The 228,749-nt window shown below is 70.2% G+C and carries 206 protein-coding genes, 1 tRNA gene and 1 pseudogene (2 of these 208 running past the window's edge); 143 read left to right on the top strand and 65 right to left on the bottom strand.

Features of this window, described 5'->3' with window-relative positions; genetic code table 11:
* Positions 1-589 carry the 5' portion of a PadR family transcriptional regulator gene (locus QRN26_RS13480; protein ID WP_285037192.1) on the bottom strand. The gene continues 32 nt to the left of window position 1, outside the view, so 589 of the gene's 621 nt are visible here — the first part of the coding sequence; it begins with the start codon at positions 587-589; the stop codon falls past the left edge of the window.
* A 226-nt stretch (positions 590-815) separates the two neighbouring features.
* Here QRN26_RS13480 and secA point away from each other — a divergent pair, with 226 nt between their 5' ends.
* On the top strand, positions 816-3,662 hold the full coding sequence (secA, locus tag QRN26_RS13475) for a preprotein translocase subunit SecA (protein WP_285037191.1): 2,847 nt from the start codon (positions 816-818) through the stop codon (positions 3,660-3,662).
* Between the two features lie 83 nt (positions 3,663-3,745).
* Here secA and QRN26_RS13470 read toward each other — a convergent pair whose 3' ends face one another.
* Complete coding sequence (locus tag QRN26_RS13470; RefSeq protein ID WP_082456144.1) at positions 3,746-4,246, bottom strand: Rv3235 family protein; 501 nt, start codon at positions 4,244-4,246, stop codon at positions 3,746-3,748.
* A gap of 159 nt (positions 4,247-4,405) precedes the next feature.
* On the opposite strand from QRN26_RS13470, the gene QRN26_RS13465 reads away from it, so the two are divergent.
* Complete coding sequence (locus tag QRN26_RS13465; protein WP_285037190.1) at positions 4,406-4,996, top strand: hypothetical protein; 591 nt, start codon at positions 4,406-4,408, stop codon at positions 4,994-4,996.
* A 34-nt stretch (positions 4,997-5,030) separates the two neighbouring features.
* Here QRN26_RS13465 and QRN26_RS13460 read toward each other — a convergent pair whose 3' ends face one another.
* A complete protein-coding gene (locus QRN26_RS13460) occupies positions 5,031-5,327 on the bottom strand; it encodes a helix-turn-helix domain-containing protein (RefSeq protein WP_285037189.1) in 297 nt (98 codons plus the stop codon).
* A gap of 219 nt (positions 5,328-5,546) precedes the next feature.
* On the opposite strand from QRN26_RS13460, the gene QRN26_RS13455 reads away from it, so the two are divergent.
* The 4 genes from QRN26_RS13455 (at position 5,547) to QRN26_RS13440 (ending at position 9,633) form a co-directional block, all read left to right on the top strand.
* Complete coding sequence (locus tag QRN26_RS13455) at positions 5,547-6,170, top strand: CpaB family protein (RefSeq protein WP_056012638.1); 624 nt, start codon at positions 5,547-5,549, stop codon at positions 6,168-6,170.
* Positions 6,170-7,450, top strand: coding sequence for a CpaE/TadZ family protein (locus QRN26_RS13450; protein WP_285037188.1), 1,281 nt, complete (start codon positions 6,170-6,172; stop codon positions 7,448-7,450). The genes QRN26_RS13455 and QRN26_RS13450 overlap by 1 nt, the downstream gene beginning before the upstream one ends.
* 209 nt (positions 7,451-7,659) lie before the next feature.
* The gene (locus QRN26_RS13445; protein ID WP_056012632.1) at positions 7,660-7,995 is read left to right on the top strand and encodes a histone-like nucleoid-structuring protein Lsr2; all 336 of its coding nucleotides are present in this window, start codon (positions 7,660-7,662) and stop codon (positions 7,993-7,995) included.
* 138 nt (positions 7,996-8,133) lie between these two features.
* Complete coding sequence (locus QRN26_RS13440) at positions 8,134-9,633, top strand: sensor histidine kinase (protein WP_056012629.1); 1,500 nt, start codon at positions 8,134-8,136, stop codon at positions 9,631-9,633.
* A 91-nt stretch (positions 9,634-9,724) separates the two neighbouring features.
* Here QRN26_RS13440 and QRN26_RS13435 read toward each other — a convergent pair whose 3' ends face one another.
* The gene (locus QRN26_RS13435) at positions 9,725-9,973 is read right to left on the bottom strand and encodes a WhiB family transcriptional regulator (RefSeq protein ID WP_056012627.1); all 249 of its coding nucleotides are present in this window, start codon (positions 9,971-9,973) and stop codon (positions 9,725-9,727) included.
* A gap of 193 nt (positions 9,974-10,166) precedes the next feature.
* On the opposite strand from QRN26_RS13435, the gene QRN26_RS13430 reads away from it, so the two are divergent.
* Positions 10,167-10,592 (top strand): hypothetical protein, encoded by a 426-nt coding sequence (locus QRN26_RS13430; RefSeq protein WP_157580023.1) that lies wholly within the window; start codon positions 10,167-10,169, stop codon positions 10,590-10,592.
* A gap of 24 nt (positions 10,593-10,616) precedes the next feature.
* On the opposite strand, the gene bcp is transcribed toward QRN26_RS13430, so the two are convergent.
* From bcp to aroA, 3 genes are read right to left on the bottom strand one after another with little or no spacing between them, the layout of a single operon-like run.
* Positions 10,617-11,096 (bottom strand): thioredoxin-dependent thiol peroxidase, encoded by a 480-nt coding sequence (bcp, locus tag QRN26_RS13425; protein ID WP_056013423.1) that lies wholly within the window; start codon positions 11,094-11,096, stop codon positions 10,617-10,619.
* Between the two features lie 14 nt (positions 11,097-11,110).
* Entirely contained in the window at positions 11,111-12,178 is a 1,068-nt protein-coding gene (rsgA, locus tag QRN26_RS13420) for a ribosome small subunit-dependent GTPase A (RefSeq protein WP_056012622.1), read from the bottom strand.
* Positions 12,179-12,182: 4 nt separating this feature from the next.
* On the bottom strand, positions 12,183-13,532 hold the full coding sequence (aroA, locus tag QRN26_RS13415; RefSeq protein WP_285037187.1) for a 3-phosphoshikimate 1-carboxyvinyltransferase: 1,350 nt from the start codon (positions 13,530-13,532) through the stop codon (positions 12,183-12,185).
* A gap of 43 nt (positions 13,533-13,575) precedes the next feature.
* Here aroA and QRN26_RS13410 point away from each other — a divergent pair, with 43 nt between their 5' ends.
* Together QRN26_RS13410 and QRN26_RS13405 are read left to right on the top strand one after the other, a co-directional pair.
* Entirely contained in the window at positions 13,576-14,265 is a 690-nt protein-coding gene (locus QRN26_RS13410) for a sigma-70 family RNA polymerase sigma factor (RefSeq protein ID WP_502927537.1), read from the top strand.
* Positions 14,262-14,513, top strand: a complete 252-nt coding sequence (locus QRN26_RS13405; protein ID WP_056012616.1) for a zf-HC2 domain-containing protein — start codon at positions 14,262-14,264, stop codon at positions 14,511-14,513. Before QRN26_RS13410 ends, QRN26_RS13405 begins: the two co-directional genes overlap by 4 nt.
* Positions 14,514-14,529: 16 nt before the next feature.
* Here the strand turns inward: QRN26_RS13405 and QRN26_RS13400 are convergent, their stop codons facing one another.
* Positions 14,530-16,233, bottom strand: a complete 1,704-nt coding sequence (locus QRN26_RS13400) for a cation:proton antiporter (RefSeq protein ID WP_285037186.1) — start codon at positions 16,231-16,233, stop codon at positions 14,530-14,532.
* A gap of 109 nt (positions 16,234-16,342) precedes the next feature.
* Positions 16,343-20,110, bottom strand: coding sequence for a multifunctional oxoglutarate decarboxylase/oxoglutarate dehydrogenase thiamine pyrophosphate-binding subunit/dihydrolipoyllysine-residue succinyltransferase subunit (locus QRN26_RS13395; RefSeq protein ID WP_285037185.1), 3,768 nt, complete (start codon positions 20,108-20,110; stop codon positions 16,343-16,345).
* A 134-nt stretch (positions 20,111-20,244) separates the two neighbouring features.
* Here QRN26_RS13395 and guaB1 point away from each other — a divergent pair, with 134 nt between their 5' ends.
* Together guaB1 and QRN26_RS13385 are read left to right on the top strand one after the other, a co-directional pair.
* The gene (gene guaB1, locus QRN26_RS13390) at positions 20,245-21,684 is read left to right on the top strand and encodes a GMP reductase (protein WP_056012609.1); all 1,440 of its coding nucleotides are present in this window, start codon (positions 20,245-20,247) and stop codon (positions 21,682-21,684) included.
* Between the two features lie 60 nt (positions 21,685-21,744).
* Positions 21,745-22,044, top strand: coding sequence for a hypothetical protein (locus tag QRN26_RS13385; RefSeq protein WP_056781729.1), 300 nt, complete (start codon positions 21,745-21,747; stop codon positions 22,042-22,044).
* Between the two features lie 12 nt (positions 22,045-22,056).
* On the opposite strand, the gene QRN26_RS13380 is transcribed toward QRN26_RS13385, so the two are convergent.
* On the bottom strand, positions 22,057-22,902 hold the full coding sequence (locus QRN26_RS13380) for a LysR substrate-binding domain-containing protein (protein ID WP_056012604.1): 846 nt from the start codon (positions 22,900-22,902) through the stop codon (positions 22,057-22,059).
* Positions 22,903-23,055: 153 nt separating this feature from the next.
* On the opposite strand from QRN26_RS13380, the gene QRN26_RS13375 reads away from it, so the two are divergent.
* The 3 genes from QRN26_RS13375 (at position 23,056) to QRN26_RS13365 (ending at position 26,935) form a co-directional block, all read left to right on the top strand.
* On the top strand, positions 23,056-24,420 hold the full coding sequence (locus QRN26_RS13375) for an MFS transporter (protein WP_285037184.1): 1,365 nt from the start codon (positions 23,056-23,058) through the stop codon (positions 24,418-24,420).
* Positions 24,421-24,569: 149 nt separating this feature from the next.
* Positions 24,570-25,889 (top strand): hemolysin family protein, encoded by a 1,320-nt coding sequence (locus QRN26_RS13370; protein WP_056012599.1) that lies wholly within the window; start codon positions 24,570-24,572, stop codon positions 25,887-25,889.
* Complete coding sequence (locus QRN26_RS13365) at positions 25,886-26,935, top strand: hemolysin family protein (RefSeq protein WP_056012595.1); 1,050 nt, start codon at positions 25,886-25,888, stop codon at positions 26,933-26,935. Before QRN26_RS13370 ends, QRN26_RS13365 begins: the two co-directional genes overlap by 4 nt.
* Positions 26,936-27,010: 75 nt before the next feature.
* Here the strand turns inward: QRN26_RS13365 and QRN26_RS13360 are convergent, their stop codons facing one another.
* Entirely contained in the window at positions 27,011-28,087 is a 1,077-nt protein-coding gene (locus tag QRN26_RS13360; RefSeq protein ID WP_285037183.1) for an NADH:flavin oxidoreductase/NADH oxidase, read from the bottom strand.
* 103 nt (positions 28,088-28,190) lie between these two features.
* On the opposite strand from QRN26_RS13360, the gene QRN26_RS13355 reads away from it, so the two are divergent.
* From QRN26_RS13355 to QRN26_RS13325, 7 genes are all read left to right on the top strand, one after another.
* Positions 28,191-29,054 carry an ADP-dependent NAD(P)H-hydrate dehydratase gene (locus QRN26_RS13355; protein WP_056781736.1) on the top strand — a complete coding sequence of 288 codons (864 nt, stop codon included), beginning with the start codon at positions 28,191-28,193 and terminating at the stop codon, positions 29,052-29,054.
* Positions 29,055-29,200: 146 nt separating this feature from the next.
* Positions 29,201-29,728 (top strand): FMN-binding protein, encoded by a 528-nt coding sequence (locus QRN26_RS13350; RefSeq protein WP_157580024.1) that lies wholly within the window; start codon positions 29,201-29,203, stop codon positions 29,726-29,728.
* A 20-nt stretch (positions 29,729-29,748) separates the two neighbouring features.
* On the top strand, positions 29,749-30,636 hold the full coding sequence (locus QRN26_RS13345) for an FAD:protein FMN transferase (RefSeq protein ID WP_285037182.1): 888 nt from the start codon (positions 29,749-29,751) through the stop codon (positions 30,634-30,636).
* A gap of 57 nt (positions 30,637-30,693) precedes the next feature.
* Positions 30,694-32,235, top strand: coding sequence for an FAD-dependent oxidoreductase (locus tag QRN26_RS13340; RefSeq protein ID WP_285037181.1), 1,542 nt, complete (start codon positions 30,694-30,696; stop codon positions 32,233-32,235).
* 90 nt (positions 32,236-32,325) lie between these two features.
* Positions 32,326-33,561, top strand: coding sequence for a glycosyltransferase 87 family protein (locus tag QRN26_RS13335; RefSeq protein WP_285037180.1), 1,236 nt, complete (start codon positions 32,326-32,328; stop codon positions 33,559-33,561).
* Between the two features lie 3 nt (positions 33,562-33,564).
* On the top strand, positions 33,565-33,873 hold the full coding sequence (locus tag QRN26_RS13330) for a thiamine-binding protein (RefSeq protein WP_056012580.1): 309 nt from the start codon (positions 33,565-33,567) through the stop codon (positions 33,871-33,873).
* A gap of 75 nt (positions 33,874-33,948) precedes the next feature.
* Positions 33,949-35,250, top strand: coding sequence for an MFS transporter (locus QRN26_RS13325; protein ID WP_285037179.1), 1,302 nt, complete (start codon positions 33,949-33,951; stop codon positions 35,248-35,250).
* Positions 35,251-35,311: 61 nt separating this feature from the next.
* On the opposite strand, the gene QRN26_RS13320 is transcribed toward QRN26_RS13325, so the two are convergent.
* The 5 genes from QRN26_RS13320 to QRN26_RS13300 form a co-directional block, all read right to left on the bottom strand.
* Positions 35,312-35,962, bottom strand: coding sequence for a response regulator transcription factor (locus tag QRN26_RS13320; protein ID WP_056012577.1), 651 nt, complete (start codon positions 35,960-35,962; stop codon positions 35,312-35,314).
* Entirely contained in the window at positions 35,959-37,191 is a 1,233-nt protein-coding gene (locus QRN26_RS13315) for a hypothetical protein (protein WP_285037178.1), read from the bottom strand. Before QRN26_RS13315 ends, QRN26_RS13320 begins: the two co-directional genes overlap by 4 nt.
* The gene (locus tag QRN26_RS13310; protein ID WP_285037177.1) at positions 37,188-38,354 is read right to left on the bottom strand and encodes a sensor histidine kinase; all 1,167 of its coding nucleotides are present in this window, start codon (positions 38,352-38,354) and stop codon (positions 37,188-37,190) included. The genes QRN26_RS13315 and QRN26_RS13310 overlap by 4 nt, the downstream gene beginning before the upstream one ends.
* 80 nt (positions 38,355-38,434) lie before the next feature.
* A complete protein-coding gene (gene metX / locus QRN26_RS13305) occupies positions 38,435-39,640 on the bottom strand; it encodes a homoserine O-acetyltransferase MetX (protein WP_056012568.1) in 1,206 nt (401 codons plus the stop codon).
* 262 nt (positions 39,641-39,902) lie between these two features.
* The gene (locus QRN26_RS13300; protein ID WP_056012565.1) at positions 39,903-41,228 is read right to left on the bottom strand and encodes a bifunctional o-acetylhomoserine/o-acetylserine sulfhydrylase; all 1,326 of its coding nucleotides are present in this window, start codon (positions 41,226-41,228) and stop codon (positions 39,903-39,905) included.
* A 202-nt stretch (positions 41,229-41,430) separates the two neighbouring features.
* Here QRN26_RS13300 and QRN26_RS13295 point away from each other — a divergent pair, with 202 nt between their 5' ends.
* Positions 41,431-42,207, top strand: a complete 777-nt coding sequence (locus QRN26_RS13295) for an SDR family oxidoreductase (protein ID WP_285037176.1) — start codon at positions 41,431-41,433, stop codon at positions 42,205-42,207.
* 52 nt (positions 42,208-42,259) lie between these two features.
* On the opposite strand, the gene QRN26_RS13290 is transcribed toward QRN26_RS13295, so the two are convergent.
* Positions 42,260-43,795, bottom strand: coding sequence for an MFS transporter (locus QRN26_RS13290; protein ID WP_285037175.1), 1,536 nt, complete (start codon positions 43,793-43,795; stop codon positions 42,260-42,262).
* Between the two features lie 46 nt (positions 43,796-43,841).
* Here QRN26_RS13290 and QRN26_RS13285 point away from each other — a divergent pair, with 46 nt between their 5' ends.
* From QRN26_RS13285 to QRN26_RS13230, 12 genes are all read left to right on the top strand, one after another.
* On the top strand, positions 43,842-44,339 hold the full coding sequence (locus tag QRN26_RS13285) for a phosphoribosyltransferase (protein ID WP_056012559.1): 498 nt from the start codon (positions 43,842-43,844) through the stop codon (positions 44,337-44,339).
* A 40-nt stretch (positions 44,340-44,379) separates the two neighbouring features.
* Positions 44,380-45,111: a Type 1 glutamine amidotransferase-like domain-containing protein gene (locus tag QRN26_RS13280; protein ID WP_056781747.1), complete on the top strand. Its 732-nt coding sequence runs from the start codon at positions 44,380-44,382 to the stop codon at positions 45,109-45,111.
* A gap of 3 nt (positions 45,112-45,114) precedes the next feature.
* On the top strand, positions 45,115-45,834 hold the full coding sequence (locus tag QRN26_RS13275; RefSeq protein ID WP_285037174.1) for a uracil-DNA glycosylase: 720 nt from the start codon (positions 45,115-45,117) through the stop codon (positions 45,832-45,834).
* Between the two features lie 65 nt (positions 45,835-45,899).
* Positions 45,900-46,481 carry a GNAT family N-acetyltransferase gene (locus QRN26_RS13270; RefSeq protein ID WP_056012546.1) on the top strand — a complete coding sequence of 194 codons (582 nt, stop codon included), beginning with the start codon at positions 45,900-45,902 and terminating at the stop codon, positions 46,479-46,481.
* Positions 46,482-46,526: 45 nt separating this feature from the next.
* Positions 46,527-47,957, top strand: coding sequence for an amidase (locus QRN26_RS13265; RefSeq protein ID WP_285037173.1), 1,431 nt, complete (start codon positions 46,527-46,529; stop codon positions 47,955-47,957).
* A 94-nt stretch (positions 47,958-48,051) separates the two neighbouring features.
* Positions 48,052-49,533 carry an NtaA/DmoA family FMN-dependent monooxygenase gene (locus QRN26_RS13260; RefSeq protein ID WP_350223926.1) on the top strand — a complete coding sequence of 494 codons (1,482 nt, stop codon included), beginning with the start codon at positions 48,052-48,054 and terminating at the stop codon, positions 49,531-49,533.
* 90 nt (positions 49,534-49,623) lie between these two features.
* Positions 49,624-51,246, top strand: coding sequence for an ABC transporter substrate-binding protein (locus tag QRN26_RS13255; protein ID WP_285037172.1), 1,623 nt, complete (start codon positions 49,624-49,626; stop codon positions 51,244-51,246).
* 70 nt (positions 51,247-51,316) lie between these two features.
* Positions 51,317-52,408: an ABC transporter permease gene (locus tag QRN26_RS13250; RefSeq protein WP_285037171.1), complete on the top strand. Its 1,092-nt coding sequence runs from the start codon at positions 51,317-51,319 to the stop codon at positions 52,406-52,408.
* A complete protein-coding gene (locus QRN26_RS13245) occupies positions 52,405-53,277 on the top strand; it encodes an ABC transporter permease (RefSeq protein WP_056012538.1) in 873 nt (290 codons plus the stop codon). The genes QRN26_RS13250 and QRN26_RS13245 overlap by 4 nt, the downstream gene beginning before the upstream one ends.
* Entirely contained in the window at positions 53,274-54,992 is a 1,719-nt protein-coding gene (locus tag QRN26_RS13240) for a dipeptide ABC transporter ATP-binding protein (RefSeq protein WP_056012535.1), read from the top strand. Before QRN26_RS13245 ends, QRN26_RS13240 begins: the two co-directional genes overlap by 4 nt.
* Positions 54,993-55,027: 35 nt before the next feature.
* The gene (locus tag QRN26_RS13235; RefSeq protein WP_285037170.1) at positions 55,028-55,789 is read left to right on the top strand and encodes a class I SAM-dependent methyltransferase; all 762 of its coding nucleotides are present in this window, start codon (positions 55,028-55,030) and stop codon (positions 55,787-55,789) included.
* A gap of 76 nt (positions 55,790-55,865) precedes the next feature.
* On the top strand, positions 55,866-56,819 hold the full coding sequence (locus QRN26_RS13230; RefSeq protein WP_285037169.1) for an oxygenase MpaB family protein: 954 nt from the start codon (positions 55,866-55,868) through the stop codon (positions 56,817-56,819).
* 72 nt (positions 56,820-56,891) lie between these two features.
* Here QRN26_RS13230 and QRN26_RS13225 read toward each other — a convergent pair whose 3' ends face one another.
* Genes QRN26_RS13225 through QRN26_RS13205 form a run of 5 tightly spaced genes read right to left on the bottom strand, consistent with a single transcriptional unit; the run spans position 56,892 to position 61,827 of the window.
* Positions 56,892-57,677, bottom strand: coding sequence for an ABC transporter ATP-binding protein (locus QRN26_RS13225; protein ID WP_285037168.1), 786 nt, complete (start codon positions 57,675-57,677; stop codon positions 56,892-56,894).
* Complete coding sequence (locus QRN26_RS13220; protein ID WP_056012528.1) at positions 57,670-58,458, bottom strand: ATP-binding cassette domain-containing protein; 789 nt, start codon at positions 58,456-58,458, stop codon at positions 57,670-57,672. Before QRN26_RS13220 ends, QRN26_RS13225 begins: the two co-directional genes overlap by 8 nt.
* Positions 58,455-59,366 carry an ABC transporter permease gene (locus QRN26_RS13215; protein WP_285037167.1) on the bottom strand — a complete coding sequence of 304 codons (912 nt, stop codon included), beginning with the start codon at positions 59,364-59,366 and terminating at the stop codon, positions 58,455-58,457. Before QRN26_RS13215 ends, QRN26_RS13220 begins: the two co-directional genes overlap by 4 nt.
* A complete protein-coding gene (locus QRN26_RS13210) occupies positions 59,363-60,322 on the bottom strand; it encodes an ABC transporter permease (RefSeq protein ID WP_285037166.1) in 960 nt (319 codons plus the stop codon). Before QRN26_RS13210 ends, QRN26_RS13215 begins: the two co-directional genes overlap by 4 nt.
* Positions 60,319-61,827, bottom strand: coding sequence for an ABC transporter substrate-binding protein (locus QRN26_RS13205; protein WP_285037165.1), 1,509 nt, complete (start codon positions 61,825-61,827; stop codon positions 60,319-60,321). Before QRN26_RS13205 ends, QRN26_RS13210 begins: the two co-directional genes overlap by 4 nt.
* A gap of 273 nt (positions 61,828-62,100) precedes the next feature.
* On the opposite strand from QRN26_RS13205, the gene QRN26_RS13200 reads away from it, so the two are divergent.
* Entirely contained in the window at positions 62,101-62,556 is a 456-nt protein-coding gene (locus QRN26_RS13200; RefSeq protein WP_285037164.1) for an SIP domain-containing protein, read from the top strand.
* A gap of 26 nt (positions 62,557-62,582) precedes the next feature.
* Here QRN26_RS13200 and QRN26_RS13195 read toward each other — a convergent pair whose 3' ends face one another.
* The 5 genes from QRN26_RS13195 to QRN26_RS13175 form a co-directional block, all read right to left on the bottom strand.
* Positions 62,583-62,990: a hypothetical protein gene (locus QRN26_RS13195; protein WP_056781768.1), complete on the bottom strand. Its 408-nt coding sequence runs from the start codon at positions 62,988-62,990 to the stop codon at positions 62,583-62,585.
* On the bottom strand, positions 62,987-64,402 hold the full coding sequence (locus QRN26_RS13190; protein WP_285037163.1) for a dihydrolipoyl dehydrogenase family protein: 1,416 nt from the start codon (positions 64,400-64,402) through the stop codon (positions 62,987-62,989). The genes QRN26_RS13195 and QRN26_RS13190 overlap by 4 nt, the downstream gene beginning before the upstream one ends.
* The gene (locus QRN26_RS13185) at positions 64,399-65,259 is read right to left on the bottom strand and encodes an arginase family protein (RefSeq protein ID WP_056012511.1); all 861 of its coding nucleotides are present in this window, start codon (positions 65,257-65,259) and stop codon (positions 64,399-64,401) included. The genes QRN26_RS13190 and QRN26_RS13185 overlap by 4 nt, the downstream gene beginning before the upstream one ends.
* Before the next feature lie 84 nt (positions 65,260-65,343).
* Entirely contained in the window at positions 65,344-66,117 is a 774-nt protein-coding gene (locus QRN26_RS13180; RefSeq protein ID WP_056012508.1) for a PspA/IM30 family protein, read from the bottom strand.
* A 76-nt stretch (positions 66,118-66,193) separates the two neighbouring features.
* On the bottom strand, positions 66,194-68,281 hold the full coding sequence (locus tag QRN26_RS13175; protein WP_285037162.1) for a TPM domain-containing protein: 2,088 nt from the start codon (positions 68,279-68,281) through the stop codon (positions 66,194-66,196).
* A 267-nt stretch (positions 68,282-68,548) separates the two neighbouring features.
* On the opposite strand from QRN26_RS13175, the gene QRN26_RS13170 reads away from it, so the two are divergent.
* Both QRN26_RS13170 and QRN26_RS13165 read left to right on the top strand, forming a co-directional pair.
* Positions 68,549-69,295 (top strand): gamma-glutamyl-gamma-aminobutyrate hydrolase family protein, encoded by a 747-nt coding sequence (locus QRN26_RS13170; RefSeq protein ID WP_056781772.1) that lies wholly within the window; start codon positions 68,549-68,551, stop codon positions 69,293-69,295.
* A gap of 117 nt (positions 69,296-69,412) precedes the next feature.
* Complete coding sequence (locus QRN26_RS13165; RefSeq protein WP_285037161.1) at positions 69,413-70,243, top strand: DUF3097 domain-containing protein; 831 nt, start codon at positions 69,413-69,415, stop codon at positions 70,241-70,243.
* Between the two features lie 21 nt (positions 70,244-70,264).
* On the opposite strand, the gene QRN26_RS13160 is transcribed toward QRN26_RS13165, so the two are convergent.
* On the bottom strand, positions 70,265-71,608 hold the full coding sequence (locus QRN26_RS13160; protein ID WP_285037160.1) for an aminotransferase class III-fold pyridoxal phosphate-dependent enzyme: 1,344 nt from the start codon (positions 71,606-71,608) through the stop codon (positions 70,265-70,267).
* A gap of 149 nt (positions 71,609-71,757) precedes the next feature.
* On the opposite strand from QRN26_RS13160, the gene QRN26_RS13155 reads away from it, so the two are divergent.
* Together QRN26_RS13155 and QRN26_RS13150 are read left to right on the top strand one after the other, a co-directional pair.
* The gene (locus tag QRN26_RS13155) at positions 71,758-75,768 is read left to right on the top strand and encodes a Pls/PosA family non-ribosomal peptide synthetase (RefSeq protein ID WP_285037159.1); all 4,011 of its coding nucleotides are present in this window, start codon (positions 71,758-71,760) and stop codon (positions 75,766-75,768) included.
* Positions 75,768-77,102 (top strand): M1 family metallopeptidase, encoded by a 1,335-nt coding sequence (locus tag QRN26_RS13150; RefSeq protein WP_285037158.1) that lies wholly within the window; start codon positions 75,768-75,770, stop codon positions 77,100-77,102. Before QRN26_RS13155 ends, QRN26_RS13150 begins: the two co-directional genes overlap by 1 nt.
* Before the next feature lie 7 nt (positions 77,103-77,109).
* On the opposite strand, the gene QRN26_RS13145 is transcribed toward QRN26_RS13150, so the two are convergent.
* Both QRN26_RS13145 and QRN26_RS13140 read right to left on the bottom strand, forming a co-directional pair.
* Complete coding sequence (locus QRN26_RS13145; RefSeq protein WP_285037157.1) at positions 77,110-77,787, bottom strand: 4'-phosphopantetheinyl transferase family protein; 678 nt, start codon at positions 77,785-77,787, stop codon at positions 77,110-77,112.
* A 59-nt stretch (positions 77,788-77,846) separates the two neighbouring features.
* Positions 77,847-77,921 (bottom strand) — tRNA-Arg (locus tag QRN26_RS13140).
* Positions 77,922-78,011: 90 nt separating this feature from the next.
* Here QRN26_RS13140 and QRN26_RS13135 point away from each other — a divergent pair.
* The 9 genes from QRN26_RS13135 to prfA all read left to right on the top strand — a co-directional run bounded on the left by QRN26_RS13135 (position 78,012) and on the right by prfA (position 89,858).
* A complete protein-coding gene (locus tag QRN26_RS13135) occupies positions 78,012-78,845 on the top strand; it encodes a transglutaminase-like domain-containing protein (RefSeq protein ID WP_285037156.1) in 834 nt (277 codons plus the stop codon).
* Between the two features lie 64 nt (positions 78,846-78,909).
* Entirely contained in the window at positions 78,910-80,580 is a 1,671-nt protein-coding gene (locus QRN26_RS13130) for an arginine--tRNA ligase (protein ID WP_056012486.1), read from the top strand.
* Between the two features lie 149 nt (positions 80,581-80,729).
* Entirely contained in the window at positions 80,730-81,314 is a 585-nt protein-coding gene (locus QRN26_RS13125) for a hypothetical protein (RefSeq protein ID WP_285037155.1), read from the top strand.
* A 37-nt stretch (positions 81,315-81,351) separates the two neighbouring features.
* The gene (locus QRN26_RS13120) at positions 81,352-82,113 is read left to right on the top strand and encodes an LmeA family phospholipid-binding protein (protein WP_285037154.1); all 762 of its coding nucleotides are present in this window, start codon (positions 81,352-81,354) and stop codon (positions 82,111-82,113) included.
* A 320-nt stretch (positions 82,114-82,433) separates the two neighbouring features.
* Positions 82,434-83,840, top strand: a complete 1,407-nt coding sequence (gene lysA, locus QRN26_RS13115) for a diaminopimelate decarboxylase (RefSeq protein WP_285037153.1) — start codon at positions 82,434-82,436, stop codon at positions 83,838-83,840.
* Entirely contained in the window at positions 83,837-85,156 is a 1,320-nt protein-coding gene (locus QRN26_RS13110) for a homoserine dehydrogenase (protein ID WP_056781793.1), read from the top strand. The genes lysA and QRN26_RS13110 overlap by 4 nt, the downstream gene beginning before the upstream one ends.
* Positions 85,157-85,221: 65 nt before the next feature.
* Positions 85,222-86,178, top strand: a complete 957-nt coding sequence (gene thrB / locus QRN26_RS13105; protein WP_056781795.1) for a homoserine kinase — start codon at positions 85,222-85,224, stop codon at positions 86,176-86,178.
* A 232-nt stretch (positions 86,179-86,410) separates the two neighbouring features.
* Positions 86,411-88,669 (top strand): transcription termination factor Rho, encoded by a 2,259-nt coding sequence (rho, locus tag QRN26_RS13100; RefSeq protein ID WP_285037152.1) that lies wholly within the window; start codon positions 86,411-86,413, stop codon positions 88,667-88,669.
* 109 nt (positions 88,670-88,778) lie between these two features.
* Positions 88,779-89,858 (top strand): peptide chain release factor 1, encoded by a 1,080-nt coding sequence (prfA, locus tag QRN26_RS13095; RefSeq protein ID WP_056012468.1) that lies wholly within the window; start codon positions 88,779-88,781, stop codon positions 89,856-89,858.
* A 135-nt stretch (positions 89,859-89,993) separates the two neighbouring features.
* Here prfA and QRN26_RS13090 read toward each other — a convergent pair whose 3' ends face one another.
* From QRN26_RS13090 to cysK, 3 genes are all read right to left on the bottom strand, one after another.
* Positions 89,994-91,550, bottom strand: a complete 1,557-nt coding sequence (locus tag QRN26_RS13090) for an ABC-F family ATP-binding cassette domain-containing protein (RefSeq protein WP_285037151.1) — start codon at positions 91,548-91,550, stop codon at positions 89,994-89,996.
* An 82-nt stretch (positions 91,551-91,632) separates the two neighbouring features.
* Positions 91,633-92,199 carry a serine O-acetyltransferase EpsC gene (epsC, locus tag QRN26_RS13085; RefSeq protein ID WP_285037150.1) on the bottom strand — a complete coding sequence of 189 codons (567 nt, stop codon included), beginning with the start codon at positions 92,197-92,199 and terminating at the stop codon, positions 91,633-91,635.
* Between the two features lie 9 nt (positions 92,200-92,208).
* Complete coding sequence (cysK, locus tag QRN26_RS13080; RefSeq protein WP_056781801.1) at positions 92,209-93,147, bottom strand: cysteine synthase A; 939 nt, start codon at positions 93,145-93,147, stop codon at positions 92,209-92,211.
* Between the two features lie 161 nt (positions 93,148-93,308).
* Here cysK and prmC point away from each other — a divergent pair, with 161 nt between their 5' ends.
* Positions 93,309-94,217, top strand: a complete 909-nt coding sequence (prmC, locus tag QRN26_RS13075) for a peptide chain release factor N(5)-glutamine methyltransferase (RefSeq protein ID WP_056013403.1) — start codon at positions 93,309-93,311, stop codon at positions 94,215-94,217.
* An 85-nt stretch (positions 94,218-94,302) separates the two neighbouring features.
* Here the strand turns inward: prmC and QRN26_RS13070 are convergent, their stop codons facing one another.
* Positions 94,303-94,941: an HAD-IA family hydrolase gene (locus tag QRN26_RS13070; RefSeq protein WP_285037149.1), complete on the bottom strand. Its 639-nt coding sequence runs from the start codon at positions 94,939-94,941 to the stop codon at positions 94,303-94,305.
* Positions 94,942-95,064: 123 nt separating this feature from the next.
* Here QRN26_RS13070 and QRN26_RS13065 point away from each other — a divergent pair, with 123 nt between their 5' ends.
* From QRN26_RS13065 to QRN26_RS12990, 16 genes are all read left to right on the top strand, one after another.
* Positions 95,065-95,862, top strand: coding sequence for a glycosyltransferase family 2 protein (locus tag QRN26_RS13065; RefSeq protein WP_157580028.1), 798 nt, complete (start codon positions 95,065-95,067; stop codon positions 95,860-95,862).
* On the top strand, positions 95,859-96,836 hold the full coding sequence (locus tag QRN26_RS13060) for an NAD-dependent epimerase/dehydratase family protein (RefSeq protein ID WP_056012456.1): 978 nt from the start codon (positions 95,859-95,861) through the stop codon (positions 96,834-96,836). The genes QRN26_RS13065 and QRN26_RS13060 overlap by 4 nt, the downstream gene beginning before the upstream one ends.
* A 12-nt stretch (positions 96,837-96,848) precedes the next feature.
* Positions 96,849-98,669 carry a polysaccharide biosynthesis protein gene (locus QRN26_RS13055; RefSeq protein ID WP_056781806.1) on the top strand — a complete coding sequence of 607 codons (1,821 nt, stop codon included), beginning with the start codon at positions 96,849-96,851 and terminating at the stop codon, positions 98,667-98,669.
* Positions 98,666-99,652: an MraY family glycosyltransferase gene (locus tag QRN26_RS13050; protein WP_285037148.1), complete on the top strand. Its 987-nt coding sequence runs from the start codon at positions 98,666-98,668 to the stop codon at positions 99,650-99,652. The genes QRN26_RS13055 and QRN26_RS13050 overlap by 4 nt, the downstream gene beginning before the upstream one ends.
* Positions 99,653-99,725: 73 nt before the next feature.
* Positions 99,726-100,394: an L-threonylcarbamoyladenylate synthase gene (locus tag QRN26_RS13045; RefSeq protein WP_056012447.1), complete on the top strand. Its 669-nt coding sequence runs from the start codon at positions 99,726-99,728 to the stop codon at positions 100,392-100,394.
* Positions 100,391-101,656 carry an MraY family glycosyltransferase gene (locus QRN26_RS13040; RefSeq protein WP_285037147.1) on the top strand — a complete coding sequence of 422 codons (1,266 nt, stop codon included), beginning with the start codon at positions 100,391-100,393 and terminating at the stop codon, positions 101,654-101,656. The genes QRN26_RS13045 and QRN26_RS13040 overlap by 4 nt, the downstream gene beginning before the upstream one ends.
* Positions 101,653-102,138, top strand: coding sequence for a Cg1360 family ATP-synthase-associated protein (locus QRN26_RS13035; RefSeq protein ID WP_056012444.1), 486 nt, complete (start codon positions 101,653-101,655; stop codon positions 102,136-102,138). Before QRN26_RS13040 ends, QRN26_RS13035 begins: the two co-directional genes overlap by 4 nt.
* Before the next feature lie 275 nt (positions 102,139-102,413).
* The gene (gene atpB, locus QRN26_RS13030) at positions 102,414-103,193 is read left to right on the top strand and encodes a F0F1 ATP synthase subunit A (protein ID WP_200936450.1); all 780 of its coding nucleotides are present in this window, start codon (positions 102,414-102,416) and stop codon (positions 103,191-103,193) included.
* 46 nt (positions 103,194-103,239) lie between these two features.
* Positions 103,240-103,473: an ATP synthase F0 subunit C gene (gene atpE, locus QRN26_RS13025; protein WP_056012441.1), complete on the top strand. Its 234-nt coding sequence runs from the start codon at positions 103,240-103,242 to the stop codon at positions 103,471-103,473.
* 30 nt (positions 103,474-103,503) lie between these two features.
* Positions 103,504-104,052 carry a F0F1 ATP synthase subunit B gene (locus QRN26_RS13020; protein WP_056012438.1) on the top strand — a complete coding sequence of 183 codons (549 nt, stop codon included), beginning with the start codon at positions 103,504-103,506 and terminating at the stop codon, positions 104,050-104,052.
* Complete coding sequence (locus QRN26_RS13015) at positions 104,052-104,849, top strand: F0F1 ATP synthase subunit delta (protein WP_056012435.1); 798 nt, start codon at positions 104,052-104,054, stop codon at positions 104,847-104,849. The genes QRN26_RS13020 and QRN26_RS13015 overlap by 1 nt, the downstream gene beginning before the upstream one ends.
* Before the next feature lie 108 nt (positions 104,850-104,957).
* Complete coding sequence (gene atpA, locus QRN26_RS13010; RefSeq protein WP_056012432.1) at positions 104,958-106,586, top strand: F0F1 ATP synthase subunit alpha; 1,629 nt, start codon at positions 104,958-104,960, stop codon at positions 106,584-106,586.
* Positions 106,587-106,589: 3 nt separating this feature from the next.
* A complete protein-coding gene (locus QRN26_RS13005; RefSeq protein WP_056012429.1) occupies positions 106,590-107,483 on the top strand; it encodes a F0F1 ATP synthase subunit gamma in 894 nt (297 codons plus the stop codon).
* A gap of 47 nt (positions 107,484-107,530) precedes the next feature.
* A complete protein-coding gene (atpD, locus tag QRN26_RS13000) occupies positions 107,531-108,997 on the top strand; it encodes a F0F1 ATP synthase subunit beta (protein ID WP_056012426.1) in 1,467 nt (488 codons plus the stop codon).
* Positions 108,998-108,999: 2 nt separating this feature from the next.
* The gene (locus QRN26_RS12995; RefSeq protein ID WP_056012423.1) at positions 109,000-109,275 is read left to right on the top strand and encodes a F0F1 ATP synthase subunit epsilon; all 276 of its coding nucleotides are present in this window, start codon (positions 109,000-109,002) and stop codon (positions 109,273-109,275) included.
* Positions 109,276-109,279: 4 nt separating this feature from the next.
* Positions 109,280-110,041, top strand: a complete 762-nt coding sequence (locus QRN26_RS12990) for a YaaA family protein (RefSeq protein ID WP_285037146.1) — start codon at positions 109,280-109,282, stop codon at positions 110,039-110,041.
* Between the two features lie 10 nt (positions 110,042-110,051).
* Here QRN26_RS12990 and QRN26_RS12985 read toward each other — a convergent pair whose 3' ends face one another.
* Positions 110,052-110,639, bottom strand: coding sequence for a DNA-3-methyladenine glycosylase I (locus QRN26_RS12985; protein WP_285037145.1), 588 nt, complete (start codon positions 110,637-110,639; stop codon positions 110,052-110,054).
* The gene (locus tag QRN26_RS12980; RefSeq protein ID WP_235526833.1) at positions 110,636-111,223 is read right to left on the bottom strand and encodes a methylated-DNA--[protein]-cysteine S-methyltransferase; all 588 of its coding nucleotides are present in this window, start codon (positions 111,221-111,223) and stop codon (positions 110,636-110,638) included. Before QRN26_RS12980 ends, QRN26_RS12985 begins: the two co-directional genes overlap by 4 nt.
* 109 nt (positions 111,224-111,332) lie before the next feature.
* Here QRN26_RS12980 and QRN26_RS12975 point away from each other — a divergent pair, with 109 nt between their 5' ends.
* A complete protein-coding gene (locus QRN26_RS12975) occupies positions 111,333-112,301 on the top strand; it encodes an aldo/keto reductase (RefSeq protein WP_285037144.1) in 969 nt (322 codons plus the stop codon).
* 8 nt (positions 112,302-112,309) lie between these two features.
* Here QRN26_RS12975 and QRN26_RS12970 read toward each other — a convergent pair whose 3' ends face one another.
* Together QRN26_RS12970 and QRN26_RS12965 are read right to left on the bottom strand one after the other, a co-directional pair.
* A complete protein-coding gene (locus QRN26_RS12970) occupies positions 112,310-114,067 on the bottom strand; it encodes a BCCT family transporter (RefSeq protein WP_056012412.1) in 1,758 nt (585 codons plus the stop codon).
* Between the two features lie 115 nt (positions 114,068-114,182).
* Positions 114,183-114,758 (bottom strand): TspO/MBR family protein, encoded by a 576-nt coding sequence (locus QRN26_RS12965; protein ID WP_285037143.1) that lies wholly within the window; start codon positions 114,756-114,758, stop codon positions 114,183-114,185.
* 172 nt (positions 114,759-114,930) lie between these two features.
* Here QRN26_RS12965 and QRN26_RS12960 point away from each other — a divergent pair, with 172 nt between their 5' ends.
* Both QRN26_RS12960 and QRN26_RS12955 read left to right on the top strand, forming a co-directional pair.
* A complete protein-coding gene (locus QRN26_RS12960; RefSeq protein ID WP_285037142.1) occupies positions 114,931-115,989 on the top strand; it encodes a glycoside hydrolase family 6 protein in 1,059 nt (352 codons plus the stop codon).
* A 55-nt stretch (positions 115,990-116,044) separates the two neighbouring features.
* Entirely contained in the window at positions 116,045-117,004 is a 960-nt protein-coding gene (locus QRN26_RS12955) for a response regulator transcription factor (RefSeq protein ID WP_502927521.1), read from the top strand.
* A 54-nt stretch (positions 117,005-117,058) separates the two neighbouring features.
* On the opposite strand, the gene QRN26_RS12950 is transcribed toward QRN26_RS12955, so the two are convergent.
* Entirely contained in the window at positions 117,059-117,433 is a 375-nt protein-coding gene (locus QRN26_RS12950) for an Hpt domain-containing protein (protein ID WP_056012400.1), read from the bottom strand.
* The gene (locus tag QRN26_RS12945) at positions 117,433-118,929 is read right to left on the bottom strand and encodes a glycosyltransferase family 2 protein (RefSeq protein ID WP_082456155.1); all 1,497 of its coding nucleotides are present in this window, start codon (positions 118,927-118,929) and stop codon (positions 117,433-117,435) included. The genes QRN26_RS12950 and QRN26_RS12945 overlap by 1 nt, the downstream gene beginning before the upstream one ends.
* 200 nt (positions 118,930-119,129) lie before the next feature.
* Between QRN26_RS12945 and QRN26_RS12940 the strand changes: the two genes are divergently transcribed.
* Positions 119,130-119,768, top strand: a complete 639-nt coding sequence (locus QRN26_RS12940) for a hypothetical protein (protein ID WP_235526832.1) — start codon at positions 119,130-119,132, stop codon at positions 119,766-119,768.
* 30 nt (positions 119,769-119,798) lie between these two features.
* Here QRN26_RS12940 and QRN26_RS12935 read toward each other — a convergent pair whose 3' ends face one another.
* From QRN26_RS12935 to QRN26_RS12925, 3 genes are all read right to left on the bottom strand, one after another.
* Positions 119,799-120,971: a nucleotidyl cyclase domain-containing protein gene (locus tag QRN26_RS12935; RefSeq protein WP_285037140.1), complete on the bottom strand. Its 1,173-nt coding sequence runs from the start codon at positions 120,969-120,971 to the stop codon at positions 119,799-119,801.
* Positions 120,968-122,704: a sensor histidine kinase gene (locus tag QRN26_RS12930; RefSeq protein ID WP_056781822.1), complete on the bottom strand. Its 1,737-nt coding sequence runs from the start codon at positions 122,702-122,704 to the stop codon at positions 120,968-120,970. Before QRN26_RS12930 ends, QRN26_RS12935 begins: the two co-directional genes overlap by 4 nt.
* 80 nt (positions 122,705-122,784) lie before the next feature.
* Positions 122,785-123,267 carry an Lrp/AsnC family transcriptional regulator gene (locus QRN26_RS12925; RefSeq protein WP_056012391.1) on the bottom strand — a complete coding sequence of 161 codons (483 nt, stop codon included), beginning with the start codon at positions 123,265-123,267 and terminating at the stop codon, positions 122,785-122,787.
* Positions 123,268-123,467: 200 nt separating this feature from the next.
* Here QRN26_RS12925 and QRN26_RS12920 point away from each other — a divergent pair, with 200 nt between their 5' ends.
* Positions 123,468-124,274 carry a PP2C family protein-serine/threonine phosphatase gene (locus tag QRN26_RS12920; protein WP_285037139.1) on the top strand — a complete coding sequence of 269 codons (807 nt, stop codon included), beginning with the start codon at positions 123,468-123,470 and terminating at the stop codon, positions 124,272-124,274.
* Positions 124,275-124,364: 90 nt separating this feature from the next.
* Positions 124,365-127,415 (top strand): FtsK/SpoIIIE domain-containing protein, encoded by a 3,051-nt coding sequence (locus QRN26_RS12915; RefSeq protein WP_285037138.1) that lies wholly within the window; start codon positions 124,365-124,367, stop codon positions 127,413-127,415.
* Between the two features lie 33 nt (positions 127,416-127,448).
* On the opposite strand, the gene QRN26_RS12910 is transcribed toward QRN26_RS12915, so the two are convergent.
* Entirely contained in the window at positions 127,449-128,453 is a 1,005-nt protein-coding gene (locus tag QRN26_RS12910; RefSeq protein WP_285037137.1) for an asparaginase, read from the bottom strand.
* Positions 128,450-129,823: a 4-aminobutyrate--2-oxoglutarate transaminase gene (gene gabT, locus QRN26_RS12905; protein WP_285037136.1), complete on the bottom strand. Its 1,374-nt coding sequence runs from the start codon at positions 129,821-129,823 to the stop codon at positions 128,450-128,452. The genes QRN26_RS12910 and gabT overlap by 4 nt, the downstream gene beginning before the upstream one ends.
* Before the next feature lie 82 nt (positions 129,824-129,905).
* On the opposite strand from gabT, the gene QRN26_RS12900 reads away from it, so the two are divergent.
* Positions 129,906-130,397 (top strand): OsmC family protein, encoded by a 492-nt coding sequence (locus tag QRN26_RS12900; RefSeq protein ID WP_369796486.1) that lies wholly within the window; start codon positions 129,906-129,908, stop codon positions 130,395-130,397.
* A 51-nt stretch (positions 130,398-130,448) separates the two neighbouring features.
* Here the strand turns inward: QRN26_RS12900 and QRN26_RS12895 are convergent, their stop codons facing one another.
* Positions 130,449-131,246, bottom strand: a complete 798-nt coding sequence (locus tag QRN26_RS12895) for a lysophospholipid acyltransferase family protein (protein ID WP_056012376.1) — start codon at positions 131,244-131,246, stop codon at positions 130,449-130,451.
* A 147-nt stretch (positions 131,247-131,393) separates the two neighbouring features.
* Here QRN26_RS12895 and QRN26_RS12890 point away from each other — a divergent pair, with 147 nt between their 5' ends.
* The 7 genes from QRN26_RS12890 (at position 131,394) to ispG (ending at position 138,634) form a co-directional block, all read left to right on the top strand.
* Entirely contained in the window at positions 131,394-132,392 is a 999-nt protein-coding gene (locus QRN26_RS12890) for an FKBP-type peptidyl-prolyl cis-trans isomerase (protein WP_056012373.1), read from the top strand.
* 34 nt (positions 132,393-132,426) lie between these two features.
* Positions 132,427-133,506, top strand: a complete 1,080-nt coding sequence (locus tag QRN26_RS12885) for a 1-deoxy-D-xylulose-5-phosphate reductoisomerase (protein WP_056012370.1) — start codon at positions 132,427-132,429, stop codon at positions 133,504-133,506.
* An 86-nt stretch (positions 133,507-133,592) separates the two neighbouring features.
* The gene (locus QRN26_RS12880; protein WP_056012367.1) at positions 133,593-134,927 is read left to right on the top strand and encodes a M50 family metallopeptidase; all 1,335 of its coding nucleotides are present in this window, start codon (positions 133,593-133,595) and stop codon (positions 134,925-134,927) included.
* A 112-nt stretch (positions 134,928-135,039) separates the two neighbouring features.
* Entirely contained in the window at positions 135,040-136,266 is a 1,227-nt protein-coding gene (locus QRN26_RS12875) for a sensor histidine kinase (RefSeq protein WP_056012364.1), read from the top strand.
* Positions 136,263-136,922: a response regulator transcription factor gene (locus QRN26_RS12870; RefSeq protein WP_056012362.1), complete on the top strand. Its 660-nt coding sequence runs from the start codon at positions 136,263-136,265 to the stop codon at positions 136,920-136,922. The genes QRN26_RS12875 and QRN26_RS12870 overlap by 4 nt, the downstream gene beginning before the upstream one ends.
* Positions 136,923-137,058: 136 nt before the next feature.
* On the top strand, positions 137,059-137,397 hold the full coding sequence (locus QRN26_RS12865) for an SHOCT domain-containing protein (protein WP_285037135.1): 339 nt from the start codon (positions 137,059-137,061) through the stop codon (positions 137,395-137,397).
* Between the two features lie 76 nt (positions 137,398-137,473).
* Entirely contained in the window at positions 137,474-138,634 is a 1,161-nt protein-coding gene (gene ispG / locus QRN26_RS12860) for a flavodoxin-dependent (E)-4-hydroxy-3-methylbut-2-enyl-diphosphate synthase (protein ID WP_056012355.1), read from the top strand.
* Between the two features lie 64 nt (positions 138,635-138,698).
* Here ispG and QRN26_RS12855 read toward each other — a convergent pair whose 3' ends face one another.
* From QRN26_RS12855 to QRN26_RS12845, 3 genes are read right to left on the bottom strand one after another with little or no spacing between them, the layout of a single operon-like run.
* Positions 138,699-140,054 (bottom strand): DUF6716 putative glycosyltransferase, encoded by a 1,356-nt coding sequence (locus tag QRN26_RS12855; protein WP_285037134.1) that lies wholly within the window; start codon positions 140,052-140,054, stop codon positions 138,699-138,701.
* Positions 140,047-140,976, bottom strand: a complete 930-nt coding sequence (locus QRN26_RS12850; RefSeq protein WP_082456156.1) for an N-acetylneuraminate synthase family protein — start codon at positions 140,974-140,976, stop codon at positions 140,047-140,049. Before QRN26_RS12850 ends, QRN26_RS12855 begins: the two co-directional genes overlap by 8 nt.
* Before the next feature lie 2 nt (positions 140,977-140,978).
* A complete protein-coding gene (locus tag QRN26_RS12845; protein ID WP_285037133.1) occupies positions 140,979-142,241 on the bottom strand; it encodes an acylneuraminate cytidylyltransferase in 1,263 nt (420 codons plus the stop codon).
* Positions 142,242-142,438: 197 nt separating this feature from the next.
* Between QRN26_RS12845 and QRN26_RS12840 the strand changes: the two genes are divergently transcribed.
* The 7 genes from QRN26_RS12840 to QRN26_RS12810 are packed head-to-tail and all read left to right on the top strand — an operon-like array spanning position 142,439 to position 149,834.
* Positions 142,439-143,440: an AAA family ATPase gene (locus QRN26_RS12840; RefSeq protein WP_056012348.1), complete on the top strand. Its 1,002-nt coding sequence runs from the start codon at positions 142,439-142,441 to the stop codon at positions 143,438-143,440.
* Positions 143,441-143,444: 4 nt separating this feature from the next.
* The gene (locus QRN26_RS12835; protein WP_056012345.1) at positions 143,445-144,335 is read left to right on the top strand and encodes a DUF58 domain-containing protein; all 891 of its coding nucleotides are present in this window, start codon (positions 143,445-143,447) and stop codon (positions 144,333-144,335) included.
* Positions 144,322-144,789 carry a hypothetical protein gene (locus tag QRN26_RS12830; RefSeq protein ID WP_056012342.1) on the top strand — a complete coding sequence of 156 codons (468 nt, stop codon included), beginning with the start codon at positions 144,322-144,324 and terminating at the stop codon, positions 144,787-144,789. The genes QRN26_RS12835 and QRN26_RS12830 overlap by 14 nt, the downstream gene beginning before the upstream one ends.
* Positions 144,780-145,778 (top strand): vWA domain-containing protein, encoded by a 999-nt coding sequence (locus QRN26_RS12825; RefSeq protein WP_285037132.1) that lies wholly within the window; start codon positions 144,780-144,782, stop codon positions 145,776-145,778. The genes QRN26_RS12830 and QRN26_RS12825 overlap by 10 nt, the downstream gene beginning before the upstream one ends.
* On the top strand, positions 145,775-146,815 hold the full coding sequence (locus QRN26_RS12820; protein ID WP_285037131.1) for a VWA domain-containing protein: 1,041 nt from the start codon (positions 145,775-145,777) through the stop codon (positions 146,813-146,815). The genes QRN26_RS12825 and QRN26_RS12820 overlap by 4 nt, the downstream gene beginning before the upstream one ends.
* Positions 146,812-148,035: a hypothetical protein gene (locus QRN26_RS12815; protein ID WP_285037130.1), complete on the top strand. Its 1,224-nt coding sequence runs from the start codon at positions 146,812-146,814 to the stop codon at positions 148,033-148,035. The genes QRN26_RS12820 and QRN26_RS12815 overlap by 4 nt, the downstream gene beginning before the upstream one ends.
* A gap of 41 nt (positions 148,036-148,076) precedes the next feature.
* Positions 148,077-149,834, top strand: coding sequence for a proline--tRNA ligase (locus QRN26_RS12810; protein WP_056012333.1), 1,758 nt, complete (start codon positions 148,077-148,079; stop codon positions 149,832-149,834).
* A gap of 47 nt (positions 149,835-149,881) precedes the next feature.
* Here QRN26_RS12810 and QRN26_RS12805 read toward each other — a convergent pair whose 3' ends face one another.
* On the bottom strand, positions 149,882-150,559 hold the full coding sequence (locus QRN26_RS12805; protein WP_056012330.1) for a response regulator transcription factor: 678 nt from the start codon (positions 150,557-150,559) through the stop codon (positions 149,882-149,884).
* Complete coding sequence (locus QRN26_RS12800; RefSeq protein WP_285037129.1) at positions 150,556-152,226, bottom strand: sensor histidine kinase; 1,671 nt, start codon at positions 152,224-152,226, stop codon at positions 150,556-150,558. The genes QRN26_RS12805 and QRN26_RS12800 overlap by 4 nt, the downstream gene beginning before the upstream one ends.
* A gap of 207 nt (positions 152,227-152,433) precedes the next feature.
* Here QRN26_RS12800 and nusA point away from each other — a divergent pair, with 207 nt between their 5' ends.
* From nusA to rbfA, 4 genes are all read left to right on the top strand, one after another.
* Positions 152,434-153,435, top strand: coding sequence for a transcription termination factor NusA (nusA, locus tag QRN26_RS12795; protein ID WP_285037128.1), 1,002 nt, complete (start codon positions 152,434-152,436; stop codon positions 153,433-153,435).
* A gap of 5 nt (positions 153,436-153,440) precedes the next feature.
* Positions 153,441-153,713 carry a YlxR family protein gene (locus tag QRN26_RS12790; protein ID WP_056781847.1) on the top strand — a complete coding sequence of 91 codons (273 nt, stop codon included), beginning with the start codon at positions 153,441-153,443 and terminating at the stop codon, positions 153,711-153,713.
* Between the two features lie 275 nt (positions 153,714-153,988).
* Positions 153,989-156,766, top strand: a complete 2,778-nt coding sequence (infB, locus tag QRN26_RS12785; RefSeq protein WP_082456158.1) for a translation initiation factor IF-2 — start codon at positions 153,989-153,991, stop codon at positions 156,764-156,766.
* Positions 156,767-156,883: 117 nt separating this feature from the next.
* Complete coding sequence (gene rbfA / locus QRN26_RS12780) at positions 156,884-157,321, top strand: 30S ribosome-binding factor RbfA (protein WP_056012316.1); 438 nt, start codon at positions 156,884-156,886, stop codon at positions 157,319-157,321.
* Positions 157,322-157,406: 85 nt separating this feature from the next.
* On the opposite strand, the gene QRN26_RS12775 is transcribed toward rbfA, so the two are convergent.
* The gene (locus QRN26_RS12775) at positions 157,407-158,291 is read right to left on the bottom strand and encodes an iron-sulfur binding domain-containing protein (protein ID WP_285037127.1); all 885 of its coding nucleotides are present in this window, start codon (positions 158,289-158,291) and stop codon (positions 157,407-157,409) included.
* A gap of 38 nt (positions 158,292-158,329) precedes the next feature.
* Here QRN26_RS12775 and QRN26_RS12770 point away from each other — a divergent pair, with 38 nt between their 5' ends.
* The 18 genes from QRN26_RS12770 to QRN26_RS12685 all read left to right on the top strand — a co-directional run bounded on the left by QRN26_RS12770 (position 158,330) and on the right by QRN26_RS12685 (position 178,693).
* Positions 158,330-159,004 (top strand): nucleoside/nucleotide kinase family protein, encoded by a 675-nt coding sequence (locus tag QRN26_RS12770; protein ID WP_285037126.1) that lies wholly within the window; start codon positions 158,330-158,332, stop codon positions 159,002-159,004.
* Positions 159,005-159,090: 86 nt separating this feature from the next.
* Entirely contained in the window at positions 159,091-160,026 is a 936-nt protein-coding gene (gene truB / locus QRN26_RS12765; protein ID WP_285037125.1) for a tRNA pseudouridine(55) synthase TruB, read from the top strand.
* The gene (locus tag QRN26_RS12760; protein ID WP_056012305.1) at positions 160,023-160,391 is read left to right on the top strand and encodes a hypothetical protein; all 369 of its coding nucleotides are present in this window, start codon (positions 160,023-160,025) and stop codon (positions 160,389-160,391) included. Before truB ends, QRN26_RS12760 begins: the two co-directional genes overlap by 4 nt.
* 70 nt (positions 160,392-160,461) lie before the next feature.
* Positions 160,462-160,881 carry a hypothetical protein gene (locus tag QRN26_RS12755; RefSeq protein WP_056012302.1) on the top strand — a complete coding sequence of 140 codons (420 nt, stop codon included), beginning with the start codon at positions 160,462-160,464 and terminating at the stop codon, positions 160,879-160,881.
* A complete protein-coding gene (locus QRN26_RS12750; RefSeq protein WP_056012299.1) occupies positions 160,878-161,810 on the top strand; it encodes a bifunctional riboflavin kinase/FAD synthetase in 933 nt (310 codons plus the stop codon). Before QRN26_RS12755 ends, QRN26_RS12750 begins: the two co-directional genes overlap by 4 nt.
* Entirely contained in the window at positions 161,810-163,042 is a 1,233-nt protein-coding gene (locus QRN26_RS12745; protein WP_285037124.1) for an MFS transporter, read from the top strand. Before QRN26_RS12750 ends, QRN26_RS12745 begins: the two co-directional genes overlap by 1 nt.
* A gap of 127 nt (positions 163,043-163,169) precedes the next feature.
* Positions 163,170-164,171 (top strand): sugar-binding transcriptional regulator, encoded by a 1,002-nt coding sequence (locus QRN26_RS12740; protein ID WP_285037123.1) that lies wholly within the window; start codon positions 163,170-163,172, stop codon positions 164,169-164,171.
* Entirely contained in the window at positions 164,168-165,190 is a 1,023-nt protein-coding gene (deoC, locus tag QRN26_RS12735; RefSeq protein ID WP_285037122.1) for a deoxyribose-phosphate aldolase, read from the top strand. The genes QRN26_RS12740 and deoC overlap by 4 nt, the downstream gene beginning before the upstream one ends.
* A 6-nt stretch (positions 165,191-165,196) precedes the next feature.
* A complete protein-coding gene (locus QRN26_RS12730; RefSeq protein WP_285037121.1) occupies positions 165,197-166,693 on the top strand; it encodes an aldehyde dehydrogenase family protein in 1,497 nt (498 codons plus the stop codon).
* Complete coding sequence (locus QRN26_RS12725; protein ID WP_285037120.1) at positions 166,690-167,550, top strand: aldehyde dehydrogenase family protein; 861 nt, start codon at positions 166,690-166,692, stop codon at positions 167,548-167,550. The genes QRN26_RS12730 and QRN26_RS12725 overlap by 4 nt, the downstream gene beginning before the upstream one ends.
* A 90-nt stretch (positions 167,551-167,640) precedes the next feature.
* Complete coding sequence (locus QRN26_RS12720) at positions 167,641-169,239, top strand: SDR family oxidoreductase (protein ID WP_285037119.1); 1,599 nt, start codon at positions 167,641-167,643, stop codon at positions 169,237-169,239.
* Positions 169,240-169,248: 9 nt separating this feature from the next.
* Positions 169,249-170,247, top strand: coding sequence for a malate dehydrogenase (locus QRN26_RS12715; protein ID WP_285037118.1), 999 nt, complete (start codon positions 169,249-169,251; stop codon positions 170,245-170,247).
* Positions 170,248-170,329: 82 nt separating this feature from the next.
* Positions 170,330-170,554, top strand: a complete 225-nt coding sequence (locus QRN26_RS12710) for a heavy-metal-associated domain-containing protein (RefSeq protein WP_285037117.1) — start codon at positions 170,330-170,332, stop codon at positions 170,552-170,554.
* Positions 170,554-172,848, top strand: coding sequence for a heavy metal translocating P-type ATPase (locus QRN26_RS12705; protein ID WP_285037116.1), 2,295 nt, complete (start codon positions 170,554-170,556; stop codon positions 172,846-172,848). The genes QRN26_RS12710 and QRN26_RS12705 overlap by 1 nt, the downstream gene beginning before the upstream one ends.
* Positions 172,849-172,923: 75 nt before the next feature.
* Positions 172,924-174,204, top strand: coding sequence for a GAF domain-containing protein (locus tag QRN26_RS12700; RefSeq protein WP_285037115.1), 1,281 nt, complete (start codon positions 172,924-172,926; stop codon positions 174,202-174,204).
* Positions 174,205-174,317: 113 nt separating this feature from the next.
* Positions 174,318-175,841, top strand: coding sequence for an acetaldehyde dehydrogenase ExaC (gene exaC / locus QRN26_RS12695; protein ID WP_056012279.1), 1,524 nt, complete (start codon positions 174,318-174,320; stop codon positions 175,839-175,841).
* Positions 175,842-175,950: 109 nt separating this feature from the next.
* Positions 175,951-176,343 (top strand): DUF779 domain-containing protein, encoded by a 393-nt coding sequence (locus QRN26_RS12690; protein WP_056012276.1) that lies wholly within the window; start codon positions 175,951-175,953, stop codon positions 176,341-176,343.
* Between the two features lie 166 nt (positions 176,344-176,509).
* Positions 176,510-178,693, top strand: coding sequence for a DEAD/DEAH box helicase (locus QRN26_RS12685; protein ID WP_056781862.1), 2,184 nt, complete (start codon positions 176,510-176,512; stop codon positions 178,691-178,693).
* A 57-nt stretch (positions 178,694-178,750) separates the two neighbouring features.
* Here the strand turns inward: QRN26_RS12685 and QRN26_RS12680 are convergent, their stop codons facing one another.
* Complete coding sequence (locus tag QRN26_RS12680; protein WP_056012271.1) at positions 178,751-179,017, bottom strand: mycoredoxin; 267 nt, start codon at positions 179,015-179,017, stop codon at positions 178,751-178,753.
* 127 nt (positions 179,018-179,144) lie between these two features.
* Between QRN26_RS12680 and QRN26_RS12675 the strand changes: the two genes are divergently transcribed.
* Positions 179,145-180,173: a 6-phosphofructokinase gene (locus QRN26_RS12675; protein ID WP_056012269.1), complete on the top strand. Its 1,029-nt coding sequence runs from the start codon at positions 179,145-179,147 to the stop codon at positions 180,171-180,173.
* A 76-nt stretch (positions 180,174-180,249) separates the two neighbouring features.
* Here the strand turns inward: QRN26_RS12675 and QRN26_RS12670 are convergent, their stop codons facing one another.
* The gene (locus QRN26_RS12670; RefSeq protein ID WP_285037114.1) at positions 180,250-182,352 is read right to left on the bottom strand and encodes a S9 family peptidase; all 2,103 of its coding nucleotides are present in this window, start codon (positions 182,350-182,352) and stop codon (positions 180,250-180,252) included.
* Between the two features lie 77 nt (positions 182,353-182,429).
* Here QRN26_RS12670 and QRN26_RS12665 point away from each other — a divergent pair, with 77 nt between their 5' ends.
* The 4 genes from QRN26_RS12665 (at position 182,430) to QRN26_RS12650 (ending at position 186,823) form a co-directional block, all read left to right on the top strand.
* Positions 182,430-183,269: an aldo/keto reductase gene (locus QRN26_RS12665; protein ID WP_056012263.1), complete on the top strand. Its 840-nt coding sequence runs from the start codon at positions 182,430-182,432 to the stop codon at positions 183,267-183,269.
* Positions 183,270-183,323: 54 nt separating this feature from the next.
* The gene (locus QRN26_RS12660) at positions 183,324-185,168 is read left to right on the top strand and encodes a DUF2207 domain-containing protein (RefSeq protein ID WP_157580458.1); all 1,845 of its coding nucleotides are present in this window, start codon (positions 183,324-183,326) and stop codon (positions 185,166-185,168) included.
* Between the two features lie 144 nt (positions 185,169-185,312).
* On the top strand, positions 185,313-186,491 hold the full coding sequence (locus QRN26_RS12655; RefSeq protein ID WP_056012257.1) for an inorganic phosphate transporter: 1,179 nt from the start codon (positions 185,313-185,315) through the stop codon (positions 186,489-186,491).
* Positions 186,488-186,823, top strand: a complete 336-nt coding sequence (locus tag QRN26_RS12650) for a hypothetical protein (RefSeq protein ID WP_056012254.1) — start codon at positions 186,488-186,490, stop codon at positions 186,821-186,823. The genes QRN26_RS12655 and QRN26_RS12650 overlap by 4 nt, the downstream gene beginning before the upstream one ends.
* A 274-nt stretch (positions 186,824-187,097) precedes the next feature.
* On the opposite strand, the gene QRN26_RS12645 is transcribed toward QRN26_RS12650, so the two are convergent.
* Complete coding sequence (locus QRN26_RS12645) at positions 187,098-188,375, bottom strand: uracil-xanthine permease family protein (protein WP_056781867.1); 1,278 nt, start codon at positions 188,373-188,375, stop codon at positions 187,098-187,100.
* 134 nt (positions 188,376-188,509) lie between these two features.
* On the opposite strand from QRN26_RS12645, the gene QRN26_RS12640 reads away from it, so the two are divergent.
* The 3 genes from QRN26_RS12640 to QRN26_RS12630 all read left to right on the top strand — a co-directional run bounded on the left by QRN26_RS12640 (position 188,510) and on the right by QRN26_RS12630 (position 192,571).
* Entirely contained in the window at positions 188,510-189,961 is a 1,452-nt protein-coding gene (locus QRN26_RS12640; protein WP_285037113.1) for an NCS2 family permease, read from the top strand.
* A 67-nt stretch (positions 189,962-190,028) separates the two neighbouring features.
* Positions 190,029-190,931, top strand: a complete 903-nt coding sequence (locus QRN26_RS12635; protein WP_285037112.1) for a phosphodiesterase — start codon at positions 190,029-190,031, stop codon at positions 190,929-190,931.
* Between the two features lie 173 nt (positions 190,932-191,104).
* Entirely contained in the window at positions 191,105-192,571 is a 1,467-nt protein-coding gene (locus QRN26_RS12630; protein WP_369796508.1) for an aspartate ammonia-lyase, read from the top strand.
* 64 nt (positions 192,572-192,635) lie between these two features.
* Here the strand turns inward: QRN26_RS12630 and QRN26_RS12625 are convergent, their stop codons facing one another.
* Complete coding sequence (locus QRN26_RS12625; protein WP_056012241.1) at positions 192,636-193,541, bottom strand: fumarylacetoacetate hydrolase family protein; 906 nt, start codon at positions 193,539-193,541, stop codon at positions 192,636-192,638.
* Positions 193,542-193,849: 308 nt separating this feature from the next.
* On the opposite strand from QRN26_RS12625, the gene QRN26_RS12620 reads away from it, so the two are divergent.
* Both QRN26_RS12620 and QRN26_RS12615 read left to right on the top strand, forming a co-directional pair.
* The gene (locus QRN26_RS12620; RefSeq protein WP_285037111.1) at positions 193,850-194,224 is read left to right on the top strand and encodes an FKBP-type peptidyl-prolyl cis-trans isomerase; all 375 of its coding nucleotides are present in this window, start codon (positions 193,850-193,852) and stop codon (positions 194,222-194,224) included.
* A gap of 87 nt (positions 194,225-194,311) precedes the next feature.
* On the top strand, positions 194,312-194,842 hold the full coding sequence (locus QRN26_RS12615; RefSeq protein ID WP_285037110.1) for an adenine phosphoribosyltransferase: 531 nt from the start codon (positions 194,312-194,314) through the stop codon (positions 194,840-194,842).
* A 21-nt stretch (positions 194,843-194,863) separates the two neighbouring features.
* On the opposite strand, the gene QRN26_RS12610 is transcribed toward QRN26_RS12615, so the two are convergent.
* A complete protein-coding gene (locus tag QRN26_RS12610; protein ID WP_200936449.1) occupies positions 194,864-196,180 on the bottom strand; it encodes an MFS transporter in 1,317 nt (438 codons plus the stop codon).
* A gap of 136 nt (positions 196,181-196,316) precedes the next feature.
* On the opposite strand from QRN26_RS12610, the gene QRN26_RS12605 reads away from it, so the two are divergent.
* Both QRN26_RS12605 and QRN26_RS12600 read left to right on the top strand, forming a co-directional pair.
* Positions 196,317-196,748, top strand: a complete 432-nt coding sequence (locus QRN26_RS12605) for a pyrimidine dimer DNA glycosylase/endonuclease V (protein ID WP_285037109.1) — start codon at positions 196,317-196,319, stop codon at positions 196,746-196,748.
* Positions 196,749-196,834: 86 nt separating this feature from the next.
* Positions 196,835-197,113, top strand: coding sequence for a YdeI/OmpD-associated family protein (locus QRN26_RS12600; RefSeq protein ID WP_285037108.1), 279 nt, complete (start codon positions 196,835-196,837; stop codon positions 197,111-197,113).
* Positions 197,114-197,126: 13 nt separating this feature from the next.
* On the opposite strand, the gene QRN26_RS12595 is transcribed toward QRN26_RS12600, so the two are convergent.
* A complete protein-coding gene (locus QRN26_RS12595; RefSeq protein ID WP_285037107.1) occupies positions 197,127-197,777 on the bottom strand; it encodes a hypothetical protein in 651 nt (216 codons plus the stop codon).
* A 167-nt stretch (positions 197,778-197,944) separates the two neighbouring features.
* On the opposite strand from QRN26_RS12595, the gene QRN26_RS12590 reads away from it, so the two are divergent.
* Positions 197,945-198,985, top strand: coding sequence for an LLM class flavin-dependent oxidoreductase (locus QRN26_RS12590; RefSeq protein WP_056012224.1), 1,041 nt, complete (start codon positions 197,945-197,947; stop codon positions 198,983-198,985).
* Positions 198,986-199,021: 36 nt separating this feature from the next.
* Here QRN26_RS12590 and QRN26_RS12585 read toward each other — a convergent pair whose 3' ends face one another.
* Together QRN26_RS12585 and QRN26_RS12580 are read right to left on the bottom strand one after the other, a co-directional pair.
* Entirely contained in the window at positions 199,022-199,294 is a 273-nt protein-coding gene (locus QRN26_RS12585) for a protealysin inhibitor emfourin (protein ID WP_056012221.1), read from the bottom strand.
* Between the two features lie 41 nt (positions 199,295-199,335).
* A complete protein-coding gene (locus QRN26_RS12580) occupies positions 199,336-200,451 on the bottom strand; it encodes a M4 family metallopeptidase (protein ID WP_285037106.1) in 1,116 nt (371 codons plus the stop codon).
* A 151-nt stretch (positions 200,452-200,602) separates the two neighbouring features.
* Between QRN26_RS12580 and QRN26_RS12575 the strand changes: the two genes are divergently transcribed.
* From QRN26_RS12575 to QRN26_RS12555, 5 genes are all read left to right on the top strand, one after another.
* On the top strand, positions 200,603-201,766 hold the full coding sequence (locus QRN26_RS12575; protein WP_056012214.1) for an LLM class flavin-dependent oxidoreductase: 1,164 nt from the start codon (positions 200,603-200,605) through the stop codon (positions 201,764-201,766).
* On the top strand, positions 201,763-202,392 hold the full coding sequence (locus QRN26_RS12570; RefSeq protein WP_056781879.1) for an FMN reductase: 630 nt from the start codon (positions 201,763-201,765) through the stop codon (positions 202,390-202,392). The genes QRN26_RS12575 and QRN26_RS12570 overlap by 4 nt, the downstream gene beginning before the upstream one ends.
* A 140-nt stretch (positions 202,393-202,532) precedes the next feature.
* Positions 202,533-203,318: a hypothetical protein gene (locus QRN26_RS12565; protein WP_056781880.1), complete on the top strand. Its 786-nt coding sequence runs from the start codon at positions 202,533-202,535 to the stop codon at positions 203,316-203,318.
* Between the two features lie 102 nt (positions 203,319-203,420).
* Positions 203,421-203,690, top strand: a complete 270-nt coding sequence (gene rpsO, locus QRN26_RS12560) for a 30S ribosomal protein S15 (protein ID WP_056012204.1) — start codon at positions 203,421-203,423, stop codon at positions 203,688-203,690.
* 264 nt (positions 203,691-203,954) lie between these two features.
* Positions 203,955-205,442 (top strand): amino acid permease, encoded by a 1,488-nt coding sequence (locus tag QRN26_RS12555; RefSeq protein WP_056012201.1) that lies wholly within the window; start codon positions 203,955-203,957, stop codon positions 205,440-205,442.
* Positions 205,443-205,586: 144 nt separating this feature from the next.
* Here the strand turns inward: QRN26_RS12555 and QRN26_RS12550 are convergent.
* Positions 205,587-206,072: pseudogene (locus QRN26_RS12550) on the bottom strand (DedA family protein); the annotation flags it as partial.
* A 117-nt stretch (positions 206,073-206,189) separates the two neighbouring features.
* Between QRN26_RS12550 and QRN26_RS12545 the strand changes: the two are divergent.
* Positions 206,190-207,110 (top strand): NADP-dependent oxidoreductase, encoded by a 921-nt coding sequence (locus QRN26_RS12545; RefSeq protein WP_056012199.1) that lies wholly within the window; start codon positions 206,190-206,192, stop codon positions 207,108-207,110.
* Here the strand turns inward: QRN26_RS12545 and QRN26_RS12540 are convergent.
* Complete coding sequence (locus tag QRN26_RS12540) at positions 207,100-208,212, bottom strand: acyltransferase family protein (RefSeq protein ID WP_285037105.1); 1,113 nt, start codon at positions 208,210-208,212, stop codon at positions 207,100-207,102. The genes QRN26_RS12545 and QRN26_RS12540 overlap by 11 nt on opposite strands.
* A 118-nt stretch (positions 208,213-208,330) precedes the next feature.
* Here QRN26_RS12540 and QRN26_RS12535 point away from each other — a divergent pair, with 118 nt between their 5' ends.
* The 5 genes from QRN26_RS12535 (at position 208,331) to QRN26_RS12515 (ending at position 215,733) form a co-directional block, all read left to right on the top strand.
* Entirely contained in the window at positions 208,331-209,413 is a 1,083-nt protein-coding gene (locus QRN26_RS12535; protein ID WP_056012197.1) for an FUSC family protein, read from the top strand.
* A 302-nt stretch (positions 209,414-209,715) separates the two neighbouring features.
* Positions 209,716-212,007 carry a polyribonucleotide nucleotidyltransferase gene (locus tag QRN26_RS12530; RefSeq protein WP_285037104.1) on the top strand — a complete coding sequence of 764 codons (2,292 nt, stop codon included), beginning with the start codon at positions 209,716-209,718 and terminating at the stop codon, positions 212,005-212,007.
* Between the two features lie 194 nt (positions 212,008-212,201).
* Positions 212,202-213,389 carry a pyruvate dehydrogenase (acetyl-transferring) E1 component subunit alpha gene (pdhA, locus tag QRN26_RS12525; protein WP_285037103.1) on the top strand — a complete coding sequence of 396 codons (1,188 nt, stop codon included), beginning with the start codon at positions 212,202-212,204 and terminating at the stop codon, positions 213,387-213,389.
* On the top strand, positions 213,386-214,441 hold the full coding sequence (locus tag QRN26_RS12520; protein ID WP_285037102.1) for an alpha-ketoacid dehydrogenase subunit beta: 1,056 nt from the start codon (positions 213,386-213,388) through the stop codon (positions 214,439-214,441). Before pdhA ends, QRN26_RS12520 begins: the two co-directional genes overlap by 4 nt.
* The gene (locus QRN26_RS12515) at positions 214,438-215,733 is read left to right on the top strand and encodes a dihydrolipoamide acetyltransferase family protein (protein WP_285037101.1); all 1,296 of its coding nucleotides are present in this window, start codon (positions 214,438-214,440) and stop codon (positions 215,731-215,733) included. The genes QRN26_RS12520 and QRN26_RS12515 overlap by 4 nt, the downstream gene beginning before the upstream one ends.
* 14 nt (positions 215,734-215,747) lie before the next feature.
* On the opposite strand, the gene QRN26_RS12510 is transcribed toward QRN26_RS12515, so the two are convergent.
* The gene (locus tag QRN26_RS12510) at positions 215,748-216,383 is read right to left on the bottom strand and encodes a TetR/AcrR family transcriptional regulator (RefSeq protein ID WP_285037100.1); all 636 of its coding nucleotides are present in this window, start codon (positions 216,381-216,383) and stop codon (positions 215,748-215,750) included.
* 87 nt (positions 216,384-216,470) lie between these two features.
* Between QRN26_RS12510 and QRN26_RS12505 the strand changes: the two genes are divergently transcribed.
* Positions 216,471-216,848 carry a VOC family protein gene (locus QRN26_RS12505; protein WP_056012186.1) on the top strand — a complete coding sequence of 126 codons (378 nt, stop codon included), beginning with the start codon at positions 216,471-216,473 and terminating at the stop codon, positions 216,846-216,848.
* 15 nt (positions 216,849-216,863) lie between these two features.
* On the opposite strand, the gene QRN26_RS12500 is transcribed toward QRN26_RS12505, so the two are convergent.
* On the bottom strand, positions 216,864-217,496 hold the full coding sequence (locus tag QRN26_RS12500; protein WP_056781887.1) for a TetR/AcrR family transcriptional regulator: 633 nt from the start codon (positions 217,494-217,496) through the stop codon (positions 216,864-216,866).
* Positions 217,497-217,601: 105 nt separating this feature from the next.
* Here QRN26_RS12500 and QRN26_RS12495 point away from each other — a divergent pair, with 105 nt between their 5' ends.
* The 8 genes from QRN26_RS12495 (at position 217,602) to QRN26_RS12460 (ending at position 227,106) form a co-directional block, all read left to right on the top strand.
* Positions 217,602-219,209: a carboxyl transferase domain-containing protein gene (locus QRN26_RS12495; RefSeq protein WP_285037099.1), complete on the top strand. Its 1,608-nt coding sequence runs from the start codon at positions 217,602-217,604 to the stop codon at positions 219,207-219,209.
* 7 nt (positions 219,210-219,216) lie between these two features.
* Positions 219,217-221,295: an acetyl/propionyl/methylcrotonyl-CoA carboxylase subunit alpha gene (locus tag QRN26_RS12490; protein WP_285037098.1), complete on the top strand. Its 2,079-nt coding sequence runs from the start codon at positions 219,217-219,219 to the stop codon at positions 221,293-221,295.
* Positions 221,292-222,458, top strand: a complete 1,167-nt coding sequence (locus QRN26_RS12485; RefSeq protein ID WP_285037097.1) for an acyl-CoA dehydrogenase family protein — start codon at positions 221,292-221,294, stop codon at positions 222,456-222,458. Before QRN26_RS12490 ends, QRN26_RS12485 begins: the two co-directional genes overlap by 4 nt.
* Before the next feature lie 7 nt (positions 222,459-222,465).
* The gene (locus tag QRN26_RS12480; RefSeq protein ID WP_056013371.1) at positions 222,466-222,981 is read left to right on the top strand and encodes a MaoC family dehydratase; all 516 of its coding nucleotides are present in this window, start codon (positions 222,466-222,468) and stop codon (positions 222,979-222,981) included.
* Complete coding sequence (locus QRN26_RS12475) at positions 222,978-223,820, top strand: HpcH/HpaI aldolase/citrate lyase family protein (protein ID WP_285037096.1); 843 nt, start codon at positions 222,978-222,980, stop codon at positions 223,818-223,820. The genes QRN26_RS12480 and QRN26_RS12475 overlap by 4 nt, the downstream gene beginning before the upstream one ends.
* Before the next feature lie 171 nt (positions 223,821-223,991).
* On the top strand, positions 223,992-225,065 hold the full coding sequence (locus tag QRN26_RS12470) for an aldo/keto reductase (protein WP_285037095.1): 1,074 nt from the start codon (positions 223,992-223,994) through the stop codon (positions 225,063-225,065).
* A 70-nt stretch (positions 225,066-225,135) separates the two neighbouring features.
* A complete protein-coding gene (locus tag QRN26_RS12465; protein WP_056012169.1) occupies positions 225,136-226,503 on the top strand; it encodes a M16 family metallopeptidase in 1,368 nt (455 codons plus the stop codon).
* On the top strand, positions 226,504-227,106 hold the full coding sequence (locus tag QRN26_RS12460; protein ID WP_285037094.1) for a histidine phosphatase family protein: 603 nt from the start codon (positions 226,504-226,506) through the stop codon (positions 227,104-227,106). It begins immediately after the preceding gene.
* A 65-nt stretch (positions 227,107-227,171) separates the two neighbouring features.
* Here QRN26_RS12460 and QRN26_RS12455 read toward each other — a convergent pair whose 3' ends face one another.
* Complete coding sequence (locus QRN26_RS12455) at positions 227,172-227,639, bottom strand: GNAT family N-acetyltransferase (protein WP_285037093.1); 468 nt, start codon at positions 227,637-227,639, stop codon at positions 227,172-227,174.
* A gap of 47 nt (positions 227,640-227,686) precedes the next feature.
* Here QRN26_RS12455 and dapB point away from each other — a divergent pair, with 47 nt between their 5' ends.
* The gene (dapB, locus tag QRN26_RS12450; protein WP_056781900.1) at positions 227,687-228,505 is read left to right on the top strand and encodes a 4-hydroxy-tetrahydrodipicolinate reductase; all 819 of its coding nucleotides are present in this window, start codon (positions 227,687-227,689) and stop codon (positions 228,503-228,505) included.
* Between the two features lie 11 nt (positions 228,506-228,516).
* A protein-coding gene (locus QRN26_RS12445; RefSeq protein ID WP_369796507.1) for a hypothetical protein crosses the window boundary here: on the top strand, positions 228,517-228,749 show its 5' portion. The gene runs 190 nt beyond the window's last position; the window shows 233 of its 423 coding nt (coding positions 1-233); it begins with the start codon at positions 228,517-228,519; its stop codon lies off the right edge, out of view.

Raw genomic sequence — 228,749 nt, 5'->3', positions numbered from 1 at the left:
CTCCATCCGCCGACGCGGTCGCCCGGTTCGCCGGGCGGCCGCGTCGTGGTGTGTCGGTCCCGACGTCGAAGGCGGGGTCGCGCGCGCGCAGTCGTGCCGACGTCGCCGCGAGCCACTCGAGTTCCGCGGCGGCGCGGCGGCGCCGCGCGTCCAGGCCGATCCACGCGATGTCGCCCTGCGGAGTCGGCGGGAGGGCGGCGAGTGTGCTGTCGAGGTCCTGGGCGAGGTCGAGGGTCCAGGCCTGCTGCACCGCGATGACGCCGTGGGCGTCGACCCCGCGCAACGACGCCGCGAGCGCGACCTTGTTCGGGAGCTCGTCCCGTGAGGCGCCCGTGGTGACCGGTGTCGACCACCAGGCGTCGAGGACCGCCAGACCCGCAGTCGTGATCCGGTAGAAGACGTGACCCTGCCCGTTCACCGCCGCGCGTTCGACGAGCCCGTCGCGCTCCAGCCGATCGAGGGTCGCGTAGGCCTGGCCGACGTTGAGCGCCGTCGTCGGTGTCGTCCGGCGGTCGAACTCCGCACGCAGCCGGTACCCGTAGTCGTCGCCTGAGGCGAGGATCGCGAGGAGACCGTGTTTGACGGACATCGAACCTCCCACATATACCTACGCCGTATGGTGCGACCAGCCTACTGACCGGACCGTCGCGCGGGACGGCGGCGCTCCGAGGACATCGGCGGACGGCCGATACACAGGGTCCACTCAAGCGACTCACCGCTAACATGTTGAGAGGACTGCCCCGTTCTGGTGCACCCCGTCCGTCCAGGTCAGTCGACCCGGGTGGAGATCAGGAACACGTAATGGAGAGCAATTCGTGGCCTCACCACTTGAGAAGATCCTTCGCGTCGGCGAAGGTCGCATCCTCCGGAAGCTGACCAGCCTCACGAAGGCGGTCAATGCCCTCGAGGACGACTTCACGGAGTTGAGCGACGAGGAGCTGAAGAGCGAGACCGTCGAGTTGCGTGAGCGCTTCGAGAACGGCGAGACCCTCGACGACCTCCTCCCCGAGGCGTTCGCGGCGGTGCGCGAAGCAGCGCGTCGCACGATCGGCATGCGTCACTTCGACGTCCAGATCATGGGTGGTGCCGCCCTGCACCTCGGCAACATCGCCGAGATGAAGACCGGTGAGGGCAAGACGCTCGTCGCGACCCTCCCGGCGTACCTCAACGCGATCGCCGGCAAGGGCGTCCACATCGTCACGGTGAACGACTACCTGGCGTCGTACCAGTCGGAGATCATGGGCCGCGTCTTCCGTGCGCTGGGCATGACGACCGGCGTGATCGTCGAGGGCCAGACGCCGGAGCAGCGGCGCGAGCAGTACGCCGCCGACATCACCTACGGCACGAACAACCAGTTCGGCTTCGACTACCTGCGCGACAACATGGCGTGGCAGGCCAAGGACATGGTGCAGCGCGGCCACTTCTTCGCCGTGGTCGACGAGGTCGACTCCATCCTCATCGACGAGGCACGCACCCCGCTCATCATCTCCGGCAAGGCCTCGGGCGAGGCCAACCGCTGGTTCCAGGAGTTCGCACGGCTCGCGGTCCGACTCGAACCCGGCGAGGACTTCGAGGTCGACGAGAAGAAGCGCACCGTCGGCGTGCTCGAGCCCGGTATCGAGAAGGTCGAGGACTACCTCGGCATCGACAACCTCTACGAGTCCGCCAACACCCCGCTCATCTCGTTCCTGAACAACGCGATCAAGGCCCGCGCGCTCTTCAAGAAGGACAAGGACTACGTCGTGATGAACGGCGAGGTGCTGATCGTCGACGAACACACGGGTCGTATCCTCGTCGGCCGACGCTACAACGAGGGCATCCACCAGGCGATCGAGGCCAAGGAGGGCGTCGCCGTCCAGGCGGAGAACCAGACGCTCGCCACGGTGACGCTCCAGAACTACTTCCGGCTCTACGAGAAGCTCTCGGGCATGACCGGTACGGCCGAGACCGAGGCGGCGGAGTTCATGTCGACCTACAAGCTCGGCGTCGTACCCATCCCGACGAACCGTCCGATGCAGCGCATCGACCAGTCCGACCTCGTCTACAAGAACGAGGAGGCGAAGTTCGCGCAGGTCGTCGAGGACATCGTCGAGCGGCACGAGCAGGGCCAGCCGGTGCTGGTCGGCACGACGAGCGTCGAGAAGAGCGAGTACCTGTCTCGGCTCCTCGCCAAGAAGGGTGTGAAGCACGAGGTCCTCAACGCGAAGAACCACGCGCGTGAGGCCGCGATCATCGCCCAGGCCGGTCGACTCGGCTCGGTCACCGTCGCCACCAACATGGCCGGACGTGGAACCGACATCATGCTCGGCGGCAACGCGGAGTTCCTCGCCGTCGCCGAGATGAACGCGAAGGGTCTCAGCCCGATCGAGACGCCCGAGGAGTACGAGGCGGCGTGGGACGAGGTCTTCACGGAGGTCAAGGCCGCGGTCAAGGTCGAGGCCGACAAGGTGATCGAAGCCGGTGGCCTCTACGTCCTCGGCACCGAGCGCCACGAGTCCCGTCGCATCGACAACCAGCTCCGCGGTCGTTCCGGACGTCAGGGAGACCCCGGCGAGAGCCGCTTCTACCTGTCGCTCACCGACGACCTCATGCGCCTGTTCAACGCCGGCGCTGCCGAGAGCCTCATGGGCCGTCAGAACGTCCCGGACGACCTGGCGATCGAATCGAAGATCGTGAGTCGCGCGATTCGCAGCGCTCAGTCCCAGGTCGAGGCGCGCAACGCCGAGATCCGGAAGAACGTGCTCAAGTACGATGACGTCCTCAACCGCCAGCGCGAGGCGATCTACTCCGACCGCCGCCACATCCTGGAGGGCGACGACCTCCACGACCGCGCACAGCAGTTCCTGGAGAGCGTCGTGGACGACGTGCTCGACGAACACACCGGTGAGGGGAACGGCGACGACTGGGACTTCGACGCCCTGTGGGCCGAGCTCAAGACCCTGTACCCGGTGAGTCTGACGATCGACGAGGTGGTCCAGGAGGCCGGAGCGAAGGGGCGGATCAACCGCGACTTCATGCGCCGCGAGATCCTGTCCGACGCGAAGCTGGCGTACACCAACCGTGAGGAGTCCCTCGGGGCCCCCGCGATGCGCGAACTCGAGCGTCGGGTCGTGCTCCAGGTGATCGACCGCCGTTGGCGCGACCACCTCTACGAGATGGACTACCTGAAGGACGGCATCGGCCTCCGTGCCATGGCGCAGCGTGACCCGCTCGTCGAGTACCAGCGCGAGGGATACGCGATGTTCCAGCAGATGATGGGGCAGATCCGCGAGGAGAGCGTCGGATTCCTGTTCAACCTCGAGGTCGAGGTGAACGGCGAGGTCGATTCCGGTGCCGCAGCACCGGCGATCACGGCCAAGGGCCTGACGCAGGAGACGCCCGACACCGAGAAGCTGAGCTACTCCGCGCCGAGCGAGCAGGGCGGCGTCGAGGTGCGCAACCAGCGCGGGCAGATCGAGAAGGCGGCCACCGAGCGCGCTCAACGTCTGCAGCAGGCCGGTGGCACCGCCGGTGAGGGCGCTCCGGCGACGAAGGCCACGCCGTCGGCGAAGTCCACGCCGTCGGCGAAGGCGACGCGCGGGGCGTTCGGGCAGCAGTCCGACGCGGCGCCCGCGGCTCCCAGCAACCGTTCCGACCGACGCAAGCAGGGCAAGAAGAAGTAGTCGCTCCGCTCACGACGAAGCCCTCCGGACCAGGAGTCATCGGTCCGGAGGGCTTCGTCGTGACGAGGAGCGGTCGCCTGGGCTCAGAGGACGCTGACGGAGGTGGCTCGCCACCGGCCGTCGAGGCCCTCGAGTCGGATGGCGACGGCGCGGGATCTGGCGCGCCCGTGCACCATGACGACGGATTCGACGACGCCGTCCCGCGGTTCCGTGACGGTGACGGTGCCGATCGAGATGAGGGGGACGCTCCCCGGGACGCCGCGGACGCGTCGAGCTCGTTCGGCGAGGATGACCCGCTTCAGCAGGACGGTGTGGACGTCGGCCGTGATCCAGCGAGCGAGCTGCGTGAGGTCGCGCGCTCCGGCGATGACCTCGATGACGCTGCGGGTGAGGTTCTCGAGGAGCGGCCGTGGGTCGGGGAGCTCGGCCCGGGGTGCGGGCTGGTGTCCGAAGAACTCGTCGCTCCCCGGGCGGATGACGGAGCGAGGCTCCCTGGTGCGACGCTCCGGGAGCGGACCGGTCGGCCGGAGGCGCGCCGGGCGCGCCGCGGACTCGTCGTCGTCATGCCGTGCAGCGATGGTCATGGGGCCTCCGAGGGGTCGAACGGCCGACCGGAGTGGGGCGACCGTATGTGGAATGTTAAACTAACCATGCCAGAGATCCGATGTCCAGCACTTCCCCGAGTGGTTCCTCGCTGTGGAGAACTCGCGACGCCAGGGCGGTCGGCGCACTAGCGTCGGCGTATGCGTTGGGACAGCCTGTTCGACGATCTCGCCGGCCAGCTCGACGACGAGCTCGAGGCCGACGACGCCGGTGTGCGGCTGGAGGCGGAGCGGCTCCGACGCGGACGGCTCACGGTCCGAGACCGCGTCCTCGCCCTGCAGACCGATCTCGGCACCGACGAAGCGTTGGTCGTCGAGCTCGTCGACGGGAGTACGTGGCGGCTCCGCGTGCGGAGCGTGGGCAAGGACTGGTTGCAGGCCAGTGTCGGAACGTGGGATCGGCAGGAGGTCATCGTGCCGCTCTCGGCCGTCGCGGCGGTCGCGTTGACCCAGACGCAGGTCGACTGGAGTCTCGACGAGGTCGCGTCCCACGAGCCGCGGCTGCTCGACCGCCTCACGATCGCCTTCCTCCTGCGCGACCTGGCTCGCCGACGCTCCGGCGTCTTCGTGCGCACGCGCTCCGGTCGATGGGCCGGGACGATCGACCGCGTCGGACGCGACCATCTCGACCTCGCCGTGCACGAGCCCGGCTCCGTCAGGCGCACGCGTGATGTGGAGCAGATCCGTCTCATCGCGTTCTCGGAACTCGTCGTCGTCGAGCGGGCGGACTGACGCGATCGCAGCCGGTCGTCCGCCAGGGTCGGCGTCAGCTGAAGGGAAGGACCGGCCGGAGCGTCGGGGCGCCGGAGAACTCCGACAGCTCGGTGAACTGGGCCTCGTGCCAGAGCCCTGCACGACGCGCCTCCTCGTACCGACCCGAGATGAAGGCCTCGAGTGCCGAGAACTCGATCCGCCATGGACCGCTGCGGCCGACCCTGATCGCGGGCAGTTCGCCGGTCTCGATGAGCCCGGCGATCTCCGGCGCCGACACGTTCAGCACCTCCGCCGCGTCGCTGACGGTGAGGAAGCGGCCGAGCGGGGCCGGGTCGCGCTGCAGTTCCATTCCTCGATTATCCTCTCGTGCGATCGGCACCCGAAGGTCTGTGGATAACTTCGACGGCACCCACCGCGCACTCGGCAGCATGGGGCGGAGACGGCGCACGGTGTGCCGACGAAGGAGGAGACGGTGCGGGGAATCGAACGAGGCCCGGGCGTGGAGCCGGTGGGCACGAGGGCCGACGGGAGACCGCGTCCCGGTGGGGGTCCCGGCAGTACGGATCCGATGCGCAGTCGGAGCTGGTCGCGCTCGCGGGTCTGGGTGGACCCGCGGTTCCTCGTCGGCGTGATGCTCGTCGTGGCGTCGATCGTCGGTGTGTGGTGGCTCGTGACGACCTCCAGTCGCACGGTGCCGGTCTACGCGGCGTCCGAGACGTTGACCCCGGGGACCCCGCTCGACCGCTCGTCCCTGCGCGTCATCGACACCCGGCTCGGCGCGGTCGAGGAGGGCTACCTGGGGGCGCAGGGGGCTCCGCCGGACGACGCCGTCGTCACCCGGACGATCGCGGCCGGGGAGCTCGTACCGCTCGCGGCCCTGGGTGAGGCGGACGCCGTGGGCGTGACCACCCTCGTGGTCGAACCGGCGGGCAGGCTCAGCGCCGACATCGTCCGGGGGACGGTGGTCGACCTCTGGGCTGCGGCACCCGAGGGCGACGGGTACGGGGTCCCCGAAGTGCTGGTATCGGCGGCGACCGTCGTCCGCGCGAGCGAGGACGAGGGGTTCCTGGCGAGGGGTGGCTCGGTCGCCCTCGAACTCGCGGTCCCCAGATCCGCGGTGGCGACGGTCCTGGCCGCCACCGCGGCGGCGCACCTGCTCTCGGTGGTCCCGACCGAACCCGGCGGCCACTGATGCTGCGGGTCGGCCTCGCCCTCGACCCGCGCGTCGAGGGCGAGATCCTCGCGACGATGCTCGATCTCGGACACCGGGTCGCGTGGCGCTGCCACGACGCGGCCGAACTCGAGGACCGTCTGGCGACGGGGTCGCCCGTCGACGTGCTCCTGGTCTCATCCGCCGCCGCTGGCCTCCGGGCGGAACTCATCGACACCGCCGACCGGGTCGGAACCCGAGTCGTGGCGCTCGCCTCGGGTGAAGCGGAGCGTCGCCACGCCACCGGGCTCGGGCTCGTGGACGTCGTGCTCCTGCCGGTGGATGCGGAGGAGCTCGAGCGGAGCATCGCTCCGATCGAGCTCGGTGACGCCGACCGTCGTGTGCCGGAACCGGCAGCGGGTCGGGTGATCGCCGTGTGGGGCTCGGCGGGTTCGCCGGGCACGACGACGGTGGCCGCCGGCATCGCGAGCGAGCTCGCGGCGCGCGGTCGACGCGTCCTGCTCGTCGATGCCGACACCTACGGCTCGTCCGTCGCGACCATGTTGGGGCTCCTCGACGAGGCACCCGGGTTCGCTGCCGCCTGTCGCCTGGCCGGCAGTGGTGCGCTCGACATCGAACAGCTCGAGCGCATCGCGGTGGTGCATCCGTCGCCGTCCGGTGCGTTCCGCGTGCTCACCGGCATCTCGCGTGCAGCGCGCTGGCCCGAGCTCTCGACCGAGCGCGTCGCGACGACCCTCGAGCGGTGCCGCGAGTGGATGGACGACGTCGTCGTCGACACGGCGTTCTGTCTGGAGGCGGACGAGGAGATCTCGAGCGACCTCTTCGCTCCGCGTCGGAACGGTGCGGCGTTCGCGGTGCTCGGGTCCGCCGACCGCGTGGTCGAGGTCGGGGCCGCGGACCCCGTCGGGATCACGCGACTCCTCCGCGGGCACGCGGAACTCGTCGAACTCGTCGATCCGACCAGGATCTCCGTCGTGGTGAACCGGCTGCGTAGCGTCGCGCTCGGCACCGGGCCGGCCGGTCAGCTGGCCTCGACGCTCTCCCGCTTCGGCGGGATCGAGGCGGCGGCACTCCTCCCCGAGGATCAGCGGGTGGTGGACGCCGCCGTCATCGCCGGGCAGTGCCTCCGCGACCAGGCGCCGCGTGGCGCGCTCCCCACAGCGCTGCGCCGCTTCGTCTCCGCAGAGCTGGAGGACCATCCGGCGACATCGCGAGGCCGCGACCGTGGCCGGGGTCGGCGGTCGCTCCGACGCACCCGCGGTCGCCGCCGTGCGATCGAGCGGACACGGCGCCGTGAATAGCGGGAGTGTCGCCCAATACATATCCAGGTGAACACCCGAATATGCAGCGCACCCCGATATATTCATCTGCATTGTTTCGGGAGTCGATTCCGTTATCCGTTGGGTGATGTATTCAATGGGTATCGCGCGGCAATTCGTAATCGTCTGCGACGGCTCGTTATGATTGGATAACCGTCGGATTCACCACGGATTGTTTCAGGAGGACCCCCATGGCTCAGAAAGTCACCACCACCTACATCGATGATCTCGACGGCAGTGAACTCGCCGCCGGCGCGGGCGAGACCGTGCGGTTCGCCATCGACGGAACCGAATACGAGATCGACCTCGGTTCCGACAATGCGAAGAACCTCCGCGAATCGCTGAAGCCCTTCATCGGCGCCGGACGTCCGGTCAAGCGTGGCCGTCGCACCTCGGGCACGAGCACGCGGAACAGTGCGGAGAACCTCGCGGCGATCCGCGAGTGGGCCGCGAAGAACGGGCACGCCGTCTCCTCTCGTGGACGCATCCCGCAGGCCGTCCAGGACGCCTACCGCGCCGCCAACTGACGTCCCGCACCTGACACGGCGCTCGCTCCACCCCCGTGGTCCCGGGCGCCGTCGTCGTCTGCCGAGCAGCCCGGCGCGGGCTCCGTCCCGGGAGTCGGCCCGCACTCGACGCGCGCCGCCCGAGCCTAGACTGGGACCGTGTCGACGCTCAGTGATCTCGTTCTCGCCCAGGGCCGCTCCAGTGCGGCCGACGTCGAGTGGCTGCATATGCTGCTCGCAGACAGCCAACTCCTCGCAGACCTCGCATTCGCGGATATCGTCATCTGGGTGCCGACGGATTCCGGGAGTTTCATCGCCGTCGCGCATTCCCGGCCGTCCAGTGCCGCCACCCTCTTCTATCGCGACTTCGTGGGTCAGTCGATCAAGCAGGAATGGCGCAAGCAGGTCACCGATTGTTTCGAGAGCGGACGGATCATCGAGTCGTCCGCACCCGATTGGTATGAGGAGACCCCGACCCGCGTGCGCGCGGTCCCGGTGGCACGTCGGATCTCACCGACCGAGAAGACGAACGCCGACGGACCGATCGCGGTCATCACCCGGCACACGAACCTCGGCGAAGCGCGCACCCCGAGCCGTCAGGAACTCACCTTCAACGACTGCGCGAGCGACCTGTTCGAGATGATCGCGGTCGGGGACTTCCCCGACCTCGGGGCGCCGACCGGACCCCGCCGGGGCGCTCCGCGCGCCAGCGACGGACTGATCCGACTCGACGTCGACGGGACGGTCACCTTCGCCAGCCCGAACGCACTCTCCGCGTTCAACCGCATCGGCTTCGCCGAGGAACTCGAGGGCGAGTCGCTCGCGGACGTCACCACGCACCTGCTCTCGGGCACGGGGACGGTCACCGTCGACGAGTCCCTCCCGCTCGTCGTGACCGGACGCGCTCCGTGGCGCACCGACATCGAGGACAAGGGCGTGACGGTGTCCCTCCGGGCGATCCCGTTGCGGAGCCGGGGCGAGCGCGTCGGCGCGATCGTCCTCTGCCGCGACGTCAGCGAACTGCGCCACCAGGAGCAGGAGCTCATCACCAAGGACGCGACCATCCGCGAGATCCACCACCGGGTCAAGAACAACCTGCAGACCGTCGCCTCACTCCTGCGCATCCAGGCGCGACGGACGCACTCCGAGGACGCGCACGACGCCCTCACCCAGGCCATGCGGCGTGTGGCGGCCATCGCGGTGGTCCACGACACGCTCTCCGAGGGGCTCAACCAGAACGTCGACTTCGACGAGGTCTTCGAACGGGTGCTGCTGCTCGTCGCCGAGGTCGCGAGCTCGCACAACACCACCGTCCGGCCCAAGTCCTCCGGCTCGTTCGGGGTGCTCCCGAGCGAGTACGCGACCCCGCTCGCGCTGGCCCTCACGGAGCTCGTCACCAACGCGGTCGAGCACGGCCTCAACGGGCGGGACGGCGACGTGGAGATCACCGCGGACCGCACCGACGAGTTGCTGAGCGTCCAGGTGCGCGACAACGGCGTCGGCCTGCCCGAGGGCAAGGTCGGCTCCGGGCTCGGAACGCAGATCGTCCGCACGCTCATCCAGGGGGAGCTCGGCGGGACCATCGACTGGCACACGCTGATGGGCAGCGGGACCGAGGTCACGATCGCGATCCCGATGCGCTGGGTCGCCAAGAGCTGAGATCGAACCGGAGGCGGCCGAACGGGGCCGCCGCCGCCCGGACATGCGAGAACCCCGGTGCCGTGATCGGCACCGGGGTTCTCGTGCAGGACTAGGAGGCGCGGCGGGCGCGAGCTGCGCGGCGCTTGAGCGCGCGACGCTCGTCTTCGCTGAGGCCGCCCCAGACACCCGAGTCCTGACCGGTCTCGAGCGCGTACTGGAGGCAGAGCTCGGTGACACTGCAGGTGGCGCACACGGCCTTCGCCTTGTCGATCTGATCGACCGCCGGACCGGTGTTCCCGACCGGAAAGAACAATTCCGGGTCGACGGTCAGGCAGGCAGCTTTATCGCGCCAATCCATAGGGGAGCTCCTTTTATTGCATGGTGAGATGTCTTCAACCGAGTGAGGGGTCTCGGGAAGGGAAAGCCGAAATGCGAGGGGGATGATCGTCCGGGAATCGGGATCTGTCCACACCCTCGTGGACCTCATGTCGGCCTCAAACATGGTTTCATATCGGTAAGAGCAAATCAATAGTCAAGTTTGGGTGAACCCTGTGAGTACCGACCGCAACACCGCTTCCGCTCCGAACCCTCAGGAACGCCGTCACCCCGCCGTGCTGGCCTTCGTGGCCCTCCTCGTGGTCGAGGCGTTGTTCATGATCGGGCTCTCGGCGTGGTTCCTGTTCGAGCTGGTCGCGGCGACACCGGCATCGTTCACGAGCGCGCTCGCGATCTTCGTCATCCTGCTCATCGCGACGGCGTTCGTCACCGCACTCGCGCTCGGGGCCGTGCGCGGTCGGAGCTGGATCCGCGGTGGCGCGGTCACGTGGCAGCTCGTGCAGATCGCCGTGGCGGTCGGCGCGTTCCAGGGGGTCTTCGCGCAACCCGCCATCGGATGGTGCCTGCTGGTGCCGTCGCTCGTCGTCCTCGGGCTCCTGTTCACGCCCGCGGTCGCCGCAGTGACCCGCCGCGAGCTCTGAGCGCGGCGGGCCACCGGTCGCCCGTCAGGCGTCGAGGCCGAGTGCCTTCCGGAGGCTCTTCACGTGTCCGGTGGCCTTCACGTTGTACCGGGCCAGGGAGATCTCGCCGGCCTCGTCGATCACGAACGTCGAGCGGAGGACGCCGGTGACGATGCGTCCGTAGGAGTTCTTCTCGCCGTAGGCGCCGTAGGCCCGGTGCACGGTCAGCTCGGGGTCGCTGAGGAGCGGGAACGTGAGCCCGTCCTCCTCCTGGAAGGCCTTGAGCTTCTCGACGGAGTCCTTCGAGACACCCAGGACCACGTACCCGGCACCGGCGAGCGACGCGAGGTTGTCGCGGAAGTCGCAGGCCTGCGTCGTGCAGCCGGGCGTCATGGCGGCGGGGTAGAAGTAGAGGATGACCCGTCGGCCGGCGAAGTCGGCGAGCGACACGGCCGAGCCGTCCTGGTCGGTGAGGGTGAACGTGGGAGCCGGGTCGCCGGCGGACAGACGGATGGGTTCTGGCATGTCCACCAGCCTACTCAGGAGTACTGGTCGGCCTTGATCGTCGCGAAGGTGCCGAGCAGCCGCTGGAGGGAGTCGAGGCGTGCCGGACCGTTCTCCCCGAGCCGCCCCTCGGCGACGGCCTCGATGATCGCGCAGTCCGGCGCGTCCGGCAGGTGGGTGCAGCCGCGCGGGCATTCGAGCGCGATCTCGGCGAGATCGGTGAAGGACTTCAGGATGTTCGCCGTGTCGACGTGCCCGAGGCCGAACGAACGGACGCCGGGGGTGTCGATGACCCATCCGGAACCGGTGGGGCTCTCGATCCGCAACGACACCGTCGATGAGGAGGTGTGGCGCCCTCGACCGGTCACGACGTTCACATGACCCGTGGCGCGTTCGGCCGTCGGGACGAGCGCGTTGACGAGGGTCGACTTGCCGACACCCGAGTGGCCGACGAACACCGTGTCGTGGCCGACGAGGGCCTCGGTGATCTCCGCGAGCGGGACGTCGTCCTCGCGGCTGCGGAACACGCGGAGCCCGAGCCCGGCGAAGTTCGCGAGGAACTCGTCGGGATCCTGCAGGTCGGTCTTCGTGATGCAGAGGATGGGGGTGATCCCGGCGTCGTAGGCTGCGACGAGGTAGCGGTCGACGAGGCGTGCCCGCGGCTCGGGGTTCGCCGCAGCGACGACGATGAGCATCTGGTCGGCGTTCGCGACGACGACGCGCTCCATGGCGTCGGTGTCGTCACCGCTCCGGCGGAGGAGCGTGGTCCGCGGCACGATCCGGACGATGCGGGACAGCGTGCCCTCGGCGCCCGAGGTGTCGCCGACGACGTCCACGCGGTCGCCGGTCACGATGGCCTGTTTCCGGAGTTCGCGGGCACGGGTGGACGTCAGCACGCGCTCGTCCGGTGTCCCCTCGTCGAGGAGGACGGTGTACCGCCCGCGGTCGACGGCGAGGACGCGCGCGGTCAGGGCGTCGAGATGTTCCGGCCGGGTCTTCGTCCTGGGGCGGTTCGCCTTCGGGTTCGGTCGCATCCGGATGCTCGACTCGTCGATCTCGAGTCGGTCGTCGTCATCGTCGGCGTCGTCGCTCCACCAGCTCATCGGCTCAGGCTCCGAGCATCGCGTGCCACAGCTCGGTGAACTGCGGGAGCGTCTTGGCGGTGGTGGCGATGTTCTCGATGGTGATGCCGGGCACGACGAGGCCGAGAATCGCGCCGGTGGTCGCCATGCGGTGGTCGTGGTAACTCGACCACTCGCCACCGTGGAGCGGGCGGGGGTCGATGCGGAGGCCGTCGGGCAGTTCCGTGACGGCTCCACCGAGCTTGTTGATCTCGGTCGCGAGGGCCGCGAGGCGGTCGGTCTCGTGATGACGGATGTGCCCGATGCCCGTGATCGTGGAAGGACCGTCGGCCAGTGCCGCGAGGGCGGTGAGGGCCGGTGCGAGCTCGCCGCCGGTGGTGAGATCGAGGTCGACCGCGGTGATGCGCTCGCCACCGGTCACGGTCAGGCGGTCGCCCACGAGGGTGACGGTCGCTCCGAAGCGGGGGAGCAACTCGGCCAGGTCGGCGCCGACCTGCGTGGTGGACGCCGGCCAGCCGCGCAGGGTCACGCTGCCGCCCGTGACGAGCGCCGCGGCGAGGAACGGAGCGGCGTTGGAGAGGTCGGGCTCGAGGTCGACGTCGCGTCCGGCGATCGTCCCCGGCGCCACCACCCATTCGCCGACGGCGGGCTGCTCGACGGTGACCCCGCGTGCCGCGAGGGCGGCGATGGTCATCTCGATGTGGGGGAGGCTCGGCAGGCGTTCACCCTCGTGGACGAGGTGGAGCCCCTGTTCGAAGCGCGGAGCGGCGAGGAGCAGGCCCGACACGAACTGGCTCGACGACGAGGCATCGATCGTGAGCTTCCCGCCGGCGATCGATCCGGTGCCGTGCACGGTGAAGGGGAGCGCCTTCCGTCCGTCGTCGCTGATGTCGACGCCGAGCGCCTGCAGGGAGGTGATCATCGTGGACATCGGCCGGTTCCTGGCTGAGGGGTCGGCGTCGAACACGGTCGGGCCCAGCGCGAGTGCGGCGATGGGCGGGACGAACCGCATCACGGTGCCGGCGAGACCGCACTCAACGGTCGTGCTCCCGAACAGCTCACCGGGGGTGACGAGCCAGTCGGCGCCGAACGCGCCCGTCGCCGGGCGCTCGACGATCGTCGTGCCGAGGGCTCGGAGCGCCTCGACCATGTTGGAGCTGTCCATCGAGTGGAGCGGAGCACGCAGCAGCGAGGGGCCGTCGGCCAGCGCGGCCAGGACGAGCTCCCGGTTCGTGAGCGATTTGGACCCCGGGAGCGACACGGACGCGTCGACCGGGCCACCCGCGACGGGTGCCGGCCAGGCTGCGTCGTCGTGCTCGGGTTCGGCATCGCCGTACACGTCGAAATCTGGTGCGGAATACGGATTGGTCAACATTGGTTCCAACAGTAGTCGGGGTCACGAGCAGAAGGAGGAACGGATGTCCACAGCGGTATTGGAACGACCGGTGGCCGAGGCCGATCACGGCCGTCTGGCGCTGGCCGTAGACTGGCCGGTGATGACCTCCGTCGACCCAGAAGCCCTTCCGGCCGAGCCGGACCCCCGATCACTGTTCGAAGCACAGGCACTGCCGTTCATCGATCAGCTGTACGGCGCTGCCATGCGCATGACGAAGAACCCGTCGGATGCTCAGGACCTGGTCCAGGAGACGTTCGTCAAGGCCTTCGCCGCGTTCGCGCAGTTCGAACAGGGCACCAACCTGAAGGCGTGGCTCTACCGCATCCTCACGAACACGTACATCAACACGTATCGGAAGAAGCAGCGCGAGCCGTATCAGGGCACCATCGACGACCTCGAGGACTGGCAGTTGGGTGGTGCCGAGTCGATCAGCGCCACCTCGAGCCGATCCGCCGAGGCCGAAGCGATCGATCACCTGCCCGACAGCGACGTCAAGGACGCGCTGCAGGCCATCCCGGAGGACTTCCGACTCGCGGTGTACCTCGCCGACGTGGAGGGGTTCGCCTACCAGGAGATCGCCGACATCATGAAGACCCCCATCGGGACCGTGATGAGTCGTCTGCACCGTGGCCGACGACTCCTTCGCGACCTGTTGGCCGACTACGCCGAATCACGCGGCTTCAGCGTGACGAAGCAGGGGAGCAAGAAATGAGCGACTGCGGCTGCGACAAAGCCAAGAAGGACCTCGAGGAGTACCTCCGTCACGAGGTGTGCAAGACCGAGGCCGCGGACATCCGTGAGCATCTCGCGAGCTGTCCCGAGTGTCAGAACGAGGCGCTGGTCGCCCAGACGCTGACGGAGGCCGTGCAGCGCGCCTGCAAGGAGACGGCCCCCGAGGACCTCAAGAACCAGGTGCTGGCCTCCCTGCGGGCCACCCAGGCCGCGCACGAGAGCGCCTGACCACGGTCGCCGCGGTTCACCCCGCGCCGTCGAGGCGGGACTCCTCGACATCGAGCATGCGTTGTGCCCTCGCGAGCACCTCTGAGGGGTAACTCCCGGTCGCGCGCGCGTCCAGGAGGGCGTCGCGTTCGGCGTCGAGCACCCGTCGCCTGAGCTGGCGGTACTGCTCGTGCGGCCCGACGCCGGCGTCCGTCCGCTCCGCGGCCGACTCCACACGGATGAGACTGGTCGTGCGCACCCGGTCGACGACGGCGGGGTCGAACGGCTCGCCATCGTCGGTCCGGAGCTGCGGGTCGTCGAGGGCGGCGACGCCGACCGTCGAGATCTCCTCGACGAGGCCGGCCAGCTCCGCCGTCGCCGCTTCCTGGTCCGTGCCGCCCACGCGGCTCAGTCGGATGACGAGCGGCAGCGAGCCGCCCTGCAGGAGCAGGGTGACGATCGCGACGGTGAAGGCGATGAGCACCAACTCGGCGCGGTACGGGGTCTCGAGCGGCAGCGACTGCGCGGCCGCGATCGTGACGACGCCGCGCATCCCCGCCCAGGCGAGGACCGCTCCTCCCCGCCAGCCGAGGCCTTCGCGTTGGAGGAAGTCGAGGTCGGCGCTCCGGCGGGCGATCGACCGCGTGAAGGCGGCCTTCCGTCTGGCGGACCGGGGGTTCTCCGAGGGGTGGTCCTCCAGCCGTGCCGAGAACTCGTCGAGTTTCGGTCGCCGCGACAGCGCCTCGCGTTCGTCCCGACGCAACGACCAGACGAGGCCGCCGACGAAGACGATCCGCACGACGATGAGCGTGCATGCGGTCAGGAGTCCGAGGCCGATCGACGGCCAGATGCCGAGGTCGTCCTGTTCGACCTGCGAGACGATGGCCTCGAGTTCGAGTCCCATGAGGAGGAACACGCCGTTCTCGAGGAGGAACTGGGTGGTCCGCCAGTTGATCCGCTCGCTGATGCGGTCTTGAGCGGTGAAGTACTTCGCGCTCTGGTGACCGGTGTAGAGCCCGGCGACCACGACGGAGAGCACCCCGGAGGCGTGGAAGTGCTCGGCCGGGAGGTAGGCGATGAACGGCACCGCGAACGAGACGACCGTCGTCAGCACGGGGTCCCCGAGCCGCGATCGGATGCGGACGGTCACGAACCCCACGACGATCCCGATCGCGATGGCCAACGCGACGGCGTAGGCGAAGTCGCCGATCACGCCCCAGAGCGAGACGGATCCGGCGGTCGCCGCGATCGCGGAGCGGAGGAGCACGAGCGCTGACGCATCGTTCACGAGGCTCTCGCCCTCGAGCACGCTGACGAGGCGTGGCGGCATGCCGAGCCGCTTCCCGATCGAGGTCGCGGCGACGGCGTCCGTCGGACTGACGACCGCACCGAGGGCGATGCCGGCGGCCAGGCTGAGATCGGGCAGGATCGTCGAGAGGATGAGGCCGATCAGCACGGACGAGACCACGACGAGGACGACCGACAGCCCCGAGATCGCCTTCAGGTTGCGACGGAAGTCCACGAGCGGGACGTTGACCGCCGCCGAGTACAGCAGCGGGGGCAGCACGCCGGCGAGGATCCACTCCGGCTTGACCTCGACGTCCGGCACGAACGGCAGATAGCTGAGCGCCAGCCCGACGAGGACGAGGATGAGCGGGGCTGCCACGCGCAGCTTGGTCGCGAAGCGGGCCACCGCGACGATGGTCACCACCGCGACGACGGCGAGGAATGCGAAGTCCATGGCGTCAGCCTATTGGCGCACGCTCACCGACCGCCCACGGATCGCTGTCGTCCCGCTGACGACGAAGGCCGCCCGTCGAAACGGGCGGCCTTCGTCGTGAGCTGTCGCGTCAGAGCGTGAGCGCGGTGCGCAGCAGCTCGGCCTGCTCAGCGGCGTGACGCTTCGCGGAACCGGTCGCGGGCGACGCGGACGCGGTCCGCGACACGTTGCGCACCGTCCGGCCCTCGAGGTGCTTGGCGGCTTCGAGACAGATGAACGGCCACGCACCCTGGTTCTCGGGTTCGTCCTGCACCCAGACGAGCTCGGCGTCCGGGTACTGGGCGACGACCGCGTTCAGCTCCGCCGCGGGGACCGGGTAGAACTGCTCGACGCGGACGAGGGCGATCTCCTCGTTCGGCTGCTTCTGCAGTTCGCTCAGCAGGTCGTAGTGGATCTTGCCGGAGTGCAGCAGCACCCGCTTGACCGCCGCCTTGTCGGTGATCCTGGCGTCGTCGATGACCGGCTCGAAGCGACCCGAGGTGAAGTCCGCCACCGGACTGGTCGCACCGCGCAGTCGCAGCATCGCCTTCGGGGTGAAGACGACGAGCGGGCGGCGCGGGCGTGCGTACGCCTGACGGCGCAGCAGGTGGAAGTACGACGCCGGGGTCGACGGGCGAGCGACGGTCATGTTGTCCTCGGCGCAGAGCTGGAGGAACCGCTCGATCCGTGCGGACGAGTGGTCGGGCCCCTGTCCCTCGTAGCCGTGGGGGAGGAGGAGCGTGACACTCGACCGCTGCGACCACTTCTGCTCCGCGGAGGAGATGAACTCGTCGATGATGGTCTGCGCGCCGTTGGTGAAGTCACCGAACTGCGCCTCCCACAGCACGAGCGCGTCGGCCCGCTCGACCGAGTAGCCGTACTCGAAGCCCATGACCGCGTACTCGCTGAGGAGCGAGTCGTAGATCCAGAACCGTGCCTGGTTGTCGCTGAGGTTCGCGAGCGGCAGCCACTCCTGGCCGTTGACCCGGTCGTGGAGGACGGCGTGACGCTGCACGAAGGTGCCGCGTCGGGAGTCCTGACCGGACATGCGCACCGGCGTGCCCTCGATGAGGACGGACCCGAGGGCCAGCAGCTCGCCGAAGCCCCAGTCGATGTTGCCGTTGCGGCTCATGTCGAGGCGCTTCTCGAGCAGCTGCTGCACCTTCGGGTGCACCGTGAAGCCGGCCGGCTTGTTGTTGAACGCGTCGCCGATCAGCTGGACGACGCCCTCGGAGACCCCGGTCGTCTCGAGCTCGCCGGAGTAGCCGTCCTCGTCGAGGACCTCCGTCGGGACCGGCGTCGGCGAGGTCTGCTCGGCGTGCGTCTCCATGAAGGCGCGCTCGAGGCGGTCCTGGAAGTCGCGGTGAGCGGCCTCGTACTCCTCCTCGGTGATGTCGCCACGACCGACGAGCGCCTCGGTGTACAGCTTCCGGACCGAGCGCTTCGCCTCGATGAGGCTGTACATGAGCGGCTGCGTCATCGACGGGTCGTCGCCCTCGTTGTGGCCGCGTCGGCGGTAGCACACGAGGTCGATGACGACGTCGCGCTTGAACTCCTGGCGGTACTCGAAGGCGAGCTCCGCGACCCGGACGACGGCCTCGGGGTCGTCGCCGTTCACGTGGAAGATCGGTGCCTGGATGGTCTTCGCGACGTCGGTGTTGTAGATCGAGGAACGGCCCTCGCCGGGAGGCGTCGTGAAGCCGACCTGGTTGTTGATGACGACGTGGACCGTTCCACCCGTGCGGTAGCCGCGGAGCTGGGACAGCTGCATCGTCTCGAGGACGACGCCCTGACCGGCCATCGCCGCGTCGCCGTGGATGAGGATCGGAAGGGTGCCGAACGCGCCGATCGGCCCGCGGTCCTGCTTCGCGCGGACGATGCCCTCGAGCACGCCGTTCACGGCCTCGAGGTGCGAGGGGTTCGCTGCCAGGTAGACCGGGATCTCGCGGCCGTCCTCGGCCTTGAACGTGCCCTCGGTGCCGAGGTGGTACTTCACGTCGCCGGAACCGTGGCTCGCCGGGTCCTGCGTGCCCTCGAACTCGCGGAAGATCTGGCCGTACGTCTTGCCGGCGATGTTCGTGAGGACGTTGAGGCGGCCGCGGTGGGCCATGCCGATGGCGACCTCGTCGAGCTGGGCCTGGGAGGCACCCTGGAGGATGGTGTCGAGGAGGGCGATGGTCGACTCGCCGCCCTCGAGGCTGAAGCGCTTCTGGCCGACGTACTTCGTCTGCAGGAAGGTCTCGAAGGCCTCGGCCTCGTTGAGCTTCCCGAGGATGCGCATCTGCTCGTCGTGCGTGGGCTTCTCGTACTTGCGCTCGACCTTGCTCTGGATCCACTTGCGCTGCGCGGGGTCCTGGATGTGCATGTACTCGATGCCCGTGGTGCGGCAGTAGGAGTCGCGCAGGACACCGAGGATGTCGCGCAGCTTGGCCGTGCGGGCCGAGCCGAAGGCGCCCGTCACGAACTCGCGGTCGAGGTCCCAGAACGTGAGTCCGTGGGTCTCGATCTCGAGGTCGGGGTGGGAGCGCTGCACGTACTCGAGCGGGTCGATGTCGGCCATGAGGTGGCCGCGGACGCGGAACGCGTTGATGAGCTCCTGGACGCGCGCGGTCTTGTCGACGGCGTCGGCGAGGTCGACGCTGATGTCGGGCGACCAGTGGATCGGGTCGTACGGGATGCGCAGGGCCGCGAAGATGTCCTGGTAGAAGCTGCGGCTGCCGATGAGCAACTCGTGCACGACCTTGAGGAACTCACCCGAGCCGGCACCCTGGATGACGCGGTGGTCGTAGGTGCTCGTGAGGGTGATCGTCTTGCCGATCGCGAGCTCGTTGAGCGTGCGCTCGGAGGCGCCCTGGAACTCGGCCGGGTACTCGAGTGCGCCGGCGCCGATGATGCAGCCCTGGCCCTTCATGAGGCGGGGGACCGAGTGGACCGTCCCGATGCCGCCCGGGTTCGTGAGCGAGATCGTGACGCCCTGGAAGTCGGCCCCGGTCAGCTTGCCCTTGCGGGCGCGGGTGACGAGGTCCTCGTAGGCGGACAGGTACTCGTTGAACGTGAGGGTGTCGGCACGCTTGATGCCCGGCACCATGAGGGCGCGCGAGCCGTCGGGCTTCGGCAGGTCGATGGCGATGCCGAGGTTGATGTGCGCGGGCGCGACGACCGTCGGCTTGCCGTCGGCCTCCTCGTAGTAGACGTTCTGGCTCGGGAAGTCCTTCAACGCCTGGATGAGCGCCCACCCGATGAGGTGGGTGAAGCTGACCTTGCCGCCTCTGGCGCGCTTCAGGTGGTTGTTGATGACGATGCGGTTGTCGATCATCAGCTTCGCGGGGATGGTGCGCACGCTCGTCGCGGTCGGGACCGTGAGGCTCGCGTCCATGTTCGTGGCGAGCGACTTGGCCATGCCCTTCAGGACCGTGACCTTGTCGACGTCCTCGGGAGCGGGCTCGGTCTGGTCGCTCTTCGGCTGCTGGACCTGGTTCGGGCTCGTCATGGGGGCGTCGGCCGGGATCGGGGCCGGCTTCGCCTGCACCGAGGTGGTGCGGGCCACCGGCTGTGCGCCGATGACCTGGATCGGAGCCGTCGGCGGGTTGACGCGGTTGGCGGCGTCCTCGGCGGAGGCCGTCGGAGCGGTGGCGCTCGCACCGCCGGCAGCCGCACCGGCACCGGCCTGCTCACCCGTCGTTCCCTGGGCGGCACCGTTCACCGGTCGGTAGTGCTCGAGGATCGGCCACCAGGAGCGGTCCACGGAATCCTTGTCGACGAGGTACTGCTCGTACATCTCGTCGACGAGCCACTCATTGGCTCCGAATTCGTTCGTTGCGCCGTCATCGGCGCCCACTCCGGTCATCTGGCTCGACACCGTCGATCGCCCACTCTCTCCGTTGAATTCTTGCTGTTTGCGGGCAGGGAACATGCCCGCACGATCCAGTCATCAAGCCTAAACCCATTCCGCCGTCGGCGCGGCTCGGACGCCGCTCGGGATACGGTGTTCTCATGCGGTTCATCGGTGAGATTCCCAGCCACGACCTGACCTACTCGGACGTCTTCCTCGTCCCCAGCCGCTCGGGGATCACGAGCCGGCTCGACGTCGACCTGGCTCCGGACGACGGCACCGGCGCCACGATCCCCATCGTCTCGGCCAACATGAACTCCGTCACCGGCCCGCGTCTGGCGGCGGCACTCGCCCGCCGCGGCGGGCTCGGCGTCCTGCCCCAGGACATGCCGCTCCAAGACCTCGATGCGGCGATCCGCTGGGTCAAGGCACAGCCCGTCGCGTTCGACACCCCACTGATCATGCGCGACGACCAGACGGCCGCCGAGGCCCTGCGGCTCATCCCCGCGGTCGCCGGCCACGGCATCGTGCTCCACGACGAGCACGACGCGTTCGCCGGCTGCATCCCGGCCGCCCGACTCGCCACGGCGCTGCCCGACGCGCGGCTCGGCGACCTCGCACGGGGTCCGCTGGCCTCGATCGACGCCGACGACGTCACCGGCGGTCGAGCCGCCTTCGACCTCATGGTGGCGGCGGACGTCGAGTTCGCGCCGGTGCTGCACCACGGCGCGGTCGTCGGCACGTTGAGCCGCACCAGCGCGCTCCGGTCGACCATCTACACCCCGGCGCTCGACGCGTCCGGCCGTCTCCGGGTCGCCGCGGCCGTCGGCATCAACGGCGACGTCGCGGCGAAGGCGAAGGCGCTCGCCGCAGCCGGCGTCGACGTCCTCGTGATCGACACCGCGCACGGCCACCAGGAGGGCATGCTCCGGGCCATCGCCGCCGTCCGGGCGCTCGACCTCGGCCTCCCGATCGTCGCGGGCAACGTCGTCTCGTCCCTCGCCGTGCAGGACCTCGTCGACGCCGGTGCCGACATCCTCAAGGTCGGCGTCGGCCCCGGCGCGATGTGTACGACGCGCATGATGACCGCCGTCGGGCGTCCGCAGTTCTCCGCCGTCCTCGAGACGGCCGCCGCAGCACGCGCGCTCGGCGCCACGGTCTGGGCCGACGGCGGTGTCCGCTACCCGCGCGACGTCGCGCTCGCGCTCGCCGCCGGTGCGAGTTCCGTGATGATCGGGTCCTGGTTCGCCGGCACGATCGAGGCCCCGGGCGAACTCCAGCGCGCCGCCGACGGATCGATCTACAAGGAGAGCTGGGGGATGGCGTCGACGAAGGCCGTGCACGAGCGCTTCGGCCGGCTCGACCCGTTCGAGCTGGCCCGCAAGACCCTCTTCGCCGAGGGCATCTCCTCCTCGCGCATCACGATCGACCCGCTGCGGCCGTCCGTGGAGGACCTCCTCGACATGATCACCGCGGGCGTCCGCTCCTCGTTCACGTACGCGGGTGCCGACACGGTCCCCGGCTTCCACGAGCGCGCGATCGTCGGCGTGCAGTCGGCGGCGGGGTACGAAGAGGGCAAGGCGCTGCCGGTCTCCTGGTGAGCAACGTGGCGGGCGCACGACCAGGTGCGACGGCCACGGACGCGATGGGATGATGGACGCATGGTGGTGGACAAGCACGAGCACGGGTTCGGCGTCGGCATGCAGGTGTTGGTGCTCGTCGACCCGGAGACGGATCCGTCGACCGGGGCACGCGTGTCCGGCGTCATCGTCGCGCCGGGCCGACAGCGCGCGGCGGCCTTCATCTCGGTGTGGACCGACCGGTTGACGACGTGGATCGTCGAGTTCGACGAGCCCTTCGTCGCCCCGGACGGCAGCGGCCCGCACGAGTCCGCCGAGGTCCGCGAGACCTACCTGATCCCGGCGCCGTTCACCGAGGAGTCCGCACCCGTCACCGTGTGACGGAGATCCTCGTCAGGCGAGCGAGCGGTCCATGATCGCCGAGGAGAGCGCCTCGACCGGGCCAGAGGCGGCCAGGGGGTTGGCGAGCAGCGTGAAGTCGACGCCCCCGAGGGGCGGCAGCTCGAGTCGGTTGCTCAGCATCACGAGGTCGCTCGGGATGAGGCTGCGGGGGAAGACCGCGACGCCGAGGCCGGCGCGGACGGCGGCGAGCACCCCGTTGACCTCGCGGGTGCTGCAGGTGATGCGCCAGGTGCGCCCGGCCGCTTCGAGCGCGTCGATCGCGAGCTGCCGCGACAGGCTCGGGTCCTGGTAGGCGATGAGGGGGATCGGCTGGCCGGGCTCGATGGCCGTCTTCTCGAGGCCGACCCAGACCATCGAGTCGGTCCGGACGAGCTTCCCCTCGTTCTGACCGGGGTGCATCTTGATGAAGATGAGGTCGAGCGCGCCCGCCTTCAACCGGCGGTAGAGCGGCCCGCTCTGGTTGACGGTCAGTTCGAGGTTGAGCTGCGGGTGGCCCTGCCGGAAGTGACGCAGGATCCGGGGGAGCTGGGTCATCGCCAGATCGTCGGCCGCCCCGAAGCGGAGGCGACCGCTCATCGCGGAACCGGTGAAGTAGCTCTCGGCCGCGGCGTGGGCGGCCAGGATGGTCCGCGCGAACCCGGCCATCGCATCGCCGTTGTCGGTCAGACGGACGGCCCTCGTGTCGCGGACCACGAGCCAGCGCCCCGCGGCCTCCTCGAGGCGGCGGATCTGCTGGCTGACCGTCGGCTGGCTCAACCCGAGCTGCGCGGCCGCCCTGGTGAAGTTCCGCGTCTCGGCGACGGCCAGGAAAGTGCGGAGGAGCGCCGGGTCGAACATGGGTCACCGATCATTCGGGAATCGAATAGGACTGATAGGGACCATCCTGCTCGGAAATGGTGGGCTCGGCAATAGCGTGGAGGGGAGCCTCCGGCCCCGGCCGGGCTCCACCCATACGACACGCACTCGACATACGAAACGCTGGCTCTCTCCGTGACCCCTCCCTCCGACACCGCCGTCGCTCCACCGCCACCCACCGCACCCATGCCGATCGTGGGGGAGCGTCCCGCCTGGCGGGACACCTTCTCCTCGCTCCGCGTCCCGAACTTCAGGCTCTTCACGATCGGGCACATCGTGGCCACGACCGCGATCGGCATGCAGCGCATCGCACAGGACTGGCTCGTCCTCGAACTCTCCGGCAGCGTCGCGGCCGTCGGGATCACCGTCGCCATGCAGTTCGCGCCGATGCTCCTCTTCGGCCTGCTCGGCGGCGTCATCGCCGACCGCTACTCCAAGCGCGTGCTGCTCATGATCACGCAGTCGCTCGCCGCCGCACTCGCCGTGGCGCTGTCGATCCTGACGCTGAGCGGCGCCGTCGAGGTGTGGCACATCTACGTCATCGCCTTCATGCTGGGGCTCGTCACCGTCGTCGACAACCCGGCTCGTCAGGTGTTCGTCAACGAGCTCGTGGGACCCGCCAGGCTGCGCAACGCGATCAGCCTCAACTCCGCCGTGTTCCAACTGGGGCAGCTCGTCGGACCGGCGGTCGGCGGCATCCTCATCACCGCCGTCGGGTCGGGATGGTCGTTCGCGATCAACGCGCTCGCCTGCTCGGGCGTCGTCCTCACCCTCGCCCTCATGCGGGTCTCCGAGTTGGTCCCGACACCCGTGCTCGCCAAGGCGAAGGGGCAGCTCAAGGAGGGGCTCGGCTACGCGATGCGGAAGCCGGCGATCCGGTGGACCGTCATCATGGTCGCCTTCATGTCGGTGTTCGCCTTCAACCTGCCCGTCCTCCTGGCGGCCTACGCCTCGGACGTCTTCGACATCGGTGCGAGCGGCTACGGATTCCTCAACTCCCTCGTGGCGGTCGGCGCGCTCACCGGTGCCCTCGCCTCGACACGGCGCGGCGGGGTGAACCTCCGCATCGTGATCGTGGCGGCGGCATCGGTCGGCGTCCTGCAGGCAGCCGCAGGGGCCATGCCCGTGCTCATCCCGTTCGCGCTCCTGCTCGTCGCCGGCGGCGTCGCGAACCTCCTCTTCATCACCGCCGCGAACTCACTCGTCCAGCTGTCGTCGAACGTGGCGATCCGCGGACGGGTCATGTCGCTCTACATCCTCGTGCTGCTCGGCGGGCAGTCGATCGGCGGTCCGCTCATGGGGTGGATCGTGGAGGTCGCCGGAGCGCACGTCGGCATGATCGTCTCCGGTGGGGTGCCGGCGCTCGCGGCGGGGCTCATCGGTCTCCGGTTCCTCCTCCTGCGCCGCCGCCGGACACGCGCCGCGCGGCGTCGCCTCGGCACCGACGAAGCTGAGAAGAACCCCGGGAATCCGGGGTCCACGGCGACGGAAGTCCGATAGACTCGTCCGCACAATGGACGACCCTCCTTCAGACAGATCCCCCGGCCACCATCCCCGCTTCGACCTGATCCGACCCACTGCGCCGTCGGCTCGATCCGGCGGCCGTTCCCTCCGTCCGGCGTCGACCGGTCAGCTCGGACAGGACCGGCATGTCTGAGTGGATCATGCTCGGTGTCGGCCTCGTCCTGACGATCGGCACCGGCTTCTTCGTCGCCTCCGAGTTCGCCCTCGTGAACCTCGACCGCGCGGACCTCGAGGCCCGCCGCGATCGCGGTGAGAGCCGCCTGACGATGACGATCGCGGCGCTCAAGATCACGTCGACGCACCTGTCGAGCGCTCAGCTCGGCATCACCCTCACCACGCTCCTCACCGGGTACACGATGGAGCCGGCGCTCTCCTCGATGCTCGCCGGTCCGCTCGGAGCGCTCGGCATCCCCGAGGCCGTCGTGGCCGTCGTCGCGACGATCGTCGCCATCACCGTGGCCACGCTGCTCAGCATGATCGTCGGGGAGCTCGTCCCGAAGAACTTCGCGCTCGCGCTGCCACGCCAGACGGCCAAGTTCGTCGTGCCGTTCCAGACCGCGTTCACCTGGGTGTTCAAGCCGGCCATCGTCGTCCTGAACGGCAGCGCCAACGGGCTCCTGCGGTCGGTGGGCATCGAGCCCAAGGAGGAGCTGTCCGGAGCTCGGACGGCCGAGGAACTCTCCTCGCTCGTGCGCCGTTCCGCGCTCGAGGGCACCCTCGAGGCCGACACCGCGACCCTCCTGAACCGCACGCTCCGCTTCTCCAACCTCGACGCCTCCGACGTCATGACGCCGCGCCCTCGCGTCGCCTCGATTCAGCGGGGGGAGCCCGCTCAGGCGGTGCTCGCGCTTGCACGGGCGACCGGGCACTCCCGCTTCCCGGTGACCGACGCCGACGCCGACGACATCACCGGTGTCGTGCACGTCAAACAGGCCATCGCGGTGCCCCGCGACCGGCGTGGTCAGGTGCCGGTCTCGGCGCTGCAGTCGCCGGCGCTCCGCGTCCCCGAGACGATGAAGCTCGACGTCCTGCTCTCGCAACTGCGCGGGCGCGGCTACCAGATGGCCGTCGTCGTCGACGAGTACGGCGGCACGGCCGGCGTCACCACGCTCGAGGACCTCGTCGAGGAGCTCGTCGGTGAGGTCGCCGACGAACACGACCGGTCGCGCGCCGGCGTCGTCCGCGGACGGGACTCCACCACCTTCCCCGGCAGCCTCCGTCCCGACGAACTCCTCGAGCGCGCCGGTGTGCGCGTGCCGGAGGACGGTCCGTACGAGACCGTGGCCGGCTTCGTCATGAGTGAGCTCGGACGCCTCGCCGTCTCCGGCGACGTCATCGAGCTCGAGGACGGCACCCTCCGCGTCGAACGACTCGACGGCCGCCGCATCGACCGGATCCGATTCACCCCGAGACCCGTCCCCACGGAGGAAGGTGGTGACGCATGAGCGACTGGGCAGGAATCGCCTGGCTCGTCGTGCTGCTGCTCGCGAACGCCTTCTTCGTCGGCGCCGAGTTCGCGGTCATCTCCGCACGACGTTCGCAGATCGAACCGCTCGCGGAGCAGGGCAGCCGGAGTGCCAAGACCGCCCTCTGGGCCATGGAGCACGCGACGCTCATGCTGGCGACGAGCCAGCTGGGCATCACCGTCTGTTCGCTCCTCATCCTGAACGTCTCGGAGCCCGCGATCCACCACCTCCTCGAGGTGCCGCTCGCACTCACCGGTTGGCCGGAGGAGACCATCGGCACGGTGGCGTTCGTCATCGCGCTGCTGCTCGTGTCGTACCTGCACGTCGTCTTCGGCGAGATGGTCCCGAAGAACCTCTCCTTCTCGATCCCCGATCGCGCGGTGCTGCTGCTCGCACCGCCGCTCGTGTTCGTCGCGCGGGTCTTCCGACCGATCATCGTCTCGCTCAACGCGATCGCGAACGCCGTCCTCCGGTTGTTCCGGGTCGAGCCGAAGAACGAGGCGGCCAGCGCCTTCACACTCGACGAGGTCGCGACGATCGTCGACCAGTCGACGCGCGAGGGCGTGCTCACGGACGCCACCGGTGCGCTCGTCGCCGCGTTCGAGTTCACCGAGAAGAAGGTCCACGACGTGGCCCTTCCGCTCACGAGCCTCATCACCCTGACGGAGGAGGCCACCCCCTCGGACGTCGAGCGCGCCGTCGCGAAGTACGGGTACTCGCGGTACGTCATCGTGGACGAGGAGTCGGTCCCGATCGGCTACCTCCACCTCAAGGACGTGCTGCGGTACGACGACCTCGACGGCACCGGCGACGAAGAGCGCCCGGTACCGGCGAAGCACATCCGTCAGCTCGTGTCGGTGTTCGAGGGATCGGACGTCGAGGACGCCCTCACGACCATGCGTCGGTCCGGCGCCCACGTGGCGCGGGTGTTCGACGAGGCCGGCGCCACGACCGGCGTGCTCTTCCTCGAGGACATCATCGAGGAACTGGTCGGCGAGGTGCAGGACGCCACGAGGCGCCGCTGACCGGCATCGCCCACGCAACAGACAGGACGGCCCGCACGCGATCGTGTGCGGGCCGTCGTCGCGTGGACCGCGTGGTCAGCCGCGCGGCTTCGCCCGTTCGTACTGGCCGGGCCAGGCGACGTCCACACCGAGCTCCGAGGCGGCGCGTAGCGCGAAGTGCGGGTCGCGCAGGGCTTCGCGCGCGACCATGACCGCCTCCGCCTGGCCGTCGGCGACGATGGCCGCCGCCTGCTGGGCGTCGGTGATGAGTCCGACCGCGCTGGTGTCGACACCGGTGGAACCGATGTGCGCCGCGAACGGCACCTGGTACCCGGGGGAGAGCGGGATCCGGACGCCGCCGACGGCACCGCCGGTGGAGATGTCGAAGAAGTCCGCACCCCGTTCGGCGCACCAGGCGGCGACGGTCGCGGTCTGATGCTCGTCCCAGCCGTCGTCCACCCAGTCCGTCGCGGAGAACCGGATGAACAGCGGCATGCCGTCGGGCAGCACGGCACGGACGGCCTCGACGACGCGGAGCAGGAGTCTGGCGCGATCCTCGAGCGCCCCGCCGTAGGCGTCCTCGCGGTGGTTGACGAGCGGGGAGAGGAACTGATGGAGGAGGTACCCGTGTGCGGCGTGCAGTTCCACGACCTGGAAGCCGGCGTCGACGGATCGGACCGCTGCAGCGCGGAAGTCGTCGACGACGCGATCGATGCCTGCCTCATCGAGCGCGGCGGGGACGTCGTATCCGGGGAAGGCCTCGGCTGACGGGGCCACCGTCGGCCACCCACCCTGGTCGAGCGGGACGCTGCCCGTGCCGTCGGTGCCCCACGGGGCGAAGGTGGAGGCCTTCCGGCCGGCGTGCGCGAGCTGGATGCCGGGGACGGCGCCCTGTTCGACGATGAACGCGGTGATGCGGCGCCAGGCGTCGCGCTGCTCGTCGTTCCAGATCCCGGCGTCCTGCGGGGTGATCCGTCCCTCCGGGCTGACGGCCGCCGCCTCGGAGATGACGAGCCCGAAGCCGCCCGCCGCGAACTGGCCGAGGTGCATGAGGTGCCAGTCGGTCGGGACGCCGTCCTCGGCGGTCACGCTGTACTGGCACATCGGGGCGACCCACAGGCGGTTGGGGATGCTGCGGTCGCGGATGGTGATCGGATCGAACAGTGCGGGCACGGAACTCCTCTGGGACGGGCGACAGGGTGTCGCCTCTGGCGCAACGTCGCGGGGGCCGCTGCGATTCCCGTCCCGGTCGGCGGTGACTGGCTAGGGTGAAGGCATGGCCGAACCCCGACACTGGACCCCCGCCGACGCACGTCACTGGATCGCCGTGCCCGACGCCGAATCGGACAAGTACTCCCGAGGCGTGCTCGGGATCGTGACCGGATCCGACCACTACCCGGGCGCAGCCGTCATCGGTGTCGAGGCGGCGATCCGCACCGGCGTCGGCATGGTCCGCTACCTCGGCGCGGACCGCCCGACCGAGCTCGTGCTGCAGCGACGGCCGGAGGTCGTGACGGCGGAGGGCCGGGTCCAGGCCTGGCTCATCGGCTCCGGCATGGACCCCGGCAAGCTCACCCGCGCGGAGAGCGCGCTCCTCGACGCCGCCCTGCACGGCGGTGAACCGGTCGTCGCCGACGCCGGATCCCTCCGTCGCGTCACGGCCGGGGCCCACCAACGTGCGTTCGGGGTCGACGAGTCGTGGCGCATCGTCGCGACGCCGCACGTCGGGGAGCTGGCGACCATGCTGAGTGGCCTCGGGAGTCCGGCCGATGTCGAGGCGATCCGCGCTGAACCGGTGCCGTACGCCGCGGACGTCGCGGCTCGACTCGGCATCGTCGTGGTGCTGAAAGGCGGGACCACCCATGTCGTGTCGCCCGACGGCGAGGCGATCACCGTCGCCGGAGGATCGCCCTGGCTCGCGACCGCCGGCACCGGGGATGCGCTGGCCGGGATCATCGGGGCACTCGTGGCCACCAACGCGGAGCGCGTCCTCGCCGACCCGGCCTCGCTCGCGAGCATCGCCGCGAGCGGGGTGCTGATCCACGCCGCCGCCGGGGATGCGGCCGCCGTCGACGGCCCGCTCGCCGCGCTGGACGTGTCCCAGGCCGTCCGCGGCGTCGTGCACGGTCTCCTCTCCTGAGCGCGTTTCACCCGACAGACGGCGGACAACTCCCAGAACGCTCATAGCTCGCCCATAGGGAAGCTCAGGACACTGAAGCCACCGCGGCAGGGACCTCGCCGCGGCGGCCGGCACCCGGCCTCCACATCGCCCGAGGAGATTGAACGATGCGCAACCCCACCACCACCCAGCTCCCCGCACGGACGCCACGGCTCTCCGTGGCCGCGAAGAAGACGACGTTCGCGGCGCTCACCGGTCTCACCCTCATCGGCAGCCTGGCCGGATGCTCGGCAGCCGACGCCGGGAGCACGACCACGACCACCACGCCGGACGCCAAGAGCTCGTCCACCCCGGAGGCCACCAGCGACGCCGGCGCGGCGACGGGGACCGGCTCCACCGACTACAAGGACGGCTCCTACACCGCCGACGGCAGCTACCAGTCGCCGAACGGCACCGAGTCGATCACCGTGACCGTGACACTCGCCGAGGACAAGGTCACCGCCGTCGACGTCGTCTCGCACGCCGAGAGCGCGAACAGCAAGCGGTACCAGGCCGAGTTCATCTCCGGCATCGCCGGCGAGGTCGTCGGCAAGGACATCGACGGCCTCAAGGTCTCCAAGGTCGCCGGCTCCTCGCTCACGAGCGGCGGGTTCAACGCCGCCATCGACACGATCAAGACCGAAGCGAAGGGCTGAGCCGCCTGGTCGGCCGGACGATGAGCGAGACGACGCTGCGCTTCGACGCGATCGGCACCGGCTGGGAACTCGACACCGTGCTGCCACTCGAGCCGGACACCGCCGAGGCCGTCGCCGCACGCATCGACCGCTTCGACCGCACCTGGTCGCGGTTCCGGAGCGACGCGTTCGTCGCCCGGTTCGCCCAGGGCCCCGTCTCGACGGCCTTCCCGGACGACGCCAGGGACGACGCGATCGCCCTGTTCGACACCTACCGCCGCCTGCACGATGTCACCGGTGGCGCCATGACCCCGTTCATCGGAGCGTCCCTCGAACGGCTCGGGTACGACGCCGCGTACACGCTCGTCCCGCAGGGGCCGGCGCTCGCCGCGCCGGCCTGGGACGACGTGGCCCGGTGGGACGGCGAGGTGCTCGAGACGGACCGCCCGCTGGTGATCGACATCGGTGCGGCGGGCAAGGGCCGACTCGTCGACCTCGTCGGCGACGTCCTCGTCGAGCACGGGCACGAGGCCTTCACCATCGACGCCTCGGGCGACCTGCGACACGAGCACGGGAGCGGCGCCCCGGAACCGCTCCGGATCGCGCTCGAGCACCCCTACGACCCGCGGAAGGCCATCGGGGTCGCGACGATCGAGTCAGGCGCCCTCTGCGCGTCAGCCGTCAACCGTCGCGCCTGGGGCGAGGGCCTCCACCACGTCATCGACGGCCGGACGGGCGAACCGACGGCGACGGTTGCGGCGACGTGGGTCACCGCCGGGCAGGCGATGGTCGCCGACGGCCTCGCCACCGCCCTGTTCTTCACCGATCACGAGTCGCTCAGCGGAGCCTTCGCCTGCGAGAGCGTCCGCATGTTCACCAGCGGCCTCACGGATCGGTCCGCCGGCTTCCCCGGCGAGCTCTTCACCTGAGTCACGCACCGTCGGGTCCCACCCCGGTGCCACCATCATCCAGAAAGCAGACCGCACATGAACGGCCGCATCGGCTACTTCTTCGACACCGTCCTCGGACGGGTCACCATGTACCGCCTCGTGACGCTCTCGCTCGGCACCCTCGCGATCTACGCGTTCGTGCTGTCCCTGTTCGGCCAGGTGTTCTACAAACCGCTCGAACTACTCGCGACACTGGCCACGCTGCTCGTCGTCGGGTACCTGACGAACCGTCTGTTCGGCGCCCTGTTCCAGGTGCGCCCGCACAGCGAGTCGTCGATCATCACCTCGCTCCTGCTGTTCTTCATCCTGTGGCCGACGAGCGATCCGGCCGCGCTGGCCTGGATCGCCCTGGCGGCGACGGTCGGGTCCGCGTCGAAGTACCTGCTCGCGATCCGCGGCCGGCACGTCTTCAACCCGGCCGCCCTCGCCGCCCTCGTGTCGAGCGTCATCGCGAGCTACGTCGTCCTCCCCGGGGTGTCGCCGTCGGTCTGGTGGGTCGCCAACCCGTGGCTGCTGCCCGCGGTGGTCGTCCTCGGCGGCCTCGTCCTCGTCCGCACCAAGCGACTCACGATGGCGCTCGTCTTCATCGTGCTCTCCTGGGCGCTCGTGACCGTCCGACTCGTCGTCGGCGGTCAGGAGGTCGTACCTGCGCTGCTCGCCCCGCTCACGTCCTACCCGATCCTCTTCCTCGCCGCGTTCATGCTGACCGAGCCGCTGACCCTGCCGCCCCGGCGCTGGCAGCAGCTCGGCGAGGCCGCGATCGTCGCGGTGCTGTTCTCCATCCCGTTCATGCTCGGTCAGGTGGCGTCGACCCCGGAACTCGCGCTCATCGTGGGCAACGTGCTCGCGTTCGCCGTCGCCCGTCGCCGCGGGATGCGGCTGACGCTCGAGGGGACGCGCACGCTCACCCCGACGGCGGTCGAGTACCGGTTCAGCTCGAAGCGGCCGGTGCCCTTCGCGGCCGGCCAGTACCTCGAGCTGTCGCTGCCGCACCGCGGCGCGGACGTCAGAGGTTCGCGGCGCATGTTCAGCATCTCGTCCCCGCCCGACGCCGATCGGACGATCCGCGTGGCGATGCGGGTCCCGGAGCGGGCCAGCAGCTTCAAGCGGGCGCTGAGCGCACTGCCCGTCGGCGCGAGCCTCTCGGCCACCGGGGTGTGGGGCGACTTCGTCCTGCCGAACGATCCGGCCAAGCCCGTCCTGCTGATCGCCGCCGGGATCGGGATCACGCCGTTCGCCAGCCAGTTGTCCCGGCTGCATCTGCGAGCCGAGAAGCGCGACATCGTCCTCGTCTACGTCGTGTCCGATCCGCAGGAGCTCGCCTACGCCGCAGAGCTTGAGACCTGGGGGACACCGGTGCTCGTGGTCGGGCCGCCGGCGGACGCCGCGCTGCCCGCGGGTTGGCGCACCCTCGGCCCAGGCCGACTCGACCACGGGCGCCTCGCGGAGGCCGTCCCTGACCTGGCCTCCCGCGAGGTCTTCATCTCCGGACCCCCGGCCATGGTCGACGCCCTGAAGCCCGCATTGCGCGGCATCGGCGTGGGCCGGGTCCACACCGACGCCTTCAGCGGGTATTGATCGGCACCAGGCCGCACCCGTCGGGGTCGACCGCCGCGCGAGTGGCGGATCGGCCCCGGCGCCGTGCGCGAGCCTAGGATGGTCCACGTGATGCGGCGTTGGGTCCTCTGGTGCGGGTTCGGCTTCGTGCATCTCCTCGTCGGCTGGCTCTGCCTCGTGGCCGAGGGGCTCCCGCTCGGCGACGTCGTCCTCGTGTACCGCCCGTGGGTGGAGCAGGCGACGGCGGGCGGCCCCATCCCCGCCGTCGACGAACCCTGGGTCTATCCGATCCTCGCGATCGTGCCCATGCTGATCCCGCTCCTGCTCGGCAGCGCCGGGTACGGCGTCGGATGGCTGCTCATGGTGAGCGTGTTGAACGCCGGCGCCTTCGCGGTGCTGCTCGGCAACGGTCACTCGCGGCCACGGCTGATCGCGGCGGGGTGGTGGCTCGCGTTCCTGCTGCTGCTCGGACCGATCGCCCTCGCACGGATCGACTCGGTGACCGTGCCGATCGCGATCGTCGGACTCCTCTGGGTCGCCGGACGCCCGCGCGTCGCCGCGGTCCTCCTCACGATCGCCGCCTGGATGAAGATCTGGCCGGCGGCACTCGTCGGCGCGATCGTCCTGACGCACCGGCACCGCGGACGGGTGGTGGCCGCCGCCGCGGCGACCTCGGCGGTCGTGCTCGGGGTGGGGCTGCTCCTCGGCGGCGCGAACGCGGTGAGCTTCGTGACGGAGCAGACCGGTCGTGGCCTGCAGATCGAGTCCCTCATCGGGAACGCGTACCTCTGGCTGGCCGTCCTGCGCGTCCCGCAAAGCTTCGTCTACTACGACCGCGACATCCTGACCTTCCAGGTGACCGGTCCCGGCGTCGACACCGCGATCGCCGTCATGACGCCGTTGCTCGCGATCGCCGTCGCGGGTGTGGTGCTGCTGGGTGTCCTCGCCGTCCGGACCGGGCGGCCCCTCGTGACCGTGCTGGCGCCGCTTGCGCTCCTGTTCGTCCTCACGCTCATCGTCTTCAACAAGGTCGGGTCGCCGCAGTTCGCGATGTGGCTGGCGGCACCGGTGATCCTCGGGCTCGTGCTCCAGCGTCGGCGCTTCATCGCACCGGCGGTGATCACCCTGGTGATCGCGGCGCTCACGCAGCTGGTGTACCCGTACCTGTACCTGTGGCTGTTGAACGTCGATCCGGTGCTCGTGACGGTGCTGACCGTCCGCAACCTCGCCTACCTGGTCCTCGCCGGGTGGGCCGTCCACGCGCTCTTCGCCCCCGCCCACCCCGAGGACGACGCGGTGTCGTCTTCGGATCCCGTCCGTGTCCATGCTCGAACCCTCAAGGAGTGACCCATGCTCGTCGCCTTCTCCGTCGCACCCAGCGGCACCGGCAAGTCGGACGGCTCCGTCCACGACGCCGTCGCAGCGGCCGTCCGAATCGTCCGTGAGTCGGGACTGCCGAACCGGACCGACTCGATGTTCACGACGATCGAGGGGGAGTGGGACGAGGTGTTCGCCGTCATCAAGGAGGCCACCGAAGCGGTCGGCGCCTACGGGAGCCGCGTCTCCCTCGTCCTGAAGGCCGACATCCGGCCCGGCTACACGGGTGAATTGACGGCCAAGCTCGATCGGCTCGACGCCGCGCTCGACAACGACGGCTGATCCCTGCGGGGTGCCTCCACCGTTCGTCCGCGGATGGGACTCGAATCGATTCGAGGATTCGCGTACACTCGATCCATGCCCACCATCCTGGACGGGTCGACGCAGCTGTCGCCGACCCGCATTCGTCTTGCCATCCTCGCGCTCGCCGTGGGTGCCTTCGGCATCGGTACCACCGAGTTCGTCGCGATGGGGCTGCTGCCGAACATCGCCACCGACCTCCTCCCAGAGCTCGCCGCGCGCAGCCAGGAGCAGGCGAACGCCCAGGCCGCCTGGCTGATCACCGCCTACGCGCTCGGTGTGGTCGTCGGAGCCCCGACGATCGCCGCACTCGTCGCCCGCTACCGCCGCAAGACCGTGCTCCTCTGGCTCGGCGTCGCGTTCACCGTCGGCACCCTCGCGTCCGCGCTGCTGCCGAGCTTCGGCCTCGTCCTGCTGGCCCGCTTCGTCGCGGCGCTCCCGCACGGCGCCTACTTCGGGATGGCGGCGCTCGTGGCCGCGAGTCTCATGGGACCGGGCAAGCGCGGCAAGGGCGTCGCGCTCGTCATGACCGGCCTGACGATCGCCAACGTGATCGGCGTGCCGTTCGCCACCTGGGTCGGCCAGGAGTTCGGCTGGCGGTCCGCCTACCTCATCGTCACCGCGATCTTCGCGCTCGCGACGGTCACCATCTGGTTCGCCGTGCCCGTCCAGGCAGGGAACCCGCAGCAGACGATGCGACGGGAGCTCCGGGTGTTCCGGCGGAGCCAGGTGTGGTTCGTGCTCGGCTTCGGATCCATCGGGTTCGGTGGACTCTTCGCCGTCTACAGCTACCTCGCCCCGCTCGTGACGGAGGTGGCTGGTGAGTCCGCATCACTCGTGCCGTGGGCCCTGGCGACGATGGGTGTCGGCATGACGATCGGCAACCTCGTGGGCGGACACCTCGCCGATCGCGGCGTGAAGCGGGCGCTCATCGTGTTCTTCAGCCTCATGATCGTCGTGCTGACCGCGCTCGCGCTCACCGCGTCATGGACGCCGACCATGTTCCTGTTCGTCTTCGCCGTCGGCTTCGCCTCGCAGGGGCTCGGGCCGGCCATCCAGACGAGACTCATGGACGTCGCCGGCGACAGCCAGTCGCTCGCCGCGGCGCTCAACCACTCCGCCCTCAACATCGGGAACGCCCTCGGGGCCTTCCTCGGCGGGCTCGTCATCGCCGGCGGCCTCGGCTACCTCGCCCCGGTGTGGACGGGTGTCGTGCTGACGGGCGTCGGCTTGGTGATCGTGATCACGAGCTTCCGGGTGGAGCGACGTCAGCTCGCACGCGAGCTCGCCAGGGCGAACGAGACCGAGGACCGACGCGTCGCGGACCGCAATCCGCCGACGGCGCCGATCCCCGTCTGAAGACGGAACAGGCGCCCCTCCCGCCATCGGGGAAGGGGCGCCTGGGCCGTGATCGGAGCGGCTAGTCGACGATGATGCCGTCGAGGATCGCGCGCTTCCGCAGCGCGACCTTCGTGCCGACGTCGATACCCGCGTTGCGGTACTTCTCACGGATGCGCTTGAGGTAGCTCTTCGCCGTCTCGTCGGAGATCCCGAGGCTCTCGGCCACCATCTTCACCGGCTCACCGGCGGCGTACAAGGCCATGACCCGACGCTCCTGCGCGCTGAGGCGGGGTCCCGTCCCGGACGCGCCGCTCGCGAGCGCGAGGTCGAGCTCCGGGGAGATGTACGACTCGCCACGGGATGCCGCGCGGAGTGCGTGCACGATGGTCTCCGCGTCCTCGCTCTTCGCGAGGTAGCCGAGCGCGCCGGCCGCCAGGGCCTCGCGCACCACGGCCGGGTCGCTGTACGTGCTCATGAGGACGGTGGTGACCCCGGTGGTCTTCAGCGTCGCGAGCTTCACGGCCACCGGGACGTTGTCCTTGAGGTCGACGTCGAGCAGGAGGACGTCGACGGGGAAGGCCGGGTGCGTCAGGAGTTCCGGCCACGAGGGGGTGACGACGACGAGTTCGATGTCGTCGGCGACGCTCCTGATCCATTCGGTGAGCGCGCCGAGCAGCATCCGGTGGTCATCGACGATGCCGACCCTGATCCGTGACTCCTGTGACGTCATTGACGTTCCCCTTTCCGCTGGCCCGCAGCGGGATTGTCGACGGTGCTGTCGATGTCGATCCTGATGCGGGATTTCTGGTACGTGTCCGAAGAGGAGCCCACTCGTCCGAGTGCTTCCCAAACCGCGGGATCCACCTTGGCGCGCTGCACCCCGCTCGCTTCGAGGACGATCGGGAGGGTGAGTGCTCCCGGACGGCCCTGTCGTTCGGAGCGGTCGACCGGCCCGAGCGTCAGCACAGCTGTGGCAGTCTGCGCGTCTGCTTCCCCGAGGAGCAACCATACTGCAGAGAGCAGGCCATCCCGCTGATCCGTTGCGAGATAGGTCGCCAGCCGTTCGGGATCGCGCAGGGTCGCGCGCTCGGACAGCACGGACGACTCCTGGAACGCGTGCTCGAGCCAGGTCTCCTTGCCCTCCGACATGAGGTGGCGGCGGAGCTCCGTGGCGAGGCGGGAGGCGCGGGCGGCGAGCTCGGGACTGAGCGGGAGGTCGACGGAGCCGTCGGCGACCCCGTCGAACAACTCCTCGGCCTCGAGGTCCAGCGCGACGAGCTCCTCGGAGTCGAAGAACCCGAGGGCGTCGCGGACGCTCGCGACGGTCGAGGCGACCATGACCCGGTCGAGTTCGAGGCGGACGATCCGGCGGTACTGGGAGACGATCGCGCAGGCGATGAGCGGCGGCACGACGGCGATCGCGGCGAAGATCAACTCAGCCCCGAGCGTCGGGCTCTGCGTCCGCGTGATGGTGAGGATGGACCCGACGAGCAGGAGCCCGAGCACCACGGTCGCCGCGGCGACGTCGCGCGCGGGCCGGAGGGTCACGACGGCGAGCAGCACGCCACCGACGGCCGCGGCGGCCGTCGGATACACCCCGACGGCGTCGCGGCTCCACACGCTCGCCAGGTCGAGGGTGGCGACCACCACCAGCTCGATCAGCAGCGCGACGAACAACCGGTCCGAGAGGTGGAACGCGGAACGGCGGAGCAGGAGGAAGGTGGACGCGACCGCGCCGGCGAGGAGGAGCCAGGCCACCACGGTGAGGAGCGGCCGTGGGTAGTGCCAGAACGACTCGACGAACCGGATCGCCGCGTAGGCGACGAGGATGAGACCGGACACCGACAGCCCGATCCCCAGCTGTCTCGTCCCGAGCGACGACCGCTGACGGTCCAATGCGCGCCGGTGCCGGTACCGGCGGGTGGGCCCGGAGGCGGCGGCGAGGCGGTCGATGCTCATGCCTGCGGGACCTCCAGGATCACGGTCGTGCCGGCACCCGGGGCGGAGAACACGCGCGCCTGACCGCCGACCTCCTGGATGCGCGCGACGACCGATTCAGCGACGCCGAGGTGACCATCCGGCACCGCTGTCGGATCGAACCCGCTCCCGGTGTCCGTGATGAGGAGCCTGGCCGTCTGCTCGTCGATGGAGACGGTGACGTCGGCCGAATCCACGCCGGAATGGCGTCGCACGTTCTCGAGGCACTCGCCGAGCGCGAGGAGGAAGGCTTCGCGGACCCGGGGGTCGAGCTTCGCCTGGCCACCGCCGTAGACGTTGACGGTGAGTCCGAGTCCGGCGAAGCGGTCCGTCACGGCTTCGATGCCCTCGTCGAGGGTGAAATCGGCACTGCGTTGCAGGATGTAGGTGCCGGAGGAGACGGGACTGAGCTCCTCGCCGAGCCGGAGGCTCCGGAGCAGGTGCGCGTCGTTGCGCGCCTGCGAACGGAGGGCGGTGGCGTCGACGCCCCGCCCGGAGTGGGCGAGGAGCGTCAGGGTCGCGAGCGCGGTGTCGTGGAGGAGCCGGGCGTCCTGCCGTCGTTGCGACTCGGCCTGGCTCGCGAGCCGCTCCGCGTTGTAGGCGCTACCGATGTTGTCGACGCGGCGGATGAGTCGGGGCACGCTCGTGTCGAGCCATCCGCCGAACGCTCCGATCGTCACCCACACGGCCGCAGTGAGACCGATCGTGGGGATCGTGAGGTTGGTCGCCCCGGTGACGACGACGATCGCGACGGCGGTCAGGAGGAACGCCCCGAGCAGCAACGGCCAGGCGCGGCGGAACGGCACGAGTCTCGCGGCGATCGCCCCCATCCCGAGGGAGGCGATGGCGGCGATGGCGCCCGCCTGTCCGACGCTGCCGGTGCCGCCGTCGGACAGGCCGACGACGACCACCGCGACGACGCCGGCGAGGAAGACCAGGGCGAGCCAGCGGGGACTGTCGTACTGCTCCGCGGCGATGTGCGTGACGGCGAGCGCGCCGACGAGGAGGAGCACGGCGGCGTATCGGCCTCCGGACACCACCCCCGGGACACTGAGGATCATGGCGGCGGTGACACATCCGGAGAGCCCGAACAAGCGGGTCGTGCGCCGCAGTAGACGTCGCTTGGTCCTCGCCTCGCGTTCCATGCTCACGCTCCTCTGAGGAGTCACCTTATCGGGTGACGCACGCGCAACGGAACGACTGTCGGGCGGCCGGGCGGCCGCCCTCAGACGTCCAGGAGTCGGCTCAGGTGCGGGCCGACCAAGGCGTTCTCGATCAGGAATCCGTCGTGTCCGAAATCGGACCGCAAGACCGCCGGTCGGGTGCCGTCGAGGTTGCCCGAGAGGTGCAGGGCGATCTCCTCCTGCCCGCTGACCGGGAAGAGCCGGTCGCTGTCGATCCCGAGGACGAGCGACGGCCCCGGATAGCCGCGCAACGCGGCCCCGACCCCACCGCGGTCGCGCCCGACGTCGTGCGAGTTCATCGCCTCGACGAGCGTCACATAGCTTCCGGCGTCGAACCGACGCGTGAACTTGTTGCCGTGGAAGTCGAGGTAGGACTCCACGGCGAAGCGTCCGCCCCGGCCGAGCGGGCTGACGCTCGACTGCCAGCTGCGCTCGAACCGCGCGTTCAACTCACCCGGACTGCGGTAGTTGAGCAGCGCCATGCGACGGGCGAGGGCGAGCCCGCGGTGCGGACCGTCGCCGTCGGGCGCGTCGTAGTAGTCGCCGCCCTGGAAGTTCGGGTCGGTCCGCACCGCCTCGAGCTGGACGAAGTTCAAGGAGATCTGGTCGGCCGTCGTCACCGGGGGAGCCGCGATCACGGCAAGGCGCTCGACGAGGTCCGGATGGGTGACGGCCCACTCGAGGGCGTGCATGCCGCCCATCGACCCACCGATGACGGCGGCCCACCGGTCGAGACCGAGGTGTCCGAGGAGCCGGTGCTGCGCCTCCACCTGGTCGCGGACGGAGGTGTACGGGAACCGGGAACCCCACTCGACGCCGTCGGGGGCGAAGGACGAGGGGCCGGTGCTGCCCTGGCAACCGCCGATCATGTTCGGTGCGACGACGAACCAGCGGTCCGTGTCGACGGCGAGGCCGGGGCCGACGACGCCGGCCCACCAACCGGCCGTCGCGTGCCCGTTGCCTGCGGAGCCGAGCACGTGGCTGTCGCCGGTGAGGGCGTGGAGCACGAGGACCGCGTTCCCGCCGTCGTCGTCGAGGGTGCCCCAGGTCTCGTAGGCCAGCCTGGCGTGCGGGATGCTGCCGCCGTGCTCGAAGTCGAGGCGGCCGAGCGGCGCGAACAACCGGTCGCCCGGGCGGTCGCCGTCCCGCCACGCGCCGCTCGAGGGCGGGTTCGCGAGCAGGGCGCCGACCTCGGCCTCGGTCACGAAGCGGGAGGGCACACTGTCTTCCGGGATCTGCCAGTCCATAGGTCTCCATTGTGGCGTGCCCTGGCGCGCCGACCGGCCGTGTTACGTCGCCGGTTCGGTGGTGGTCGGCGCGGTGCGCTGACGCGAGCGCACGCCCGTCGGCCTCGGCGCGCTGTCTCGGCCCGAGCGACCCGGAACCGGCGCGAGCGCCTCATGAATGACGCGAGCGCGGGTCTCTGGAGACCCGCGCTCGCGGTGGTGGGGTGCGCTCGCGTCAGCGCATCGCGCTGGCACACCCCGGAAGTGATCAGAGCCGGAGGGATCAGACCCGGGCGGCCTCGACGACCTGCTTCGCGGCGGTCAGACCGGCCTGGAGGTCCGCCGTGATGTCGTCGATGTTCTCGAGCCCCACGGAGAGGCGCACGAGACCCGGCGTGACCCCGGCCGTGAGCTGCTGCTCGGGCGACAGCTGCGAGTGCGTCGTCGACGCCGGGTGGATGACGAGCGAACGGACGTCGCCGATGTTCGCGAGGTGCGAGAACAACTTCAGCGAGTTCACGAACGCGCGACCAGCGTCGACGCCGCCCTTCAGCTCGAAGGACAGCACGGCGCCGACCCCCTTCGGGGCGTACCGGTTGGCGGTGGCGTACCAGGGGCTCGACGGCAGCCCCGAGTAGTTGACGCTCGCGATGTCGGGGTGCGCGTCGAGCCACTCGGCGACGTGCTGGGCGTTCTGCACGTGACGCTCGATCCGCAGACTGAGCGTCTCGATGCCCTGGATGAGCTGCCAGGCGCTCGCCGGGGCGATGGCCGCACCGAGGTCGCGCAGCAACTGCACGCGGGCCTTGATGATGTAGGCGAGGGCGTCTCCGACGGCGTCCGTGTAGACGGCCCCGTGGTACGAGGGGTCCGGCGTCGTGAGGCCCGGGAACCGCTCCGCGTGGCCGGTCCAGGAGAAGGTGCCGCCGTCGACGATGACCCCGCCGATGACCGTGCCGTGGCCGCCGAGGAACTTCGTGGCCGAGTGGACGATGATGTCCGCCCCGTGCTCGAAGGGGCGGATGAGGTAGGGCGTCGCGATCGTGTTGTCGACGATGAGCGGCACACCGGCCGCGTGCGCGACGTCGGCGACGAGCCGGATGTCCAGGATGTTGATCTTCGGGTTGCCGATGGTCTCCGCGAAGAACAGCTTCGTGTTCGGACGCACGGCGCGACGCCACTCCTCGGCGTCGTCCTGGTTCTCGACGAAGGTGGTCTCGATGCCGAGCTTCGCGAGCGTGTACTTGAAGAGGTTGTACGTCCCGCCGTAGATCGAGGAGGACGACACGATGTGGTCGCCCGCCTGCGCGATGTTCAGCACGGCGGACGCCTCGGCGGCCTGACCGGACGCGAGGAGGAGCGCACCCGATCCACCCTCGAGTGCGGTGAGTCGCTCCTCGACGACGGCCTGCGTCGGGTTCTGGATGCGCGTGTAGATGTTGCCGAACTCCGCGAGCGCGAAGAGGTTCTTCGCGTGGTCGGCGTTGTCGAAGACGTAGCTCGTGGTCTGGTAGATCGGCGTCGCCCTGGCCTTCGTGACCGGATCGGGCGCGGCTCCCGAGTGGATCTGCTTCGTCTCGAACTTCCAGTCGTTCGTGGCATCGCTCATGATGGATGGTCCCCTCTGCTCGGGTGGTCGGTGCTGCTCGGGTGTCGAATGCCGCCGGTCGGCCGCTCGGTCCGACATCGATGTCGTCGGGGCGTCCCAGGACGGTGGTCCGTCGTGACCCCGAGGCTACCGGCCCCGCCTGGACGGTCCAACCGCGCGGAAACACGACGTAACGCCCCCGGGGCGTGGCTACCCTGGAAGCATGACGACGAGACGTGTGGTGGTGACCGGTGCGAGTTCAGGGATCGGCGAGGCGACGGCGAGACGCTTCGCGGCCGAGGGCTGGGACGTGGTCGCGGTGGCCCGCCGGGCCGACCGCCTCGAGACGCTCGTCGCCGACATCGGCGGCACGGCCGTCGTCGCGGACCTGACCGTCCAGGCCGACGTCGACGCCCTCGCGGCCCGGGTCGAGGAGCTCGGTGGGGCGCACGCCCTCGTCAACAACGCGGGCGGTGCCTTCGGCCTGGCCTCCGTCGAGGACGGCGACGTCGACGACTGGGCGCGCATGTACGACATCAACGTGCTCGGGACGAAGCGGGTCGTGCAGGCGCTCCTGCCGATCCTCCGCCGGAGCATCCCCGACGGCGGCGCGGCGACCATCGTCGGCGTGACGTCGATCGCCGGACACGTCGCGTACGTCGGCGGCGGCGGGTACAACGCCGCGAAGTTCGCCGAGCGCGCCCTCTTCGAGGTGCTCCGCTTGGAGCTCAACGGTGAACCCATCCGCGTGATCGAGGTGGCCCCGGGCATGGTGCACACGGAGGAGTTCTCGCTCGTCCGGTTCGGCGGCGACCAGGAGCGCGCCGACGCCGTCTACGAGGACGTACCCGACCCGCTGTCGGCCGACGACGTCGCCGAGGCGATCGTCCACGCGACCTCGCTGCCACCCCACGTGAACCTCGACCACATCACGATCAAGCCGGTCGCGCAGGCGGCCCCGTACCGTCTGGCGAAGGGGCCGTTGCGCGTCGCGGAGTAGGCCCTTCGACAGGCTCAGGGACCGATGGGGCGCTCAGGGACCGGTCCGGCGCTCAGGGTCCTGTCGGGCGCTCGACGGCCGGATCGGCGCTCGGCATGAGGGCCGCGTCGACGGGAGCCGCGTCGCCGAAGGCCAGCTTCGGCACGAAACAGAGCAGGACGGCGGCGACCAGCGCGCCGACACCGCAGATCGCCCAGACCGTCAGGTAGCCGGAGAGGCTCGACGCCCCCGCCGTCACCGCCTGGGCGGCGCCGGCCACGAGGACGACACCGAAGACGGCCGACGCGAACGACCCGCCGATCGTCTTCGTCGTGTTCGTCAACGCGGCGGCGACACCCGTCTGGCCGCGTGGCGCTGCGGCTGCTGCCGCGGCAGGCATGGCTCCCACGAGTGCGCCCGAGCCGAGTCCGGCGATCCCCATGTTCAGGAAGACCTGCCAGGTCTCGAGGTGGAACGGCAGGAACAACAGGTATCCGACGGCGACGAGCGTCGCCGCGACGATGAGCGCGATCCGTGGCGACGCCCAGCGTGACACGAGGGGGAACAGCAGTGCGCCGACGATCATCGAGATCAGGTACGCGCCGATCAGGGTGGAGATGTCGCCCGCGTCGAGTCCGAGGCCGTAGCCGTTCTCGCGCGGCGTGCCGGCGTAGGTGCTGAGCGGAGCCTGGGCGCCGAGCAGGCTGATCCCGATCAGACCGGCGGTCAGCTGCACCGGCCACATGGTGGGCTGCCGGAGGACGCGGAGGTCGATCGCCGGGTCGGCTTGCCGGAGCTCGTGGCGGCCGAAGGGGAGGAACGCGAGCACGCCGACGCCGATGAGCGCCCAGACCCACCAGGTCTCCGGACCGTTGAGCCGCAGGAAGGTGAGGCCGGAGGTGATGAGGAGGAGCGCGAGGCTGAGCAGCACGAAGCCGGCGAGGTCCAGCGTCCTGCCGGGCAGCGGTTCCGACTCCGGGACGCCGAAGAGGATGGCGAAGAAGACGAGGGTGACGGCGACGGCCGGGAGCATGAGCGTGACGGCGATGTCACCACCGAGGGCCGTGAGGATGCGCCCACCGGACAGCGCACCGATGATGGCACCCGCTTCGAGCGCGACGACGAGGAGGCCGGCGGCCCGACGGGTCTGCGAGGCCCCGGTGCCGGAACGCCGGCCGCGTTCGAAGATCAGCGCGATCTCGAGGGGCAGCCACACGACGTAGAACCCCTGGAGCGCCCACGCCGCGAGGAAGGACCAGAAGTCGCCGGCGACGACGAGCCACCAGCTCGCGCCGGCCGTCAGGACCGTCGAGACGAGCAGGATCCGCTTGTGCCCGTACAGGTCGCCGAGCTTGGCGAGGATCGGGACCACGAGCGCCGACAGCAGCAGTTGGGCGGCCTCGAACCAGTTGAAGTCCGCGTCGACGACCCCGAGGTGCCGGACGAGGTCGGGGATGAGCGGCACGTAGTACCCCTGCAGTACCCCGCTCGTGATCTCGACGAGGAACAACCAGCCGATGAGCCCCGCAGTGATGCCCGCCGTCGAACCGCGGAGGGACGTCCGCCACCCGCCGGCCGCCGCCCCGTTGGCCTGCCGATCTCGCGTCATGAGGGGGATGGTACAGGCGCCCGGTCCGGCAGGATAGCGTTGGAGGATGTCGACCGAGAACCCCAGCGCAGCGTCCCCGGAGCGAGAGGTCCTCGACTGGCCCACGTTCGGTGACGCGTCCCGTGAGCTGTCCAGCCAGATCGTCGCGAGCGGGTTCCGGCCCGACTCGGTCGTCGCCATCGCCCGCGGTGGCCTCCTCCTGGCCGGTGCCATCGCCTACGCCCTCGACGTCAAGGCGTGCGGCGCGTTGAACGTGGAGTTCTACACCGGCGTCGACGCGCGGCTCCCCGAGCCCGTCGTCCTGCCCCCGCTGCTGGACATGGCCGGACTGCCTGGCAGCCGGGTGCTCCTCGTGGACGACGTCTCGGACTCCGGACGCACCCTCGCGATGGTGCTGGAACTCATGCAGGCCAGCGGGGCGGAGGTGCGGACGGTCACCCTGTACGAGAAGCCGCAGACGGTGCTGCGCCCGGACTACGTGTGGAAGCGCGTCGACCGGTGGATCTCCTTCCCCTGGTCGACCCTGCCGACGATCACGGCCTGACCGGACCTCTCGCGGCCCGGGCGCCGGGTAGGGTCGCAGGGTGAGTGTTTTCCTCCTCGGCGGTCCGGCCGCCCCAGAGACCGAGTCGACCGTCTACGCAGCGTTCATCGCCGAGGCGGCCGCCCTCGCGGTCGTCGCCGGCCGGCTCGCCCCGCGGATCGCGATCGTCGTCGTCCACGACGGGGACGGGCTCGAGCAGTCCGCCGCGCTGGAGCGCGCCGTGGCCCGCGCTGGTGAGATCGAGGCCGTGCGCGTCGTGGTCCGCGAGGGCGGCGTGGTCGCGCAGGCGCAGCTCGCCGAGGTCGACGGCGTCATCGTCGGCGGCGGTCTGCCGTCCGCCTACGCGGAGGCCGTGGCTCCCGTCGCGACGGACATCCGTCGCCTGGTCGCCGCCGGCCTGCCCTACCTCGGCATCTCGGCCGGCGCGATGATCGCCGCCGAGCACGCGATCATCGGTGGGTGGCGTGTCGGCGAGGTCCCGGTGAGTCCGGAGGCCGCGTCCGAGGAACTCGACGAGGTCACCATCGGCGATGGCCTGGGGCTCGTGGACATCGCGGTCGAGGCGCACGCCGCGCAGTGGGGCACCCTCGGGCGCCTCGTGGCCGCGACCGAGGCCGGGGTCGTCGACGGCGGCGTCGCGATCGACGAGAACACGGCCCTCGTGGTCGGGCAGGGTGCGTTGACCGTGCTGGGCGGGGGCAGCGTGTGGCAGGTGTTCACCGCCGAGCACGGTGTGGTCGTGCGCACGATCGGCGCCGAGCAGCAGCAGTAGGCGATGACGGACGGTGTGCTGGGTGGGAGCCCGGCGGAACTCGCCGCGGCGGGACTGATCGACGACGATTGGGCGGCAGCGCTCGAACCGGTCATCGACCGCCTGGCCGGGATCAATGCCTGGCTCGCTTCGGAGACGGCTGCAGGTACCCCCTGGCTCCCGGCACCGGAGCTCGTCCTGCGGGCCTTCCGGACCCCGTTCACCGCGGTCCGCGTCCTCATCGTCGGCCAGGACCCGTACCCGACGCCCGGTCACCCGATCGGGCTGTCGTTCGCCGCGGACCGCGGGGTGCGCCCGCTGCCGCGCAGTCTCGTGAACATCCATCGCGAACTCCGCGACGACCTCGGCGTCCCGACCCCGGAGCACGGCGACCTCAGCGCGTGGACCGGACAGGGCGTCATGCTCCTCAACCGCGTCCTCACGGTCGAGGCCGGCGCCGCCGGTTCCCACCGCCGGCGAGGCTGGGAGGCCGTCACCGAGCAGGCCATCCGCGCGCTCGCCGAGCGTCCGGTGCCGCTCGTGTCCATCCTCTGGGGGAAGGACGCCGAACGGTTGGCCCCGCTCCTCGCGTCCCCGGACGACCCGGACCGCCACGTGATCGTCTCCGCCCACCCGAGTCCGCTCTCCGCCTCGCGCGGGTTCTTCGGATCGAGACCGTTCAGCCGCACGAACGACTTCCTCGCCTCGCGCGGGGCGGACCCCATCGACTGGTCCCTCGACTGAGCAGCCCGCCACAGCGCGGGCCGCAAGGCCTGTCCGTGGCCGCGCCCCCTGGCTAGGCTGGGGGGATGCTGGAAGAGGAGTACGAGCCGAAGCGCCGACTGCCACCGCACCTGCGGAAGCCGCCGACGCCGGAGACGCCGTTCGCCTTCACCATGCGGGACGCGACCGCGGCCGACCTGCCCGACATCCGTGCGATCTACAACCACTACGTCGCCAACAGCATGGTGACCTTCGACGAGGATGCGATGACGCTCGCGGAGTGGCGGTCCAAGTTCGCCTACCTGCAGCGGCTCCAGCTGCCGTTCATCGTCGCGGTCAACCCGACCGGACAGATCCTCGGGTACGCCCTGTGCGCGCCGTGGAAACAGAAGCGCGCGTACCGGTTCACGGTGGAGAGTTCGATCTACCTCGGAGCGGCGGCGACGGGCAAGGGGCTCGGCACCGACCTCCTCGGCGAACTCATCGAGCGGGCGAAGGCCGCGGGCCTCAAGGAGATGCTCGCGGTGATCGCCGACAAGGGCGCCGAGGCGTCGATCAAGCTCCACGAGAAGTTCGGCTTCACCGAGGTGGGGCGCATGGGCCGCGTCGGGTTCAAGTTCGACCGGTGGATCGGTACGGTCCTCCTGCAGAAGTCACTCAAGCGCTGAGCAGAGGGCGGCTCCGAGACCGGGGTCGCGGCCTAGGCTGATCCCATGGCGGAACTCCACGAGCTGACGGCGCTCGAGCAGTGGCAGGCGTTGCAACGCGACGAGGTGTCACCGACGGAGTTGGCACGGCACTACCTCGATCGCATCGAGCGACTCGACGACGCGATCGGGGCGTTCACCTCGGTCGCCGCCGGATCGCTCGCCGGGCGGGTGGAGGCGGTCGAACAGCTGTCGAGGACCGCACCGCTCTGGGGACTACCGATCGGCGACAAGGACCTCGTGTCCCGTGCGGGGCAGCCCGTCCGCTTCGGGTCCCGGCTCACCGCTGAGTTCGTCGCGACGAGTGACGACGAGCTGGTCTCCGTGCTCGATCGCGCCGGTGCGGTGAGTCTCGGCAAGACCGCGACGCCGGAGTTCGGACTCTACGGCTACACGGAGCCGATCGGCGCCGAGCCGACGCGCAATCCCTGGGCCCTCGACCGCGGGGCCGCCGGTTCGAGCGGTGGAGCCGCCGCTGCCGTCGCCGCCCGACTGCTGCCGTTCGCGCCGGGCTCGGATGGAGGCGGGTCCGTCCGCATCCCGGCTGCCGCCTGCGGGCTCGTCGGCCTGAAACCGACCAGGGGACTCGTCCCGGCCGGGTCCGGCGTCGACCGGCTCGCCGGACTCGTGGTCCCCGGCCCGATCGCCCGGACCGTCGCCGATGCCGCGCTCCTCCTCGACGCGATGATCGAACGCGTCCACGGCCGGATCGACCACCACTTCACCCTCCGTGCGCCCGACGCCGACGACGGTCCGCTGCTCGGCCATGCCATCCGCGGTGAGGGACGGTTCCAACTGGCGGTCCTCGACGGGTCCCCGTGGGACAGCGCCTACGAGCTGGCCTACGATCCGGAGGCCCGGGCAGCGGTCGGTGTCGCGGTCGATGCCTTCACCGCGATGGGCCACGGCATCGACGAGCTCGCCCTCCGCGACGCCGAACGCTACCCGGCCGACTTCACGACGATCTGGCAGGCCTCCGCCGCCGGTGTCCCGGCCTCCTCCGAAGCGGAGCTGGCGCTCCTCGAGCCCATCACGAGGTCGCTCGTCGAACGGGGTCGGGCGCTGCCGGCCACACGGCTCATGGAGACGCTCGCCAGCCTCCACCGGTTCGAGCGCAGCGTCCTCGCCCAGTTCGCCCCGTTCGACGCGATCATCACCCCCGCGCTCGCGCAGACACCGCGACCGATCGGCTGGTACGACGCGGCGTCGCCCGAGCTGAACTTCGAGCAGCAGGTGCGCTACGCCCCGCACACCTCGTTCGTGAACGCGACCGGCCTCCCGGCCATCACCCTCCCGGTGCACCAGACGGCCGATGGGCTGCCGATGGGCGTCCAACTGATCGGCCGTCCCGGCGGCGAGACCACCCTCCTCGCCCTCGGCGCCCAGCTGGAGCGCCGACTGCGCTGGCAGGACCGGGTCCCGCCCGTCGCGAGGTGAACCGGCCGGGCGAGGTATGACGGGATGTGACGCGGTCGCCCCGCCCGACACGGCCCCTCGCGCCTAGGGTGCTGAGGCGGCCCGTTCGGAACGGATCGATCGGACCGCTCCAGCAGAGGAGCCCGTCATCGCCGTCCAGTCCAGTCCCAAACGCCTCATCCTCAACCTGTTCGAGATGAACTGCGTGAGCCACATCACCCACGGCCTCTGGCGGCTGCCGGGCAATCGGCGCGAGCAGTACACCGACATCCGCTACTGGACCGAGCTCGCCCGCACGGCGGAGGCCGGCGGCTTCGACGCCGTGTTCATCGCCGACGTGGTCGGGACGTACGACGTCTTCCGCGGCGGACCGGCGGACGCCCTGCGTGAGGGCCTGCAGATCCCGAACAACGACCCGCTGCTCATCGTGCCGGCGATGGCCGCCGTGACCGAGCACCTCGGGTTCGGGATCACTTTCTCGACGAGTTACGAACCACCGTTCGCCTTCGCCCGTCGCATGAGCACACTCGACCACCTGACGAACGGCCGTGTCGCCTGGAACATCGTCACCTCGTACCTGCCGAACGCCGCACGGAACTTCGGCCTGGCCGAGGAGATCCCGCACGACGAGCGGTTCGCGATCGCCGAGGAGTACCTGGACGTCCTCTACAAGCTGTGGGAGGGCTCGTGGGACGACGACGCCGTCGTCCGCGACCGCGAGACCGGGGTCTACTCCGACCCCGACAAGGTCCGGTACATCGACCACGTCGGGCGCTACTTCCAGGTCGCCGGACCACACCTGTCCGAGCCGAGCGCGCAACGGACACCGCTGCTGTACACCGCGACCGCCTCACCGGCCGGGATCGCGTTCGCCGGGCGGCATGCCGAAGCGGTGTTCACCGGCGTGCGCGGACCGGGCGGTGCTGGGCCGCTCCTCGAGCGGTTCCGTGCGGCGGCGGCCGACAACGGCCGCGACGGTGCCGCCCTGAAGATCGTGGTCCAGGCGGCCGTGATCGTCGCGGCCACGCAGGAGGAGGCCGAGGCGAAGGCGGCACAGTACCGGGAACACGCGAGCCTCGTCGGCCGGTTCGTGCACGCGAGCCTGCCCTTCGACCCGCTGGCGCACCCGGAGGACCGGACGGTCGCCGAGGCGCTCGCCGCGGAGGGGGTCCCGGCCGACGCCCTGCCGCCGCAGGTGACGACCGGCACCGTCGGTGAGTTCATCGCGCGGGCCGGCAGCGATCTCGAACGGGACTTCTTCGCCGTCGGCACCCCCGAGGTCGTCGCGGACGAGATCGAGCGATGGCTCGACGAGGTCGGCATCGACGGCATCAACCTGCGCCAGTACCACAGCCTCGACACGCTCACCGATTTCGTCGAGCTCGTCGTGCCGGAGCTCCGTCGCCGGGGACGGCTGCGCGACAGCTATCTGCCGGGGGAGACGCTCAGAGAGCGCCTGACCGGGGGAGCCGCCCGGCTCCCGGCCGACCACCCGGCCGCCCGCTACCGCGGCGGGCGGAACCTCGGCGGGCACGGGGCCACAACCTCCGAGGGACACACGGCGTCATCGAGGGAACCCGCGGGAAACCTGTCGTAACAGAGCGGCGGGGTGGCCCGGCGTGCCGACCAGGATGGGCAACCACACCGGCACAGCACCGGACCACCCCGACCTCCAGGAGCACCCGTCATGACCCCAACCACCAGACGGCGAGCACGACTCGCCGCCGCAGCCCTCGTCGCCGTGAGCATCGCGCTGACCGGCTGCTCGGCGGCATCGGCCTCGTCCGACGCGGACGGTGGCAGCCTCACCTACCTCGACGCGGAGATCCCCACCTCGGCGCAGGTGCAGGAGGCGGGCACGTGGCAGACCCGTGCGCTGCAGCAGAACGTGACCGACCGCCTGCTCTACCGCAACGCCGAGACCGGTGAGCTCGAACCGTGGATCGCGGACTCCTGGACCGTCAGCCCCGACGGTCTCACGTACACCTTCGTGATCCGTGACGGCGTCACCTACAGCGACGGTACCGACGTCGACGCCACGAGCGTCGCGAAGAACCTCAACTGGCAGTCGGCGGGCGACGAGGCGAAGGGGACGACGCCGAACGCGCAGTTCCCGTCCGGCCTCGTCGCGACGCCCGATGACGCGAGCAGCACCGTCACCGGCGTCCTCGCCGCCCCGTACGCGCCCTTCCTCAACGTGCTCACCGGGTGGGGATCCGGGCTCGTCGCCGACGCGACGATCGACGCGAGCAAGGAGGAGCAGTCGAAGTTCGTGAACCTCATCGGCTCCGGCCCATTCGTCGTCGCGTCCGAGACCTACGGCAAGGAGATCGTGCTCGACCGTCGGGACGGCTACGCCTGGGCCCCGCCGTCCTCGCCGAACCAGGGCGAGGCACACCTCGCCTCGGTCACGGTCATCCCCGTGCAGGAGGACAGCGTCCGGCTCGGCACCCTGAAGTCCGGCGAGGCGGACGTCATCCGCTACGTCCAGCCGAGCGAGGAGCAGGGGCTCGTCGACGCCGGCTACGACATCGTGTCCAAGACGGGTGTCGGGCTCAGCAACCAGTGGTTCCTCCGCAGCCAGGCGCCGTTCCTCGACGACGTCGACGTCCGGAAAGCGCTCCTGCACGCGATCGACCGTGACCAGATCATCGAGACGCAGTACACCGACAGCTGGACGCCTGCGACCTCGGTCCTGTCGCCAGGCACCTTCGGCTACGTCGACGAGTCGGCGAAGTTCGCCTACGACCCGGATGCGGCGAACAGCCTCCTCGACGGGGCCGGCTGGACCGAGCGCGACGCGGACGGCTATCGCACGAAGGGCGGCGAGCGGCTCACGGTGAAGACCTACATCGACGTGTACGACAACACCGCGAAGAGCCTCTTCCAGCAGATCCAGAACCAGTTCAAGGACGTCGGGATCGAGCTGTCGCTCAACGAGCTCGACTACTCCACCTACTGGGCGACCGCGTTCGCGGACCCGGAGGTCGGGGCGCTCCGTGTCGGTTGGCCGCACCCCGACCCGTCGAAGGGTCTCAGCGAGTACTACGGCAAGGACGGCTCCGACCTCCTCGGTCTCGCCGGCTCCGACACGACCCTGCAGTCGCTGCTCGACGCGCAGAACGCCGCGACCGACGACGACACCCGTGCGGCGATCCTCGGACAGATCCAGGACCACCTGATCGACCAGGCCTACGTCGTCCCGATCCTGAACGACAGCCAGGTGTTCGTCACCCAGCAGCGGGTGCGGGGCTTCTCCCTCACCGACGGCGCCCTGCCGGAGTTCTACAACACCTCGATCGAGGACTGAGCGTTCGGGAGGGCCGTCGACCGGATGGCCCTCCCGGTTCAGATCCCGTCCCTTCCGAGAGGAGGCCCACATGTCCACTCAGCATCCGAACGCCAGCGCGGCGGACACGCGACGCCGGCAGTACCGCGAGTACGTGGTCAGGCGCGTCGCCCAAGCGCTGCTCGTCATCGCCCTCGTCTACACGCTCGTCTTCTTCACCCTGTTCGTCCTGCCCGGCGACCCGATCGAGAACAAGCTGACGAGCCCGCTCAATCCACTGCCCCCGGCCGCCGGCGAAGCGCTGCGGGCGTACTACCACTTCGACCTGTCGCCGATCGAACAGTTCACGCTGACGGTCGGTCGACTCCTCCACGGGGACCTCGGCTACTCGCTCGTGAGCGGTCGTGCCGTGTCAGACCTCGTCGCGCAGGGCTTCTCGGACACGATCGTGCTCGCGGGCGTCGCATTCGTGTTGACGATCCTGCTGTCGCTCGCGACCGCGCTCACCGCCGTCTACGCCCCCGTCAGGACGATCAGGAGCATCGCCGCCTCAGCGCCCATCGCCTCGATCTCCGCACCGAGCTTCCTCATCGGCTTCGTGCTCCTCGCGATCTTCTCCTTCCAGCTCGGCTGGGTGTCGTCGGTGCGCGACCAAGGCTTCGTCTCCTACCTGCTGCCCGCGCTGACCCTGGCGCTCGCCGTCAACGGTCCGTTGACGCAGGTGCTCATCCAGGGGCTCCGGAAGGCCGCCGACGAACCCTTCGTCACCGTGCTCCGCGCGAAGGGGACGAGCGAGGTCCGGATCGCGCTCGGACACGTGCTGAAGAACGGGGCGATCCCGTCGATCACGATGCTCGCCCTCGTCGTCGGTGAACTGCTGGCCGGAGCCGTCGTCGTGGAAGCCGTCTTCACCCGGACCGGGCTCGGTTTCATCACCTTCGAGAGCGTGCGCGATCAGGACACCCCGGTGATCCTGGCCGTCGTCATCCTCATCTCCTCCATCTACGTCGGGATCAACCTCGTGACCGACCTCGTCTACCCGATCCTCGACCCGCGCATCGTCCGGCCAGGGCACGCGCGGTCCCGACGCTCCCGCCTCGCCAGGCCGGATGTCACCACAGCGGTGGCCTCGGGGACGGCAGCCCCCGGTGGTACCCCGACGAAAGCGAGCGTGGACGCATGAGCCTCCGACTCCACCCGGACCGCGACGTCACCGCGGCCGACCGCGAACCGAACGCGTTCCGGCGACTCCGCGCCCGCCTCGGCGTCGCCGATGTCCTGGCGATCGTCGTCGTCGGTCTCGTCCTCGTATCCGTCGTCGCACCCGGCCTCCTCGCGCCGTACGACCCGCTCGAGCCCGACGACGCGAACGCGCTCGCCGCTCCATCGTTCGCGCACTGGTTCGGGACCGACTCGCTCGGTCGCGACCTGCTGTCCCGGGTGATCCACGGCACCGGACGGACCCTGCTCGGCTCGGCGGTCGCCGTCCTCATCGGTCTCGGCGCCGGCACGGTCCTCGGCCTCGTCGCCGCCTCGTTCGGCGGTGTCGTGGACGCCGTCATCAGCCGCATCGTCGACGTGCTGCTCTCGATCCCCGGGCTGCTCCTCGCGATGGTGGTCGTCGTCGCGCTCGGGTTCGGCACCCTCAACGCCGCCGTCGCCGTGGGGATCTCCTCGATCGCGGCCTTCACCCGCATCATGCGCTCCGAGGTGCTGACGGTGAAGGACCTGCCGTTCGTCGAGGCGAGTCACCACCTCGGCGGGTCGCGGGCCTACGTCCTCGTGAAGCACGTCTTCCCCAACTCCTACTCGGCCGTCCTCTCGCTCACGGCCCTCCAGTTCGGCCTCGCGATCATCTGGATCTCCTCGCTCAGCTTCCTCGGGTACGGGGCGCCGCCGCCCGACCCGGAGTGGGGACTGCTCGTCTCCGAGGGTCGACAGTACGTCGTGTCGTCGCCGTGGCTCGTCGTCGTCCCGGGCCTCGTGATCGCCGTCACCGTGCTCGCCATCAGCCGTCTCAGCCAGCTCACCCGCGAGAGGACCACCGCATGAACCAGGCAGCCCAGCAGCTCAGCACCTTCCACCTCGTCGGCGCGGCCTCGGTCCCGTTGCTCGTCGACGGGCTCGCCGTCGGGTACCGGACCCGTGGCTCGAGGGCTCCGGCCGACACCGTCCGCGAGGTGTCCTTCCAGGTCGGGCGCGGTGAGACGGTGTCGCTCGTGGGGCAGTCCGGATCGGGGAAGAGCACGATCGCCCGGGCGGTCGCGGGGCTCCTCCCAGGCAACGGCTCGGTCACCGCCGGTCGGATCGCGGTCGCCGGGCACGAGGTCGCCGACTTCTCGCGGAAGCAGTGGCGGCCGTTGCGGGGCTCGACGCTCGGGTTCATCCCGCAGGACCCGCTGTCGTCGCTCGATCCGCTGCAGCGCATCGGCGTGCAGATCGCCCAGGCGGTCCAGGTGACGGGCGACACCCCGCGCTCGGAGGTCCCGGCGCGCGTGATCGAGCTCCTGGAGCACGTGGGCATCCGCCAAGCCGCGAGCCGGGTGCGCTCGTACCCGCACGAGCTCTCCGGCGGGCAGCTGCAGCGGGTGCTCATCGCGATCGCCATCGCCGCGAGGCCGAGGCTGCTCATCGCCGACGAACCGACGTCCGCGCTCGACGTGACCGTCCAGCGGCGCATCCTCGACCTCCTCGACGGCCTCCGCGAGGAGCTCGGGCTCGGCATCCTCTTCATCACCCACGACCTGGCCCTCGCCCAGGAGCGCAGCGATGCGATCGTCGTCCTGCAGGACGGGAACGTCCGGGAGTCGGGCCCTGCCGAAGAGGTGTTGCTCACGCCGCGGGACCCGTACACGATCCGGCTGCTCTCGGACTCGCCTGCGTCCTCGCCGCTGCGCTACCGGGAACGCATCCGCGCTGCGGCCGACCAGGTGCAGGCGGAGCAGCGCGGCGACACGGGCACGACAGCCGCGGTGGTCGAGGTGTCGCACGTGTCGAAGCGGTTCGGACGCGATCCGCGGACGCCGCCCGCGCTCGACGGTGCCTCGCTCGTCCTCCGACCGCGATCGATCCATGCCCTCGTCGGTGAGTCGGGGTCGGGCAAGTCGACCCTCGCCCGCATCGTCGCCGGGCTCACGTCCTTCGACGACGGCTCGGTACGGGTGGCCGGCCGGGAGCTGCCGAGGGAGCACGCCGTCGCGAACCCCTTCGCCCGGGACCTCCAGTTGGTCGCCCAGAACCCGCTCTCCGCGGTCGACCCGCGGTACACCGTGGGGCAGATCATCGAGGAGCCGCTGCGCATCCACGGGGTGCGGAGTGCGGTGGAACGACGGCGTCGCGTCGCGTCGATCCTCGATCAGGTCGGCCTGCCGGCGAGCGTCCTGGGCCGTCGTGCCCGGGAGGTCTCGGGCGGTCAGCGCCAGCGGGTCGCGCTCGCGCGAACGCTCATCCTCGCGCCCTCGGTGCTCGTCCTGGACGAACCGACCTCCGCCCTCGACGTCTCGGTGCAGGCACAGATCGTCGACCTGCTCCTCGACCTCCGCGACGAGCACGCGCTCAGCTACCTGTTCATCTCGCACGATCTCGGCCTCATCCGGCAGATCGCCGACGAGGTGACGGTGCTCTCGGAGGGACGCGTCGTCGAGTCGGGGCCGGCCTCCGCCGTGCTCGATCGACCGCAGCACGCGTACACTCGGGAGCTGCTCGACGCGGTCCCGCGGTTCGACGTCGAGCGGCTCGATCCGAGCCGGTTCGAAGCCGTCGGGTGAGTGCCTCGACCACCACGCGGAGTGTGGAGCAGACCATGTCGCGTTCGTTCGACGAGCTCGTCGCCGAGGCTGATGCCGCCTCGGTCGACGGGTGGGACTTCGCCTGGCTCGACGGTCGAGCCACGGAGGAGCGTCCGTCGTGGCGGTTCGCCGAGCTGCTCGGCCGCCGCTTGGCGGGTGTCCCGTCCTCGCTCGACCTCGAGACCGGCGGGGGAGAGGTGCTCGACACGGCGCCGGTGCTGCCGCCGCTCGCCGCCGCCACCGAGTCCTGGCCACCGAACCTCGCCCGCGCCGCCGCCCGCCTGCACCCGCGCGGCGTCGTCGTCGTGCGCACGGAGGAGGGCGCTCCACTGCCGTTCGCCGACGACTCGTTCGCGCTCGTGTCGAGCCGGCACCCCGTCGCCGTGGACTGGACCGACGTGGCGCGGGTGATCGCGCCGGGTGGAAGCTACCTCGCCCAGCACGTCGGACCGGCGAGCGTGTTCGAGCTCGTCGAGGCCTTCCCCGGCCCGCAGCCCGAGGCCGTGCGTCGCGGTCGGCACCCTGACGACGAGGCCGCAGGAGCCCGAGCGGCGGGTCTCGAGATCGTCGAGCTGCGGACGGAACGCCTGCGCATCGAGTTCCACGACATCGGGGCGATCGTCTGGTTCCTGCGCAAGGTGATCTGGATGGTGCCGGGGTTCACCTCCGCTCGGTACCTCGACCGGCTGCAGGAACTGCACCGGTCCCTGCAGGACGGTCCGTTCGTCGCACACTCCTCACGGACCCTGATCGAAGCGCGCAAGCCCGTCCGGTGATCGAGCCTCCTACGGGTGGGGGCGGCGGCATCCCGACATAGGCTCGTGGTGACAGCGAGTGGAGGACGATCGGGTGGTGGACACCGGCACGGGGCGACGACCGGTCTCGCGGATACGCACCCGACTGCTCGCCGGGCTCCGCTCGCGGATCCTCGCGGTCTTCGCGGTGGAGCAGGATCGCCCACCGCAGTGGACGCTCGACCTCGAGGACGGCACCGACACCGGGCACTTCACGCCGGGCTCCGCCGCCTGGGTCGTCCACGGTGGCGTCGAGACCATGGTCGCCGGCCTCCGGGCCCTGCTCCTGCAGGCGGCCCACCCGGGAGCCCTGGCCGGGGTGCACGACTGGTCCCGCTACCGGGAGGATCCGCTCGGGCGGCTCGACGGGACCATCCGCTGGATCTTCACCGTCACCTACGGCGACCGCGGCACGGCCCGGCGGACGAGCGACTACGTCCTGAAGCTCCACGAACGCGTCGTCGGCGAGTACCTGGACGCCCACGGGGCGACGCGCCCGTACGCGGCCAACGACCCGGACCTCCTGCGGTGGGTCCACCTGGCGTTCACCGACGCGTTCCTGAGCGTGCGACAGACCTGGGGCGGCCCGATCCCGGGCGGCGCGGACGCCTACGTCGCCGACTGGGCACTCGCTGGCGAGCTGATGGGTGTCGTCGACCCGCCGCGCTCCGAGGCCGAGCTGGCCCGACAGTTGCGCGGGTATCTCGACCGGGGTGAACTCACCGGCGGACCGCGGGTGGATGAGACCCTGGCGTTCCTCCGTCGGCCGCCGCTCGACCGCTCGCTGCTCCCCGCGTACTCGGTCCTCTTCGCCGGAGCGGTCGCGACGCTCCCGCCCGAGTACCGCCGGATCCTCGGGCTCCGGAAGGCGCACCTCGGCCCGATCCCGCTGCCGGTCGTGACCGCGACGAGAGTCGTCCTCTGGGTCGTCGGCCTCGTGCTCCACGGTGAGTCACCCAGCCAGCGCGCGGCCCTGCGCCGCCACCGACGACTGGCCGACCCGTCCGCTTGACGCCCTTCGACAGGCTCAGGGACCGGGACGGCGGCTCAGGGACCGGGATGGGGGCTCAGGACCGGGACGGCGTCAGAGACGGGGGACCGAGGCGAGCAGCTGCGTCGTGTAGGGGTGCGAGGGCCGACTGAGGACTCGTGACACGGGACCCTCCTCGACGATCGCCCCGTCGCGCATGACGACCACCCGTTCGCAGAGATGCTGCACCACGCCGATGTCGTGCGAGACGAGCACGATCGCCAGGCCGAGCTCCTGGCGGAGCCCGCCGAGCAGATCGAGGATCTGCGCGCGGACGGTGACGTCGAGCGCACTCAGCGGTTCGTCGCCGACGAGCAGCCGCGGGCGGTGCACGATGGCGCGGGAGAGGGCGATGCGTTGCCGTTGCCCACCCGAGAACTCGTGGGGGAAGCGGTCGGCGGCGTCCGCATCGAGCCCGACCAGGCGCAGCACCTCGCCGACCCGGGAACGGTGATCGCCGTCGATCCCGAGCGCCTCGAGCGGTTCGGCGACGATCCGGCCCACCCGCATCCGCGGATCGAGGGAGGCGTAGGGGTCCTGGAACACCACACCGGTCTGCCGCCGGAACCAGTGCAGGCTGCGGGCGCTCGCCGTGGCGCTCACCGGGCGGCCGTCGAACTCGACCGAGCCGGAGCTCGGGGTGTCGAGCGCGAGGAGGAGTCGCACGAGCGTCGACTTCCCCGACCCGGACTCCCCGATGATCCCGACCGCCTCCCCGGGAGCGACGACGAGGTCGCTCGGGTGGAGCGCGACCGTGCGGCTGGGGCGCTGGAAGAGGGATTCCCGCGGGTTCGTGTACACCCGGCCGACACCCTGGGCGCGCAGCAGCGGCTCAGTCATCGTCCTCGCCCTTCCAGCTCATCGTCTTCGCGGCCGCCAGGAGTCGCTGCGTCACGGGCGATTCCGGAGCAGACAGCAGGCGCGCGACGGGTCCTGCCTCGACGACCTTCCCCTGCGCGAGCACCACGGCCTCACTCGCGATCCGGGACAGGACGGCGAGGTCGTGCGTGATGAAGACGAGTGACGCACCCGTCTCGCTCACGAGGCGCTCGAAGAGGCCGAGGATCTCCGACTGGATCGTGACGTCGAGCGCCGTGGTCGGTTCGTCCGCGATGAGCAGCGACGGACCGCAGGCGAGGGCGATGGCCGCTGCGACCCGCTGCCGTTGCCCGCCGGAGAGCTGATGCGGGTAACGGCGGACGATGCGCTCGGGCTCGGGCAGTCGCACCCGTGCGGCGAGGTCGACGGCTCGGGCGAGCGCCTCCCGTTTCGACACGCCCTCGTGGATGCGGAGTGGTTCGCCGATCTGCCGTCCGATCGTCCGGATCGGATTGAGCGCCGTCCGCGGCTCCTGAAACACGATGCCGATCTCCCGGCCGCGGATCCTCGCGAGCTCGCGGTCGTCGCGGCCGACGAGTTCCTCGCCCTGCCACCGGATGCTGCCGCTCACCGTCGCGCCGTCGGGGAGCAGGCCGAGGATCGCGAGCGCGGTCAAGGACTTCCCCGACCCGGACTCGCCGATGATGCCGAAGCGGGCGCCGTCCGGCACGCTGAACCCGACCCCGTCGACGACGCGGCGGCCACCGAGCGTGATGACGAGGTCCTCGACGTCGAGACTCATGCGGTCACCCCCTGCGGTGAGGTGGGCGTCGAGGCGGGCCCACGCCGGCCGAGGGTCGGATCGGTCGCGTCGCGCAGGGCGTCGCCCAGGAGGTTGAGACCGAGGACGGTGATCGTGATGGCGAGCCCCGGCCACAGCACGGACAGCGGGTGCACGGCGAGGTAGGTCTGCAGCTCGCTGAGCATGCGCCCCCAGGACGGGACGCTGGAGGGCGCACCGTACCCGAGGTAGGAGAGGCCCGCCTCGGCCAGGACCGCGACCGCCATCGACCAGGACAACTGCACGATGAACACCGGCGCGACGTTCGGGAGGAGGTGGCGGGTGAGGTTCCGGAACGGGCCGAGTCCTGCGGCCTTCCCCGCGAGCACGTACTCGCTGTTCGAGACGCGGCGGATCTCGGGGCGGGTCACGCGGGCGATGTTCACCCCGAAGCTGATCCCCACGGCCCAGACGACGACCCACAGTGAGCCGCCGAACACGGAGGCGATCATCATGGCGATGAGCAGCGTCGGGAACGCGATGAGGATGTCGATGAGGACGGCCACCGTCTCCCGCACCCACCGCCGCGTCAACGAGCCGAGGGCGGCGAGTGCGACCCCGATGACGGTCGACACCGCGGCGGAACCGATCGCCACGGCCACGGTGACACGGGCTCCGACGAGGAGGAGGCTGAAGATGTCCCGCCCGACCTCGTCCGTCCCGAGGAGATGGGTGGGTGAGGGGGACAGCCATTTCGAGAACGGGTCGGTGAGCTGTGGGTCGTGCGGTGTCCAGAGGAGGGAGACGCCGGCGCTCACGAGGAGCAGGGCGACGACCGCGAGCCCGAACACCCCGGCGGGGCTGCCCAGGAGGGCGCGGAGTCCGGCCGCTCCCGCGCGACGCGACCGCTCGGCCTGACGGGCGGTCATGCGGCTCGCTCCCGTTCCCGGAGGCGCGGGTCGGCCAGCCGATGGACGACGTCCACGACGGCCCCGATCACGAGGACCACGCCCGTGAGCACGAGGAGCTCACCCTGGACCTTCACGAGGTCACGGTTGCCGACGTCCGCGACGAGCATGCGGCCGATCCCCGGCAGGGTGAAGAGCTGTTCGATGATGACGCTCCCGACGATGAGGCCGGCGATCTGGAGCCCGAGCACGGTGACGACCGAGAGGGCGACGTTCGGCAGCCCGTGGCGGACGAGCGCCTGCGAGCGCGTCAGCCCCTTGGCGGCCGCGGTCCGGACGTAGTCCTGGCCGATGGCGTCGAGCGCGGCGGAACGCACGAAGCGCAGGAGGACGGCGCCCTCGACGACACCGATCGTGAGGGCCGGGAGGAGGAGGGAGCGGACGGCCGCCAGCGGGTCGTCCCACCCGGCGCGGGGGAAGCCCTGCGCGGGCAACCAACCGAGGACGACGGCGAACAGGAGCACGAGCATCATGCCGGCCCAGACGACCGGGACGGCGGCGAGCCCCTGCGAGGCGAAGGAGATGATCGTGCCGGTCGCGCGCGTGCGTCGTACCGCCGCCAGCACACCGAGCGGCACGCTGAACGCGAGGGCGATGACGAGGGCCATGAGGCCGAGCGGCACCGTGACCTGCGCCTTCTCGGCGAGCTCACTCGCGACGGGGGTGCCCGTGACGAGGGAGTTCCCGAGGTCGCCGCGGAGCAGCCCGCCGATCCAGTCCAGGTATTGGAGGAGCACGGGCTGCCCGAGTCCCAACCGGTCGCGGATCGCGGCGACCGCCTCGGGGGTCGCATCGGTCCCGGCGATGACCTGGGCGACGTCGCCGGGGAGCACCCTGATGGTGAAGAAGATCAGGGCGCTCGCGGCGAGGAGCCCGACGAGGAGGAGCACGAGCCTCGTCAGGAGGAACCGGGTCACCCGGTCACGGCGACCTTCGCCAGGTTGATGCGCGAGTTGACCGAGTCCACGGGGAAGCCGGTCACGCCGTCGCGCACCACCGTGAGGGTGATCGCGGTGTAGAGCCAGTCGGCGGCGTTGTCCTTCGACACGAGGTACGCCGCCTCCTTGAGCTTCTGGGCTGCGACGGCCGGATCGGTCGCCGCTACGGATTCAGCATAGAGCGACTGGACCTGCGCGTTGTCGTAGCCGAAGTAGTAGTTCGGGTTCGCCCAGTTCTGGAAGTCCCGCGACTCGACGTGGTTCACGTAGCTGAGGTCGTAGTCCTTGTTCGTGTACACGTCGTTCAGCCAGGTGGGGAACTCGACGCTGTTCACCGTGAGGGTGACGCCGATGGCCTTGAACTCGGAGACGAGGACGTTGGCGACGGAGGTGCCGTAGAAGCTCGGGATCGTGAGCGTCAGGGACAGGTTCTCCTGGCCGGCTTGGGCGAGGAGCGCCTTCGCCTGCTCGGGGTCGTAGTCCACCAGCTCCTTGAGGTTCTCATACCCGGGGTCGAGCTCCGGGATCGGCCCGTACTGTTCGACCGCTGCGCCGCCGACGGCTTCGACGATGGCCGCGTGGTCGATGGCCGTCCGCAGGGCCTGGCGGACCAGGGGGTCGTTGAGGGGTGCACGCTGGTTGTTGAAGGCGAGGGTGTACTTGTCGGTCGTCTTGCCCTCGGTGACCGTGAAGCCCTCGGCACGGGTGATCTGGTCCTTGAGGTTCGCGTCGAGCGCGGTCTGCACGTCGAGCTCGCCCGCGAGGGTCGCGTTCACGGCGGAGGCGGCGTCGGGGATGTAGCTGAAGACGACCTCCTTGACCTTCGGGGCGTCGCCCCAATAACCGTCGTACCGCTCGAAGGTGATGCTGTCGCCCTGCTTCCAGGTCTTCAGGGTGAACGGGCCGGTGCCGTTCGCGGTGGTCGACAGGTCGTTGTCGGCGCCGGACTGGAGGACGAGTCCTGCTCGACCGGTCAGGGTCCAGAGCAGGTTGGAGTCGGGCGAGGTGAGCTGCAGCTGCACGGTCGTGTCGTCGACGGCGGTGATCGTGGCGAGCTTCTGCAGCGCCACGTTGTCGACGAAGGACGGGTCCTGCTGCACCTGGGTGATGGAGTTCACGACGTCGGCCGCGGTCATCGTCGCGCCGTCGTGGAAGGTCACGCCGTCGCGCAGGACGAAGGTGTAGGTGAGGCCGTCGGGGCTGATCTCGTGGCTCTTGGCGAGCGTGTCGACGATCTGGTTGTCCTCGGTGCGCGAGACGAGCCCCTGGTAGACGTTGTCGATGAGGATCTGGTCGAGCGCGGCGCCCGAGGTGGTGCGGATGTTGAGGTCCGAGGGCTCGAGGACGAGGCCGACCCGCAGGCTGGCGTCGGCATCGGGCGTCGGTGTGGCGGCGGGGCCGGCGCAACCGGTGAGGACGAGCGCGGCGCCGGTGACCGCGATCGCGGCGGTGAGGAGCTGACGACGCAGCTGACGATGACGCATGGTGGTCCTTTCGGGGGATGCAGGGTGGCAGGCATCTGAGACGCACAACCGGTTCCGGGCAGCGGGGATTCCCGCGTCGGCCGGACGGATAGTGGACCGCGTCCGGAAAAGCCGCTTCGCTGGGGCTCCAGCGAGCGTACCCGGGTCGGTGAGGGGGTGCCAGCCAGGTGGTCGGCGGGCGTCACAGAGTGATCGGATCGTGATGTGCTCCACCGGCTCGGAATCCGCCTCGGACGGGACGGAAGTGAGCTTAGGCATGCCTATACTGATCGCGTGAGCTATTTCGAGGATCCGGCGGAATTCGCCGTCGCCGACGCGCGGCACGTGCTGCTGGCGGGCGACGAGTCGTCCATCGGAGAGCTGTCCGAGGTACTCGCCCTCCTGCCGATCTGCGCCCGTGGCCAGGTGTTCGTCGAGGTCGACGACGCCGCCTCCATCGCCACCCTGCAGTCACCCGGTCGCGTCGTCGTGACCTGGCTCGTCCGCGCGGCCCGTTCCGGTGAGCCGGGAACCGGCGCGAGCTGCGCCCGTGGCCAGGCGGCTGCGCGCGCCACCCGGGCCTGGGCGAGCGAGATGCTCGACGTCGAGGGCCACGAGTCGGCCGAATACCACGTGTGGATCGGCGGCGAGACGGAGCACCTCACGGGTCTCCGCAACGACCTCCGCATGACCCTGGCCGGCATGGACGCACGCCTGCGTCGCCGCTCGGAGGAGCGCGCCTCGCACTGACCGGCTCCGCCGCGACGACGGGTGGCTCAGCGACGCTTCGGCAGGTATCCGCCGGCCTCGAGGCCGGCTTCGATCTCGAACCGGTTCCGCAGCGGGTCACGCCCGGCGATGCCGTACATGAGCGGGAAGAGCATCCCGTAGCGCTGCCACTGACGCTTGTGCACCGCCTCGTGCTCCAGGACGCGCGTCGACACGTTCCGGTCCGTGAGGTACACCCCGCCGACGCAGGATCCGCCGCGCCCGAAGGTCCACGAGGGCATGCCGCGGAAGACGATCATCCCGCCTCGTCGTTCCACGGGACCGGTGCTCCAGATCGCGCCCCACACGAGGCCCGTGAGCGTGGCGTACCAGTACCCGAGGCGGCTCACGGGCGAGTCGAGCCACGGTCCTCCGGACCGCCTGCTCCGCGCCGCGTCCCCCGACCGATCGGTCATGCACCGCTCCGGTAGCTCTCGAGGAGTCGCAACCAGATCTCGCTCATCGTCGGGTACGACGGCACGGCGTGCCAGAGCCGGTGCAACGGCACCTCGCCCACGACGGCGATGGTCGCCGCATGGACGAGTTCGGCCACGTCCTGGCCCACGAAGGTCATCCCCACGATCACGCCGCGCTCCTCGTCGACGACCATCCTCGCCTGCCCGGTGTAGCCGTCCGCGTGGAGGCTCGAGCCTGCGATGCCACCGAGGTCGTAGTCGACGACCCGGTGGTCGATCCCCGCCTGCTCGGCCTGCTTGGCCGTCAGCCCGACGGCGGCGACCTCGGGCTCGGAGAAGACGACCTGCGGCACGGCGCGGTGGTCGGCGGTCGCCGCGTGGTCGCTCCACGGGCTGGTGTCGACGTCCTCGCCGTTCGCCCGCGCGGCGATGACCGCGCCGGCGGCACGTGCCTGGTACTTGCCCTGGTGCGTCAGGAGCGCCCGGTGGTTCACGTCGCCGACGGCGTACAGCCAGTCGCTACCCGGCACCCGGAGCTGGTCATCGACGTCGATCCACGCGCCCGGTTCGAGCCCCGCGGTCTCGAGTCCGAGATCGTCCGTCCGCGGCGTCCGGCCGGTGGCGACGACGAGTTCGTCGGCGGTCACGGCGTCGTGCTCGTCGAACTCGAGCGTCACGGCACCGCCGTCGGCCCGCGACACGGCGGTGGGGGAGGCGTGCACGATCGTCACGCCGAGCTCGCGGAGGGACGATTCGACGAGCTCCCCGGCGAAGGGTTCGTTGGCGCCGAGCAGACCGCTGCGCGCGACGAGGGTCACGTCGACGCCGAGCGAGCGATAGGCGGTCGCGAGTTCGACGGCCACGACCCCGCCCCCGAGGAAGGCGACGGAGCTCGGCAGGGTCTGCACGCTGGTCGCCTCACGGCTCGTCCAGGGGCGCACCTCGGCCAGTCCCGCAATGTCGGGGAGGAGGGCGGCGGATCCGGTGCAGACGGCGACGGCGTGGGTCGCCGAGAGGACGGTCGTCGTGCCGTCGGCTGCCGTCACGGTGACCTCGCGCTCACCGGTGAGGCGGCCGTGCCCGCGGACCAGCTCGATGCCGGCCCCCTCGAGCCACTCGACCTGACCGGCGTCCGACCAGTCGCTCGTGAACGAGTCGCGGCGTGCGAGGACCTTGAGCGGGTCGAGTGCGGTGTCCTCGGGGATGGACCCGCCGGTGCGCTTCGCGGCTCGGAGTGCCGCCCCCGAGCGGATGAGCGCCTTCGAGGGCATGCAGGCCCAGTAGGAGCACTCACCCCCGACCAGTTCGCTCTCGACGACGACCACGCTGAGCCCGCCGCGGTGGGCGTAGTCGGCGACGTTCTCGCCGACGGGTCCGGCTCCGATGACGACGAGATCGACGGTACGGCTCATGGGGTGACTCCTGTCGGGTTGGTGCGGTTCGGATTCGGGTCGCGACTGATCGCGCCGATGATGCGGAGGATGGTGCCGAGGTCGTCGGACGCGGCCTCCGGGGTGGCGGGGGAGAAACCGGTGACGCCGGCACCGGCGAAGCCGAAGCGGGCGCGCAGGGCGGTGATGGACTCCATCAGGGTGCCGAGTTCCAGACCGAACGGGACGGCCGAGCTGACGCCGGCGATGACGGAGGGGTCGAGGACGTCGACGTCCACGTGGAGGTAGACCCGTTCGGCACCGGTCGCCTCGACGGCCGCGACGACCTCGGCCGCGCTCGTCATCACCGAGGAGACCATCGGGATGCCGCGCTCCTCGATGTGCGCGAGCTCACCGTCGTCGAGATCCCGCACGCCGACGAGGACCAGCCGCTCGGGGTCGAGCGGCGCCTCCGGCAACAGCATCGCCGCGCCTTCTCCGGTGAGCGCCCGCGTCACCATGCCGCTGAACGCGCCGGAGGGTGAGCTGAGCGGGGTGTTGAGGTCGCCGTGCGCATCGAACCAGACCACCGCGATCCCGGGGTCGCGCCGGAGGGCTTCGCCGACGGAGGCGAGTTCGACGCCGCAGTCCCCGCCGATGGTGATGACCGGCTCGTCGATCCCCGCGAGCGCCTGCCGCTGGAGGCCGACGGTCGTCGCCAGCGAACTGGCCCGCCGGATGCCGGTGTCGAGGGCCTCTCCCGCCTCGGCGGGGACGTGGACGAGGGTGGTCGCCGCGACCGGCAGGTCTCCGCGGATCGCTTCGGCTCCATCGATCAACTGCATGGCCCTGGACGAACCGGAGCCCTGCCACTGGGGTACGACGACGAACTGCGTCATGCGGTGCCTTCCTGGGGGTGGTGCGACGGTGCGTGGGGCGATGGCGACGGGCCCTGGGTGGCCCCGGGGCCCGTCGGGTCGTCGTTACCGACCGGCGTTCGGCGTGAACTCGGGGCCCGAGGACTCGATCGCGGGCGACGACGGAGCGCCGCTCTTCAGTGCGGCCAAGCGGGCTTCGACCTCGGTCAGCTCGCCGAGGTCCTCGAGGTCGTTGAACTGCGCGTCGAGGCTCGAGGCGGCGAGCTCCTGCTGCCCGAGCACCTTCGCCTCCTCGCGACGGATCTTGTCCTCGTAGCGGCTCAGGTCGCTCGTCGGGTCCATGATGTCGATGCTGCCGACCGCATCCGCGACCTTGCGCTGCGCCTCGGCGGTCTTCGCGCGGGCGACGAGCTCACTGCGCTTCGTCTTCAGCTGCTCGAGCTTCGACTTCATGCCGTTGAGGCCGTTCTTGAGCTGCTCCACGACCTTCGTCTGCGACGCGAGCTGCGGCTCGGCCTGCTTGGCCTCGTTCTCCGCGCCGATCTGACGCTGGAGGGCGATCTTCGCGAGGTTGTCGAACTTGTCCGCGTCGGCGCTGTTGCCGGCCTGGCGGTACTCGTCGGCCTTGCGGCTCGCGGCCAGCGCCTTCGTGCCCCACTCCGAGGCCGCTTCGACGTCCTGCTGGTGGTCCTGCTCGAGGAGACGGAGGTTGCCGATGGTCTCGGCGATCGCGCTCTCGGCGTCGGCGATGGAGTTCGTGTAGTCACGGACCATCTGGTCGAGCATCTTCTGCGGGTCCTCGGCGGAGTCGAGCAGCGCGTTGATGTTGGCCTTGGTCAGCTGGGCGATGCGTCCGAAGATGGACTGCTTCTCTGCCATGGTGTGGTTCCTCTCTCTGGTCCTGCTGGATCGGTTGGGTTCGTCTCGGACACTGGGGTCTGACGGCGGCGCGGGGTCAGAATCGGCCGCCGCCGCGCCTCGAGCGGGTGCCGCCGCCGCCGAAGCTGCCGGCGCTGCGTGAGCGACCGCCGCCGCCGAACATGCCGCCGCCACTCCGGGACCGGCTGCCGCCACCACCGCCGCCGAACATGCCGCCGCCGGAGCGCGAACCGCCGCCTCCGCCCCCGCCGAGGACGGAGTTGATGAGGATGCCGCCGAGGACGGCGCCGAGCATGCCGTTGCCGCCGCCCTGACCGCCGCCGCCGAACATCCCGTCGAGGCCGCCGGCCGACTGGTTCTGGAACTGTCCGACGTCGGCCTGGGCGAGCTGCACGGCTTGGCCGGCGAGCGAGGTGGCGCGCTGGGCGAGCGAGAGCGCCTGCGTCGGGTCGTTCGGGGCGAGGCCTTGCGCCTGCACGAGGGTGCGGCCAGCCTCGGCGAGACGGGTCCTCGCCTCCGGCCCGACGGCGCCGCGTCGCGACACGACGAAGTCCTCCGCGGCGGACACCTGTGCCTGCGCGGTCTGGAGCGTCTGGCCGAGTGCGGCGACCGCGCGCTGCCGCTGCTCCGCGGCGGTGCGGACCTCCTGCAGGGCACCGTCGATCTGGGCGTTCGCCGCGTCCAGCCGGGCGAGCAGGGCGATCGGGTTGTTCGCGGCGCCGAGCGCGGTGCGCACCTGGGCGACCGTGGCCGACGTGCTCGCGACGGCCGCCGCGAGGCCTCCGGTCGGATCCGCCTGGCCGGCCGCGGCGGCGACGTCGCCGTCGAGCTCGGCGATCCGGGCGGCCACCTGCTGTTCCGCGGCCGTCAGATCCGCCTGCAGGCGCTTGACGGCACCGGTCAGTTGCGTGCTCTGGTCGAGTGCCTCCTCCGCTGCGCGGATGCCGACGGCCGCCTCGCCCGAATCGCCGGCGGCGAGCCTGGCCGAGGCGTCGGCGACGGCCGCCGTGGCGAAGGTGAGGCGCTCCGCCGCCTCCGACGGGTTGTCGAGGACCGTGATGAGTGCGTCGGGGGTGTACCTCGCCTGCAGGGCGGTCACCGTCTCCCGAGCCGTCTGCACCGCTGGCTCCGCGGCTGCCGTCCTCGCTCGGAGCTCCTCGACGGCCGCCGGCGCGTTCCGCTCGAGGGCGCGGAGCTCGTCGAAGGAGGCGGCCTGCTCGTCGAGCACGTGGTTCGCGTGCTCGCAGCGCCGGATGATCTCGATGTTCCAGTCGCGCTGCTGCTGCTCGGTGTCCGGTTCGGCGTCGTCGAGCCGTTGCCGGAGTGCGAACGCCTGCGTGAGCTGCTCCTTCGCTCCGGCGAGGGCTGCGGTGAACGCCGCCGTGGCCTGCTCGCCGTAGGAGGCGGTCGCGAAGCCGAGCTCCTCCTCGCTCGTGCGGACGGCGTCGTCGGTCTGGACGAGGGCGCTTCCGGCGAGTCGCTCGAGTTCGGGGATCGAGGTGGTCGTCAGCGGATCGACCGGTGCGCCCGCCCGCCCGGTCGGAGCCGGACCCTGGCCGGCCACGACGCGCCGCCGACGGAGGAAGACGACCAGGAGGACGACGGCCACCACGGCGACGACGACGATCAGGAGGACCGTCAGCCATCCGGTCGAGCCACCACTGCCGGCGGCCCCGGTCGACCCGCCGCCCACCGCGGAGCCGAGCCCCTGGGCGGCTGCGACGCCGGCGCCGGCCCAGTCCTCGTCGCGCAGCTGCGGCAGGATGAGTCGCTGCTCGATCTCGGTGAGCTGGTCGCCGCTGACCGGGCCGCTGGAGTCGCCGGAGAGGTAGTAGGCGCGGTCCTCGGTCGCGATGGCCAGGAGGTACTGGTTCGGTCCGAGGTTGTTGTCCTCGGCCGTCTGGTTCGCCCACCCCTCGGCGTCGCTCGGATCCGTGAAGGTCGGGACGTACACGACCCACAGGTCGACACCGTGTTCGGAGGCGAGGTCGTCGATGCTGTCGGTGACCATCGCCCGCTCGGAGCCGTCGAGGATGCCGGCGCTGTCGGCGATGCGTGCGGAACCGAGCTGGACCGGGCTGTCGGCCAAGGCGGCGGTCGCCCCCGCGCCGAGGAGCACGGCCAGGCAGAACGCCCAGATCGATACCGCCCAGCGAACCCGCATCGGCCACCTCGTCACTCGTCCGGACCCGTCGAGCCCCACCCCGCGGCTCGGATCCGAGTCTAGGTCCGGGGCCCGGACTTCTCTACCGGTGCCTCCGGGCGGGGGAGCCTGCTGCGAGCTGTGCTATGCGGCGGTCGTCGCCCGTGCACGTCGACGCCCCGTGCACGTCGACGCTCTGTTACCGAGCGTGACGCGTCCGGTCGCGTCCCCGGGTCGGCACGGCAAGACTGGACGAGTCCCCGTCGCGGAACCCCTGGAAGGAGCATCATGCAAGGACACGTCTCACCCATGCTGGCGCTCATCGAGGTCACGAGGTTCCGCGAGGACGACCAGGCGTACCACGAGTACGTGCAGATCCTCCTCGGTCGCACCATCGCGGCGGCCGAACGCGCCGGGTGGCGGGTGACGCGGTGGGCCGCGGAGGACCTCGGCACCGAGGCGCTCCTCGCCGCGACCGACGGCGCCTCGGCCGTCGTCCTCATGGGCGGGGCCGACATCGACCCCATCCACTACGGGGGTGCCGCCGGCTACCGTGCCGAGGGCCAGCACTTCCCGGAGGCCGACCGCGCGCAGCTCGCCGTCGCGAGACGGGCCGCCGAACGTGGCACGCCACTCCTCGGCATCTGCCGCGGGCACCAGATCATCAACGTCGCCCTCGGCGGCACGCTCGTCCAGGACCTCGGTGCGCACAGCACCCACCGGAACGACGGCGTCCCGGTCGATCAGAGCATGACGCCCCACGAGGTCGAGCTCGACCCGTCGAGCGCCCTCGCGTTCCGGCTGCGGGCCCGGCACCTCCAGGTGCAGAGCGCCCACCACCAGGCGGTCGGCGAACTCGGCGAGGGACTCCGAGCGGTCGCCTGGTCCTCCGACGGCACCGTCGAGGCGATCGAGCACCACACCCTCCCCATCACGGGCGTGCAGTGGCACCCGGAGGACCCCGGCACCGTCGACGACCAGCTCGAGCTGCTGCTCGGTGGCCTCGCCCGCGAAGCGGAGCGCGCAGCCGCCTGAACCGGGTCTCGTCCACGGGCGAGCACGACGTCGGGACCGCCCGCCACCGGTGACAACCGCGCGACGCCACGCCGGAGCGCTCCTGGCTTGTCCACCGCGCTGTCGTAGCGTTGACGGGTGTTCGAAGACAGGTATGGCCAGGACGTCCTCGCGGGTGACTGGCGGAAGAAGAACCGGGTGGTCGCCCGAGAGGTCGAGGCCGTGACCGACCTCGTCATCGAGGAGCTCGGCGGCTTCTGCGGTGCGATCACGCGCGTCGAGGCGAAGACGGTCGAGCTCGAGGACTACCGGGGCAAACGTCGCGTGTTCCCCATGGGGGCCGGCTTCCTCCTCGAGGGGGAACCGGTCGTCCTCGTCGTGCCCAAACGTGCCCCCACCGGTCGTGCCCGGACGGCGTCCGGGTCCTTCGCCGTGGAGACCACCGCCCGGGTGGCTCGCGCGAGCCGGATCTTCGTCGAGGGGCGGCACGACGCGGAACTCGTCGAGCGGGTCTGGGGCGACGACCTCCGGGTCGAGGGCGTCGTCGTGGAGTACCTCGCCGGCGTCGACCACCTCGACGCCGCGCTCGCCGAGTTCCGGCCGGGCCCCGACCGGCGCGTCGGGGTGCTCGTCGACCACCTGGTCCGCGGTTCGAAGGAGCAGCGCATCGCCGATGCGGTCATGGCCGGGCCGAACGGCCGGAACGTCCTCATCGTCGGCCACCCGTACGTCGACGTCTGGCAGGCCGTGAAGCCCGCGAGGGTCGGGTTGCAGGAGTGGCCGACCATCCCGCGGTCGATCGAGTGGAAGAAGGGGATCTGCCAGGCCTTCGGCTGGCCCCACGACACGCAGGCCGACATCGCCCGCGCCTGGAAGCGCATCCTCGGTCAGGTCCGGACGTTCAACGACCTCGAACCCGAGCTGCTCGGCCGGGTCGAGCAGCTCATCGACTTCGTCACCGTCGACTGAGCCGCCCGCCCGGCCGGTCCGCTAGGACGTGACCTGCGCCAGGGCGTCCTCGAGGACCGAGACCGCGTCGCGCAGCAGCTCGTCGGACATGACCGCGCTCGGGAGCAGCCGGAGCACCGAGTCCCACGACCCGGCGTCGAGCACGAGCACGCCCTGGGCGATCGCCGCGTCGATGACCGTCTGCAGCGCCGTGGGATGCGGCTGCTTCGTGCCGGGGACGACGAGTTCAACGCCGGCCATCGAGCCGATGATCCGGACCTCGCCGACGATGTCGAACCGCTCGGCCCAGTCGCCCATGAGCGACTGCAGCGTGGCTCCCACGCGGCGGGCCTCGCCCAGCAGGTCCTCCCGCTCGATGACGTCGAAGGTGGCGAGCGCCGCGGCGGTCGACACCGGGTTGCCGCCGAAGGTGCCGCCGATGCCACCGGGCTGCACCGAGTCCATGATCTCGGCCCGCCCCGTGACCGCCGAGAGCGGGAAGCCGCCGGCGATGCCCTTGGCGCTCGTGATGAGGTCGGGGACGACGCCGTGGTGCTCGATCGAGTACCACGCGCCGGTCCGACCGATGCCGGCCTGGATCTCGTCGGCGACGAACACGATCCCGTTCTCGGTGCACCACTCGCTGATGCGCGAGAAGTAGCCGGGGGCGGGGATCACGATGCCGCCGTCGCCGAGGACCGGTTCGGCGAAGAACGCGGCGACCTCACTCGCGCCGATGTGCCGCTCGATGTAGTCGATCGTGACCTCGGCGGCCTCCGGCCCGGTGAGCCCGTCGCGGAAGGGGTAGGAGAGCGGGACGCTGTAGATCTCGCCGGGGAACGGTCCGAAGCCGAGCCGTTCGGGGGCCGGGCGGTAGGTCATCGCCATGGTGAGGTTCGTGCGGCCGTGGAAGGCGTGGTCGAGCGCGACGATCGCGCGGCGGCCCGTGTACTTCTTGGCGATCTTGACGGCGTTCTCCACCGCTTCGGCGCCGGAGTTCAACAGGATCGAGTGCTTCTCGAAGTCGCCGGGGGTGATCTCGGCGAGCTTCTCCGCCACCCGCAGGTAGTTCTCGTACGGCGTCACCGTGAAGAGCGTGTGGGTGAGTTTCGTGGCCTGCTCGGCGGCGGCCGCGGCGACGTCGGGGTTGGCGTGACCGATGGTCGTGACCCCGATGCCCGTGCCGAGGTCGATGATGCGGTTGCCGTCGACGTCCACGAGGATGCCGCCGGAGCCGTGGTCCATCCACACCGGGGCGAGGTTGCCCGCGCCGCGCGACACCGCCCTGCGGCGCCGTTCCGTGAGGGCGAGCGATCGGGGACCGGGGATGGCGGTCACGAGCTGGCGTTCCTGGGGCACGGAGTATTCGATGGTCATGCAGGCCATGGTAGGCGCGAGTGCGCCGAGCTTCCCCCGGGCGTGCGGTGGGTCGCCGTCGCGCCCGCGACACCTCGCGGTTGACTGGGGTTCACCGGCCGTCCACCTGCGCTCCCTAGCGTTGGCGACGCTGATGGCCGGACGACAGAGGATCGCGCATGGACGCTGAGACCACCACCGCCCTGCTCGCAGAGCGGCAGCCGACGCTGCTCGGCGGCGGACGTGCGCCCGCCCAACGCACCCTGATCGACGTGCTGCGTGCCGTCGCCGCGGCGCACCCCGAGGCCTCAGCACTCGAGGACGCTGCCGGCGCGCTCAGTTACCGCGAACTCATCGTGAGCGCCGAACGCCTCGCGGCGGCCCTGCTCGCCGCCGGTGTCCGACGTGGCGACCGGGTGGGGGTGCGGATCGCATCGGGTTCGCGCGAGCTGTACCTCGGCATCCTCGGCATCCTGTTCGCGGGAGCCGCGTACGTGCCCGTCGACGCAGACGACCCGGAGGAGCGCGCCCGGCTCGTGTTCGGTGAGGCGGCCGTGGTCGGGGTCCTCGAGGACGGCGGTGTCTTCCGGCGCCTCGGATCCGCGGTCGAGGCCGCCGGGGGAACCGGGGACGAGACCACGGGGGAGCCGATCCGGCTCGCCGTCGAGGGGACGCCGCACCCGGCGACCCGGGCGATCCCGATCCTCGAGGCTCCTCGGCTCGACGACGACTCCTGGATCATCTTCACCTCGGGATCGACGGGGACGCCGAAGGGCGTCGCCGTCTCCCACCGGTCCGCCGCGGCGTTCGTCGACGCCGAGGCCCGCCTCTTCCTGCAGGCCGAGCCCCTCGGTCCGGGCGACCGGGTGCTCGCCGGGCTCTCCGTCGCCTTCGACGCGTCGTGCGAGGAGATGTGGCTCGCCTGGGGCCACGGTGCCTGCCTCGTCCCGGCGCCACGGTCGCTCGTCCGCAGCGGGATGGACCTCGGTCCCTGGCTCACCGCGAAGGGCATCACCGTGGTGTCCACGGTGCCGACGCTCGCGGCCATGTGGCCGGCGGAGTCGCTCGAGAACATCCGCATGCTCATCTTCGGCGGCGAGGCCTGCCCGCCGGAGCTCGCCGCTCGACTCGCCGTCGACGGCCGCGAGGTCTGGAACACGTACGGCCCGACCGAGGCCACGGTCGTCGCCTGCGCGGCGCTCCTCACCGGCGAACAGCCCGTGCGGATCGGTCTCCCGCTCGACGGCTGGGACCTCGCCGTGGTCGACGCGGACGGGGTGCCGGTGGAGGAGGGCGGTGTCGGCGAGCTCATCATCGGCGGCGTCGGTCTCGCCAGGTACCTCGACCCCGTCAAGGACGCCGAACGGTATGCACCCATGCCGAGCCTCGGATGGCACCGGGCCTACCGCAGTGGCGACCTCGTCCGCTTCGAGGCCGCCGGGCTCGTCTTCCAGGGACGCGCGGACGACCAGGTCAAGATCGGAGGCCGTCGCGTCGAGCTCGGCGAGATCGAGGCCGCCCTGCAGGCCCTCCCAGGGGTCTCGGGCGCCGCCGCGGCCGTCCAGCGCACCACAGCCGGCAACCCGGTCCTCGTGGGCTATCTCGCAGTACCCGACGGCGACGCCTTCTCCCTGGACGGCGCGCTGGGCACGCTTCGCGAGCAACTGCCCGCACCGCTCGTGCCCCTGCTCGCGGTCGTGTCCGAACTGCCCACGCGCACCTCGGGCAAGGTCGACCGGGCGGCGCTGCCGTGGCCGCTCGGCGGGACCGACGGGGAGGACGCCTCGACCCTCTCGGGCACGGCCGCCTGGCTCGCCGAACAGTGGACGGCCGTGCTCGGCGTCCGGGTCACGGCGGAGGGCGACAACTTCTTCAGCCTCGGCGGTGGCAGCCTGGCCGCCGCACAGCTGGTCTCGCTCATCCGCACGAGGGACGCGGAGTTCACCGTCGCCGACATCTACGGCCACCCGCGACTCGGCGCCATGGCCGCCGAGCTCGACGGCCGACGCCCCGAGCGCCGCACCCGCGCCGCGGTGGCCGACCCCGTCCGTCCCACCCCGCTCACGACCCAGTGGGTGCAGACCCTGCTCGGGATCCCGCTGCTCATCCTCGTGGGCCTCCGGTGGCTCGTGTACCTGCTCGCAGGCAGCCGCGTGCTCGGCCTCGTGGCCGACGTGCCCTACCTGCCGATGGTCTCGTGGTGGTGGATCGCGCTCGGATTCCTCCTCGTCATCACCCCCATCGGGCGGATGGCGATCTCGGTCGTCGCCTCGCGGCTGCTGCTCGCCGGTGTGCGACCGGGCGACTACCCACGCGGCGGTTCGGTCCACGTCCGGCTCTGGCTCGCCGAACGCGTCGCCGACACGGTCGGTGCGGTGAGCCTCGCCGGCGCCCCCTGGATCTCGCACTACGCGAGGGCCCTGGGCGCGAAGATCGGCCCCGACGCCGACCTGCACAGCGTTCCGCCCGTCACCGGCTTCCTGACCGTGGGAGCCCGCGCCTCGATCGAGCCCGAGGTGGACCTCCGCGGGTACTGGGTCGACGGCGACACGCTCCGACTCGGCCACGTCCACATCGGCGCGGAGAGCACGGTCGGCGCTCGCAGCACGCTGCTCGCCGGCACACGGATCGGCAAGCGCGCCGAGATCGCCCCGGGATCGTCGGTGTTCGGTCGGGTGCCCTCCGGCCACCTGTGGTCCGGTTCACCCGCCGTCCGCGTCGGCAAGGCGAAGCCCGTCTGGCCCACTGAGCGCCCGCCCAGGCGGCGGCGTTGGTTGTTCGCCTACGGTGTCGGCTCGGCGCTCCTCTCGGTCCTACCCTTCCTCGCCTTCGTGCTCGCCGCCGCGGTCGTGGCCGCCGGCGCCGCCGGCGCCGGATCCCTCGTCGAGTTCTCCTGGCGCGCGCTCCTCTGGGTGCCGGTCGCGACGATCGTGTGGTTCCTCGTCCTCGCGATCAGCACGATCGGCCTGGTCCGTCTGCTCGGCATCGGGCTGCGGGAGGGCTACTTCCCGGTGCGCAGTCGTGTCGGTTGGCAGGTGTGGGCCACCGAGCGCCTGCTCGACGCCGCCCGCACCCTGCTCTTCCCCATCTACGCGAGCCTCTTCACGCCGGTGTGGCTCCGCCTGCTCGGCGCGAAGGTCGGCAAGAACGTCGAGGCGTCGACGGTCCTCCTCCTGCCGCGCATGACGACCGTGGGCGACGGCGCGTTCCTCGCCGACGACACGATGGTGGCGTCCTACGAACTCGGTGGCGGGTGGATGCGGATCGCGGGCGCGTCCGTCGGGAAGCGCGCGTTCCTCGGCAACTCCGGGATGGCGGGCCCCGGCATGCACGTCCCGAAGAACGGTCTCGTCGCGGTGCTGTCGGCCGCCCCGCGGAAGGCGAAGTCCGGGTCGTCGTGGCTCGGCAGCCCACCGATGCGACTCCGCAGGCAGGTGTCGGACGCCGACCTCGACCGCACCTACGCGCCGCCGCTGCGGCTCCGCATCGCCCGGTTCCTCTGGGAGGTCTGTCGCATCGTCCCGGTCATGGTGACGACGGGCATCGCCCTGCTCGTGCTGCTCACGCTCGCCTGGTTCGCCGACACCTGGGGTCTCGGCGTGGCTGTCGCGGTCAGCGGTGCCGTCCTCCTCGCGGCCGGTGCGGTTGCGGCCGGCATCACGACCGTCGCCAAGTGGCTCATCGTCGGACCGATCCGTGCCGGGGAGCACCCGCTGTGGTCCTCGTTCATCTGGCGCAACGAGGTGTCGGACACCTTCGTCGAGATGGTCGCGGCGCCGTGGTTCGCCGCGCCCGCCACCGGCACCCCCGCCCTGACCTGGTGGTTGCGGTCACTGGGCGCCCGGATCGGTCGCGGTGTCTGGTGCGAGAGTTACTGGCTGCCGGAGGCCGACCTCGTCGAGCTGGGCGACGGCGCGACGGTCAACCGGGGCTGCGTTGTGCAAACACACCTGTTCCATGATCGAATCATGAGTATGGATCAGGTCGAACTCGCTGCGGGCGCCACGCTCGGACCGCACAGCGTCATCCTCCCCGGAGCCCGGATCGACGACGACGCGACCGTCGGCCCCGCCTCCCTCGTGATGCGCGGCGAACGCGTCCCCGCCGGCACCAGGTGGAGCGGCAACCCGATCGGCCCGTGGCGCGAGGTGACGACGGCGGAGTACCGGGAGCCCCAGGTCGCGTCCTGATGGGGGAGGCGCTCGCCCGCCTGCGCAGCGCAGGCGATCCCTACACGCCGACGAGCGGCAACCGCGGCTACCACGTCGTCCGCTACGAGCTCGACCTCGACTACGCGATCGACCGGAACGGCCTGAGCGCGACGGCACGCCTGACGGTGGTCGCGACGGAGGAGCTCTCCCGCTTCTCCCTGGACCTCGCGGCCCTGCGCGTCACCCGCGCCCAGGTGGACGGTGTCGACGCGAAGCGCACGCACGGCTCGGGGAAACTGACCCTCACCCCGCGGAATCCGATCGCCGCCGGAGCCGAGTTCACCGTCCTCGTCCGGTACGACGGGACGCCCCGTCCGGTCCGCAGCCACTGGGGCGAGATCGGCTGGGAGGAGCTCGAGGACGGCGTCATCGTGGCCTCGCAGCCCTGCGGCGCCTCGAGCTGGTTCCCGTGCAACGACCACCCCTCCGACAAGGCGGCCTACCGCATCAGTGTCACCGCCGCCTCGGCCTACACGGTCGTCGCCCCTGGCGAGCTCGTCTCACGGACGGCGCGGGCGAGTCGGACGACCTGGGTCTACGAGCAGCGCGAGCCGATGGCGGCCTATCTCGCCACCGTGCAGATCGGGCGCTACCAGCGCCTCGCCGTCGACGCCCGGGTGGCGGCCTCCGCCGTGCCGGTCGTCGCCCACCTCCCGCGCGACCTCACCGCCGACTTCCGTCACGACTTCGCCGAGCAGGTCGACATGCTCGCCTGCTTCGAGCGCGCCTTCGGCCCCTACCCGTTCGAGAGTTATGGGGTGGTCGTCACCGACGACGAGTTGGAGATCCCGCTCGAAGCGCAGGGGATGAGCGTGTTCGGACGCAACCACGTGGACGGCGTCGGCGGCTCCGAGCGACTGATCGCCCACGAGCTCGCGCACCAGTGGTTCGGCAACAGCCTGACGATCGGCGCGTGGCGCGACATCTGGCTCCACGAGGGCTTCGCCTGTTACGCCGAGTGGCTGTGGTCGGAGCAGTCGGGGGCCGAGACCGCGGACGCCTGCGCCAGAGCCCACTACGCGGTGCTCCGTCGAGCACCGCAGGACATCGTCGTCGGCGACCCGGGGGCCGCGGACATGTTCGACGACCGCGTGTACAAGCGCGGCGCCATCGCCCTGCACGCCGTCCGGCTGCTCCTCGGCGACGACGCGTTCTTCGACCTCCTCCGCGACTGGGTGGCGACGTTCCGGTTCGCCACGGTGTCGACCGAGGACTTCGTGCGCACCGCCGACCGCCATGCGCCGGAGCCGATCGAGTCGCTGCTCGACGCCTGGCTGTTCCGCGAGGCGCTGCCGCCGTTCCCCACCCGCTGAGCCCGGCTCAGGGGAGCAGGAGGGCCGTCGCCACCACGGTGTCCGGTGCGAGGGTCGGATGGTCGACGACGAAGCGGCGTCCCGCGATCTCGGCGACCGTCCCTCCGGCGCGGCCGATTTGGCCGGTGAGGCCGATCGTCGCTGGATCGGTCGTGAGTCCGGTGCCGAGCGCCTTCGTCACCGCCTCCTTCGCCGTCCAGTGTTCGGCGAGGGACCGCAGTCGTCGTCGCTCCGGCAACCGGAGCCACCGCTCCCGTTCCGCGGGGGAGAGGGCGACGGCCTCGACGCCGCCGAACCGTGCCGCGTCGAGCCGTTCGACGTCGACACCGACCGGGTGATCGACCGACACCACGACCGCCGAGGCGCCGTCGGTGTGCGAGACGCTCGCGTGTACGGTCCCGCCGTCGACGCGCACCTGCGGCCGTCCGTGGGCGAGGCCGCAGTCCTGGCAGCGGGCGGTCACCGTGACGCGCCGGGCGTCGGCGCCGACCGTCTCCGCGACGGTGCGCACGAGGAGCGCGCGACCGAACAGGAAGCGGCGGGCCTCGGCCTCGGACGACGCTTCGAGACGGTCCCTGGCGGCCTCGTCGAGTCGGTCGGCGGTGCCGTCGAGGTCGAGCTCGTCCGCCCGAGCCCAGGGGAGGAGTCGGACCGTGGGCTGCGGGTGGCGGCTCGGTCGCGACATGCGTCCAGTATCGCGGAGTGACCCGTCCGCGTGGGCGGACGGCGTCGTGCCTGATGAGATGGTGCCCTCGACTGGATTCGAACCAGCGACTTCTTCCTCCGGAGGGAAGCGCTCTTCCGCTGAGCTACGAAGGCGGAACGTGTCCAAGCTACCAGAGTCGAGGCCGTCGCCGGAACCGGAGCGACGCGGGGTCGGTGCTCGTGACCGCGTGGGATGATGGGCACATGCAGCGCACCCTGACCGCGTCGCTCGATCTGCGGGTGCACGATCGAGCCGACCTCATCTTCTCCATCGCTGTCGCCGGCGGTACCCCGCTGGCGAGTGAACGGCTGCAGGTGCGCTCCTCGGACGGCCCGTGCGCCGTCACCGAGATCCTCGGCCCGGACGACACCCGGCTCCACCGGGTGATCGCCGAGCCGGGACGCCTGCAGGTCGACTACGAGGCGGTGGTCGTCGGGCAGGCGGTGCCGCGGGCGGTCGACCCCCTGGAGACGGTGACCGCCCTCCGCCCGAGCCGCTACTGCGAGTCGGACGCCCTGTTCTCGCTCGCGCGCTCCGAGCTCGGATACCTGCTCGAGCACCGTCGTCTGCACGAGGACGGCACGGTGTCGGGCGGCCTCCAGATCCTGCCGTGGGTCGCCGCGTGGGTCGGCCGTCACCTCTCCTACGTCTCGGGTTCCACGACCGTCTCCGACAGTGCGGTCTCGACCCTGGCCGCCGGCCAAGGGGTCTGCCGGGACTTCGCACACCTGACGATCGCCATGCTGCGTGCGCTCGACATCCCGGCGCGGTACGCGGCCGTGTACGCCCCGGGCCTCGTGCCGATGGACTTCCACGCCGTCGCCGAAGGGTTTGTCGACGGCGCCTGGCACGTGGTCGACGCGACGGGGCTCGCTCCGCGCCAGTCGCTCGTCCGGATCGCGACGGGTCGCGACGCGGCGGACGTCGCCTGGTTGAGCAACCACCACGGCAACGTCACCGTCGAGGACATGCGGATCGACGCGGTGATCGACGTCCTGCCCACCGACGATCCCGCACAGCCGGTCGTGCTCGCCTGACGCATCGTTCCGCCGGGCGGGCCCCGTGCCGCTCCCGCCGGGAGCCCGGGTAGAATCGCTCCTCGTGACTCCTGAAGACCTCGCCTCCGCCCTGCACGCCATCGTCGTTCCGATCGTCGAACGACGACGCGAGGCGGCGGGGATCGACCAGGAGGTCGTGGTCTCGGTCGACGACGTGGTGCTGGAGCGGCCCAAGAACCGCGACCACGGCGACTGGGCGTGCAACATCGCGATGAAGCTCGCGAAGCGGGTGGGCGCGAACCCGCGCGAGCTCGCGCAGGAGTTCGCCGACGCGCTCGTCCAGGTCGACGGGGTCGCCTCGGTCGAGGTCGCCGGCCCGGGGTTCATCAACGTCCGGCTCGATGCCGCCGCCGCCGGTGCCCTCGCGAAGGTCATCGTCGACGCCGGCGAGGCCTTCGGACGCAACGACAGCCTCGCGGGCCAGACCATCAACATCGAGTTCGTCTCCGCGAACCCCACGGGCCCGCTCCACATCGGCCACACGCGGTGGGCCGCTCTCGGCGACTCCCTGGCCCGCGTGCTCGGCGCGTCCGGCGCGACGCTCGTCAGCGAGTACTACATCAACGACGCCGGCAACCAGATGGACACCTTCGCGGACTCGATCCTCGCAGCGGCCAAGGGTGAGCCGACGCCTGAGGGCGGCTATCCCGGGGCGTACATCGGCGACCTCGCGAAGACCGTGCTGGCCGAGATCCCCGACCTCCTCGAGCGTCCTGACGCCCGCGAGGTCGCGCGGGAACGCGCCTACGCCCTGCAGCTCGGTGAGATCCGCGCGTCCCTCGAGCGCTTCAACGTCCACTTCGACGTCTGGTTCAGCGAGCGCACCCTGCACGCGACGGGCGAGGACGGCACCAGCCTCATCGACCAGGCCGTCGACCGCCTGCGCGAGCAGGGTCACGTCTTCGACGAGGACGGTGCCGTGTGGGTGCGCACCACGGACTTCGGCGACGACAAGAACCGGGTGATCCGCCGCTCGAACGGTGTCTACACCTACTTCGCGGCGGACGCGGCGTACTACCTGAACAAGGGCGACCGCGGCTTCCAGCACAAGGTCTACCTGCTGGGCGCCGACCACCACGGCTACGTGCACCGCTTGAAGGCCCTCGCGGGTGCCGCGGGAGACGACCCCGACCGCGACATCGAGGTGCTCATCGGCCAGCTCGTCAGCGTGAACGGCGCCCGACTCTCGAAGCGCGCCGGCAACATCATCGAGCTGGACGACCTGCAGGCCTGGATCGGGACGGACGCCCTGCGGTACTCGCTCGGTCGCTACCCGGCCGACTCGCCGCTGGCCCTCGACCCCGAACAGCTCCGCAGCCGCACGAACGACAACCCCGTGTTCTACGTCCAGTACGCGCACGCCCGCACGAGCTCGGTGGCGCGCAACGCTGCTTCGGCGGGCGTCGACCGCAGCGTGTTCGCCCCCGAACTCCTCGCCCACGAGACGGAGTCCGCGCTCCTCGGTGTGCTCCAGGAGTTCCCGCGCATCGTGGCACAGGCCGCGCAGCTGCGCGAACCCCACCGGGTCGCGCGCCACCTGGAGGAGACGGCGAGCCTGTACCACAAGTGGTACGACAGCTGCCGGGTCGTCCCGATGGGCGAGGAGCCGGTCACCGACCTCCACCGCACGCGGCTGTGGCTGAACGACGCCACCGGCACCGTCATCCGCAACGGCCTCGCCCTCCTCGGCGTCTCCGCACCGGAGCGCATGTAGCGTCACCGCGGCACCGGCACCGGCACCGGCACCGGCACCGGCACCGGCTCCGGCGCGCGCCGGACCGACCTTCGGGACGGCTCCTGCGCGCGTCAGCTCCGCCGGTGAACGTGCCGGGCGGGAGGCGGACCCTCCGGTACCGTGGCAGCATGCATCCGCCCCGGTTCCGCCCGATCCTCGCTGCCGCCGCGGTCCTGGGCGTCCTGTCCTGCGCCGGCTGCGTCGGCACGGGCCCGGACGCGTCCGGCACCCCGACGCCGAGTGGCACGTCGCCGTCCTCGGCCGTCGACCTCCGCGCCTTCGCGCCGTTCGGCACGGAGGGCGCCGGCGTCTCGATCCGTCTGCAGTTCCCGGACGGGCTGCACGCGGGGAGCGTCGGCACGATGGACTACCTCCAGAACATCGTCTGGCCGGCGGTCCAGTGCGCGCCGTTCGAGATCGAACTGCAGGAGGTGGGGGCGAGCACGCTGCAACTGCCGGACGCGCTCGCGGTCGTCGTCACCGGCGACGGCGGTGGGACGGTCGCACCGGCGTTCGTCATCCCCGGTGATCCGGTCCGGGCGGCGTTCACCTCCGCCGACGTGGTCGCGCGGGGATCGCTGGAGGACGCGAACCTCACCGAGCTGGAGGGCTACACCCTGGCGGCCTTCCACCCGACCTCGGCCGCCGAGTGGGAACGGTTCAGCGGGCGCGTGCTGGACATGGCCGAGGCGGAGCTCGACCAGCCCTGCTGACGTCTGCTCCCCGACCACGGTTCGCTACGCTCGGAGCATGAGTGCACCGTCTCGCAAGCGCAGGCGTCCCTGGGTTCCCATCGTCGTCGTGGCCGGGGTGGTCGTCGTCCTCGTCGGCGCGTTCCTGATCGCCGACACCATCGTCCGAGGCGTCGCCGAGGATCGTGTCGCCTCGCAGATCGAGCAGAGCCTGCCCGAGGGCGTCGACGCCGACGTCACCGCGTCGATCGGCGGAGCCTCGGTCATCGCCCAGTACCTCACCGGTACGTTCGAGCACGTGGACCTGCGGGCGCCGGGCGCGAGCGTCGACGGCATCCCGCTGGACGTCCGGGTCAGCGCCGACGCGGTGCCGCTCGATCCGAAGCAGACCACCGGCCGGGTGGTGGCGACGATCCGGATCGACGCGGACGGGGCGGCGGCGCTCGCGAAGACCGCCGGGCTCCCCGGCACGCTCACCCTGGGGGACGACGAGGTCGGGTACGCGGGCGAGGCGACCGTGCTGGGGTTCACCATCCCGTACGACTTCTCAGTGGCGCCGACCACCACCGCCGAACGGGTGAACCTCATGCCGACGTCGGTGAACGTCGACACGGGCCTCCTCGGTGTGATCGACCTGCGGGCCCTCGTGACCGGATTCCTGCAGGGGGATCCGCCGAGCATCTGCGTCGCCCAGTACCTGCCGGAGGGCGTCGACCTCGACGGTCTCTCGGTGACTCCGGAAGCGGCGACGGCCACGCTCACGTCGACGACGCTCCGCCTCGACGAGGCCTCCCTGCAGACCCTCGGCAGCTGCGGGTGAGCGCTGCGCCGATGGCTCGCGACCGCCTCGGTGAACCGGCGGGACGTCACGATGCTGCAGGAGCCCTGACGGCTCGCTAGACTTTCTCCACACCCACTGCTCCGACCGGGCGGTGACGTGTGCCGTCGGGCCGAAAGGCTCGTGTTCCACCTCAGTCGTTCCAACCGGGCGGCGATGGGTGCGGTCGACCGGGACACCCGCCCGAGCCGCGCGCACCCACCTTCATCGGTGCTCTCCAAATCGGTGCTTCAGGGGCCAAACCGGGTCCGCTCGCCCAACGAGAACCTCCTCTTCCGCTCACCAGGACTCAGGACAACCCCGTGGCCAGAAACCCCCTCGCCCCAGACTGGCTCGCCGAGCCGATCGACCCGAACGCCCTCGATCCGGCCGTGTGGCCGGCCTCGGCCGCCCGCGACGCCGACGGCGTCCTGCGCGTCGGCGGGGTCGACGTCAACACGCTCCGTCGACGGTTCGGGACGCCGCTCTACGTCGTCGACGAGGACGACGCCCGGAGCAGGGCGCGCCGCCTGCGCGAAGCCTTCGAACGTGAGGCGGCCGCGCACGGGACGAGCGTCGCCGTCTACTACGCCGGGAAGGCGTTCCTGTCCTCCGAGGTCGCCCGCTGGATGACGGCGGAGGGCCTCCGCATCGACATCTGCAGCGGGGGAGAACTCGCCGTCGCCCTCGCCGCCGGGGCCGACCCCGGCCGGCTGGGATTCCACGGCAACAACAAGTCCGTCGCCGAGATCGAGCGCGCCGTCGGCGTCGGGATCGGTGCCATCGTGCTCGACAGCCTGGTCGAGATCGAGCGGGTCGCTGCGGCGGCGGAGCGCGCCGGCCGCGTCCAGTCCGTCCGGCTGCGGGTCAACAGCGGCGTCCACGCGCACACGCACGAGTACCTGGCGACGGCGCACGAGGACCAGAAGTTCGGACTGCCCCTCGAGGACGCGGCCGACGCCGTGGCACGGATCCGCTCGCACGCTTCGCTCGACTTCCTCGGGCTCCACTGCCACATCGGCTCCCAGATCTTCGGGTCGGACGGCTTCGCGGAGTCCGCCGCGCGTCTCCTCGCCGTGCACGCCCGCCTGCTCGAGACCGGCCCCGTGCCCGAACTGAACCTCGGCGGCGGCTTCGGCATCGCCTACACGAGTGCGGACGACCCCACGCCGATCGAACAGCTCGCCGCCGACATCCTCGCCGGGGTGCGGACCGCCGCCGAGCTCCATGGCGTCCCGATCCCGAAGCTCGCGTTCGAACCGGGTCGCGCCATCATCGGCGGTCCCGGCATCACGCTGTACGAGGTCGGCACGATCAAGGACGTGACGGTCGCGTGGAACGACGAGGGCGAGACGGCCGTCCGCCGCTACGTCAGCGTCGACGGCGGCATGAGCGACAACGCGCGCCCCTCGCTGTACGGCGCGGACTACACGGTCCGCATCGCCGACCGGGTGAGCGAGGCGGGCCCAGCGCTCGTCCGGATCGCCGGTAAGCACTGCGAGTCGGGTGACATCGTCGTGAACGCCGACTACCTGCCCGCCGACGTGCGCGACGGCGACCTCCTGGCCGTCCCGGCGACGGGCGCCTACTGCTGGTCCTTGGCGAGCAACTACAACTACCTCGGTCGCCCGGCCGTCGTCGCCGTCGCAGGCGGTGAGGCCCGCATCATCGTGCGTGGCGAGACCGAGCACGACCTCCTCAGCCGCGATGCGGGATTGGACACGGAATGATCGAATACCGCGGTTTGAAAGTGGCCCTGCTGGGCGCCGGATCGGTGGGCTCGCAGGTTGCCCGCCTCCTGCTCGAGCATGCCGACGAGCTGGCGTCCCGCGCCGGAGCGAGCCTCGAGCTCATCGGCATCGCCGTGCGCGACGTCGACGCCCCACGGGACGTCGAGCTGCCACGCGAGCTCTACACGACGGATGCCGAACAGCTCATCCTGAGTGCCGACATCGTCATCGAACTCATCGGTGGCATCGAGCCGGCGCGGAGCCACATCCTGCAGGCGATCAACGCCGGTGCCGACATCGTCACCGCCAACAAGGCGCTGCTCGCGACCCACGGTCCCGAGCTCTTCGACGCCGCCGAGCAGGTCGGCGCGCAGCTCTACTACGAGGCGGCGGTCGCGGCCGCCATCCCGATCATCCGCCCGTTGCGCGAGAGCCTCGCCGGCGACCGCATCAACCGCGTGCTCGGCATCGTGAACGGCAGCACCAACTACATGCTCGACCGGATGGACCGCTTCGGCGACACCATGGAGGCGGCGGCCGCCGTGGCGAGCGAGCTCGGCTACCTCGAGGCCGACCCGACCCTCGACGTCGAGGGGTACGACGCCGCCCAGAAGGCGACCATCCTCGCCAGTCTCGCCTTCCACACCACCGTGCCCGTCGAGGCCGTCCACCGCGAGGGGATCACCGGCATCACCAAGGCGCAGGTCGACCTCGCACGGAGCGAGGGCTACGTCATCAAGCTGCTCGCGATCGCCGAGCGGATCGTCGACGAGACCACCGGCGAGGAGGGCCTGTCGGCCCGCGTCTACCCCGCGCTCATCGGGCGCGAGCACCCGCTCGCCGCCGTGCACGGTGGGAACAACGCCGTGTTCGTCGAGGCCGAGAACGCCGGCAGCCTCATGTTCTACGGCGCCGGCGCCGGCGGCAAGGAGACCGCCTCCGCGGTGCTCGGCGACCTCGTCTCGGCGGCCAGGCGTCACGTGGCCGGCGGACCGGGGGTCGGCGAGTCGACCCACGCGGACCTGCCCGTGCTCGACATCGGTCGCGTCACCACCCGGTACCAGGTGACCCTCGAGGTCGCCGACGAGCCCGGTGTCCTCGCGTCCGTCGCCGGGATCCTCAGCGACGGTGGCGTCTCGGTCGAGACGTTCCAGCAGTCCGTGGCCTCCTCGGACGGCACGCTGTCGACCGCTACCCTGGTCATCGGCACCCACCGGGCGCTCGAATCGGCTCTCGCGGCCACCGTCGAGCAGCTCGCCTCGAACGCCCATGTCGAGCGGGTCGTGTCCGTGCTCCGGGTCGAAGGAGCCGAGTAGGTGCCGAGCAGCACGACCCCCGACCGCGTCGAACCCCGACCCCTCTTCAGATTGCAGGCCACCGTATGAGCTCTTCCGACACGCTGGAGATCGGGCGCACCGTCACCGTCAAGGTCCCCGCGACCACCGCGAACCTCGGCCCCGGGTTCGACACGCTCGGACTGGCGCTCGCGCTGTACGACGAACTGACCGTCACGGTCCGCGAGGAGCCCGGCGTGTTCGTCGAGGTGATCGGCGTCGGAGCCGGCGAGGTCCCGACCGACGAGACGAACCTCGTCATCACCGCGATCGCGCACGCGCTCCGCGCCTACGGTCGGGAGCTGCCCGGTCTCGACGTCGTCGCTCGCAACGTGATCCCGCACGGCCGCGGGCTCGGATCCTCGGGTGCCGCGATCGTCTCCGGCATCATGGCTGCGAAGGGGCTGCTCGAGGGACAGGTCGAACTCGGCCCGGACGACCTCCTCCGGCTCGCCACGGAGATGGAGGGGCACCCCGACAACGTCGCGCCGGCGCTGTTCGGCGGGCTCACGATCGCGTGGACGACGGACGACGGGCCCCAGCACAAGAAGCTGATCGTGCACCGTGGCGTCTCGCCCCTCGTGCTGGTGCCGGAGCACACCATGTCGACCGAACTCGCCCGCAGCCTGCAGCCCGCGAACGTGCCGCACGCCGACGCCGCGTTCAACGTCTCCCGGTCGGCGCTGCTCGTCGCGGCGCTCACCCAGAGCCCGGAGCTCCTGCTCGCGGCCACGGAGGACCGTCTGCACCAGAGCTACCGTGCCGCGGCCATGCCCGAGACGAACAGCCTCATCACGATGCTGCGCGAGCACGGCTTCGCCGCGGTCGTCTCCGGCGCCGGCCCGTCGATCCTCGTCCTCGCGGACGACCCGGGCCGCCGGCTCGAGGCCACCGCCCTCGTCGCCGAGCACTCCGCCACCCCGTGGCAGTCGCTCATGCTCGCGGTCGACTTCAAGGGTGCTACAGTAGGAGGGCACCCGGCCCACCCCGCCTCTTCGGCGTAACCGGCTTCCGGGGCATTTCCGCACAATCATCGCTTTCGCACCAATTGATCGCGTCTGTTCGGGTCCCACCGTGTTTCCATCCTGCTGAGCATCGCTCCGCCGGATCGTCGCACCGGGCTATCCGCACAGGCTCTGCGTCGTGTGAACATCACCCACCCGCCGCACAGGATTCCGGTGCGATCGCCGCCTGCGCGAGACAGCTCTGTCTCGACGCAAGGGAAGGAAGACACACGTGACAGACGTCAACGAAGGCGCCTCCGGCGTCTCGCTGGATGCCGACCCGAAGACACTGAAGGTCGCCGACCTCCAGCGTCTCGCCGCCGCTCTCGGAGTGGCCGGAGCCTCGAAGCTCCGCAAGGGCGAACTGGTCGAAGCCATCCAGACCATCCAGAACAGCACCGACACCGCCGCGGCGACCACCGAGACGTCCGACGTCATCGAGTCGGTCTCCGCGCTCGAGGTCGCCCCCGAGGCGCCGGTGCAGTCCAAGCTGCCCGAGCTCGACCTCGCGCTCGACCAGGCCTTCGGCGCCGAGAAGGCAGCTCCGCCGGCGCGACGCAAGTCGCGTCGTGCCACGACCGCCACCGTCGCGCCGAACGCCGCCCCGATCGTCGGCGCGCCCGTCGTCGAGGCACCCGCAGTGCAGGAGCCGGTCGCTCAGGCGCCCGCCGCAACCGCCCCGGCCGAGCCGGCAGCGCCGGCCGAGTCCGACGGCTCGCAGCTCTCCGCTCCCGTCGAGGCCGACGCCGCCGAGTCGCGCGACGACCGTTCCGCAGGAACCTCCGAGTCCACCGACGCCGACGAGGCGACGCCCGAGCAGACCCCGAGGCGTTCGCGCGGCAACCGCCGTGGCCGTGGCCGCGATCGCGACCGCAACACGGACGACGCCGAGCAGGGCGCCGCCGAGCAGGGTGGCGGCGAGCAGAACCGCGCCGCCCAGAACGCTCCCGAGCAGGACGCCGTCGACGACGACGCCGCAGGCACGGATGCCGACGAGTCCCAGAACCAGGACGCCGAGCAGCAGGACGGTCAGTCCTCAGGCGGACGCCGCGGTCGTGGCCGAGGCCGCAACCAGAACAACGGCGGCCAGAACAACGGTGGCCAGAACAACGGTGGCCAGAACGCCGGCAACCAGAACGCCGACGCCGGTCAGAAGGCCGAAGCGAAGCAGGAGCAGCCCGGTCAGAACCGCGGCAACCAGGGCAACCAGGGTGCTCAGGGCGACGACGCCGAAGGACGCGGTGGCCGCAGCCGCTACCGCGACCGCAAGCGTCGTGGGTCCGTGCAGAACGACGACGTCGAGCCCGAGATCTCCGAGGACGACGTCCTCATCCCGGTCGCCGGCATCCTCGACGTGCTCGACAACTACGCCTTCGTGCGCACCTCCGGCTACCTGCCCGGCACGAACGACGTCTACGTCTCCCTCGGCCAGGTGAAGAAGTACCACCTGCGCAAGGGCGACGCCGTGGTCGGTGCCATCCGCCAGCCGCGCGACAACGACAGCAGCAGCCGTCAGAAGTACAACGCGATCGTCAAGGTCGACTCGGTCAACGGTCTGTCCGTCGACGAGGCCGGCACGCGGGTGGAGTTCGGCAAGCTGACGCCGCTGTACCCGCAGGAGCGCCTCCGTCTCGAGACGGAGCAGAACAAGCTCACGCAGCGCATCATCGACCTCGTCGCCCCGATCGGGAAGGGTCAGCGTGGCCTCATCGTCGCGCCGCCGAAGGCCGGCAAGACGATCGTGCTGCAGCAGATCGCCAACGCCATCTCGATCAACAACCCTGAGGTCCACCTCATGGTCGTGCTCGTCGACGAGCGGCCTGAAGAGGTCACCGACATGCAGCGCACGGTGAAGGGCGAGGTCATCGCCTCCACGTTCGACCGCCCGGCGGAGGACCACACCACGGTCGCCGAACTGGCGATCGAGCGCGCCAAGCGTCTCGTGGAGCTCGGTCACGACGTCGTCGTGCTGCTCGACTCGATCACGCGTCTGGGCCGTGCCTACAACCTGGCGGCTCCGGCCTCGGGCCGGATCCTCTCCGGTGGTGTCGACGCTGCGGCGCTGTACCCGCCGAAGCGCTTCTTCGGTGCCGCGCGCAACATCGAGAACGGTGGCTCGCTCACCATCCTCGCGACGGCGCTCGTCGAGACCGGGTCCAAGATGGACGAGGTCATCTTCGAGGAGTTCAAGGGCACCGGCAACTCGGAGCTCCGTCTCTCGCGCCAGCTCGCCGACAAGCGGATCTTCCCGGCCGTGGACGTCAACGCGTCCTCGACCCGCCGCGAGGAGATGCTGCTCGCCCCCGACGAGGTCAAGGTCACCTGGAAGCTGCGTCGCGCCCTCGCCGGCCTCGACCAGCAGCAGGCCCTCGAGGTCGTCCTCGGCAAGCTCAAGGAGACCACGTCCAACGTGGAGTTCCTCGTCCAGATGCAGAAGTCGATGCCCGCACCGACCTCGCACAGCCACGGACACGAGAACAACCACCGCTAGCGGTCCCGACCGACCCCATCCGTACCCGGAGCCCTCATGGCGCCGGGAACGGATGGGGTCGGTCCTGTTTCGCCCCGGTGCCGCATGATGGTGATGAAGGAAGTGAACGATGTTCGAATCAGTTGAGACGCTCGTCGCCGAGCACAAGGATCTCCAGGATCAGCTCGCCGACCCGGCGGTGCACGCCGACCCCGCGAGGTCGAAGAAGATCAACCGCCGGTACGCCGAGCTGTCGAAGATCATCGCGGCCTATCACACGTGGCAGTCGACCCAGGAGGACCTCGACGCCGCTCGGGAGCTGGCCAAGGAGGACGAGGCGTTCGCCGAGGAGGTGCCGGTCCTCGAGGAGCTGCTCGTGACCAACCAGGAGAAGCTGCGCCGCCTGCTCATCCCGCGCGACCCCGACGACGGTCGCGACGTCATCATGGAGATCAAGGGCGGCGAGGGCGGTGCGGAGAGCGCGCTGTTCGCGGCGGACCTGCTCCGCATGTACCTGCACTACGCGGAGTCCAAGGGGTGGAAGACGGAGCTCCTCGAGCGCACCGAGAGCGATCTGGGCGGCTACAAGGACGTCCAGGTGGCGATCAAGTCGAACGCCACCGACCCCTCGCAGGGCGTCTGGGCGCACCTCAAGTACGAGGGTGGTGTCCACCGTGTGCAGCGCGTCCCGGCGACCGAGTCCCAGGGCCGCATCCACACCTCCACGACCGGTGTCCTCGTCTTCCCCGAGGTCGACGAGCCCGAGGAGGTCGAGATCAGCCAGAACGACCTGAAGATCGACGTCTACCGCTCGAGCGGTCCGGGCGGACAGTCCGTCAACACGACCGACTCCGCGGTGCGCATCACCCACCTGCCGACGGGCATCGTCGTGTCCATGCAGAACGAGAAGAGCCAGCTGCAGAACCGTGAGGCCGGCATGCGCGTCCTGCGCGCCCGCATCCTCGCGCGCCAGCAGGAGGAGCAGGCCGCCCTCGACAGCGCGAAGCGCAAGACGCAGATCCGGACGATGGACCGTTCCGAGCGCATCCGCACGTACAACTTCCCGGAGAACCGGATCGCCGACCACCGGACCGGGTATAAGGCGTACAACCTCGACGGGGTCATGAACGGCGCCCTCGGGCCCATCATCGAATCGGCGATCACCGCGGACGAAGAGGCCCGTCTGGCCGACATCGGCGACCAGGACTGACCACCCCGGCCCCTCGGACCGCCCTGCTCCCTGAGCTTGTAGCAGGGCGGTTCACCCGTGTCCCTGGTCCCTGAGTTTGTCGACGGGCGGTTCACCCGGGTCCCTGGTCCCTGAGCCTGTCGAAGGGCGCGGCGCTCAGCCGATGCGCAGGCGCTTCGTCGCGACCTTGTCGGCGAAGAAGCGGTCGTGGCTGACCACGACGATCGCGCCGGGGAAGTGCACGAGTGCGCGCTCCATCACCTGGGTGCTCGCGAGGTCGAGGTGGTTCGTCGGCTCGTCGAGGAGGAGCACCGACGCTCCCGAGAGCAGGCACTGGGCCATCGCCACGCGGGCGCGCTGACCGCCGGAGAGCATGCCGATCTTCTGTTTGAGGTCGGCGTCGGAGAACTGGAACATCCCGAGGAAGCGGTTCACGGACTTCTTGGTGGCGGCGAACGCGAGGCTGTCGGGCATGGCGCCGACCGCGTGCGCGACGGTGTCGGTGATGTCGAGGTCCTCGACCATCTGGTTGTACGAGGCGTACCGGACCCCGCCCGTCCAGGTGACGTGCCCGGCGTCCGGGCGTTCGTCGCCCTCGAGGATGCGGAGGAAGGTGGACTTGCCTGCACCGTTGGGTCCGTGGACGACGATCCGTTCGCGGCGGCCGATCTCGAGGTCCAAGCCGTCGAAGAGGGTGTGCTCGCCGTAGGCCTTCGTGAGCCCCTGGATCCGGCACAGCGTGTCCTTGATGTGCAGGCCGCCGTAGATGTCGGTGATGATGTCGTCGACGGGGCGCGGTGGCCTGGCCTTCTTGATCTTCGCCAGCTGAGAGGAGAGGTCCTTCTTACCTGCGGCCTTCGCCGCTTCCCGGCGATCCGAGATGCCCTCGGCCTCAAACGCGAGCAGCTCCGACTCGTGGACGAACTGCGCCTCGAGGCTCTTCAGCCGGAACTGCTTCTGCACGACGTACTCGTCGAAGCTGCCGGGGTAGTCGTGGAGGTGGAAGTTCTCCACCTCGACGATGCGGGTGACCACGGCGTCGAGGAAGGTCCGGTCGTGCGAGACGACGATGGCCGCGCCACGGAACGAACCGAACCAGGATTCGAGCCATTCGACCCCCGCGACGTCGAGGAAGTTCGTCGGCTCGTCGAGGAGCAGGACGTCCGGGCGCTCGAGGAGGATCTTCGCGAGCGCCGCGCGGTTGCGCCAACCACCGGAGAGCGCGTCGATGGGGAGCACGCGGCGTGCGGCGTCGAAGCCGAGTGTGGTGAGGGCGGTGTCGATGTGGCGCTGGTAGTCCCAGCCGTCCTGGCGCTCCATCTCCTCGAAGAGCTCGGCCTGCCGTTCGATGAGCTTCGTCATCCCGTCGAGGTCGTTCGGGTCGGCGGCGATCGCGGCGTCGATCGACGCGAGCTCCGCCTCGATCGCGTGGATGTGGGCGAACAGTCCTTCGAGGACCTCCGTGATGGTGGCGCTTCCGTCGAGTTCGGAGAACTGCGAGAAGTACCCGATCCGTGTGCCGTCCTCGACGGTGACGGTGCCCGAGTCCGGCTGGATCTGGTCGAGGGCGAGCTTCAGGAGGGTGGACTTGCCGGAACCGTTCCGTCCGATCAGTCCGACGCGGTCGCCGGGTTCGAGACGGAAGAAGACGTCGCGCAGGACGGGGCGTTCCTCGAAGCGGACGGTGACGTCGTGCAGACGGATGAGACTCATGGTGCCCTCTCGAGGTGCGTGGGTGCGGCGGGACGCGGTGAGGCGTCGGGCGCCGGGGGAGGAGCCGGACGGCTCGGCGTGATCAGATGTGGTACTCGGGGTCGAGGAGCGCGAGGCCGTGCGCCCCGCTGCCGCGCGGGCGTTCGACCGCCGGCACGCCGAGCAGCAGGCTGCGCGGTGGGCAGGCCTTGGTGACGACCGCGTTCGCGCCGACGATGGTCTCGGCTCCGATGCGGATCGGCCCGAGGATCTTCGCCCCCGCTCCGACGGCGACCCCGTCGCCGATGGTGGGGTGCCGTTTGCCGGATCCGCGGCTCTTCCCGCCGAGGGTGACGCCGTGGTAGATCATGACGTCGTCGCCGATCTCGGCGGTCTCACCGATGACGACGCCCATGCCGTGGTCGATGAAGAACCGCCGACCGATGCGGGCGCCCGGGTGGATCTCCACCCCGGTGAGGAATCGGGCGAACTGCGAACCGAAGCGGGCGAGGCTCCGGAAGCCGCGGCGCCACAGACGATGGTTCACCCGGTGTGCCCACACGGCGTGCAGCCCGGCGTAGCTGAGGGCGATCTCGACGGTGCCGCGCGCCGCCGGATCGTGGGCTCGTGCCGCACCGATGTCCTCGCGGACCCGCGACAGCATTCCCATGGGTCGAGCCTACTCGCGGAGGTCGTCGTACATCGCCGTCGACAGGTAGCGCTCGCCGGCGTCGGGGATGATCACCACGATGGTCTTGCCGGCCATCTCCGGTCGGCGACCCACCTCGAGCGCCGCCCAGACGGCGGCGCCCGCGGACATCCCGCCGATGATGCCGTCGTCCGTGGCGAGGCGCCGCGCCGTCGCGTAGGCGACGTCGGTCTCGACCGGGACGACCTCGCTGAACAGCGACGTGTCGAGGATGTCGGGGACGAAGTTCGGCCCGATGCCCTGGATCTTGTGCCCGCCGGCTCGGCCCTCGCTCAGCAGCGGGGAGTCGGAGGGTTCCACCGCGATGATCCGGACGTCGGGGTTGTGTTCGCGGAGCCACTGACCGACACCGGTGATCGTCCCACCCGTGCCGATGCCGGCGACGAAGGCGTCGACGGTCCCGCCCGTGTCCTCCCAGATCTCCGGAGCGGTCGTGCGGCGGTGGATGGCCGGGTTGGCCTCGTTCTCGAACTGGCGGACCCAGACGGCGCCCGGCGTCTCGTCGACGATGCGCTGCGCCTCCTGGACGGCGTTCGCCATGCCCTTCGTGGGATCGGTGAGGACGAGCTCCGCCCCGTAGGCCCGGAGGAGCATGCGGCGCTCCTTGCTCATGGACGCGGGCATCGCGAGGATGACCCGGTACCCGCGCGCCGCTCCGACGAGGGCGAGGGCGATACCGGTGTTGCCGCTCGTCGACTCGACGATGGTGCCGCCGGGCTGCAACTGCCCGGAGGCTTCCGCCGCGTCGACGAGGGCGATGCCGAGGCGGTCCTTCACACTCGACCCCGGGTTGTAGAACTCGAGCTTCGCGAGCACGGTCGCCCCGACGCCCTCGGCGATCCGGTTGAGACGCACGAGCGGGGTGCGCCCGTAGGCCTTCGTGATGTCGGTGTAGACGGTGCCTGCCACGGTGTTCCTCTTCCTCGTACGGGGTCGGTTCAGCCTACGTCGTGGACGACGGCGCTCCTCCTGTGTGACGTGGAGCCGGACGGCCGACGGCCACGACGAGGCTGTGAGGTAGGCTCGGTGCGGCCCATCCGACCAGGCCCACCCCACAGATGACCTCGCTCATGCCCAGCACCCCTCCCGCCGTCCCCGCCGACAGCCCGTCCGGCGGTCACCCAGCGACCGTCGACCTCGCGCGCCAGCACGCCGTCGAGATCCTCACCCGGGCCGCGGTCCCGTCGCCCGACGTCGACGCCGAGCTGCTGCTCGGTCACGTGCTCGGACTCGGCCGTGGCGCCGTCCAGGCCGCGGCCATCACCGGCCGCGTCCTCGACGCCGAGGAGCGCACGGTGTTCGCAGAGCTCGTCGAACGTCGCGCGGCACGCGAGCCGTTGCAGCACATCACCGGGCGGGCGGCGTTCCGTTCCATGGAGCTCGCGGTCGGCCCGGGCGTCTTCGTCCCGAGGCCCGAGACGGAGTCCGTCGTCCAGTTCGCGATCGACGCGCTCCGGGCCGTCCCGATTCCGCGTCCCATCGGCGTCGACCTCGGCACCGGGAGTGGCGCCATCGCGCTCGCCATGGCCACCGAGGTCCCGAACGCCGCGATCTACGCGACCGAGAACTCGGTCGAAGCGTTCATCTGGGCCAAGCAGAACTTCGCCGAGTCGGCCACCGACAACGCGACGGTCGTGTTCGAGCACCTGGCCGACGCCTTCCACGAGCTCGACGGCATGGTGGACGTCGTGATCTCGAACCCGCCGTACGTCCCCGACGATGCGATCCCGCGCGATCCGGAGGTCCGGTTCCACGATCCCTCCGCCGCCCTGTACGGCGGTCCGGACGGTCTCGACGTCGTCCGACAGGTCTCCACGACGGCCAAGCGCCTGCTCCATCGCGGCGGCACGCTCATCATCGAGCACGGAGAACTCCAGGGGCAGGCGATCCGCGAGCTCCTCACGGCCGACGGCTGGAACGCCGCTGCGACCCACCGCGACCTCACCACGCGCGACCGCACCACCATCGCGATCCGCTGACCCGGCTCTCACGACTTCCGGTTCCTGAGCCTCCTCCGGTACCTGAGCCGCTTGCGGTCCCTGGGCCTGTCGAAGGGCGGCAGGGTCAGGGTGTGGCGGCCACGAAGGCGTCGACCGCCGCATCGAGTCCCGCGATGTCGAACGTGCCCGAAGCGTCCTTCGTGAGGTGGAAGGCGTGCATGCCGATGGCGGTGGCCCCCGCGCAGTTCGCGGCGGAGTCGTCGATCAGGATCGCCCGCTCCGGCGCCACGCCGTACCGGCTGAGGGCCCTCGTGTAGATCCGCGGTTCGGGTTTCTCGGCACCGAGCACGGCGGACACGAGGTCGTTCTCGCCGAGGAGGGCGGCCGCCTCCGGAGCCAGCTGTGCGAAGGAGTCGCGGAACGGGATCGGGTTGTTCGACAGGAGCGAGACGGTCCCGAGGGAGGCGGCTCGTCGGAGGGTCGCGAGCGCACCGGGGACCGGCGTCATGGCCGCCGCCCTCGCCTCCCGCCACTCGTCGAGGGAGAGTGGGTACCCGGTCACCTCGGCGAACACGGCCAAGTAGTCGTCGCTCGTCGGGTATTCGCCGATGTTGGCTGCCGCCTCGTGGCCGCCGACCCACCACTGCTTGGCCAGGTGGTACTGGCTGACACCCGTCAGGCGGGCGAGCGCGGGGAGGCGCTTCCGGAAGTCGTAGTCGTACAGGGTCTTGTCGCAGTCGAAGAAGAACACACGCTCTGGCACCTCTCCAGTATGCGGCCCGCGGCTCCCGGGCCACGACCGGGCAGCACGTAGACTGACGACGCGCGCCGGGCCCACGTCCGTCGTGTCTCGGTGGTGCCGTCCCGCTGCCGGAGAGGGTGGACCGTGGACCGTCCAGTGACCGGGTGCATCGTCATGTACCAGAACGATCGCGACAAACTGCGTGCGGCCATCCGTTCGACGCTCGGGAGCCCCCTCGTCGAGACGCTGTACCTCGTGGACAACTCCCCGACGGACGAGTTGCGCGACCTCGCGGACGACCCGCGCATCGAGTACCTGCACAACCCGTCGAACCCGGGGTTCGGCGCCGCCCACAACATCGCCATCGCCAAGGTCCTCGGACGCTCGAAGTTCCACATGGTCGTCAACCCGGACGTCTACTTCGAGCCGTCGGCGATCGAGGAACTCTACGAGTTCATGCTCGAGCACCCCGAGGTCGGCCATGTCATGCCCAAGGTGCTGTACCCGGACGGGTCGCTCCAGTACCTGGTGAAGCGCAACCCCTCCGTCTTCGACCTGTTCGCCCGACGATTCCTCCCCGGGCCGCTGAAGCCGCTGGTCGCGAAGCGCATGGCCAGGTACGAGTACCGCGACATCGACGAGAACCCGGCGCACGACTACGACAAGACGATGTTCGACGTCCCGTACCTCTCCGGCTGCTTCATGTTCCTGCGCACCTCGACCCTGCACCGCGTCGGCTTCTTCGACGAACGCATCTTCATGTACATCGAGGACGCCGACCTGACGCGTCGCTTCCTCCAGGTGTCCCGCACCGCGTACTACCCGGGGGCGACGATCCACCATCACTTCGCGAAGGGGTCCCATCACAACCGGAAACTGATGTGGTACTCGATCCAGGGAGCCTTCGTGTACTTCCGCACGTGGGGGTGGTTCGGCCGATGAGCCGCGTACTCGTGACCGGTGCGACCGGCTTCATCGGGACGAACCTCGTCCCCGTCCTCGAGGACGCGGGCCACGAGGTCGTGCCGTTCTCCCTGCGCGGATGGACGGGGGAGCCCTTCCCGGCCGGCATCGACGCCGTCGTCCACCTCGCCGGCAAAGCACACGACCTCGACGGCACGGCCGGACCCGAGGTGTACCGCCGTATCAACACGGACCTCGCCGAGCGCGCCTACGTCGCGTTCCTCGCCTCGGACGCGTCCACGTTCATCCAGTTGAGCAGTGTCGCAGCGGTGAACGAGACGAGCGTGGAGGGTGTGCTGGACGAGTCGGCGGAACCCCGCCCGACGACCCCGTACGGCCTGTCCAAGCTTGCGGCCGAGCGTCTGCTGCTCGCGGTCGAACCCCCGGCGGGGCGTCGGACGATCGTCCTCCGCCCGACGATGGTCCACGGCCCGGGGGACAAGGGGAACCTCCGCCTGCTGTTCGGGCTGCTGTCCCGAGGCATCCCGTACCCACTCGACGCCTTCCGCAACGCGCGCAGCTTCGTGTCCATCCAGAACCTCGCGTGGGCGATCAGGAGCATCATCGAGACGCCTGCGGTGCCGACCGGGGTCTACCTCGTCGCGGACGACGAACCCGTCTCGACGGGCCACCTCGTCACCCTCATCAGCGAGGTCACCGGTCGCCGGGTCAGACGCCTCGCGCTGCCACCCGCACTCGTGCGACTCGCAGCCGCCGTGGGGGACCGCGTCCCCGTGGTGCCCCTCAACACCGCTCGCCTGGGCAAGCTCACCCAGGACTACCGGGTCTCCGGCGCCCGTCTGCTCGCCGCGCTCGGCAGCGACCGCATGCCGGTGGCCACCGACGACGGCCTCCGGGCCTCGATCGCGGCGCTCGCCGCGGAGCGTGCACGCCCAGGCGACCCCGCCGACGCGCAGCCCGTCCGCAGCCAACGCGAAGCCGACGATCGGTAGGATTGACAGGTTATGACCCCCACTCTCCCCGACGCCCCCCGTAGATGGACACAGGCGCCCGGACCCCGCTTCGCGGCGAAGACGGCCCTCGACGCACTGTGCTGGGTCCTCGCCATCGTGGTGGCCCAGCTGGTCCGCTTCGAACTCGAGTACGAGCGGGTCGCCCTCGTCGGCACCGTCGCCCTGTGCGTCATCGCGGTGGTCGCCCAGCTCGTGGTGGCCTACCTGTGGAGCTACTACCACGGGCTCCACAGTTTCGGCAGTTTCTACGAGGCGAAACAACTGATCGTCGTCGCCCTGATCGTCACGGCGATCCTCGTCGCCGTCAACGCCGTGTTCGGTGTCGCCTGGGGGGTCCCGCGGTCGACCACGGTCATCGCCTTCCCGTTCGCGATCGTGTTCATGGGCATCACCCGGTACGTGAAGCGGCTCTTCGTCGACAGCCGCAGCCGCCCGATCGAGGCGCAGCGGGTCCTCGTCTACGGGGCCGGCGCGCTCGGCATGTCGATCATCCCGCGCCTCATGCGCGACCCGCAGTCGCCGTACCTGCCCGTCGGCGTCATCGACGACGACCCGTCGAAGCGCAACTTCCGGATCGCCTCCGTGGCCGTCGTCGGCACCGGCGCCGACCTCGTCGCGGCGGTCAAGCGCACCGGAGCGCAGGCGATCATCATCAGCATCGCGGACGTCGACAACGACTTCATCCGCCAGGTCAGCGAGCGGGCCGACGAGGCCCGCCTCCGCGTCCTGGTGGTCCCGCCCATCGACACCATGCTCGCGCCGGGCACCGCCGAGAGCGCGCCGAGCCTCCGCGACCTGAACGTCGAGGACTTCATCGGCCGCAACACGGTCGACCTGCAGGTGGAGAGCATCGCCGGATACCTGACGGGCAAGCGCGTCCTCGTCACCGGTGCCGGCGGGTCGATCGGCTCGGAGATCGCACGGCAGGTCAACCAGTTCGGACCGGCCGAGCTCGTCCTCCTCGACCGCGACGAGACGGGTCTCCACACCACCCAGCTCTCGATCTCCGGGCACGGGCTGCTCGACACGAAGGAGGTCGTGCTCGCCGACATCCGCGACTTCCCCTCCCTCCTGGAGGTCTTCGAGGACCGCCGCCCGGACGTCGTGTTCCACGCGGCGGCGCTGAAGCACGCGCCCATGCTGGAGCAGTACCCGGACGAGGCGTGGAAGAACAACGTGCTCGGCACGCTGAACGTGTTGAACGCCGCGAGGGCTGTCGGCGTCGGCACCTTCGTGAACATCTCCACCGACAAGGCGGCGAACCCCACGACCGTCCTCGGGTATAGCAAGCGCATCGCCGAGAAGCTCACCGCCTGGATGAGCGCACAGGAGACCGACTCCCGCTACCTGTCCGTGCGGTTCGGCAACGTGATCGGGAGCCGCGGCTCCGCGATCCCCGCGTTCACCGCGCAGATCGAGGCCGGCGGCCCCGTGACGGTCACGCATCCTGACGTCACCCGGTTCTTCATGACGATCCCCGAGGCGTCGAAGCTCGTCATCCAGGCCGGCGCCATCGGCGACCCGGGAGAGGTCCTCATCCTCGACATGGGGCGACCGGTCCGCATCCTCGACGTCGCGAAGCGCATGATCGCCGCGTCCGGGAAGGACGTCGAGATCGTGTACACCGGACTCCGCCACGGCGAGAAGCTGCATGAGGTCCTCATCGACACCGATGAGATCGCCGACCGCTCGAAGCACCCGAAGGTCTCGCACACGCGCATCCAACCGCTGGATCCGGCCATGCTCGACATCGCGGTCTGGCGAGAGGCGATCTCCGAGGACTGCGTCGAGACGCACCACCTGGTGCAATGACCGCTGCCGTGCTGGCGGGGGTCGTCGCGCTCGTCGTGAGTCTGCTGTCGCAACTCCTCATCCGCCCGATCCTCATCCACCGTTCGGTCGTCGACACCCCGAACCACCGTTCGATGCACGTCACGCCCACCATCCGTGGCGGCGGCATCGGCGTGGCCATCGCCGTCGCGGTCGGCCTCGGTACGGCTGCCGTGGTCTTCCAGAGCCTGCCGCTCTGGATCGTCGCCGGCATCTCGGTGCTCAACGCGGCGATCGGTGCCGTCGAGGACGTCCGCGGGCTCCCGGTCCGGGTCCGGTTCGGCCTGCAGGTGGTCCTCGGGCTGCTCGCCACGTGGGTGCTCGTCGTGTCCATGTCGGCGTCGTTCTGGTGGATCCCCCTCGGCATCGTCGCCCTCGTCGCGTACACGAACATCGCGAACTTCATGGACGGCGTGAACGGCATCTCCTCGTTGCACGGCACGGTGGTCGGCGGGTTCTACGCCGGCCTCGGCGCGGCGGCCGGGCTGCCGGGGGTGACCGCGGCCGGTCTCGTCGTGGCGGCCGCGTTCCTCGGATTCCTGCCCTGGAACCTGGCGAAGCGACGCATGTTCCTCGGCGACGTCGGCAGCTACCTGCTCGGTGGATCCCTCGTCGCGGTCGCCGTCTACGCGGCCTTCAGCGGGGTGTCCTTCATCGCGCTGATCGGACCGGTACTCGTCTACGTGGCGGACACCGGGACGACGATCATCGCGCGCTGGCGTCGGGGGGAGCCGCTCCACGAAGCGCACCGCAGCCACGTGTACCAGCGTCTCGCCGCTGGTGGCCTCGGGCACCTCGGTTCCACGGCCGTCGTCAGTGTCGCGACGCTCGCGACCGGCCTCCTCGGGGTCGTCGTGGCGACGGCGGCGTTCCCCTTCCAGGTGCTCGCCGTGCTCGGGATCCTGCTCGTCCTCGCCGCCTACCTGGGCTCCCCTCGACTGCTCGCCCGACGCCCGAGGCTATGATTGAGCGTCGTCACCCCGATCATCCGGCCGTCTGATCACTGATCGGCGGCCCCGCCCAGCCAGGACCACGCTCATGTCGCAGACCTTCGATTGCCAGGATCACGCGCAGTTGCTCGCCGGGATGCGCCTGGCCCGGACGGCCCTGGCACGCGGTGAACTCGTCGTGCTGCCGACCGACACGGTCTACGGCCTGGCGGCCGATGCGTTCTCGCCGACCGCAGTCCAGCGCCTGCTCGACGCCAAGGGACGCACCCGTCAGTCCCCGCCGCCGGTCCTCGTCTCCGGCGTGAACACGCTCGAGGCGCTGGCGGCGTCCGTCCCCGACGCCGTGCACCGGCTCGTCGAGGCGTTCTGGCCTGGCGGTCTGACGATCGTGCTCGAAGCCCAGCCGTCGCTCGCCTGGGACCTCGGGGAGACCGCCGGGACGGTCGCGCTCCGCATGCCGTCGAACCCGGTGACCCTCGAACTGCTCCAGGACACGGGCCCACTGGCGGTCTCCTCGGCCAACCTCACCGGCAGACCGGCCGCGACGTCCGCTGCGGCCGCGCTCGAGATGCTCGGCGACTCGGTGTCCGTATACCTCGACGGCGGTGCCGGCGGGGAGGTGTCGTCCACCATCGTCGACGCCACGAGGCTCGGCACCGCCGACGAACGGCTCGTCGTCCTGCGCGACGGCGCCGTGTCCCGCGAGGCGATCCGGGACGTGGTGGGGGAGCTCCTGCCAGACCTCAGCGAGCGATGAACCAGTTCTCCGGGTACCTCATCGTGCTCGTCGTGAGCGCTGGAATCACGTTCGGCTTCGCGCACCTCGCACGACGCGTCGGGGTCAAGTACGGTCTGCACCCGCCGATCCGCGAGCGCGACGTCCACCAGACGCCGACGCCCCGCCTCGGTGGCGTCGCGATGTTCATCGGGATCCTCATCGCGTTCGGTGTCGCCTGGCAGCTCCCGTTCTTCGACCTCGTGTTCGCGGACCCGGAGCCCGTCCTCGCCATCCTCGGCGCGGCCCTCTTCATCGTGGGCATCGGGGTCGCGGACGACCTGTGGGACCTCGACTGGATGATCAAACTGGCCGCGCAGTTCATGGCGGCCGGACTGGTCGCCTGGCTCGGTGTGCAGATCTACTCGCTGCCGATCGGCGGGCTGACCGTCGGCTCCTCCTGGGTGTCCTTCTCGATGACGGTCTTCGCGATCGTCCTCGTCATGAACGCGATCAACTTCGTCGACGGCCTCGACGGCCTCGTCGCGGGCGTCGCGATCATCGCCAACACGGTGTTCTTCGTCTACACCCAGTTGCTCGTGACCTCGACGGGGGCGAGCGACTACTTCAACCTCGCCTCGCTGATCGCGGCCATCCTCGTCGGAGCCTGCCTCGGGTTCCTCCCACTCAACTGGCACCCGGCGCGGTTGTTCATGGGGGATGCCGGAGCGCTCCTCGTCGGACTGCTCATGGCGACCTCGGCGGCCGCCGTCACCGGGCAGGTCGACCCGGCCGCCCTGGGGCGTACCCAGCTGCTCCCGGCGTTCATCCCGATCCTGCTGCCGTTCGCGATCCTGGTCGTGCCGCTCGCGGACTTCGTCCTGGCGGTGCTCAGACGCCTCCGGGCCGGGAAGTCACCGTTCAGCGCCGACCGGATGCACCTCCACCACCGCCTCTTGGACCTCGGACACAGCCAGGTGCACGCCGTGCTCATCTTCTACGGGTGGACGGTCGTCATCTCCGTCGGCTGTCTCGCGTTCTTCGCGGTCCCGTCCTGGATGGCGCTGCTGTTCGTCACCGTGGGCGTCCTCACGTGCACCGTGTTCACCCTGTTGCCCCTCGGTCGCCGCCGGCGGGCCGACCGTCTCGCCCAGCGGGCGGTATCGGACGCTGACGGGGCTCCCGGGTCGGCGCTGTACGATCGCCTCGACGAGGCCTCCGTTCAGCGCGACCCCGAGGCGCCCGTGAGCGGCGACACCCTCGACACCCTCGACTCTCTCGCCAAGAAGGACCAGCACCCATGACTCCTCCCGCCAAGGCCGGCTCGCATTCGAGCGCCAACCGGGTCTTCAGCACGGCCCTCAAGTACAGCGCGTTGCTCGCGCTCGTCATCGCGGTGGTCGGGGGAGTGGTCGGGTGGAGCGTCGACGGGACCCGCGGGCTCACGAGCGCGCTCATCGGCACGGCCATGGCCCTCGTCTTCCTCGGCATCACCTCGGTGAGCATCCTCTTCGCGAACCGCTGGTCAGGACAGGAGTTCTTCGTCGGCATCCTGTTCGGGGTGGTGATGGGCAGCTGGCTGGTGAAGTTCGTCCTGTTCCTCGTCCTCGGCTTCATCCTGAAGGACCAGCCGTGGGTCAATCCGCCGATCCTCTTCGGCAGCGTCATCGTCGGCGTCGTCGGATCGCTCGTCATCGACGCGGTCGTGGCCGCGAAGGTGCGCGTGCCGTACGTCTCGGACAGCATCCTCCCGAAGGCGCCGCCGCACGACGCCGATCAGGGCTGAACACCGCACGCGGGTGGCATCCGCCGTCAGCATGCCGGAAGCGGCATCCGCGTCCCAGGCCCGAGCCCCGCTCGGAATATAGCCGTGGAATACCACCCCTGGGTTCGTCGGGGGCCGGTTTCCTTGCTAGACTCGTCAACGAATCCTCCCACTAGCACCGCTTCGGCGTGCGGCGAGGAGACATCCCCCCTGTTCGTCGCCGCGAGAGCTCTGCTCCACGCCCCCGAAACTGGAGATACGTGCTGTTCGCTAACGCCGTGCATCTGATCGCACCGATGGCCACCGATGACGGTGGATTCCATGGTCCGACGATCAACGAGTTCTTCCCTGACGCCATCTTCTTCGAGGGGACGGCATTCGAGATCAACCGGGTCATCCTGATCCGGTTCATCGCGGTCATCGCCCTCCTCCTCTTCTTCTGGCTGTCGACGCGCAAGATGCGCCTCGTCCCCGGCCGGGCGCAGAGCCTGGCCGAGATGGGCCTGGGCTTCGTCCGCGTCAACATCGCCGAGGACCTCCTGGGCAAGAAGGACGGCCTGCGGTTCCTGCCGATCCTGACGACCATCTTCTTCATGGTGCTCGCCATGAACCTGACGGGCATCATCCCGTTCCTGAACCTGGCCGGCAGCTCGGTCATCGGCGTCCCGCTCGTGCTGGCACTCGTGTCGTACGTCACCTTCATCTACGCCGGTGTCAAGAAGAGCCCGGGCAAGTTCTTCAAGAACTCCCTCTTCCCCTCCGGGGTCCCGTGGCCGGTCTACATCATCGTCACGCCGATCGAGCTCATCTCGACCTTCGTGATCCGGCCCCTCACGCTGACGCTCCGACTCCTCATGAACATGATCGTCGGGCACCTGCTGCTCGTCCTGTTCTTCGCGGCGACCCAGTTCTTCCTCTTCACCGCCGGTGGCTGGTTCGCCCTCATGGGTGTCGGAACCCTGGCCTTCGGCCTGGCCTTCACCCTCTTCGAGCTCCTGGTGGCCGTCCTCCAGGCCTACGTCTTCACCCTCCTCACCGCGGTCTACATCCAGCTCGCGGTCGCAGAAGAGCACTAATCGAGCCCGGCACCCGCCAGGTCTCACCCAACGGAAGGAAACAAACGTGGACGCAACTACCGTTCTCGCCGCCCTTGAAGGAAACATCGCGACGGTCGGTTACGGTCTCGCAGCCATCGGCCCCGCCATCGGTGTGGGTATCGTCGTCGGCAAGACGATCGAAGGCACCGCGCGTCAGCCCGAGCTGGGTGGTCGTCTCCAGGTCCTCATGTGGATCGGTATCGCCTTCACCGAGGCGCTCGCCTTCATCGGCATCGCGACCTACTTCATCTTCCAGTAAGCCCCCTTTCACAACTCCGAAGGAGGCAAGATGTCTCACGCAGTGATCACCGCTGCTGAAGAGGCGGCCAAGAACCCGCTGATTCCAGAGTGGTACGACATCATCTGGTCTGCGGTCGTCTTCGTCATCATCCTCGGTTTCTTCTGGAAGCTGATCCTGCCGAAGGTGCAGAAGCTCCTCGACGACCGCGCAGCGGCCATCGAGGGCAACATCGCCAAGGCTGACGAGGCCCAGAAGCAGGCCGAGGCCGCGCTCGAGCAGTACAACGCTCAGCTCGCCGAAGCCCGCCAGGAAGCCGGACGCATCCGCGAGCAGGCTCGTGTCGAGGGTCAGACGATCCTCGCCGAGCTCAAGGAGCAGGCGACCGTCGAGGCAGCTCGCGTCACCGCCAGCGCCCAGGCGCAGATCGAAGCCGAGCGTCAGGCGGCCGTCGTGTCGCTCCGTGCCGAGGTCGGCACGCTTGCGCTCGACCTCGCCAGCGGCGTCATCGGCGAGACGCTGAACGACGACGCGAAGGCAACGGCCGTCGTCGACCGGTTCCTCGCGGACCTCGAAGCGTCGGAGAAGGCAGCCAAGTAATGGGAAGCGCGACCAGAGAAGCACTCGCCTCGTCGAAGGAGGCCCTCGTCGCCCTCGGCGCCGGGGCCGATCTGGCCACCGCGGACGGTCTGTTCGCAGCCGGCCGGGCCATCGGCGGTTCGAGCCACCTGAGCGCTGCGCTCAGCGACCCGGCGGCCGACGCCGACGCCAAGCGCGTCGTCGTCGACCGCATCTTCGGTGGTCAGCTCGGCGCTCAGGCGCTCGGGCTGCTCCAGACGGTCGTCTCAGCACGGTGGTCCAGTGAGCAGGACCTGCTCGCCGGCATCGAGGAACTCGGTCTCCGGGCGGCTTCGGTCTCCGCAGGCGCGCAGGGCGACATCGAGGCGGAGCTGTTCGAGTTCGGCAAGCTCGTCTCGAGCAACCACGAGCTCGAGCTCGCGCTCAGCAGCAAGCTCGGATCGGCCGAGGCCAAGGGTGCCCTTGCGGCATCCCTGCTCGCAGGCCACGCGAGCCCGCAGACCGTCAGCATCGTCGGTCAGCTCGTGCAGCAGCCCCGCGGTCGGCGTATCGGAGAGCTGCTCCGCTACGCCGCAGGCATCGTCGCCGACCAGCAGGGCCTTGCGGTCGCCACGGTCACGGCTGCCGCACCGATCGAGGCGTCGCAGTTGCAGCGCCTCGAACGCCACCTCGCCACGGCCTACGGCCGTCAGGTGAAGATCAACCAGGTGATCGACCCCGCCGTCGTCGGCGGACTGCGCGTGCAGCTCGGGGACGACGTCATCGACGGCAGCCTCGCTGCCCGACTGAACGACCTCCGTCTGCAACTGGCCCGATAGGGCCTGCGCAGCGCGGAGACCGACCCGACGGTCTCCACAACTCAAGACGTTGATCCTGACGGATCGCACCTCTCGGAACCCCCGGGTTCCACAACCAAAAGGAACATGATGGCAGAACTCACGATCAGCCCAGACGAGATCCGGGATGCTCTCAAGGACTTCGTCAAGGCCTACGAGCCCGGCGCAGCCGCGGCGACCGAGGTCGGACGCGTGATCGACGCCGCCGATGGCATCGCCCACGTCGAGGGGCTCCCGGGCGCCATGGCGAACGAGCTCCTCCGGTTCGCGAACGGCACGCTCGGCCTGGCGCTCAACCTCGACGAGCACGAGATCGGCGTCGTCGTCCTCGGTGAGTTCGATGAGATCGTCGAGGGCATGGACGTCACCCGCACGGGCGAGGTCCTCTCGGTCCCCGTCGGCGACGGCTACCTCGGTCGTGTCGTCGACACGCTCGGCAACCCGATCGACGGCCTCGGCGAGATCGCCAGCACCGGCCGCCGCGCCCTCGAGCTCCAGGCTCCGGGCGTCATGCAGCGCAAGTCGGTGCACGAGCCGCTCCAGACCGGCATCAAGGCGATCGACGCCATGATCCCCGTCGGCCGTGGCCAGCGTCAGCTGATCATCGGTGACCGCCAGACCGGCAAGACCGCGATCGCGATCGACACCATCATCAACCAGAAGGCCAACTGGGACTCCGGCGACGTCAACAAGCAGGTTCGCTGCATTTACGTCGCCATCGGTCAGAAGGGCTCGACCATCGCCTCCGTCAAGGGCGCGCTGGAAGAGGCCGGAGCGCTCGAGTACACGACGATCGTCGCCTCGCCCGCGTCCGACCCGGCCGGCTTCAAGTACCTCGCTCCGTACACCGGTTCGGCCATCGGCCAGCACTGGATGTACGAGGGCAAGCACGTCCTCATCATCTTCGACGACCTGTCGAAGCAGGCCGAGGCCTACCGTGCCGTCTCCCTCCTCCTCCGTCGTCCGCCGGGACGCGAGGCCTACCCGGGTGACGTCTTCTACCTGCACTCCCGTCTGCTGGAGCGTTGCGCGAAGCTGTCCGACGAGCTCGGCGCCGGTTCGATGACGGGTCTGCCCATCATCGAGACCAAGGCGAACGACGTCTCGGCGTACATCCCGACCAACGTGATCTCGATCACCGACGGCCAGATCTTCCTGCAGTCCGACCTCTTCAACTCCAACCAGCGCCCCGCGGTCGACGTCGGTATCTCCGTCTCGCGTGTCGGTGGAGACGCACAGGTCAAGAGCATCAAGAAGGTCTCGGGAACGCTGAAGCTCGAGCTTGCGCAGTACCGCTCGCTCGAGGCGTTCGCGATGTTCGCCTCCGACCTCGACGCGGCCAGCCGCCGTCAGCTCGCTCGCGGTGCTCGCCTCACCGAGCTGCTCAAGCAGCCGCAGTACTCGCCGTACCCCGTCGAGGAGCAGGTCGTGTCGATCTGGGCCGGAACCAAGGGCAAGCTGGACGACGTCCCGGTCGAGGACGTGCTCCGCTTCGAGCGTGAACTGCTCGACTACCTGGGTCGCAACACCGAGGTGCTCACCACGCTGCGCGACACCAACGTGCTCGACGACGACACCGTCTCGAAGCTCGATGCCGCTGTCGACCAGTTCAAGCTCGAGTTCCAGACGGGCGAGGGCGCTGCCCTCGGTTCGGAGCAGGTCGAGGAGCTCCCGGTTGAAGACGTCAACCAGGAGAAGATCGTGAAGGGTCGCCGCTAGTCCATGGGCGCTCAACTCCGGGTCTACACGCAGAAGATCAAGTCTGCGCAGACGACCAAGAAGATCACGAAGGCGATGGAGCTCATCGCCGCGTCGCGCATCCAGAAGGCGCAGGCGCGGGTGGCGGCGTCCGGGCCCTACTCTCGTGCGATCACTCGTGCCGTGTCGGCCGTCGCGACGTACTCCAACGTCGACCACGTGCTGACCACTGAGCCCGAGCGGGTTGAGCGGGCCGCGGTCGTCGTGTTCGCGTCCGACCGAGGCCTCGCGGGTGCCTTCAACTCCCAGGTGCTGCGCGAAGCGGCGGAACTGACCGAGCTCCTCCGGAGCCAGGGCAAGGACGTCACGCACTACCTCGTGGGTCGTAAGGCCGTCGCGTACTTCACGTTCCGCCGGATGCAGGCTGCCGGCCAGTGGGTGGGCAACACCGAGAACCCCGACTTCGCCACGGCACAGGAGATCAGCGAGTCCATCCTCAAGGCGTTCCTCACGGACGCCTCCGAGGGCGGGGTCGACGAGATCCACATCGTCTACAACCGCTTGGTGAGCATGATGACGCAGACCCCCGAGGTCGTCCGTCTCCTGCCGCTCGAGGTCGTCGAGGGTGTCGAAGAGCCGACCGACACCGCGGTGCTGCCGCTCTACGAGTTCGAACCGGATGCGGAGAGCGTCCTCGACGCGCTCCTCCCGAACTACATCGAGAGCCGGATCTTCAACGCGCTGTTGCAGTCCTCCGCCGCGAAGCACGCCGCGACGCAGAAGGCGATGAAGTCGGCCAGCGACAACGCCGACAAGCTCATCACCGACTACACCCGCCTCCGAAACAACGCGAGGCAGGCCGAGATCACCCAGCAGATTTCCGAAATCGTTGGCGGCGCAGACGCGCTCTCGTCCTAGTCATCGCAACACGCACACGTATCTGTAGAGACAGAGAAGAGAAGAACATGACTCCCACCGCAACTGCCGAGCAGGGCGCTGCAGAGGTGAAGGCCGGCGCCGTCGGTCGCATCTCCCGCGTCACCGGCCCGGTCGTCGACATCGAGTTCCCGCACGACGCGATCCCGGGCATCTACAACGCCCTGAAGACCAGCGTCGTCATCGGTGAGCAGACGATGGTCCTGACCCTCGAGGTCGCACAGCACCTCGGCGACGACCTCGTCCGCGCGATCGCGCTGAACCCGACCGACGGCCTCGTCCGCGGTCAGGAGGTCACCGACACGGGTTCGCCCATCACGGTGCCCGTCGGCGACGTCACCAAGGGCAAGGTCTTCAATGTCATCGGCGACGTGCTCAACGCCGAGCCCGGCGAGCAGATCGAGATCACCGAGCGCTGGCCGATCCACCGTCAGCCCCCGCCCTTCGACCAGCTCGAGTCGAAGACCCAGCTGTTCGAGACCGGCATCAAGGTCATCGACCTCCTGACGCCGTACGTCCTCGGTGGCAAGATCGGTCTCTTCGGTGGTGCAGGTGTCGGTAAGACGGTCCTCATTCAGGAGATGATCCAGCGTGTCGCGCAGGACCACGGTGGTGTGTCGGTGTTCGCCGGTGTCGGCGAGCGCACCCGTGAGGGCAACGACCTCATCCACGAGATGGAAGAGGCTGGCGTCTTCGAGAAGACGGCCCTCGTGTTCGGCCAGATGGACGAGCCGCCGGGAACGCGTCTTCGCGTCGCGCTGTCGGCTCTGACCATGGCGGAGTACTTCCGCGATGTGCAGAAGCAGGATGTGCTGCTCTTCATCGACAACATCTTCCGCTTCACGCAGGCCGGTTCCGAGGTGTCGACGCTGCTCGGTCGCATGCCGTCCGCGGTGGGCTACCAGCCGAACCTCGCCGACGAGATGGGCCTCCTCCAGGAGCGCATCACCTCGACGCGCGGTCACTCGATCACCTCGCTGCAGGCGATCTACGTCCCCGCCGACGACTACACCGACCCGGCTCCCGCGACGACCTTCGCGCACCTCGACGCCACGACCGAGCTCTCCCGTGAGATCGCGTCGAAGGGTCTGTACCCCGCGGTGGACCCGCTGACCTCGACCAGCCGTATCCTCGACCCCCGCTACCTGGGTGCCGACCACTACCGCGTGGCGACGACGGTCAAGCAGATCCTCCAGAAGAACAAGGAACTCCAGGAGATCATCGCGATCCTCGGTGTCGACGAGCTCTCCGAAGAGGACAAGATCACGGTGTCGCGTGCGCGCCGCATCCAGCAGTTCCTCTCGCAGAACACCTACATGGCGAAGAAGTTCACGGGTGTCGAGGGATCGACCGTCCCGCTGAAGGACACGATCGAGTCCTTCGACGCGATCGCCAAGGGTGAGTTCGACCACGTGGCCGAGCAGGCGTTCTTCAACGTCGGTTCGATCACCGACGTCGAAGAGAAGTGGGCTCAGATCCAGAAGGAAAACGGCTGATCATGGCCGCGACTCCTCTGACCGTGAGCGTCGTCGCAGCCGACCACGAAGTGTGGTCGGGTGCGGCGCGCCAGCTGATCGCGAAGACCGTCGACGGCGAGATCGGCATCCTCCCCGGACACGAGCCGATGCTGGCCATCCTCGCTGCCGGTGAAGTCCGTGTCACGCTCGACGACGGTTCCAAGATCGTCGCGAACGCGGAAGACGGCTTCCTGTCGGTCGAGAACAACACCGTCACCGTCGTGGCCGGCAACGCCACGCTCGTGACCCGCTCCTGAACCGGTGCTGATCCTCCTTCCCCCTTCGGAGACGAAGCGGGACGGCGGCGACGGACCAGCCCTGGACACCGCCTTGCTGCGGTTTCCAGGGCTTTCGTCGTCCCGGAACGATGTCGTCGGAGCCGTGGTGTCGCTCGCTGCCGATGAGGCCGCGACGGTGAAGGCCCTGAAGCTCGGCCCCAAACAGCTCGGCGAGGTCCAGCGCAACCGCGTGGCCGCGACGTCCGCGACGATGCCGGCGATCGACCGGTACACGGGGGTGCTGTTCGACGCGCTCGATGCAGCCACGCTCTCCGTGGACGCGAGACGCTTCGCTGCTGCGCACCTGGTGGTGCACTCGGCGTTGCTCGGCCCGGTCGGCGCGCTCGATTCCATTCCGGCGTACCGGCTCTCCCACGACTCCAGGCTCCCCGGGTTCGTCCTGAAACGTCACTGGGCGGTGCCGGTCGCGCGCGAGCTGGACGCCGTCCCGGGTGTCCTGCTGGACCTGCGCTCGGAAGGCTACGCGGCGCTCGGGCCGTTGCCGGATCGCGACGGTGCCGTGTACCTGCGCGTGCTCACGGTCGGCGACGATGGCCGCCGTCGCGCGCTCAACCACTTCAACAAGCAGGGCAAGGGCCGGTTCGCCCGCGCGCTGTTGGACGCCGGTGTCGACCACCCTGATGTCGGCTCGTTGCTCGACTGGGCGCGATCGTCCGGATGGGTGCTCGACGTCCACGCGCGTGCCGCCGACGGTCGGGTGACCGAGCTCGCCCTCGTCGTCTGACCCCTCCGGATCAGGGCGCACTCTCGGAGCGCCAGCAGCCGACGAGGTGGTCGTCGACGAGGCCGCCGGACTGCATGAGGGCGTACATCGTCGTCGGGCCCACGAACCGGTAGCCGCGCTTCCGCAGGTGGGCGCTGAGCGCGGTGGATTCCGGGGTGATCGCCGGGACGTCGCTCCACTGTGCGAACCGTATCGGACGAGGAGGTGGAGCGAAGCTCCAGAGGAGCTCGTCCAGGTCGTCGCCCAGCTCGAGGGCGGTGCGGGCATTGCCGATGACCGCGTTGACCTTCCCGCGGTGCCGGATGATCCGGGCGTCCTCGAGAAGGCTCTCGACATCGGCCTCCGTCATGCCTGCGACAGCCTCGAGGTCGAAGTCGTGGAACCGCTCGCGGAACGCGGGCCGCTTCCGCAGGATCGTGATCCACGACAGGCCCGCTTGGAACCCCTCGAGGCTGATCTTCTCGAAGACCTGCCGTTGGCCGTGCAGCGGGACGCCCCACTCCTCGTCGTGGTACCGCTGGTATTCCGGATCGGTGCCGGCCCAGGCGCAGCGGGGGAGTCCGTCGGTTCCGAGGACGAGGGATACTGAGCCGGTCATCGGCGGTACGGGATCCCTTCGTGGTCGAGCAGCCACCGTTTGGTCGGCGGCCCGTCACCGCCAGAATAGCCGGTGACGACGCCCCCGGTGCCGAGCACCCGATGGCAGGGGATGAGGAGGGCGATGGTGTTCGCCCGGACCGCCTGTCCGGCGGCGCGGCCACCGCCGGGGGCGCCGGCGGCTGCAGCCAGGGCCCCGTAGCCGGTGGTGGTTCCGAAGCCCACCCCGCGGAGCGCGGACCAGACCGATTCCTGGAACGGTGTGCCCGTCGCGGCGATCGGCACGTCGAACACCGTCCGGCGACCGCGGAAGTACTCGTCGAGCTGCTCGACGGCCTCCAGGAGGACTTCGGTGGGGCGTTCGTCCGAACCGTCGAGTGGGAGCCGCCCATCCTGCTCGAAGCGGACGGCGGAGACCGCCCCGTCGACGGATCGGATCTCCAGCCGCCCGACAGGAGTCGGCATGCGCAGGAACCCGTGGTCGGCGCGGCCGGGTGTCCCGGCGGTGGAGGTGACGGTCGCCGTGATGGGGACGGTCGCCGTGATGGGGACGGTCGCGGTGGTGGGGACGAGGTGTGGAGTCATGGGCCGAGCGTACGAAGGTCACACTGCGGCCGTCGGGGGAGCCGTCTCCTCCTCGGGATTCGGCCGGCGTGGGGCGCCTGTGGAGCGGCGTCGGACTAGCCTGGAGACCATGTCTGCTCTCAGCTATCGTCCGCTCGGTCGCAGCGGCCTCATCGTCTCCGCCGTCGGTATCGGCTGCAACAACTTCGGGCGGCCCGGCACCGTCACCGAGACCCAGGAGGGGACCACGGCCGTGGTCGACGCGGCCATCGACGCCGGCGTGAACCTGTTCGACACGGCCGACATCTACGGTCGCGAGTACGGACTGAGCGAGGAACTGCTCGGACGGGCGTTGGCCGGCCGGCGGGACGAGGTCGTCCTCGCGTCCAAGTTCGGCCACGCGGACTACGAGAGTCCGATCCCGAACTGGGGCTCCAAGGGGTCGCGCCGCTACCTGCGACTCGCGGTCGAGGGCTCGCTCCGCCGGCTCGGTACCGAATGGATCGACCTCTACCAGATGCACACGCCGGACCCGCTGACGCCCATTGAGGAGACGATCGCCGCCCTCGACGAACTCGTCCACGAGGGCAAGATCCGCTACTACGGACATTCCAATTTCGCCGGCTGGCAGGTGACCGAGGCGCACTGGGCGGCGACCTCGGCCGGCCACCCCGCCTTCGTCTCCACCCAGAACGAGTACAGCCTGCTCGTCCGCGGAGCCGAACGTGAGGTGTTCCCCGCGATGCGAGCGGCAGGCGTCGGCTTCCTGCCCTACTTCCCGCTCTCGAACGGCTTGTTCACGGGGAAGTTCTCGCGCGAGGGCGGGCCGGCCGAGAGCCGGATCATGCGCCAGCGCAAGCACATCCTGGACCAGGCGCCCTGGGACGCGATCGAGGCCTACCAGGCGTTCTGCGACGAGCGCGGCATCAGCATGCTCGAAGCGACGTTCGGGTGGCTGCTCGCGCGCGACGGACTGACGAGCGTCATCGCCGGAGCGACGACGCCCGCACAGATCCGCGCGAACGCCGCCGCTGGTTCTGCGTGGTCACCGACGGACGAGGAGACGGCCTGGATCTCCGACCGGTTCCCGCTCGACTGAGCGTCGCGTCAGCGCCCGGAATCCGGACGGTCCGATTCCGCTGACGTCGACGCATCGGTCGCCGGAGGTGCGTCGGGCGAAGCCAGTTGCCGGAGGTCGAGCTGAGCGGTCATCGTCCCGAGATGCTCGGTGACCTGCTCCGTCACCTGGTCGGACACCTGCCCGCTGAGGTCGGCGGAGACGCTCTCCGTGAGTTCCGCCGCGAACAGACGGCGCTTGGCCCGCTGCTCCCGGCGGACCTCGATGCCGAACGCCTTGAACGACGAGACGCACATCAGGATGATCACGATGCTGAAGGGCAGCGCCGTGATGATCGCCGCCGTCTGCATGGAGGCGAGACCGCCCGCGATCAGCAGGGAGATCGCCAGCAGGCTCGTCACGAGCGCCCAGGCGATCCGCACCCGGTTGCGCGGCTCGGTGCCACCGGTCGTGAGCATCCCCATGACGAGGGAACCCGAGTCCGCGGAGGTCACGAAGAACAGCAGGATGAGGAGCAGGGCGCCGACGGTCGCGATGGAGCCGCCCGGAAGGCCGGCCAGCATGTTGAACAGTGCGGTGTTGAGGTCGACCGGTCCGTCGGAGCCGCTGAAGTCCCGCCCCTCGAGCGACTGCATGATGGCGGTGCCACCGAGCACGGCGAACCAGAGGAAGGTCACGAGGGTCGGGACGAGCAGGACCCCGAGGACGAACTGCCGCACGGTGCGGCCCTTGGAGATGCGGGCGATGAACACGCCGACGAACGGCGCCCAGGACATCCACCAGCCCCAGTAGAAGGTCGTCCACGACGACTGCCAGGCCTCACCCGCGGCACCCTGGTAGGCGGAGACGTTGAACGTCAGTCCGACGACGTTCTGCAGGTACGCGCCCATGGACTGGACCCACTCGCGGAGGAGGAACAGCGTCGGACCGGCGAACAGGACGAAGAACAGCAGCAGGCCGGCCAGGATGAGGTTCGTGTTCGAGAGCCACTTCATGCCCTTGTGCACGCCGGAGACGAGCGAGAAGATCGTGACGCCGGTGATCACCAGGATGAGGATGACCTGGGTGAGGATGTTCGGCTCGGCGATGCCCGTGTACCCGAGTCCGGCCGAGATCTGCAGGACACCGAGCCCGAGGGAGGTCGCGACACCGAAGACCGTGCCGATGACGGCGATGGTGTCGATCGCGTTGCCCCAGCCGCCCTGGACGCGCTTGCCGAGGAGCGGCTCGATGGCCCAACGGATCGACATCGGACGTCCCTTGCGGTGGACGGCGTAGGCCAGCGCGACGCCGACGACCGCGTAGATCGACCAGGCGTGCAGCCCCCAGTGCAGGTACGTCTGGCTCATCGCCTGCTGCGCCAGGGACTGCTGCGAACCGACGACGCCAGGCCGCGGCTCCAGGAAGTGCGTGAGCGGCTCACCGACCCCGTAGAAGACGAGCCCGATGCCCATGCCGGCGGCGAAGAGCATCGAGAACCAGGACATCAACGAGAACTCCGGCTCGTCGTCGTCCTTGCCGAGCTTGATGTCGCCGAACTTCGAGACCGCGAAGACGATCGCCACGATCACGAACGCGGCCACGAGGAGGACGTAGTACCACCCGAGGCCGCCGATGATCCCCGACTGGATGGACCCGAAGACCGACTCGGCCTGTTCGGGGAGCAGGATCGAGAACAGTGCGACGCCGAGGATGACGACGAGGGCGGGCCCGAGCACCCAGGGGATGACCTTCGTCGGCGCCTTCGCGGTGGCCGCGTCGGAGGTGGGGATGGTCTTGGTGCTCACTGATGCGCTCCTCGGGCCGTGCGGACGACCCTGCGTCGTCCCGCCCACCAAGGGTAGGGAGCGGCGGCGATCCGGACAACGTTGCGACGAAGGCCCGGGTGTGCTGTGCCGTCGGTCAGCTGTTCAGTGCCGCGAGTGACCAGTTGAGGGTCGTGGCGAAGAGCAACCACGCCCAGTAGGGGATGAGGAGCACGGCGGCGACCCGCGAGACCTCCCAGAAGGCGAACATGGTCGCGAGGACGGCGAGGTCGAGCGCGAGGATGATGACGAGGGCGACCCACAGGGCCGGCGCGCCGACGAACGGATACAGCCCGAAGAAGCACGGGGTCCAGAGGGCGTTGAGCACCAGCTGGACGATGTACAGGACGAGCGCCCGGCTCGCGCCGTCGCTCAGCTCGGGCGTCCCCTCCCGTCGTCGTCGCCAGACCAACCACGCGGCCACCGCGATCATCGTGTACAGCACCGCCCACACGGGACCGAAGATCCAGTTCGGCGGGTTCCAGGCCGCTTTATCTGCGTCGGCGTACCAACCGTCGATCTGCTCCATGGTCGTCAGCGAGCCGAACGCCGCGACCGCGAACGCGATCAGGAGGAAGCAGAGGAGCGCGAGCGCGGAACGCCACGCCGGATCGGTGCGCCTCGGGCCGATGGATCGGACGTCCGGTGACGTCGGTGCTGTCGACTCGGACATCGTGCCTCCTGGTGTCGGGCGAGGGGTTGGAACCGCACGTCGAGCCTAGGACGGGGCGCGCATCGTCCGCACCCCTTGCGTGCGACCCCCGCTCGGGGGACGGATTCGGGCGAATCGGCACCGTGCGACCGGAATGTCGGGCAGAATTGCGGATGACCATGCTGGAGGATCCGTGCCGAGAACGCCCCGCGACCGACGTCGCACCCGCACGGCCGTCGCCCTCGGCGTCGTCGCCGTCCTCCTCGCCGGAGGAGCCCTCGCGGTGTCGATCGTGAGCCGCGTCCCGAGCGCCGCAGCAGGCCCGTTCGACGGCGCACAGTTGTACGTCGATCCCACCTCACTGGCCGCCCGTGCAGCTGCGGAGGCGGGCCTGGCGTCTCAGGATCCGACGTCTTCCGCCACCACCGGGACGAGTGGCGGCTCGAACGGTGATCCCTCGGACTCTGCACAGCAGCGCGCGGCGGCGGCTCGGCTGGCGAGTGAACCGACGGCGATCTGGCTCGTGCCTGAGCGGTACCCGATGGGCACGGTCGAGGAGACGGTGTCGGACATCGTCCGCTCGGCCGAGCGCGCAGGCGCGATGCCGGTCTTCACCGTCTACGGCGTTCCCGAGCGCGACTGCGGCAACGAGTCCGCCGGTGGCCTCTCGAGTGACGACTATCAGGACTGGGTGGCCGAGATCGTCGCGGCCGTCGCCGACCATCGGGTGGCGATCGTCCTCGAGCCGGACGCGGTCGCCCTCGCACCCGACTGCGGCGACCGGACCGCCCGCATGCAGCAGCTCAGTGCCGCGACGAAGCAATTCGCGGCAGCGTCTGTGCCCGTGTATCTCGACGGCGGGCACTCCGACTGGCGACCGCCGTCGGAGATGGCCGGACTCCTCAAGGAGGCCGGCGTGGCCGACGCGACGGGCTTCGCGACCAACGTCTCGAACTACAACGCGACCGAGGACGAGATCGCCTATGCCGAGGAGCTGAGCGGACTGCTCGACGGCGCCCACTACGTCATCGACACCTCCCGGAACGGCAGCGGTTCGAACGGCGAATGGTGCAACCCGTCAGGTCGGACGGTCGGGCAGCAACCGCTCACGGCGCAGGCCGAGCACCTCGACGCGAACCTGTGGGTGAAAGCCCCCGGCGAGAGCGACGGGGCATGCAACGGTGGCCCCCTTGCTGGGGTATGGTGGCCGGAGCAGGCCGTGCAACTGGCCAAGGGATTCAGCGCGTGGTGAGCCGGCGACGGCCACATCCGGCATGTCGCTGACGGGTGGAACGGGTAGGGGCATCGTGACCGATCAGCTGAGCGAACGTCGAACCGCGGTCGTCATCGAGGACGACGCTGACATCCGTCAACTGCTCGAAACCGTGTTGGAACAGGCCGGCTTCGAGACGGTTTCCGCTGCGAACGGTCTGGACGGCGTGGAGGCGGTCCGCCTGCACGACCCCCTCGTCACCACGCTGGACGTCAGCATGCCAGGGATCGACGGCTTCGAGGCGGCCAAGCGGATCCGGGCCATCAGCTCGACCTACATCGTGATGCTCACGGCCCGTGGCGACGAGATCGACACCCTGCAGGGGCTCGACTCCGGCGCCGACGACTACATGACCAAGCCGTTCCGACCCCGTGAACTCCGGGCGCGCATCGAGGCGATGCTGCGTCGGCCTCGCGCGAACGGCGAGGCGGCTGCCGCGCCGACTCCGGCGCCTGTCCAGCCATCACCGGCCGCGGCCGTCGTGCCGCAGGTGCAGCCCGTGCCCCAGGCGCAGCCCATGTCCCAGCAGCCCGTGCCGCAGCAGCCGGTCCAGTCGTCCGATCCCACGATCGTGCACGAGAACGTCGCGCGTCACGCCGCTCAGGTCGGTCAATCGGTCGTCCCCATCATCATGCAGCCCACGACATCCGCTTCCGACGATGTCGAGGGGTGGCTCGTCCACCGAGGTCTCAAGCTGAGTCCCGCCACGCGCATCGTCGAGGTGGACGGTGGCGAGGTCGACCTGACGCGGAGCGAGTTCGACCTGCTGCAGGCCCTCATGGAGTCCCGGCGTCGGGTGCGCAGCAAGGCGGACCTGGCGCTCATGCTCCGAGGCGAGAGCTACATCACCGCGTACTACGTCAGTGAGGCCGACAAGCGCGCCATCGAGGTCCACCTCGCCAACTTGCGCCGGAAGCTCGCGGACAGCACCGTCGCGCCGCGCTTCATCGAGACGGTCCGCGGCGTCGGCTACCGCATGACCTCCGACGACTGAGCGGACGCCCCTCCAGACCGGAGCCGGTCCGTCTCCGACGGGACCATCCGTCGGTCACGCCTCCGAGACGTCGGCCGCGTCCAGTTCGAGCAGCCGTTCGCAGCTGCGCGCTCCGAGCTCTGCGAGCGCGGACCGGATGTCCGCGGCCCGTACGAGGTCGGCCTGCTCCACGGCGCGCAGTCCGGCGCTCGCCAGGGCGGAGACCCCGATCACACCGAGCATGACGCTGGACGAGCGGATGCTGAGGAGGACGACCTTCGCCTCGTCGAGGTCCTCCGCCTCGAGTGCGGCTTCGAGACGGCTGAGGCGCGTCGGCCACATCTCGACGTAGGTGTGGACGAAACGACGACGACTGCGCAGGTCGCCCGAGAGCTCTCGGAGCAACCTGCGCAGTTCGCCGGCGTCGACGGTTCCTGGGTCGGACGTCATCACACCCGGTAGCCGCGCTGGCGACGGATGAGCTTGCCGAACATGCTGAGCGTCTGCAGCACGGTGATGACGCCGAGCACGGGCCAACCCGCCCAGAGGATCGTGGACTGCACGACGGGGGACAGCTGGGTCCAGACGGCGACGATCGCGATGATCGCGGCGAGGACGAAGAGCAGCGGCGCGAGGTGGGCGTTGCCCGAACCACGCTCGGCCTTGGCCTGCTCCGCCCAGTTGTCGACCTTCTTGTTCGACGCGAACTTCGACCATGCACGGATGAAGTGGCCCATACGGATCCACATGTAGAACTCGGCGGGGAACACCAGGACGGCGAAGAGGATGTCGCGGGTGTTGCGCTTCTTCATCGACAGCGCGATGCGGAGGTTGAGAAGGATCGCGACGACCGGCGGGATGAGCCACACCGGGCTGAACACGAAGGCGTGGATCGACAGCGAACCGGCGAGCAGCACGATGAAGAGGATGCGCGTGACGATGTTGAGGAGCATCTCGGCGTTCTCGAGCCACCGCAGTCGGAGGTTCGGGTGGAACGGCTGCCCCTTGGTGTCGCCGCGCTGGCCCGGCCACATGAGCTCGATGGCGCCGTAGTTCCACTTGACCTGCTGCGCGTCGAGGGAGCGGACCGTCGTCATACCGCCGACGTCGGCGCGGGCGCGGGCGCTGATCTTTGTGAGGTACCCGGCGCTCTTGATCTGCAAGGAGAGGAGCGAGTCCTCGACCTCGGAGTCCTTCACCCACGGGGTGGACTGGTGGTTCTGCTCCATGGCGTCGCGCAGCGCCTGGACGGAGAAGATGGAGTACTGCCCGCCGAGCACGGCCATGTTGCGGCCTCGCAGCATGTTCTGCATGTTGAACGCGGCGAACTGCGTGCGCTGGCCGGCGATGAGGAAGGCCGGGATGATCTGCTTCTTGAACGGCTCGTCGTCGATCGAGAAGATCGCGGAGATACCGCCGATGCGGGTGTCCGAGACGATCTCCGCTTCGAGGGACTCGATGGCCGTCGGGTCGGCGACCGTGTCGCCGTCGACGCCGAGGAGGTAGTCGTACCCCTCGACGAGCGTGAAGCCGTAGTTCAGCGCACCGACCTTCTTGTCGGGGTTCTTGCCGATGTCGTGGATGAACACCTCGGTGAACTGTTCGTACCCGTGCTCGTCGACCTTCGAGTGCGGGCCGGCGTAGGGTGCTGCGACGTCGACCGAGCGGTCGGTGGTGTTGTTGATGACCACGTGGATCACGTCGGGCATCCGCGTCTGCTCGAGCAGGGAGGCCAGGACGGCCGGCAGCGACTCCTCCTCGTTGTAGGCGGGGATGATGCAGCCGATGGTGGCCCGGTACTCGGGAAGCGAGTTGACCGAGTCGATGAATTCGTTCGCATACGCTTCAAGTTCGGGCGCGAGAAGCGGCTGGGTCTGAATGTACCGAGGGTCAGCCTGCTGTGCGGCGGGCCGAGTGTTGTCGGGTCGCGCTTCGAGTTCTGACATCAGAGGTCCTGTTCTGAGGGGGCCGGATACAGCGGTTCGCGCTGTAGAGCCAACTCTGCCGCGCCGGGTGCTGGTTTGGCGCGCGAATGCGATAGCGTCGGCTCAGGATTTCCTCAAGATTCGCTGTGCCCCCAGTTCAGGGGGTCGCGCGACGTCCTGAGCATCGCCCGACCACCCCTCCGAACCCCGCCAGGAGTCCCATGTCCCAGCAGCCCAGCCCGGTGCGGAACCGGCGCCTCGTCCACGCCGCGCAGCTCGCGACCGCAGCGCTCCTCGTCCTCGGCCTGAGCGCCTGTGGGACCCCGCCGTGGGAGGAGCCAGGTGCCGGGCCGACGGCGTCGCCGCGGACCTCGAAGACGCCGAAGCCGACGGTCAGTGCCATCACGAACGAACTGGCGAGCGGGAGCGCGAAGCACTCCCTGACGGCGGGGTCGGCGACGCTCTCGGTCGACTACTGGTCGACGCTCTCGATGGACGCGTGGACGGCCGACGTCAACAAGCCCGTGAGCTTCTCACTGAGCGGCATCCTCACCCCCGACGACCTCCAGGCGCTCTACCTGTCGCGGGTGACGCTCACGACGACCGTCCACGGGCCCACCGGGCAGCTGGAGTCGCCGGCACCGTTCACGGACCAGTCGACGGTGGCCCCCGGGTACCTGATCAAGGCGCCGTACAGCTACAGCCAGACCTTCGTGCTCCCTGAGGTGGACAGCGCCGCCACCGGCGTCACGCTGACGATCACCTACGAACTGCTCGTCCAGGCGACCCCGACGTCGGCAGAGTACGCGAAGCAGACCGCGGTGGACACACTGACCATCGCGATCGCCCAACCGGAGTGATCGCGGGACCTCGCCTGCTCGGCGAGGTCCTCAGGCGCCCGCCGCCGTTGACGCGGCGAGGACGGTCCGGTTGCCTCCGGCGTCGGACGCGCGGAGGCTGGCGTCCCTGGCCGCTCGGGTGAGCACCCCGACGTTGTAGCCGAGGTAGTCGGTGAGGGCGATGCCGATGCTCGCGGTGGGGCGGAGCCGGGGCGTCGTCTCCACGGGGTGGTCGAGCAGACCGTCCTGGATGCCGGCCGCCGCCTGCAGCGCCGCGTCGACGTCCACCGCGGGCGTCGCGATGAGGAGGCATCCCGCGCCGTCCTCCCCGATGTCGGAGAGCGTCGGTCCGTGCCGACGGATCGAGGAGATGAACCCCCCGGCGACCTCGCTGCTGAAGTTCGAGCCGAACGCCGTCGTCATCTCGTCGAGGTCGTCGAGCCGGATGTGCAGGATCGCGAGCTGTTCGTCGTGGAAGTTGGCGCGCTCCAGCCAGTCGTCGGCGATCCTGATGAAGGACTCGTGCAGGAGGACGTCGTCACCGGTGTACGCGACGATGCTGCCGTGTCGGCGGCTCGCCGGGGCGGCCCGTTCGGCGCGGAGGACGGACAGCACCACGGTCGCCACGATCAGGAGGGCGATGAGGAGGAGCGAGGAGGCGACCGTCCCGAAGAACGTAGTGAAGAACCTGCCTGACGAGCCCTCGACGAGGAAGACGACGAACCGTGCCGTGAAGAACACGGCGGCGATGCCGAGCACGACGGTGAACCCCCGCGTGCTCGGGTTGTCGCGCATCGCGCCGGTGAGGGTCTCGGCGGTCCCGAGCCCGGCGAACAGTGCGATGCACGCGAACGTCACGCCCGATCCGGCCCACGGCCCGCCGGACGGACCAGCGGCGAGGGCTGCCACGACGGTGACCGTCGCGCCGACGAGGGAGATCCACAGCAGATTCGACCGACCGTTGAACAGTCGGGCTCCGGACCACAGCGCGGCGATGCTCAGGACGTAGCCGCCGTTCCCCGCCGCGGTGGCCCACCAGGCGTCGGGGCTGAGCGCACCGACCACGTAGGAGAAGCTCGTGAACATCCCCGCCATGTACGACACGGACCACACCCGCCCGCTGGCGTCGTCCTTCCGCATGAAGGTGTTGACGATGAACGTCGCACCGCAGACGAAGATCACGAGCGCGTTGATCACGGCGACGGTCTGCGTGTCGAGGGTCATTCGGTCCGGCCTCTCGGAATACGGACGACCGCGGTGGTGCCCTCGCCCAGGACGCTGTGGAGCGTCAGGTCACCGCCGTGGAGTCTGACGATGTCGCGACTGATGGCGAGGCCGAGCCCGCTGCCGTGCACGGTCGAATTGCGGACGAGGTCCGAACGGAAGAACCGCTCGAAGAGTTTCGGCTGGTCCTTCTCCGAGATGCCGATGCCCGTGTCGCGCACGATCACCCAGGCCGTGTCGCCCTCGGCCGTGACACCGACGCTCAGTTCACCGCCGTCACGGTTGTACTTGATGCCGTTCGACAACAGGTTGTCGACGACCTGGCGGAGCCGGAACGGGTCGGCGAAGAGCGGCACCGCTTCCTCGTCGTGGCGGACGATGGTGATGTTCCGCTCGGCGGCGAGGTGCGCGAGCGACTCGACCGCGACGTCGACGATCTCGCGGAGTTCGCAGTCGGAGCGCTTGAGCGCCATCGTCCGGTTCACGTCGCGGGAGGCGGCGAGGATGTCGGCGATGAGTTCCAGGAGTCGGTCGCCGTTGGTCTGCGCGATCGTGAGTTGCTTCGCGACACGGGGCGGCAGCTCAGGGTCGTCGAGCGCGAGGTCGAGGTAGCCGAGGATCGAGGTGAGCGGCGTCCGGAGCTCGTGCGACACGGACGCGACGAGGTCGTCCCTCGCCCGGATCGCGTTGATCTCCGTCGTGACGTTCCGCGAGACGAGGACGGTGCCGTCGTACCCGCCCTCGTGGTCGTAGAGCCGCCGAGAGGTGAGTGCGAGGGCGACCCGCTCGGTGCCGGGAGCTCCGAGCCAGACGGTCAGGTTCTCGAACTCCTCACCACGACGCGCCCGGATGTAGGGCTTGTCCTGCGGTTCGAGCGGCGTCAGCCCGTCCTCCGCCCACACCGGGAGGTCGGGGTTGACGTCGGACAGTTCGCCCACCTCGTCCTGCAGGCGGGTCTGGAACCGGTTCACCATCGCCCTGGCGCCGATGCGGTCGAAGCGGACCACGCCGAAGTTGACCGCGTTCAGGATCTCCGCGAGGCGGCTCTCCTGATCCTGGGCGCGCCAGAGGGCGGTCTCCAGCTGGCCGGCCTGCTTGTTGAGGAGCACCCGCTGGGCTTCCGTCCGTTTCGCCGTCATCGCTGTGGACACGGCGACGAATCCGAGCACCATCGGAAGGATGACGAGACCGGGGAGGTTGGCGAGGGTGATCTGCCCCGGGGTCATGGCCAGCGTCGACCAGGTCGACGCGCATACGAGGACGATGGCGGTGACGGCCCCCGAGAGTCCGAAGGCCGTCGCCATCCAGATGGTCGGGAAGACCCAGAGGAGGCCGGCGCCGATCACGGGTTCGCCCTGCCGGATGAACGCGATGGCGATGATGTCGAGGATGGGGAGCGCGATGAGGAGCCGCGGCACCTGATGCCAGGGAACGATCGGAGCGAGCGCCGTCGCGATGAACGCGAGGATGACGCCGACGTAGAACAGGACGGAGTTGTCCTCGACACCCTGGAACAACAGCGTCGCGAACAGGATGGCGACGACGGCCAGTCCGAAGAGGAGCTGCGGGAAGGCGCTGTACCCGGTCATCCGTCCGACGCGTCGGGGGACCTCCACGGCGTGCGGGCCGGTCCTCACGGGGCCGGTGTCGCCGCCGCTCGCCGACCCGTGGGTGGCGCTGGACCGCGACTCGTCGGACGGGGGCGTCCGTTCTCCGGTCGGCTTCGCGGGCATGGGTTGAGAGTACCGCGATCGGGGGGTACGCGGTGCGCAACGCGCACGTCGGTGCCGACCACGGATCCCCGGGCCGGGACTTACCGGGTTCCCCAGTCGTAGAGCTGCTTGTGCAGGCGCAGATAGACGAAGGTCTCGGTTCCCGCGACGCCGTCGATCGTGCGGATGTCGTCGTTCAGGAGCGCGATGAGCTCCTCGTCGTCCTCGCAGACGACCTCGACCAGGAGGTCGAAGGATCCGGCCGTGAGCACCACGTAGTCCACGGCGGCCAGGCCGGCCAGGCGGTCCGCGACGACGCGGGTGTCACCCGCCACCCGCACACCGATCATCGCCTGGCGTGTGAAGCCGAGCTGCATTGGGTCGGTGACCGCGACGATCTGGATGACCCCGGACTCCGTGAGCTTCTGCACCCGCTGCCGGACGGCCGCCTCGCTGAGCCCGACCGCCTTCCCGATCTCGGCATAGGAACGGCGTCCATCGGTCTGCAGCTGCTCGATGATCGCCTTCGAGGTGTCATCGGGCTGGGCCGCCTTCGAATGCGGATCGGAGCTCGCTCGTATCATGCGTCGATCATGGCAGCGGCGCCCACCTGCGGCAAGCGGATCCGCAGGGCTGGGCGACCGCGGCCGACGGATCCGTCATTCCGCTCGCCGATCCCCGTTCTGGAATCGGAGGAGCGGCGTGGGGCGGTCGGGCGGCGCATCGGTACCGTACTATCGTCGATGGTGCATCAGCCACCGCCAGCCGTATTAGAGGAGCAGACGTGACCGAGCACGGGCAACGGATCGTCACGCTGCCCGGCGGACGTCGGCTTTCCCTGGCGTGGGCCGGGATGACGGACGTGGGCAAGCGGCGCGAGCTGAACGAGGACGCCTTAGTGGCACTGCCTCCTGTGTTCGCCGTCGCCGACGGCATGGGTGGCCACTCCGCCGGGGAAGTCGCGAGCGCCGCGGTCGCCCACCGTCTGACCCTTGCGACCGACGGTGCGGAGATCCTCACCGTGGACGGCCTCGTCGACGCGCTGCGCATGGCGGTGGCCGACATGATCGACACCGCGGAAGAGGGCGAGCTCGGTATGGGCACGACCGTCACCGGCGTCGTGTTGACGGCCGACGAGGGCGAGGGCAGGGTGGCGGTCTTCAACATCGGCGACTCGCGCGTGTACCGCTTGCAGGACGGCGAGCTCGTCCAGATGACCGAGGACCACTCGATCGTGCAGGAACTCATCCGTGCCGGAGCGATCAGCCCGGAGGAGGCCGAGTTCCACCCCAACAGCAACATGATCACCCGGGCCGTCGGTCCGTCCGACGATCCGGTGCCGGACGTCGAACTCTTCCCGATCCAGGGTGGCGCCCGATGGCTCGTGTGCTCCGACGGGCTCACCAAGGAACTCACCGATCACGGGATCTGGTACTTCCTCACCGAGGGGAGCACCCCCGTCGACGCCGCGGAGCTGCTCCTGCGCGCCGCGCTCGACAACGGCGGTCGTGACAACGTCTCGGTCGTGGTCCTCGACATCGCCGAGCTCGACGACGCGGCGGACGAGCCCCAGGAGCAGCCGGGCTCCTGAGCCCGCTCCACAGCCTCCGTCCTCGGCCTGGCCACTCCACGAGGCCGGGTCCGGCGATGTCCCGACCCGTCGCCGTGCTGCACTGGGACCATGAGCCCCACGGACGTCACCGCTTCGGCGATCGCATCGCACCGGACCACCACGCCCCCGGCCCGGCTGCACGCGCCGCGCAAGCCGGAGGAGGCGGCGTCCGGTTCGCTCCCGATCCTCGCGAGCATCGCGCCCGTCGTCGGGTCGCTCGCCCTGTTCGCCATCACCCGATCACCGGTCACGCTCGTCTTCGCCGCGCTCGGTCCCCTGATCGCCGTCGCCGGGTTCGTCGACGCGCGTTGGACGCGCCGTCGGCGTGGGCGACGGGCGCGAGCCGCCTATCGCCTTGCCGCCGACGAACTGGAGCGCGAGATCGAGCGAGCCCACGCCGTGGAACGCGAGGAGCTGCGCACCCTGCATCCGGCGGGTCGGTCGCTCGAGCTCCTCGACGGCCCGGACCGCGCACGATGGCGCGTCCCCGACCACCGACGAACCCTGGTGAGCGTCGGCCGCGGCCAGACCGCCAGCTCCGTCCGAGTCGACGCCGCGGCCGACGACGAGCGATGGGCGTGGGCGGCGCGGCTCTCGGACGCGCCCGTCGTCGTCGACGCGGCCGAGGGGATCGGCATCGTCGGCGGGAGGGTGCTTGCTCGTGCGGTGGCTCGCAGCATCCTGGTCCAACTCGGCCGTCAGCTGCCCCCGCATGCGGCCGAGTTCACCCGCGACGCCGCCCCCGGTTCCGACGTCGAGGGCGCACCCTGGGCCTTCCTCGACGACCTGCCACACCGATCGGCGGCGATCGCGGTCGACCCGTTCCAGAGCGGGCGCGACGTCGAGTCCGTCAGGGTCTCGATCTCCGAACGGTGGCAGACAGGCACCGCCACGCCGGCCCGTCAGGTGGGACGCCCTCCAGCCGGTGGCGTGCTCGTCGCGCTGTCCGACACGATCGAACTCCTCCCGACGAGATGCCGGCACCTCCTCGTCCTCGATGCCGACGGGCGGACGACACTGGCCGACGGAACCGGAGCATCGCCGTCCGTCACCGTGGCCCCGACACTCCTGGCCGAGGCCGAGGCACAGCACCTCGTCGGTGCGCTCGCCGCGGCCGCGCTGACGACGGGGGAGTCCCCGATGCTCTCGAGCCTGCCGTCGAACGTCGCCTTCGAGGAGGTGGGTCCGGTCCGGGGGCGGCGCCCGCATGATGAGGCAGGCTGGGCACCCGACGCACTCCGTGTCCCCATCGGGCTCGGAACGGACGGCGAGGTTACCCTCGACCTCGCGGCGGACGGACCGCATGCCCTGGTCGGCGGCACGACGGGGAGCGGGAAGAGCGAGCTGTTGATCACCTGGATCACGGCGCTCGCCGCACGGTCCTCACCACGGGAGCTCTCGTTGCTGCTGGTCGACTGCAAGGGTGGCGCCTCGTTCGGTGCCGTCGAATCACTGCCGCACGTGGTGGGTATGGTGACCGACCTCGAGCCGGGTGCCGCGGAACGGGTCGTGTCGAGTCTGCGCGCGGAACTCCGGCACCGGGAGCGGATCCTGGCACGGTTCGGGGCTCGCCATCTCCTGGACAGCGCCCTCGCGCCCGACGATCGACCGGCGCGGCTCGTGGTGGTGGTGGACGAGTTCCAAGCGCTCCTGGACGCCAGCCCACACTTGCACCAGGTCTTCGCAGACCTCGCTGCGCGTGGTCGATCGCTCGGACTCCATCTGATCCTCTGCAGCCAGCGTCCGGCGGCCGTCGCGGCCGACGCCATCCTCGCCAACTGCACCCTGCGCCTCTCGCTCAGGGTCACCTCCCGCCAGGACAGCACGGCGATCCTCGGCGTGGCCGACGCCGCTGCACTCCCCGCAGGGACACCTGGTCGCTGCATCGTCTGGAACGGCGAGGGGCGGGTCGTCTTCCAAGCCGCCGTCACGAGTCCTGGTGATCTCACGGCGGTGCGCGAACGCTGGCGCCACGCGCCCCGCCCTCGACGTCCCTGGTTGGATCCGCTCCCGTTCAGCCTCCCGCTGCAGGCCGTCCTCGAACTGGATTCCGGCCGGACCGACGGCCAGACGCTCGCCGGCGACGAGACGGATGGTGAGGGCATCGTCTTCGGACTCGCCGACCTTCCCGAGGAGCAGGCACAACGACCGGCGATCTGGCGGCCGTCGACCGACGGATCATTGCTGGTCCTCGGTGCCGGACGCTCCGGCCGGACGTCCTTCCTGGACACGGTCGAGGCCTCGGCACGAGGTCGATGGCGGGTCGAGCGCGTGGCGCACGATGCCGAGCAGGGCTGGGACGTCATCATGGCGCTGGCCGAACCGCTCCGCCCGCCTGAGAGGATCCTGCTGCTCGTCGACGACGTCGAGTCGCTGCTGGCGACCGCCGGAGACGAGCACGGAGCCGCGCTCCGCGAGGCGATCCTGACCCTCCTCCGCGATGGCGGACGCCGCGGGGTCAGCGTCGTCCTGGTGGCCTCGCGGGTCGGCGGCGTGGTCCATCGCTTCTCGGCTCACCTGGACAGCACCGTGGTGCTGCGGCTCGCGGATCGTCAGGATCATCTCGTCGCCGGCGCTCCGGCGAGTTGCTTCGACCCGCGGCGCCCGGCCGGACGCGCGCACTGGCAGGACGCGGAGGTGCAGATCGCGATCACGTCACCGCTGCCGCACGGGGCACCCATGACCGATGCCCACCGGTGGCGGCCGGCACCCGGCAGCACGACGGTCGTCGTGACCCGCGCACCGGGTGTGCTGCGTTCGGCGCTGCAGCAGCGCGACACCTCGCACGCCGAGGTGCGGCTGATCGAACCGGCGGCAGAACCGTTCCCGCACCCGATGGTCGCGGGGAACCGGAACGATGCGTTCCGACACGACGATCCGGCGGCCGTGATCGTGCTCGTCGACCCGGAGACGTGGTCGTCAGGTCGACTGGTGGTCGGGCGGGACCTCCCGCCGCGGGTGGCGCGGGCGGACCTCGTGATCCATGCCTGTTCAGCCGCGGACTTCCGGCAGGTGACGCGGAGCCGGGAGCTGCCGCCGCTGCTCGGCTACGCGAGCGGTCGGGCCTGGTGGTGGCGCGCCGGCGAGCCGAGCCGACGGGTCGATCTGCTTGATGACTGAATCACTCGCCGAGCAGACCGGCCCCGACGGTGATCAGACAGCCGTGACGGTGATGCGACCGACGACCGCTGCGCCGCCGTGGACGGCGAGGTCGAGCTCGGGTTCGAGAGCGTCGACGGCCGCCGCGTCGAGCGCGCCGACCGAGACGAGCAGTCGCAGGGCCACGATCGTCGAGACCCGGAGCGAGCCGTCGAGCACCTTGAGTGCCACGGTCGCGCCACCCGGGACCGACATGACCATGACGCCCTCGGCGCCGAGCTTGGCGAACACGCCGAGGCGTTCGATGACGAGGGTGTTCGCTCGGCCCGGACCGTCGAGCGCCCAGCCGTCGGCGAGGACCGCCGCGGTGAGCAGCCCGGCGTTCCGGTACAGGGCGAACGGCGAGGTCGGCGATGAGTTGACGACGCGCCCGATGCCGCGCGCGAGCCCGGTGAGGGAGATCGCGTGCACGGGGGCACCGCAACCGTCGACGCCGCTCGCGGCCGGCTTCTCGCCGGTGAACCGCTCGATGGTGTCGCGGACAGCGAGCTGCAGCGGGTGCTCGGGATCGAGGTACGTCGCCTGATCCCAGCCGTTCTGCGCACAGGCGAGCAGCATGGCAGCGTGCTTCCCGGAACAGTTCATGTACAGAGGACTCGTGCCGAGTCCGTCGCGGACGAGCTCGTCGCGCGAGGAGCGGTCGCCCGGCCAGTCGGCCGGACACTGCAGCGCCGAGTCCTCGATGCGAGCGCGTCCGAGCATGCTCCGGACGACCTGGACGTGCTTGCGCGTACCGGCGTGGCTCGCGGTGGCGAGCACGGCTTGTGCGCCCTCGAGCGAGACGCCCGCGTTCATGATCGTGATCGCCTGGAACGGCTTCAGGCAGGAGCGGGGGAAGACCGGCGCACTCGGCGTGCCGAGGCTTGCGAGCACCTCGCCTTCCGGCCCGAGGACGATCGCCGAACCGGCGTGCCTCGACTCGACGAAACCACTGCGTTCGACGACGGCGAGCTCGACGGCGTCCTCGACGCCGAAGGTCTGCGGGGCCGCCGTGCTCACAGCGCCGCGAGCGCCTGGTCGATGACGGTCATCGCGTCGGCGATGAGGTCGTCGGAGACCGCGAGGCTCGGGAGGAAGCGGAGGACGTTGCCGTAGGTGCCGGCCGTGAGGACGAGCACACCCTGCTGGGCAGCCGCGGCCGCGATGGCACTGACCGCCGCCGCGTTCGGCTCCTTCGTGGTGTCGCCCGTGCCGGGCTGGACCAGCTCCATGGCGATCATCGCGCCGATGCCCCGGACGTCGCCGATGATGTCGTACTTCCGCTGCAGCTCGAGCAGGGCTGCCGTGAGCGTCGCGCCGATGCGGTCGGCCTCGGCGAGCAGGCCGCGGGACTCGATCGATTCGAAGACCGCGACCGAGGCGGCGCACGCGACGGGGTTGCCGCCGAAGGTGCCGCCGAGCCCGCCGGGCTGGCTCGCATCCATGATCTCGGCGCGCCCGGTGACCGCGGCGAGGGGGAGGCCGCCGGCGATGCCCTTGGCGCTCAGCACCAGGTCCGGGACGAGGCCGAAGTGGGAGCTGGCGAAGTACTCGCCGGTGCGGGCCATGCCGCTCTGGATCTCGTCGGCGATGAACACGACGCCGTTGGCGGTGCACCACTCCTGCAGGGCGGGCAGGTAGCCCTCGGCGGGCACGACGAAGCCACCCTCGCCCTGGATCGGTTCGACGACCAGGCAGGCCAGGTCCGTCGCGCCGATGCGCTTCTCGAGGTAGGCGATGGTGCGCGCCGCTGCCGCCGTGCCGCTGAGGCCGTCGTGGTACGGGTAGGAGTTGGGTGCGTGGTAGACGTCGCCGGCGAACGGTCCGTAGCCGGTGGCGTACGGGGCCGCCTTGTAGTTCATCGCCATCGTCAGGTTGGTACGCCCGTGGTAGCCGTGGTCGAGCACCGCGACGGCGCGGCGACCGGTGTACTTCCGCGCGATCTTGACACCGTTCTCGACGGCTTCGGCGCCGGAGTTGACGAGCACGGACTTCTTCGGGAAGTCGCCGGGGGTGTGCTCGGCGAGGAGCTCGGCGACCCGCACGTACTCCTCGTAGGGCGTGATCGTGAAGAGCGTGTGGAGGACGTCGGCCGCCTGGTCCTGGACGGCGCCGACGACGGACGACTCGGTGTGCCCGATCGTGGTGACGCCGATACCGGCCCCGAGGTCGATGAACTGGTTGCCGTCGACGTCGACCACGATCGCACCGTGGGCGCGCTCGATGTAGACGGGCAGGACGCTCGACACGCCGTCGGACACGACAGCGGTCCGGCGAGCGTGCAGCTCCTGTGAGCGGGGCCCCGGAACGGCCGTCACGATCCGACGCTCCTGCGTCACGCTGGGGGCGGAGGCGGACGTCTGGTTCGTGGTGTCGAGCGTGTCAGTCATAGTCCTCCAGCGTAGCGCGACCTCCTGACACCGGAGCCGCTGGGCGGGCCCCCGGCGGGCAGGCCAGTGGGATACTGGTGGCATGATCTCCGGCCACCACGACTACGCCATCGGTGTCCGCTGGGACGGCGACCTCGGAACAGGTACGAGCGGCTACCGCGACTACTCCAGGGAGCTCACCGTCACCGCGGTCGGCAAACACGATCTCGAGGGTTCCGCCGACCGGCCGTTCCGGGGCGACCCTGCCCGGTGGAATCCGGAGGAGTTGCTCCTCGCGTCCCTCGCCCAGTGCCATCTGTTGTCGTACCTGCACGTCGCGGTGACCCTCGGTGTCGTCGTGACGGCCTATACGGACGACGCCGTCGGCACCATGGTCGAGGACGGTGCGGGCAGCGGTGCCTTCACCGAAGTCGTCCTCCGGCCGCGCGTGACCGTCGCGGACCACTCGATGGTCGACGCCGCGAGGGCCGGGCACGCCAGGGCGAACGAGCTGTGCTTCATCGCCAACTCGGTGAACTTCCCGGTGCGGCACGAGCCGACGATCGTCGTCGCGGGATCCGACGACGCCGTCTGACCGACTGGCCGCCGCCGGCCGGCGGCGCACCGCACGGTCCGATGCCGCGACTCAGAGTCGCTCGGGGCGCAGGGCTCGCTTGATCCGCTCGACGGCGTCCGCCGGCGGCGACTCGTTGTAGGCGTTCGCGAGTTCCTGCCCCGTGAGGGCGTGGATCGCGGACATGATCTCGTCGGTCGCCTTCCGGCGTGCGCGCCCTGACTCAGCGGCACCGTGGTGACTCACGTCGATCGGCTCACCGAAGATCACGGTGACGGGTTTGAACTTCGGGATCGTCGTGCCGACCGGCATGAGCTCGTCGGTGCCGATGAGGCCGACGGGCACCACGGTCGCGCCGGTGGTGAGCGCCAGCCAGGCGACCCCGGTCCTGCCGCGGTACAGACGTCCGTCGAGTGATCGGGTGCCCTCGGGGTAGATCGCGAAGGCGTCTCCGCCCTCGAGGATCCGCCGTCCCTGGTCGAGGGCCTCCTGGGCGGCCTGTCCGACGCCGCGTTCGACGCCCACGGCGCCGATCGAGGTGAAGAAGGTGCGCGAGACCCAGCCCTTCAGTCCCCGGCCGGTGAAGTAGTCCGACTTCGCGAGGAACTGCACGCGTCGAGGCGCACTGATGGGGATCGCGATGCTGTCGATGAACGAGAGGTGGTTGCTCGCGAGGATCACCGGGCCGCGCTTCGGCACATTCTTCCGGCCGATGATCTTCGGGCGGTAGAGCAACTTCGCCGTGGTGTTCAACACGGCCCGCCCGACGTAGTAGACGAGTCCGGGCTTGGAGGTCGGTTCCGCGGCCTCGGCCGGTTGCGTCTCCGACGATTCCCGGGCGCGTCGCTGCGTCTGCTCCTCATCGGCCATGCGGACGACTGTACTCGCGGACGCATGCGTGGGTCGGCATACTGGCCTGGCGGCGGTGCACCCGAGATGCTCGGCGCGCTGTCAGCCAGCATGGAGCCTCGTGGGTGAGACTGGACCGACCCCTCAGCAACGACCGAAAGTTCCCCTGTGCGCAAGAGCCTCTCCCTCCTGGCCGTCATCGCGTCCCTCGTGTCGTTGACGGCCTGCAGTTCGGCGACGTCGCAGTCGCAGGCGCTGGCCGGTCCGGGGGAATGCGCCGACACGAGCGCAGGCACCGCCTCCAAGGCGATCTCGGTGAGCGGCGACTTCGGCCGGATCCCGGAGGTCACCTTCGCGAAGGGCACCCTCTCGGCGGAGACGACCGAGCGCACGATCGTCGCGAAGGGCGACGGCGAGCGCGTCGATCCGGGCGACACGACGTTCGTCGAGATGTCGATCTACAACGCCGTCACGGGCTCCATCGTCGCGCAGACCGCCTACGGCGCGAGCCCGGCGACGGCGATCGTGGTCAACGACCAGAAGTACTTGAAGGGCCTCGTCCGCGCGGTCGAGTGCACGACGGTCGGCACGCGGGTCGCGGCCTTCGTGACCGCCGGTGACGGATTCGGTTCGGCGGGCTCGAGCGACGGCACGGTCCAGGCCGACCAGCCCCTCGTCGTGGTGGCCGACGTGCTCAGCACGGTCCACAGCGACGCGAAGGCGGACGGCGTTCCGCAGGAGCCCGTCGCCGGGATGCCGGCGGTCGAACTCGACTCCGCAGGCCGGCCGACGGTGACGATCCCCGAGGCGGCGGCCCCGGCCGAGCTGCAGGTCGCGGTCCTCAAACAGGGCGACGGCGCGGTGGTCCAGCCCGACGCCGAGGTCATCATCAACTACCAGGGCGTCAACTGGCGGACGGGCGAGGTCTTCGACGAGAGCTGGGGCAACGGGCCGACGAACTTCCAGCTGTCCGCCGTGGTGCAGGGCTTCTCGAGCGCGATCGCCGGCCAGCACATCGGCTCGCAGATCGTCGCGGTCATCCCGCCCGACCTCGGGTACGGGCCGGCCGGTGGCAACAGCCAGGCCGGTATCGAGGCCGACGACACGATCGTGTTCGTGATCGACATCCTCGACGCGAGCAGCACCACCGCGCCGGCAGCAGGCTGACCGTCCCACCGCCCACCGCCGTAGACTGACCGGCGTGAGACGCGTCATCATCCTCGGATCCACCGGCTCGATCGGTACGCAAGCGCTGGACGTCATCCGTGGCGACCGCGACCGCTTCGAGGTGGTCGGCCTGACCGCCGGCTCCAACGCCGAGTTGCTCGCCGAACAGGCCGCCGCGTTCCACGTCGACGACACCGCCCTGGGAGCGGACGACGCCGAACGGCTGATCCGGAGCGTCGACGCCGACGTGGTGCTCAACGGCATCACGGGTTCCATCGGGCTCGGACCGACGCTCGCGGCCCTCGAGACCGGTCGGACGCTCGCGCTGGCGAACAAGGAGTCACTCATCGTCGGCGGCGACCTCGTCCGACGCATCGCGGCTCCCGGCCAGATCGTGCCGGTCGACTCCGAACATTCGGCGATCGCCCAGGCGCTCCGCTCGGGCACCCCGGCGGAGGTCCGTCGGCTCGTGTTGACCGCCTCGGGCGGTCCGTTCCGTGGTCGGGACCGTGCCTCGCTGGCCGATGTCACCCCGGCAGAGGCCCTCGCCCACCCCACCTGGGACATGGGCCTCGTCGTGACCACCAACTCCTCGACCCTCGTCAACAAGGGCCTCGAGGTGATCGAGGCGCACCTGCTGTTCGACGTCCCGTACGACCGCATCGAGGTCACCGTCCACCCGCAGTCGATCGTCCACTCGATGGTCGAGTTCGTCGACGGCTCGACGATCGCACAGGCCTCCCCGCCCGACATGCGGTTGCCCATCTCGCTCGGCCTCGACTGGCCGAACCGGGTCGGCGGCGTCGGTGTCCCGCTCGACTGGACCGTGCCGCAGCAGTGGACCTTCGAACCGCTCGACCACGAGGCGTTCCCCGCGGTGCGCCTCGCGAAGCTCGTCGGTGGACAGGGCCGGACCTACCCGGCGGTGTTCAACGCCGCGAACGAGGAGGCGGTCGAGGCGTTCCACGCCGGGCGACTCGGCTACCTCGGCATCCTCGACACCGTGCGGGCGGTCGTGGACGACCACGAGGCGCCCGAGGGCGAACTCACCCGGGAGGCGCTCGCCGAGGCGGAGCGTTGGGCGAGGGCGCGCGCGCAGCAGCGGATCGGTTGACGCCCCTCGTCGCCCGTCCAGACCCTCAGGGCGTCCGCACAGCCGGCGCGCAGTCGGGGCCGTCCTGGCGCGAGTAAGGTTGCGCCGTGGAAACCGTCCTCCTCTACATCCTCGGCATCGTCATCGTGCTCGTGGGCCTCATCGTGTCCATCGGGCTGCACGAGGTCGGTCACCTCGTGCCGGCGAAACTGTTCGGGGTGCGTGTCACCCAGTACATGATCGGATTCGGGCGCACCATCTGGTCGCGCCGGAAGGGTGAGACGGAGTACGGCGTGAAGATGATCCCGCTCGGCGGGTACATCTCCATGATCGGCATGTTCCCACCGAAGCAGCCCGGCGAGGCCGCGCGGAACGCGAGCACCGGCTTCTTCGACACCCTCGTTCAGGACGCACGTGAGGCGAGCGCCGACACCATCGGCGCCGGCGACGAGGAGCGCACCTTCTACCGTCTGCCCGTCTGGAAGCGGATCGTCGTGATGCTCGGCGGTCCGACGATGAACCTCGTGCTCGCCATCCTGTTCATCGGCATCGCGGTGTCCGGGTTCGGTGTGCCGCAGCAGAGCAGCACGCTGACCTCCGTGTACGAATGTGTCCTGCCGTCGACGAGCGAACGCCAGAGCTGCGCATCCGGCGACCCGGAGAGCCCGGCCGCCGCAGCCGGCCTGAAGCCGGGAGACACGATCCTGTCGATCCAGGGCACCCCGGTCACCACCTTCGCGGAGGTGTCGGCGGCGGTGCAGCGCTCGCCCGGCGAGCCGCTCGCCCTCGAGGTCGCCCGCGGTGATGGACGACTGGACCTCACCCTGACGCCGCTGCTCCTCGAGCGGGACATCGTGGACGCCGACACCGGCAAGATCGTGACGAACGCCGACGGCTCGCCCAAGACCCACGAGGTCGGCTTCGTCGGGATCACGCCGCAGCAGCAGATGGTCGCTCAACCGGTCACCGCCATCCTGCCGACGGTCGGCGACACCATCGCCCGCACCGCGAACATCATCCTCAACCTGCCGCAACGGCTCATCGACGTCGGGCAGGCGGCCTTCGGTCCCGGGGAGCGCGATCCGAACGGCCCGATGAGCGTCGTGGGCGTCGGACGGGTCGTCGGTGAGGTCGTCAGCCTCGACCAGATCCCGGTCGCGTCGAAGGCGGCCACGGTGTTCGGCATCCTCGGCTCGCTCAACGTCGCGCTGTTCGTCTTCAACCTCATCCCCCTGCTGCCCCTCGACGGCGGTCACGTCGCCGCAGCGCTGTGGGAGGCCCTCCGGCGCGGTGTCGCGAAGGTCTTCCGCCGCCGTGATCCCGGCCCGGTCGACGCGGCGAAGCTGATCCCGCTGACCTTCGGCGTGGTCATCGTGCTGGGCGGCATGAGCGCCCTGCTCGTCTACGCGGACATCGTCAAGCCCGTCAACCTCTTCGGATAGTCGCGACGCGCCCGTAGGCCGGGTGCTCCGAGAACGTTGTACTCCCGGGGGAGTACGGACCGTGCACCGCGGAGCCGACGCCACGGGCGAGGCCCGCGGGTACCATGCAGGGATGCCATCGGTCGAGACGAGCGCGGCGCACGGGCGCCAAAGCGACGGTCGCTTCGGCGATCCGCTGATCCGCCAGGGCCGACCCGTCTGGCGGCTGTGGGCTCCTGTGGTCGTCTCCTTCGTCGTCCAGGTGCCGGCGACCGCCGCCCTCGCGCTCCATGGCTCACTCGCCGCAGGAGCCGACGCTTCCGCATGGTCGCGCGTCTCGGCCGTGCTGACGGTGCTCGGTGCCGTCCTGGCCCTGCTCGCCGCCCGGCGATCGCCCGGCCCGACGGTCGCCGTCGTGGCCGTCCTCTCTGGCGCCTCCATGCTCACGGGCCCGGTGTGGGGACCGCCGGCCGTGGCCCTCGCGTTCGCCGCCGGATCGGGGATCGTCCGCGGGGCGCGCGGCTGGGCCTACCTCTCGCTGGGGCTCGCCTGGGTGCTCCCGCTGGCCGCTGCCCTCGCCGTCGGTTGGGGGCTGTCCGGTTTCCGGATCGGGGTCACCTCGGTCCTCGTCGTGATCGCCGTCCTCCTCGCCGAGGGCCTCCGGACGCGGCGCGAACAGCTCCAGGCGTTCCGGATCCGCCAGGGGGAGCGCCGCGCCTCAGCCGCGCAGGAGGAGCGCGTCCGCATCGCGCGTGACCTGCACGACGTCATCGCGCACTCGCTCGCGCAGATCGCCGTGCAGGCCGGGATGGGGCTCCACCTCATGGACTCCCAGCCGGAACGTGCGAGGGAAGCGCTCACCAACATCAGGATGGCGAGCACGGCCTCGCTCGACGAGGTGCGCGGACTCCTCGACGTCCTCCGAGGCTCCGACGGCTCGGCCGATCCGGCGACCGGCGCGCCGACCCGCCCGGGGCCGGACCTCACCGCGCTGCCGCTGCTCGCCGATGCCCTCCGCGAGCAGGGTGTCGAGGCGGTGCTGGAGCAACACCTCACCACGCAGCCCGGCACTGCCGTGCAGTCGGCGCTGTACCGCATCGCTCAGGAGAGCGTCACGAACGTCCTCCGGCATGCGCGTGCACGGCGGGTCGCCATCGAACTCGTGGAAGCGGACGGTGTGTACCGCCTGTGCGTGACCGACGACGGGGTCGGGGCGCCGCCGGGTCCTGCGGAGCGCGGGAACGGGCTGCTCGGGATGACCGAGCGCGCCGAACTCCTGGGCGGCACGCTCGAGACGGGACGCGGCCCGCTCGGCGGGTTCCGTGTCGAGGCGCGCGTCCCGGTGCGAGGTGTCGCATGATCCGCGTGGTCGTCGCCGACGATCAGGCGCTCATCCGTGGTGGGTTCCGCGCCCTGCTCGACGCCGAGCCCGACATCGCGGTCGTCGGCGAGGCGGCGACCGGCGACGCGGCGCTCGAGCTGGTCCGTCGCGAGCACCCGGACGTCGTGCTCATGGACATCAGGATGCCGGGTGGTGATGGTCTCGCCGCGACCGAGCTGATCGTCGCCGACCCGGCGCTGGGGTCGACCCGCATCATCGTCGTGACCACGTTCGAGCTCGACGAGTACGTCGCGCAGGCCATCCGCGCCGGCGCGAGTGGGTTCCTGGTGAAGGACACGGAGCCCGCCGAACTCATCCGAGCGGTCCGGGTGGTGGCGTCGGGTGACGCCCTCCTGTCGCCGGGGGTCACGAGACGCCTCCTGACCCAGGTCGCCGGGGTCATCGCGGCGCCGCTCGACGACGCAGCGATCGTCGGCCTCACGGAACGCGAGCGTGAGGTGCTGGCGCTCGTCGGGCGAGGCCTCACCAACGAGGAGATCGGCGGCGCCCTGTTCCTCAGCCCGCTCACCGCGAAGACCCACGTGTCGCGCATCATGTCGAAGTTGGCCGCGCGTGATCGGGTCAGGCTCGTCGTCATCGCCTACGAGACCGGGCTGGTCAGCCCCGGTTCCTGAGCGGAGCACGGCCTACTCCCCGGGGAGTCCCGCGAACGGTCCCGTCGTCGGATGCGTGCGGCCGACCGCCGGAGGAGGCTCGAGGTCGTGATGCGGACGACGGTCGTCGTCGCCCGCCCGACGAACGGAGTCCCTCGTGTCCACCTCCCTGACCATGCTCGCCACGACCGCCATGCACCCGGGTTGGAACGGGCCGGGGTCCCACCTCCTGTGGCTCGCGCTCATCCCGGTGTTCTGGATCGCCGTGATCGCCCTCGTCGTCGCGCTCGTCGGTCGACGGTGGCGTCGCCGCGCCTGGGCCGGAACGTCTCCGGACGGCCGCCAGGGGCCGCCGTGGGCCTGGCGTCATGAGGGGACACGGACCGCCGAGCAACTGCTCGCCGAGCGGTTCGCCCAGGGTGAGGTGGACGAGGCCGAGTACCGCGAACGGCTCGGCGTCCTGCGGTCGAACCGCGAGGCTCCGCCCACCCGCTGACCGCCGATCGCGACGTCCCAGCCGGCATTCAGCCCACGGGGAGCCTGCGGGGCGTCGCGCGCGTAAGCTGAGGCTCGTGGTAGCTATCAATCTGGGTCTTCCGTCGGTTCCCGAGACGCTCAGCCCGCGACGCAAGTCGCGACAGATCAAGGTCGGCAAGGTCCTCGTCGGCGGTGACGCCCCGGTGAGCGTCCAGTCGATGACGACGACCCAGACGACGAACATCAACGCGACCCTCCAGCAGATCGCGGAGCTCACCGCCTCCGGTTGCGACATCGTCCGCGTCGCGGTCCCGACCCGCGACGACGCAGAGGTGTTGCCGATCATCGCGAAGAAGAGCCAGATCCCGGTCATCGCCGACATCCACTTCCAGCCCGCCTACGTGTACGCGGCGATCGACGCGGGTTGTGCGGCGGTCAGGGTCAATCCCGGCAACATCCGGAAGTTCGACGACCAGGTCGGCGAGATCGCCCGTCGGGCGAAGGCGGCCGGTGTCTCCCTCCGCATCGGCGTCAACGCCGGCTCCCTCGATCCACGCTTGCTGCAGAAGTACGGCAAGGCCACACCGGAGGCCCTCGTCGAGAGCGCCGTCTGGGAGGCCAGCCTCTTCGAGGAGCACGACTTCCACGACTTCAAGATCTCGGTCAAGCACAACGACCCGGTCGTCATGGTGAAGGCCTACCGACTCCTCGCGGAACGTGGTGACTGGCCCCTGCACCTCGGCGTGACCGAGGCTGGTCCGTCGTTCCAAGGCACGATCAAGAGCGCGACCGCTTTCGGCATCCTGCTCTCCGAAGGGATCGGCGACACCATCCGTGTGTCGCTCTCGGCCCCGCCGGCGGAGGAGATCAAGGTGGGCCTGCAGATCCTGCAGTCGCTGAACCTCCGCGAGCGGAAGCTCGAGATCGTCTCCTGCCCGAGCTGTGGACGCGCCCAGGTCGACGTCTACAAGCTCGCGAACGACGTCACCGACGGCCTGGAGGGGATGAGCGTCCCACTCCGCGTCGCCGTCATGGGCTGTGTCGTGAACGGTCCGGGGGAGGCCCGTGAAGCCGACCTCGGCGTCGCCAGCGGGAACGGCAAGGGGCAGATCTTCGTGAAGGGTGAGGTGATCAAGACGGTCCCGGAGTCCGAGATCGTCGCGACGCTCATCCAAGAGGCCAACCGGCTCGCCGCCGAGATGCCGGCCGACGACAGCTCCACGGGCGCACCCGTGGTCACCGTCGGCGCGAACTGACCGGGTCGCGCTGTTCCCGTCGACGGTGGCACCGCCTGATCGGGCGGCACCACCGTCGTGATCGTCAGCGAGCCGTCCGGTGCCGGGCGCCGCGCGGAGCCCGCATGGTCGGCTCCGGTTCGATCGGCTCCAGCCGGCGTGACGGGATCGGTCGCCGCTCGGCAGGTCTGATGCCGCGCGCGCGGCGCACCAGGCGGCGGGCGATCTGGATCGGCCGACCGATGACGAAGGCGACCGTCCCGAGGACGCTCGTGTCGGCTCGACCGAACGCCCGGCGTCGCTCCCAGCCCGTGCGGAGCATGCCGCCCCGGCTCTGTCGGGCCCGCGGACGGATCGGCAGGACACCACGGTCGCGGGCGGCGAAGGCCACCTCGGACCGCTCGATCCAGTCGTCCTCCTCTTCGGGGTGGAAGTAGTTCTGCTGGAGCCAGTCCTCGTTCGGGTGGCGGAACCGCGCGGCCATGAGCTCATCCTTGGACGCCAGCAGGCCACTGCCCTCGAAGACGCTGTTGATGAGCGCCGGATCGACGCCGAAGTCGTCGAGCACGATGACCGGGACCCCGGCCGCCACGGCCTCGATCGCCGCGGTGGAGCTCACCGTGACGAGACCGGCCGCGTGGCCGAGGTGCACGGCCATCGACCCGGTGGCGACCCTGAGATTGGTGGGGATCGGGCCGGTGAGGAGGGTGTCGAAGGGGAAGTGCTCGTGATGCGTCTGGGGGTCGCCGGCGAGCCCTCGGACCTTGATGACGACGTCGAGGTCCCGATGCCGGTTCGCGAGGGTCCGCAGCCAGGAGATGATCCGCAGCCGGTCGCCGCGATCGGCCGGAACGGTCGCCTGCGCCGCGAACACGACCCGGGTCCGTGGTGCCGGATCGACGTCGACGGCGGGCGGCCGGGTCGGGGCGACGGCGAGGAACGGCAGGGTGGCGAGCGCGAAGGCCGGCTCGACCCCGTGCTCCGCGGCGAGTTCCCGGTAGGCCGCGACCTCGCGGTGGCTGTGCAGGATGAAGACGTCCGCCTGGGCGCGGAGGAAAATCCCCTTCCACTTCGCGGGGATGGAGATGCCCGGCAGACCCGTGAGGAGGACCGGGCGGGTGGTGCGCCCCAGCGCGAGTAGCTCGGAGATGACGACCTCCGCGACCGGCCCCCTGGTCGAGACGAAGACGCCGTCGGGGCGCTCGGATCCGACGAAGGCGATCAACTGGCGGAGCGTCAACCGACGGACGGAACGCCCCTCGAACGCCGTGTGGAGCAACGCGATGTCCACCTGGCGGTCGGTCGCCGACACGTCGCTCTCGATCAGGACGAGGTCGACGTCCCAGTCGGTCGCTCGGGAGAGGGTGGCGGCACCCCACTTCACGAAGGAGTCGGAGTCCACCACCCCGATCACCCGCCGGCGGGGTCCGTGATCAGGCATCGACCCTGCGCAGTTTCGCCAACGGTGCGAGTTCGCCGGGGAAGATGCGCTTGACGCCGTCGCCCATCGCCGTCTCGATGACGCGGATGTCGCGGACGAGGTTCGAGAACCCGTGCGGCTCGAGCGAGGCGGCGTGGTCGGATCCCCACATGGCGCGGTCGAGCGTGATGTGTCGTTCGACGACCTTCGCGCCGAGCGCGACCGCGGCGAGGGAGATCTGCAGTCCGGTCTCGTGCCCGGAGTAGCCGACGGGCACGCCGGGATACCGGGCCGCCAGGCTGTCGATCATGCGGAGGTTGGCCTCCTCGGGCGGCAGCGGGTAGGTGGAGGTCGCGTGGAGGATCACGAGCGGGGAGCCGGCGAGGAGCTCGACCGCGCGGTCGATCTGCTCGAGCGTCGACATCCCGGTGGAGAGGATGATCGGCTTCCCCGTGGCGGCGAGACGGGTCAGCAGCCCCGAGTCGGTCACCGAGGCCGACGCGACCTTGTGGGCACTGACACCGAGGTCCTCGAGGAAGTCGACGGACGGCTCGTCCCAGGGGGAGGCGAACCAGCTGAGACCCCGCAGGGTGGCGTGGTCGCCGATCTCGATGTACTGCTCACGGTCGAACTCGACGCGGTAGCGGTACTCCAGGTAGCTCATCTCACCCCAGGGCGTCTGCCGCGGGACGTCGCGCATGTGTGCCGGGGTCGAGATCTCCGGCGTGCGCTTCTGGAACTTGACGGCCTGAGCGCCGGCGTCCGCAGCGACGTCGATGAGTCGCTTGGCGAGTTCGACGTCGCCGTTGTGGTTGAGGCCGATCTCGCCGATGACGTAGGCGGGGGCGTCGCCGCCGACGGGGATGCCGTCGATCCGCACGGGGGCCGGCGTGACACCGCCGTCGATGGTGGTCCGGTCGTTCGAGTCCTGGTGGATGCTCATGGTCATGCTCCGTTCGGTTGCGGCGGGGACAGCTTCTCTGGGTGGGTGACCGCGCGAGCGGCGAGGACGAGGTCGGCGAGTTCACGGACGGCGCCGTCGCCGCCGCGGCGTTCCAGGACGAGCCTGGAGACGGCCCTGGCGGCCGGGTGCGCATCGGAGACGACGACGGGCCAGCCGACGATCTCGAGGGCCGGGATGTCGTTGACGTCGTTGCCGAGGTACGCGATGCGCTCGAGCGGGACGGCGTTCGTCGCGGCCCAGTCGCGGAGCGCGCTCGCTTTGTCGGCGGAGCCGTAGACGACGTCGACGCCGAGCTTGGCCGCGCGCGCGGCGACGATCGGGACCCGTTCGGTCGACAGGATGAGGAACGGCAGCCCGGCCTCGCGCAGCAGGCGGACGCCGAGGCCGTCACCGCGATGGACGCTCACCCGTTCGACACCGTCGGCGTCGATGCTGGCGCGGTCGTCGGTGTGCACACCGTCGAAGTCGGTGACGACGGCGTCGACGTCGAGGTGGTGCTCCGGGTGCTCCGAGCCCGACGGGATCCCGAGCTGGCGTTCGGCGAGTCCGGCGATCGCCTCGGCGACGAGGAGGTCTTCCGGTTCGTCGATGTCGAGCGCGGCGAAGGACCGGGTGACGGCCGGTGCGATCCGGCCGAAGAAGCGGTGACCGGCGTCGAGGAAGCCGTCCGTGTCGAAGACGTAGAACGACCCGGTCTCGCGATACTGCGGGGCACGGTCCTGCCGCCGGGGACGCTCGCGATGGTCGTGACCGATCCCTCGGGCGCCCTTCGCCTTCTCCGTCCAGAGGAAGCCGTGGTCGAGCACCGCCGCGAAGACGGAGTCCGCCTGCCCGGAGGCGACCGAGGCGATGGCGTCGTCGAGTGCTTCCACGTCGAGGAAGGGCGATGTCGCCTGTACGAACACGGTCACGGGGCTCAGCTCGCCGCGCCGGGCGAGGACGCCGAGGGCGTGGAGCAGCGCGGCCTCGGAGGAGGTGCTGTCCTCGGCGAGGGCTGCGGGCCGGTCGATCACCTCGGCGCCGGCGGCGACGGCGGCGGCTGCGAGGTCCGGGTGGTCCGTCGTGACCACGACCCGTGAGACGCCACCGGAACGCAGGAGTCCCTCGACCGAGCGGGCGATCAGGGTGGTGCCGCGGACCGTCCGCAGGTTCTTGCGGTGGATCCCCTTCGAACCGCCCCGGACCGGGACGATCGCCGTCGCCCCGTCGCCCGTCCGGAGCTGAGCGTTCGCTGCGTGTGTCATCGATCCACGGTAGGAATCCGCGGTGGCCGGAAGGGGGACACCGGGCGAACGGCGACCGACGCCGGGGTGACCATCCGGTTGCCGATGCACCCGTCCGGCGCATCCGGCCACGTAGACTGTCCGGACCGCTGGGTTCCACCCGGCCCTCCGTGTTCGACGGTCATCCGGCCGGACCGCCCGCTTCGCCAGGGAGACCAGTGACCCTCACACCGAGCACCCCCATCGCGCCCGCCGAGCTGCAACGGGCGCGCAGTATCCTCTCCGAGATCGTCGGTGCGTACGACGCCAAGGTCGTCGGGCAGCAGGGGCTGCGGACCACGCTCCTCGCCGCGCTCGTCTCCGGCGGGCACGTGCTCCTCGAGAGCGTCCCCGGCCTGGCCAAGACGACGGCGGCGGAGTCCATCGCCGAAGCGGTGAACGCCTCCTTCAAGCGCATCCAGTGCACGCCGGACCTCCTGCCGAGCGACATCATCGGCACCCAGATCTACGACGCCAGGACCGGCGCGTTCCAGACCCAGCTCGGTCCGGTGCACGCCAACTTCGTGCTGCTCGACGAGGTCAACCGTTCGAGCGCGAAGACCCAGAGCGCGATGCTCGAGGCGATGCAGGAGCGACAGACCTCCATCGGCGGGACGCACTACCCCTTGCCGAAGCCGTTCTTCGTGCTGGCCACGCAGAACCCGATCGAGCAGGAGGGCACCTACCAGCTGCCCGAGGCTCAGCTCGACCGCTTCCTCCTGAAGGAGGTGCTCGACTACCCGACGATCGGCGAGGAGGCCGAGATCGTCCGCCGCGTGAACTCCGGTCTGTACGAGACGGACCAGCACCGCGAGGGTGTGAGCCTCGAGGACGTGCTGTTCCTGCAGTCACTCGCGAAGCGGGTGTACCTCGACGCGTCGATCCTCAACTACATCGTGCAGACGGTCTACGTGACCCGCCACGCGCGCGACTACCTCCCGCCCAAGCTGGCGAGCTACATCGACTACGGGGCCAGCCCGCGTGCCAGCATCGCGTTCAGCACCGTCGCCCGCGCGCTCGCCATCCTCGCGGGCCGCGACCACGTCATCCCGGAGGACGTCAAGAGCTACCGGCACCAGGTGCTCCGCCACCGCATCATCCTCAACTTCGAGGCGGCGGCCGACGACGTCTCGGCGGAGACCATCATCGACGCCGTCTTCGGTGCGGTCCAGGCGCCGTAGGACCATGTCCGCTCCGTTGCTCCACCGGGTGAAGTCGAAGCTCTTCATCCATGCCCACCGCCGCGTGCGGGGGATGCTCGACGGCGAGTACCGATCGGTGTTCCAGGGCAGGAGCCTCGACTTCGACGACCTCCGGGAGTACACGCCCGGCGATGAGATCAAGGACATCGACTGGAAGGCGACCGCCAGGCACGGCACGCCGCTCGTCAAGCGCTACATCGCGAGCCGGAAGCACCACGTGCTGTTCGCCGTCGACACCGGACGCGACCTCGCGGCGCTCGCCGAGGGCGGCAGCACGAAACGCGAGGTCGCGATCCTGGCCGTGGGCATCCTCGGGTACCTCGCGATCCGGCACGGCGACCTCGTCGGTCTCGTCGCCGGTGACGCCGCGGCACCGGAACTCGTGCGACCGGCTGGCACCGAGTCCGCTCTGGAGCGCCTGCTGCAGCACATCGACCGGCGCGCCTCGCTCGCAGCGCCGCAGAGCGACCTCGACGAACTCCTCGGGTTCGCCGCGCGCTCCGTCACCCAGCGCTGCCTGCTGGTGATCGTCTCCGACGACGAGGAGATCACCCCGAGACGGTCGGCGATCCTCCGCCGCCTGCACGCGCAGCACGAGGTGTTGTGGATCTCCGTCGGCGACGCCGACCTCATGCGCGCCGACTACACCAGCCGGTCGATGGTCGACGTCGCCGACGAGCGGTCCCTGCCGGCCTTCGTCCGGTCGGACGACGCGCTCCGCCGGGAGTTCGCCGACGCCGTCCGGAACGCCACGGCCCGCCATCTCGACCAGCTCGAAACGCTCGGCATCAGCGGGCAGCGGGTGACCGGGGCCGACGACGTCATCCCCGTGCTCTTCCATCTCCTCGAGGCCCACCGTCATGCCCGGCGATAACGGCTATTACGCACCGGTCCAGTACACGCTCCTCTGGCCGGTCATCGGACTCGTGCTCATCGCCCTCGTGATCGGGTGGTACGTCTGGATGTTCGCGCACGTGCGCCGACGCGCCCGCGGCAGCGCGCCCCGTCCGACGCCTCCGCCGTCGCCGACCGTGCTGCGGGACCGCTACCTGGGGCTCATCGGCGAGATCGAGCAGGAGCACGCCGAGGGTGGGTTGAGCACTCGACGGGCCCATCAACGGCTCGGCGCGATCCTCCGGATGTACGCCCACGAGTCGAGCGGTGTCCGTGCCCAGGTCATGACCCTCGCCGACCTCGACCGCGCGGGGCTCGCGCCGCTCAGTCGTGCCGTGTCCGCGTACTACCCGGTCGAATTCCGTGAGGCGGAGACGGGGAGCGTCCCGGACGCCGCCGCGCTCGCCCGACAGGTGGTGACGACATGGAGCTGATCTACTGGTGGATGCCGCTCGTCTGGCTCCTCGTCGTCGCCGCCGTGGTCGCCGTCGCCGTGCTCGCGACGCGCGCCGGCCGTCGTCGGAAGGCGAACCAGGAGCCGCTGTGGGTCGCCCACTCCGGGCGCCTCACGGCGCTTCCGGGCTACCGCCGGGCGCTGACGCGGTACCGACGGCTGGTCGTCGCGACCATCGCCGCGGTGGCGGTCCTGCTGCTCGCCGGCACGGCGCTCGGATCACGCGTGGTCAGCACCACGGTGTTCCAGCCCGAGCTCCGGAACCGCGACATCGTGCTCTGCCTCGACGTGTCCGGTTCGATGACCGAGTACGACGCCGCCCTGGTGGGGGTGTTCGAGTCCCTCGTGCAACGCTTCGACGGCGAACGGATCGCGCTCGTGCTGTTCAACGCGTCCGCGACGACCTACTTCCCGCTCACGAGCGACTACGACTACGTGACCGCCCAACTCGACCACCTCGTCGAAGACCTCACCTCGCCCGAGAGCGACTACGAGTACTGGAACGGGACGGACCTCGGCAACGGCTCCTCACTCATCGGCGACGGTCTCGGCTCGTGCGTCATGCGGTTCGACCAGGTCGGCGAGCAGCGGTCACGGTCGATCGTCCTCGCGACCGACAACTACGTCGCCGGCGAACCGATCCTCACCCTCAAGGAGGCCGGCGAGTACGCGAAGGCCCAGGACGTCACCGTCTACGGGATCAACCCCGGCGACGTCAGCAGCAAGGACTACCTCGACGACCTGGCCGCGGAGATGGACGAGGTGGTGACGTCGACCGGCGGGGACTACTACGCGCTCGCCGACCCCGCCGCGGTCGGCGGCATCGTCCAGCAGATCACGGCCGAGCAGACCAAGACCCTGAAGGGCGCGAAGCAGCTCGTCCAGGTCGACGAGCCGCTGGTCTTCGTCCTCGCGGCGTTCGGCGGCCTCGCGCTGCTCATGCTGCTCGCCTGGAGGCTGCGCCGATGACGATCAACCCCGTCCTCCCGATCTGGGCACTCGCCGTGTTCGGAGCGGTCCTCGCGGCGTTCGCCGGCTGGCAGTACCTCGCCGGTATCCGCCGGCCCGGTGCCTGGCATTGGCTCGCCCGCCTGGCGATGGTCCTCGTCCTCGTCGTCATCGCGCTCCGTCCGACCATCCCGGGCAACCACCGTCCGCCGTCGGCGATGGGCGACCTCGATGTCTACTTCGTGGTGGACACCACGAGTTCCATGGCGGCGGAGGACTGGTCGGACGAGACCCTGCCCGACACGGACGAGAACGGCGCACCGCAACCGCCCACCCGGCTCGACGGCGCGAAGGCCGACATCACGGGCATCGCCGATCGCTTGGCGGGCGCCCGCTACGCGCTCGTGACCTTCGACGCCGTCACCGTCCAACGCATGCCGCTCACGACCGACGCGACCGCGCTGCGCTCCGCGACGGAGGCCATGACGCAGGAGGTGACCACCTACTCCCGGGGGAGCAGCATCGACGAACCGGTCGAGTACCTGACCACCCTGTTGACCAAGGCCGAGGAGCAGGAGCCCGGCCGGAACCGGATCGTCTTCTATCTGGGCGACGGCGAGCAGACGAGCGGCAGCCAACCCGAGTCGTTCGAGTCGATCGCGCCGCTCATCGGCGGCGGAGGCGTGCTCGGCTACGGGACCGAGGCCGGCGGCACGATGCGTGAGTTCTCGGGGTACGAGGACGGCAGCGTGCGCTACATCCAGGACTACTCGACGGGGGAGCCCGCGGTGTCGCGCCTCGACCCGGGCGCGCTCGAGACGATCGCGTCACAGCTCGGAGTGAAAGCGGAGATCAGGACGCCGGGTGCCTCGCTCGACGACGTCCTCGACGGTCTCGCCGTCGGCGGCGTGACGGTGCAGGACGAGGTGGACATCCGACGCACCGATGAGCTGTACTGGGTGTTCGCCCTCGCGTTCGGTGTTTTGCTCCTCACGGAGATCCCGGCGATCGTGGCGGCGCTCGGTGAACTGCGACGGACGAAGGGGAGTCAGACATGACGCTCTTCGACGATCGTGTGCAGTCCGACCGGGTCGAGACCGAGCCGCGCAATCCGGAGCCACGGCCCCTGATCGAGGAACCGCGGCGTCGACCGTTGGCTCCGAGCGAGGTGGCCCGCTTGCGCCGTCGACTCTTCTGGTGGTCGCTGCCGCTCGTCCTCGTCGCGCTCACCGTCGGCGTCAAACTCGTCAGCTTGCCGGTCGTGGCCCAGGCGGCGATCTCCGGGTACCGCGCCGAGGACTATTCCGGGGCGCAGCTGAGCGCTGCACACCTCCAGACGGCGAACGTCGTCGAGCCGTGGATCGCCTGGTTCGACCGCGGCACCGCCGCCGCCGTCGGGCAGGACTGGGTGCAGGGGACCGACGACCTCGCGAAAGCGCTCGAACTCGCGCCCACCGAGGAGACCTCGTGCATCGTCCGGGTCAACCTGGCGCGGGCGTACGAGACGCAGGCCGACGAGTACGTGAAGGGTCAGTTCTTCCAGGGCGCCATCAACCTGTACGACACGGCGAAGCGCATCGTCGACGAGGGCGAGGACTGCTTCGAGGGCGGGTCGGACCAGCAGGACCAGCAGGACCAACAGGATCAGCAGGACGCCGGTGGACAGGGCGACCAGGGTGATCAGGGTGGGCAGGGCGACCAGGGTGATCAGGGCGGCCAAGATGACCAGGGCGGCCAAGATGACCAGGGCGAGCAGGGTGGCCAGGGCGACCAGGGCGACCAGGGCGATCAGGGCGATCAGGGTGGCCAGGGCGACCAAGGTGATCAGGGCGACCAGGGCGACCAGGGCGACCAAGGTGGCCAGGGCGACCAGGGCGAGCAGGGTGATCAGGGCGACCAGGGCGACCAAGGCGACCAGGGCGACCAAGGCGATCAAGGCGATCAAGGCGGAGCCGGGCAGCAGCCCGACGTCATCGACCCCAAGGGCACGCCTGGCGAGAACCTCAAGGACACGGGCGACCGCATCGACCGGAAGCGCGAGGATGCGGCGGACCAGCGCGACCGCTCGGGCGGGCAGGACCAGCAGGATCCCTCGGACACCGGCCAGGGCGACGGCGACTCGGGCGGATCGAGTGGCACGGGCGACAGCGAGGTCGACGGCAAGGTCGACCGTCTGAAGGACGCCGGCCAGGACGCGCAGCAGGACAAGTCCACCGAGGACGCGAGGAACCGCGGGCGGAACAACGACAACGGCAACTTCGCCGAGCGCCCCTGGTAGGGGTCAGGGGCGCCCGCGCCACGACGGACTAGCATGGACAGGTGGTTACGCGCCTTTCGAACTTCTTCCTCCGTACGCTCCGTGAAGACCCCTCCGATGCGGAGGTGACGAGTCACCGCCTGCTGGTGCGGGCGGGGTACATCCGCCGCCAGGCACCGGGTGTCTTCGCCTGGCTCCCGCTCGGGCTGCGGGTCAAGAACAAGATCGAGGCCATCGTCCGCGAGGAGATGGCGAACGCCGGCGCGTTCGAGGTGCACTTCCCCGCGCTGCTGCCTCGCGAGCCCTACGAGGTCACCGGGCGGTGGGAGGAGTACGGCGACGCGCTGTTCCGGCTCCAGGACCGCAAGGGGGCCGACTACCTGCTCGCGCCGACGCACGAGGAGGTCTTCACCCTCCTGGTGAAGGACCTCTACTCGTCCTACAAGGACCTGCCGCTGTCGATCTTCCAGATCCAGGACAAGTACCGGGATGAGGCCCGGCCCCGGGCCGGCCTGCTCCGAGGCCGCGAGTTCACGATGAAGGACGCCTACTCCTTCGACGTCACGGACGCCGGGCTCGACGCGAGCTACCAGGCGCAGCGGGATGCCTACGAGCGCATCTTCACCCGCCTCGGTCTCGAGTACGTGATCGTCCAGGCGGACGCGGGAGCGATGGGAGGTTCGCGGAGCGAGGAGTTCCTGCACCCCACCGTGGTCGGTGAGGACACCTTCGTCCGTTCGGCCGGCGGGTACGCCGCGAACGTCGAGGCGTACACCACCGAGGTCCCCGAGGCCCGTCCCGTCGACGGACTCGCCCCGGCGACCGTGTTCGACTCGCCGGACACCCCGACGATCGCGACCCTCGTCGACCTCGCGAACGACCGCCACCCGCGCGACGACGGCCGTCCGTGGACGGCTGCCGACACGCTGAAGAACGTCGTCCTGGCGCTCACCCACCTCGACGGCACGCGCGAGCTCGTCGTCATCGGGCTCCCCGGCGACCGCGACGTCGACCTCAAGCGGGTCGAGGTCGCCTTCAGCCCGGCCGAGGTCGAAGCGGCCACCGACGCGGACTTCGCGAAGCACACCGGCCTGGTCAAGGGCTACATCGGTCCGTGGTCCCCGCAGGGCCCCGTCCTCGGCGAGGAGTCGGCCACGGACATCCGGTATCTGCTCGACCCGCGCGTCGTCGACGGCACCCAGTGGATCACGGGGGCGAACGTCGACCAGCAGCACGTCATGGGTCTCGTCGCCGGGCGCGACTTCACGGCCGACGGCTTCGTGGAGGCCGCGGAGGTCCGCGCCGGTGACCCCGCACCCGACGGCTCGGGTCCGGTCGAACTCGCACGCGGCATGGAGATCGGTCACGTCTTCCAACTCGGACGCAAGTACGCGGAGGCCCTCGGTCTCAAGGTGCTCGACGAGAACGGCAAGCTCGTGACGGTGACGATGGGCTCCTACGGCATCGGCATCACCCGCATCCTCGCGATCATCGCCGAGGGCAACAACGACGAGCGCGGACTCATCTGGCCGAAGGCCGTGGCGCCGTTCGACGTCCATGTGGTCGCCGCCGGTCGCGATGCGGCCATCTTCGAGGTGGCCGAGTCCCTCGTCGCGTCGCTCGAGGCCTCCGGCAAGGACGTCCTGTACGACGACCGCACCGGCAAGGTGTCTCCTGGCGTCAAGTTCGGTGACGCCGAACTGATCGGTGTCCCGGTGGTCGTGGTCGTCGGCCGTGAGGCCACCGAGGGCTTCGTCGAACTCTGGGACCGCGCCGCGGGGACGAAGGAACGCGTCGCGATCAGCGAGCTGTCGCTCTAGCCGAGGCCAGCACGTCGACGGTCGTCATCCTCGTCGGGTGACGGCCGTCACCGTCTGGTGCTGAGCCGGTAGCCCGCTCCTCGGACGGTGGCGATGGCGTCCTTGCCGATCTTGTTCCGCAGGTAGCGCACGTAGACGTCGACGACGTTGGAGCCGGGGTCGAAGTCGTAGCCCCACACGCGGCTGAGGAGTTCCTCGCGGCTGAGCACCTGGTCGGGGTGACGGAAGAACTCCTCGGCGAGGGCGAATTCCCGGGTGGAGAGTTCCACGGGGACGCCGTCGACGAGCACCCGGCGCTCGCGGAGTTCCAGTTCGAGCCGCCCGACGATCAGACGCTCCTCGACCGCGGCGGGGGCGGTCGCCCCTCGCTCGGCCAGCCGGCGGCGGATGCGGGCGAGCAGCTCCTCGAACCGGAACGGCTTGGACATGTAGTCGTTCGCGCCCCCGTCGAGACCCGCGACGAGGTCGCGGGCGGAGTCGCGGGCGGTGAGGATGATGACGGGGAGTTCGCTGCCGTCGTCACGCAGCCGCCTGAGCACCTCGAAGCCGTCCACGCCCGGCAACCCGATGTCGAGGACGAGCAGGTCGAAGTCCCCGCTCTCGGCGAGCTCGACGACCTGCGAACCGTCGACGGTCACGTCGGCCGTGTGTCCGGCGGCGCGGAGGCCCTTGCTGACGAACGCGGAGATGCGCGTCTCGTCCTCGGCGACCAGGATCCGGCTCATGAGCCGTCCTCCGTCGGCCGACGCCGTGCCGAGGTGTCGACGAGGTCGGGGAAGTCGTCCACCGGCTCCACGTGCACCGTTGACGGCTCCGTCGGTGACGCCGTGGCCTCCATGGCGGCCTGCGCCTCCATGGCCGCCTGCGCCTCGCGGAGGGCGATGGCCTGCGCCATCGCGTCCCGGGGGATCGCCGCGGTCTCGTCGGGATCGAGCTCGACGGCCGTGTCGGCGTCCTCGTCGTCCTCGGCGACCGCGAGCGGGAGCCGGATGCTGAAGACGGAGCCGGGTCCGTCGCCGTCCTCGACCTCGGCCCAACCGCCGTGCGCGGCGGCGATGGCCTGCACGATCGACAGCCCGAGGCCGGAGCCGGCGACCCCGCGCCCGCCGCTGACGCGCGTGAACCGGTCGAAGATGCGCTCGCGGAGCGCCTCGGGAACGCCTGGACCCTCGTCGGAGACTGAGAGGACGAGTGCCGGGTCGTCCGACTCGTCGAACCGGCTCGAGACGACGATCGTCGAGCCGGACGGCGAGTACTTCGCCGCGTTGTCGGCGAGCTGCAGCCAGGCCTGCGCGAGTCGGCCGGAGTCGACGTCGACGGTGAGTTCGGCCTGGTCGCCGAGGACCCAGGTGTGGTCGGTCGAGATCGCCGTCGCCTTGTCGTGCACGGAGGCGGTGAACGATGCGACGTCGACCGGCTCGCGATCGAGGGTCGAGGCCAGGCCGGCGGTCGAGAGCTCCGTGATGTCGGCGACCAGAGAGCTCATGCGGTCGAGCTCGTCGAGTGCGAGGTCGCGGGTGGCCGCCACGTCCGCCGGGTCGGACGGGTCGAGGAGTTCGAGGTGTCCACGAACGATGGTCAGCGGCGTCTTCAGCTCGTGACCGACGTCGTCGAGCAGCTGACGTTGGCTCGTGAAGGCCTCGTCGAGGCGGTCCAACATCCCGTTCACCGTCCTGGTGAGCTCGGAGACGTCGTCCCGGCCGACGACCGGGATCCGCTCGTCGAGGTCGGATTCCGTGATGCGCGCCGCGGCGTCCCGGAGCAGCCTGATGGGATGGAGCAGCCCGCCCGCGAGCTGCCAGCCGACGAGCCCCAGCAGGAGGAGGCAGACGACGGCGACGACGATCTCGACGGCGAGCACTCCGCGCGATTCGGCGAGGGCGGCGTGGATGTCGGTGGCGATGACGACGTGCGCCACGTTCGGGTCGCCGACGACCTGCACCGGGATGATCGCGTACCGCACGGTGCGCTGGCCGTCGGCCTCGCCCGTCACCACGCCGCGCGACGCGCGTGCGGTGATGGCGTCGAGGAGTGCCGGGTCGTCGTCGAGGCGGAAGGCGGAGGGAGCACTCGGCGGGACGGTCGAGCCGTCCGCGCGGACGCCGACGGCGGTCTCGTCCTCGGCGAAGATCCAGCGGCGCATGACCGCGTCGACGGCTGCGTCGCTGGTCGCCGGGGCGTCGGCCGAGTTCCCCGACCCGACGACCATGAAGGCGATGAGTTCGGCGCTGTGCTCCAGCCGGGCGTCGATCGTCGCCAGGGTCTGCTGGCGTCCGAGCGTGTAGGTCGACACGCCGACGAGCGTCATCGCGAGCGTCGTCGCGACCAGGATCGCGACGAGGATCCGCACCCGCGTGCTCCGCATGACGTTCCGCAGCTCGCCAAAGACCATGGGGCAATCATGTCACCCGCTCGAAGCGGCGGTCGAGCCGGGGGAGCCGGCCTCCTCGACGCGCGGCCGCTTCCCAGCTCGGTGGATGACGTACCCGTCGGCATCCGGTACCGTAGACAGACGGGTTCGGCAGCACGGCAGCAGCATGCCCGTCGTGCCGCTGCACGTCCTGCCGCGGCACCATCAGTTGAATAGAGGAGGCCATCGATGGACATCGATCTCGGTTTGTTGAAGTCGATCGAACGCGAGAAGGAGATCCCCTTCGAGGAGCTCGTCGTGATCATCGAGCAGGCCATCCTGAGTGCGTACCTGAAGAGCACGGAGGGTGCGGAGCCCGTGGCTCGTACCGAAGTGCCGGCAGCTCGGGTCCAGCTCGACCGCAAGACCGGCCACGTCGGCGTCTTCGTCCCGGAGTTCGACGACGAGGGCGTCCTCATCGGCGAGGCGGAGAGCACGCCGGACGACTTCGGTCGCATCGCCGCCTTCGCCGCCAAGCAGGTCATCTTCCAGCGCCTCCGCGACATCCAGGACGACGCGGTGCTCGGCGAGTTCAAGGGACGCGAGGGCGACATCATCGCCGGCGTCATCCAGCAGGGCCCGAACCCGCGCATGATCCACGTCGACCTCGGCACGATCGAGGCGATGCTGCCGCCCGAGGAGCAGGTCGCCGGTGAGGAGTACCCCCACGGAGCGCGCATCCGGGTCTATGTCACGAGTGTGTCGAAGGGCCTGAAGGGTCCGCAGATCACCGTGTCGCGCACGCACCCGGGTCTCGTCCGCAAGCTGTTCGCGCTCGAGGTCCCGGAGATCGCCTCCGGCATCGTCGAGATCGTGTCGCTCGCCCGCGAGGCCGGCCACCGCACGAAGATCGCCGTGAAGGCGAACGACCCGAGCATCAACGCCAAGGGCGCCTGCATCGGTGAGCTCGGGCGTCGTGTCCGTGCCGTCACCGACGAGCTCGGGGCCGAGAAGATCGACATCGTGGACTACTCGCCGGACCTGCCGACCTTCGTCGCGAACGCGCTCTCGCCGGCCAAGGTCACGAGCTCGTACGTGATCGACCAGTCGCTCAAGGCCGTCCGCGCGCTCGTCCCGGACTACCAGCTGTCGCTCGCGATCGGCAAGGAGGGGCAGAACGCCCGTCTGGCCGCGAAGCTCACCGGCGCGAAGATCGACATCCAGCCGGACTCGATCCTCGAATCGGACTGATCCGGATGGAACCGGTGCGGACCTGCGTCGGCTGTCGTCGTCGCGAGCCGCGCTCGGCCCTGCTCCGCGTGGTGGCGATCGAGGGAGAACTCGTCCCCGACGTCGCTCAGCGCCTGCCGGGCCGAGGCTCCTGGGTGCACCCGACCACCGCCTGCGTCGAGCAGGCGGTGCACCGGCGTGCGTTCACCCGGGCGTTGCGGTTGACCGTGGGCCCAGGGGCCGACGCGGTCCTCGCGGCCGTCGCGACGGTCGCCGCGGACGCACCGGCCGCAGACTGAGCCGATCCGCGCGGATCGGCCGGGCGGTGAGCCGGCACCCAGGCTCGGGGTGTACGATGGAGCTTGCACGTGAGAGCGCTTCGGCGCACACCGTGCTTCCCACTGCAGGTACGAGGCCCGGATCCCGGGCCGACATCCTGCTGCCGTGCCATCCGGCCCGGCATTCCGAGAGAACAGGCTGAACGGCTAATGGACAACTCATGAGCGGCTCGAAATGAGCACCGTCCACCACTAACGCTTGCCCCTGCCTGGGTGCAAGCTCAGACAGGAGAATTGTGGCTGCAAAACCACGTGTACACGAGATCGCATCCGAACTCGGAGTAGACAGCAAGATCGCCATGGCGAAGCTCAAGGAATTGGGCGAGTTCGTCAAGGGACCGTCTTCCAGTATCGAACCCCCGGTGGCCCGCAAGCTGCGCGCTGCCCTCGAGGCAGAGGGCGCCAAGGCCGCTGCGGCCCCCGCCGCCCCGGCCAAGCGTCCGGCCACCCCCGGCGCCCCGACCCCGGGACCCGCCGCGCCGAAGGCTCCGGCCCCCGCCGCACCCGCTCCCAAGGCTGCGGCTCCGGCTGCTCCGGCGCCGAAGCAGGCTGCACCCGGCCCGAAGGCCCCGGCCGCTCCCGCCCCCGTGGCGGAGACGCCCGAGGCTGCCGCCCCGGCCGCTCCCGCGACTCCGGCTGCCACCCCGGCCGCCGGTGACGCCCCGTCCGGCGACGCCGCCAAGCCCGGCGGTCCCCGTCCGGGCGCGCCGCGCCCCGGCAACAACCCCTTCGCCTCGTCGCAGGGCATGGGTCAGCGCCCCACCGGCACGCCGCGTCCGGGCAACAACCCCTTCGCCGCGGCGCAGGGCATGGGTCAGCGTCCGAACCCCAGCAACATCCCTCGTCCGCAGGCTCCTCGCCCAGGCTCGCCCCGTCCGGGCGTCGGCCAGGGCCAGCGTCCCGGCGGTCCCGGTCGTCCGGGTGGCGCAGGCCGTCCCGGCGGTGCCGGCGGCTTCCGTCCCGGCGGTGCCGGTGCGGGTGGCGGCTTCCGTCCCGGTGGCGCTCCTGGTGGAGCCCCCGCAGGCGGGTTCGCCGGTCGCCCAGGTGGTGGCGGCGGTCGTGGTCGCGGACCCGGCGGTGGTACCGCAGGTGCCTTCGGTCGCGGTGGCGGCAAGAGCAAGGCACGCAAGTCGAAGCGGACGAAGAGGGCCGAATTCGAGCTGCGGGAAGCCCCGTCGCTCGGCGGCGTGAGCGTTCCCCGCGGTGACGGCAGCACCATCGTCCGTCTGCGTCGCGGTGCGTCCATCTCGGACTTCGCCGACAAGATCGACGCCAGCCCCGGCAACCTCGTCACCGTGCTCTTCCACCTCGGTGAGATGGCGACGGCGACGGAGTCCCTCGACGAGGCCACCTTCGACGTGCTCGGTTCCGAGCTCGGCTACAAGATCCAGATGGTCTCGCCCGAGGACGAGGACAGGGAGCTGCTCGAAGGCTTCGACATCGACCTCGATCAGGAGCTGGAGGACGAGTCCGATGAGGACCTCGCCATCCGTCCTCCCGTGGTCACCGTCATGGGTCACGTCGACCACGGTAAGACGCGCCTGCTCGACGCCATCCGGAACGCGAACGTGGTGGCCGGCGAAGCCGGTGGCATCACCCAGCACATCGGTGCGTACCAGGTCGTCGCCGAGCACGAAGGTCTCGAACGTCCGATCACCTTCATCGACACCCCGGGTCACGAGGCGTTCACCGCCATGCGTGCTCGTGGTGCGCAGGTCACCGACATCGCGATCCTCGTGGTCGCGGCCGATGACGGCATCATGCCGCAGACGGTCGAGGCGTTGAACCACGCCCAGGCTGCCAACGTGCCGATCGTCGTCGCGGTCAACAAGGTGGACAAGCCCGACGCCAACCCGGCCAAGGTGCGCCAGCAGCTGACCGAGTACGGCCTCGTCGCCGAGGAGTACGGCGGCGACGTCATGTTCGTCGACGTCTCGGCTCGCGCCGGCACCGGCATCAAGGATCTCCTCGACGCCGTCCTGCTCACCGCCGACGCCGGTCTCGACCTGCGTGCGAACCCGAACAAGGACGCCCGCGGTGTGGCCATCGAGGCCAAGCTCGACAAGGGCCGCGGCTCCGTCGCGACCGTGCTCATCCAGTCGGGTACGCTCCGGGTCGGCGACGCGATCGTCGCCGGTACGGCCTACGGCCGCGTGCGTGCCATGGTCGACGAGAACGGCGACACCGTCGCCGAGGCGGGTCCCTCGCGTCCCGTCCAGGTGCAGGGCCTCTCGAGTGTCCCTCGGGCCGGCGACACCTTCCTCGTCACCGAGGAGGACCGCACCGCTCGCCAGATCGCCGAGAAGCGTGAGGCTGCGGAGCGCAATGCCGCTCTGGCCAAGGCTCGCAAGCGCATCTCGCTCGAGGACTTCACCCGTGCACTCGAAGAGGGCAAGGTCGAGTCGCTCAACCTCATCATCAAGGGTGACGTCTCCGGTGCCGTCGAGGCGCTCGAGGAGTCGTTGCTCAAGATCGACGTCGACGACAGCGTCCAGCTGCGGATCATCCACCGCGGTGTCGGTGCGGTCACCGAGTCCGACGTCAACCTGGCAACGATCGACAACGCGATCATCATCGGGTTCAACGTGCGCCCCGACCCGAAGGCCCGCGAACGTGCGGCTCGCGAGGGTGTGGACGTCCGCTTCTACTCGGTCATCTACAACGCCCTCGAGGACGTCGAGCAGAGCCTCACCGGCATGCTCAAGCCCGAGTACGAAGAGGTCCAGTCCGGTGTCGCCGAGATCCGCGAGGTGTTCCGTTCCTCGAAGTTCGGCAACATCGCGGGTGTCATCGTCCGCTCCGGAACGATCACGAGGAACGCCAAGGCGCGGGTCATCCGCGACGGCGTCGTGGTCGGCGACAGCCTGGCGATCGAGTCGCTGCGTCGCTTCAAGGACGACGTCACCGAGGTCCGTACGGACTTCGAGGCCGGTATCGGTCTCGGGAAGTTCAACGACATCCAGATCGGTGACGAGATCGAGACGATCGAAATGAAGGAGAAGCCGCGCGGCTAGTCCGCTCGGCCGGTCCCCGTCGTCCTCCTCAGGGAGGACGGCGGGGATTCCTGCTTATATTGTGTGCAGCACCCCGCCGAGCGGTCGTCCGCCCGGCGGTCATCAGAGGAGGACGAGATGGCAGAGAACCCCAGGGCCCGCAAGTTGGCGGACCGGATCAAAGAAGTCATCGCCAAGCGGTTGGACAAGGGCATCCGCGACCCGCGGCTCGGTTTCGTGACGATCACCGACGTCCAGGTGACCGGCGACCTCCAGCACGCGAACGTGTTCTACACGGTGTACGGCTCCGACGAGGAGCGCGCCGACACCTCGGCGGCGCTCGAGTCCGCGAAGGGGCTGTTGCGTGCCGAGATCGGCCGCAACATCAACACCCGGCTCACCCCGAGCCTCGACTTCTTCCTGGACGCGATCCCCGAGAACGCACAGCACATCGAGGATCTGCTCCGCGAAGCGAAGAACCGCGACACCGAGGTGGCCGGTCTGGCCGCCGGTGCCGCGTACGCCGGTGACGAGGACCCCTACGTCAAGCCGCGCGACGCCGACGCCGAGGCCTAGGACCGCGCTCCGACAGGCTCAGCGACCACCCTTCGACAGGCTCAGGGACCGCCCTTCGGGGTCCGGTCGCTGGGCCTGTCGGCGTTCACTCGTGGGGGAGCGCGTAGCCGCCGTCGATGCGGACCGCCAAGCGGTCGGCGACGAGCCCTGCCAATGCGCGGTCGAACTGTGCGCCATCGGGCCAACGACCGCGGAGTTCCTCCTCGGTCAGTGACCGGTGGGTCGAGCGCAGCTCCGCCATGATGATGCCTCGGACCTGTCGGTCGCTGCCCACGAACTGCTTCTGCTTCGTCTTGACCGGTCCGTCGTAGGCCGGATACCCGGCCGCCCGCCAGGCGCACACCTCGCGGAGCGGGCACTCCTCGCACCGGGGAGACCTCGCCGTGCACACGATCGCACCGATCTCCATCATGCCCGCGTTGAACACCGCCGCCTCGGCCCGGTCCTCGGGCAGCAGGCCCTCCATCGCCGGGAGGTCGACCTTCGCGTTCGGCGGTCCGGGCTCCGCCTGACCACCGACGGCGCGGGCGATCACGCGGCGGGTGTTCGTGTCCACCACCGGATGCCGGTCGCCGTAGGCGAAGACCGCGACGGCGCGCGCCGTGTAGTCGCCGATGCCGGTGAGTGCGAGGAGTTGGTCGACGTCCGACGGGACGACCCCGCCGTGTCGCTCGGTGATCTGCGTGGCGGCGGCGTGCAACCAGAGCGCGCGACGCGGATAGCCGAGGCGACCCCAGGCGCGGACGGCTTCGGCGGGCGGTTCCGCCGCGAGATCGGCGGGAGCCGGCCAGCGCCCGAGCCACTCCTCGAGGCGCGGGATCACCCGGCTGACCTGGGTCTGCTGCAGCATGAACTCCGACACGAGGGTGCCCCACGCCGGGAACCCGGGACGTCGCCACGGCAGGTCGCGCGCGTTGGCGCGGAACCAGTCCAAGACGAGGGGGGCGAGGTCGCAAGGGTCGGACGGCACCGCACCAGCCTACGATCCGCCCGGGTAGGCTCGGCGCCATGAAGCTCGTCACGACGCCACGGATCGAGCTGCTGCGGCAGCTGCGAGACCAGTTCCAACGGGACTACCCGCGCGGCCGCACCATGATCGCGGTCGACGGGATCGGAGGGTCCGGCACGGCCGCGTTCGCCGATGGTCTCGCCGAGGTGTTCGACGAGGGCGGGCGTGCCGTGTTCCGGGCGTCGATCGACGACTTCCACCGACCACGCGAGGAACGGTATGCGCGCGGCCGGGACTCGGCAGAGGGGTTCTGGAACGACTCCTTCGACTACTCACTCCTCCGACGAGTGCTGATCGAGCCGTTCCGCCTGGCGGGCAGCACCGGGTTCCAGCTGGTGGGGTTCGACGAGGAACGCGACGTCGGCGCGCCACTCCGGTGGACGACCGGGCCGCAGGACGCGGTCCTGATCGTGGACGGCGTGTTCCTCAACCGTCCCGAGCTCCGCGGACTCTGGCACGCATCCGTGTGGGTCGACGTCCCGCTGGACGTGGCCTACGCGCGGCTGCACGACACGCTGGGTGTCGACGCCGACCCCGCGGCGCCGTCGAACGCGCGCTACGTCGGTGGGCAGGCGCTCTACCGGAAGGACGACGACCCGACCGCCCGGGCGACCGCGATCGTCGACAACACCGACGAGCGGCATCCTCGGCGGATCTTCGCCGACTTCTGCTGAGCGGCGCGCGGCCGCTCGGCTCGGCCCAGGGCCGCTCGGCTCGGCGCTCGGCCGTGGGCGCCGACGGCCGCTGGTAGCGTTGCAACGTGGTCGAGAACAACGCAGCAGCACCCGGATCCGCGGCTGCGCAGCCCGGTGTCCTCCTCATCGACAAACCGCAGGGGCACACCTCGCACGATGCGGTCGCGCGGGTCCGGCGCCTCGCGGGCACGCGCAAGGTGGGCCACGCCGGCACGCTCGACCCGATGGCCACCGGACTGCTCGTCCTCGGTATCCGGTCGTCGACGCGACTGTTGACCTTCATCGTCGGTCTCGACAAGGAGTACACGGCGACCATCCGGCTCGGCGAGGCCACCTCCACCGACGACGCCGAGGGTGAGGTCACCGAGCGCGCCGACCGGGGCGCGGTGGCAGCCGTCGACGACGCGGCGATCATCGCGGCGATCCGTCCGCTGACGGGCGACATCGAGCAGGTTCCGAGCACGGTGAGCGCCATCAAGGTCGGTGGGAAGCGGGCGTACGCCCTGGCCCGTGAGGGGATCGAGGTCGAGCTGAAGTCGCGCGCGGTGACGGTGAGTGCCTTCGACGTGTCGGACATCCGCCGAACGGACGCGGTCGTCGACGTCGACGTCCGCGTGGTCTGCTCGTCCGGCACGTACATCCGCGCGCTCGCCCGCGACCTCGGTGCGTCGCTCGGCGTCGGCGGGCATCTGACCGCCCTGCGACGGACGAGGATCGGACCGTTCGACGTCCATGCGGCCTCGACCATCGACGAGCTCGACGTCGATCGCGCACTCCTGCGCCCCGCCGACGTCGCCCGGCAGCTGTTCGGCGCGCTCGAGCTGACGGAGCAGGAGTCCGTCGACCTCGGCCACGGGAAGCGTCTCGACCGCGAGCTGCCGGCCGGGCATTCCGGCCCGATCGCGGCCATCGCGCCCGACGGCCGGTTGGTGGGGCTCGTCGAACGGCGCGGTGGCTCCCTGAAGTCGGTCGTGAACTTCCCCGCCGAGGAGTCGGCATGATCGAGTGGTTCACCGTCGTCCAGATCGGGGTCGCCGTCGTGGCCGGGCTCCTCTGCGTCGTGTTCGGGCTGATCGGTCGTCCGCCGAGCGACCTGACCATGGGGGCCACGGCCCTCGTCGAGCTGCTCCTCGTCGCGCAGCTCGTCGTCTCCATCGCCGCGCCGGCCTTCGGGAACACGGCCACCGGAAGCGTGCCCGAGTTCTTCACCTATCTCATCTCAGCCATGATCCTGCCGATCGCCGGGGGGTTCTGGGCACTCGTCGAGCGGGGTCGGTGGTCGACGGTCGTCCTCGGGGTCGTGTGTCTCGCCGTCGCCGTGATGCTGTACCGCATGGAGCAGATCTGGAGCGTGCAACTCGCCTGAGCGGTCCGTGCTGGCGTCGAGGCTCCGAAGGGCCGGGCCGCCGGTCCGGATCACATAGAATCGATAAGTCATGGCTCTCCCCACCACCGCTCCGTCCCGTCCACGCGTCCGTGGTGTCGGGGTCGTGCTCGTCGCCGTCTACGGGATCCTCGCGCTGGCCGCCACGGGTCGCTCGGTGGTGCAGATCACGACCAAGTTCGACGAGGCACCGCTGGCCTACGTGCTCTCCGCCGTCGCGGCCGTGGTGTACATCCTGGCCACCGCGTCGCTCGTGGCACCAGGGGCGGCGTGGCGACGGATCGCGTGGGGCACGATCTCGTTCGAACTCGCCGGGGTGTTGATCGTCGGCTTGCTGAGCCTGTTCGATCCGGAACTCTTCCCCCACGACACCGTGTGGTCCGTCTTCGGTCGCGGGTACGTCTTCATCCCGCTCGTCCTCCCGGTCCTCGGACTGTGGTGGCTGGCCGGACATCGGCGCTCCACGAAATGATCACCTTCACCGAGCTCGACCAGGTCCCAGACGGCTTCGGGCCCTCAGCCGTCACCATCGGCAAGTTCGACGGCGTCCACAGCGGCCATCGCGCCGTCATCGCGGCCCTGCTCGACGCGGCCGCAGCCGACGGGCTCGACTCGGTCGCGGTCACCTTCGACCGCAACCCGTTGAGTCTCATCAACCCCGACCGCTGCCCGGCCTCACTCGTCAGCAACGAGCAGAAGCTCGGACTGTTGGCGTCCGCGGGTGTCGATGCCGCCCTGCTGCTCCGCTTCGACCAGACCCTCGCCCAGTTGACGCCCGAGGAGTTCGTCACGTCGATCCTCGTCGGCGCGCTGCATGCGAAGACGGTGCTGGTCGGCGAGGACTTCCGCTTCGGGCACCGGGGCCTCGGCACCGTCGCCACCCTGGAGTCCTTCGGTGAGGTCTACGGCTTCTCGGTGCACGTCGTCGACGACGTGCGTCCGGAGGGTGGCCGCCGCGTGTCGTCCACCTGGATCCGGGAACTGCTGGAGGAGGGCGACGTCCGTGAGGCTTCGCGGCTCCTCGGTCGTCCACCAGAGGTGCGCGGCATCGTGGTGCACGGCGCGAAGCGTGGCCGTGAACTCGGGTTCCCGACCGCCAACCTGTCTCCCGACTCCCAGGGGCTCATCCCCGCCGACGGGGTGTACGCCGGCTGGCTGCGGTGGCGCGGTCGGTACTACCCGGCCGCGATCTCCGTCGGGAACAACCCGACCTTCGACGGGGTGCCGCAGAAGCAGGTCGAGGCCTACGTGCTCGACGAGACGGACCTCGACCTCTACGACGACGAGGTCGAGGTGCAGTTCGTGGAGCGGATCCGCGGCATGGTCGCGTTCACCGGGATCGAGCCCCTGATCGTCCAGATGACCGACGACGTCGAGCGCGCACGCCGGATGCTGTCCTAGTGGGGCCGCGTCCCCTCTGGCGGGGAAGGGTCCTGGCGCTCGTCGGCATCGTGCTCGTCGCGGCGAACCTGCGGACGGCCGTCACGTCACTGTCCCCGATCTTCGCCGAGATCGACGGCGACATCGGTGTCGGCTCGGTCGGCCTGGGGCTGCTCGGCATGCTCCCGCCGCTGTGCTTCGCCCTGTTCGGCGTCTTCACGCCGCGCCTCGTGCGTCGGCTGCACCTGGAGCCCGTGCTGCTGATCGCGCTCGGGTCGATCGTGGTCGGGCACCTGGTGCGATCCCTCGCGCCACACTTCGCCGTCCTCGCGGTCGGCAGTGCGCTCTGTTTCGCCGGCATCGGCATCGGCAACGTCGTGCTCCCGCCGCTCGTCAAGAAGTACTTCCCCGACCGGGTCGGCCTCGTGACCTCGCTCTACGCGACGGTCCTGTCGGTGAGCACCTTCCTGCCGCCGCTCGTCGCCGTGCCGGTGGCCGAGGCGGCGGGTTGGCACGTGTCGCTCGGCGTGTGGTCCATCGTCGCGATGCTGGCCGTGGTGCCCTGGATCGGGCTCATCGTCAGGGAGCGTCGGGACGCCCGCGCCGCGGCCGCGGCCGACCCGGAGATCGAGGAGTCGCGCGGCCGGGTCCTCGTTCACCGGTCGCCGATCGCCTGGGCGATCGCTGCCGTGTTCGCCACGTCGTCGCTGAACGCCTACGCGATGTTCACCTGGTTGCCCACCATCGTCACCGACGTGGCGGGGGTCACGCCCGCGCAGGGCGGTCTCCTGCTCTCGCTCTTCTCGGCGATGGGGGTGCCGGCGAGTCTCATCGTCCCGATGCTCGTCGCCCGGCTGCGGAACGTGGCGGTCCTCGTGTACGTCGCGAGCGCTTGTTTCGTGCTCGGCTATCTCGGCTTGCTCCTCTGGCCGGCGACCCTGACCTGGTTGTGGGTCCTGCTCGCGGGGCTCGGCCCCCTGCTGTTCCCGCTCGCCCTGGTCCTCATCAACCTCCGGACCGCGAGTCACGACGGCGCGGTCGCCCTGAGCGGATTCGTCCAGAGCGTCGGCTACACCCTCGGTGCCCTGGGCCCGCTGGTCGTGAGCCTGCTCCATGCGGTGACCGGGTCGTGGACCGTGCCGCTCGTCCTGTTGCTGGCCACGGGTGCCCTCTGCGCCGTCGCGGGTCGGATCACGGGACGCCCCACGACGATCGAGGCCGACCTCGCCGCCCGGGGACATGGGCGAGCCTGAGCGCTCGCAGTCGCGGTACCCGATGCGCGGATGCGCGTCACGGCCTGCTCATCTGAGCAGAACGACCAACGGTCGTTGTCCGACCCGGTGAGCCGTCCTAGGCTGGGGGAGTCGGAGGAGGCCCGAGGTGATCGAACGCGATGAACTGCTCGCGGTGCGTGCCGCGGAGCTGTACTACGACGAGACGAAGACCCAGGACGAGATCGGCGCCCTGCTCGGGATCACCCGGTGGAAGGTCGGCCGGCTCCTCGCCCAGGCCCGAGAACTCGGCTACATCCGCATCGAGATCGTGCACCCGCGTGCGCGCCGTCTCCCGCTCGAGCGGGCGCTCCGCGAGCGGTTCGGACTCGTCGACGCGGTCGTCGTCCCGAGCCCGAGCGACAGTGCGGAGCTCCACGAGCGCGTGGCGCGCGCCGCGGCGGACTACCTCGGTGCCATGCGGCCCGTGCCGCGGACGCTCGGCGTGAGCTGGGGCAGGACCCTCCGAGACCTCGCCGACCATCTGCCGGACGGCTGGGCGACCGGCCTGTCCGTCGTGCAGATCAACGGCGGCGTGAGTCTCAACCAGCGTGTCGGCACCGCTGCGGCGACGGCGGCCAGGATCGCGGAGAAAGGTCGCGGCGACGTCACCCTGCTCCCCAGCCCGGCGATCTTCGAGCGTCTCGAGACCAAACTCAGCATCGAGTCCGACCGCACCGTCGCGGAGGTCCTTCGCACGGCGGCGGCCGCGGACACCTACCTCTACGGCGCCGGCGTCGCCGGTCCCGACTCAGCCCTCGTGCACAGCGGCTACCTCACAGCCGCCGATGTCGACGTCCTCGTCGCGCGTGGTGCCGTCGGCGACGTCGTCGGGCGGTACATCGACGCCGAGGGCATGATCGTCGACCCGACGCTCGACGAGCGCACGGTCGGTCTCGGGCTGGAGGCCCTGCGAGGGGCCGCGCGCAGCATCGCGGTCATCGCGGGCGCACCGAAGCACGCCGTCGCTCGGGCCGTCGTGAGCAGCGGACTCTGCACCGTGCTCGTCACGGACGAGGTGACCGCGACGGCGCTGCTCAGCGATCTCGAACCATCACCTGTTCAGCAGCACACCCTGGAGCACGAACTGCTCGGAAGGAACACACCATGACCACCCCACCAGGAGACCTCGTGGCGAAGCCCACGGCGCTCGAACTCGTCGACGGCCCCGTCACCGACGCCAGCCTCAGACGCTACCTCGACGGCCTGCCCGGCGTCGACGCCGTCGGGCTCGAACAGCGGGCGGCCGACCTCGGCAGCCGATCGATCAAGACGACCTCGAAGGCCTGGGCCCTCGACCGGATCATCGAGCTCATCGACCTCACCACGCTCGAGGGTGCCGACACCCCCGGCAAGGTGCGCTCCCTCGTCGCGAAGGCCATCACGCCGGACGCCGGCGACCCGTCCACGCCTCGCGTGGCCGCCGTGTGCGTCTACGGCGACATGGTGCCCTACGCCGTCGAGGCGCTCGGGGCGGCGCACAAGCAGCCCGGTGCAGGGCACGACGCGGCGGGCATCAACGTCGCGGCGGTCGCCACCGCCTTCCCGAGCGGCCGTGCCTCGCTCGCCGTGAAGCTCGCCGACACGGCCGACGCCGTCGACGCCGGGGCGGACGAGATCGACATGGTCATCGACCGCGGTGCCTTCCTCTCGGGTCGGTACGGTCAGGTCTTCGACGAGATCGTCGCCGTCAAGGAGGCCTGCCGTCGGAGCGACGGGACCTCGGCGCACCTCAAGGTCATCCTCGAGACGGGTGAGCTGAACACCTACGACAACGTGAAGCGCGCCTCATGGCTCGCGATCCTGGCCGGTGGCGACTTCATCAAGACCTCCACCGGCAAGGTCGCACCGGCCGCCACCCTCCCGGTGACGTTGCTCATGCTCGAGGTCGTCCGCGACTGGCACCGTCTCACGGGCGAGCAGATCGGCGTGAAGCCCGCCGGAGGCATCCGCTCGTCGAAGGACGCCATCAAGTACCTCGTGACCGTCGCCGAGACGGTCGGCGAGGACTGGCTCCAGCCGCACCTCTTCCGCTTCGGCGCCTCGAGCCTCCTCAACGACGTGCTCCTGCAGCGGCAGAAACTCACCACCGGCCACTACTCCGGCCCCGACTACGTCACGATCGACTAGGACATCATGAGCTTCCTCGAATACGCACCAGCCCCGGAGTCGACCTCGGTCCTCCACCTCCGCTCCGAGTACGGCCTCTTCATCGACGGCGAGTTCACGGAGGGGACCGGCGGCTCCTTCCAGACGATCTCGCCGAGCACCGAGCAGCCGATCGCGACGATCTCCGCCGCGAGCAACGCCGACGTCGACCGCGCCGTCGTCGCGGCACGACGCGCCTACGACCGCGTGTGGTCGAAGCTGTCGGGCGCCGATCGCGGCAAGTACCTCTTCCGGATCGCACGGCTCGTCCAGGAACGCGCCCGTGAACTGGCGGTCGCCGAGAGCCTCGACAACGGCAAGCCCATCAAGGAGTCCCGCGATGTGGACGTCCCGCTCGTCGCCGCCTGGTTCTTCTACTACGCGGGGTGGGCCGACAAGCTCGACTACGCCGGTCTCGGCGCGAACCCCCGCGCCCTGGGTGTGGCCGGCCAGGTCATCCCGTGGAACTTCCCCCTCCTCATGCTCGCCTGGAAGGTCGCCCCGGCGCTCGCCGCAGGGAACACCGTCGTCATCAAGCCGGCGGAGACCACGCCGCTGACCGCGCTCATCTTCGCGGAGATCCTCCAGCAGGCGGAACTCCCCGCGGGCGTCGTCAACATCGTCACCGGCGCCGGAGCGACGGGCGCGGCGATCGTCCGGCACCCGGACGTCAACAAGGTCGCGTTCACCGGGTCGACGGCCGTCGGCCGGGAGATCGCGAAGACCATCGCGGGTTCGGACAAGCGGCTGACGCTCGAGCTCGGTGGCAAGGCCGCGAACATCGTCTTCGACGACGCGCCCATCGACCAGGCGATCGAAGGCATCGTCAACGGCATCTTCTTCAACCAGGGGCACGTCTGCTGCGCGGGGTCGCGGCTCCTCGTCCAGGAGAGCATCCACGACGAGGTCGTCGACCGCTTGAAGCATCGCCTGCAGACGCTGCGCGTCGGCGACCCGCTCGACAAGAACACCGACGTCGGTGCGATCAACTCGGCCGAGCAGCTGGCCCGCATCCGCGAGCTCTCCGACATCGGCGAACTCGAGGGTGCGGAGCGCTGGAGCCCGGCGTGCGAGCTGCCCGAGAACGGCTTCTGGTTCGCGCCGACGATCTTCACGAACGTGTCGACCAGCCACCGGATCGCGCGCGAGGAGATCTTCGGGCCGGTCCTGTCGGTCATGTCCTTCCGGACCCCCGCCGAGGCGATCGCCAAGGCGAACAACACCCCGTACGGACTGTCGGCGGGCATCTGGAGCGACAAGGGCAGCCGGATCCTCGCCGTGGCCGACAAGCTGCGCGCCGGGGTCATCTGGGCGAACACCTTCAACCGCTTCGACCCGGCCAGCCCCTTCGGTGGCTACCAGGAGTCCGGGTACGGCCGCGAAGGCGGACGACACGGTCTCGGCGCGTACCTCGCGCCAGCCGGATCGAGCGTCACCGCAGCCTCCGCATCGGCCACGAGCACCACGAAGGAGGAGCAGCGATGAGCCGGCTCACCGTCCCCAAGACCTACAAGCTCGCCATCGGCGGCAAGTTCCCCCGCAGTGAATCCGGAAGGACGTACGAGGTGACCGACTCGACCGGCGGGTTCCTGGCGAACGCGTCATTGGCCTCGCGCAAGGACGCCCGCGACGCGGTCGTCGCCGCCCGCTCGGCGCTCGGCGGATGGTCCGGTGCGACCGCGTACAACCGCGGCCAGGTGCTCTACCGCATCGCCGAGCTGCTCGAGGGGCGTCGCGCCCAGTTCGTGGACGAGATCGTCCGCGCAGAGGGCGTGTCGCAGGCGTCCGCCGCGGCCCAGGTCGACGAGGCCATCGACCTCTGGGTCTGGTATGCGGGGTGGGCCGACAAGTACGTCCAGGTCGTCGGGGGAGCGAACCCCGTCTCGGGTCCGTACTTCAACCTCTCGGTGCCGGAACCGACGGGTGTCGTCGCGCTGATCGCGCCGCAGGAGTCGTCGCTCCTCGGGTTCGCGAGCGTCGTCGCCCCGGCGCTGGTCGCCGGCAACACGGTCGTCGTCATCGCGAGCGAGCGGTTCCCGCTGTCGTCGATCAGCCTGGCGGAGGTGCTCGCGACGAGCGACGTCCCCGGTGGCGTCGTCAACGTGCTCACGGGTTCGCCCGCGGAGATGGCCCCCTGGCTCGCCTCGCACGCCGACGTCAACGCGATCGACCTCGCGGGCGCAGGGGCACTCGACTGGATCGAGCTCGAGGTCCTCGCGGCGGAGACGCTGAAGCGCGTCGTCCGTCCGAGCGGTGCCACCGGGTCCGTCCCGGCGAGCCTCGATCGGATCACGGCCTTCACCGAGGTGAAGACCGTCTGGCACACGAAGGCCCTCCTGTAGCCCCGACGAGCGCCCGCGTGGCTCTTGCACAGCGTCGCCCGGCTGTACAGCCGGGCGACGCTGTCGTCGCGGGGCCGTAACGTTGCGTCCATGACCGAATCATCGACTCCAAAGCGCGTGCTCGTCACGGGTGCCACCGGCTACATCGGCGGGCGGCTCGTCCCGCGCCTGTTGGAGGCCGGGTACGTGGTGCGGGTGCTCGTGCGCTCGCCGCAGAAGCTGACCGACGTGCCGTGGCGGGACGACGTGGAGGTCGTCGAGGGTGACCTCGGCGACGCGGCCGCGGTCAAGGCGGCCTGCGTGGACGTCGACGTCGTCTACTACCTCGTGCACTCGATGGGCGGGAAGGGCGACTTCGAGCAGACGGAATACGATGCCGCCGAGCATGTCGCGGCTGCGGCTGCGGCGGCCGGAGTCTCACGCATCGTGTACCTGGGTGGCCTGCACCCGGAGGGTGTCGAGCTCTCGAAGCATCTGCGCTCCCGCACCGAGGTCGGGCGGATCCTCCTCGAATCCGGTGTGCCGACGCTCGTGCTGCAGGCCGGTGTGGTCATCGGTTCCGGATCGACCTCGTTCGAGATGATCCGGCATCTGACCGACATCCTCCCGTACATGCCGGCACCCCGCTGGGTCCGGAACTTCATCCAGCCGATCGCGGTCCGGGACGTCCTGCACTACCTGTTGGCGGGCGCCGAGGTCGACCGCGACGTGAACCGCGCGTTCGACATCGGCGGGCCGGACGTCCTGCGGTACGGCCAGATGATGAACGGGTACGCCGTGGAGGCCGGTCTCCCGCAGCGCCCCATCGCGCCGTTGCCGGTGCTCACGCCGTGGTTGGCTTCGCAGTGGGTCAACCTCGTGACGCCGATCCCGCGCCGTCTGGCGTCACCCATCATCGAATCCCTCCTGGTCGACTGCGTCATGGGGGACCACGACATCGACGCGGTGATCCCGCCGCCGGAGGGCGGGCTGACCGGCTATCGTCGGGCGGTCCGACTCGCGCTGCAGCGGATGAAGGACGGCGAGGTGGAGACCTCCTGGCGGAACGCGACGGTCGCCGGCGCGCCGAGCGACCCGTTGCCGAGCGACCCGGACTGGGCGGGGCACGTCGTCTACATCGACCTCAAGGAGCGCAAGACGTCCGCGGACGCGGATCGGCTCTTCTCCGTCATCGAGTCCATCGGCGGCGAGAACGGGTGGTACTCGTTCCCCCTGGCGTGGGCGGTCCGCGGCTGGATGGACAAGCTCGTCGGCGGCGTCGGGCTCCGTCGCGGCCGCGACGACCCGCAGCATCTGAGTGTGGGGGACGCCCTCGACTTCTGGCGCGTCGAGTACCTCGAACGCGGTCGGATGCTGCGCCTGCGGGCCGAGATGCGGGTGCCCGGTCTGGCGTGGTTGGAGATGAGCGCGACGCCGGTCGGCGACGGCTCGGTCTACCGGCAGCGTGCGGTCTTCTTCCCGAAGGGACTCGGCGGCCGACTCTACTGGTTCGCGATCCTGCCGTTCCACGGGATCATCTTCAACGGGATGGCCAACCGGATCACCGAGGCGGCGGTCGCGCTGCCCTCGGAGCGTTCCGCCCAGCGGAAGAGCCGGGTCTCACCGGTCTCGCCGGAGGAGCACGAAGCCGTCGACTCCGCGGAGGCCGAGCTGCAGGCGTCGAGGCCGGCACCGGAGGTCGCGGAGTAGCGTGGCGGTATGAGCGAACCCACCGTCGTCACCGTCACGGGAGCGGGCGGCCAGATCGGCTACTCCCTCCTCTTCCGCATCGCCTCAGGCCAACTGCTCGGGCCGGACCGCCCGGTCCTCCTGCGACTGCTGGAGATCCCGCAGGGTCTCGGCGCGGCCGAGGGCACGGCCCTGGAATTGCAGGACGGCGCCTTCCCCCTGCTCGCCGGCGTCGAGGCGACGACGGACGCGGCACGTGCCTTCGACGGTGCGAACATCGCCCTGCTCGTCGGCGCGCGGCCGCGTGGCCCGGGGATGGAGCGTGGCGATCTCCTGGCGGCGAACGGCGGCATCTTCGCACCGCAGGGTGCCGCGATCGGCGCCGGCGCGGCCGATGACGTCCGGGTGCTGGTGGTCGGGAACCCGGCCAACACGAACGCCCTCATCGCGCAGGCCGCCGCGACCGGGGTGCCGCCGGAACGGTTCACCGCCCTGACGCGTCTCGACCACAACCGCGCCGTCGCGCAGTTGGCGGCCAAGACCGGCGCGCCGGTGACGGACGTCGACGGCGTCGTCATCTGGGGGAACCACTCGGCGACGCAGGTGCCCGACCTCTCCCATGCGACGGTCGGCGGTCGCCCGGCGCTCGACCTCGTCGACGAGGCCTGGATCGCGGACGAGTTCATCCCCCGGGTGGCGAAGCGCGGTGCGGAGATCATCGCCGTCCGCGGCTCGTCGTCCGCCGCCTCGGCTGCGGCGGCCGCCATCGACCACGTGCACGACTCGGTCTGCGGCACGGCGACACCGGAGCGTCCGGATCGCTGGACGTCCGTCGCCCTGCCGTCGCAGGGCTGGTACGGCGTGCCGGAGGGCTTGGTCAGCTCGTTTCCGGCGCGATCCGTCGACGGTCGCTGGCAGGTCGTCGAGGGGCTCGACATCGCGCCCGCGTGGCAGCAGCGCATCGACGCCTCGGTGGCGGAACTCGAGGAGGAGCGGACCGCGGTGCGGGAGCTCGGCCTCCTCGGCTGACCCCGGCGAGCGGTCGGTCGAACGGTTGCAGGAGGTACCCCCTGGGGGTATAGTGGTGGCTCCGAGTCACTGAGGAGGACGCATGTCCGAAACCACCGCAACCACCACCTACCGGGTCGACGGCATGACCTGCGCGCACTGCGTGTCGGCTGTCACGTCCGAGCTGTCCGCGCTGTCCGGCGTGGACGAGGTCGTCGTGGACCTCGAGGCGGGGACGGTCACGGTGGCCGGAACCTCGTCGTCCGACGAGGCGGCCATCGGTGCCGGCGTCCAGGAGGCCGGCTACACCCTCGTCGGTCGTCGCTGATGAGCGCGCCGCTGCAGACCCTCGATCTCGACATCGCGGGCATGACGTGCGCGAGTTGTGTGGCGAGGGTCGAGAAGCGGCTCACGGCGCTCGACGGCGTCGAGGCGCAGGTGAACCTCGCGACCGAGCGCGCGACGGTCACGGCGCCGGCGGCCGTCACCGCGGACGAGCTGGTCGCGGCGGTCGCGAAGGCCGGGTACACGGCGACGGTGCGTCCCGGCGCGGACGAGCGTTCCGGAGCACACCGCGACGATGCCCCGACGCCGGAGTCCGAGTCCGACCCCTCGGCGACGGTGACGACCCTCCGCACCCGACTCGTCGTCAGCACCGTGCTGGCCCTCCCGGTCATCCTGCTCGCCATGGTCCCCGCCTGGCAGTTCGACCACTGGCAGTGGCTGTCGCTCACGCTGGCGACGCCCGTGGTGTTCTGGGGCGGCTACCCGTTCCACCGCGCGACGTTCGCCACGCTGCGTCACGGCTCGGTGACGATGGACACGCTCATCACCCTCGGGACGGGGGCGGCGTACCTGTGGTCGCTCTGGGCGCTCTTCTTCGGCATGGCCGGGATGACCGGCATGCGCCACGAGTTCACCTTCTTCGCCCCCGACGCCGACCCGTCCGGTGCCCTCTACCTCGAGGTGGCCGCGGGCGTCACCGTGTTCCTCCTCGCCGGGCGCCTCATCGAGCAACGATCGAAGCGCAGCGCCGGGGCGGCGCTCCGCGAGCTGATGACGGCCGGAGCCTCCGAGGTGTCCATCCTGCGAGAGCGGGCCGCCGATCCGAGCGACCTGATGGCGGCGACCCGCCAGGAGGAGCGCGTCCCCGTCGACCGCCTCCTCGTCGGTGACCTCTTCCTCGTGCGGCCGGGCGAGTCGGTCGCGACCGACGGCACGGTCGTCGAGGGCGCGGCGAGCGTCGACGAGAGCCTCATGACGGGGGAGTCGGTCCCCGCGGAGAAGACGGCGGGTTCGCCGGTCACCGGTGGGACGATCGCGCGCGGCGGATCGCTCGTGGTGCGGGCCACCGCCGTCGGCACCCGGACGAGGCTCGCACGCATGGCGCAAGCGGTCGAGGCCGCTCAGCTCGGGAAGAGTCGCATCCAACGCCTCGCGGACCGCATCTCCAGTGTGTTCGTGCCGATCGTGCTCGTCACGGCGGTCGCGACCGCGATCGTGTGGATCGCCGCGGGCTCGTCGGTGCAGGCCGCTTTCACCGCGGCCGTCGCCGTGTTGATCATCGCCTGCCCGTGTGCGCTCGGCCTCGCCACCCCGGTCGCCCTCCTCGTCGGCACCGGTCGAGGGGCGCAGCTCGGCATCCTGATCGCCGGACCGGAGGCTCTCGAACGCGCGAGCGGCATCGACCGTGTCCTGCTCGACAAGACCGGGACCATCACCTCGGGTCGGATGAGCGTGACCGAGGTCTGGGCGGAGGGTGCCGCCGACGCGGCGCTCGACCTCGCCGCAGCGCTCGAAGCCGACTCCGAGCACCCCATCGCCGAGGCGATCGTCGAGGAGTCCGCACGTCGACGTGGAACACCCCCGGCGGTTTCGGACTTCGCGAGCTTCGAAGGCCTCGGGGTCACCGGGACCGTCCGTGGAGGGACCGTCCTCGTCGGACGACCCGCCTTCGCCGAGGACCAGGGGTTCCGAACCGGAGCTGCGGCCACGGCGGCGCTCGGGGCCGCAGCGGAACGCGCGAGCACCGTCGTGGTCGTCGCCTGGGACGGCGAGGTCCGCGGGATCGTCGAGGTCGCCGACACCGTCAAGCCGGAGGCGCGGGCCGCCGTCCAGCGTGCCGTGGCGCTCGGGATGACTCCGGTGCTGCTCACCGGTGACAACGCGGCCGTCGCCGCCCGCGTCGCGGCCGAGGTCGGGATCACCGAGGTGATCGCCGACGCGAGCCCGATGGACAAGGTCGCCGCCGTCGAACGCCTGCAGGCGGACGGTCACCGCGTCGCGATGATCGGCGACGGGGTGAACGACGCGGCCGCGATCGCGACCGCCGACCTCGGGATCGCCATGGGGACGGGGACCGACGCGGCCAAGAGCGCCGCCGACCTCAGCATCGTCTCCGGGTCGCTCGCCACCGCCGTCGACGCGGTCCGGCTGTCGAGACGGACCCTCGGCATCATCCGAGGCAACCTCTTCTGGGCGTTCGCGTACAACGTCGCGGCGATCCCGCTCGCCGCGCTCGGGCTCCTCAACCCGATGATCGCGGGCGCGGCGATGGCGTTCTCGAGCGTGTTCGTCGTGCTCAACAGCCTGCGCCTCCGGCGGTTCCGTCCGGCCGCCTGAGGACATCCGTCACCTGCCGGGCTGCGGCGGTTACACTGTCCGCAGAACCGGTCGACGTGGATGGGTGGTGGTGAGGTGACCAGTCCCTGGCTGGCGGCCCCGGCGCGTGCCGAAGCGCAGCGCGGACTCGTGCGGCGGCTCGTCCGCGAGTCGTGGGAGCGGTCGATGGGCCGTCACCTCGACCCGGACAACCTCATGCCGGAGCTCGCCTTCGACGAGGACGAGCTGCGCGACCACCGGCTCGGTCATCCACTCGCCGGCGTCCTCCCGGTCATCACGCGGCTGCTCGTCGAGGACGCCGACGACGACTCCGGCATGCTCGTCGCGGTCGGCGACGCCATGGGCAGACTGCTCTGGGTCGACGGTGACCGTCACCTGCGCCGTCGGGCGGAGGGCATGTTGTTCGTCGAGGGCGCCGGCTGGTCGGAGCGCGAGGTCGGTACGAGTGCGCCGGGCACCGCACTCGAGCTCGACCACGGGATCCAGATCCACGCGGCCGAGCACTTCAACCGGCTCGTGCATCCGTGGAGCTGCACAGCGGTGCCCGTGCACGACCCGGAGACCAGACGGATCATCGGGGTGATCGACATCACTGGAGGACCGCAGGCCGTCGCCTCGCATGCACTTCCGCTCATGGAGGCGACCGCGGCCGCCGTCGAATCCGAGATCATGGTGCAACGCCTGCGGGCGCTCGCCGATCGCTCTTCGGCCGGACTCGGCCGTCGTCGAGAGACGCCCCGTCCGACCCTGGTCCGGCCGGGACTACAGGTGCTCGGCCGCGACACCGGGATGCTCGTCGGCCACGGCGCGGAACGGCCGACCGAACTCAGCCGCCGTCACGCCGAGATCCTGACGCTGTTGTCCTGGCACCGACAGGGCCTCAGCGCCGAGGCGCTCGCCGACCGGCTCTACGACGCCGACGAGGCACCGGTCACCCTGCGGGCGGAACTCGTGCGACTCCGGAGGGTGCTGACCGCGGCCGCGCCGACACTCGTCCCCGCCTCACGCCCGTACCGCCTCACCGCACCCCTCCAACTCGACGCCCACCAGGTGCTGTCGCTCCTCGACCGCGGCGCCCACCGGGCTGCGCTCGCCGCCTACCCCGGCCCGCTGCTCCCCGACTCGACCGCGCCCGGCATCGTCGAGCTGCGCGAGCTGGTTGCGACCAGGCTCCGCGAGGCGATGCTGACCGATGCATCGGCCGACCTCTTGTACGACTACCTCGGGAGCGCCGCGGCCCCCGACGACCTCGAGGTCCTCCACGCCTGCCTGCGAGCGCTCCCGCCGCGCTCGCCGAAACGGGCGGGGATCGTCGCACGGGTGGAGGCGCTCGAAACCGATCTCGCGGCGAGCTGACCGCTGACCCACGTCGAGCGGTGATGCAACCTCATGCAACCTGCCCGCCGCTAGCGTCGGCCGCACGCACCTGAGCGGTGCGGCCACCGACAACGTCGTCGACAAGGAGTGCCATGACCGTCTACGCCAACCCGGGTACCGAAGGTGCCGTGTTCAGCTACGCCCCGCGCTACGACCACTTCATCGGGGGCGAGTACGTCCCGCCAGCGAACGGACAGTACTTCGAGAACCCGACGCCCGTCACCGGCGCGGTCTTCACCGAGATCGCCCGAGGGACCGCGGCCGACGTGGACCGCGCCGTCGAGGCGGGATGGAAGGCGTTCCCCGCGTGGTCGAAGACCAGCGTCGCCGAGCGCGCCGTCATCCTCAACCGGATCGCCGACCGCATGGAGGAGCACCTCGAGGAGATCGCGGTCGCCGAGAGCTGGGAGAACGGCAAGCCGGTCCGCGAGACCCTCGCCGCCGACATCCCGCTCGCGATCGACCACTTCCGCTACTTCGCCGGCGCCATCCGCGCCCAGGAGGGCGGCATCTCCGAACTCGACCACGACACCGTCGCCTACCACTTCCACGAACCGCTCGGCGTCGTCGGGCAGATCATCCCGTGGAACTTCCCGATCCTCATGGCGGTGTGGAAGCTCGCGCCGGCGCTCGCCGCCGGCAACTGCGTCGTGTTGAAGCCGGCGGAGCAGACCCCGGCCTCGATCCACCTGATCGTCGACCTCGTGAAGGACCTGCTGCCCGCCGGCGTCTTCAACGTCGTCAACGGCTTCGGTATCGAGGCTGGTGCGCCGCTGGCGTCCCACCCGCGGATCCGGAAGATCGCCTTCACCGGCGAGACCACGACCGGCCGCCTCATCATGCAGTACGCGAGCGAGAACCTCATCCCGGTGACGCTCGAACTCGGGGGCAAGAGCCCGAACGTGTTCTTCGAGGACGTCGCGCGTGAGCACGACCAGTACTACGAGAAGGCGCAGGAGGGCTTCAGCATGTTCGCCCTCAACCAGGGCGAGGTCTGCACCTGCCCGAGCCGGGCGCTCGTGCAGCGGTCGATCTACGACGGCTTCGTGGGCGACGCGCTCGTGCGCATCGGCAAGATCAAGCAGGGCAACCCGCTCGATACGGACACCATGATCGGCGCCCAGGCGTCGAACGACCAGCTCGAGAAGATCCTGTCCTACATGGACATCGGCAAGCAGGGTGGGGCGAAGCTGTTGATCGGTGGCGAACGCGCCGACCTCGGCGGTGAACTGAGCGGCGGGTTCTACGTCCAGCCGACCGTGTTCGAAGGCACCAACGACATGCGGATCTTCCAGGAGGAGATCTTCGGCCCGGTGCTCGCGCTCACGAGTTTCGCCGACTACGACGAGGCGATCTCGATCGCGAACGACACGCTCTACGGCCTGGGCGCCGGTGTCTGGAGTCGGGAGGCGACGACGCTCTACCGCGCGGGCCGGGCGATCGAGGCCGGTCGGGTCTGGTCGAACACCTACCACCAGTACCCGGCGCACGCGGCGTTCGGCGGGTACAAGCAGTCCGGTATCGGCCGCGAGAACCACAAGATGATGCTCGACCACTACCAGCAGACGAAGAACCTGCTGGTCAGCTACGCGGAAGGCCCGATGGGCTTCTTCTGATCGACCGGTCCGCGGGTGGCGCGCGTTCGAGTCGCGCCACCCGTGCACCAGGCCCCGGGACCGGTGCGGCCGATCGGAGACCCCCTGATGAGACGACGGAGGACACACCATGACCGGACGGGTCGACGTCACCGAGACCGCTGCCGCGCTCCTGCGCGAGATGACCGCGGTGCACGGGCCGCTCATGTTCCACCAGTCGGGCGGGTGCTGTGACGGGAGCTCACCCATGTGCTACCCCGTCGGGATGTTCCGCACCGGGGCGGTCGACGTCCTGCTCGACACCCTCGACGTCGTGGGACTCGACGCGCCCGTCGAGGTGTACATGTCGCGCTCGCAGTTCGAGTACTGGAAGTTCACGCACCTCACGATCGACGTGGTCCAGGGCCGGGGGAGCGGGTTCAGCGTCGAGGCGCCCACGGGCCAACGCTTCCTCATCCGTTCGCGCATGCTCGACGACGCCGAGCTGGAGCGCTTCGGACTCCTCGAGGACGCCGCCGACTGAGCGCTCGCGAGCGATGCGGCCGATGGCGTAGACTGGGTACACGCCCGTCGGGCGCCCGTGTCGGTCTCGTGCAACGCTCTGTTGCTCCACGACGACCAGTCGGGCCCGACGCCCGTCTCTTCCGGCCCCTCGGCCGATGAGGCATTCTCGACTGCTCAGGAGGAGCATGCCGCACACCGGCCAGCAACGCCGTTCCCAGGGGCGTTCCAGCACCCGTTCATCTGGCCGCTCGAACCCCAGAGGGTCCTCGTCGCGCCACGACGACGACGCGCCCATCATCCCGATCCTCGCCCGCAAGGTGCGCGAGGTCGAGGCGAAGGCGCAGAAGGGCAAGGTCGGTCCCACCAACCGGACCAAGTACCAGGTCATCGCGTTCCTGGTCCGCGAGGAGCGCGCTCGGGTCAAGGCCGACACGAGCTACAGCGACGCCACCCGCGCCGAGCTCCTCAAGCGCCTCGACGGGGTCGCGACCATCCTCGCGAAGACCGCGGCGCGCGACACCTCGCTCATCCAGCTCCTCGAGGCGGACGCCGCGACGAGCCCGGTCGCACAGCGACTCCGCCGTGACTGGCTGCTCGAGTCGGGCGCCGAACTCAGCGCCGACGAGCTCATCATCACCGTCGAGAAGCCCGTCATGGAATCGGTCGTCCCGGCCGAGCTCGCCGAGAAGCAGGTCATCCCGCAGTCGGTGAAGGCGCGTCAGCTGGCCAACCCGTTCCTCGCCCCCGACTTCAGCCAGGCGGCACCGCAGCCGACCGTGCGTCGTCGCCTCGACAGCTGGGAGCTCATGGGCCCGCTGTACAAGGCGTTCGAACTCGGTTCCGGCGGGGGAGCGGCCTCGATGGACCTCCCCGACGCGCCCAAGCTCGACCGCCTTTCGCCCCGTGGCCTCGAGGTCATGAAGCACCAGGCGCGGTTCGTCGAGAGCGTCAAGGAGGGGCATCGTTCCTTCCTGCTCGCCGACGAGCCAGGGCTCGGGAAGACGGCGCAGTCCGTCCTCGCCGCCTCCGTGGCGGAGGCCTACCCGCTGCTCGTCATCGTCCCGAACGTGGTGAAGATGAACTGGGCGCGCGAGGTCGAGCGGTGGACGCCGCACCGCCGGGCCACGGTCATCCACGGCGACGGCCAGGCCCTCGACGCCTTCGCCGACGTCATCATCGTGAACTACGAGGTCCTCGACCGCCACCTCGCCTGGCTCGGGACCCTCGGCTTCCGCGGCATGGTGGTCGACGAGGCCCACTTCATCAAGAACCTCCACTCCCAGCGGTCGCAGCACGTGCTGTCCCTCGCGAACCGGATCCGGAAGGCGACGCCCGGCCAGGACCCGCTGCTGCTCGCGCTGACGGGTACGCCGCTCATCAACGACGTCGAGGACTTCAACGCCATCTGGCAGTTCCTCGGCTGGATCAAGGACGGCAAGCCGACCGCCGAACTCATGGAGCGGCTCGAGGACACCGGCCTCACGCCGGCTGAGCACGCCTTCTACGCCGCGGCCCGTTCAGCGGTCATCGACATGGGCATCGTGCGCCGGAAGAAGCTCGACGTGGCGAAGGACCTCCCCGCGAAGCGGGTCGCTGACCTGCCGGTCGAGCTCGACGACGAGGCGATCCGGTCGATCCGCGACGCCGAGGCCGAGCTCGGACAACGTCTCAAGTCGCGCTACGTGCGCGTGTTGGAGTCCCGCGGAGAACGCGTCGACGCCTTGCACGACCCGAACACCGAACTCATGCGCATGGTCGCCCAGGCGGAACTCGACGAGTCGAAGGCCGCCGGCGGTACCGAGAACGTGTTCACCATGATCCGGAAGATCGGTCAGGCCAAGGCGGTCCTCGCCGCCGACTACACGGCCCAGCTCGCGCGCTCGGTCGGCAAGGTCGTGTTCTTCGCGAAGCACATCGACGTCATGAACGCCGCCGAGCAGCTGTTCGCCGGTCGCGGTCTGAAGACGGTGTCGCTCCGCGGCGACCAGACCACGCAGGCGCGCCAGGCCGCGATCGACGCCTTCAACACCGACCCCGAGGTCGCGGTGGCGGTCTGCTCGCTCACGGCGGCGGGCGTCGGCGTCAACCTCCAGGCGGCGTCGAACGTCGTGCTCGCCGAGCTGTCGTGGACGGCCGCGGAGCAGACGCAGGCGATCGACCGCGTGCACCGCATCGGTCAGGAGGAGCCGGTCACCGCGTGGCGCATCATCGCCGCCCACACGATCGACTCCAAGGTCGCCGAACTCATCGACAGCAAGCAGGGGCTCGCGGCCCGTGCGCTCGACGGCAGCGATCAGGATGTGGCCTCGGTCGACTCCGTGCAGCTGAACGCCCTCGTCCACCTGTTGCGCGAGGCCCTGGGCGGCTGACGCCCGGTGTGTCCGACCGGGCGGCGATCAACGCCACCCGGTCGGAGCTCGCGGTGCTCAGACGCCGAGTGCGGTCTTCACTTGCGCGAGCGACGGGTTCGTCGCGGTGGAACGGTCCGGGTAGATGACGGTCGGGACCGTCTGGTTGCCACCGTTGAGGGAGGCGACGAGCTCGGCCGTCCCCGGCACCTGCTCGATGTCGATCTCGGTGAAGGGGATCCCTGCGGCCGACAGCTGGTGCTTCAGCCGGGCGCAGTATCCGCACCAGGTGGTGGAGAACATGGTGATGCCGCCATCGGCGGGGAGGTAGTCGTCGGCACTCATCCCAGCAGCCTAACCCCGGCTCGCGAGAGCTCCGACACGTGCTGGATCGACCACCGGCGGCGAGACGGTATTGTCGGGGATGACTTCCGGCACCGGTGGTGCCCCGATCCCCATGAGGACTGTTGATATGAGAATTGGTGTGCTCACGAGCGGCGGCGACTGCCCCGGCCTGAACGCGGTCATCCGAGGTGCGGTGCTCAAGGGGACCAAGATCCACAACCAGGAGTTCATCGGCATCCGCGACGGATGGCGAGGTGTGGTCGAAGGGCTGACCATGCCACTCGACCGCCACAGTGTGCGCGGGCTCGCCAAACAGGGCGGCACGATCCTCGGCACCAGCCGGACGAACCCGTTCGAGGGCCCGCACGGCGGCCCGGAGAACGTGCAGCACACCATGGACCGCCTCGGGATCGACGCCCTCATCGCGATCGGCGGCGAGGGCACGCTCGCTGCGGCGAAGCGGCTCACCGACGCCGGACTGAAGATCGTCGGCGTCCCGAAGACCATCGACAACGACCTCGACGCCACCGACTACTCCTTCGGCTTCGACACCGCCGTCGAGATCGCGACCGAGGCCATCGACCGCCTGCGCACCACCGGCGAATCGCACAAGCGCTGCATGGTGATCGAGGTCATGGGCCGTCACGTGGGGTGGATCGCCCTGCACGCCGGCATGGCCGCCGGCGCGCACGCCATCCTCATCCCTGAGCAGCCGCAGTCCATCGAGCAGATCTGCGAGTGGGCCGACAGCGTCTACCAGCGCGGGCGTGCGCCGATCATCGTCGTGTCCGAGGGCTTCACCCTCGACACGATGGAGTCCGCGCACTCCGAGAAGGGGCTCGACGCCTTCAACCGCCCCCGGCTCGGCGGGATCGCCGACGTCCTCGCACCGGAGATCGAACGTCGCACGGGGATCGAATCCCGCGCGACGGTGCTCGGCCACCTGCAGCGCGGCGGCGTGCCGAGCGCGTACGACCGCGTCCTCGCCACCCGACTCGGCATGGCGGCGATCGACTCGGTCATGGCCGGCGACTGGGGCACGATGATCGCCCTCCGTGGCACCGAGCTCGTCAACTGCCGCTTCGAGGAGGCCCTCGGCAAGCTCAAGACGGTTCCGCAGGAGCGCTACGACGAGGCGGCCATCCTCTTCGGCTAGGCGCCCGACGACGAGACGACGCCTCCACCCCGCTCGGGGTGGAGGCGTCGTCTTGTCCGCTTACGCGGCTGTCCGCCTACGCGGCGTCGGTCTCGGCGAGGCCGAGCACGTCGAGCAACCACGCGAGTTCCTCAGCGCGCTCCTTCCAAGCGTTGTACCGCCCGCTCACCCCGCCGTGGCCGGCGCTCATCTCGATCTTGAGGAGTGCGGGCGCACCGGCGTCGCGGAGTCTGGCCACCCACTTCGCGGGCTCCACGTAGAGCACACGGGTGTCGTTGAGGCTCGTCGTCGCGAGGATGCGCGGGTACTGCTTCGCCGGGTCGACGTTCTCGTACGGGCTGTACGCCTTCATGTAGGCGTAGACCTCGGCGTCGTGCAGCGGGTCACCCCACTCGTCCCACTCGATGACGGTCAGCGGGAGCGACGGATCGAGGATGCTCGTCAGCGCGTCGACGAACGGGACGCCGGCGAGGATGCCCGCGAACCGGTCCGGCGCGCGGTTCGCGACCGCGCCCATGAGGAGGCCGCCCGCGCTGCCGCCCTCGGCGACCAACTGCCCGGCGGTCGTCCAGCCGTCGGCGATGAGGTGGTCGGCCACGTCGACGAAGTCGCTGAAGCTGTTCTGCTTGCGCAGCTTCTTGCCGTCCTCGTACCAGTGCCGGCCGAGCTCGCCACCGCCGCGGACGTGCGCGATCGCGAAGGTGACGCCGCGGTCGAGCATCGACAGCCTGGCGATGGAGAACGACGGGTCCATGCTCGCCTCGTAGGAGCCGTAGCCGTAGAGGTGGAGCGGCCCTGGGCCCTCGAGGTCGCGCCGACGCACGATGGAGACGGGCACCCGCGTCCCGTCGGCGGCGGTCGCCCACTCGCGGAACTGCTCGTACCGCGCCGGGTCGTAGTCGCCGAGGACAGGCTGCTGTTTGCGGACGAACCGCTCGCCCGAGCGGAGGTCGAGTTCGAGCACGGTCGACGGCGTGACGAGCGAGCCGTACCCGAATCGCAGCATCGGTTGCGACCATTCGCCGTTGCCGTGCCAGCCGACGCTCGAGAGGGGTTCGTCGAAGCCGAGTTCCTCGATGTCGCCGGTCGTCGCGTCGAGGAGACCGATCCGCGTCAGGCCGTCGCGCCGGTAGGCGACGGTCGTCACCGTGGCGAACGCCTCGACGTCCTCGAGTCGGCGCTCGCTGCTGTGGGGGACCACGACGCGCGGTTCCTGCAGTGGATCGTCAAGCGGCACCTCGACGAGTTCGAAGTCGGGGGCGTCGCGGTTGTGGAGGATGAGCAGACGGTCGGCGCCGTCGGCGATGCGGTGCTCGACGCTGTACTCGACGCCCTCCGTCCGCGGCCAGACGATGCGCGCCTCCTCGGTCAGCGCATCGGCGGGGACGGACCGGGTCTCGCTCGTGACCGACGATCCCGCCTCGATGAGGAGCAGGGCGCGACTGCGGGTGAAGCCCGCACCCACCCAGAACCGTTCGTCCGGCTCGTGGAAGAGGACGACGTCCGCGGACTGAGCCGTGCCGACCCGGTGCAGGTGCACGGTGTCGGGCCGCCAGCTCTCGTCGACCGTCGTGTAGACGATCGCGGACGCGTCGGGGGAGAACTCGGCGCCACCGGCGGTGCCGAGGAGCTCGTCGTCGAGGTCGGAGCCGGTCGCGAGGTCACGGACCCGGACGGTGTACCGCTCGTCGCCCTCGACGTCGACCCCGTAGAGGAGTCTGGAGCCGTCGTCGGAGACGTCGAAGCTGCCGAGGGAGAAGAACTCGTGCCCCTCCGCCTCGACGTTCGCGTCCAGGATGATCTGCTCACCCGGGGCCGCGCCGCTCTCGGGCAGTGTCGGCGGGGTCCAATCGTCGGCGTCCGAGACGGGCACCCGGCACTGGATGCCGTACTGGCGGCCCTCGACACTCCGTCCGTAGTACCACCAGTCACCCGCACGGGTCGGGACGGACAGGTCGGTCTCGAGGGTGCGTCCCTTGATCTCCTGGAAGATGCGCTCCCGCAGGGCGGCGAGGTGGTCCATCTCCTGAGCCGTGAAGGCGTTCTCGGCCTCGAGGTGTTCGATCACCTCCGGCGAGTCCTTCTCGCGGAGCCATTCGTACGGGTCCACCACGGTGTCGCCGTGATGGGTGCGTTCGGTCGGTCGGGTCTGGGCACGTGGGGCAGAGAGCTTCGCCATGGTCCAACGCTAGTCGAGGCTGAACCCTCCCAGCCCGCTCGGAGCCATCCGCGGGCCGACGGGTCTAGCGTTGGGGGATGACGACCATCCCCACCTTCGAGCTCAACGACGGTTCGAGCGTCCCCGCGATCGGCTTCGGCACCTACCCCCTGCGAGGGAGCGAGGGCACCGACGCCACGCTGTCCGCGATCGACGCCGGCTATCGACTCCTCGACACCGCCGTCAACTACCGGAACGAGGACGCGGTCGGAGCCGCCGTCCGCGAGACCGACGTCCCACGGGACGAGCTGGTCGTGGCGACGAAGCTCCCGGGCCGCGACCACGGCTTCGAGGAGACGATCACCTCGTGCCGCGGCTCGCTGGCATCGCTCGGCCTCGACCGCATCGACCTCTATCTCATCCACTGGCCGAACCCCTCCGTCGGCCGCTTCGTCGAGTCGTGGAAGGCCATGATCCAGCTGCAGCGGGAGGGCCTCGTCCGCAGCATCGGTGTCTCGAACTTCACGGAGGAGTTCCTGACGAGGCTCGCCGACGAGACCGGTGTCCTGCCGGCCGTGAACCAGGTCGAGCTGCACCCGTACTTCCCGCAGGAGGACCTCCTCGCGTTCCACCGCGAGCACGGCGTCCTGACGGAGGCCTGGAGCCCGCTCGGCAAGGCACAGGCGCCGTTCGCCGAGGAGCCCGTCGCGACTGCCGCCGCAGCGCACGACGTCTCGCCGGCCCAGGTCGTGCTCCGCTGGCACCACCAGCGCGGCGTCCTCCCGATCCCGAAGTCCGCGTCCGCGGAACGGCAGCGGACGAACCTCGACATCTTCGGGTTCGAGCTGAGCGACGCGGAGGTCCAGGCGATCACCGCACTCGGTCGTGCAGACGGCCGGCTCTTCGACGGCGACCCGAACACGCACGAGGAGATGTGAGCGTCGGCGGGTGCGGCCACGCACCCGCCGGACCCTCCTCCTAGACTTGGCGGGGTGAAGCCCCGACGTCGCAGCCAGCCCCCGATCCAGCCGCGAGCATCACGACCCGTCCTGGTCGCGTTGCTCCTGACGGTCCTCGCGCCGCTCGTCGTGATGACGGCGACGGCGGAACCGGCTGTCGCAGCCACCCGCGCCGACGTGTCCGACTTCACCTTCTCGTCCTTCGACGGGGAGTACACCCTCTCCCGGGGCGATGACGGCCAGGCCGAACTCCGGGCGGTGGAGACCTTCGTCGCCGAGTTCCCCGAGTCCGACCAGAACAAGGGCATCATCCGAGCGATCCCGGACGAGTTCGACCGGGCGCCACTGCACACGGAGATCGTGTCGGTCACCGACGCCGACGGTGCTCCCGTCGAATGGGAGGCCGACCGCGACGGCGACTTCCTCGAGCTGTCGCTCGGCACGGACGACTACGTCCGTGGCACGCAGAGCTACGTCATCACGTACACCCAGCGCGGGGTGGTCGGGGCCTATCGCGACACCCGTGCGGACGAGTTCTACTGGGACGCGCCCGGCACCGGCTGGGACCAGCCGTTCGTGGACGCGCAGATGACCGTGCGCGTCGACGCCGACATCGCCGACGCACTCACCGGCGAGGGCGCCTGCTACCGCGGCGATCCCGACGACAGCTCACCGTGCGACCTCGCCCAGGCGGAGGACGCGGACGCCGACGTCTTCACGACCGCTTCCGTCCCGCTCCAGGCTCGGCAGACGCTCACGGTCGCCATCGGCTTCGAGCCGGGCACCTTCGCCCAGCCGGCCCGACCGGGTGAGGCGCCGGTCTTCTCCATCGTCCCGATCGCCCTCGGCGCGCTGTCGGCCGCGGGGCTCGGTGCGCTCCTGTGGATCCGACTGCGGTTCTGGCGGGACCACCCCGGTCGCGGCGTCATCGTGCCCCAGTACTCCGTCCCGAAGCAGATGAACCTCCTGCTGGCGGGCGACCTCGCCGGCCGTGCCGCCTCGTCGATGGCCGCCCAGATCGTCAGCCTCGCCGTCCGCGGCAAGCTCCGGATCGTGGACGGACCTGGCAAGAAGGACTACTCCCTGCAGTACCTCGACGACAGCGCGACGGACGAGCAGGAACGGCGCGTGCTGGCCGCGCTCTTCCCCGACCGGAAACGGCCACGGGAGATGAAGCAGGTGGATCCGGCGCTCGGCAAGGCCGTCACCGCGGAACTCGCGGCCGCCAAGCAGACCGCGCTCGACCGCGGCCTTCGACGTTCGGTCCCGGCGGGGCGGGCGTGGATCATCGTGGGAGCGCTCGCCGTCATCGGCGTCGCTGGGATCGTCTTCTTCGGGGTCGCCTACGCCCAGCGAGCGGACAACGGCTGGTCCGTTGCCGCGCTCTTCGTGACCGGCATCGCGCTGCTCGCGGGGATCGTGTTGGCCATCGCGCCGAAACCGCTCACCGCCACCGGCGCCGAGGCGCGTGACGAGTTGCTCGGCCTCCGCGACTACCTCGAGCTGGCGGAGCAGGACCGCTTCCGCATGCTGCAGAGCCCAGACGGTGCGGAACGGGTGGACCTCGGCGACCCCGGCCAGCTCGTCCGGCTCACCGAACGGCTCCTACCCTTCGCCGTGCTCTGGGGCGTGGAGCGCGAGTGGGCCAAGGAACTCGGTGTCCGCTACGAACAGGCCGGGAGCGCGCCGTCCTGGTACGACTCGAACACGCCGTTCCAGGCGGCGATGTTCGCGAACGCCTTCTCCGGCTTCTCCGGATCGGCGTCGAGCACGTCCGCGTCGTGGTCGACGAGCGGAGGCGCGAGCTCCTCCGGTGGCTCGACGGGTGGCGGCTTCGCGGGTGGTGGCGGCGGCGGAGGCGGGGGCGGCGGACGCTGATCGGTGTCGAGTTGACCTCGACCGGGCAGGGTGTAAGGATCGTGTACGGCGGATGAACCGCCGGTATCCAGCACGTGAATTCCCCCCACCCACCTCGTCGGGGAGCACTGTGTCCGTATTCGCTCCGCCTCGAGAAAGACACCAGTGGAACTCGTTACCCTGACTGTCGTGCTGGTCATCGCACTGGCCCTGTTCTTCGACTTCACGAACGGGTTCCACGACACGGCGAACGCCATGGCGACGCCGATCGCCACGGGTGCGCTGAAACCGAAGACCGCCGTCTTGCTCGCCGCGATCCTCAACCTGGTCGGTGCGTTCCTCTCGACCGAGGTGGCGAAGACCATCTCCGGAGGGCTCATCCGCGAGGGTGAGGGCGGTATCCGCATCGGGCCGGAGCTCATCTTCGCCGGCCTGATCGGCGCGATCGTCTGGAACATGCTGACGTGGCTCCTCGGCCTTCCGTCCTCCTCGAGCCACGCGCTCTTCGGCGGGCTCATCGGCGCTGCGATCGTCGGCGCCGGCCTCGGCTCGATCGACTTCGGCGTCGTCCTCTCGAAGGTCATCCTCCCGGCGCTCATCGCCCCGGTCACCGCCGGCCTCGTCGCGTACTCGGCCACGAAGCTGGCGTACCGCATCACGCGACGCTACGACGGCAAACCCGACGGCCGCGACGGCTTCCGGTACGCGCAGATCTTCTCCTCCTCCCTCGTCGCCCTCGCACACGGCACCAACGACGCACAGAAGACGATGGGCGTCATCACGCTCACCTTCATCGCGGTCGGGGTGCAGGCCGTCGGCACCGGCCCCGAACTCTGGGTCATCGTCGTCTGCGCGCTCGCCATCGCCCTCGGCACCTACATGGGCGGTTGGCGCATCATCAAGACGATCGGTACGGGGCTCACCGATGTGAAGCCGGCGCAGGGCTTCGCCGCCGAGACGAGCACCGCCGCGACGATCCTCGCGTCGAGCCACCTGGGCTTCGCTCTCTCGACCACCCAGGTCGCCTCCGGGTCCGTCATCGGTTCCGGTCTCGGGCGTCGTGGTTCGAAGGTCCGCTGGGGGACGGCCGGACGCATCGCGCTCGGTTGGCTCATGACCCTGCCCGCCGCCGGCATCGTCGGCGCCCTGGCCGCCGCCGTCGCACACCTCGGGCTCTTCGGCATCATCGTCGACGCCGTCGTCGGCATCGGCGTGATCCTCACGATCTTCCTCATCTCGCGCCGCAACCAGGTCGACCACAGCAACGTCGTCAGCGAGGTCGCCGACTCCGGTCGCGCCGTCAAGATCAAGCGCAACCCCAAGCCCAAGAAGGTGAAGAAGTGATCGACTGGGCAGCATTCCTGATCGTGTTCGCAACGTCGCTCGTCGGCGCCACCGCCGTGGTCAGCCTGTACTCCTTCGGGCTCCGGCTGCTCACCACCGCCGGACGTATCCCGGTCGTCGCGCCGGCCGAGTTCACGGACGCGATCACCGTCATCACGCCGGAGGAGGCTGCGAAGGCGGCGAAGCGTGCCGCCAAGGCCTCGCGCAAGAACCCGCTGACGCCCGCACAGCAGAACCTGGCCCGCGCCGGTGCCTACGCCTGCTTCGCGCTCTGTGCAGCCGCGGTGCTCTTCGGCATCTACCTGATCGTCCCGTTCTTCCACCAGGGCTGACCCGCTCAGGTCCGCCAGCGCACCGCGCTGACGCGAGCGCGGGCCACCACGCCGGCACCGATCCGTGCGGGGTCGCCAGCTCGGTGCGCTGACGCGAACCGTACCTACGCGGCGTGGCCGCGGGTCATACGCGCGAGCGCGGTACTCCGGAGACCCGCGCTCACGGGTGTGACCCGCGCTGACGCCAGCGCACCGCGCTGGCCGCCCAAGGATCGCGGCAATGACCCGCGCCGACGCCAGCGCACCGCGCTGGCAGACGGATGAGAGCCCCGGGTCAGGCGGTCTTGCGCCAGCGGCCGATGACCGTCATCACGTGGTAGATGACGATCGCCGCGATCGTGCCGAGCGCGATCCCGTTGAAGCTGACGTCGCCGCCCGCCACCCAGGTGAAGTCGGCGATGCCGATGATGAGCGCCGTGGCCGCAGTGAACTGGTTGACAGGCTTCGAGAAGTCGACCCTGTTGTCGAGCCAGATCTTCACGCCGATGATGCCGATGAGCCCGTAGAGGGCCGTCGTGACACCGCCCAGGACACCTGCGGGGATGGTGTTGATGACCGCACCGACCTTGGGGGAGAGGCCGAGGAGGACCGCGAACAGGCCGGCGACCCAGTAGGCCGCCGTCGAGTAGACGCGCGTCGCGGCCATGACACCGATGTTCTCGCCGTAGGTCGTCGTGCCCGAACCGCCGCCGAAGCCGGCCAGCATCGTCGCGAGACCGTCTGACAGGAGCGCGCGACCGGTCTGCTTGTTCACGGAGGCGTCGGTCATCTGTGCGACGCCCCGGATGTGCCCGACGTTCTCGGCGATGAGGACGAGCACGACGGGGAGGAACGCCGGGAGGACGGCCCAGACCGCCGGGTTCGAGATCGGGTTGTCCGCGAGATGGAACTCGGGAAGGCCGACCCAGGCGGCGTCGGCGATCTTCGAGAAGTCGATCTCCTGCCGGATCGCCGCGACGACGTACCCGACCACGACGCCGATCACGATCGACAGACGGCCGAGGATGCCGCGGAAGAGCACGGTCGAGAGGATCACGGCCGCGAGCGTCACAAGGGCGGTGACCGGAGCCTCCACGAAGTTGTTCTTCGCCGCGGGGGCGAGGTTGAACCCGATGAGCGCGACGATGGCGCCGGCGACGACCGGCGGCATGAGCGCGTCGATCCAGCCGGTGCCGGTGACCTGCACGATGACACCGACGAGCGCCAGGAGGAGCCCCACCGCGAGGATGCCGAAGAGGGCGCTGCCCATGCCCTGGCTCGCGACGGCGGCCGAGATGGGGGCGATGAACGCGAAGGAGGAACCGAGGTAGCTGGGCACACGGTTCTTCGTGATGACGAGGAACAGGATGGTGCCGACGCCCGAGAAGAAGAGGGTGGTCGTGGGCGGGAAGCCGGTGAGGACGGGCACGAGGAAGGTCGCGCCGAACATCGCGACGACGTGCTGCATCCCGAGCCCGATCGTCCGAGGCCAGCTGAGCCGTTCTCCGGGGCCGACGATCGCGTGGGTCGGGACGTGCTTGCCGTCGCCGTGCAGAGTCCAGGGCAGCGCCATGTGAGCTCGATTCCGTGGGAGGGTGCGGGTTAAGGGGTCCAGCCGATCGTAGCGGGACCCTTGCATCCCGGTCGTCGCGGGGCGGTCCGCCGTGCCGGTACGCTGGTTGCTTCGATGCAGACCCAGGAGGTCCAGTGACCACGACGCCCACCGCTCCGCGCTCGTTCCGAGAGCGTCTCGACGGTTTCTTCGAGATCAGCAAGCGCGGCTCGACCGTCGGAGGCGAGGTGCGCGGTGGCCTCGTGACCTTCGTCGCGATGGCCTACATCGTCATCCTCAACCCGATCATCCTGAGCGGTTCGGCCGACGTCACCGGAGGTGAACTCGGCTTCGCGCAGGTCGCCGCCGTCACCGCCCTGACCGCCGGCGTCATGACGATCCTCTTCGGCCTCGTGGCACGTCTGCCGTTCGCCTTCGCGGCAGGGCTCGGGATCAACTCCTTCCTCGCGGTCAGCGTCGTCGGCCAGGTCACCTGGGCCGAGGCGATGGGCCTCGTCGTCATCAACGGTCTGATCATCGTCCTCCTCGCGGCGACCGGTCTCCGCGCGATGATCTTCAACGCGGTGCCCATCCAGCTGAAGATCGCGATCACGGTCGGCATCGGCCTGTTCATCGCCTTCATCGGTTTCGTCGATGCCGGCTTCGTACGCTCCACGGGCGCCGGATCCCCGCCGGTCGGCCTCGGTATCGAGGGTTCCGTCGCGACGGTCCCCACCGCCGTGTTCGTGGTCTCGCTCCTCCTCACCGGTGTGCTCGTGGCCCGCAAGGTGAAGGGCGCCCTCCTCATCGGCATCGTCGCCTCGACGATCATCGCGATCATCGCTGAGGCCGTCTTCAAGGTCGGCGCCTCGAACGGTGGCGAGAACGCCGGCGGCTGGAACCTCAGCGTGCCCACCCTCCCCACCCAGGTCGTCGGCCTGCCCGACCTCAGCCTGCTCGGCCAGGTGAGCTTCGGTGGCTTCGAGCGCATCGGTGTCCTCGCCGCGCTCATGCTCGTCTTCACCCTCGTGTTCACGAACTTCTTCGACGCGATGGGCACCATGACCGGGCTCTCGAAGGAGGCCGGCGTCGCGGACGCGAAGGGCGACTTCCCGCGGCTGCGATCGGCACTGATCGTCGAGGGCGTCGGAGCGGTGGCGGGTGGCGCCACGTCGTCCTCCTCGTCGACCGTGTTCATCGAGTCCGGTGCCGGGATCGGCGAGGGAGCCAGGACCGGCCTCGCGAACCTGGTGACGGGCGTGCTGTTCCTGCTCGCGATGTTCTTCACGCCGCTCACCCAGATCGTGCCGTCCGAGGTCGCCGCTGCCGCCCTCGTCATCGTCGGGACGCTCATGATGTCGCAGATCAAGGACATCGTGTGGACGGAGTTCTCCGTCGCGCTCCCGGTGTTCCTGACGGTCGTCGTCATGCCGCTCACATACTCCATCGCCAACGGCATCGGCGCAGGCTTCATCGCCTGGGTCGTGCTGCGCTCGCTGTCCGGCAAGGCACGGGAGATCAGCCCGCTGCTCTGGATCGTGGCGGCCGGCTTCCTCGTGTTCTTCGCCCGCGGGCCCATCGAGCAGCTGCTCGGCGTCGCGTCCTGAGCCGGCGTCCGCCGCTGTCGGCGGCGGACGATCCGGTCTCGTCGGGGGTGCGTCCTAGACTCGGGGCATGACTCCCGACGTCCGATTCGGCCAGTATCCGGCACCCAGCCGCGTCATCGTCCACCTGAGCGATCCGCACCTCCTGGCCGACGGCCGTCGCCTCTACGACGCGGTCGACGTGCAGGCGAACCTCGAACAGGCGCTCCGGCAGGTCGAACGCATGCGGCTCCGACCCGACGCGATGGTCTTCACGGGAGACCTCGCCGACCTCGGTGAGGCCGACGCCTACCGGCGGCTCCGCGAGCGGGTCGAACCGGTCGCCGAACGGCTGGGCACCACGATCGTCTGGCTCATGGGCAACCATGACGAACGCTCGGTCATGCGCACGGAGCTGCTCGACCTGCCGGCGGGCGAGCAGCCGCTCGACGCGGTGTGGGACTTCGGTGGACTCCGGGTGATCGGTCTCGACTCGACCGTGCCGGGGTGGCACCACGGTGAGCTGGAGGACGAGCAGTTGGCGTGGTTGCAGTCGGTGTTGAGCACGCCGGCGCCGCTCGGCAGCATCCTCGCCATGCACCACCCGCCGGTGCCGTCGAGCGTCCCCTTCTTCGACATCCTCGAGCTCCGCGACCAGCACCGGCTCGAAGCCGTCCTCCGGGGCAGCGACGTCCGGGCCATCCTCGGTGGTCATCTGCACTACTCGACCTCGAGCACCTTCGCAGGCATCCCGGTCCAGGTCGCCAGTGCCAGCTGCTACTCGATGAACCTCTCGCTCCCGTCCACGGAGGTGAACGGGATGTTCGGCGGGCAGTCCTTCAACCTCGTCCACGTGTACGACGACCGCATCACGCACTCGACCGTCCCACTCGGCGACTTCGTCACCGCCGACACGTTCAGCGAGGCGTTCATCGAGCGCATGGCGGCACTGAGCCCTGCCGATCGACTCGAGGCGTTCTCCCGGAAGCGGTGACGCCCGGCGCCGACCGTCTCGGGAACGAGACACGCGAGCGGCACCGGTGGACGCGCCCGGCTACGCTGGATGGGACATCCACCCACCAGGCAACGGAGCCACGAGTGACGATCAGCACCACCACCAGCACCATCCCGACCACCCCTGGAGCACACGACGACATGGCGGACAGCATGAGCACGGGCGAGACACGGACCGAGTCGGATTCGCTCGGCTCGATGCAGATCCCGGCTGACGCCTACTGGGGCATCCACACGGCACGAGCGCTCGAGAACTTCCCCATCACCAAGCGCCCGATCTCGGTCTACCCGGACCTCGTGGTCGCCATCGCGAGCGTCAAGCAGGCTGCGGCCCGCGCGAACGCCGAGATCGGGGTCCTCGATCCCGCGAAGGCGAACCTCATCGACCGCGCCTGCCAGATCATCATCGACGGCGACTTCCACGAGGAGTTCCTCGTCGGCGTGATCCAGGGCGGCGCCGGCACCTCGACGAACATGAACGCGAACGAGGTGATCACGAACATCGCCCTGGAACTCGCCGGCCACGCGAAGGGGGAGTACCAGTACCTGCACCCGCTCGACGACACCAACCGCTCGCAGTCCACCAACGACGTCTACCCGACGTCGATCAAGATCGCGCTCGCGTTCTCCCTCCAGTTCCTGCTGACGGAACTCGGACTGCTGCGCGACTCGTGCAGTGCCAAGTCCGACGAGTTCTCCCACGTCTTGAAGGTCGGCCGCACCCAGCTGCAGGACGCGGTGCCGATGACGCTCGGCCAGGAGTTCCACGGGTTCGCGACCACCCTGACGGAGGACTACGACCGCCTGCAGGAGACCCTGTGGCTGCTCGCCGAGGTCAACCTCGGCGCCACCGCCATCGGAACGGGGATCACCGCAGACCCCCGCTACGCGGAGTCGGTCGTCCGGCACCTCAACCAGATCACCGGCTTGTCGCTCACCACCGCTCCCGACCTCATCGAGTCGACGAGTGACGCCGGCGGGTTCATGTCGTTCAGCGGCACCTTGAAGCGCAGCGCGATCAAGCTCTCGAAGATCTGCAACGACCTCCGGCTCCTGTCGAGCGGGCCCCAGGCCGGATTCGGCGAGATCAACCTGCCGCCCCGTCAGGCCGGGTCGAGCATCATGCCGGGCAAGGTCAACCCGGTGATCCCGGAGGTCGTGAACCAGGTGGCCTTCAGCGTCGTCGGTGCCGACATGACGGTGACGATGGCCGCCGAGGCCGGGCAGCTGCAGTTGAACGCCTTCGAGCCTGTCATCGCACACTCCCTGCTCCAGAGCATCGTGTGGATGGCTCAGGCCTGCCGGACGCTGCGGGTGAACTGCATCGACGGCATCACGGCGAACGAGGAGCGCCTCGGCGTCATGGTCGGCGCCTCCGTCGGGGTCATCACGGCCCTCACGCCGTTCATCGGCTACCAGTCGGCCGCGGCGCTCGCGAAGACCGCCCTGCTCACCGGACGGAACGTCGCCGACCTCGTCGTCGAGGCGAACCTCATGACCCGCGAGGACGTGACGAAGCAGCTTTCTCCCGCCCGACTCTCGGGGATCGAAGCGGTGACGTCGGCCATCCCGATCATCGACCTCCCGATCCCGGGCGCCGACTCCGACCCGAGTCGCTGAGCCGCACACACGACGAAGCCGTCCGGACCCATGGTCTGGACGGCTTCGTGCTGTGTCCGAGGGACTACGCGGCGGCGGTGACCCGACAATGGGTCGTCAGCGACCCGACGCCCTCGACCGATACCGTGACGGTGGCACCGTCCGTGAGGAAGACCTGCGGGTCGCGCGAGTATCCGGCGCCGCCCGGGCTGCCCGTGGAGATGAGGGTGCCGGGCAGGAGGGTCGCCGAACCGGAGAGGTGCTCGATGAGCGTCGCGACGCTGCGGACCATGTGGCTGGTCGAGGAGTCCTGCAGCGTCACGCCGTCGAGGACCGTCGAGATGTGGAGGGCCTGTGGGTCGGCGATCTCGTCGGCCGTCACGACCACGGGGCCGGTCGGGGTGAAACCGTCGAAGGACTTGCACCTCGACCACTGCGCCTCGGAGTACTGGATGTTCCGTGCCGTGATGTCGTTGACGACGGTGTAGCCGAACACGTATCCCAGGGCGTCGGCTGCTGCGACGTCGCGGGCGGCGCGACCGATGACGACGCCGAGTTCGGCCTCGTAGTCCACCTGCTCGCTGATCTCGGCCGGCCAGCTCGTCGTGCCCTCGTGACCCGTCAGCGAGTTGGCCCACAGGCCGAAGATCGTGGGGGCGTTGTCCGTCTTGAGGTTGAGCTCCTGCGAGTGTGCGGAGTAGTTCAGACCGACCGCCAGGATGGTCGGCGGGCGGAGGACCGCCGAGGCGTGCACGAGACCGTCGAGCGGTTCGCCGCCGACGCCGTGGGCGATGGAGGTCTCGACGAAGCTGCGCACCCGGTCGAGCTCGGCGGGACCGCGCTCGATCAGCTCCTGGAGGTCGCGCGGGGCGTCTTCGAGGATCTCGTCGAGGAACACCGCCCCGGAATCGCTGATGACGGCGAGTCTGACCCGCGGCTCTGCGGGGGGACTCGACTGGTGGTCTGTGGCGACGAAATGGGCGAACTTCACGCCTCTACGCTATCGCAGCCTCGTCGGCGGTGGGCGTTGTGGCCATAGCGGTCCGGGCCCGAGCGGAGCGGCTCGACCTCGCCCGGACAGACTCATCGCCCGGTGCCGCGGCAGTGCCTGCGAGTCGCCCGGGCGATGAGTTGGTCTGTCCCATCAGCTTGCACCCGTCGGCGACGGAGCGCAAGACCCGGAATGCAGCTCGCCGGAGGCGCTCGGGTCTTCGACCCCGCATGCGGGGGAGTGGTGCCAGGTCACGCGCTCAGCGAAATCCGCATGTGCCGCGTCGGCGGAACTGCTTGGATGGATCCATGACCGATTCAGCACGCACCAAGCCCGAGGTCGACGCCCCAACGGGCCCGGCCCCCACCGAACTCGTCGTCGAGGACATCTTCATCGGCCAGGGCGACGAGGCCCAGGCCTCCTCGACCGTCGACGTCCACTACCTCGGCGTCGGCTACGACTCCGGCGAGGAGTTCGACTCCTCGTGGAGCCGCGGACAGTCCATCAACTTCCCGCTGCGCAACCTCATCCAGGGATGGCAGCACGGCATCCCCGGCATGAAGGTCGGCGGCCGCCGCAAGCTCACGGTCCCCCCGGAGCTCGCGTACGGCCCGGCCGGTGGCGGACACCAGCTGTCCGGCCAGACGCTGGTCTTCGTGATCGACCTCCTGGGCGTCAAGTAACCATCCGCAGGTCACCCCTCGTCCCCGCCGACCGACGGTCGCGGTGACGAGGGGTGTCGCATGTCCCCCAGACCGAACGAGGACCAGATGACCACCGCCACCCAGTACGTCGACCGCCTGACGGCGACGATCCCCGATTTCCCGACGCCCGGGATCCTCTTCCGCGATCTGACGCCCGTCTTCGCCGACGCTGACGCCTTCCGCGCGATCATCGACGAGCTGGGCGAGCACTTCGCCGGTCGCTTCGACGCGGTCGCCGGGGTCGAGGCCCGCGGGTTCCTACTGGCCGCCGCCGTCGCCTACGCGACGCACACCCGGCTGGTCCCGATCCGCAAGGCGGGCAAACTGCCGGGCGAGGTCCTGCGTGAGGACTACGGCCTCGAGTACGGCGCCGCGGCGCTCGAGCTGCGGACCGAGCAGCTGCCCGCCGACACCCGCGTCCTCATCCTCGACGACGTGCTCGCGACCGGCGGGAGCTGTGGCGCGGCCGTCAATCTCATCGAGCGGGCCGGGTACACCGTGGCCGGACTCGGGCTCGTCCTCGAGCTGGAGGGCCTCCCCGGTCGCGCCTCGCTCGCCGGCCGCGACGTCTTCTCCATCGCCACCGCCCCCGCCTGAGTCGGGCCGCCTGAATCTGGCTCAGGGCGTCGGCGTGCGGGCGTCGTAGCGGCGGAAGCCGCCCTGGAGGCGCACGACGGTCCATACGAGTGCCATGACGAGGAGCCCTCCGGCGAGCGCCGGGATCCAGAGCGCGAACGCCGAGGCGGCGAGGCCGATGTAGAGGTCGCCGACGCGCGGCCCTCCGGTCACGACGACGGTGAACACGCCCTGGAGTCGCCCGCGGACGGCGTCGGGCACGGCGGCCTGCAGGATCGTCATGCGGAAGATCGAGCTGACGTTGTCCGCGGCGCCCGCGACGGCGAGTGCGGTGGCGGCGATGACGATGGCGGGGAGGTTCGCGCCGTCGGCCTCGTGCGTGGCCGCGCCGGAGAGGGTGACCCAGGCGAGGACCGCTCCGAATCCGGCGACGGCGAGGCCGTAGACGATGATGGCCCGCTCGATCGCGCGGCCCTGCCGATCGATCCGGCCGAGTCTTCCCGACACGAGGCTCGACAGGAGCGTGCCGACGGCGCCGGCGGCCGTGAGGACACCGACGGTGATCGCGCCGCCGCCGAGGACGAGGGTGCCGACGGCGGGGTAGAGCACCCGCGGGTTGCCGAAGGTCATCGCGATGATGTCGACGATGAACGTCATCCGCACGTTGGGTGCGGTCTTGAGGAACGTCCATCCGTCGACGAGGCTGCGGATGCCGGGAAGCCGGCTGACCCCGCCCTCCGGGAGGATCTTCGGCAGGGACGCGATCCCGAGGAACGCTGCCACGAACAGGACGACGTCGATCGTGTAGGTCCACTGGAAGCCCACGCCGGCCACGAGCACGCCGGCCAGTGCCGGGCCCACCGTCACCATGACCCCGGCCGCGATGCCGGAGAGGGCGGCGGCCGCGGGGAGCAGCCGCGCCGGTAGGAGCCGAGGGAGGATCGCCTGTCGGGTCGTCCCGACGATCGTGGTCGACACGGCGTTGATCGTCGTGAGCAGGTACAGGGGCCAGACGAGTTCGGAGCCGCTCCATGCGAGCACGGCGATGACGGCCGTCGAGACCCAGGTGACGATCGCGGCCGAGAGCGCGACCGTGCGTCGGTCGAAGGCGTCCGCGAGCATGCCGCCGTACAGCCCGAAGCAGATCATCGGGAGCAGGGCGATGACGCCGACGAGGGAGACGGCGAAGGTCGAGGCGGTGAGGTCGTACACCTGGAGGCCGACGGCGACGATGGTCATCTGGCCGCCGATGCCGGTGATCGCGCCGCCGATCCACAGTCGAGCGAAGGCGGGACTCTCCCGGAGGGGACGCAGATCGACGAAGAGTCCGCTTCGGCCTGGGGTCGCGGGCGCGGTCACCGCTGCATCGGCGGACGGTGCGGATGCGGAGACATGACCGCCAGCATACGCCGGGAGACCCGCGGCCCCCCCCCCCGGGCGCCGGGTCAGGGGCTGCCCCGATCACCGTGTCGGCGGTGTCGGGCAGGATGGAGGGATGCGTCTCTGGTCGATCCATCCGCGGTACTTCGACGCCCAGGCGGTGACGTCGTCCTGGCGCGAGGGGTTGATCGCCCAGCGGGTCCTGGCTGAGCCCGGTTCGAGTCTCCGCTCGCACCCGCAGCTCCAGCGCTTCCTCGAGGCGGAGGAACCGCTCGAAGCCGTCGCCGCCTATCTCGGCGGTGTCGCCGACGAAGCGGGTGCGCGCGGCATGGACCTCGACCGCTCGCGCATCATCGCCGCAGGTTCTCTGCGGGGGCCGCTCGTCGTGACGGACGGCCAGCTCGACTACGAGTGGGGCAACCTGCGCCGCCATCTCCTCGAACGGAGCCCGGACGTCGCGGCCCGGTGGGCGAGGGTCTGGCGTCCCCAGCCCCACCCGATGTTCGTCGTCGTGGGCGGGGGCGTGGCCGCCTGGGAACTCGCCTGAGGGTTCGCCGCCCGAAGACCGGACTCCCGAAGTCGATCGGAGCCCGGTCCCTCGACGGCCGCCATCCGAGCCGCTAGCGTGGCCGCATGGGCAGACACGCTGATGTGGGAGACGCGCCGCTCGCGGCGACCGGGACGGTCGTCCGGTTGCGGCCCGACCTCGAGCAGGCGCTCCACGACGCCGGTCGGCTGGCGTTCTTCCGCGGCCTGCCGAACAGTGCGCAGCGGGAACTCGCGCAGTGGGTGGAGCGGGCCACCGATGTGGCGCGGGAGGGACGGATCGAGGAGGTCATCGAGCTCCTCGAACTCCGCGCCGACGAGCTGCGGACCGCGCTCCCGGCGGCCACTGCCGGCCGTCGACGCTGAACCGAGTCCGCGCTCAGAAGCCGAAGTCGCCTCCACCGCCGAAGTCGCCGCCGCCACCGAAGTCGCCGCCGCCTCCGTCCGCGAACCCTCCATCGCCCCAGCCGCCGGCAGTCGGGTCGGCTCCGGCGTCGACAGCCGCCCCGTCTGACGCTCCGGCCTCGCCTCCGCCCTGATCGGCGCCGGTGGCATCCGCCCCGGCGTCGGTGCCGACGGTGTCGGGGATGAACGCCTGCGCGATGGCCGAACCGACGACGACCCCGGCGATCGTGCCGAGCATCGAGCTGGCGAGCATCCCACCGAAGCCCATGCCACCTCCCTGCGGGCCGAGGTTCCGCTCCAGCGTGCCCGGCTGGCGCATCTCGGCGCGGGTGGCGGAGAGCGCGAGGGCTTTCGGGGAGTCGTTCGCAGGCGCCTCACCCGTGGGAGCGTCCTCGGACAACTGGCGGAAGAGGATGCCCCGCTGCTCGGGGGTGAGTTTCGTGAACGCCTCCTCGTGGACCTGCTCGATGGTCTCCGGCGGAGCAGTGCGCAGGAGGTAGCGGTATCGCTCGACGGCGATCTCATCCGGCGTCCTGGTCGTCGCAGATGCCCTCCGGCCGTCGTCCGTCGCCTTGGCAGGTTCGCCGGACTCGGGGCGTCCGAGCAGTCGATCGAGGAATCCCATGGTGTGCTCCTTCGCAGTGGCGGGCGTCCAGCGTACGCGCCGGATGTCGGCTCCGGCTTGGACCGTGCTGAGAATCCGCCGGTCGCGCCGTCGCGGAATATGTCGCGCCCTCCGGACGCTGCACCCTACGCGCCTGTCGCCGTTCGGCAGCGCGACGAAAGGTGAACATGCGACTCTCGATACTGGACCTCATCCCCGTCCGCACCGACCAGGACACCGCGGCGGCACTCGCGGCGACGATCGCCCTGGCGAAGCGCGCCGACGAGCTGGGGTACCACCGGTATTGGGTGGCGGAGCACCACAACATGCCGTCCGTCGCGTCGACCAACCCCGCGGTCGTGATCGGCATCCTCGCCGCCGCGACGAAGCGGATCCGGGTCGGCTCCGGTGGCGTGATGCTCCCGAACCACGCGCCGCTCGTCGTCGCCGAGCAGTTCGCGCTCCTCGAGGCCTCGGCACCGGGCCGCATCGACCTCGGCCTCGGACGCGCCCCGGGCAGCGACCCGGTCATCTCCGCCGTCCTCCGCCAGTCCGGCAACACGAGCGACGTCGACCGCTTCCCGAACAACGTGCAGGACATCGTCGCCCTCCTCGGGGTCGACGGTGCCAGTGTCCGCATGACCTCCGGCGAGGAGTACGCCCTCCGCGGCACGCCGAAGGCAGGGAGCGTGCCCGACGTCTGGTTGCTCGGATCCAGCGACTACTCCGCGGCGCTCGCCGCAGCCCTCGGCCTGCCCTACGTCTTCGCGCACCACTTCTCCGGCCAGGGGACGGCTCGCGCCCTCGAGCTCTACCGCTCGAGCTTCCAGCCCTCGGCGCTCCTCGACGCCCCGCGCACCTTCCTCACCGCGAACGCCGTCGTGGCCGACACCGCGGAAGAGGCCGAGGCCCTCGCCCTGCCGAACCTCCAGCAGATGGCCCGGCTGCGCTCGGGCAAGCCCCTCGGGCCGATCGCCACCGTGGAGGAGGCCGCGACCGCCGAGCAGAGCGACCTCGAACTCGGCTTCGTCGAGCAGATGCGCGCCGCCTGGATCATCGGCGACGCCGACCGCGCCGCGAGCGAGCTGCAGGGGCTCGCCGATCGTTTCGGCGTCGACGAGGTCATGGTGTCGCCGGTCGGATCGGCACGGGAGGGCACTCCCGCGAACTCGGCACCGGCCCGTGAACGGACGATCGAACTGCTTGCAGAACGGTTCCCGCAGCACTGACGGACGCGCGGTCCGCCCGAGGGTGGACCGCTGCCGTCACTCGTGAGGCGGTTGCGCCGCGCGGACCCGCTCGACGAGTTCCTGCCAGGGACCGGTGAGTTGCCGTTCTCCGAGCGTCGCCTCCTTGGGCGCACACCGGATGCGGTAGACGTAGCGGTCGGGCAGCGGTGGTCCCTGCGGGGCGTCGTCCCACGGCAGGCCGTCGAGCAGCACGATCCAGGTGTCGACGTCGGGTTGGTCGTCGACGACGACCTCCCATTGCCGCGTCATCCCCGCGACGCCGCCGCTCCTCGTGACCGTGACCTTCATGCCGCGATGCTACTCCGCGGGCATGATCGCCACCATCGTGCTCAGTCGGCCGGGACGATCCCGACGCGTGCCCAGGCCGCCTCGAGTTCCGTCCGCTCCTCGGAGTCGGCACCGAATCGTGAGGTCGCCGCGGTGATCGAGGCGGCGGCGAAGGTGCCGAAGTCCGTGCGTTCGGCGAGCCCGCCCGTGAGCGTGTCGTACCAGACGCGTCCGGCGCGCTCCCAGGCGTTACCGCCGAGGGCGACGGCGTATGTCGCGAACGCGCGGTTCGGGATGCCCGAGTTGAGGTGGACGCCGCCGTTGTCGTCGGTCGTCTCGATGTAGTCGTCGAGATGGGCCGGCTGCGGGTCCTTCCCGAGGACGTCGTCGTCGTAGGCGGTGCCGGGGGCGAGCATGGAGCGCAGGGCGTTCCCCTCGACCTCGTCGGTGAAGAGTCCTTCGCCGATCAGCCAGGACGCCGCGGCAGCGTCCTGGCCGCGGGCGTGCTGTTCGACGAGGGCGCCGAAGACGTCGGAGACGTGTTCGTTCAGGGCGCCCGACTGTCCCTCGTAGGTGAGGTTCGCCGTGTACTGCGTGACGCCGTGGGCCAGCTCGTGACCGATGACGCTCAGCGAGCTGGTGAAGCTCCGGAAGACCTCGCCGTCGCCGTCGCCGAAGACCATCTGTTCGCCGTTCCAGAACGCGTTGTCGTAGTCGTCGCCGTAGTGCACCGTCGCGAGCAGCGGCAGCCCGAGGCCGTCGATGGAGTCCCGCGCGAACGCTTCGGCGAAGAGGGTGTGGGTGTCGCCGAGTCCCTCGTAGGCGGCGGTGACCGCGGCGTCCGTCGTGGCCGGATCGCCCTCCGACCGCACCAGCGTGCCGGGAAGCGTCTCGGAGCGCTCCGCGTCGAAGATGGAGCGTCGCGGGGCGGAGACGGCCCCTCGCTCCGTCGTCGCACCGCGCGCGGGCCCCGTCGCCGTCTGCGGCGCAGTGCCCGGCTCCGGGAAGCGGTACGGGCGGGTGGCGAGGAGGGAGTACCGGGCGGCGCTCGCGGCGCGCGCCAGGCGCGGGGTGTCGAGCTCGGCGATCCGCTCGAGCAGCCAGGGTGGGACGATCCCGCAGACGTGCTGCGGACGAGGTGTCGACGGGCCGGAGTCGGGGTGTGTTGAGCCGTTCATGCGGCGATCCTGCCACAGGCCTCCGACATGGGACAGGGCTCCCGCACGACCGCTCGGCGATGTTCTCCCGGCGCGTGGGAATAGTGCAGTGGTTCGCCTCGTTGTCCTGAATATCCATGCAAACGCATGGAAGAATCTGTGGGAGCGCATCATGCAATTCGGAATCTTCACGGTGGGGGATGTCACCACCGACCCGACCACCGGGGTCACGCCCACCGAGCACGAGCGCATCGAGGCCATGGTCGCGATCGCCCTCAAGGCGGAGGAGGTCGGCCTCGACGTCTTCGCGACCGGCGAGCACCACAACCCGCCGTTCGTCCCGTCGAGCCCGACCACCATGCTCGGCTACATCGCCGCGAAGACCGAACACCTGATCCTCTCGACGAGCACCACCCTGATCACGACGAACGACCCAGTCAAGATCGCCGAGGACTACGCCATGCTGCAGCACCTCGCCGGCGGCCGCGTGGACCTCATCATGGGCCGCGGGAACACCGGTCCGGTCTACCCCTGGTTCGGCAAGGACATCCGCGAGGGCATCAACCTCGCCATCGAGAACTACGCCCTGCTGCACCGGCTCTGGCGAGAGGACTACGTCGACTGGCAGGGGCAGTTCCGCACCCCGCTCCAGGGCTTCCAGTCCACGCCGCGTCCGCTCGACGGCGTGCCGCCCTTCGTCTGGCACGGTTCGATCCGGAGCCCCGAGATCGCCGAGCAGGCGGCCTACTACGGCGACGGCTTCTTCGCGAACAACATCTTCTGGCCCAAGGAGCACTACATGCGCCTGATCCAGCTCTACCGTCAGCGCTTCGAGCACTACGGGCACGGCACGGCCGAGCAGGCCATCGTCGGACTCGGAGGGCAGGCGTTCATGGCGAAGAACTCACAGGACGCCGTGGCCCAGTTCCGTCCGTACTTCGACAACGCGCCCGTGTACGGGCACGGCCCGACGCTCGAGGACTTCACCGAGCAGACGCCCCTCACCGTGGGAAGCCCGCAGCAGGTCATCGATCGCTACGCCTCGATGCGTGACTCGTTCGGTGACTACCAGCGGCAGCTGTTCCTGATGGACCACGCCGGTCTGCCGCTCGGAACGGTGCTGGACCAGCTCGAGATCCTCGGTGGCGAGGTCGTGCCCGTGCTGCGCAAGGAGTTCGCGAAGGACCGTCCGGCGACCGTGCCGGAGGCTCCGACCCATGCGTCGATGGTCGCAGCGGCGGACGCCGAGCTCGCCTCGCGCTCCGGAGCCGTCGAGACGAGCCACGCCGACGCCGGCTCGGCGTTCGGTCGCGCAGCGGTCGGGGTCGGACGATGACGGGCGCGCGCACGCTCGCGGTCGTCTCCGCCGGCCTGAGTCAGCCGTCGTCCACCCGACTGCTCGCGGACCGGCTCCGCGACGCCACCGTCGCACAGCTCGAGCGTGACGGCCACACGGTCGAGACGACGTCGATCGAGCTGCGCGACCTCGCGCAGGACATCACGAACAACCTCCTCACGGGGTTCCCGAGCCCCAGGCTCTCGGCGGCCGTCGAAGCGATGACCGGCGCGGACGGCGTGATCGCGGTGACGCCGATCTTCTCGTCGAGCTACTCGGGCCTGTTCAAGTCGTTCTTCGACATCGTCGAACCGACGGCACTGACCGGGGTGCCCGTCCTCCTCGGCGCGACCGGAGGGTCGGCCAGGCACTCGCTGGCGCTCGAATACGCGGTCCGGCCCCTGTTCGCCTACCTGCGTGCCGTCACGGTCCCGACGGCCGTCTTCGCGGCGTCCGAGGACTGGGGCTCCGGCGAGGCGCACGTGAGCGCGCTGCCGGAGCGGATCGAACGGGCGGCGGGCGAGCTCCGTGCCCTCGTCGCGGCGTCTGACCGTTCGGGCGGGCGCGACGACCCGTTCGCCCTCGGTCGCCCGTTCTCGGAACTGCTCGGAGGCCTCGGCGCCTGAGCGCCTCGGAACGGCCTGACGCGGGCGGAGGCCGGACCACCCGGCCTCCGCCCGCGTCGTTCCCAGGTGGTGGACCGACGTCTTTGGGATACTGGTGGGGAGCGTCGCCGTCCGGCGGTGCCGGAGGGGATGGTGGCCAGGTGATCTCCGGAGCCCGTCGGATCGGTCGGACCCTGTGGCGTACGCCGCGCGTGGTCGGTGTCGCCGTCGCGGCCCTGTTGCTCGGCTCGGCTCTCGTCGCGGCTCCGCTCGCCGCCACCCCGGCGGTCGCCGCGGCCGCTGGCACCATCGAGAGCCCTGCCGACGGCGACACCGTCTACCGGGTGGACTACACGCTCGAAGGCGACCAGGTGAGCGGCTTCGACGTCACGGGGACCGCCCAGCCGGGGGCCGACGTCGTGCTGTCCTACTGGCGTTCCATCGACCTGTACGACGCGGCCAAGCCCTGCTTCAGCGCCTCGACGTCTGACGACGATGCGTGCAAGCTGCAGGCGACCGGGGAAACCGGCGCGACGGAGTTCCGCTTCGACGGGCAACCGATCGAGGTCGGCTCGGACGGCGGTTGGTCCACGAGGATCAACATGACCCAGTGGTTGCGCGGTGCGGATGCGGGGGAGTACGACATCACGCTGGCCCTCGTGTCCACGAACGACGGCGGTGGCGCCACCCTCGGTGATCCGGTCCGCCTGGTCTACGACTCCACCACCACGGCCGAGGCGGCAGCCGCCGCCGGTGAGCCTGCGCCGACCGCCGGAGCCGGTCCGCCGGTGTGGGTCTGGCTGCTCGTCGCCTTCCTCGTCCTCGACCTCATCGCGCTCGCCCTCATCCTCGTCCTGCGCCGCCGACGCCGGGCCACCGCGGTCGAGGCGGAGGAACGGCTGAACGCGAAGCGCCGGACGACCCATCGCGAACCCCCGCCGCTCTGAACCTGCTAGAATCACAAGGTTGCCGTCGAACGGCCGCGGATCAAGAGAGCCCACGCATCAGGCGACGGGCACCGCGCAACGAACAGAGAGGGGATCACCACTATGGCGCTTGAAGGAGACCGTAAGAAGGCGATCATCGAAGAGTACGCAACCCACCCAGGTGACACCGGATCCCCCGAGGTCCAGGTGGCGGTCATGACCCGCCGCATCAAGGACCTCACCGAGCACCTCAAGGAGCACAAGCACGACCACCACTCGCGTCGTGGTCTGCTGCTCCTGGTCGGACAGCGTCGCCGCCTCCTCGGCTACCTCCAGGCCGTCGACATCGAGCGTTACCGCTCGCTGATCGAGCGCCTCGGACTCCGCCGCTAGGCAGCACCTCTACCCCTTCCAGCGCATCGGGACCCCGGTCCCTGAGCCTGTCGAAGGGCGCTGACACCGCGAGCTTCTTCGTGACGGGCCGTCATCCATTCGGATGGCGGCCCGTTCGTGTGTCACCGCCCGTTCGTGTCCGCCGGGGAGCCGTCACCTGGAGGAAATCCCACTTCCGACTCGACCCCGGGCCGCTCATCTGGCAAGGTCGAGAGTCGGCTTCGCGCGAGGCCACGGCAGCACCGCACCACGGCAAGGAGCACCATGAGCATCTGGCGGACGAAGAGCATCGAGGACTCCCTCGCGGACTCGGGGATCGAAGGGCGCAGTCTGAAGCGCACGCTCGGCACCTGGGACCTCATGATCATGGGGGTCGCGGTCGCCGTCGGCGCCGGGATCTTCTCCGTCGGGGCCAAGGCCGCCGGCAACTACGCCGGCCCCTCGGTGTCGCTCGCCTTCATCCTCGCGGCCGTCACCTGCGCGCTGGCCATCATGTGTTACGCCGAGTTCGCCTCGACGGTGCCCGTCGCCGGTTCGGCCTACACCTTCACCTACGCCACGCTCGGTGAGCTCCTCGCCTGGATCATCGGCTGGGACCTCATCCTCGAGATGCTCACCGCCGCGGCGGTCATCGCCAAGTACTGGGGCATCTACCTGAGCAACGTGTTCCTCCTCTGGGGCTGGGACGTCCCGAGCGAGCTCGACGTCTTCGGGCTCAAGGTGAGCTGGGGCGCGTTCGTCATCGTCGCGATCTTCACCACCCTGCTCGTCCTCGGCACGAAGCTGTCCTCACGCGTCGCGAGCGTCTTCACGATCATCAAGGTCGCGATCGTCATCTTCGTCATCGTGGTCGGCGCGTTCTACGTGAAGGCGGCGAACTACACGCCGTTCATCCCCGCCGAGGTCCCGACCAAGGGCGGGGCGTCCGACACCTGGTCGCAGTCGCTGTTCTCCTTCATGACGGGCGCGGCACCCGCGCAGTACGGGGTCTTCGGTCTCCTCGCGGGAGCGTCGCTCGTGTTCTTCGCGTTCATCGGCTTCGACGTCGTGGCGACGAGCGCGGAAGAGGTCAAGAACCCGCAGCGCAACCTGCCCCGCGGGATCTTCGGTGGCCTCGCGATCGTCACCGTCCTGTACGTCGGCGTCAGCCTCGTGCTCACCGGCATGGTGCCCTACACGACCCTCGCCGAGGCGGAGGACCCGTCGCTTGCGACCGCCTTCATCGCGGTGGGCGCCGACTGGGCCGCCCAGGTCATCTCGATCGGCATCCTCGCCGGCCTCACGACGGTCATCATGGTGCTGCTGCTCGGGCTCGCCCGCGTGGTCTTCGCCATGAGCCGCGACGGCCTGCTGCCCCGATCCCTCAGCGTCACCTCCGAGAAGCGCAAGACGCCCGTGCGGGTGCAGCTCATCGTCGGTGCCCTGGTCGCGTTGATCGCCGGGCTCACCGACGTCGGCGTGCTGGAGGAGATGATCAACATCGGAACCCTCTCCGCATTCGTGCTCGTCAGCATCGCGGTCATCGTGCTCCGGAAGAAGTACCCGAAGCTGCCGCGCGCGTTCCGTGTCCCGTGGTCGCCGTTCCTGCCGATCCTCTCAGCGGTGCTCTGCGTCTGGCTCATGCTCAACCTGACGACGCTCACCTGGGTGCGGTTCCTCGTCTGGCTGGCGCTCGGCTTCATCATCTACTTCGCCTACAGCCGCCGGCACTCCATCGTCGGCAAGAAGGCTCGGGGCGAACTCGTCGAGTGAGCCTCGCGCTCGTCGCCGTCGGACGGCCAGGGCTGCGCTGATCCGATCGACGGCCACACCGAGGCCGACGGCGACGACGATCGAGACGGCGGTCGCCAGCACCGGCTGGTCCGGGAGGAAGCGACCGACGACGGCTCCGACGCCGACGTTCCACAGCGCCCAGGCGAGCCCCGCGAGGACGGTGATCGGGAGGTACCGACGGGGACGGAGCCCGCTCGCCCCCGCGACGAGGTTGACCGCGATGCGCGCGAAGGGGATGTAGCGCGCGGTGAGGATGGCTGCAGCGGCGCGGCGCTCGAGCGCGACGCCCGCACGGGCGATCGCACCGGCGACCCGTGGACGCCGCATCCAGGCGAACCGCGTGGTCCCGATCCGTCGTCCGAGGAGGTAGCAGGACACGTCGCCGGTCACGGCCCCCGCCCAGGCCACACCGACGAGGAGGGCGAGGTCCGGCGATCCGCTCGACGCCGAGATCGCGCCGAGCGCGGTGACCGCGGTCTCGCTCGGCAGGATGACGAGGAAGGCGTCGGCGACGGTGAGCAGGTACAGCGCCGGGAACACCCAGCCCGACGCGGCGATCTCGAGCAACCACGCCGTGATCGCCGTCTGCACCGCATCGACCCATCCCATGTCCGCGATTCTCGCTCGGCCGGGTGAACGGCGCGTGACGTCCCGAGTGGCCGGGGTGGTCGTCACCCGGGAAGCGTGTGAGCATGGAGGTCGGCGGAGGCCTGCGAAGGAGACATCATGGCGAGGTTCGTGCGATTCGACCGGTTCGGAGGCCCCGAGGTGTTCCACCTCGTCGAGGGCGACATCCCGGTGCCCGGTCACGACGAGGTCCGCGTCCGTGTGCTCGTCGCAGGCCTCAACCCCGTCGACCACAAGCTCGCGGCATCACCTGAAGCCCTCGCCTCATTCGGCCGGGACGTCCCGAGCGGGAACGGCAACGACTTCGCCGGCGTGGTGGACGGCCTCGGGAGCGGCGTCCAGGGGTTCGCGACGGGTGACCACGTGTACGGCGGACACCGGTTCCACGCGCAGGCGGACTTCCTCATCGCCCCGGCCGGCATCCTCCACCACGTGCCCGACGGGCTCACCATCGAGCAGGCCGGCGCGCTCGACATCGCCGGACGGGCGGCGATCGCGTCGGTCGACGCCGTCGGCGTCCAGCGGTCGGACACCGTGCTCGTGAGCGCGGCGGCCGGCGGGGTCGGCGTGCTCGCGGCGCAGCTCGCCCGCCGGCGCGGTGCGGTCGTGCTCGGCACCGCCGGTGCGGCCAACCAGGAGTTCCTCCACGGTCTCGGCATCATCCCCGTCCAGTACGGCGACGGTCTCCGCGAGCGCGTCCTCGAGGCCGCACCCGGCGGGATCACCGCCGTCATCGACACCCACGGACGGCCGACCCTCGAGCTCGCGCGCGACCTCGGTGTCGCCCCGGAGCGGGTGAACACCATCGCCGACCGCCCCTTCGCCGCCGAACACGGCTTCGGCGGCGTCGGCGGGCAAGCGGCGACGCAGACGGAGCTCGCGCAGCTGGGGCGGTGGATCGCGGAGGGGGAGATCGTGCTCCCGATCGACAGCGTGTGGCCGCTCGAACGGGTCGTCGACGCCTACCGCCATCTCATCGACGGTCACGTCCGCGGGAAGGTCGTCCTCGTCACCTCGTGACGTCGCGGCGGGAGCCCGTCGGATCGTTGCGCGGGGTCTCCGGGTCGAACGCCCGCTTCCGACTGAAGATCCAGGCCGCCCGGGGTTCGATGAGGGGGCGGGTGATCCGTCTGACCGGCGCACTGGACAGCACGATCACGATCACGACCGACAGCACCAGGAGGCCGACGAGGACGAGCTCGGGGTTGACGGTGTCCTTGAGGACGCCTGATTCGCGGAGCGGGTAGAGCACGAAGGAGTGCAGGAGATAGACGTACATCGTCGACTGGCCGTACCGCGTGATCCACGCATGGCGGCGGGGGACGAGCACGAAGAACGCGGCGGTGAGGACCACGGCGAGGAGGATCGCCGCGAGTCGGACCAGGCCGCCCGTGCCGTCCTCGTTCCCGAGCGCGGTGTAGCCCCGGTCGTAGAAGAACCAGTAGCGGAGGTCGATGCGCCGCCACAGGTCGATGCCCACGACCAGGACGACGGCCCAGACGACGAGCACGACGGCGGCCACGATGCGGACCCACCACGTCTTCGCGCGCACGAGGTGCCAGCGGTCCACGAGTCGCCACCGGTTGACCTGCCACCCGAGCACGAAGAACGGCAGGATCCCGAGCGCTCGGGACAGCGAGAACGTGCTGTCGACGTTGTCGAGGTACCCGACGCCGATCGAGATGAGGACGCTCCACAGCAGCGGCCACCGGAGGAGTGCCAGGTACGGCAGGACGAGCCGGAAGATGCCGAGCGCGAGGAGGAACCACAGCGTCCAGGACGGCTGCGTCGGGTTGAACGCGCGCTTGCCCTCGACGAGGAACTGCACGAGTGACCAGACGCCCTCCATGATGAGGTACGGCAGCAGGATGTCCGTGATCACCCGACGCATCTGCCGACGCCCGGGAGGGGAGGACTTCGAGAAGTACCCGCTGACGATCGCGAACGCCGGCATGTGGAAGGCGTACAGGAACAAGTAGACGACGAGTGCGGGGTCGGACTCGGAGGTCAGCCGCTGGACCGCGTGGCCCATCACCACGAGCGTGATGCAGGCGAAGCGGGCGTTGTCCCAGAACGGGACGCGTCGCTTCGGGCGAGCGGCTGCCGGCGCGGGATGCGTCAACGTCACCTCCTGGGGTCCGCTCCAGCGTAGCCGGAGGCTGCTCGCGCCACGGCCGGGCTCCGCGAGCTGCCGCTGAATGGCGTAGCGTTGCAGGGTTGCACGCGGAGGGGAGGACGAGATGGCCGAACGTGGTCTGAAGACCTCCCTCATCTCCTTCGCGCCGTCACCCAAACGATGGCCGGCCGCCCTGACGGCCGCGATCTCGATGGCCGTCCCGGTCGCCGTCGCCACGGCCGCCGGCGCGACCTCGCTCGGGCTGCTCGCCGGGCTCGGCGCGTTCACGGCGCTGTACTGCGTCCCCCTCAGTCGACGCGACCGCCTCCGGGTGCTGCCACTCATCGGTGTCGCGCTCGTCCTCGCCTCGGCGCTCGGCGTCTCGCTGTCCGGCTCCCGTCCGCTGACCGCGCTCGGGTTGCTCGTCGTCGGGGCGGCCGCGGTCTGGCTCGTCCAGGGGATCGTGCTCGGCCCGCCGGGGGCGCTGTTCTTCATCCTGGTGTTCGGCATCGCCGGGCATCTGAGCGCACCGACGGCGATCGGCGGTGCCGGGATCGACGGGCGCCTCGTGATCACCCTCGTGGCAGCCGGATCGCTCTTCGCCATCCTCGTCGTGGTGGTACCGCTCCTCGTGCCGGGCGTCCGTCGGGCCGCCGGGAAGCCGACCCCGATGCGGGTCCTGTTCCCGGAGTACCGCCTCAGCCCGTCGGACCGCAGGGTCGCCGTCCGGTTGACCGTGGCCCTGGCGTGCAGCGCGCTCCTCGGATACCTGCTCGGCCTCGGGCACGGGTACTGGATCGCGGGTTCCGCCGTCGCCATCCTGAGTGTCGGGCACTCCCGCACCCTGAGCGCGACCCGCGGCGTCCACCGGGTGCTCGGGACCCTGGTCGGCGCCGGGGTCTTCCTGCTCGTCGCGTCGCTCGAACCGCACGGCTACGTGCTCGCCCTGGTGTTGGCGGCGCTGCAGTTCACCATCGAGCTCGTGGTGATCCGGCATTACGCCCTGGCGCTCGTGTTCATCACGCCGCTCGTCCTCGTCATCAGCACGTCCTCGTCACGGTCGCCGGTCCTCGCGGTGGTGGGGGAGCGGGTCCTCGACACCCTCATCGGGGCTGCCGTCGCCATGGTGCTGCTGGTGGCGTCCTGGGGACTCGACCGGCGGAACCGCCGGGCGGCCGGGCCCGGCGGAACCCCGCCCGTCACCTGAGCATCCGTGTCGTGCCGGGCTTCCAGGAGGGCCCCTCTGCTAGGCTCGTCCACGGTGGACCGTCACAGGTCCGCCGCGCGCAGAGCCAGCCGACAGGAAGCTGGTCCTCGGTGGTGTATCCCTCGCGATCCGCGGGTGGTGTTCTACTGGTGGCCAGCCAAGTCCCGGAAGACCGGGCGGCTTGAGCAAGTACTGCGGCTGCGTTGCGCGCTGCATCATGCACGACCGCGCTCGACGGCGCGTCCATTCGGGGCGCGCGGCCCGTCACTCAACGGGAGCGCACACGTACGAAGGAGAGACCTGTGGAAGGTCCAGAAATCAAGTTCGCCGAGGCCGTTCTCGACAACGGCAAGTTCGGCAAGCGCACGGTCCGGTTCGAAGCCGGCCGCCTCGCGCAGCAGGCACAGGGCGCGATCGCCGCGTACCTCGACGAGGAGACCATGCTCCTCTCGGCCACCTCGGCCGGAAAGCACCCCAAGGACAACTTCGACTTCTTCCCCCTCACGGTGGACGTCGAGGAGCGCTCCTACGCCGCCGGCAAGATCCCCGGTTCGTTCTTCCGTCGTGAGGGCCGCCCCTCGACCGAGGCGATCCTCGTCTGCCGCCTCATCGACCGGCCGCTGCGCCCGTCGTTCGTGACCGGCCTCCGCAACGAGGTCCAGATCGTCATCACCGTCCTCTCGATCGCTCCGGGTGAGTTCTACGACGCCCTGGCCATCAACGCCGCGTCGATGTCCACCCAGATCTCGGGCCTGCCGTTCTCCGGCCCGATCGGTGCCGTCCGTCTCGCGCTCATCCCCGGCCAGGCCGGCGAGTCCGACCAGTGGGTCGCGTTCCCGAAGGTCGACCAGCTCGAGGAGGCCGTCTTCGACATCATCGTCGCCGGTCGTATCGTGACGGACGCCAACGGCAACGAAGACGTCGCGATCATGATGGTCGAGGCCGAGGCCACCGAGAACAGCTGGAACCTCATCAAGGGCGGCGCCACGAAGCCCGACGAGGCGGTCGTCGCGGCCGGTCTCGAGGCCTCCAAGCCGTTCCTCAAGCAGCTCGTGAAGGCGCAGAGCGAACTCGCCGCCCAGGCTGCCAAGGAGATCGCGGCCTACCCCGTGTTCCTCCCGTACACGCAGGAGAGCTACGACGCCGTCGCCGGTCTCGCTCACGACGAGCTCGTGAACGTCTACCAGATCGCCGACAAGATCGAGCGCCAGAACGCCGACGACGCCCTCAAGGATCGCGTCAAGGCGACCATCGCCGAGCGCGTCGAGGCCGGTTCGCTCGACGCCGAGGTGCTCGCGCAGTTCTCCGCCGCGTACAAGTCCGTCTCGAAGGTCGTCATGCGTGGCCGTGTGCTCCGCGAGGGCATCCGTATCGATGGCCGTGGCCTGACCGACATCCGTCCGCTCGACGCCGAGGTGCAGGTCATCCCGCGCGTCCACGGTTCCGCGATCTTCCAGCGCGGCGAGACCCAGATCCTGGGTGTCACCACGCTGAACATGCTGAAGATGGAGCAGCAGATCGACTCGCTGTCCCCGGTCACGAAGAAGCGCTACCTGCACCACTACAACTTCCCGCCCTACTCGACCGGTGAGACCGGCCGGGTCGGTTCGCCGAAGCGTCGCGAGATCGGGCACGGCTTCCTCGCCGAGCGCGCCCTCGTGCCGGTGCTGCCGAGCCGCGAGGAGTTCCCCTACGCGATCCGTCAGGTCTCCGAGGCCCTCGGGTCCAACGGTTCCACCTCGATGGGTTCCGTCTGCGCCTCGACCCTGTCGCTGCTGAACGCCGGTGTGCCGCTGCGCGCACCCGTCGCCGGTATCGCCATGGGCCTCATCTCCGACGTCGTCGACGGCGAGACCCGCTACGCGGCCCTCACCGACATCCTCGGCGCCGAAGACGCCCTGGGCGACATGGACTTCAAGGTCGCCGGTACCTCCGAGTTCGTCACGGCCATCCAGCTCGACACGAAGCTCGACGGCATCCCGACCTCGGTCCTGACCGGTGCGCTCCAGCAGGCCAAGGACGCCCGCACCACGATCCTCTCCGTGCTGAACGCGGCGATCGACGCTCCCGACGAGATGGCGCCGACCGCGCCTCGCGTCATCAGCGTCCAGATCCCCGTCGACAAGATCGGTGAGCTGATCGGCCCGAAGGGCAAGACGATCAACTCCATCCAGGACGAGACCGGCGCCGACATCTCCATCGAGGAGGACGGCACCGTGTACATCGGCGCTGTCGACGGTCCGTCGGCCGAGGCCGCTCGCGCCCAGGTCAACGCGATCGCCAACCCGACCAACCCGGAGGTCGGCGAACAGTTCCTCGGAACCGTCGTCAAGATCGCCGCGTTCGGCGCGTTCGTCTCGCTGCTCCCGGGCAAGGACGGCCTGCTGCACATCTCCGAGGTCCGCAAGCTCGCCGGTGGCAAGCGTGTGGAGAACGTCGAAGACGTGCTCGGCGTCGGCCAGAAGATCCTCGTGGAGATCACGAAGATCGACGACCGCGGCAAGCTGTCGCTCGCTCCGGTCGTCGCCGACGAGGCCGACACGCACGGCAGCGACGCTGCCAGCGAAGGCCCTGAGGCTCCCGCCGAAGGCTGATCGACCCCGTACCGACAGAACGCCCGTCCCGCTCATGCGGGGCGGGCGTTCTGCCGTCGGTGGGAGTGTCGACGGTTGAGGGGCGCGACGATCCGGCGTAGCCTCGGACCACCTCGCGATGACGCGAGGGCACGGCACCGCTCACGAGGCACCGCCGTGCGGTCACCGAACTCAAGGCGGCGTGCATCGTGTCGATGGAGACTCACACCCAATTCCCGCAGGATCCGGACGGAGCGGGAGGTGATGCACGCGACAGGTCTCCGGAGGATCAGGCGGTCAGGGGCCCGGGCCCGTCGGACCTCGTCCAGCTGATCGATCCTGACGGACACCGCCGGGAGGACGCACTCTACGACCTCTTCGTCGCCGACCTCGGGCCGGACGAGCTCCTCGGTCTGTACGAGGACATGGTGGTCAGCCGCCGGATCGACACCGAGGCGACCGCCCTGCAGCGACAGGGGGAGATCGGCCTCTGGCCGCCGTTGCTCGGGCAGGAGGCGGCGCAGGTCGGCTCGGCCCGCGTCCTGCGGCCGGACGACTTCGTCTTCACGAGCTATCGCGAGCAGGCGGTCGCCTACTGCCGGGGCGTCGAACTCGACCAGTTGATGGCCATGTGGCGCGGGACGGCCCTCTCGGGCTGGGACCCGTACGAGGTCGGGATGGCGACACCCGCCGTCATCATCGGCGCGCAGACACTGCATGCGACGGGCTACGCCATGGGCTGCCAGCGCGACGGCGCGGATGCCGTCGCCGTCGCCTACTTCGGTGACGGTGCCACGAGTCAGGGCGACGTCAGCGAGGCCCTCGTCCTGGCCGCGAGCTTCCGTGCACCCGTCGTCTTCGTCTGCCAGAACAACCAGTACGCGATCTCCGAGCCGGTGGGGCTGCAGGCGCAGCGCCCCATCGCGGAGCGGGCGCCGGGGTTCGGTGTGCCGAGCATGCGCGTCGACGGCAACGACGTGCTGGCCGTCACTGCGGCGATGCGCATCGCGGTGGACCGTGCCCGCTCCGGCGGCGGTCCGACCTTCATCGAGGCTGTGACGTACCGGATGGGGCCGCACACCACCTCCGACGACCCGACCCGGTATCGCGACGAGGCCGAGGTGGCCTCGTGGCGGGCGAAGGACCCCATCGTCCGGGTGGAACGGTTGCTCGACGCGGCCGGGGTCCTCGATGAGTCGGCTCGTGCACGGGTGGCCCGGGTCGCCGACGATGCCGCCGCACGGGTCCGTGCCGGGTGTCTCGCGCTGCAGGCGCCGGATCCGCTCTCGGTGTTCGACGAGGTCTACACGACGCCGCATCCGGTCCTCGAACGCCAACGGGACGAGTACCGCTCCTACCTCGAGTCGTTCGACGGCGCCGACGGGACAGGAGTCGTGCGATGACGACGCTGACCCTGAGCAAGGCGATCAACACCGGTCTCCACCATGCCCTCGCCGACGACGACCGCGTCCTCCTCCTCGGCGAGGACATCGGCCGTCTCGGCGGCGTGTTCCGGGTCACGGACGGCCTGCAGGCCGAGTTCGGGGCCGACCGCGTCATCGACATGCCGCTCGCGGAGTCGGCGATCATCGGTGCGGCCGTCGGACTCGCCTTCCGTGGTTTCCGGCCGGTGTGCGAGATCCAGTTCGACGGGTTCATCTACCCGGGGTTCGACCAGATCGTGGCGCAGTTGGCCAAGCTGCACTACCGCACGCGCGGGGCCGTGCGGATGCCCGTCACCATCCGGGTCCCCTACGGCGGGGGTATCGGCGCGGTCGAGCACCACTCCGAGTCGCCCGAGGCGTACTTCGCCCATACGGCCGGCCTCCGGGTGGTCACCTGCTCGGACCCGCAGGACGCGCACACGATGATCCGCCAGGCGATCGCCTGCGACGATCCGGTGCTGTTCTTCGAGCCGAAACGGCGGTACTGGACGAAGGGTGAGGTGCTCGAGGACCTGCCGACCGATCCGCTGGCCTTCACGCACGCTCGGACCGTCCGCTCGGGCCGTGACGCGACCCTGGTCGCCTACGGGCCGCTCGTGCAGACCGCGCTCGACGCCGCGGAGGCGGCTGCGGACGAGGGTGTCGACCTCGAGGTGATCGACCTGCGCTCCCTCGCCCCGATCGACGTCGACGCCGTCGTGGCGTCCGTCGAGAAGACCGGACGGCTCGTCGTCGCCCATGAGGCGCAGCGCTCCGGCGGGATCGGCGCCGAACTGGCAGCGACGATCACGGAACGCTGCTTCGACGTGCTCGAGGAGGCCCCGGTGCGGGTGACGGGATTCGACACGCCCTACCCGGCGTCGGCCCTCGAGGACCATTTCCTCCCGGACCTCGACCGCATCCTCGACGGCGTGGACCGGGCGATGGGGCGCCGGTCGTCGGTGCCGTCGTCCACCGGTCGGGCCCCGGCGCGGACCGCTGCGACGACGGACGAGGAGGGACGACGATGAAGCGCTTCTCCCTGCCCGACCTCGGCGAAGGGCTCACCGAGAGCGAACTCGTCTCCTGGCGCGTCGCCGTCGGCGACCACGTCGACCTCAACCAGGTGATCGCCGAGGTCGAGACCGCGAAAGCGCTCGTGGAACTGCCGGCACCGACCGCGGGCGTGGTCACCCGTCTCCATGTCGAACCGGGGACGACCGTGCTCGTCGGCGAGGCGCTCGTCGACTTCGCTCCGGACGGGGAAGGCACCTCGCCGGAACCCGGGTCCGAAGCGCCGGCGGTCGACCGTCCGTCCCCGGCCGGGGATCGCGAGCCCGTCCTCGTCGGCTACGGCCCGCGGACGTCGAGCGGGGAGCGGCCTCGGCGGCGCGCCAGGGCGTCGGCCGACGACCCGGTCGTCGTCTCCGTTCCCCGTCCTGCGACGCGTCCGCGCGCGACACCGCCGGTCCGTCGGCTCGCCCGCGATCTCGGAGTCGACCTCGGCAGCCTCGTCGGCACCGGCGTCGGAGGCCGGGTCCTCAGGGAGGAGGTGGAGCTGGCGGCGGGCGCTTCGTCGGGGTCGTCCCCGGTCGTACCGACTCGCGTCACGGTGTCGGATGACGGCTCCGTCCGGCGACCGATCACCGGGGTGCGACGACGAACCGCGGAGGCCATGGTGAGCAGCGCGTTCACGGCACCGCACGTGACGGAGTTCCTGACCGTCGACGTGACGCCGACGATGACGTTGCTGGACGCGCTCGCCCACTCGCCCCGCACCGGCGACCACCGGGTCAACATCCTCACGGTCCTCGCCAAGGCGGTGTGCATCGCCGTCAGACGCACGCCGGCGGTCAACGCCAGCTGGGACGAGGCGGCGGGCGAGATCGTCGAGTACGCGCATGTCGGACTCGGGATCGCCGCGGCCACTCCGAGAGGACTCCTCGTGCCCAACATCGCGCGCGCGGACGAGCTCAGCCTGTTCGACCTCGCCGACGCCGTGTCGAGCCTTGTCCGGACGGCGCGGGAGGGCCGGACCACCCCGGCCGAGTTGCGTGGTGGCACCATCACGATCTCCAACGTCGGCGTCTTCGGTGTCGACGCGGGGACGCCCATCCTGAACCCGGGGGAGGCGGCGATCATCGCCCTCGGTGCGGTCCGTCGTCTCCCGTGGGAGTTCGAGGGGCAGGTCGCGTTGCGGCAGGTCGTGACGCTGTCGCTGTCGTTCGACCACCGGCTCATCGACGGGGAGCAGGGGTCGCGGTTCCTCGTCGACCTCGGGACGATGCTCGCCGATCCCGCCATGGTGCTGACGATGGTGTGATCGTCGGGCGGCGCTCAGATGCCGCGGTCGACCAGGTCCAGCAGGTGTTCCGTCGCGAACTCGACGGTCGCCTCGTCGAGGCCTCTGAGCGGGCCGTCGATGATGAGCATGCCGAGTCCATGCACCGACGACCAGGCGAGGAGTTCGGCGCCTGGTCGTCGTGCGGGCGGGAGCACGCCCGTCTCGGCGAGCTCGTCGAGCACGCCGGCCAGGGTCTGGAAGGGGGTCTGGCCGGAGGCGCCCCGCTTGCCGACGCTCATCGCCTCGTTCAAGTCGTGCGGCACCGAGAAGGCCGCCCGGAAGAGGCCTGGCTCCTCGCGCGCGAATTGCAGGTAGCCGGTGCCGACCGCGCGCAGTCGCAGCCGCGCGTCCGCGGGGGCGGAACCCGTCGGTTCCACGGCCGCGAGGGCGGTGGCCATGCGGTCGGCGGCGAGTCCCTGCGCGGTGTCGGAGACGGCCTGGACGAGTGCGTCGCGGTCGGCGAAGTGGCGGTAGGCGGCGTTCGGTGAGACGCCGGCGCGTCGGGTCGCCTCCCGCAGCACGACGGCGTCGGGTCCGCCCTGTCTGGCCATCTCGACGCCGGCCTCGAGCAACGCCTGGCGGAGATCGCCGTGCCGGTAGGTGCTTCGTGCCGGTGCGGGAACGCTCATGGGTTCCATTCTGTCGCGCCGCTCTGGACGGATCGCGCGGGACGTGGCATTGTGCACAGTGTACACATCGAAGCGGAGGAGCGGCTCATGGTCTCGTACACGGATGTCTTCAGTGGATTCTCGGTCGACGACATCGACGCGGCCAGGTCGTTCTACCGCGATGTCCTCGGCCTCTCCGTCGCCGACAACGCGATGGGGTTCCTCGACCTGTCGCTCCCTGCGGGCGGGTCGGTCCTCGTCTACGGCAAGCCCGACCACGTGCCGGCGTCCTTCACCGTCCTCAACTTCGCAGTCGCGGACATCGATGCGGCGGTCGACGAGCTGAACGCGCGCGGCGTGGTGACGAAGCTCTACCCGGACGAGCAGCTCCCGACCGACCCGAAGGGCATCATGCGCGGGAACGGGCCGGACATCGCCTGGTTCACCGACCCGGCGGGCAACGTGTTGTCGGTGCTCTCCGACTGAGGCCGGGCGGCCGGTTCACGGGGTGCTCAGTGCCGCGACGGCCATCCGCTCGAGGGTCGAGCGCATCGCGTCCCGGTCGACCGCGCCGGCGTCGTTCCGCCCGAGCGAGGCGCTGTGCGGCGTGGAGTTGATGAGACCGAAGCCCGCGAGGGCCCGGATCCGGAGGGCTGCTGTGGAGGTGGACGGGTGCAGGGCGTGCAACACGTCCACCCACCGTTCGACGTACCGGCGTTGCAGGGTGCGGACGGTGCGACGGTCGTCGGGGGCGAGGCTGTCGAGATCGTGGTCCTGGATGCGGATGACGTCCGGGTGTTCGAGGGCGAAGGCCACGTGGAAGGACACGAGCGCGTGCAGCGCCTGCCCGGCATCCGGAGACCGTTCGACCTCGGCCGTCCCTCCGTCCAGGAGGTCCTGACTCACCCCGACGAGGAGCGCGGCGAGCACCGCCTGCTTGCTGACGAAGTGGCGGTAGACGGCGGGCCCGCTCATGCCCACCGCGGCGCCGAGGTCCTCCATCGACACCCCGGAGAAGCCGCGCTCGGCGAAGAGTCCGGCCGCCGACCGGAGGAGGGCCGCCCGGCGGGCCGCCTTGGCCTCCGAGCGTCCGACGCGTGTGGTGGGCGACGACGACGGCTCGTGGTTCGACATCGGGCCTCCGCGGGGTGGACATTTTCAGTGAATGAAGCGTAACCTCTGTTTCAGTGAGTGTTCAGTAACTGAATTCCCACACCGTCGACGACGACAGGAGCCGGAGTGTCCAAGCTCACGAGCAGCGCGGATCCCACCGCAGCACGATTCCGGGATCAGGAGGCCGCGCAACGCGCGCTGTCACGGACGCTCACGGAGCGGCTCGCCGCGACCGCGATCGGCGGTCCCGCCTCGTCGCGGGCCCGCCACGTCGCCCGCGGGAAGCTGCTGCCCAGGGAGCGTGTGGACCGTCTGCTCGACGAGGGCAGCCCCTTTCTGGAGATCGCGCCGCTCGCGGCCGACGGGATGTACGACGGGGCCAGTCCCGGCGCAGGCGTCATCGCCGGGATCGGACTCGTCCACGGCCGCCACGTGCTCGTCGTCTCGAACGACGCGACCGCGAAGGGCGGCTCCTACTTCCCGATGACGGTCAAGAAGCACCTGCGGGCGCAGGAGATCGCCGCCGCCAACCGGCTTCCCTGCCTCTACCTCGTCGACTCCGGCGGCGCGAACCTGCCGAGGCAGGACGAGGTGTTCCCCGATCGCGACCACTTCGGACGCATCTTCTTCAACCAGGCGCGGATGTCGGCGGCCGGTATCCCACAGCTCGCCGCCGTGCTCGGCTCCTGTACCGCCGGCGGTGCGTACGTGCCGGCGATGAGCGACGAGAACGTCATCGTCCGCGGACAGGGCACGATCTTCCTCGGAGGCCCGCCGCTCGTGAAGGCGGCGATCGGCGAAGTCGTGACCCCGGAGGAACTCGGCGGGGGAGCACTCCACGCGCGGGTCTCGGGGGTCACCGACCATCTCGCGGACGACGACGCCCACGCGCTCGACATCCTCCGGGAGGCGGTGGCGACCCTCCCGCCACCGCACGAGCGAGCCTGGGCGGTCCGTCCGAGCGTCCCGCCCGCCGTGCCCGAGTCGGAGTTGTACGGCGTCGTCCCGGTGGAACTGCAGACCGCCTACGACGTCCGCGAAGTGATCGCACGCCTGGTCGACGGCAGCGAGTTCTCCGAGTTCAAACGTGAGTACGGCGACACCCTCGTCACCGGGTTCGCGCACCTGCACGGCCACCCCGTCGCCATCGTCGCCAACAACGGGGTGCTCTTCAGCGAGTCCGCGCTGAAGGGTGCGCACTTCATCGAACTGGCGGACCAACGGGGCATCCCGCTGCTGTTCCTGCAGAACCTCTCCGGGTTCATGGTGGGCAGCGACGCCGAGGCGGGCGGGATCGCGAAACACGGCGCGAAGATGGTGACCGCTGTCGCGACCACCCGGGTGCCGAAGCTCACGGTCGTGATCGGCGGTTCCTTCGGCGCCGGGAACTACTCCATGTGCGGTCGCGCCTACGACCCGCGCTTCCTCTGGATGTGGCCGGGGTCACGGATCTCGGTCATGGGCGGACCGCAGGCGGCGAGCGTCCTCGCGACCGTCAAGCGCGATCAGCTGGAGGCCAGAGGCGAGGAGTGGACGACCGAGGCCGAGGCGGCGTTCCGGGCGCCGATCCTCGCCGACTTCGAGGAGCAGGGGAACCCGTACTACTCGACGGCGAGGCTGTGGGACGACGGCATCATCGACCCCACGCAGACCCGCACCGTCCTCGGACTCGCGCTCGAGGTGTGTTCCCGGGCCCCGCTCCCCGACCCCGGCTTCGGCCTCTTCAGGATGTGACGGCACCATGACCGAGACGTCGAACCGCCCGGGCACCCTGCTCGAGCGCCCGTTCCGGACCGTGCTCGTCGCGAACCGCGGAGAGATCGCCTGCCGCGTCATCCGCAGCCTCCGAGCCATGGGTGTCGAGAGCGTCGCCGTCTACAGCGACGCGGACCGTGACGCCCCGCACGTCCGCCTCGCCGACCGTGCGGTCCGGATCGGACCGGCGGTCGCCTCCGAGAGCTACCTCGACGTCGCAGCCGTCGTCGGCGCCGCCCTGGCGACCGGAGCGGAGGCGGTGCACCCCGGCTACGGCTTCCTGTCCGAGCAACCGGCCCTCGCACGGGCGCTCGCCGCAGCCGGGATCGTCTTCATCGGACCCGACGAACGGGCGCTCGAGCTCATGGGGGACAAGATCCGGGCCAAGGACCACGTCGCCGCCCGAGGGGTGCCGATCATCGAGGGCGTCGCCGATCCCTCGCTCGACGACGACGCGCTCGCCGCGGCCGGCATCGCGATCGGGTTCCCGCTCATCGTCAAGCCGGCGGGCGGCGGCGGTGGCAAGGGCATGCAGGTGGTGGAGCGCGCCGAGGAGCTGTCCGCTGCGATCGCCTCGGCTCATCGGGTCGCCCAAGCCGCCTTCGGTGACCCGACGCTGCTCCTCGAACGGTTCGTCACGAGGCCCCGGCACATCGAGGTGCAGGTGCTCGCCGACGCCCACGGGACCGTCCTCCATCTCGGCGAACGCGAGTGCTCGCTCCAGCGTCGACACCAGAAGGTCGTCGAGGAGTCGCCGTCGCCCCGCATCGACGCCGGTCAGCGGGCACGGCTCGGTGAGGCCGCCTGCACCGTCGCACGGAGTGTGGGGTACCGGGGCGTCGGCACGGTCGAGTTCCTCGTCGCCGACGACCGGCCGGACGAGTTCGCCTTCCTCGAGATGAACACCCGGCTGCAGGTGGAGCATCCGGTCACCGAGCTCGTCACGGGTCTCGACCTCGTGGAGTGGCAGGTGCGTGTCGCCGCGGGACAACCACTCGAGCTCACCCAGGACGACATCGTGCTCACCGGTCACGCGGTGGAGGCCCGGCTGTACGCCGAGGACCCGGCGAGCGGCTTCCTGCCGCAGACCGGGGTGCTCGAACGGGTCCACCTGCCCTCTGGGCCCGGCGTCCGGGTGGACGGCGGCATCGCGGAGGGGCAGTTCGTCGGACCCTGGTACGACCCCATGCTGGCGAAGATCGTGTGTTGGGCACCGGACCGCGAATCGGCCCTGCGTCGACTCGACGCGGCTCTCGCGGCGACGATCGTGTTCGGCGTCCGGACGAACCTCGGCTTCCTGCGCCGCCTCGTCACCGATACGGAGGTGGTCGAGGGACGCCTGCACACCGGTCTCATCGCCGAACTCCTCGCCGAGTCGCCGGTGACCGCACCGGACGACCGTGCCCTGGCGGCGGCGGCGCTCGCCGAACTGGACGACCGCGCCGTCGCCCTGGCCGATCGCGCCGGCACGCTCGGCACGCCGTGGTCCGACGCCGGAGGCTGGCGGCTCAGCGGTGCCGCGCCGTCGCGGGTCCATCTGCGGACCGATGACGGACGCCGGGTCCGGGTGGACGTCCTCGGCCCGAGCGACGACGCCCGGGTCACGGTCGCCGAGGCCGAACCCGTCCATGCGGCCGTCCTCGCACAGACGGACCGCGCCTGGCGCTTCGAGCACGGCGGGACCAGTGTCCCGTTCGAGACCATGCGTATCGGCGACGAGCGCTGGACCGCTCTCGACGGCGTCATCGGCGTCGTCGCGGTCGTCCCACGCGACGCCGTGCCGTCAGCGGGGGCCGCATCGGCACCCGGCGCCGTCGAGCCGGACGTCCGGACCCCGATGCCCGGCACTGTCACGGCCGTCCACGTCACGAGCGGCGACGACGTCGCGGTCGGACAATCGCTCGTCACCGTCGAGGCGATGAAGATGGAGCACCTCCTCACCGCGCCCGCAGCCGGCGTCGTCACCGTCCATGTCACCACGGGCGGCACGGTCGCCACCCGCCAATCGGTCGCGACGATCGCCGCGGACCCCGTCGCAGCACCCACGAACGGAGCACCAGTATGAACACCGAGCTCAGCCCGGAGCACCAGCGGATCGTCGACACGGTGAAGGCCTTCGCCGACGAGGTCGTCGCGCCCGCCGCCTACCAGTACGACACCGAGCGACGGCTGCCGTACGACATCATCGCGCAGATGGGGGAGCTCGGACTCTTCGGGCTCCCGTTCCCGAAGGAGCTCGGCGGCGGCGGCATGGACTACTTCGCCCTCTGTCTCGCCGTCGAACAGCTCGGACGTGTCGACCAGAGCATCGGCGTCACCCTCGAGGCCGGCGTCGGACTCGGCGCCATGCCCATCTACCTGTACGGCACCGACGCACAGCGTGAGGAGTGGATCCCGCAGCTCGCGAGCGGGAAGGCGCTCGCCGCCTTCGGGCTGACGGAGGCCAGAGCCGGCAGTGACGCGGGCGCGACCGAGACCACCGCGCAGCTGGTCGACGGGGAGTGGGTCATCAACGGGACGAAGCAGTTCATCACGAACTCGGGCAGCGAGATCACGCGGCTGGTCACGGTCACAGCGGTCACGGGGGAGCGGACCCGCGCCGACGGGCGGGTGACCAAGGAACTCTCCTCCATCCTCGTCCCGGTACCGACGTCCGGCTTCACCGCGCTGCCCCCGTACGACAAGGTCGGCTGGCACACCTCGGACACGCACCCCCTGGTGTTCGACGACGTGCGGGTCCCCGAGGCCAACCTCCTGGGCGAGCGCGGTCGTGGCTACGCCAACTTCCTGTCGGCGCTCGACGGCGGACGGATCGCGGTCGCCGCCCTCGCGGTGGGGGCGGCCCAGGGCTGCCTCGAGGAGGCCGTCCGCTACGCGAAGGAACGGGTCGTCTTCGGGCGCCCGATCGGCGACAACCAGTGGATCGCCTTCCGGATCGCGAAGATGCAGGCGCGGGTCCACACCGCCAGGCAGGCCTACTACGACGCCGCTTCGCGCATGCACCGCGGAACGCCGTACAAGATGGAGGCCTCCATCGCCAAGATGGTCGCCGGGGAGGCCGCCATGGACAACGCGCGGGACGCGACCCAGATCTTCGGCGGCTACGGGTTCCTCAACGAGAACCCGGTCGCGAGGCACTACCGCGACTCGAAGATCCTCGAGATCGGTGAGGGCACCACCGAGGTGCAGCTCATGATCATCGCCCGTGAACTCGGCTTCGCGTCCTGAGATGACCATGACGGACGAACGTGCACCGCAGGACGGACCCGAGGACGGTCCCGGCCCGGTCGTCGAGCAGCGCGGGCTGTTCTTCGAGGAGTTCGCGGTCGGCACGATCTACCGCCACCGACCGGGACGCACCATCACCGAAGCGGACAACGTGCTCTTCTCGACCCTCACCATGAACGGGCAGTCGCTGCACCTCGACGCCGCCTGGTCCGCCACGCAACCCTTCGGCGAGCGACTCGTGAACTCGATGCTCACCCTCTCGACCATCGTCGGACTCTCGGTGGCGCAGCTCACGGAGGGCACCATCGTGGCCAACCTCGGCTTCACGGAGGTCGCCTTCCCCCGGCCCATGCACCATGGGGACACGCTCTACGCCGAGACACTGGTCCGAGCCAAGCGGCCGTCGGCGTCACGACCGGGGGAAGGGCTCGTCACGCTCGTGCACACCGGACGGAACCAGGACGGTGTCGTCGTCGCCACCGCGACCCGGACGACACTCGTCCGCCGCCTGGACGCACGATGACCGCGGCATCCCTGTCGCTGGGACCGGCGATCCTCTTCGTCCCCGCCGACCGACCCGACCGGTTCGCCAAGGCCGCAGACCGCGCCGACACCGTCATCCTCGACCTCGAGGACGCCGTCGCGCCGGCCGACAAACCCGCTGCCCGTCGGGCGATCGTCGAGCACCCGCTCGATCCCGCACGGACGATCGTCCGCGTCGACCCGGTCGGCACGGACGAGTTCGCCTCCGACGTCGCCGCGGTCTCGTCCACCCGCTACCGGACCGTGATGCTGGCGAAGACGGAGACCACGGCGCAGCTCGACGAGCTCGCCGACGCGATCCCCGGCGTCCGCATCCTCGCGCTCTGCGAGACCGCGGCCGGCGTGGTGCGCGCCCCGGCGCTCGCCGGACACCCGTCGGTGGTCGGACTCATGTGGGGGTCCGAGGACCTCGTCGCGTCGTTGGGCGGTACGAGCAGCCGCCGCGACGACGGCGGCTATCGCGACGTCGTGCGCCACGCGAGGTCGTCGGTGCTGCTCGCCGCCGGAGCGGCCGGGGTGGTGGCCGTCGATGCGGTCCACCTCGACCTCGACGACCTCGCCGGGCTCGCGGCGGAGGCCGCGGACGCCGCCGCCGTCGGGTTCGTCGGCTCGGCCTGTATCCACCCGGGACAGGTCACGACGATCCGTGCCGCCTACCGTCCCGACGCCCGGACGGTGGCCGCGGCCAGGTCGCTCCTCGAGGCCGCGGCGGGGGAGCGCGGGGTGTTCCGCCACGAGGGGCGCATGATCGACGAGCCCCTCCTGCGGCACGCTCGTTCGGTCCTCGCGCGAGCCGGGACCCCGGTCGACGGGCGGTGATCCGGCACCGTCCGGAATCGTTACGAATCAGTTGCCACACGGGCGTGATGTCGTCCCGCGGAAGGCGCCCGTCTCCTCTAGCCTGGTGACAAGCACCGGCACCTCGCGCAACGCTCGGAACCCGGCGGTGCAGCGCGTCATCGGTCGGTCGGACCGAGAGAGGGGCAGGGGATGCCACACCTCTGGCGCTCGTCGAGCACCCGTGGCAGTTCGCTGTTGAGCGGGGAGAGCGTCGGCGACGACACGGCACCCCAACCCGAGCAGCGGGTCCCGCACCCGTCGTTCCCGACGCCCGTCCAGGGTGCCGACGCCGACGGCGTGCCGAGGCGCAGGATCGGCGACTCCGAGCTGTCGGTCTTCCCGGTCGTCCTGGGCGGCAGCGTGTTCGGCTGGACGGTCGACCCGGACACGACGACGGACATCCTCGACCGTTTCCACGACGCCGGCGGCAACATGGTCGACACCGCCGACAGCTACGCGGGCGGCCGCAGTGAGATTCTCATCGGCAACTGGATGCGCAAGCGCGGCAACCGCGACGACATGGTCGTCGCGACGAAGATCGGGCGCCACCCGGATTACCCCGGTCTCGGTTCGGTGAGCATCATCCGGGCGGTCGAAGCGGCCCTCGAGCGCCTGCAGACCGACCACATCGACCTGCTGTCCTTCCACGACGACGACCCGAGCGTGCCCCTCGCCGACAGCCTCGGCACGGTCGACTGGCTCATCGAGAGCGGCAAGGTCCGGTACCTCGGCACCTCGAACACGACGCCGGAACGGCTCATGGAGGCACGGATCCTCTCGGCGAGCGGGTTCACCCAGTTCGTCGCCCTCGAGACGCACTACAGCCTCATGCACCGCGAACCGTACGAGAGCACCCTCGCGCTCGTCGCGACGGCGCAGCACCTCGGTGTCCTGCCGTACTTCGCGCTCGCGAACGGCTTCCTCACGGGGCGCTACCGGAGCCGGTCCGACCTCGATCCCAGCACCCGCGGCAGCCGCGCCGCGACGCACCTCCACCGTCGCGGACTCCGCGTCCTGCACGTCCTCGACGAGATCGCTGCGGAGAACCGGTGCTCCGTCGCTTCGGCCGCCCTCGCCTGGGCCATGTCACGTCCGGGCGTCGTCGCCCCGATCGCGAGCGCCTCACAGCCGGCCCACGTCGACTCGCTCATCGCGGCGGCGGACGTCCGGTTGAGCCGCGGGCAGATCCTCGAACTGGACCGTGTCTCCGGACGCCTGCGCTGACGCCTTCCCGAGGCGCTCCGGCTCGGACGCCGGCGCGCGACGCCCGGGAACCTGACGTATGGTTGGGACGATGAACGCCGCCGTCGACTTTCCGCTCACTCGTCCCGAGCTCGCGTTCACCGCATCCGGGGACGCCCTCGTCCGACGCACGGTCCTGCCCAACGGTCTGCGCATCCTGACCGAGCACATGCCGGGCAGTCGCAGCGCCACGATCGGCTACTGGGTGGCCGTCGGGTCCCGTGACGAACAGCCGGCGACCGCCGATCGTCCGGCGACCTTCGGGTCGACGCACTTCCTCGAGCACCTGCTGTTCAAGGGCACGGCCAAACGGTCGGCGCTCGACATCGCGATCGCGTTCGACGCGGTCGGCGGCGAGCACAACGCGCTGACGGCCAAGGAGCACACCTGCTACTACGCGAAGGTGCGCGACCGAGACCTGCCCATGGCGGTCGACGTCATCACCGACATGCTGACCTCCTCCCTGCTCGACCCCGAGGAGTTCGAGAACGAACGCGGCGTCATCCTCGAGGAACTCGCCATGATGGACGACGACCCGGGGGACGTCGCCAACGAGCGCTTCTTCGAGGGGGTCCTCGGCGAGCACCCACTCGGGCGTCCGATCGGCGGTCGGCCGCAGTCGATCATCGAGGTGGGCCGGGACGCCGTCCTCGCGCACTACCGCGCCAACTACCGGGCGAACGACGTCGTCGTGACGGCGGCCGGTGCGGTCGACCACGACGCCCTCGTCGCGCAGGTCTCGGCGGCCCTCGTGGAGGCCGGTTGGCCTGCGGACGCGGTCGCCGCGCCGGTGCCCCGACGGACGCTCGCGGCGGCGTCCGTCCTCGGCGGACCACCGCTGTCGGTGGTGCACCGACCCACGGAGCAGGTCCATCTGCAGATCGGCGGACAGGGACTCATCGCGGGCGACGAGCGACGGTTCGCCATGAGCATGCTCAACTCCGTCCTCGGCGGGGGTATGTCGAGCCGGCTGTTCCAGGAGATCCGGGAACGACGTGGCCTCGCCTACTCCGTGTACTCCTTCGCGGGCAGCTATTCGGACGCGGGGGTCTTCGGGCTCGCCGCCGCCTGCTCCACGGCGAAGGCCGCGACGGTCGCCGAGCTCATGCTCGCAGAACTCCACCGACTCGCCGAACACGGTGTGACCGACGATGAACTGTCGCGGGCCCTCGGCCAGCTGAGCGGCGCCTCGGCGCTCGCCCTGGAGGACTCCGACTCCCGCATGAGTCGCCTCGGCCGGGCGGAGCTGACGCTCGGCGAGTTCATCGACCTCGACGAGAGCATCCGTCGCCTCCAGCTCGTCGGGCAGGACGAGGTCCAGCAGCTCGCGCAGCATCTCGCTGCGCAGCCCATCACGGTGTCGGCGGTCGGAGCCGTCGACGAGGACACCTTCGCTCCGATCATCGCGGGGGTGCGTTGAATGTCCCATTACCTCTATCTCGTCAGACACGGCGAGCAACAGCATGCGGAGCACGGTCTGCCGGACGGTCCGCTGTCGGCACGTGGCCGGCGGCAGGCTCAGCTCCTCGCCGAACGGCTCGGCGGGGTGCCGATGACGGCCGCGTGGCATTCGCCGTTGCAGCGCGCGTCGGAGACCGCGCAGATCATCGCTGAGCGGATGCCGGCCGTCACACCAGAGCCCTCGTCCCTGCTCTTCGACTGTGTCCCGAGCGGACGCGCGCCGGAGACCCCGTCGGCCTTCGACCCGTTCTTCGGGTCCATCACGGAGGCCGAGGTGGAGGCGGGCGAAGCGCAGATGGCGGACGCCGCCGCCGAGTTCCTGTCACCGAAGCGCGGTGACCATCACGAGTTGCTGATCACGCACAACTTCGTCATCGGCTGGCTGGTCCGCGAGGCCCTGCAGGCCCCGGGCTGGCGCTGGGTGAGCATCAACCAGGCCAACGGCGGCCTCACGGTGCTGCACCAGCGGGCTGGTCGTCCCTGGAGCCTCATCACCCACAACGACCTCGCGCACCTGCCGATGGAACTCCGGACGGGTCTTCCCGAGCCGCACATCGTCTGACCGACCGACGCAGCGGGCGGTCCCGGTCTCCGGGCCGCACCCGGTCGCCGAGCCTGTCGAGGCGCTCAGACGTCCTTCGCGTACCAGTTCGTCGCGTTCGGGTTGTCGTTGTAGGCCGGGACGTCGACGTACCCGCTCGAGCGGTAGAGGCCCCCGGCGGCGGCCAGGGTCGCGTTCGTGTCGAGCACCAGCCGGGTCGCGCCGAGCTCCACCGCGCGCTCCTCGAGTGCCGCCAGCATCGAGCGTCCGTAGCCCTTGCCCCTCGTCGACGGGCGCAACCAGAGGTGCTTGATCTCGAACCGGACGGCGCCGTCCTCGGCGTCGGCGATGCGGCGGACGCCTCCGCACCCGACGGCCTCGTCGTCTGCTCGTGCGACGAGGAAGACGCCGGCGGGCGGGGTGAACATCGCCGGATCCGGGGTGAAGACCCGGTACTTCCCGCCGGTGAACCCGAGCTCGCGGGAGGTGAAGTACTCACCGAGGAGGGTGGCGGCGGGCTCCGTGTCGACGGCGGCGGGGGAGAAGGTCAGCATGCCTCCAGCCTAGGACGACGCCTTCGGGCAGCACGTAAGCTGAGGGCATGACGACACGAGTGGCGCTGGCCGGCGCGAGCGGCAAGATGGGCCGACTGTTCACGAGCATCATCGCTTCACTCGACGACTTCGAGCTCGTCGCCTCGCTCGGATCCTCCAGCGAGCTGAGCGAGATGGACGGCGCAGACCTCGTCGTCGACGTCACGGTCCCCGGCGTCAGTCAACGCATCGTCGACCACGCCCTCTCCCAGGGCATCAACGTCCTCGTCGGCACGAGCGGATGGTCCGCCGACCGCGTCCACCGCCTCGGGCGTCGACTCGCCGAGCTGCCGGACCAGGGGGTCGTGATCATCCCGAACTTCTCCCTGGGGTCCGTGCTGTCGACGAGCCTCGCGACCGTCGCCGCGCGGTTCTTCGACTCGATCGAGATCATCGAGTCCCATCGCGACACCAAGGTCGACTCGCCCTCCGGCACCGCGGTGCGGACCGCCGAGCTGATGATGGACGCCCGGGGCGACCGCGGACCGGTCGCCGCGCCGCACACCGACCAGCGCGCCCGAGGGCAGCAGGTCTCGAGCATCCCGATCCACAGCCTGCGGCTCCAGGGCGTCGTCGCGCGCCAGCAGGTCGTGTTCGGAGGCGTCGACGAGCTCGTCACGATCACGCACGACACCATCTCGCCGGCCTCGTACGAGCGCGGCATCAGGCTCGCCCTCGCGGCGGCACGCGACGCCCGTGGCGTCACCGTGGGTCTCGACAGCCTCCTCGACCTCGGGATCGACCGTCCAGCGCCGGCGGGCGGGCGCGCGGCAGCCGGTGCTCCCGAGCAGGTGTCCGGCCAGGCCGCGGCGGCCAGCACCCTGTGAAGACCCGCGTGATGGTCGCGATCCTCGCGATCCTGCTCGTCCTCTACATCGTCCTCGTCGGGTTCCGTGCCGTCGTCCTCCTCGGCACGGGCGAGCCCGTCGGCATCGCGATGGGCGCGGCGCTCATCGTGCTCCCCGTCGTCGGCGTCTGGGCGCTCTGGCGTGAGATCGCCTTCGGGGTGGGCGCCGAGCGGCTCGGCGTCAGGCTCGAGACCGAAGGAGGGCTCCCACCCGAGCGGGTCGA

Source organism: Plantibacter sp. ME-Dv--P-095 (assembly GCF_030209365.1).
Taxonomy (GTDB): domain Bacteria; phylum Actinomycetota; class Actinomycetes; order Actinomycetales; family Microbacteriaceae; genus Plantibacter.
The sequence above is the reverse complement of the archived record's forward strand: the minus strand, read 5'-3'. Positions and strand labels throughout refer to the sequence as shown.

Excerpts from the sequence above, each read along its gene's own strand:
- QRN26_RS13470 (WP_082456144.1), bottom strand. The coding sequence starts at position 4,246 with ATGACCATCGCTGCACGGCATGACGACGACGAGTCCGCGGCGCGCCCG.
- QRN26_RS13465 (WP_285037190.1), top strand. The coding sequence starts at position 4,406 with ATGCGTTGGGACAGCCTGTTCGACGATCTCGCCGGCCAGCTCGACGAC.
- QRN26_RS13460 (WP_285037189.1), bottom strand. The coding sequence starts at position 5,327 with ATGGAACTGCAGCGCGACCCGGCCCCGCTCGGCCGCTTCCTCACCGTC.
- QRN26_RS13455 (WP_056012638.1), top strand. The coding sequence starts at position 5,547 with ATGCGCAGTCGGAGCTGGTCGCGCTCGCGGGTCTGGGTGGACCCGCGG.
- QRN26_RS13450 (WP_285037188.1), top strand. The coding sequence starts at position 6,170 with ATGCTGCGGGTCGGCCTCGCCCTCGACCCGCGCGTCGAGGGCGAGATC.
- QRN26_RS13445 (WP_056012632.1), top strand. The coding sequence starts at position 7,660 with ATGGCTCAGAAAGTCACCACCACCTACATCGATGATCTCGACGGCAGT.
- QRN26_RS13435 (WP_056012627.1), bottom strand. The coding sequence starts at position 9,973 with ATGGATTGGCGCGATAAAGCTGCCTGCCTGACCGTCGACCCGGAATTG.
- bcp (WP_056013423.1), bottom strand. The coding sequence starts at position 11,096 with ATGCCAGAACCCATCCGTCTGTCCGCCGGCGACCCGGCTCCCACGTTC.
- rsgA (WP_056012622.1), bottom strand. The coding sequence starts at position 12,178 with ATGAGCTGGTGGAGCGACGACGCCGACGATGACGACGACCGACTCGAG.
- aroA (WP_285037187.1), bottom strand. The coding sequence starts at position 13,532 with ATGTTGACCAATCCGTATTCCGCACCAGATTTCGACGTGTACGGCGAT.
- QRN26_RS13410 (WP_502927537.1), top strand. The coding sequence starts at position 13,576 with ATGTCCACAGCGGTATTGGAACGACCGGTGGCCGAGGCCGATCACGGC.
- QRN26_RS13405 (WP_056012616.1), top strand. The coding sequence starts at position 14,262 with ATGAGCGACTGCGGCTGCGACAAAGCCAAGAAGGACCTCGAGGAGTAC.
- QRN26_RS13400 (WP_285037186.1), bottom strand. The coding sequence starts at position 16,233 with ATGGACTTCGCATTCCTCGCCGTCGTCGCGGTGGTGACCATCGTCGCG.
- guaB1 (WP_056012609.1), top strand. The coding sequence starts at position 20,245 with ATGCGGTTCATCGGTGAGATTCCCAGCCACGACCTGACCTACTCGGAC.
- QRN26_RS13385 (WP_056781729.1), top strand. The coding sequence starts at position 21,745 with ATGGTGGTGGACAAGCACGAGCACGGGTTCGGCGTCGGCATGCAGGTG.
- QRN26_RS13380 (WP_056012604.1), bottom strand. The coding sequence starts at position 22,902 with ATGTTCGACCCGGCGCTCCTCCGCACTTTCCTGGCCGTCGCCGAGACG.
- QRN26_RS13370 (WP_056012599.1), top strand. The coding sequence starts at position 24,570 with ATGTCTGAGTGGATCATGCTCGGTGTCGGCCTCGTCCTGACGATCGGC.
- QRN26_RS13365 (WP_056012595.1), top strand. The coding sequence starts at position 25,886 with ATGAGCGACTGGGCAGGAATCGCCTGGCTCGTCGTGCTGCTGCTCGCG.
- QRN26_RS13355 (WP_056781736.1), top strand. The coding sequence starts at position 28,191 with ATGGCCGAACCCCGACACTGGACCCCCGCCGACGCACGTCACTGGATC.
- QRN26_RS13350 (WP_157580024.1), top strand. The coding sequence starts at position 29,201 with ATGCGCAACCCCACCACCACCCAGCTCCCCGCACGGACGCCACGGCTC.
- QRN26_RS13345 (WP_285037182.1), top strand. The coding sequence starts at position 29,749 with ATGAGCGAGACGACGCTGCGCTTCGACGCGATCGGCACCGGCTGGGAA.
- QRN26_RS13340 (WP_285037181.1), top strand. The coding sequence starts at position 30,694 with ATGAACGGCCGCATCGGCTACTTCTTCGACACCGTCCTCGGACGGGTC.
- QRN26_RS13335 (WP_285037180.1), top strand. The coding sequence starts at position 32,326 with ATGCGGCGTTGGGTCCTCTGGTGCGGGTTCGGCTTCGTGCATCTCCTC.
- QRN26_RS13330 (WP_056012580.1), top strand. The coding sequence starts at position 33,565 with ATGCTCGTCGCCTTCTCCGTCGCACCCAGCGGCACCGGCAAGTCGGAC.
- QRN26_RS13325 (WP_285037179.1), top strand. The coding sequence starts at position 33,949 with ATGCCCACCATCCTGGACGGGTCGACGCAGCTGTCGCCGACCCGCATT.
- QRN26_RS13320 (WP_056012577.1), bottom strand. The coding sequence starts at position 35,962 with ATGACGTCACAGGAGTCACGGATCAGGGTCGGCATCGTCGATGACCAC.
- QRN26_RS13315 (WP_285037178.1), bottom strand. The coding sequence starts at position 37,191 with ATGAGCATCGACCGCCTCGCCGCCGCCTCCGGGCCCACCCGCCGGTAC.
- QRN26_RS13310 (WP_285037177.1), bottom strand. The coding sequence starts at position 38,354 with ATGGAACGCGAGGCGAGGACCAAGCGACGTCTACTGCGGCGCACGACC.
- metX (WP_056012568.1), bottom strand. The coding sequence starts at position 39,640 with ATGGACTGGCAGATCCCGGAAGACAGTGTGCCCTCCCGCTTCGTGACC.
- QRN26_RS13300 (WP_056012565.1), bottom strand. The coding sequence starts at position 41,228 with ATGAGCGATGCCACGAACGACTGGAAGTTCGAGACGAAGCAGATCCAC.
- QRN26_RS13295 (WP_285037176.1), top strand. The coding sequence starts at position 41,431 with ATGACGACGAGACGTGTGGTGGTGACCGGTGCGAGTTCAGGGATCGGC.
- QRN26_RS13290 (WP_285037175.1), bottom strand. The coding sequence starts at position 43,795 with ATGACGCGAGATCGGCAGGCCAACGGGGCGGCGGCCGGCGGGTGGCGG.
- QRN26_RS13285 (WP_056012559.1), top strand. The coding sequence starts at position 43,842 with ATGTCGACCGAGAACCCCAGCGCAGCGTCCCCGGAGCGAGAGGTCCTC.
- QRN26_RS13275 (WP_285037174.1), top strand. The coding sequence starts at position 45,115 with ATGACGGACGGTGTGCTGGGTGGGAGCCCGGCGGAACTCGCCGCGGCG.
- QRN26_RS13270 (WP_056012546.1), top strand. The coding sequence starts at position 45,900 with ATGCTGGAAGAGGAGTACGAGCCGAAGCGCCGACTGCCACCGCACCTG.
- QRN26_RS13265 (WP_285037173.1), top strand. The coding sequence starts at position 46,527 with ATGGCGGAACTCCACGAGCTGACGGCGCTCGAGCAGTGGCAGGCGTTG.
- QRN26_RS13255 (WP_285037172.1), top strand. The coding sequence starts at position 49,624 with ATGACCCCAACCACCAGACGGCGAGCACGACTCGCCGCCGCAGCCCTC.
- QRN26_RS13250 (WP_285037171.1), top strand. The coding sequence starts at position 51,317 with ATGTCCACTCAGCATCCGAACGCCAGCGCGGCGGACACGCGACGCCGG.
- QRN26_RS13245 (WP_056012538.1), top strand. The coding sequence starts at position 52,405 with ATGAGCCTCCGACTCCACCCGGACCGCGACGTCACCGCGGCCGACCGC.
- QRN26_RS13240 (WP_056012535.1), top strand. The coding sequence starts at position 53,274 with ATGAACCAGGCAGCCCAGCAGCTCAGCACCTTCCACCTCGTCGGCGCG.
- QRN26_RS13235 (WP_285037170.1), top strand. The coding sequence starts at position 55,028 with ATGTCGCGTTCGTTCGACGAGCTCGTCGCCGAGGCTGATGCCGCCTCG.
- QRN26_RS13225 (WP_285037168.1), bottom strand. The coding sequence starts at position 57,677 with ATGACTGAGCCGCTGCTGCGCGCCCAGGGTGTCGGCCGGGTGTACACG.
- QRN26_RS13220 (WP_056012528.1), bottom strand. The coding sequence starts at position 58,458 with ATGAGTCTCGACGTCGAGGACCTCGTCATCACGCTCGGTGGCCGCCGC.
- QRN26_RS13215 (WP_285037167.1), bottom strand. The coding sequence starts at position 59,366 with ATGACCGCCCGTCAGGCCGAGCGGTCGCGTCGCGCGGGAGCGGCCGGA.
- QRN26_RS13205 (WP_285037165.1), bottom strand. The coding sequence starts at position 61,827 with ATGCGTCATCGTCAGCTGCGTCGTCAGCTCCTCACCGCCGCGATCGCG.
- QRN26_RS13195 (WP_056781768.1), bottom strand. The coding sequence starts at position 62,990 with ATGACCGATCGGTCGGGGGACGCGGCGCGGAGCAGGCGGTCCGGAGGA.
- QRN26_RS13190 (WP_285037163.1), bottom strand. The coding sequence starts at position 64,402 with ATGAGCCGTACCGTCGATCTCGTCGTCATCGGAGCCGGACCCGTCGGC.
- QRN26_RS13185 (WP_056012511.1), bottom strand. The coding sequence starts at position 65,259 with ATGACGCAGTTCGTCGTCGTACCCCAGTGGCAGGGCTCCGGTTCGTCC.
- QRN26_RS13180 (WP_056012508.1), bottom strand. The coding sequence starts at position 66,117 with ATGGCAGAGAAGCAGTCCATCTTCGGACGCATCGCCCAGCTGACCAAG.
- QRN26_RS13175 (WP_285037162.1), bottom strand. The coding sequence starts at position 68,281 with ATGCGGGTTCGCTGGGCGGTATCGATCTGGGCGTTCTGCCTGGCCGTG.
- QRN26_RS13170 (WP_056781772.1), top strand. The coding sequence starts at position 68,549 with ATGCAAGGACACGTCTCACCCATGCTGGCGCTCATCGAGGTCACGAGG.
- QRN26_RS13160 (WP_285037160.1), bottom strand. The coding sequence starts at position 71,608 with ATGGCCTGCATGACCATCGAATACTCCGTGCCCCAGGAACGCCAGCTC.
- QRN26_RS13155 (WP_285037159.1), top strand. The coding sequence starts at position 71,758 with ATGGACGCTGAGACCACCACCGCCCTGCTCGCAGAGCGGCAGCCGACG.
- QRN26_RS13150 (WP_285037158.1), top strand. The coding sequence starts at position 75,768 with ATGGGGGAGGCGCTCGCCCGCCTGCGCAGCGCAGGCGATCCCTACACG.
- QRN26_RS13145 (WP_285037157.1), bottom strand. The coding sequence starts at position 77,787 with ATGTCGCGACCGAGCCGCCACCCGCAGCCCACGGTCCGACTCCTCCCC.
- QRN26_RS13135 (WP_285037156.1), top strand. The coding sequence starts at position 78,012 with ATGCAGCGCACCCTGACCGCGTCGCTCGATCTGCGGGTGCACGATCGA.
- QRN26_RS13125 (WP_285037155.1), top strand. The coding sequence starts at position 80,730 with ATGCATCCGCCCCGGTTCCGCCCGATCCTCGCTGCCGCCGCGGTCCTG.
- QRN26_RS13120 (WP_285037154.1), top strand. The coding sequence starts at position 81,352 with ATGAGTGCACCGTCTCGCAAGCGCAGGCGTCCCTGGGTTCCCATCGTC.
- QRN26_RS13110 (WP_056781793.1), top strand. The coding sequence starts at position 83,837 with ATGATCGAATACCGCGGTTTGAAAGTGGCCCTGCTGGGCGCCGGATCG.
- thrB (WP_056781795.1), top strand. The coding sequence starts at position 85,222 with ATGAGCTCTTCCGACACGCTGGAGATCGGGCGCACCGTCACCGTCAAG.
- prfA (WP_056012468.1), top strand. The coding sequence starts at position 88,779 with ATGTTCGAATCAGTTGAGACGCTCGTCGCCGAGCACAAGGATCTCCAG.
- QRN26_RS13090 (WP_285037151.1), bottom strand. The coding sequence starts at position 91,550 with ATGAGTCTCATCCGTCTGCACGACGTCACCGTCCGCTTCGAGGAACGC.
- epsC (WP_285037150.1), bottom strand. The coding sequence starts at position 92,199 with ATGGGAATGCTGTCGCGGGTCCGCGAGGACATCGGTGCGGCACGAGCC.
- prmC (WP_056013403.1), top strand. The coding sequence starts at position 93,309 with ATGCCCAGCACCCCTCCCGCCGTCCCCGCCGACAGCCCGTCCGGCGGT.
- QRN26_RS13060 (WP_056012456.1), top strand. The coding sequence starts at position 95,859 with ATGAGCCGCGTACTCGTGACCGGTGCGACCGGCTTCATCGGGACGAAC.
- QRN26_RS13055 (WP_056781806.1), top strand. The coding sequence starts at position 96,849 with ATGACCCCCACTCTCCCCGACGCCCCCCGTAGATGGACACAGGCGCCC.
- QRN26_RS13050 (WP_285037148.1), top strand. The coding sequence starts at position 98,666 with ATGACCGCTGCCGTGCTGGCGGGGGTCGTCGCGCTCGTCGTGAGTCTG.
- QRN26_RS13045 (WP_056012447.1), top strand. The coding sequence starts at position 99,726 with ATGTCGCAGACCTTCGATTGCCAGGATCACGCGCAGTTGCTCGCCGGG.
- QRN26_RS13040 (WP_285037147.1), top strand. The coding sequence starts at position 100,391 with ATGAACCAGTTCTCCGGGTACCTCATCGTGCTCGTCGTGAGCGCTGGA.
- QRN26_RS13035 (WP_056012444.1), top strand. The coding sequence starts at position 101,653 with ATGACTCCTCCCGCCAAGGCCGGCTCGCATTCGAGCGCCAACCGGGTC.
- atpB (WP_200936450.1), top strand. The coding sequence starts at position 102,414 with ATGGCCACCGATGACGGTGGATTCCATGGTCCGACGATCAACGAGTTC.
- QRN26_RS13020 (WP_056012438.1), top strand. The coding sequence starts at position 103,504 with ATGTCTCACGCAGTGATCACCGCTGCTGAAGAGGCGGCCAAGAACCCG.
- QRN26_RS13015 (WP_056012435.1), top strand. The coding sequence starts at position 104,052 with ATGGGAAGCGCGACCAGAGAAGCACTCGCCTCGTCGAAGGAGGCCCTC.
- atpA (WP_056012432.1), top strand. The coding sequence starts at position 104,958 with ATGGCAGAACTCACGATCAGCCCAGACGAGATCCGGGATGCTCTCAAG.
- QRN26_RS13005 (WP_056012429.1), top strand. The coding sequence starts at position 106,590 with ATGGGCGCTCAACTCCGGGTCTACACGCAGAAGATCAAGTCTGCGCAG.
- atpD (WP_056012426.1), top strand. The coding sequence starts at position 107,531 with ATGACTCCCACCGCAACTGCCGAGCAGGGCGCTGCAGAGGTGAAGGCC.
- QRN26_RS12995 (WP_056012423.1), top strand. The coding sequence starts at position 109,000 with ATGGCCGCGACTCCTCTGACCGTGAGCGTCGTCGCAGCCGACCACGAA.
- QRN26_RS12985 (WP_285037145.1), bottom strand. The coding sequence starts at position 110,639 with ATGACCGGCTCAGTATCCCTCGTCCTCGGAACCGACGGACTCCCCCGC.
- QRN26_RS12980 (WP_235526833.1), bottom strand. The coding sequence starts at position 111,223 with ATGACTCCACACCTCGTCCCCACCACCGCGACCGTCCCCATCACGGCG.
- QRN26_RS12975 (WP_285037144.1), top strand. The coding sequence starts at position 111,333 with ATGTCTGCTCTCAGCTATCGTCCGCTCGGTCGCAGCGGCCTCATCGTC.
- QRN26_RS12965 (WP_285037143.1), bottom strand. The coding sequence starts at position 114,758 with ATGTCCGAGTCGACAGCACCGACGTCACCGGACGTCCGATCCATCGGC.
- QRN26_RS12950 (WP_056012400.1), bottom strand. The coding sequence starts at position 117,433 with ATGACGTCCGACCCAGGAACCGTCGACGCCGGCGAACTGCGCAGGTTG.
- QRN26_RS12945 (WP_082456155.1), bottom strand. The coding sequence starts at position 118,929 with ATGTCAGAACTCGAAGCGCGACCCGACAACACTCGGCCCGCCGCACAG.
- QRN26_RS12940 (WP_235526832.1), top strand. The coding sequence starts at position 119,130 with ATGTCCCAGCAGCCCAGCCCGGTGCGGAACCGGCGCCTCGTCCACGCC.
- QRN26_RS12935 (WP_285037140.1), bottom strand. The coding sequence starts at position 120,971 with ATGACCCTCGACACGCAGACCGTCGCCGTGATCAACGCGCTCGTGATC.
- QRN26_RS12930 (WP_056781822.1), bottom strand. The coding sequence starts at position 122,704 with ATGCCCGCGAAGCCGACCGGAGAACGGACGCCCCCGTCCGACGAGTCG.
- QRN26_RS12925 (WP_056012391.1), bottom strand. The coding sequence starts at position 123,267 with ATGATACGAGCGAGCTCCGATCCGCATTCGAAGGCGGCCCAGCCCGAT.
- QRN26_RS12915 (WP_285037138.1), top strand. The coding sequence starts at position 124,365 with ATGAGCCCCACGGACGTCACCGCTTCGGCGATCGCATCGCACCGGACC.
- gabT (WP_285037136.1), bottom strand. The coding sequence starts at position 129,823 with ATGACTGACACGCTCGACACCACGAACCAGACGTCCGCCTCCGCCCCC.
- QRN26_RS12900 (WP_369796486.1), top strand. The coding sequence starts at position 129,906 with ATGATCTCCGGCCACCACGACTACGCCATCGGTGTCCGCTGGGACGGC.
- QRN26_RS12895 (WP_056012376.1), bottom strand. The coding sequence starts at position 131,246 with ATGGCCGATGAGGAGCAGACGCAGCGACGCGCCCGGGAATCGTCGGAG.
- QRN26_RS12875 (WP_056012364.1), top strand. The coding sequence starts at position 135,040 with ATGCCATCGGTCGAGACGAGCGCGGCGCACGGGCGCCAAAGCGACGGT.
- QRN26_RS12870 (WP_056012362.1), top strand. The coding sequence starts at position 136,263 with ATGATCCGCGTGGTCGTCGCCGACGATCAGGCGCTCATCCGTGGTGGG.
- QRN26_RS12855 (WP_285037134.1), bottom strand. The coding sequence starts at position 140,054 with ATGCCTGATCACGGACCCCGCCGGCGGGTGATCGGGGTGGTGGACTCC.
- QRN26_RS12850 (WP_082456156.1), bottom strand. The coding sequence starts at position 140,976 with ATGAGCATCCACCAGGACTCGAACGACCGGACCACCATCGACGGCGGT.
- QRN26_RS12845 (WP_285037133.1), bottom strand. The coding sequence starts at position 142,241 with ATGACACACGCAGCGAACGCTCAGCTCCGGACGGGCGACGGGGCGACG.
- QRN26_RS12835 (WP_056012345.1), top strand. The coding sequence starts at position 143,445 with ATGTCCGCTCCGTTGCTCCACCGGGTGAAGTCGAAGCTCTTCATCCAT.
- QRN26_RS12830 (WP_056012342.1), top strand. The coding sequence starts at position 144,322 with ATGCCCGGCGATAACGGCTATTACGCACCGGTCCAGTACACGCTCCTC.
- QRN26_RS12825 (WP_285037132.1), top strand. The coding sequence starts at position 144,780 with ATGGAGCTGATCTACTGGTGGATGCCGCTCGTCTGGCTCCTCGTCGTC.
- QRN26_RS12820 (WP_285037131.1), top strand. The coding sequence starts at position 145,775 with ATGACGATCAACCCCGTCCTCCCGATCTGGGCACTCGCCGTGTTCGGA.
- QRN26_RS12815 (WP_285037130.1), top strand. The coding sequence starts at position 146,812 with ATGACGCTCTTCGACGATCGTGTGCAGTCCGACCGGGTCGAGACCGAG.
- QRN26_RS12805 (WP_056012330.1), bottom strand. The coding sequence starts at position 150,559 with ATGAGCCGGATCCTGGTCGCCGAGGACGAGACGCGCATCTCCGCGTTC.
- QRN26_RS12800 (WP_285037129.1), bottom strand. The coding sequence starts at position 152,226 with ATGGTCTTTGGCGAGCTGCGGAACGTCATGCGGAGCACGCGGGTGCGG.
- nusA (WP_285037128.1), top strand. The coding sequence starts at position 152,434 with ATGGACATCGATCTCGGTTTGTTGAAGTCGATCGAACGCGAGAAGGAG.
- QRN26_RS12790 (WP_056781847.1), top strand. The coding sequence starts at position 153,441 with ATGGAACCGGTGCGGACCTGCGTCGGCTGTCGTCGTCGCGAGCCGCGC.
- rbfA (WP_056012316.1), top strand. The coding sequence starts at position 156,884 with ATGGCAGAGAACCCCAGGGCCCGCAAGTTGGCGGACCGGATCAAAGAA.
- QRN26_RS12770 (WP_285037126.1), top strand. The coding sequence starts at position 158,330 with ATGAAGCTCGTCACGACGCCACGGATCGAGCTGCTGCGGCAGCTGCGA.
- QRN26_RS12760 (WP_056012305.1), top strand. The coding sequence starts at position 160,023 with ATGATCGAGTGGTTCACCGTCGTCCAGATCGGGGTCGCCGTCGTGGCC.
- QRN26_RS12755 (WP_056012302.1), top strand. The coding sequence starts at position 160,462 with ATGGCTCTCCCCACCACCGCTCCGTCCCGTCCACGCGTCCGTGGTGTC.
- QRN26_RS12750 (WP_056012299.1), top strand. The coding sequence starts at position 160,878 with ATGATCACCTTCACCGAGCTCGACCAGGTCCCAGACGGCTTCGGGCCC.
- deoC (WP_285037122.1), top strand. The coding sequence starts at position 164,168 with ATGACCACCCCACCAGGAGACCTCGTGGCGAAGCCCACGGCGCTCGAA.
- QRN26_RS12730 (WP_285037121.1), top strand. The coding sequence starts at position 165,197 with ATGAGCTTCCTCGAATACGCACCAGCCCCGGAGTCGACCTCGGTCCTC.
- QRN26_RS12725 (WP_285037120.1), top strand. The coding sequence starts at position 166,690 with ATGAGCCGGCTCACCGTCCCCAAGACCTACAAGCTCGCCATCGGCGGC.
- QRN26_RS12720 (WP_285037119.1), top strand. The coding sequence starts at position 167,641 with ATGACCGAATCATCGACTCCAAAGCGCGTGCTCGTCACGGGTGCCACC.
- QRN26_RS12715 (WP_285037118.1), top strand. The coding sequence starts at position 169,249 with ATGAGCGAACCCACCGTCGTCACCGTCACGGGAGCGGGCGGCCAGATC.
- QRN26_RS12710 (WP_285037117.1), top strand. The coding sequence starts at position 170,330 with ATGTCCGAAACCACCGCAACCACCACCTACCGGGTCGACGGCATGACC.
- QRN26_RS12705 (WP_285037116.1), top strand. The coding sequence starts at position 170,554 with ATGAGCGCGCCGCTGCAGACCCTCGATCTCGACATCGCGGGCATGACG.
- exaC (WP_056012279.1), top strand. The coding sequence starts at position 174,318 with ATGACCGTCTACGCCAACCCGGGTACCGAAGGTGCCGTGTTCAGCTAC.
- QRN26_RS12690 (WP_056012276.1), top strand. The coding sequence starts at position 175,951 with ATGACCGGACGGGTCGACGTCACCGAGACCGCTGCCGCGCTCCTGCGC.
- QRN26_RS12685 (WP_056781862.1), top strand. The coding sequence starts at position 176,510 with ATGCCGCACACCGGCCAGCAACGCCGTTCCCAGGGGCGTTCCAGCACC.
- QRN26_RS12680 (WP_056012271.1), bottom strand. The coding sequence starts at position 179,017 with ATGAGTGCCGACGACTACCTCCCCGCCGATGGCGGCATCACCATGTTC.
- QRN26_RS12675 (WP_056012269.1), top strand. The coding sequence starts at position 179,145 with ATGAGAATTGGTGTGCTCACGAGCGGCGGCGACTGCCCCGGCCTGAAC.
- QRN26_RS12670 (WP_285037114.1), bottom strand. The coding sequence starts at position 182,352 with ATGGCGAAGCTCTCTGCCCCACGTGCCCAGACCCGACCGACCGAACGC.
- QRN26_RS12665 (WP_056012263.1), top strand. The coding sequence starts at position 182,430 with ATGACGACCATCCCCACCTTCGAGCTCAACGACGGTTCGAGCGTCCCC.
- QRN26_RS12645 (WP_056781867.1), bottom strand. The coding sequence starts at position 188,375 with ATGGCGCTGCCCTGGACTCTGCACGGCGACGGCAAGCACGTCCCGACC.
- QRN26_RS12635 (WP_285037112.1), top strand. The coding sequence starts at position 190,029 with ATGACTCCCGACGTCCGATTCGGCCAGTATCCGGCACCCAGCCGCGTC.
- QRN26_RS12630 (WP_369796508.1), top strand. The coding sequence starts at position 191,105 with ATGAGCACGGGCGAGACACGGACCGAGTCGGATTCGCTCGGCTCGATG.
- QRN26_RS12620 (WP_285037111.1), top strand. The coding sequence starts at position 193,850 with ATGACCGATTCAGCACGCACCAAGCCCGAGGTCGACGCCCCAACGGGC.
- QRN26_RS12615 (WP_285037110.1), top strand. The coding sequence starts at position 194,312 with ATGACCACCGCCACCCAGTACGTCGACCGCCTGACGGCGACGATCCCC.
- QRN26_RS12605 (WP_285037109.1), top strand. The coding sequence starts at position 196,317 with ATGCGTCTCTGGTCGATCCATCCGCGGTACTTCGACGCCCAGGCGGTG.
- QRN26_RS12600 (WP_285037108.1), top strand. The coding sequence starts at position 196,835 with ATGGGCAGACACGCTGATGTGGGAGACGCGCCGCTCGCGGCGACCGGG.
- QRN26_RS12595 (WP_285037107.1), bottom strand. The coding sequence starts at position 197,777 with ATGGGATTCCTCGATCGACTGCTCGGACGCCCCGAGTCCGGCGAACCT.
- QRN26_RS12590 (WP_056012224.1), top strand. The coding sequence starts at position 197,945 with ATGCGACTCTCGATACTGGACCTCATCCCCGTCCGCACCGACCAGGAC.
- QRN26_RS12585 (WP_056012221.1), bottom strand. The coding sequence starts at position 199,294 with ATGAAGGTCACGGTCACGAGGAGCGGCGGCGTCGCGGGGATGACGCGG.
- QRN26_RS12580 (WP_285037106.1), bottom strand. The coding sequence starts at position 200,451 with ATGAACGGCTCAACACACCCCGACTCCGGCCCGTCGACACCTCGTCCG.
- QRN26_RS12575 (WP_056012214.1), top strand. The coding sequence starts at position 200,603 with ATGCAATTCGGAATCTTCACGGTGGGGGATGTCACCACCGACCCGACC.
- QRN26_RS12570 (WP_056781879.1), top strand. The coding sequence starts at position 201,763 with ATGACGGGCGCGCGCACGCTCGCGGTCGTCTCCGCCGGCCTGAGTCAG.
- rpsO (WP_056012204.1), top strand. The coding sequence starts at position 203,421 with ATGGCGCTTGAAGGAGACCGTAAGAAGGCGATCATCGAAGAGTACGCA.
- QRN26_RS12555 (WP_056012201.1), top strand. The coding sequence starts at position 203,955 with ATGAGCATCTGGCGGACGAAGAGCATCGAGGACTCCCTCGCGGACTCG.
- QRN26_RS12545 (WP_056012199.1), top strand. The coding sequence starts at position 206,190 with ATGGCGAGGTTCGTGCGATTCGACCGGTTCGGAGGCCCCGAGGTGTTC.
- QRN26_RS12535 (WP_056012197.1), top strand. The coding sequence starts at position 208,331 with ATGGCCGAACGTGGTCTGAAGACCTCCCTCATCTCCTTCGCGCCGTCA.
- pdhA (WP_285037103.1), top strand. The coding sequence starts at position 212,202 with ATGGAGACTCACACCCAATTCCCGCAGGATCCGGACGGAGCGGGAGGT.
- QRN26_RS12520 (WP_285037102.1), top strand. The coding sequence starts at position 213,386 with ATGACGACGCTGACCCTGAGCAAGGCGATCAACACCGGTCTCCACCAT.
- QRN26_RS12515 (WP_285037101.1), top strand. The coding sequence starts at position 214,438 with ATGAAGCGCTTCTCCCTGCCCGACCTCGGCGAAGGGCTCACCGAGAGC.
- QRN26_RS12510 (WP_285037100.1), bottom strand. The coding sequence starts at position 216,383 with ATGAGCGTTCCCGCACCGGCACGAAGCACCTACCGGCACGGCGATCTC.
- QRN26_RS12505 (WP_056012186.1), top strand. The coding sequence starts at position 216,471 with ATGGTCTCGTACACGGATGTCTTCAGTGGATTCTCGGTCGACGACATC.
- QRN26_RS12500 (WP_056781887.1), bottom strand. The coding sequence starts at position 217,496 with ATGTCGAACCACGAGCCGTCGTCGTCGCCCACCACACGCGTCGGACGC.
- QRN26_RS12490 (WP_285037098.1), top strand. The coding sequence starts at position 219,217 with ATGACCGAGACGTCGAACCGCCCGGGCACCCTGCTCGAGCGCCCGTTC.
- QRN26_RS12485 (WP_285037097.1), top strand. The coding sequence starts at position 221,292 with ATGAACACCGAGCTCAGCCCGGAGCACCAGCGGATCGTCGACACGGTG.
- QRN26_RS12480 (WP_056013371.1), top strand. The coding sequence starts at position 222,466 with ATGACGGACGAACGTGCACCGCAGGACGGACCCGAGGACGGTCCCGGC.
- QRN26_RS12475 (WP_285037096.1), top strand. The coding sequence starts at position 222,978 with ATGACCGCGGCATCCCTGTCGCTGGGACCGGCGATCCTCTTCGTCCCC.
- QRN26_RS12470 (WP_285037095.1), top strand. The coding sequence starts at position 223,992 with ATGCCACACCTCTGGCGCTCGTCGAGCACCCGTGGCAGTTCGCTGTTG.
- QRN26_RS12465 (WP_056012169.1), top strand. The coding sequence starts at position 225,136 with ATGAACGCCGCCGTCGACTTTCCGCTCACTCGTCCCGAGCTCGCGTTC.
- QRN26_RS12460 (WP_285037094.1), top strand. The coding sequence starts at position 226,504 with ATGTCCCATTACCTCTATCTCGTCAGACACGGCGAGCAACAGCATGCG.
- QRN26_RS12455 (WP_285037093.1), bottom strand. The coding sequence starts at position 227,639 with ATGCTGACCTTCTCCCCCGCCGCCGTCGACACGGAGCCCGCCGCCACC.
- dapB (WP_056781900.1), top strand. The coding sequence starts at position 227,687 with ATGACGACACGAGTGGCGCTGGCCGGCGCGAGCGGCAAGATGGGCCGA.